The organism is Pseudobutyrivibrio sp. JW11, from assembly GCF_900115355.1.
In the GTDB taxonomy this organism is placed as follows: Bacteria; Bacillota; Clostridia; order Lachnospirales; family Lachnospiraceae; genus Pseudobutyrivibrio; species Pseudobutyrivibrio ruminis.
The window spans coordinates 57,672-288,357 of sequence record NZ_FOWB01000001.1 but is presented as its reverse complement, the minus strand read 5'-3'; the positions used below and the strand labels follow the sequence as shown (position 1 = coordinate 288,357).

At 39.7% G+C, this 230,686-nt stretch carries 198 protein-coding genes and 2 riboswitches (2 of these 200 only partly in view); of the genes, 31 read left to right on the top strand and 167 right to left on the bottom strand.

Features of this window, described 5'->3' with window-relative positions; genetic code table 11:
* The 4 genes from BM102_RS01255 to BM102_RS01240 all read left to right on the top strand — a co-directional run.
* On the top strand, positions 1 to 193 hold the final stretch of the coding sequence (locus tag BM102_RS01255) for an immunoglobulin-like domain-containing protein (protein WP_177194873.1). The gene continues 1,043 nt to the left of window position 1, outside the view; the window shows 193 of its 1,236 coding nt (coding positions 1,044-1,236); its start codon lies beyond the left edge, outside the window; it ends in the stop codon at positions 191 to 193.
* Positions 194 to 228: 35 nt separating this feature from the next.
* Complete coding sequence (locus BM102_RS01250; RefSeq protein ID WP_090478107.1) at positions 229 to 759, top strand: hypothetical protein; 531 nt, start codon at positions 229 to 231, stop codon at positions 757 to 759.
* Positions 760 to 884: 125 nt separating this feature from the next.
* Positions 885 to 2,192, top strand: coding sequence for an ABC transporter substrate-binding protein (locus BM102_RS01245; RefSeq protein WP_090478104.1), 1,308 nt, complete (start codon positions 885 to 887; stop codon positions 2,190 to 2,192).
* A gap of 16 nt (positions 2,193 to 2,208) precedes the next feature.
* On the top strand, positions 2,209 to 3,981 hold the full coding sequence (locus BM102_RS01240; RefSeq protein ID WP_177194872.1) for a methyl-accepting chemotaxis protein: 1,773 nt from the start codon (positions 2,209 to 2,211) through the stop codon (positions 3,979 to 3,981).
* A 1-nt stretch (position 3,982) separates the two neighbouring features.
* Here the strand turns inward: BM102_RS01240 and BM102_RS01235 are convergent, their stop codons facing one another.
* From BM102_RS01235 to BM102_RS01195, 9 genes are all read right to left on the bottom strand, one after another.
* Positions 3,983 to 5,404 carry a response regulator transcription factor gene (locus BM102_RS01235; RefSeq protein WP_090478099.1) on the bottom strand — a complete coding sequence of 474 codons (1,422 nt, stop codon included), beginning with the start codon at positions 5,402 to 5,404 and terminating at the stop codon, positions 3,983 to 3,985.
* Positions 5,405 to 5,414: 10 nt separating this feature from the next.
* Entirely contained in the window at positions 5,415 to 7,235 is a 1,821-nt protein-coding gene (locus BM102_RS01230; protein WP_090478097.1) for a sensor histidine kinase, read from the bottom strand.
* Positions 7,198 to 8,790, bottom strand: a complete 1,593-nt coding sequence (locus BM102_RS01225; RefSeq protein ID WP_090478094.1) for an extracellular solute-binding protein — start codon at positions 8,788 to 8,790, stop codon at positions 7,198 to 7,200. The genes BM102_RS01230 and BM102_RS01225 overlap by 38 nt, the downstream gene beginning before the upstream one ends.
* A 75-nt stretch (positions 8,791 to 8,865) precedes the next feature.
* Positions 8,866 to 9,696 carry a carbohydrate ABC transporter permease gene (locus BM102_RS01220; protein ID WP_330388552.1) on the bottom strand — a complete coding sequence of 277 codons (831 nt, stop codon included), beginning with the start codon at positions 9,694 to 9,696 and terminating at the stop codon, positions 8,866 to 8,868.
* Entirely contained in the window at positions 9,696 to 10,619 is a 924-nt protein-coding gene (locus BM102_RS01215; protein WP_177194871.1) for a carbohydrate ABC transporter permease, read from the bottom strand. The genes BM102_RS01220 and BM102_RS01215 overlap by 1 nt, the downstream gene beginning before the upstream one ends.
* 59 nt (positions 10,620 to 10,678) lie before the next feature.
* Positions 10,679 to 12,076 (bottom strand): ABC transporter substrate-binding protein, encoded by a 1,398-nt coding sequence (locus BM102_RS01210; protein ID WP_090478088.1) that lies wholly within the window; start codon positions 12,074 to 12,076, stop codon positions 10,679 to 10,681.
* An 83-nt stretch (positions 12,077 to 12,159) separates the two neighbouring features.
* Positions 12,160 to 15,228, bottom strand: a complete 3,069-nt coding sequence (locus BM102_RS01205) for a hypothetical protein (protein WP_242942888.1) — start codon at positions 15,226 to 15,228, stop codon at positions 12,160 to 12,162.
* A 14-nt stretch (positions 15,229 to 15,242) separates the two neighbouring features.
* Positions 15,243 to 17,897, bottom strand: a complete 2,655-nt coding sequence (locus tag BM102_RS01200) for a GH36-type glycosyl hydrolase domain-containing protein (RefSeq protein ID WP_090478082.1) — start codon at positions 17,895 to 17,897, stop codon at positions 15,243 to 15,245.
* A gap of 101 nt (positions 17,898 to 17,998) precedes the next feature.
* A complete protein-coding gene (locus BM102_RS01195; RefSeq protein WP_090478079.1) occupies positions 17,999 to 20,404 on the bottom strand; it encodes a glycoside hydrolase family 3 protein in 2,406 nt (801 codons plus the stop codon).
* A gap of 187 nt (positions 20,405 to 20,591) precedes the next feature.
* Between BM102_RS01195 and BM102_RS01190 the strand changes: the two genes are divergently transcribed.
* Positions 20,592 to 22,655, top strand: coding sequence for a methyl-accepting chemotaxis protein (locus BM102_RS01190; protein WP_090478076.1), 2,064 nt, complete (start codon positions 20,592 to 20,594; stop codon positions 22,653 to 22,655).
* 44 nt (positions 22,656 to 22,699) lie between these two features.
* Here the strand turns inward: BM102_RS01190 and BM102_RS01185 are convergent, their stop codons facing one another.
* Positions 22,700 to 23,035, bottom strand: a complete 336-nt coding sequence (locus tag BM102_RS01185; protein WP_033151663.1) for a hypothetical protein — start codon at positions 23,033 to 23,035, stop codon at positions 22,700 to 22,702.
* 225 nt (positions 23,036 to 23,260) lie between these two features.
* Between BM102_RS01185 and BM102_RS01180 the strand changes: the two genes are divergently transcribed.
* Positions 23,261 to 23,893 (top strand): GDSL-type esterase/lipase family protein, encoded by a 633-nt coding sequence (locus BM102_RS01180; protein WP_090478074.1) that lies wholly within the window; start codon positions 23,261 to 23,263, stop codon positions 23,891 to 23,893.
* 569 nt (positions 23,894 to 24,462) lie between these two features.
* Here the strand turns inward: BM102_RS01180 and BM102_RS01175 are convergent.
* The 20 genes from BM102_RS01175 to BM102_RS01080 form a co-directional block, all read right to left on the bottom strand.
* Entirely contained in the window at positions 24,463 to 25,701 is a 1,239-nt protein-coding gene (locus BM102_RS01175; RefSeq protein ID WP_090478071.1) for an AGE family epimerase/isomerase, read from the bottom strand.
* A gap of 23 nt (positions 25,702 to 25,724) precedes the next feature.
* Entirely contained in the window at positions 25,725 to 26,528 is an 804-nt protein-coding gene (locus BM102_RS01170) for a Cof-type HAD-IIB family hydrolase (RefSeq protein ID WP_177194870.1), read from the bottom strand.
* Positions 26,529 to 26,532: 4 nt separating this feature from the next.
* The gene (locus BM102_RS01165) at positions 26,533 to 27,513 is read right to left on the bottom strand and encodes a carbohydrate kinase family protein (protein ID WP_090478065.1); all 981 of its coding nucleotides are present in this window, start codon (positions 27,511 to 27,513) and stop codon (positions 26,533 to 26,535) included.
* Positions 27,514 to 27,641: 128 nt separating this feature from the next.
* Positions 27,642 to 28,787: a substrate-binding domain-containing protein gene (locus BM102_RS01160; protein WP_177194869.1), complete on the bottom strand. Its 1,146-nt coding sequence runs from the start codon at positions 28,785 to 28,787 to the stop codon at positions 27,642 to 27,644.
* Between the two features lie 84 nt (positions 28,788 to 28,871).
* Complete coding sequence (locus BM102_RS01155; protein ID WP_044935780.1) at positions 28,872 to 30,092, bottom strand: sugar ABC transporter permease; 1,221 nt, start codon at positions 30,090 to 30,092, stop codon at positions 28,872 to 28,874.
* A 32-nt stretch (positions 30,093 to 30,124) separates the two neighbouring features.
* Complete coding sequence (mmsA, locus tag BM102_RS01150) at positions 30,125 to 31,660, bottom strand: multiple monosaccharide ABC transporter ATP-binding protein (RefSeq protein ID WP_044935777.1); 1,536 nt, start codon at positions 31,658 to 31,660, stop codon at positions 30,125 to 30,127.
* Positions 31,661 to 31,687: 27 nt separating this feature from the next.
* On the bottom strand, positions 31,688 to 32,905 hold the full coding sequence (locus tag BM102_RS01145; RefSeq protein ID WP_090478063.1) for an ROK family transcriptional regulator: 1,218 nt from the start codon (positions 32,903 to 32,905) through the stop codon (positions 31,688 to 31,690).
* Positions 32,906 to 33,284: 379 nt separating this feature from the next.
* Positions 33,285 to 33,749: a MarR family winged helix-turn-helix transcriptional regulator gene (locus tag BM102_RS01140; RefSeq protein WP_090395008.1), complete on the bottom strand. Its 465-nt coding sequence runs from the start codon at positions 33,747 to 33,749 to the stop codon at positions 33,285 to 33,287.
* A 53-nt stretch (positions 33,750 to 33,802) separates the two neighbouring features.
* On the bottom strand, positions 33,803 to 34,231 hold the full coding sequence (fabZ, locus tag BM102_RS01135) for a 3-hydroxyacyl-ACP dehydratase FabZ (RefSeq protein WP_033151673.1): 429 nt from the start codon (positions 34,229 to 34,231) through the stop codon (positions 33,803 to 33,805).
* A complete protein-coding gene (gene fabF / locus BM102_RS01130; RefSeq protein ID WP_090478060.1) occupies positions 34,231 to 35,463 on the bottom strand; it encodes a beta-ketoacyl-ACP synthase II in 1,233 nt (410 codons plus the stop codon). Before fabF ends, fabZ begins: the two co-directional genes overlap by 1 nt.
* A 3-nt stretch (positions 35,464 to 35,466) precedes the next feature.
* Positions 35,467 to 36,192, bottom strand: a complete 726-nt coding sequence (gene fabG, locus BM102_RS01125) for a 3-oxoacyl-[acyl-carrier-protein] reductase (RefSeq protein WP_090478059.1) — start codon at positions 36,190 to 36,192, stop codon at positions 35,467 to 35,469.
* The gene (gene fabD / locus BM102_RS01120) at positions 36,189 to 37,142 is read right to left on the bottom strand and encodes an ACP S-malonyltransferase (protein WP_090478055.1); all 954 of its coding nucleotides are present in this window, start codon (positions 37,140 to 37,142) and stop codon (positions 36,189 to 36,191) included. The genes fabG and fabD overlap by 4 nt, the downstream gene beginning before the upstream one ends.
* Before the next feature lie 124 nt (positions 37,143 to 37,266).
* Entirely contained in the window at positions 37,267 to 38,202 is a 936-nt protein-coding gene (locus tag BM102_RS01115) for a nitronate monooxygenase (protein WP_090478052.1), read from the bottom strand.
* Positions 38,203 to 38,204: 2 nt separating this feature from the next.
* On the bottom strand, positions 38,205 to 39,134 hold the full coding sequence (locus BM102_RS01110; RefSeq protein ID WP_090478049.1) for a beta-ketoacyl-ACP synthase III: 930 nt from the start codon (positions 39,132 to 39,134) through the stop codon (positions 38,205 to 38,207).
* Positions 39,135 to 39,986, bottom strand: coding sequence for an acetyl-CoA carboxylase carboxyl transferase subunit alpha (accA, locus tag BM102_RS01105; protein ID WP_090478046.1), 852 nt, complete (start codon positions 39,984 to 39,986; stop codon positions 39,135 to 39,137).
* Positions 39,987 to 39,997: 11 nt separating this feature from the next.
* Positions 39,998 to 40,768, bottom strand: coding sequence for an acetyl-CoA carboxylase carboxyltransferase subunit beta (locus BM102_RS01100; protein WP_242942887.1), 771 nt, complete (start codon positions 40,766 to 40,768; stop codon positions 39,998 to 40,000).
* Positions 40,765 to 42,156, bottom strand: a complete 1,392-nt coding sequence (accC, locus tag BM102_RS01095; RefSeq protein ID WP_090478044.1) for an acetyl-CoA carboxylase biotin carboxylase subunit — start codon at positions 42,154 to 42,156, stop codon at positions 40,765 to 40,767. The genes BM102_RS01100 and accC overlap by 4 nt, the downstream gene beginning before the upstream one ends.
* A gap of 2 nt (positions 42,157 to 42,158) precedes the next feature.
* On the bottom strand, positions 42,159 to 42,605 hold the full coding sequence (gene accB / locus BM102_RS01090) for an acetyl-CoA carboxylase biotin carboxyl carrier protein (protein WP_090478041.1): 447 nt from the start codon (positions 42,603 to 42,605) through the stop codon (positions 42,159 to 42,161).
* A gap of 2 nt (positions 42,606 to 42,607) precedes the next feature.
* The gene (locus BM102_RS01085) at positions 42,608 to 42,832 is read right to left on the bottom strand and encodes an acyl carrier protein (protein ID WP_330371737.1); all 225 of its coding nucleotides are present in this window, start codon (positions 42,830 to 42,832) and stop codon (positions 42,608 to 42,610) included.
* Between the two features lie 182 nt (positions 42,833 to 43,014).
* Positions 43,015 to 44,706: a methyl-accepting chemotaxis protein gene (locus BM102_RS01080; protein WP_090478038.1), complete on the bottom strand. Its 1,692-nt coding sequence runs from the start codon at positions 44,704 to 44,706 to the stop codon at positions 43,015 to 43,017.
* 149 nt (positions 44,707 to 44,855) lie between these two features.
* Here BM102_RS01080 and BM102_RS01075 point away from each other — a divergent pair, with 149 nt between their 5' ends.
* Positions 44,856 to 46,529, top strand: coding sequence for a diguanylate cyclase domain-containing protein (locus tag BM102_RS01075; RefSeq protein ID WP_090478035.1), 1,674 nt, complete (start codon positions 44,856 to 44,858; stop codon positions 46,527 to 46,529).
* A 7-nt stretch (positions 46,530 to 46,536) separates the two neighbouring features.
* Here the strand turns inward: BM102_RS01075 and BM102_RS01070 are convergent, their stop codons facing one another.
* The 4 genes from BM102_RS01070 to hflX all read right to left on the bottom strand — a co-directional run bounded on the left by BM102_RS01070 (position 46,537) and on the right by hflX (position 52,241).
* A complete protein-coding gene (locus BM102_RS01070; RefSeq protein WP_090478034.1) occupies positions 46,537 to 48,210 on the bottom strand; it encodes an SGNH/GDSL hydrolase family protein in 1,674 nt (557 codons plus the stop codon).
* A gap of 113 nt (positions 48,211 to 48,323) precedes the next feature.
* Positions 48,324 to 48,959: an ECF transporter S component gene (locus BM102_RS01065; protein WP_242839266.1), complete on the bottom strand. Its 636-nt coding sequence runs from the start codon at positions 48,957 to 48,959 to the stop codon at positions 48,324 to 48,326.
* A gap of 109 nt (positions 48,960 to 49,068) precedes the next feature.
* Positions 49,069 to 49,198: riboswitch (FMN riboswitch) on the bottom strand.
* A 51-nt stretch (positions 49,199 to 49,249) separates the two neighbouring features.
* Complete coding sequence (locus BM102_RS01060) at positions 49,250 to 50,869, bottom strand: Na/Pi cotransporter family protein (protein ID WP_044935737.1); 1,620 nt, start codon at positions 50,867 to 50,869, stop codon at positions 49,250 to 49,252.
* Positions 50,870 to 51,008: 139 nt separating this feature from the next.
* Positions 51,009 to 52,241: a GTPase HflX gene (hflX, locus tag BM102_RS01055; RefSeq protein ID WP_090478033.1), complete on the bottom strand. Its 1,233-nt coding sequence runs from the start codon at positions 52,239 to 52,241 to the stop codon at positions 51,009 to 51,011.
* Between the two features lie 127 nt (positions 52,242 to 52,368).
* Positions 52,369 to 52,465, top strand: a riboswitch (TPP riboswitch).
* A 32-nt stretch (positions 52,466 to 52,497) separates the two neighbouring features.
* On the opposite strand from hflX, the gene thiT reads away from it, so the two are divergent.
* Entirely contained in the window at positions 52,498 to 53,064 is a 567-nt protein-coding gene (gene thiT, locus BM102_RS01050) for an energy-coupled thiamine transporter ThiT (protein ID WP_033151688.1), read from the top strand.
* A gap of 42 nt (positions 53,065 to 53,106) precedes the next feature.
* Here thiT and BM102_RS01045 read toward each other — a convergent pair whose 3' ends face one another.
* The 3 genes from BM102_RS01045 to ispE are packed head-to-tail and all read right to left on the bottom strand — an operon-like array spanning position 53,107 to position 55,124.
* Positions 53,107 to 53,523 (bottom strand): YwiB family protein, encoded by a 417-nt coding sequence (locus BM102_RS01045; protein ID WP_074789966.1) that lies wholly within the window; start codon positions 53,521 to 53,523, stop codon positions 53,107 to 53,109.
* Positions 53,524 to 53,537: 14 nt separating this feature from the next.
* Complete coding sequence (locus BM102_RS01040) at positions 53,538 to 54,212, bottom strand: GntR family transcriptional regulator (RefSeq protein WP_044935728.1); 675 nt, start codon at positions 54,210 to 54,212, stop codon at positions 53,538 to 53,540.
* A 36-nt stretch (positions 54,213 to 54,248) separates the two neighbouring features.
* The gene (gene ispE, locus BM102_RS01035) at positions 54,249 to 55,124 is read right to left on the bottom strand and encodes a 4-(cytidine 5'-diphospho)-2-C-methyl-D-erythritol kinase (RefSeq protein WP_090478029.1); all 876 of its coding nucleotides are present in this window, start codon (positions 55,122 to 55,124) and stop codon (positions 54,249 to 54,251) included.
* 238 nt (positions 55,125 to 55,362) lie between these two features.
* Here ispE and BM102_RS01030 point away from each other — a divergent pair, with 238 nt between their 5' ends.
* Entirely contained in the window at positions 55,363 to 56,097 is a 735-nt protein-coding gene (locus BM102_RS01030; protein ID WP_177194868.1) for a hypothetical protein, read from the top strand.
* A 79-nt stretch (positions 56,098 to 56,176) separates the two neighbouring features.
* Here BM102_RS01030 and BM102_RS01025 read toward each other — a convergent pair whose 3' ends face one another.
* The 8 genes from BM102_RS01025 to BM102_RS00990 all read right to left on the bottom strand — a co-directional run bounded on the left by BM102_RS01025 (position 56,177) and on the right by BM102_RS00990 (position 64,705).
* A complete protein-coding gene (locus BM102_RS01025) occupies positions 56,177 to 57,712 on the bottom strand; it encodes an alanine/glycine:cation symporter family protein (RefSeq protein WP_330371736.1) in 1,536 nt (511 codons plus the stop codon).
* Between the two features lie 104 nt (positions 57,713 to 57,816).
* Positions 57,817 to 57,996: a hypothetical protein gene (locus BM102_RS01020; RefSeq protein WP_044935721.1), complete on the bottom strand. Its 180-nt coding sequence runs from the start codon at positions 57,994 to 57,996 to the stop codon at positions 57,817 to 57,819.
* Positions 57,997 to 58,096: 100 nt separating this feature from the next.
* The gene (locus tag BM102_RS01015; protein WP_090478026.1) at positions 58,097 to 58,459 is read right to left on the bottom strand and encodes a VOC family protein; all 363 of its coding nucleotides are present in this window, start codon (positions 58,457 to 58,459) and stop codon (positions 58,097 to 58,099) included.
* A gap of 27 nt (positions 58,460 to 58,486) precedes the next feature.
* Entirely contained in the window at positions 58,487 to 59,776 is a 1,290-nt protein-coding gene (locus tag BM102_RS01010; protein WP_090478023.1) for a diguanylate cyclase domain-containing protein, read from the bottom strand.
* A gap of 151 nt (positions 59,777 to 59,927) precedes the next feature.
* Complete coding sequence (locus tag BM102_RS01005) at positions 59,928 to 60,959, bottom strand: ABC transporter permease subunit (RefSeq protein ID WP_044935715.1); 1,032 nt, start codon at positions 60,957 to 60,959, stop codon at positions 59,928 to 59,930.
* Positions 60,959 to 62,005, bottom strand: coding sequence for an ABC transporter permease (locus BM102_RS01000; protein WP_044935713.1), 1,047 nt, complete (start codon positions 62,003 to 62,005; stop codon positions 60,959 to 60,961). The genes BM102_RS01005 and BM102_RS01000 overlap by 1 nt, the downstream gene beginning before the upstream one ends.
* Positions 62,005 to 63,519, bottom strand: a complete 1,515-nt coding sequence (locus BM102_RS00995) for a sugar ABC transporter ATP-binding protein (RefSeq protein ID WP_090478020.1) — start codon at positions 63,517 to 63,519, stop codon at positions 62,005 to 62,007. The genes BM102_RS01000 and BM102_RS00995 overlap by 1 nt, the downstream gene beginning before the upstream one ends.
* Positions 63,520 to 63,595: 76 nt before the next feature.
* Entirely contained in the window at positions 63,596 to 64,705 is a 1,110-nt protein-coding gene (locus tag BM102_RS00990; RefSeq protein WP_044935707.1) for an ABC transporter substrate-binding protein, read from the bottom strand.
* Positions 64,706 to 65,052: 347 nt separating this feature from the next.
* Here BM102_RS00990 and BM102_RS00985 point away from each other — a divergent pair, with 347 nt between their 5' ends.
* Positions 65,053 to 66,021 carry a GntR family transcriptional regulator gene (locus BM102_RS00985; RefSeq protein WP_090478017.1) on the top strand — a complete coding sequence of 323 codons (969 nt, stop codon included), beginning with the start codon at positions 65,053 to 65,055 and terminating at the stop codon, positions 66,019 to 66,021.
* Here the strand turns inward: BM102_RS00985 and BM102_RS00980 are convergent.
* The 6 genes from BM102_RS00980 to BM102_RS00955 form a co-directional block, all read right to left on the bottom strand.
* Positions 66,018 to 67,037 (bottom strand): ABC transporter substrate-binding protein, encoded by a 1,020-nt coding sequence (locus tag BM102_RS00980; protein ID WP_090478014.1) that lies wholly within the window; start codon positions 67,035 to 67,037, stop codon positions 66,018 to 66,020. The genes BM102_RS00985 and BM102_RS00980 overlap by 4 nt on opposite strands.
* Positions 67,030 to 68,478 (bottom strand): sensor histidine kinase, encoded by a 1,449-nt coding sequence (locus tag BM102_RS00975; protein ID WP_242942886.1) that lies wholly within the window; start codon positions 68,476 to 68,478, stop codon positions 67,030 to 67,032. The genes BM102_RS00980 and BM102_RS00975 overlap by 8 nt, the downstream gene beginning before the upstream one ends.
* Entirely contained in the window at positions 68,475 to 70,079 is a 1,605-nt protein-coding gene (locus BM102_RS00970; RefSeq protein ID WP_090478011.1) for a response regulator transcription factor, read from the bottom strand. The genes BM102_RS00975 and BM102_RS00970 overlap by 4 nt, the downstream gene beginning before the upstream one ends.
* 22 nt (positions 70,080 to 70,101) lie before the next feature.
* The gene (locus tag BM102_RS00965; protein ID WP_090394991.1) at positions 70,102 to 70,704 is read right to left on the bottom strand and encodes a cytidylate kinase-like family protein; all 603 of its coding nucleotides are present in this window, start codon (positions 70,702 to 70,704) and stop codon (positions 70,102 to 70,104) included.
* A 73-nt stretch (positions 70,705 to 70,777) separates the two neighbouring features.
* On the bottom strand, positions 70,778 to 72,127 hold the full coding sequence (locus BM102_RS00960) for an ArsB/NhaD family transporter (RefSeq protein WP_090478009.1): 1,350 nt from the start codon (positions 72,125 to 72,127) through the stop codon (positions 70,778 to 70,780).
* A gap of 110 nt (positions 72,128 to 72,237) precedes the next feature.
* Positions 72,238 to 74,979, bottom strand: coding sequence for a glycoside hydrolase family 3 protein (locus BM102_RS00955; RefSeq protein ID WP_090478006.1), 2,742 nt, complete (start codon positions 74,977 to 74,979; stop codon positions 72,238 to 72,240).
* A 141-nt stretch (positions 74,980 to 75,120) separates the two neighbouring features.
* Between BM102_RS00955 and metF the strand changes: the two genes are divergently transcribed.
* Entirely contained in the window at positions 75,121 to 75,972 is an 852-nt protein-coding gene (metF, locus tag BM102_RS00950) for a methylenetetrahydrofolate reductase [NAD(P)H] (protein WP_090478003.1), read from the top strand.
* A gap of 161 nt (positions 75,973 to 76,133) precedes the next feature.
* Complete coding sequence (locus BM102_RS00945) at positions 76,134 to 77,015, top strand: serine O-acetyltransferase (protein ID WP_044935679.1); 882 nt, start codon at positions 76,134 to 76,136, stop codon at positions 77,013 to 77,015.
* 221 nt (positions 77,016 to 77,236) lie between these two features.
* On the opposite strand, the gene BM102_RS00940 is transcribed toward BM102_RS00945, so the two are convergent.
* From BM102_RS00940 to pepF, 9 genes are all read right to left on the bottom strand, one after another.
* On the bottom strand, positions 77,237 to 78,091 hold the full coding sequence (locus BM102_RS00940) for an undecaprenyl-diphosphate phosphatase (protein ID WP_177194867.1): 855 nt from the start codon (positions 78,089 to 78,091) through the stop codon (positions 77,237 to 77,239).
* Positions 78,092 to 78,151: 60 nt separating this feature from the next.
* Positions 78,152 to 78,832: a GTP pyrophosphokinase gene (locus tag BM102_RS00935; protein WP_044936211.1), complete on the bottom strand. Its 681-nt coding sequence runs from the start codon at positions 78,830 to 78,832 to the stop codon at positions 78,152 to 78,154.
* 114 nt (positions 78,833 to 78,946) lie between these two features.
* Positions 78,947 to 79,213 carry a hypothetical protein gene (locus tag BM102_RS00930; protein WP_044935676.1) on the bottom strand — a complete coding sequence of 89 codons (267 nt, stop codon included), beginning with the start codon at positions 79,211 to 79,213 and terminating at the stop codon, positions 78,947 to 78,949.
* Positions 79,214 to 79,243: 30 nt separating this feature from the next.
* Positions 79,244 to 79,744, bottom strand: a complete 501-nt coding sequence (locus BM102_RS00925) for an HAD family hydrolase (protein WP_242942700.1) — start codon at positions 79,742 to 79,744, stop codon at positions 79,244 to 79,246.
* A 14-nt stretch (positions 79,745 to 79,758) separates the two neighbouring features.
* Complete coding sequence (locus tag BM102_RS00920; RefSeq protein ID WP_044935674.1) at positions 79,759 to 80,640, bottom strand: ParB/RepB/Spo0J family partition protein; 882 nt, start codon at positions 80,638 to 80,640, stop codon at positions 79,759 to 79,761.
* Between the two features lie 136 nt (positions 80,641 to 80,776).
* Positions 80,777 to 81,583, bottom strand: a complete 807-nt coding sequence (locus BM102_RS00915; protein ID WP_090477997.1) for a TrmH family RNA methyltransferase — start codon at positions 81,581 to 81,583, stop codon at positions 80,777 to 80,779.
* Entirely contained in the window at positions 81,567 to 82,553 is a 987-nt protein-coding gene (gene pfkA / locus BM102_RS00910) for a 6-phosphofructokinase (protein ID WP_044935639.1), read from the bottom strand. Before pfkA ends, BM102_RS00915 begins: the two co-directional genes overlap by 17 nt.
* A gap of 101 nt (positions 82,554 to 82,654) precedes the next feature.
* Positions 82,655 to 86,161, bottom strand: a complete 3,507-nt coding sequence (locus BM102_RS00905; RefSeq protein WP_090478495.1) for a DNA polymerase III subunit alpha — start codon at positions 86,159 to 86,161, stop codon at positions 82,655 to 82,657.
* A gap of 112 nt (positions 86,162 to 86,273) precedes the next feature.
* Complete coding sequence (gene pepF / locus BM102_RS00900) at positions 86,274 to 88,073, bottom strand: oligoendopeptidase F (protein ID WP_090477995.1); 1,800 nt, start codon at positions 88,071 to 88,073, stop codon at positions 86,274 to 86,276.
* A gap of 133 nt (positions 88,074 to 88,206) precedes the next feature.
* Here pepF and BM102_RS00895 point away from each other — a divergent pair, with 133 nt between their 5' ends.
* A complete protein-coding gene (locus BM102_RS00895) occupies positions 88,207 to 88,569 on the top strand; it encodes a hypothetical protein (protein ID WP_090394980.1) in 363 nt (120 codons plus the stop codon).
* A 98-nt stretch (positions 88,570 to 88,667) separates the two neighbouring features.
* On the opposite strand, the gene BM102_RS00890 is transcribed toward BM102_RS00895, so the two are convergent.
* Entirely contained in the window at positions 88,668 to 90,203 is a 1,536-nt protein-coding gene (locus BM102_RS00890; protein WP_081821978.1) for a DHH family phosphoesterase, read from the bottom strand.
* Between the two features lie 246 nt (positions 90,204 to 90,449).
* Between BM102_RS00890 and BM102_RS00885 the strand changes: the two genes are divergently transcribed.
* Positions 90,450 to 91,661 carry an EAL domain-containing protein gene (locus BM102_RS00885; RefSeq protein WP_090477992.1) on the top strand — a complete coding sequence of 404 codons (1,212 nt, stop codon included), beginning with the start codon at positions 90,450 to 90,452 and terminating at the stop codon, positions 91,659 to 91,661.
* Between the two features lie 12 nt (positions 91,662 to 91,673).
* Here the strand turns inward: BM102_RS00885 and BM102_RS00880 are convergent, their stop codons facing one another.
* Positions 91,674 to 92,024 carry a DUF3783 domain-containing protein gene (locus BM102_RS00880; protein WP_143085445.1) on the bottom strand — a complete coding sequence of 117 codons (351 nt, stop codon included), beginning with the start codon at positions 92,022 to 92,024 and terminating at the stop codon, positions 91,674 to 91,676.
* Between the two features lie 145 nt (positions 92,025 to 92,169).
* On the opposite strand from BM102_RS00880, the gene BM102_RS00875 reads away from it, so the two are divergent.
* Positions 92,170 to 92,589 carry a hypothetical protein gene (locus tag BM102_RS00875; RefSeq protein WP_044935629.1) on the top strand — a complete coding sequence of 140 codons (420 nt, stop codon included), beginning with the start codon at positions 92,170 to 92,172 and terminating at the stop codon, positions 92,587 to 92,589.
* 55 nt (positions 92,590 to 92,644) lie between these two features.
* Here the strand turns inward: BM102_RS00875 and BM102_RS00870 are convergent, their stop codons facing one another.
* From BM102_RS00870 to BM102_RS00840, 7 genes are all read right to left on the bottom strand, one after another.
* Positions 92,645 to 93,226, bottom strand: coding sequence for a 4Fe-4S binding protein (locus tag BM102_RS00870; RefSeq protein ID WP_090477988.1), 582 nt, complete (start codon positions 93,224 to 93,226; stop codon positions 92,645 to 92,647).
* A complete protein-coding gene (locus BM102_RS00865; protein WP_090477986.1) occupies positions 93,219 to 93,431 on the bottom strand; it encodes a 4Fe-4S binding protein in 213 nt (70 codons plus the stop codon). Before BM102_RS00865 ends, BM102_RS00870 begins: the two co-directional genes overlap by 8 nt.
* A gap of 158 nt (positions 93,432 to 93,589) precedes the next feature.
* On the bottom strand, positions 93,590 to 95,638 hold the full coding sequence (cooS, locus tag BM102_RS00860; RefSeq protein ID WP_090477984.1) for an anaerobic carbon-monoxide dehydrogenase catalytic subunit: 2,049 nt from the start codon (positions 95,636 to 95,638) through the stop codon (positions 93,590 to 93,592).
* Between the two features lie 15 nt (positions 95,639 to 95,653).
* A complete protein-coding gene (locus tag BM102_RS00855; protein WP_044935621.1) occupies positions 95,654 to 96,427 on the bottom strand; it encodes an ABC transporter ATP-binding protein in 774 nt (257 codons plus the stop codon).
* Between the two features lies 1 nt (position 96,428).
* A complete protein-coding gene (locus BM102_RS00850) occupies positions 96,429 to 97,187 on the bottom strand; it encodes an ABC transporter permease (RefSeq protein WP_090477981.1) in 759 nt (252 codons plus the stop codon).
* Positions 97,188 to 97,197: 10 nt separating this feature from the next.
* On the bottom strand, positions 97,198 to 98,148 hold the full coding sequence (locus BM102_RS00845; protein WP_090477978.1) for an ABC transporter substrate-binding protein: 951 nt from the start codon (positions 98,146 to 98,148) through the stop codon (positions 97,198 to 97,200).
* A gap of 127 nt (positions 98,149 to 98,275) precedes the next feature.
* Positions 98,276 to 99,982 (bottom strand): FAD-dependent oxidoreductase, encoded by a 1,707-nt coding sequence (locus BM102_RS00840; protein WP_242942885.1) that lies wholly within the window; start codon positions 99,980 to 99,982, stop codon positions 98,276 to 98,278.
* A gap of 140 nt (positions 99,983 to 100,122) precedes the next feature.
* Here BM102_RS00840 and BM102_RS00835 point away from each other — a divergent pair, with 140 nt between their 5' ends.
* Positions 100,123 to 100,458, top strand: coding sequence for a winged helix-turn-helix transcriptional regulator (locus tag BM102_RS00835; protein WP_049960295.1), 336 nt, complete (start codon positions 100,123 to 100,125; stop codon positions 100,456 to 100,458).
* Positions 100,459 to 100,470: 12 nt separating this feature from the next.
* Here BM102_RS00835 and BM102_RS00830 read toward each other — a convergent pair whose 3' ends face one another.
* Both BM102_RS00830 and BM102_RS00825 read right to left on the bottom strand, forming a co-directional pair.
* The gene (locus BM102_RS00830) at positions 100,471 to 101,799 is read right to left on the bottom strand and encodes an MATE family efflux transporter (RefSeq protein ID WP_090477972.1); all 1,329 of its coding nucleotides are present in this window, start codon (positions 101,797 to 101,799) and stop codon (positions 100,471 to 100,473) included.
* 66 nt (positions 101,800 to 101,865) lie between these two features.
* On the bottom strand, positions 101,866 to 103,830 hold the full coding sequence (locus BM102_RS00825; RefSeq protein WP_090477970.1) for a fructose-1,6-bisphosphatase: 1,965 nt from the start codon (positions 103,828 to 103,830) through the stop codon (positions 101,866 to 101,868).
* A gap of 196 nt (positions 103,831 to 104,026) precedes the next feature.
* On the opposite strand from BM102_RS00825, the gene BM102_RS00820 reads away from it, so the two are divergent.
* Complete coding sequence (locus BM102_RS00820; protein ID WP_090477966.1) at positions 104,027 to 105,760, top strand: methyl-accepting chemotaxis protein; 1,734 nt, start codon at positions 104,027 to 104,029, stop codon at positions 105,758 to 105,760.
* A 131-nt stretch (positions 105,761 to 105,891) separates the two neighbouring features.
* On the opposite strand, the gene BM102_RS00815 is transcribed toward BM102_RS00820, so the two are convergent.
* Together BM102_RS00815 and hcp are read right to left on the bottom strand one after the other, a co-directional pair.
* The gene (locus tag BM102_RS00815; protein ID WP_090477963.1) at positions 105,892 to 106,959 is read right to left on the bottom strand and encodes a Fic family protein; all 1,068 of its coding nucleotides are present in this window, start codon (positions 106,957 to 106,959) and stop codon (positions 105,892 to 105,894) included.
* A gap of 157 nt (positions 106,960 to 107,116) precedes the next feature.
* On the bottom strand, positions 107,117 to 108,748 hold the full coding sequence (gene hcp / locus BM102_RS00810; protein ID WP_090477959.1) for a hydroxylamine reductase: 1,632 nt from the start codon (positions 108,746 to 108,748) through the stop codon (positions 107,117 to 107,119).
* Between the two features lie 105 nt (positions 108,749 to 108,853).
* On the opposite strand from hcp, the gene BM102_RS00805 reads away from it, so the two are divergent.
* Positions 108,854 to 109,507: a Crp/Fnr family transcriptional regulator gene (locus BM102_RS00805; protein WP_033151745.1), complete on the top strand. Its 654-nt coding sequence runs from the start codon at positions 108,854 to 108,856 to the stop codon at positions 109,505 to 109,507.
* Between the two features lie 2 nt (positions 109,508 to 109,509).
* Here BM102_RS00805 and BM102_RS00800 read toward each other — a convergent pair whose 3' ends face one another.
* The 4 genes from BM102_RS00800 to BM102_RS00785 all read right to left on the bottom strand — a co-directional run bounded on the left by BM102_RS00800 (position 109,510) and on the right by BM102_RS00785 (position 113,560).
* Complete coding sequence (locus BM102_RS00800; RefSeq protein WP_090477956.1) at positions 109,510 to 110,514, bottom strand: PAS domain-containing protein; 1,005 nt, start codon at positions 110,512 to 110,514, stop codon at positions 109,510 to 109,512.
* Between the two features lie 119 nt (positions 110,515 to 110,633).
* Positions 110,634 to 111,890, bottom strand: coding sequence for a hypothetical protein (locus BM102_RS00795; RefSeq protein ID WP_090477953.1), 1,257 nt, complete (start codon positions 111,888 to 111,890; stop codon positions 110,634 to 110,636).
* 90 nt (positions 111,891 to 111,980) lie between these two features.
* Positions 111,981 to 112,457, bottom strand: coding sequence for a pyridoxamine 5'-phosphate oxidase family protein (locus tag BM102_RS00790; RefSeq protein ID WP_090477951.1), 477 nt, complete (start codon positions 112,455 to 112,457; stop codon positions 111,981 to 111,983).
* Between the two features lie 311 nt (positions 112,458 to 112,768).
* Positions 112,769 to 113,560: an HAD-IIB family hydrolase gene (locus BM102_RS00785; protein WP_090477948.1), complete on the bottom strand. Its 792-nt coding sequence runs from the start codon at positions 113,558 to 113,560 to the stop codon at positions 112,769 to 112,771.
* A gap of 151 nt (positions 113,561 to 113,711) precedes the next feature.
* Here BM102_RS00785 and BM102_RS00780 point away from each other — a divergent pair, with 151 nt between their 5' ends.
* From BM102_RS00780 to BM102_RS00760, 4 genes are all read left to right on the top strand, one after another.
* The gene (locus BM102_RS00780; RefSeq protein WP_177194866.1) at positions 113,712 to 114,491 is read left to right on the top strand and encodes a DeoR/GlpR family DNA-binding transcription regulator; all 780 of its coding nucleotides are present in this window, start codon (positions 113,712 to 113,714) and stop codon (positions 114,489 to 114,491) included.
* Between the two features lie 112 nt (positions 114,492 to 114,603).
* The gene (locus BM102_RS14690) at positions 114,604 to 114,855 is read left to right on the top strand and encodes a hypothetical protein (protein ID WP_330388549.1); all 252 of its coding nucleotides are present in this window, start codon (positions 114,604 to 114,606) and stop codon (positions 114,853 to 114,855) included.
* A 336-nt stretch (positions 114,856 to 115,191) separates the two neighbouring features.
* Entirely contained in the window at positions 115,192 to 115,644 is a 453-nt protein-coding gene (gene tsaA / locus BM102_RS00765; protein ID WP_090477941.1) for a tRNA (N6-threonylcarbamoyladenosine(37)-N6)-methyltransferase TrmO, read from the top strand.
* 88 nt (positions 115,645 to 115,732) lie between these two features.
* Positions 115,733 to 117,256: a hypothetical protein gene (locus tag BM102_RS00760; RefSeq protein WP_090477936.1), complete on the top strand. Its 1,524-nt coding sequence runs from the start codon at positions 115,733 to 115,735 to the stop codon at positions 117,254 to 117,256.
* A gap of 6 nt (positions 117,257 to 117,262) precedes the next feature.
* On the opposite strand, the gene BM102_RS00755 is transcribed toward BM102_RS00760, so the two are convergent.
* The 14 genes from BM102_RS00755 to efp form a co-directional block, all read right to left on the bottom strand.
* On the bottom strand, positions 117,263 to 117,550 hold the full coding sequence (locus BM102_RS00755; protein ID WP_090477933.1) for a hypothetical protein: 288 nt from the start codon (positions 117,548 to 117,550) through the stop codon (positions 117,263 to 117,265).
* 44 nt (positions 117,551 to 117,594) lie between these two features.
* A complete protein-coding gene (locus BM102_RS00750) occupies positions 117,595 to 118,008 on the bottom strand; it encodes an EamA family transporter (RefSeq protein WP_090477930.1) in 414 nt (137 codons plus the stop codon).
* Between the two features lie 83 nt (positions 118,009 to 118,091).
* Positions 118,092 to 118,262 (bottom strand): chorismate--pyruvate lyase, encoded by a 171-nt coding sequence (locus tag BM102_RS00745; RefSeq protein WP_090477927.1) that lies wholly within the window; start codon positions 118,260 to 118,262, stop codon positions 118,092 to 118,094.
* 16 nt (positions 118,263 to 118,278) lie between these two features.
* Entirely contained in the window at positions 118,279 to 118,659 is a 381-nt protein-coding gene (locus BM102_RS00740) for a DUF4186 domain-containing protein (RefSeq protein WP_090477924.1), read from the bottom strand.
* A gap of 18 nt (positions 118,660 to 118,677) precedes the next feature.
* On the bottom strand, positions 118,678 to 118,815 hold the full coding sequence (locus tag BM102_RS00735; RefSeq protein WP_242942884.1) for a YbaK/EbsC family protein: 138 nt from the start codon (positions 118,813 to 118,815) through the stop codon (positions 118,678 to 118,680).
* 46 nt (positions 118,816 to 118,861) lie between these two features.
* On the bottom strand, positions 118,862 to 119,155 hold the full coding sequence (locus BM102_RS00730) for a hypothetical protein (RefSeq protein WP_090394953.1): 294 nt from the start codon (positions 119,153 to 119,155) through the stop codon (positions 118,862 to 118,864).
* Between the two features lie 26 nt (positions 119,156 to 119,181).
* The gene (locus BM102_RS00725; protein ID WP_177194865.1) at positions 119,182 to 119,583 is read right to left on the bottom strand and encodes a Fur family transcriptional regulator; all 402 of its coding nucleotides are present in this window, start codon (positions 119,581 to 119,583) and stop codon (positions 119,182 to 119,184) included.
* Positions 119,584 to 119,600: 17 nt separating this feature from the next.
* A complete protein-coding gene (locus BM102_RS00720; protein ID WP_090477920.1) occupies positions 119,601 to 120,533 on the bottom strand; it encodes a TIGR03943 family putative permease subunit in 933 nt (310 codons plus the stop codon).
* A 3-nt stretch (positions 120,534 to 120,536) separates the two neighbouring features.
* Positions 120,537 to 121,652, bottom strand: coding sequence for a CobW family GTP-binding protein (locus BM102_RS00715; protein WP_090477918.1), 1,116 nt, complete (start codon positions 121,650 to 121,652; stop codon positions 120,537 to 120,539).
* Between the two features lie 192 nt (positions 121,653 to 121,844).
* Positions 121,845 to 122,798, bottom strand: coding sequence for an L-lactate dehydrogenase (locus BM102_RS00710; RefSeq protein ID WP_090394952.1), 954 nt, complete (start codon positions 122,796 to 122,798; stop codon positions 121,845 to 121,847).
* 130 nt (positions 122,799 to 122,928) lie between these two features.
* Positions 122,929 to 124,074, bottom strand: coding sequence for an FprA family A-type flavoprotein (locus tag BM102_RS00705; protein ID WP_090477915.1), 1,146 nt, complete (start codon positions 124,072 to 124,074; stop codon positions 122,929 to 122,931).
* Positions 124,075 to 124,178: 104 nt separating this feature from the next.
* Positions 124,179 to 125,540, bottom strand: coding sequence for an MATE family efflux transporter (locus BM102_RS00700; protein WP_090478492.1), 1,362 nt, complete (start codon positions 125,538 to 125,540; stop codon positions 124,179 to 124,181).
* A gap of 780 nt (positions 125,541 to 126,320) precedes the next feature.
* Positions 126,321 to 126,521 (bottom strand): hypothetical protein, encoded by a 201-nt coding sequence (locus BM102_RS00695; protein ID WP_033151764.1) that lies wholly within the window; start codon positions 126,519 to 126,521, stop codon positions 126,321 to 126,323.
* Between the two features lie 2 nt (positions 126,522 to 126,523).
* Positions 126,524 to 127,081, bottom strand: coding sequence for an elongation factor P (efp, locus tag BM102_RS00690; RefSeq protein ID WP_044935548.1), 558 nt, complete (start codon positions 127,079 to 127,081; stop codon positions 126,524 to 126,526).
* Positions 127,082 to 127,226: 145 nt separating this feature from the next.
* On the opposite strand from efp, the gene BM102_RS00685 reads away from it, so the two are divergent.
* Positions 127,227 to 127,676, top strand: coding sequence for a CYTH domain-containing protein (locus tag BM102_RS00685; protein ID WP_090477913.1), 450 nt, complete (start codon positions 127,227 to 127,229; stop codon positions 127,674 to 127,676).
* Between the two features lie 148 nt (positions 127,677 to 127,824).
* On the opposite strand, the gene BM102_RS00680 is transcribed toward BM102_RS00685, so the two are convergent.
* The 8 genes from BM102_RS00680 to BM102_RS00645 form a co-directional block, all read right to left on the bottom strand.
* Positions 127,825 to 129,468, bottom strand: coding sequence for an alpha-amylase family glycosyl hydrolase (locus BM102_RS00680; RefSeq protein ID WP_090477911.1), 1,644 nt, complete (start codon positions 129,466 to 129,468; stop codon positions 127,825 to 127,827).
* A gap of 12 nt (positions 129,469 to 129,480) precedes the next feature.
* Positions 129,481 to 130,380 (bottom strand): nucleoside/nucleotide kinase family protein, encoded by a 900-nt coding sequence (locus BM102_RS00675; protein WP_044935539.1) that lies wholly within the window; start codon positions 130,378 to 130,380, stop codon positions 129,481 to 129,483.
* Between the two features lie 184 nt (positions 130,381 to 130,564).
* Positions 130,565 to 131,221 (bottom strand): DUF5067 domain-containing protein, encoded by a 657-nt coding sequence (locus BM102_RS00670; RefSeq protein ID WP_044935536.1) that lies wholly within the window; start codon positions 131,219 to 131,221, stop codon positions 130,565 to 130,567.
* Between the two features lie 11 nt (positions 131,222 to 131,232).
* Positions 131,233 to 132,060 carry a DUF5067 domain-containing protein gene (locus BM102_RS00665; RefSeq protein WP_177194864.1) on the bottom strand — a complete coding sequence of 276 codons (828 nt, stop codon included), beginning with the start codon at positions 132,058 to 132,060 and terminating at the stop codon, positions 131,233 to 131,235.
* Positions 132,061 to 132,195: 135 nt separating this feature from the next.
* Positions 132,196 to 133,197 carry a substrate-binding domain-containing protein gene (locus tag BM102_RS00660; RefSeq protein WP_177194863.1) on the bottom strand — a complete coding sequence of 334 codons (1,002 nt, stop codon included), beginning with the start codon at positions 133,195 to 133,197 and terminating at the stop codon, positions 132,196 to 132,198.
* 13 nt (positions 133,198 to 133,210) lie between these two features.
* Positions 133,211 to 135,205 carry a methyl-accepting chemotaxis protein gene (locus BM102_RS00655; protein WP_090477904.1) on the bottom strand — a complete coding sequence of 665 codons (1,995 nt, stop codon included), beginning with the start codon at positions 135,203 to 135,205 and terminating at the stop codon, positions 133,211 to 133,213.
* 2 nt (positions 135,206 to 135,207) lie between these two features.
* Positions 135,208 to 135,456, bottom strand: coding sequence for a hypothetical protein (locus tag BM102_RS00650; protein ID WP_090477902.1), 249 nt, complete (start codon positions 135,454 to 135,456; stop codon positions 135,208 to 135,210).
* Between the two features lie 43 nt (positions 135,457 to 135,499).
* Complete coding sequence (locus tag BM102_RS00645) at positions 135,500 to 136,510, bottom strand: phosphatidylinositol-specific phospholipase C domain-containing protein (RefSeq protein WP_177194862.1); 1,011 nt, start codon at positions 136,508 to 136,510, stop codon at positions 135,500 to 135,502.
* 91 nt (positions 136,511 to 136,601) lie between these two features.
* Here BM102_RS00645 and BM102_RS00640 point away from each other — a divergent pair, with 91 nt between their 5' ends.
* A complete protein-coding gene (locus BM102_RS00640) occupies positions 136,602 to 136,862 on the top strand; it encodes a hypothetical protein (protein WP_090477897.1) in 261 nt (86 codons plus the stop codon).
* A gap of 615 nt (positions 136,863 to 137,477) precedes the next feature.
* Here BM102_RS00640 and BM102_RS00635 read toward each other — a convergent pair.
* The 16 genes from BM102_RS00635 to BM102_RS00560 all read right to left on the bottom strand — a co-directional run bounded on the left by BM102_RS00635 (position 137,478) and on the right by BM102_RS00560 (position 157,015).
* Positions 137,478 to 139,100, bottom strand: a complete 1,623-nt coding sequence (locus BM102_RS00635) for a GGDEF domain-containing protein (RefSeq protein WP_090477895.1) — start codon at positions 139,098 to 139,100, stop codon at positions 137,478 to 137,480.
* A 112-nt stretch (positions 139,101 to 139,212) separates the two neighbouring features.
* Positions 139,213 to 139,869 (bottom strand): alpha/beta fold hydrolase, encoded by a 657-nt coding sequence (locus tag BM102_RS00630; RefSeq protein WP_090477892.1) that lies wholly within the window; start codon positions 139,867 to 139,869, stop codon positions 139,213 to 139,215.
* A 24-nt stretch (positions 139,870 to 139,893) separates the two neighbouring features.
* Complete coding sequence (gene dapB, locus BM102_RS00625; protein ID WP_090394942.1) at positions 139,894 to 140,655, bottom strand: 4-hydroxy-tetrahydrodipicolinate reductase; 762 nt, start codon at positions 140,653 to 140,655, stop codon at positions 139,894 to 139,896.
* 9 nt (positions 140,656 to 140,664) lie between these two features.
* Complete coding sequence (locus BM102_RS00620) at positions 140,665 to 141,447, bottom strand: GGDEF domain-containing protein (protein WP_044935516.1); 783 nt, start codon at positions 141,445 to 141,447, stop codon at positions 140,665 to 140,667.
* 51 nt (positions 141,448 to 141,498) lie between these two features.
* Positions 141,499 to 141,978 (bottom strand): cob(I)yrinic acid a,c-diamide adenosyltransferase, encoded by a 480-nt coding sequence (locus BM102_RS00615; protein WP_033151779.1) that lies wholly within the window; start codon positions 141,976 to 141,978, stop codon positions 141,499 to 141,501.
* A 7-nt stretch (positions 141,979 to 141,985) separates the two neighbouring features.
* Positions 141,986 to 143,818 carry a translational GTPase TypA gene (gene typA / locus BM102_RS00610; protein ID WP_090477890.1) on the bottom strand — a complete coding sequence of 611 codons (1,833 nt, stop codon included), beginning with the start codon at positions 143,816 to 143,818 and terminating at the stop codon, positions 141,986 to 141,988.
* A gap of 161 nt (positions 143,819 to 143,979) precedes the next feature.
* Positions 143,980 to 145,269 carry a serine--tRNA ligase gene (gene serS, locus BM102_RS00605; protein WP_090477888.1) on the bottom strand — a complete coding sequence of 430 codons (1,290 nt, stop codon included), beginning with the start codon at positions 145,267 to 145,269 and terminating at the stop codon, positions 143,980 to 143,982.
* 54 nt (positions 145,270 to 145,323) lie between these two features.
* Positions 145,324 to 147,612 (bottom strand): protein translocase subunit SecD, encoded by a 2,289-nt coding sequence (secD, locus tag BM102_RS00600; RefSeq protein WP_090477885.1) that lies wholly within the window; start codon positions 147,610 to 147,612, stop codon positions 145,324 to 145,326.
* A 19-nt stretch (positions 147,613 to 147,631) separates the two neighbouring features.
* Positions 147,632 to 149,014: a thioether cross-link-forming SCIFF peptide maturase gene (gene scfB, locus BM102_RS00595; protein ID WP_090478489.1), complete on the bottom strand. Its 1,383-nt coding sequence runs from the start codon at positions 149,012 to 149,014 to the stop codon at positions 147,632 to 147,634.
* Positions 149,015 to 149,113: 99 nt separating this feature from the next.
* The gene (scfA, locus tag BM102_RS00590; protein ID WP_033151787.1) at positions 149,114 to 149,257 is read right to left on the bottom strand and encodes a six-cysteine ranthipeptide SCIFF; all 144 of its coding nucleotides are present in this window, start codon (positions 149,255 to 149,257) and stop codon (positions 149,114 to 149,116) included.
* A gap of 88 nt (positions 149,258 to 149,345) precedes the next feature.
* The gene (gene tig / locus BM102_RS00585) at positions 149,346 to 150,572 is read right to left on the bottom strand and encodes a trigger factor (RefSeq protein WP_090477882.1); all 1,227 of its coding nucleotides are present in this window, start codon (positions 150,570 to 150,572) and stop codon (positions 149,346 to 149,348) included.
* A gap of 719 nt (positions 150,573 to 151,291) precedes the next feature.
* Complete coding sequence (malQ, locus tag BM102_RS00580) at positions 151,292 to 152,818, bottom strand: 4-alpha-glucanotransferase (protein ID WP_090477880.1); 1,527 nt, start codon at positions 152,816 to 152,818, stop codon at positions 151,292 to 151,294.
* A gap of 10 nt (positions 152,819 to 152,828) precedes the next feature.
* Positions 152,829 to 153,671, bottom strand: coding sequence for a carbohydrate ABC transporter permease (locus BM102_RS00575; protein ID WP_090477877.1), 843 nt, complete (start codon positions 153,669 to 153,671; stop codon positions 152,829 to 152,831).
* Positions 153,671 to 154,522 carry a carbohydrate ABC transporter permease gene (locus BM102_RS00570; protein ID WP_044936170.1) on the bottom strand — a complete coding sequence of 284 codons (852 nt, stop codon included), beginning with the start codon at positions 154,520 to 154,522 and terminating at the stop codon, positions 153,671 to 153,673. The genes BM102_RS00575 and BM102_RS00570 overlap by 1 nt, the downstream gene beginning before the upstream one ends.
* Before the next feature lie 91 nt (positions 154,523 to 154,613).
* Positions 154,614 to 155,924, bottom strand: coding sequence for an ABC transporter substrate-binding protein (locus BM102_RS00565; RefSeq protein WP_090477875.1), 1,311 nt, complete (start codon positions 155,922 to 155,924; stop codon positions 154,614 to 154,616).
* An 86-nt stretch (positions 155,925 to 156,010) separates the two neighbouring features.
* Positions 156,011 to 157,015: a LacI family DNA-binding transcriptional regulator gene (locus tag BM102_RS00560; protein WP_090394934.1), complete on the bottom strand. Its 1,005-nt coding sequence runs from the start codon at positions 157,013 to 157,015 to the stop codon at positions 156,011 to 156,013.
* A 344-nt stretch (positions 157,016 to 157,359) separates the two neighbouring features.
* Here BM102_RS00560 and BM102_RS00555 point away from each other — a divergent pair, with 344 nt between their 5' ends.
* The gene (locus BM102_RS00555) at positions 157,360 to 158,940 is read left to right on the top strand and encodes a DUF5722 domain-containing protein (RefSeq protein ID WP_090477873.1); all 1,581 of its coding nucleotides are present in this window, start codon (positions 157,360 to 157,362) and stop codon (positions 158,938 to 158,940) included.
* A 247-nt stretch (positions 158,941 to 159,187) separates the two neighbouring features.
* Here the strand turns inward: BM102_RS00555 and BM102_RS00550 are convergent, their stop codons facing one another.
* The 9 genes from BM102_RS00550 to BM102_RS00510 all read right to left on the bottom strand — a co-directional run bounded on the left by BM102_RS00550 (position 159,188) and on the right by BM102_RS00510 (position 172,110).
* Complete coding sequence (locus BM102_RS00550) at positions 159,188 to 160,564, bottom strand: S1C family serine protease (RefSeq protein WP_090477870.1); 1,377 nt, start codon at positions 160,562 to 160,564, stop codon at positions 159,188 to 159,190.
* A gap of 63 nt (positions 160,565 to 160,627) precedes the next feature.
* Positions 160,628 to 162,460 carry a glutamine--fructose-6-phosphate transaminase (isomerizing) gene (gene glmS, locus BM102_RS00545; RefSeq protein ID WP_090477868.1) on the bottom strand — a complete coding sequence of 611 codons (1,833 nt, stop codon included), beginning with the start codon at positions 162,458 to 162,460 and terminating at the stop codon, positions 160,628 to 160,630.
* 129 nt (positions 162,461 to 162,589) lie between these two features.
* Entirely contained in the window at positions 162,590 to 164,140 is a 1,551-nt protein-coding gene (locus BM102_RS00540; protein WP_090477866.1) for an LCP family protein, read from the bottom strand.
* Between the two features lie 127 nt (positions 164,141 to 164,267).
* Positions 164,268 to 165,614, bottom strand: a complete 1,347-nt coding sequence (locus tag BM102_RS00535) for a glycosyltransferase family 2 protein (protein WP_090477863.1) — start codon at positions 165,612 to 165,614, stop codon at positions 164,268 to 164,270.
* Positions 165,614 to 167,035: a sugar transferase gene (locus tag BM102_RS00530; RefSeq protein WP_044935479.1), complete on the bottom strand. Its 1,422-nt coding sequence runs from the start codon at positions 167,033 to 167,035 to the stop codon at positions 165,614 to 165,616. Before BM102_RS00530 ends, BM102_RS00535 begins: the two co-directional genes overlap by 1 nt.
* A gap of 39 nt (positions 167,036 to 167,074) precedes the next feature.
* Positions 167,075 to 168,301, bottom strand: coding sequence for a UTP--glucose-1-phosphate uridylyltransferase (locus tag BM102_RS00525; protein ID WP_044935476.1), 1,227 nt, complete (start codon positions 168,299 to 168,301; stop codon positions 167,075 to 167,077).
* On the bottom strand, positions 168,301 to 169,281 hold the full coding sequence (locus BM102_RS00520) for a glycosyltransferase family 2 protein (RefSeq protein ID WP_033151807.1): 981 nt from the start codon (positions 169,279 to 169,281) through the stop codon (positions 168,301 to 168,303). Before BM102_RS00520 ends, BM102_RS00525 begins: the two co-directional genes overlap by 1 nt.
* 2 nt (positions 169,282 to 169,283) lie before the next feature.
* Positions 169,284 to 171,134, bottom strand: coding sequence for a glycosyltransferase family 2 protein (locus tag BM102_RS00515; protein ID WP_090477860.1), 1,851 nt, complete (start codon positions 171,132 to 171,134; stop codon positions 169,284 to 169,286).
* The gene (locus tag BM102_RS00510; protein ID WP_090477858.1) at positions 171,127 to 172,110 is read right to left on the bottom strand and encodes a glycosyltransferase; all 984 of its coding nucleotides are present in this window, start codon (positions 172,108 to 172,110) and stop codon (positions 171,127 to 171,129) included. Before BM102_RS00510 ends, BM102_RS00515 begins: the two co-directional genes overlap by 8 nt.
* A 118-nt stretch (positions 172,111 to 172,228) precedes the next feature.
* Between BM102_RS00510 and BM102_RS00505 the strand changes: the two genes are divergently transcribed.
* Genes BM102_RS00505 through BM102_RS00495 form a run of 3 tightly spaced genes read left to right on the top strand, consistent with a single transcriptional unit; the run spans position 172,229 to position 176,145 of the window.
* Entirely contained in the window at positions 172,229 to 173,161 is a 933-nt protein-coding gene (locus tag BM102_RS00505) for a glycosyltransferase family 2 protein (RefSeq protein ID WP_090477855.1), read from the top strand.
* 21 nt (positions 173,162 to 173,182) lie between these two features.
* On the top strand, positions 173,183 to 174,646 hold the full coding sequence (locus tag BM102_RS00500; RefSeq protein ID WP_090477852.1) for a flippase: 1,464 nt from the start codon (positions 173,183 to 173,185) through the stop codon (positions 174,644 to 174,646).
* Positions 174,646 to 176,145 (top strand): hypothetical protein, encoded by a 1,500-nt coding sequence (locus tag BM102_RS00495; RefSeq protein WP_090477850.1) that lies wholly within the window; start codon positions 174,646 to 174,648, stop codon positions 176,143 to 176,145. The genes BM102_RS00500 and BM102_RS00495 overlap by 1 nt, the downstream gene beginning before the upstream one ends.
* A gap of 617 nt (positions 176,146 to 176,762) precedes the next feature.
* On the opposite strand, the gene BM102_RS00490 is transcribed toward BM102_RS00495, so the two are convergent.
* From BM102_RS00490 to BM102_RS00465, 6 genes are all read right to left on the bottom strand, one after another.
* Positions 176,763 to 177,599 (bottom strand): M15 family metallopeptidase, encoded by an 837-nt coding sequence (locus tag BM102_RS00490; RefSeq protein ID WP_242942883.1) that lies wholly within the window; start codon positions 177,597 to 177,599, stop codon positions 176,763 to 176,765.
* Between the two features lie 28 nt (positions 177,600 to 177,627).
* On the bottom strand, positions 177,628 to 178,029 hold the full coding sequence (locus BM102_RS00485; RefSeq protein ID WP_090394922.1) for a DUF3237 family protein: 402 nt from the start codon (positions 178,027 to 178,029) through the stop codon (positions 177,628 to 177,630).
* A gap of 21 nt (positions 178,030 to 178,050) precedes the next feature.
* Positions 178,051 to 179,262, bottom strand: coding sequence for a class I SAM-dependent rRNA methyltransferase (locus BM102_RS00480; RefSeq protein ID WP_177194861.1), 1,212 nt, complete (start codon positions 179,260 to 179,262; stop codon positions 178,051 to 178,053).
* A gap of 106 nt (positions 179,263 to 179,368) precedes the next feature.
* Positions 179,369 to 180,256: a DUF362 domain-containing protein gene (locus tag BM102_RS00475; RefSeq protein ID WP_090477844.1), complete on the bottom strand. Its 888-nt coding sequence runs from the start codon at positions 180,254 to 180,256 to the stop codon at positions 179,369 to 179,371.
* A gap of 48 nt (positions 180,257 to 180,304) precedes the next feature.
* Complete coding sequence (locus tag BM102_RS00470; protein WP_177194860.1) at positions 180,305 to 180,925, bottom strand: TetR/AcrR family transcriptional regulator; 621 nt, start codon at positions 180,923 to 180,925, stop codon at positions 180,305 to 180,307.
* A gap of 10 nt (positions 180,926 to 180,935) precedes the next feature.
* Positions 180,936 to 181,262 (bottom strand): putative quinol monooxygenase, encoded by a 327-nt coding sequence (locus BM102_RS00465; protein ID WP_044935452.1) that lies wholly within the window; start codon positions 181,260 to 181,262, stop codon positions 180,936 to 180,938.
* 198 nt (positions 181,263 to 181,460) lie between these two features.
* Here BM102_RS00465 and BM102_RS00460 point away from each other — a divergent pair, with 198 nt between their 5' ends.
* Entirely contained in the window at positions 181,461 to 182,174 is a 714-nt protein-coding gene (locus BM102_RS00460) for a zinc metallopeptidase (RefSeq protein ID WP_090477839.1), read from the top strand.
* Here BM102_RS00460 and BM102_RS00455 read toward each other — a convergent pair.
* Positions 182,171 to 183,031, bottom strand: a complete 861-nt coding sequence (locus BM102_RS00455) for a YitT family protein (protein WP_090394919.1) — start codon at positions 183,029 to 183,031, stop codon at positions 182,171 to 182,173. The genes BM102_RS00460 and BM102_RS00455 overlap by 4 nt on opposite strands.
* Before the next feature lie 92 nt (positions 183,032 to 183,123).
* Positions 183,124 to 184,125 carry an alpha/beta hydrolase gene (locus tag BM102_RS00450; protein ID WP_090477836.1) on the bottom strand — a complete coding sequence of 334 codons (1,002 nt, stop codon included), beginning with the start codon at positions 184,123 to 184,125 and terminating at the stop codon, positions 183,124 to 183,126.
* Positions 184,126 to 184,252: 127 nt separating this feature from the next.
* Here BM102_RS00450 and BM102_RS00445 point away from each other — a divergent pair, with 127 nt between their 5' ends.
* On the top strand, positions 184,253 to 184,696 hold the full coding sequence (locus BM102_RS00445; RefSeq protein ID WP_090477833.1) for a MerR family transcriptional regulator: 444 nt from the start codon (positions 184,253 to 184,255) through the stop codon (positions 184,694 to 184,696).
* 22 nt (positions 184,697 to 184,718) lie between these two features.
* On the opposite strand, the gene BM102_RS00440 is transcribed toward BM102_RS00445, so the two are convergent.
* The 15 genes from BM102_RS00440 to BM102_RS00365 all read right to left on the bottom strand — a co-directional run bounded on the left by BM102_RS00440 (position 184,719) and on the right by BM102_RS00365 (position 207,725).
* Positions 184,719 to 185,963: a nucleotide sugar dehydrogenase gene (locus BM102_RS00440; protein WP_090477830.1), complete on the bottom strand. Its 1,245-nt coding sequence runs from the start codon at positions 185,961 to 185,963 to the stop codon at positions 184,719 to 184,721.
* A 9-nt stretch (positions 185,964 to 185,972) separates the two neighbouring features.
* Entirely contained in the window at positions 185,973 to 188,438 is a 2,466-nt protein-coding gene (locus tag BM102_RS00435) for a glycosyltransferase family 2 protein (protein WP_242942882.1), read from the bottom strand.
* A gap of 36 nt (positions 188,439 to 188,474) precedes the next feature.
* The gene (locus BM102_RS00430; RefSeq protein ID WP_090477827.1) at positions 188,475 to 192,005 is read right to left on the bottom strand and encodes a rhamnan synthesis F family protein; all 3,531 of its coding nucleotides are present in this window, start codon (positions 192,003 to 192,005) and stop codon (positions 188,475 to 188,477) included.
* The gene (locus tag BM102_RS00425; protein ID WP_044935431.1) at positions 192,005 to 192,493 is read right to left on the bottom strand and encodes a hypothetical protein; all 489 of its coding nucleotides are present in this window, start codon (positions 192,491 to 192,493) and stop codon (positions 192,005 to 192,007) included. Before BM102_RS00425 ends, BM102_RS00430 begins: the two co-directional genes overlap by 1 nt.
* A gap of 12 nt (positions 192,494 to 192,505) precedes the next feature.
* Complete coding sequence (locus tag BM102_RS00420) at positions 192,506 to 193,789, bottom strand: ABC transporter ATP-binding protein (RefSeq protein ID WP_090477824.1); 1,284 nt, start codon at positions 193,787 to 193,789, stop codon at positions 192,506 to 192,508.
* 705 nt (positions 193,790 to 194,494) lie between these two features.
* A complete protein-coding gene (locus tag BM102_RS00415; RefSeq protein WP_090477821.1) occupies positions 194,495 to 195,163 on the bottom strand; it encodes a hypothetical protein in 669 nt (222 codons plus the stop codon).
* Positions 195,164 to 195,296: 133 nt separating this feature from the next.
* Positions 195,297 to 196,118 carry a glycerophosphodiester phosphodiesterase gene (locus tag BM102_RS00410; RefSeq protein WP_044935429.1) on the bottom strand — a complete coding sequence of 274 codons (822 nt, stop codon included), beginning with the start codon at positions 196,116 to 196,118 and terminating at the stop codon, positions 195,297 to 195,299.
* 119 nt (positions 196,119 to 196,237) lie between these two features.
* Positions 196,238 to 197,047: an ABC transporter permease gene (locus BM102_RS00405; RefSeq protein ID WP_044935427.1), complete on the bottom strand. Its 810-nt coding sequence runs from the start codon at positions 197,045 to 197,047 to the stop codon at positions 196,238 to 196,240.
* A gap of 7 nt (positions 197,048 to 197,054) precedes the next feature.
* On the bottom strand, positions 197,055 to 198,830 hold the full coding sequence (locus BM102_RS00400) for an HAD-IIIC family phosphatase (protein WP_090477819.1): 1,776 nt from the start codon (positions 198,828 to 198,830) through the stop codon (positions 197,055 to 197,057).
* 15 nt (positions 198,831 to 198,845) lie between these two features.
* On the bottom strand, positions 198,846 to 200,837 hold the full coding sequence (locus BM102_RS00395; RefSeq protein ID WP_090477816.1) for a hypothetical protein: 1,992 nt from the start codon (positions 200,835 to 200,837) through the stop codon (positions 198,846 to 198,848).
* Positions 200,837 to 201,418 carry a thymidine kinase gene (locus tag BM102_RS00390; RefSeq protein ID WP_074789902.1) on the bottom strand — a complete coding sequence of 194 codons (582 nt, stop codon included), beginning with the start codon at positions 201,416 to 201,418 and terminating at the stop codon, positions 200,837 to 200,839. Before BM102_RS00390 ends, BM102_RS00395 begins: the two co-directional genes overlap by 1 nt.
* Positions 201,419 to 201,506: 88 nt before the next feature.
* Positions 201,507 to 203,114, bottom strand: a complete 1,608-nt coding sequence (locus tag BM102_RS00385) for a GGDEF domain-containing protein (RefSeq protein ID WP_090477813.1) — start codon at positions 203,112 to 203,114, stop codon at positions 201,507 to 201,509.
* Positions 203,115 to 203,264: 150 nt separating this feature from the next.
* On the bottom strand, positions 203,265 to 204,119 hold the full coding sequence (locus tag BM102_RS00380; protein ID WP_090477810.1) for a VanW family protein: 855 nt from the start codon (positions 204,117 to 204,119) through the stop codon (positions 203,265 to 203,267).
* 115 nt (positions 204,120 to 204,234) lie between these two features.
* Entirely contained in the window at positions 204,235 to 204,717 is a 483-nt protein-coding gene (locus BM102_RS00375) for a hypothetical protein (RefSeq protein WP_074789896.1), read from the bottom strand.
* A gap of 758 nt (positions 204,718 to 205,475) precedes the next feature.
* Entirely contained in the window at positions 205,476 to 207,725 is a 2,250-nt protein-coding gene (locus BM102_RS00365) for a glycogen/starch/alpha-glucan phosphorylase (RefSeq protein ID WP_090477808.1), read from the bottom strand.
* Positions 207,726 to 207,848: 123 nt separating this feature from the next.
* Here BM102_RS00365 and BM102_RS00360 point away from each other — a divergent pair, with 123 nt between their 5' ends.
* Positions 207,849 to 208,718: an AraC family transcriptional regulator gene (locus tag BM102_RS00360; protein ID WP_090477807.1), complete on the top strand. Its 870-nt coding sequence runs from the start codon at positions 207,849 to 207,851 to the stop codon at positions 208,716 to 208,718.
* Between the two features lie 37 nt (positions 208,719 to 208,755).
* On the opposite strand, the gene BM102_RS00355 is transcribed toward BM102_RS00360, so the two are convergent.
* From BM102_RS00355 to BM102_RS00260, 20 genes are all read right to left on the bottom strand, one after another.
* Positions 208,756 to 210,978: a zinc ribbon domain-containing protein gene (locus BM102_RS00355; RefSeq protein ID WP_090477804.1), complete on the bottom strand. Its 2,223-nt coding sequence runs from the start codon at positions 210,976 to 210,978 to the stop codon at positions 208,756 to 208,758.
* A 15-nt stretch (positions 210,979 to 210,993) separates the two neighbouring features.
* Complete coding sequence (locus BM102_RS00350) at positions 210,994 to 212,115, bottom strand: ABC transporter permease (RefSeq protein ID WP_090477802.1); 1,122 nt, start codon at positions 212,113 to 212,115, stop codon at positions 210,994 to 210,996.
* A 2-nt stretch (positions 212,116 to 212,117) separates the two neighbouring features.
* Positions 212,118 to 213,359 carry an ABC transporter permease gene (locus tag BM102_RS00345; RefSeq protein WP_090477800.1) on the bottom strand — a complete coding sequence of 414 codons (1,242 nt, stop codon included), beginning with the start codon at positions 213,357 to 213,359 and terminating at the stop codon, positions 212,118 to 212,120.
* A 4-nt stretch (positions 213,360 to 213,363) separates the two neighbouring features.
* Positions 213,364 to 214,029 (bottom strand): heme ABC exporter ATP-binding protein CcmA, encoded by a 666-nt coding sequence (ccmA, locus tag BM102_RS00340; protein ID WP_044935398.1) that lies wholly within the window; start codon positions 214,027 to 214,029, stop codon positions 213,364 to 213,366.
* Complete coding sequence (locus BM102_RS00335; RefSeq protein ID WP_143085444.1) at positions 214,029 to 215,102, bottom strand: hypothetical protein; 1,074 nt, start codon at positions 215,100 to 215,102, stop codon at positions 214,029 to 214,031. Before BM102_RS00335 ends, ccmA begins: the two co-directional genes overlap by 1 nt.
* A gap of 8 nt (positions 215,103 to 215,110) precedes the next feature.
* Positions 215,111 to 216,634 (bottom strand): MBOAT family O-acyltransferase, encoded by a 1,524-nt coding sequence (locus BM102_RS00330; protein ID WP_090477794.1) that lies wholly within the window; start codon positions 216,632 to 216,634, stop codon positions 215,111 to 215,113.
* Between the two features lie 187 nt (positions 216,635 to 216,821).
* Positions 216,822 to 218,099 carry an O-acetylhomoserine aminocarboxypropyltransferase/cysteine synthase family protein gene (locus BM102_RS00325; protein ID WP_090477791.1) on the bottom strand — a complete coding sequence of 426 codons (1,278 nt, stop codon included), beginning with the start codon at positions 218,097 to 218,099 and terminating at the stop codon, positions 216,822 to 216,824.
* A 118-nt stretch (positions 218,100 to 218,217) separates the two neighbouring features.
* Positions 218,218 to 218,835 carry a superoxide dismutase gene (locus tag BM102_RS00320; protein WP_090477788.1) on the bottom strand — a complete coding sequence of 206 codons (618 nt, stop codon included), beginning with the start codon at positions 218,833 to 218,835 and terminating at the stop codon, positions 218,218 to 218,220.
* 117 nt (positions 218,836 to 218,952) lie between these two features.
* Positions 218,953 to 219,390, bottom strand: coding sequence for a DUF2442 domain-containing protein (locus tag BM102_RS00315; protein WP_033151911.1), 438 nt, complete (start codon positions 219,388 to 219,390; stop codon positions 218,953 to 218,955).
* 9 nt (positions 219,391 to 219,399) lie between these two features.
* Entirely contained in the window at positions 219,400 to 219,654 is a 255-nt protein-coding gene (locus tag BM102_RS00310) for a DUF4160 domain-containing protein (RefSeq protein ID WP_090477785.1), read from the bottom strand.
* A 613-nt stretch (positions 219,655 to 220,267) separates the two neighbouring features.
* Positions 220,268 to 221,443: a DegT/DnrJ/EryC1/StrS family aminotransferase gene (locus BM102_RS00305; RefSeq protein ID WP_330388545.1), complete on the bottom strand. Its 1,176-nt coding sequence runs from the start codon at positions 221,441 to 221,443 to the stop codon at positions 220,268 to 220,270.
* A 14-nt stretch (positions 221,444 to 221,457) separates the two neighbouring features.
* The gene (gene murJ, locus BM102_RS00300) at positions 221,458 to 222,984 is read right to left on the bottom strand and encodes a murein biosynthesis integral membrane protein MurJ (RefSeq protein ID WP_090477779.1); all 1,527 of its coding nucleotides are present in this window, start codon (positions 222,982 to 222,984) and stop codon (positions 221,458 to 221,460) included.
* A gap of 12 nt (positions 222,985 to 222,996) precedes the next feature.
* Positions 222,997 to 223,368 (bottom strand): EamA family transporter, encoded by a 372-nt coding sequence (locus BM102_RS00295; protein ID WP_074789868.1) that lies wholly within the window; start codon positions 223,366 to 223,368, stop codon positions 222,997 to 222,999.
* Positions 223,361 to 223,753, bottom strand: coding sequence for an EamA family transporter (locus BM102_RS00290; protein WP_090477776.1), 393 nt, complete (start codon positions 223,751 to 223,753; stop codon positions 223,361 to 223,363). Before BM102_RS00290 ends, BM102_RS00295 begins: the two co-directional genes overlap by 8 nt.
* A gap of 64 nt (positions 223,754 to 223,817) precedes the next feature.
* On the bottom strand, positions 223,818 to 224,315 hold the full coding sequence (locus BM102_RS00285) for an antitoxin (RefSeq protein WP_090477773.1): 498 nt from the start codon (positions 224,313 to 224,315) through the stop codon (positions 223,818 to 223,820).
* Between the two features lie 10 nt (positions 224,316 to 224,325).
* The gene (locus tag BM102_RS00280) at positions 224,326 to 225,180 is read right to left on the bottom strand and encodes a DUF3990 domain-containing protein (protein WP_090477770.1); all 855 of its coding nucleotides are present in this window, start codon (positions 225,178 to 225,180) and stop codon (positions 224,326 to 224,328) included.
* A gap of 160 nt (positions 225,181 to 225,340) precedes the next feature.
* Positions 225,341 to 226,384 (bottom strand): polysaccharide biosynthesis protein, encoded by a 1,044-nt coding sequence (locus BM102_RS00275; RefSeq protein ID WP_044935370.1) that lies wholly within the window; start codon positions 226,382 to 226,384, stop codon positions 225,341 to 225,343.
* Positions 226,385 to 226,386: 2 nt separating this feature from the next.
* Positions 226,387 to 227,541, bottom strand: a complete 1,155-nt coding sequence (gene wecB / locus BM102_RS00270; RefSeq protein ID WP_090477767.1) for a non-hydrolyzing UDP-N-acetylglucosamine 2-epimerase — start codon at positions 227,539 to 227,541, stop codon at positions 226,387 to 226,389.
* Positions 227,542 to 228,762 carry a polysaccharide biosynthesis C-terminal domain-containing protein gene (locus tag BM102_RS00265; protein ID WP_090477765.1) on the bottom strand — a complete coding sequence of 407 codons (1,221 nt, stop codon included), beginning with the start codon at positions 228,760 to 228,762 and terminating at the stop codon, positions 227,542 to 227,544.
* Positions 228,763 to 228,879: 117 nt separating this feature from the next.
* Positions 228,880 to 230,686 carry the 3' portion of a methyl-accepting chemotaxis protein gene (locus tag BM102_RS00260; protein WP_090477762.1) on the bottom strand. Its footprint extends 209 nt past the window's final position, so the window shows 1,807 of its 2,016 coding nt (coding positions 210-2,016); its start codon lies off the right edge, out of view — the gene reads right to left on this strand; the stop codon is at positions 228,880 to 228,882.

Below are 230,686 nucleotides of genomic sequence, written 5' to 3'. Positions count from 1 at the left end.
AAAGATTCGCGATACACGTGGTCACTACTGGTTATTAATCGACATAGGCGAAGGCTGGTATCACTACGATCCAAACCTTCAGCTAGACGGCACAAAGATATTCTACTGGCACGACGCCGACCTATGGGAATACTCAAACGCACATCATAACACACACAATTATGACCCTAGCAAGTATCCAACTATCCAATAGCAAACAATGAATTTACATAAAGGAGAACTAACAAAATGAAAAACAAAATTATCGCATTTGCGTTAATCGCAACTACTGCACTTTCACTTGTTGCATGCGGAGGTTCTAGCGACACAAAAGTCATCGAATCAAGCAACACTACATCCACTACAGCAACATCAACAAACAGCGGCTACGTATTCTCATACAACGGCACAACAATCCCTGTAGACGCCGATGCAGCACCTATCATCGAAGCACTTGGCGAGCCAAACTCATACTTCGAATCACCAAGCTGCGCTGCCGAAGGCATCGGAAAGCTCTACACATACAACGACTTCGAAATCCAGACATACCCTGACGGAGACACAGACTTAATCCTCTACGTACTCCTTCGTACAGACAACGTAGCCACAGCCGAAGGCATCGACCTTTCAAGCTCTCGCGACGACATCATCGCAGCTTACGGTGATCCAACCGAAGAAGCTACCGGCTCAATGAAATACACAACCGACACAATGACTCTCGTCTTCGTATTCGACGGCGACAGCCTCGTATCGATAGAATATGACAGTTTGAAAAACTAGTATTAAAGCAGGTCAATAAGACCTGCTTTTTTTTTACCAAAAATCCGCTACTATTCACAGAATTTTAATTCATTCGTTATACAATCAAACATAATAGACAAATTTCATTATGGAGGGTTGCAATAATGAAGAAGCTAAATTCGATACTGGGATGTATGGTTCTAGCTTTGGCTGTGTTCCTGTCAGCATGTACAAAACAAGCAGAAACTACATCCGCCACTAGTGATATTGAGGAAAGTGCAAGTGAAATCACTTTACTAAACATCAAAGCAGAAGTAACTGATCAGATAAAAACTTTGGCTCAAACCTACGAAGCAGAAACAGGTGTCCATGTCGAAGTACTTGAGGTTGGTCCTGGTGTTGATGCACAGGCTATGATTAAAGGATTATATCTATCAGATCAAATGCCTGATATCATCGCCTGTGAGGCATCCGGTTTTTCAAACTGGGAAGGTTTACTTTTAGACTTAAGTGATGAGGAATGGGCTAGCAGAACATCTGGAGCTTATGTAGACGAGAACTATGGAACCATAGGTTTTCCATATACAACAGAAGCCATAGGACTAGCCTATAATGCTGATATTCTAAATAAATGCGGTGTTAATCCTGCATCAATCACAAATCTTGATTCAATGCGCGCCGCATTTGAAGCTGTTGATGCAAACAAAGAAGCTCTTGGACTGGATGGTGTTGTTGATTGTTGCGTTGAACCTGTAAATTTAGGATGGTCTTCTGGAAATCATTTATTTGGTGTGTATGTCGATTCAGGCTTGTCTCGCGATGATACAACTTATATAGATGGCATAAATGATAATCATGCTGTTGATGCAACCAGATTTTCAAACTATGCAGCTATGATAAGTTTAATCTATCAATATTCAAATCCTGACATGCTTTTGAGTGGTGATTATGATTCTCAAGTGGCAGGTTTTGCTGCTGGCAAATACGCTTTTATCACTCAAGGCTCTTGGATTGGAGCATCCCTTGCTGCTAGTGATGCATATAAAGCTGCAGGAAGTTTTGAAGTAGGCATGGCTCCATACGCTTTTGAAGATGGTATTGATACAATCCTTACATCTTCTCCTTCTTGGTGGGCGATCCCAAAAGAGGGTCAAACTGAAGCTGCAAAAGCCTTTCTTCAATGGTGTTCAGAGGACGCCGGTCAGAAAATTTTAGTAGAGCAGGCAGGCTTCGTAAGTCCATTCACAGATTGCCAGTACGTAGCTGACGATCCATTCGCCCCTGTTTTATCTGCTTATTTATCTGAAGGCAAAACTTCTAGTTGGCATTGGATGGATTTACCTTCTGGCGTTGGAAGCAATGAAGGCGGTTTATGTTATTGCTTCTACCGATTTGCCGCAGGCGAAGATGATGCCAATACTTTCATGACAGATATAAATAATACTTTGGAAACATGGTATGCAAAACAATAGAAAGGGGGAGATAATAGTGAAAAATAAGACTACTAATACAGATGTAAAAATTTCAGGCTTCAATTCTATAGTTGTACAAATATTATCTCTGAATATTGCAATGCTTGTAGCTTTCATACTTGTTCTAGGGATGATTATGATGGCTATGCAAACCTCCACTTCAAATAGTATTGAAATGTTCGACTCCATGATGACATTAACGGAACATGAAGCCAATTTAAAAACTGACGTAATGACTTTGTACGATCAGTGTATAGGTTATGTTGCTTCTGGTTCTCAGGAAACTATGGATACGATTTTGCCTCAAATCGATATTGCTAAACAGGCTGTAAGTGATGACATTGCTGATTTAACAAACGATTTCTCTACCTACAATAATGAAGATGCCACTGCTCAACTGGAGGAAATCGCTGCACAATATGAGCGTATGTGTGGATACATTGATAAAGCCATCGAAAAATGCGACGCTGGAGATCAAGAAAATGCTTACGCTATGCTTTTTGATAAAGCCGAACTTCAAAAGGTAGCAATGATTCATTCTACTGTAGTTTTGGATCAGGCTATCCAGGATAATGCAGTAGCCACCAAGGAAAGCATGAACAAGCTCCTTGCACAGGGCAGAATAGTCGCACTAATTGGCGCTGCCATCATTGTATTTTTAATCATATTAAACTTCCTGATTAGTTATAGAAGTATTGTGGTTAAAATCAAGGATATAAGCAACGAAGTTAATCAGATTATTACTAATATTCAAAAAGGTGAAGGAGATCTTACTGCAAGAATTCATACAAAGACAAAGTCAGAACTTTTATACATCAAAAACGGTATTAATCACTTCATCGAAACCCTGCAGGGCATCATGAAGGACGTAAAAGACGGAACCACAGTACTTACTGAAAGCTCCGAGGAAGTCAATTCACAACTACGACTTGCAGATGATAATGTAACGAATTCGTCTGCTGCCTTAGAAGAACTCTCTGCTAATATGGAATCTGTGGTTGGTATTCTTGAATCAATAAATGAACGAGTTGACGATGTAAAGCAAGCAGCTGAAAGAATCACAACCCAGGCTGAGGAGGGTTCTGGTACTGCGAACGAAATCAAAGCAGAGGCTGATGAGCTTCAAATTAAAGTCAACACCAAAAAAGCTGATGTTGGAGAAAAAATGGCCGCTCTTTCAACTACTCTTGAAAACTCCGTTAAGGATTCAGAAAAGGTCAGTCAAATCAGTGATTTAACTAATGATATTTTGGATATTGCAAGTCAAACTAATCTGCTTGCTTTAAATGCCTCTATTGAGGCAGCAAGAGCTGGTGAAGCCGGAAAAGGCTTTGCCGTAGTTGCAGATGAGATTAGCAAGCTGGCAGCAAACTCTACTCAGACTGCTGCAACCATTCAGAATATTGCAACTGAGGTTACAGCCGCAGTAAACTCCTTGGCTTCTAATGCCAAGGAAGTGCTTGATTTCATCAATGGAACAGTAATCAATGATTACGACGAGTTCGTTGATACTGGTGAAAAATACGGTCATACTGCCGAAGTCATGAATGAAATGCTAACTGAATTCACCGAAAAAGCAGACAGTCTGAATGAAATCATGAAGGCCATGGTGGAATCTGTTGATACCATCACTAATTCTGTTCAGGAAAGCTCACAGGCAATCTCAATGAGTGCCGCAAATTCAACAGAAATCGTTTCCGGCATCAAGGCTATTTTTAGCGCTATGGACCGAAACAATGAAGTAACCGAGCAACTGAATGATACTACACAAAAATTTACGTCACTATAAGTTAACGTGCAGTATTACGCCGATATTCACTTGGTGACACGCCAACATATGATTTAAAGCTTTTCATAAAATGTTTTTCATTGTCGTAACCTACCTTCATGGAGATTTCGTTGACTTTGAGGTCAGTTTCGGTGAGGAGGCGCTTGGCTTCCCCCATGCGAAGATCCTTTAGGTAGGTTACGAAGTTGGTGCCAGTGATGTTTTTGAACTCTGCCGAAAACAGCGAGTAGTTCATAGAGATGTGGTTGCTGACCACCGCCATGTTTAAGTCGCTGGCATAGTTTTCGTTTATGTAGCTTACAGCCTGTTGTATTTTGGCAGCTACTTGGTCGGCATCATTGGCAGCCCCAAGGACTTGCTGTTCCGATAATACGAAGTCCATGAATTTCTCACGATAGCTTTCTAGGCAGTCAGATTCCAGCGGATTAACAAGCTCGTTTGGTACAGGCTTTTTGTATACTGATGAGTATTCACTTACAAAATTGTGCATCGCTTCTAAGAAACTTTCTGCTGGGATTTGTCCTCTTGCTGCTGCAATAAAAAAGCCATCCCACTCCTTCTTTAGGTCTTTGGTTCTTTCTGTCCCCATCATATGCACCCTAGCAGATATAGATGAACTGTCGGAACACTTTGATGCTAGCTTTATAAGCTCCTCTGGTACAGTTGGCAAATCACTGTCTACAGTGCTCATATTCAATAAAAAAGCTTCTCCACGCCTACCAAGTGCTTGTTTGTAAGCTTCCTTCAAATCTGTAACAGATGCATATACATCGCTGATTCCAATGTATTTTCCATTCTGTAGCTCTGATTCACCATTCGGTTTTACGATAAATACGTTTTGCCCTTGTACAGAATTTAGTGTTATTCCAATGCGTGATTTAAGAGATACCTTTTCGCTGGCTACAATCACAATGTATTCCTGGCCAACTTCACGCATTAGCTTTTGGCTCATAAGCTCAATATCTTCAGCATTAGAATCCTTATCCCTGAGCATGTATTTCAAAAGCTGATTATCCATGGCCTCAGTTTTTTCCTGATCTTCTCTGCGATGATTTAGCTCATTATTCAACTTTTCAAGTACAGTCTTTAGCTTTTCTCTTTCAACTGGTTTTAGTATGTATTCCCGGACGCCCTGGCGCATCATTTCTACAGCATATGAGAAATCATCATAACCGCTGATTGCCACAGCAAGGGGAGGATTTTCAAGCTCTTGTATTGCCTGAACCAGCTCGATTCCATTCATTTTTGGCATACGGATATCTGTGAAAACAACATCCACATGCTGGTCCTCTAAAATATCCAGCGCTGCCAATCCATTGTTGCACTCTATTACCTCTTCAACAGGAACTCCGCTGCGTTTAATCATTGACGCAATGCCTTGTCTAATGAGTTTTTCATCTTCCACCACTAAAACTTTATTCATAAACTATCCTCTATACATTATTACTGTTTGTTGCCTGACTCATTGGTATTCGCACACTTACCTTTGTGTAACATCCTTCTTTTGTGGCAACATCAATACCATACTCTTCTCCGAAGGCAGCCTTTAATCTATCCTGAACATTCTTCAATCCGATACCATTTCCAGAGCCACCACCGGTAGCAATTTCACCGGAGATTTTCTTCCTTAACATGTCCAGTTCTTCATCATTCATTCCTCTGCCATTATCAGTGATTTCTATTGTACAATCCTTATCCTTGATAATTCCTTTGATGTAGATTGTGGTATCCTCTGCAATTTCTTCTACGCCATGAATTATCGCATTTTCGATAATTGGCTGAAGGGACATTTTAGGAATCCTTTGCATCATAATGGCTGTAGGTATGTTCAGCGATAATATGATGTCATAATCGAATCTAAGATTAATAAGTGCCATGTAGTTTTTGATGTATTCCAGTTCTTCAGACACAAGCACATTTTCTGAGGTCCATTTCATGCTGTATCGCAAAAGCTTACCAAGGCTAGTTATTGAATCCGAAATTACGTATTCTTCATTCATTTCAGCCATCATCTTTATGGACTCTAAAACATTGTATATAAAATGTGCATTAATCTGATTCTGCAATGCTTTGATTTGACTATCCTTTGCAAGCAATTCTCTATCAATGTTTTGCTGCATAAGGGTCTGGATATTATCAAGCATTCGATTAACCTGATGGGCAAGCTCACCCATTTCATCATCTCGCTTTAGAAGTGGGGCTCTGACAGATAAATCACCCTTTCTAACCTGTCTGATTGTTCGAAGAACCTCGTAAAAATTCTTTAAAACCTGTCGCACTAAGCCATCTATAACAAATGACAATATAATCAAAACCAAAATCATCCAGAGAACGAAAGTATTTCTCTGGCGATAAACATCTTCTATACTATCCGAAATATCCTCTACTGAAACCAACGTACCTGATAGCTCTTTAATGTACATTCCCGAAATGACACTTTTGTCTTCCTTACTGTAATAGGTTTTGATTTCCACCCCTTCATTCACATTATCTGCAGATATTTCCTTAGACAATCCAGATGCGATATTCTTAACAGTTTCATCTGTGTTTTTTCCAAAAATAACCTGGCCATCTGATGTAACAAAACAGCTGATTTCATTGGCAATATTTTCATACATTGACGGAAACATAGTGCTCATTTTCATGCTGGTTTCGATGTAACCAATGTTCCCGTATTTTCTATCATTGATAGGAGTAATAAGTGCCATCATAGGTGTAACATCACTGGTAGAAAAGAGCCTATCCTGATAGTTAAAAACCCATCCGCCTTCCTGTGCCATGTCCACCCATTCCTGGTTTTGCAATCGGGATGAATTGTACATTACAGGCATCATTTCTTGAACATTATCTGTAACTGCATAATATCTGGCGCCGTATAAAACAGGGTTAGTGTTAATCAATCTCTCCAAAGATGCCACATCATTTTTATAAATTTCAATCCATTCTTTGGTGCTATAATTGCCTTGATTCTTTGCCGTTATCAAAACACCGTTCATGGTTTCATCGGACAGAAAAAACTGTGTAGTCATATTAATAGAATCCACATTATTTCTGATGCTATCCTGCCGCCTTGCCATAGTGGAATCCAGGTAAGTCACGCTCTCCTCGATAGTGGACTGTTCCATGTTGTAAAACATCACACCACTTAGAATGGCAATTGGCACAATAATAAAGACCAGTATTATGGCGGTCAGCTTCGTATTCAGTTTTAACCCTTTAATTGATTCCCAATTTTTCTTTTGCCTTAACCACATACTGATATCGTTTCTCCTGAAGTCCATCGTAGCCTAATTCCACTCGAGTAGACTTGTATTCCTCAAGAATTCTATCGAATTCCTCATCACTTTCTGCCAACAAAAGCTGCTGCAATGTGTCAGCCCACAATGCCTTCACCTGGCTGTCAATATATGCATCCTCCGTATCCGCCGGAAGAATAACATCATACTGACCTGTATACTGAGCATACTGATATGTCCATTCTTCCAACTGAGTAGTTGGCGATGTGTTATTGGTTTTCCATTTCAGCTGCATTACATTATCCTGAAGCATCCAGTATGCATCATCAGCGCCGTAAATCTGATCATAGGATTTACGGTCGGTATTCAAAAGTTTTAATACATCTGATTTAATAACTGGCTTGCCGTCCACCATGTCATAGGTAATTCCCTCAACACCCAGATATACCAGCTTTTGGCCCTCTTCTGAAATAAGATAATCGATAAACTGAATAGCTTTTTCAGGATCCTTGCAGTCCTTTGAAATCATGGTGACAGTCCATCCGCTTGCTGTATTCGTTGGCAGAATATGGTCATCTCCATTTTTATTCTTTGGACCGTCTACAGCTATATAAATACTATTCGGATTCTTGGAATAAAGAATCTTTTGCTGATCAGCCATATCTGTGTATTGATACAACATGCAAAAATATCTGCCCTCAGCAATTTTCTCTTCCATCTGCGAACGCTGATCTATGAAAACATCAGTAGCAAGATATCCCTCCTCGTTCAAACGTCTAAACATCTTTAGCCACTGAAGATATTCCGGATCAGTGTTTCTATCATAGAGCTGTCCATCCTTTTCATATGGGACAGCCAAGAAATTCTGAATGTACTGGTCAAAAGACACATTACCTGAATCATCAAACAAATGAGCTCCTATTGGAATGAGCGGCTTGCCATCCACCTGCGGAAACATTTCCTTTGCTTTCTTTACCGCATTTTCGAAGCCTTCCATGGTAGTCATATCCGGGCTTCCAATGGCTTCATAGATATCCTTTCGCACCAGGAATGTCTGATTAGAACCTATGTTGTCGTTGTTTTCTACATCCTGTGGGGTTACCGAAGAACATGGATATCCATAAATATTTCCATCGTTCTGAGTGTACCAGCTGACAGCCTGCTCGTCGCTGACCTGATAGAAATATGGGTCATACTCATCCGCCAATTCATTGATGGCGTATACCATATCCTTTTGAATCAGCTCATTGACCTGAGGCTCCCACCAGCCCAACGTAATCAAATCTGGCAACGAACCAGACTCAATTATGGCATTAAGTTTTTCCTCTTCATTTCCCTGTGGAGTTATGAAATTAATATTAACCCCTGTGTTTTCTGTGATAGTTCTAGAAACAACATTGCTTCCCCAACCAGTATTGAACCATGAGTAGTTTATATACCAATCAAGGGTCACAGTATCCCCATTTGTTACACTGGCTTTTTCGCTTCCAGTTTCCAAACCGCATCCCAAAAACGAAGTAAAAACAAGGGTTAACCCTATTGTCTTTTTTATTAAATCCTTCTTTAGTTTCATGTTTCTATTATACTTATAACCCCTATGCCTTTCAACGAAATAAGGACTGCCGCAAATCGCGCCAGTCCATTATCTTTATTCTTTTACGCTTCCAGCAGAAATACTGCTAATGATATATCTAGAGCAGAATGCAAATACAATCATGATAGGCACTACCGAGATGGCAACACCCAAGTAGATTGCTCCCTGATTTTTCTGTAAATCAGTTGCTGCATTTAATGTAGATATCATTACTGGTAACGTCATTTTACTAGGAGTATTTAAAAGTATTAATGGCATTAAATATGAATTCCAGTTACCAATGAAAGCTCCAATTGACATTGTTGCAATACCAGGAGCCATGATTGGTAAAACAATCTTGTGGAAGATATGTATTTCCGATGCTCCATCGATTCTTGCTGCTTCCAGCAAAGCCTTGGACAATGTTGATTTTACATACTGTCTCAGGAAGAACACGATACCTGGTGCTGCAATCGCTGGAATAATAAGTGGTACATAGGAGTCGATTAATCGCAGTTTCTGACAGAGATTGTAGAAACCAATCAATGAAAGCTGAGCAGGTATCATCATAAATACCACAATAACCTTGAATAAAAGGTTGTTTCCCTTCCACTCATACATAGCCATCGCAAATGCGGTAATAGCTGAAAAGTATGCAGTGAGGAGAGTTGCCGGAACAGCTACCTTGATACTGTTAAAGAAACCTTGAAAGAGGTTTACATAATCAAACAACACAACCCAGTTATCTTTTAGGCTGCTGCCCGGCAAGAATGAAAATGAATGAGTTATCTCAACGCCTGAACGGGTCGAGTTTACTATCATCAACCAAAATGGGAGGAGACATCCTAATGCCAACACAATAAGCGCAATATAAAGAATTACTTTTTTAATCTTTGTTGCCATCATTAATCCTCCTTTCCGCCAATAAATTTGAATTCCAGTACTGAAACTATAAGAATTATGATAAACAGTGTATATGCTATTGCCGACGCAAAGCCTACCTGATGAGTTTCAAAACCAAATTTGTACATATACATAACAACAGTCTGAAGTGTTCCACCTGGCTCACCAGCTGTTGATGCACCTGCCACACCGTTGATAAGGAATGGCAAATCAAATAACTGTAAACCACCAATAAGTGATGTTACTGCTACGTATAAAAGAATAGGTCTTAGAAGTGGAAGTGTAATCTTTCCAAATGTTTTCCATCTTCCTGCTCCATCAATCGCCGCTGCTTCAAAGTAATCATTAGGAATACCCTGAACACCAGCCATAAGCATGATGAATGAATTACCAAACCACATCCATGCCTGAATTACAGCTACCACGCCCCATGCTGTAGAACGCTGTCCTAACCAGTTTACCTGCTGATCTATGATTCCTGCTGCAAGTAGAATCTGGTTGAAGGTTCCATACTTCCAATCCAACAAAGTCTTGAAAAGAAATGCAACAGATGTTGCTGCAATAAGATTTGGTAAATAGTAGACTGCTCTAAAAACTGCAAGACCACGTACTTTGTACTTGATATCCGAAAATACGATAGTAAGTAAAAATGCTAATCCAAGCTGAAGAACAATATTCAGTCCCCACATTTTTACTGTGTTATAAAGAGATCTCCAAAAGAATTTATCTCCCAATACACGCTTATAATTGTCTAAACCTACAAGTGCAGGTTCACCATAACCTTTGTAATCTGTAAAGCTTAAAAATAAAGTTCTAAAAACTGGGTAAACACTAAAAATAAGAAACACGATGACGAATGGGAGCACAAAAAGATATGCTGCATTATTCCTATTCTTCACCACATTTTTCATAGAAAACGCTTTCATCCAATCCTCCCTCTAAATTTCGGGGCTGACAGAAGTCAGCCCCTTCATCATCATAATGATTATCTTTCAACTGTGATTTCTGGATATGTAGATTCAACTACATCATAGAACTCAGAGATTGCATCCTCTTTGCTCTTCTCGCCTGTCTTGATTGCTGTAATAGCAGCACCCCAAGCATCGTTGATAATCTTGTCGTAACGAGTTACCTTTGAGTAATCAATGTGCTCAGCCTGCTCCTGCCAGAATGAGTACATATGCTGATTACCATATACAGGATTCTCATCATCTTTGTGCTTTTCAAGAACTGATACTAGCGAAACTGTGTCACCTTCAGATTTCTCAATCCACCACTCAGCTGTTTCTTCATCAAGGGTTACCCACTTAAGGAAATCCCAAGCAAGGTCTTTGTGCTCAGAGTTTGCAGAGATACCGATGAATGTACCACCACCAAAACCATAAGCAGGACCTGAACATACTCCCCATTTTCCAGATGTCTCACCTACATTGTCTCTAAGTGTAAGAACACCCCAGCTTGGAAGACCGAATGCAAATACTTCAGTCTTATCAAGATCTTTAGTAGCCTCTTCAAATTCTTCTGCATCCCATACGTTTACTGAGTCATCAGCATAGCTCTGGATGTCAGCTGTAAGGATAGGTACCTCGCCAGCCATAGCCTGATACCATGGTGTTGACCACTGGTTTGCATATGCTGTGTAGTCGTTCTGATACAAATCAACAACAAGGTCCATGTAATCAAGGCGAGCCTGGTTTACATTGAGCTTGCCATCTACAACCCATGCGCTATCGCCTGAGAAGTAGTTGATTTCAGCATCTGATGCGAAGATTCTGTATCCAGCATCCTTAAGCTGCTTTGCTGTAGAAAGAACTGTGTCGTAATCAGCAAAAAGCTTTCCAATTTCTTCTGGATCATCTGTTCCGAATACGCTCTCAGCGATGTCTCTACGATAGTAGATACCTGCTGGTGTAATCTGGTAAGAAATTGCTCTCTGGATTCCCTCTGAATCCTGACCTACCTTCCAAACGTAATCAACAATCTGGTCTGCATAATCCTGTGCATTGTATGGTGCCTGATTTAAATCCTCGAAGTATCCTGCATCATAGAAATCTTCAAGCATCTGTGGCTCACCTACGATGATGTCTGGTGTTGTCTGACCACCGTTAAGAGCTGTCTGCACCTTTGTAACATAGTCTGCAGGCTCGATTACTACTGTCTCAATCTGGACATCAGGATTCTCCTCTGCATACTTTTCTGCGAATGTCTGAAGATCCTTTGCAAGAGTCCAGATAACGAGCTTTTCACCGTCCTCGCTTCCTACTGTTGCAGAATCAACATTTTCGCCCTCCAATACGGCATCACTGCCATCGCTTCCGCAGGCTGCAAGAGAAAGTGTCATTGCCCCTACAAGAAGTGTTGCTAAGAATTTTTTTAGCTTCATTCTTTCATCCTCCCAAACATTTATAGTTTGTTGTTATGATTGAATTATAGATTCCTGGCTAATCTGAAAAAATGACACTTTTTTTATTTAGGTGTCATTTTTATAGTTACAGATTTTGCACACCTATCTCTTATTTTTTCTGCATCCTGGCAGGGCAAAGTATCCCCTTCTATTGTTATTAAACTGCCATCCAAATACTCTACTTTTATCTCTGTAATCCTATAATCACCTGGGATATAGTCCTGCTTTTTGTCAAACTCCAAAGTATATTTTGTGGTTCCAAGTAAGGTAGATTCCACATAGTATCTTCCATTTTCATCTGCTATCAAATACTCTGGAATTGCTGGTGTTGGATTGAATTTGAAGTTGCCATTTTCATCCACTACAAATAGCTTTCTTCCAAAGAACATCAGCTTCCACATACTGATAAATTCGATTGTGGAACCACTCAGTCTTGCTACAAATCCTTTGCCATGAATCTTTTCATTTGGATTCTTTGAGCTGGCAATAAAGGATGAATTTTCAAGAGTACTTCTGCCGTAAACATCCTTGTCTAAAAATGGCACTGCTGCATTTTTTAAATCCTCAAAGAATTCTTTATATAATCCACCACGAATAAGCTCCAACAAATATTTATATTCCATATGAAGCCAGATAGATTCATTTTCCAACCATCCTGGTGTAAAGGCTCGGCATCTTCCTAATTCAAAGCTGGCATCCTGAAGTGATGCATTTACTTTGTACATAGAAAGCTTTTCATCATACAAATCACTGGCCTTAATTTTGTCGTACATAGCCTTTTTTGCATTGGCATCATCCCCCAGCTTGAAATATCTCACTGGACCTTCCAGGAAATATGGAACTTGTACAAGATTAAAATGTTTAGGTACAATTCCATCTGTTTTTTCTTCGTACTGATCTACTTCGTATGTAAAATATGCTGGTGCGATACCATCACCTATTTCGACAGCACGATTTACAGAATCCGCTATGCTGTTATTAAAAGTCTCGAAAATCTCTTTTATAAGTGTAGAATCGATGGCTTTGCTTTCCCCAGAAAGGCCCTCATACACTCGCTTGCGGAATTGTTCCTTAATATCGTTTTTACGATTCCATTTTGCAAGAGCATCTGACTCTTCTTTTTCAGTCTTGTATATATACAATACGAAATCAGCAATCTCTGATGGCAGTTCCAAGGCTTGGCCGCTGCACTCAAGCTTTTCTTTTACGAAGCTAATCATTCTAGCAAGCTCGTATGTCTCGTTCATAGAAGAACCCATTAGTGCCGGCATGCCATTCAAAGCGTCATACCATCCTGGCTTGCCACCTTCCATTTCTACCCCAAGACCGTAAGCATCCAACGTTGCAAGCTTTACTGTAGACATAAGCACCAGCTTTGCCATTAGGCTCATGGTGACTTCATTGCTATTTAAATCCTTTGCATAGCTTCCTGCTTCGGTTGTATTTTCTCTAGGTTCAAGGAAATGATACTGTCTAATGCCATTTTCTGTTTTCTCGTAGCGTTCAAATCTTGGCTTTACCTTTACTTTTGCATCAAAGGATTTAATCTTTGTATCGTATAAGAGATTCTTTTCTTCGTCTGGATATATTTCCAGAAAATCCTCAATCAAATCCAGGTTGTAGGTCCAGTGATCACTCCAATATCCCTCACCAAAATCTCCGTTTACTGTTTCGCTGGCATCTGCCATTATTTGCTGTAGTAAATCCTGTTGCTCCTTGCCAAATGCTCCCTTGGCACTATCCATTATTGCGGCTGCAAGCTCTCCTGGAGTGAATGGTTTTGTTAAACCAAGGGACTTTGCCTGCTCACTTTCATAACGCATTTGCTCTATTTTCAAAGGATTGTATCCATCCAACTGAATCAGAGAATAAAACATTTCTATATTTCCCTTTTTCACAATAGGACTAAAGAATGTATCGCATCTACGATTTTGATTTACGTCTCTGAAATTTCCATTCCCCTGAGAATAAAACTCTGGTGACATTGAAAAGTAGTTATAATCTCGTTCCAAATCACCATGCTTTCTGGAATAAACATAGTAGGTATGTTTGCCACCAAGCTGTATTGGTGTACCTCCGCGAAGCAGATTATCCATGTAGTTGTATCTTACATAGTTATCAAAAGTTTCATTAGCTGTATGGGTTTCAACTGCTGAAGTTAAATCTTCTGTAAGTTTTGTTGCCACATCAAATTTATCTTCAAAGAAATCCACATCAATATTTTTACCAAGGAAAGCATTTAACACATCTTTGTTTCTAACCTGGCCAATCAATTCATATAAAGTGATAGTCTGATTTGGCTCAAGCGATTTTGATGCTGCAAAGAATGCACAAGGTAATTCGTTTGATGTGTTTTGTTTTTCCTGTAAAAGCTCTTCCAAAGATTTTTCTTTAAAGCCTACGGGCTGTTCTAAAGACAGGTCATAATCAAATACAACTCTTGGGTCTACCACAACTGGAAGTCTTTTTCCCTCCTCACCTATTGCCAGTGCAAAATTACCGCCTTCCACTTTCTGAACAACAGCTGAATCTTCCATGCTTACTCTTACACGATAATATGGAACGCAGCTTTCAACATCCTCCACCTGCATCCAGGCTTTTGTGGTCTGAGCCATCATTTTCATACTATCCTGATTCACACCATAAGGAATCAGCGCTGGCATTCCATCAAGAATCTCCAGCTGCTTCTTTGAATCTGTGATATTTGTTATCTCAACTACTCTCATTAATGCTGCCAGCTTCTCCTGTGGCATAGTAGTGTAGCTTACCTTTGTCTTAATTCCCTTTTCAACATCTTCATCCTCAATTTCCAGAGAATTCATCATGACAGTCATTTGTGTTTTGGAATCTGCATTTTTAAAGGGCTCAAAACATTCTCCATCCACCTTAATAAATGTTCTGAATCCTGTGCGGCTAACCATCTGGTATGCGGTGTGAGCAGGATAGAATTCCATTATTCCATGGTCCTTATCCTGCACCCCAAAGCTGACAACGGCCTGGCCTCTGTTTACCAGATAGCACCACATTGGAATACCCTCCAGGCCTGCTATTCCTGGCAAGAAGCTAGCAAACTCACTTTTTCTTCCATAATTTTTTATAACATCTTTAACCTTTGTTTTTACTTCCATCATTAATCTCCCAATACTTATTTCAGTTCAATCTCGATCACATGTGTTTTTTCATCCCATGAATCTATTTGATTTTCAGGTATGCTAACAATATTCTTTTGGCTTTCGATTACACATGTGCCATCCACAAGCACCTGGCCAATAGAATATTCCCTATAGTTTTTCTTCTTTGGATTCTTATAAATCACAGTAAAATTATGACCTCTAAATGGTATTGAAATAGAAGCACTACCATTACTATCAAACTGCTCACTCACAAGCTTTGGTTCGATGTGCAAATCTCCTGCGCTTCCTCGCACGCCAAAGGCTTCTATTATCATGGTCATCAAATACCAGCTGGCAGCACCTGTCAGATAGCTATATAAGCCTCGTCCTTGTCCATTGAAGTATTCTGGGATGCCCGGGTAAATGTGACTTGTATCAAAATCCGATGCTGTTTCAAACAGGGAATTCAATGCCTTGTATCCCTCCTGTGCATAGCCTCTTTTATAAAGAGCATTTCCATACATAACTGCCATGTGAGAGAAGACTGCACCATTTTCCTTATCACCGTAGGAGAACCCAAACATTCTTCCCAAATCTGTTTTAACTTCACCAAAATCTGTATTGAGAACATATCCACCTAGTTCTTTTTTATACAAATATTTATCAACAGACTTAATAATGGATTCCACAGCTTCCTTTTTGGCTGTACCACTCATGATTGCAAATACCTGACCTGTAAGCATCATTCTCACATGGTCATTTACTTTGCCTTCCACCATTTGCTTGTTATTGTCATAATATCCGTTGTACCAACTATTCCCCTCACCATCATTAATCCATTCTTGATTTCTAATGTGTTTCATCAAATAATCAGCTTTATGCTCAAGTAAAACAGCGATTCGTTCTATTTCCACATACTCCTTTTCCCCTGAAAAGCTATTTTCAACTGCATCTCTATATTTGGCCAAAATCCCCTGCATTTGACTTGGATTTGCAAAAGTGTTGATAGAATCCTCATTCAAAAGGATGCCCAGCTCCTTGGAAATAAGCATCTTTGTTTCCTTTGTCTTTGCCATGTAGATTCGTAAATACGTAGCGATATCTTTCAGGTTGCCAGCATATCCACAGGTAAAAGCAACGCTTTCGCCATTGTCAGGAGCCATATCCAATGCATCATTCCAATCTGCATTTCTAAGTCGAATAATGCCGTGAATTCCCACATCATAAAAAGCTGTTAGGTTCTCTATCAATATGTGTTCCAATACCGAGCCAGTATAAGTCAGGCCTGCTGGGTCACTATCTCTAAAATATGTAACCTCCTCTTTTAAAAGATCCAAATCTCCTGTTTGATCCATGTACAGCTTCACTGTAAGAAATGGCCAAAAGCCATGGTCCATCCATACTCTTGATATTCCATTTCTGTCTGCTTTAAACTCTCCCGACTTTTCGCCAATTATTGTGGCATTAGTTCCATCCAATCTGACGCCTTTGAAATTATCTAAAAGCATCTCTCTAACACCGGTTGGGTCTGTCAAAAGAAGGGCTAAACAATCCTGCCATAAATCACGCCAGCCTCTTCCACCTCTACCATAATCATGATGTGGAAGGAATGAGCAGCCAAATATTCTTCTTAATTCTGGCTGGAATGCCACCCACTCCATGAAACAGTCAAAGTTTGGATTTCCCGTATTAAAATGAATAGGCGTTTTATTAATCCAATATTCTTTTACTTCCTTGAACTTTTCTTCTACCGTATTTACGGATTTAATAATTGTTCTTACTTCATCTATATCTTGAATGCTATCATTGTCTGCCATTCCGATAGCTATATGATATCTTTTGATTGTGCCTGGCTTGATTACTGTTTTGCCAAATCTAAGCGCAGCCACGCATTCCTTTCCATCAACCTTTGCCCCAGGACTCTTCCATTTATCCTGCTTTCCTTTACCATCAATCAAGCTTCTTGGACGTAGGTATGTTCCACCTTCCCCTAAATAATCATCTGTATCTGCCATAAATTGCTGTGGGCCATTTCCGGCATCATCGGCTGCAAATACGAAATAGGTTGTATCGTTTATCTGATGACCTCTTTCATCGAAGGAAAGAGTTGGTTTCATAATCACTCCATCTTCTGTAATAACAGCTCTATTCAAAAGAGAAGTAACATGTCTATGATCCCTGAGATTATCTGCACTTCTGCCATATATAGGAACCGCCACCACTGGCTCAAAGGAAATCTCTTCTTCCCCTGTATTTTCAATCTCAACAATCATGATTTCGCTGTTAATATCTAAAAGCGAAAAGATTGTGGTAGTTGCCAATATATTTTTGGTTTTGTGTTTTCTGGTGACAGACTGCCACATACGACCAGCCCTGAGTTTTACCTCATCCTCAGCATCAGTAAATTTATTTGCTTCCTGGCTGGCGGATGCTCCTGTTACAGACCACAATTCATCGCTAAATACCAGGAAGAAATTACGTGTATCTCTGTCTGTGCTTAAATTCATGATGCTTTTAGGTGCAATCAAAAAATGATTCTGGTCAGTTTTTGCATCGCCGCCAAAGTCTGGTGTCACAGCACTTTTCAATCCTTTATTGCTTGCTAAAGGCAAGTACAAACCGCTGGTATGACATGGCTCATTTACTTCAAAGCTTCCATTTTTATCTAGAAATCTTATTTGGCTCATAGTTATCCTTCCCCCTTTTAATCTGTCCTTATCTTATGGAAAGGATGGCACTAAAAAAAGGACACCTTTTTTATCTAGGTGTCCTTTTTTATTAAGTCTTATTAATCGAATTTCAAAATAGTATTAAGTATACGTTTTGCATTGAGCTTTAACTGTTCATGGTCAAGAGCGCCCTTTTCATCAGCGGCCTTCAAGCGATCTGTGTAGCCATTTCCCATTTTAAGGTCGTTGCCTGCATTTGACTCTTTGTAATGCTCGCCTCTTGTCCACCAGTCAGATGTAACCATGCCTTCAAATCCCCACTCATCACGAAGGATTCCTGTAAGCAAATCGTGACTTTCCGAAGCACGCTCACCGTTGATTGCGTTGTATGCGCTCATGATTGTGTATGGCTTTGCAGTCTTCACTACAATTTCAAAGGCTTTGAGATAAATCTCTCTAAGAGCTCTCTCTGAAACTCTTGAGTCGCTGTGCTTTCTGTTTGTCTCCTTGTTGTTACATGCAAAATGCTTAACCGATGCACCAACATTGTTGCTTTGAATACCATTTACCAAGGCTGCGGCAAGACGTCCTGCAACAATTGGGTCTTCAGAATAATACTCAAAATTTCTACCGCAAAGTGGACTGCGGTGAATGTTGATTGCAGGTGTAAGCCATACAGCCAGGTTGTTTTCTTTAAGCTCCTCGCCTCCTGCTTTTCCTACCTTTGCAAGAAGATGCTCGTTCCAAGTGCATGCTAAAAGTGTAGAGCATGGGAACGCTGTAGTGAGGATTCCTGTCTCTGGTGCAATTCTAACACCGGCTGGGCCATCTGCTGTCATTGCGCTAGGCACGCCATACTCTGGAAGATTTCCAAATCCAAATGTGTTCGCAACACCTGTGTTAGGTTGTCCGCCTACTAGATTCATTAAATCTTCTAGTGAAAGCTGGTCCACAAATTCATCTAAAGTGATTTTGCCCTCAGCAACTTCAGCAAAAATATGTGCTCCCTTTTTAAATGGATTAATCAGGCAGTAGCTTTCTCTGCTTCGAACCACTGGTGTAAGACCTTCCTCTGTACCAGGTTCCATCTTTGTAATAACACTTTCGTTGATATCCTTATGCTGGCCATGAGGAAGCGCCTCATAAGAACCATCAGAAAGCATTCTTTCTTTTAACTCAACTGGTGCAAGCTTGTGAGAAAGCTCCTGTACAATCTCATCTTCCTCGTTGTTCCAAACCAAATCTACCTTTGCCACATCCATTGAATTATTGCCAAGGCAGAATCTGTACTCACCCTTTTCAAGTACATAGCTTGCATCCCTAACCTTGCCTAAATCGTCAAATGAAGACATCTGATATTTGCTTACAGAAAGAGAAATAATTTGGCTTTCACCTGGAGCTAGGCACTTTGTCTTTGCAAAATCTCCAAGCTCTCTGGCTGGCTTGAAAAGCTTGCCCTGTGGCGCACTATAGTAAAGCTGTACCACATTTTTGCCAGGCTTATCTCCTGTGTTTGTCACCTTTACTGTGAAATAGAATGTATCATCACAAAGTGACATTGAAACAATGTTGCTTTCAAAGCTGGTGTAGCTCAATCCGTATCCAAAAGGATAAATAATCTTTTTATCTGCTTCTGGAATTGTAAGAAAATATCTATATCCTACATAAATATCTTCGTTGTAATTTACATAATCAAAGGACTCATGGAAGCCTGCTGTAGAAGGATAATCCTCAAGCTCACCAGCAAATGTATCTACAAGACGGCCTGATGGATTTACCATACCAAGGAGAACTTTGGCTGCTGCATCGCCGCCTTCCATGCCGCCCTGTCCCATGTACAGTGCTGCATTTATTCCATCCTCTTTGAGCCAGCGAAGGTCAATTACTCCGCCAATATTAAGTACTGCAATTACCTTTTTAAAGTTCTTCTTTACTGTAGCAACAAGCTCTTTTTCCTCCTTAGTGAGATAAAAATCACCATCCGGAAAAATCTCTCCTGCAATCTTTGGCATGCTTGTTTCAGTCTCCCAAGGATTGTACTCATTGTTGCATTCTACATCGCTTCTATCCCAGCCTTCACCCGAAAAGCGATTAATCAAAATAACAGCTGTATCCGTAAATGCGGTAGCACCCTTTACCAAATCAGCCGAAACCTTTGGCTCAGCAGTCATACCTGGCACTCTGCCATTTTCGTACTGCTTTTTCAAATCATCTCTATAGAAATCTATTAATGGCTCATACACTGATACGCCATTTGCCTTCAAGCCATCATAAAGACTATGTACGTATTTACAATATACATCACCTGAACCACCGCCGCCTTTTACATAATCAACACTGGCCTTACCGAACAAAGCAAGTGGCTGCTCCTTTTTCAGAGGAAGAATTCCATCATTTTCCAAAAGAACCATGCCCTCTTCCGCAGCTTTTCTTGACAATGCAATATGCTCATCACAGCCTGTAACTCTTCTATCTCCATATAAAGGAAGAGAAGGCTGATATAGTAATCTGGACCATTTTTGCATAATATAACCTCCCGATAATAACTATATTTACCTTCTCATATTAGACTTAAGTATTCAGTTTTTAAAGTGTTTTATTATAATTGATTGTTACATATAAATAGAACAATTATTTCACAGTATTTTCATTTCATGATTGTATACTTACCCTATAAACGCTCATTTATGTTCATGAAATGGAGGATGAAATATGTCCGCAACAAAAAAACAAGCTCCAAAAGCTATCAGCAAACGTTTAACACTTGTGTTTGCTCTTATGCTTGTAGTAAGTACGCTTTTAGCTGAAGGTATCGCTACTGGTTTCGGTTACAACATGATAATCGACTTGATCAATTCTTCGCTAAAAAATGAAGTTTCAGCTGATGCTGGTTTAGTTAATAGAGAGCTAAATTCTACATTCTACTATCTCAATGGTATTGCAGATTCTGTTGAACAATTATCTTTTGCAGATGATTCAGAAATCATGAATTACCTAATTCAAACCGTTGGTCGCTACGATATGATTCCTACAGGTGCATATCTGGCATTGAATGACGGTTCATTCTTCTATCCTTCTGACCCTTCCTTTAAAATGGATGGAGTCACCGAAAAACCTTGGTATATCGAAGCAATGGGCTATGACAATTCATGGTTCTATTATTACGATAAGCCTTATTTTGATACAGTTACTGGAGAGCTTTGTGCCACAGTTATCAGACACGTAAAGATGAAAGATGGTCGTGAAGGCTGCTTTGCCTGCGATTTATTTATGGGAAGCATCCAGGAAACATTAAACGGCGTTAAACTATACCAGTCCGGCGGCGTCATGATGATTACCAACGAGGGGCTGATTCTTACATATTCAGATACAAGTGTATGTGGAACTTCTATAGCAGATAACCCTGACAACTCCTTCTTAACTGGAACAGAAGCATTTCTTCAAGAAGAGGATGGTGTTGTAAAAAAGGTTCGTGCTGGCGGCTCTAGATACTATATGGTTTCTTATACAGTCGATGGAACCGACTGGCAGGTCATCGCATACGCAAAAATATCAGAAGTAATGGCTACTTTATATAAGATTATGATTATACTTGCTGTATTTACTATTGCCGCAGTATTTATTGTAGTATTTGTCATGATCAGAGTTCTCTCTAACATGATTAAAAAGCCAGTTACCGCCCTTACAGAAAATATTGAGAAGATTGCAAATGGTGACTTTACAATTGATATTTCATCAACAGGTAATGATGAAATCGCGTTTATGAATACCGCTATGGGCGATTTTATTAACGGAATGCGCGACAGTCTAAACGAGATTAAGACTGTTTCTCACAACCTTCTTTCAGATGCTCAAACATCCAAAGATACTGCTGAAAACCTTGAAACAGCTGCCAACAATCAGTCAGCATCTATGAATCAAATAAGAGAAAATATCGATAACATGGCTGATGCTGTAACTGAAGTAGCTGAAAATGCAACAACACTTGCTCAAACAATTGCAGATGTTACAGCTGAAGAAGAACAGATTGAAACTACAATGCGTGACCTTGTAGAAAAGGCCGATATTGGACAGCAGGATATGAAGTCCGTTGCCGAAGGTATGGACCACATCGTTTCATCTATGAGCGATATGGCTGACGCTGTAGCAAGCGTAGATGACGCTGCTCAAAAGATTACACAGATTGTTGATTTGATTAATTCCATTTCATCTCAGACAAACTTGCTTTCATTAAATGCAAGTATCGAAGCTGCTAGAGCTGGTGAAGCCGGCAAAGGTTTTGCTGTTGTTGCTACTGAAATTGGTGCATTGGCAAACAACTCTGCAGATGCCACAAATCAAATTGCAGATATCATCCATGAAATGTCAGATAGAGTTCGAGATCTTTCTAACAAATCAGAAGCCAACACTGAACTCATCAACAACAGTGCAGAATCTATCAATTCTGCTGCTGATACTTTCTTGGAAATCACTACAGAGCTTGGCTCAGCATCTGCAACACTTAATGATATGGCTGAGCAGATGCGCCAGGTTAACGATGTTGCCACAAATATGGCTTCTGTTTCAGAAGAGCAATCAGCATCAACTCAGGAGATTGCATCAAATGTAGAAAAAGTCACAGAAGCTTCCAAAGATGTTGCTACTTCCAGTGAAAAGGTTGCTATGGCTGCCACATCAGTATCAAATGCTGTTGACACAATTAATAACAATTTACAGCATTTCACCATTGATGCAAGCCAGAAGGTACTAGAGCAGATTGATGCTGAAGAGCTGTAATATGTATAGATAAAGCTAGGAGCAACTGCTCCTAGCTTTTTTATTTATGCTATCACCGACATCATCGCAAGCATTCCTAAATTTGTTATATAACTTCTTCCCTCATGTATGTTCCAATACTTCTCATCAACTGACTTTACATCGAGAAATTCTCCGAAGTTTAACGGAGAGCCCGGTCCATCCGCAACAAATGGAACAATATATCTTCCTGAAGCATTATCTTTGTAAACCCCAATCCCCGCCTCATCTGGATCATTAATATTGATAGTCCTGCTGAAGGATATTAATTCATCTAAACTGGAAGCTTCTGCTTCAAAGAAGTACTCCTCGTTCTCCTCTTCTTCATTTCTTATTACATCTAAATCGTACTCTATAATCAAAAACTTTTACCTCTATTTCTAAAAATTAGCTTTGATATATTAGCACGACTTTTTAAATGACTCTACATGCAATTTTTTCAGTATGTGTTATATGTAACCAAGTAGAAAAACTATAGATAATAGTCTTGAAAACTTTGAAAATAATGGCTATTCTCAATCTATAAACGAAGGCATAAGTGAATCTGTTCACGGTAATGTTACCTGGTATCAAATGAGGTTAACTCTATGAAAAAACTAATTCTGTTCGGAGATTCAAATACATATGGCTATGATCCTAGAGGCTTCTTGGGTGGTAGATATCCTACAGAAGTTCGCTGGACTACTCATGTAAAAGAAGCCCTAAAAGATAACTATGAAGTCATGGAGGAAGGCATGAATGGCCGAATGTTGCCTGAGTTAGGCTATGGCTATTTCACAACAACCATTCAAAATCTAACTAAAGATGATGTCTTTGTAATGATGCTTGGTACCAATGATATTTTACTTACAAATCATCCCGATGTTGAAGCTACACTTCAAAGACTTGATGGCATTCTTGATTATATTAATCAAAACTGCCTGGCTAGATTTATCTTGATTGCACCACCATACATAAGCGCATCAGATTCTGAGATGGAACTATACTATGACTGCAGTTTACGACTTAATGCAGGCTATATGAAACTAGCACAGGAGCATAACATAAATGCTATCGATGCTGGGAAATGGAATATAGAGATGGGTTACGACGGAGTTCATTTTTCAATTAATGGGCATAAAAAGTTTGCCAAATCTCTATTGGAAGTTTTATCTGGAATATTATTTTCTGCTTTTGGACTCCGCTACAAAATTGGCCGAGACAGTGCAACAAAAAAGTGACCGCTTATCAGTCTGGCAGGACTAAGCGATCACTAAAGCTTTTTTCTGAATAGACTACAATTTCACATCTGCAACATCCCTTTTTCACAGATATTTCGCCACTTTGGCATAACTCAAAGACTATTAGCGTGGCAAATATTAACATCTTAATCGTTATATTATTCCCTCCCACTGAATTTTCCTAATAAAATGATAAACCACAAGGCGTTAGTAAGATTTCTCCTGTTTCTTACTACCTGTAATCAAATTCTATTTACAGATAGTAAAATTTCCAACCAACACTACTGCCTAATTTCATTTTCTGCTCTCAGGCAGTAGTAGTCCCTGCAAGCACTACTGCCTAATTTCATTTTCTGCTCTCAGGCAGTAGTAGTCCCTGCAAGCACTACTGCCTAGTTTCATTTTTAACCCTCAGGCAGTAGTACCCCCACTACCCCCACAAAAAAACTACTGCCTAAATTCATTTTCTGAATCTAGGCAGTAGTCAGCCAATTCAAATATCCCCAATCATAGCCATAGTCCATCGCCCATAGCCCATAGCCACAGCCGCAACCTCACACCTCAAACCACTAGCTATTGCCCCTGGCTACAGCGCTGGCAATGGACACGCCAACCAAATCATTGTATGGAATCATTGTGGCTTGCAAAGCGTGGTAAATGTCGGATTTGCCAGGCCAGACTGTTCCAATCACATTGTTGTGTTCATCGAGCTGGTGGAACCATGAGCCTGTGGCCTGGTCGTATACTTTTTCGTCAAGGTATTCCATGAAAGCAGCGTAATCTTCTTTGTATTTTTCATTTCCTGTGACGCGATATAAAACTGCAGATGTATTTATTGCTTCTGCAAGAGTCCAGTGCATTCTATCGTGAACTACAGGCTTGCCGTCCCAATCGGTGGTGTAGCAAATGCCTGGTTCACCGTCTGCATTCCAGCCATCCTCCACAGCTCTGTTGTATAGCTTCTCCGCAATTATGATATAATCTTTTGCATTTTCATTATCGTATTTACCATATGTAGAAACAGCCCACTGGGTAATTAATCTTGCCCATTCAATTCCGTGGCCTGGAGTAGCGCCGTATGGCTTGAACTGGTCATCTGGTTTGTCTATATTGCACTGCAAATCAGGCTTCCAATCACTTGTAAAATGCTCGGGGATTCTCCAGTTGTTTTCCCTTGCCCAATTCACAACATGATTGATAATTCTTCCTGCGCGAACGCGATAGTTTTCATTCTTTAATGCATCCGCTGCTGCAAGGAAAGCTTCTACAGTGTGCATGTTTGCATTGATTCCTCTGTAATCATCGCAGACTGTAAATTCTGTGTTCCAGGTATCTGCAGAAAGTCCCAACTCCTCATCCCAAAAGAATTCATCGTAAACAGCTAGTGCATCCTCTAGAAGTTCCTTTGCTCCCGGCCGCTTTGCCAAAAATGCACTACTTGCAGCAAGTATTACAAAACCGTGGGCATAGCACTGCTTGTTTGGAAGCACCTCTCCATCTGCAGTCAATCCTGCATACCAGCCTTTATGCTCATCATCGTGCAATTCCCCTGTCAGTCCCTTTAGTGCTGCATCAGCAAGTGCTTCGCTTCCTTCATGGCCAAGCATTGCTCCCAGACTATAGACATGGCACATTCTACTTGTGATCCAAGTTTCCCTTGGACGGTCCTTCCAAGGAGTTCCGTCATCCCCTAAATAATAAGAGCCTCCGCCAGGAGAAGGAAATCTGTGTCCAAATGACAACAGACTATTCCTCATCTCTCTGACAAAGGCTTTGTTTTCAGCTGAATCAAGTTCGTATCGTCCCATGCAAAATCCCCCTTTCTAGTCGATTAATCAACTAGTCCTATTTGCTTCAAACCATGATATATCCCATCAGCATTATTGCTAAAGGTAACACTTCCGATTCGTTCCTTTAGCTCCTTTGGTGCATTCTCCATCAAGAAAGGTTTCCCCACCTTTTCAAGCATTTCAATGTCATTGAAATGATCTCCGAATGCTACCGTCTCCTTAATATCAATATCCCATTTCTTGCAGAGAAATTCAATACTTTCTCCCTTAGAAATGTTTTTATTCATAATTTCAATAAGAATATCTGACGAACGAACTATAGATAGGCATGGGAATTCTTTTTTTAGTCTATTTTCAATTTCTACAGTATGAGCGGGGTTGCACATACACAGGATTTTTCCTATCTCTGCACCTTCTGGCAAGCTATCAACATCGCCTTCTGATGCCTGTGCCTCAACTATAGATTCTTCCCTTGCAACTCTTTCGTCAGCACGGTCTTTAACGATCCAATTGTCCATAGAATAGATATTCCATGTACAGTCAAGATTCTCTTTTTCTATGAAGTTTATAAGCTTTTTTGCTGTGCCCTTGGTGAATCCGTTTGAGTAAAGCACCTGACCATTGTAATCAATGATAAGGCCTCCACTAAAACAAACCATTGGGCATACAAACTTGTATCTTTTAAATATTGGATAAATACCAGAAGGTCCTCTGGCAGTAACAATAACAAATGGCAGATTTTTTTCCTGTAAAGCTTTTATGGACTTTAAGGTACTATCCAATAATCTATGTTCTTTATTAAGTAATGTTCCATCCACATCACAGAACACAATTTTGTAAGTCATTATCTCACCTTGATTTAGCCAACTCATTAACCTTATCTAATGATGGCATTACCCTAAGTGCGCCTTTAACTCTTGTAATCAGAGATGCTGCAGCGTTTGCAACTGTAAGCATTTCCTTTAATCTATTTTCATCTAATTCGTATATACCATACTCCAATAAATAGTGAATTATACAACCGCAGAATGTATCACCTGCACCAGTTGTTTCGATTGTTTCTGGTGATAAGAATGAATCAACCTCTACGATGATTTCATCCTTGCCTTCTGGCTGATAGTATGCACGGCTTCCTTCCTTGCCCAAAGAAACAGTTATAAGCGGGATATTGAACTGCTCTCTGATTTTGTGCACACCTGCTGTATAATCCTGTTCTCCAGTAAGCCACTGGATTTCATTGTCTGATATTTTAAGATAATCAGCGTATTTCATGCCACATAAAATCTGCTCTTTTGCCTCATCCAAGCTGTTCCAAAGGGGTTCTCTTAGGTTTGGATCAAATGTGATGATAGCACCATTTTTCTTAGCCTCTTCAAGAGCAAAAATTGTAGCCTCTCTTGGCAATTCATGAGTCATAGAAAGTGTTCCAAAATGGAAAACCTTTGTATTCTTGATTAGCTCTGTGTCTACCTCATCCTTTCTGAGCATCATATCTGCTCCTGGATTTCTGTAGAATGAGAAATCTCTATCTCCATCTGGGAAAGTCTCTACAAAAGCAAGTGTAGTACGGACATCCTTATCCATTAAAAGATTCTCTGTACCAATGCCAACTTCCTCAAGTGTAGCTTTCAGCTTTCTACCAAAAATGTCATCTCCTACCTTACCAATAAAATTAACTTCGTGGCCAAATCTTTTAAGCATAGCAAGTACATTACATGGTGCTCCTCCTGGATTTGCCTCAAACAAGTCATTATTATTTTCTGATACTCCGTTGTTAGTCATATCTATAAGGAGTTCTCCCAATGCCACAACGTCAATTTTCTTTTCCACAACACTACCTCCTAAAATATCATTTAATAAGGGCAGTGGATTGTCACTGCCCTATAAGTGTTTAAAATACAACCCCTGAGTTAATTATACTTTAAACAAATTATCAAAAAAAGAATATGAAGAAGAAATTACTTTAATAATTCTAAACGTGAAGGGTCATTTGCAAATACTTCCTTCTCGTTGTCCTTTGTAACTACTACTGGTGGAAGCTCATATACTGGAACTTCGATTACACCGTTGTCTGCTGTTACTTCTGTAGCAGGCATACCGTTACCAGCCTGAAGTGAATCGATGATTTCGATTGTCTTAGCAACAAGGTCTTCTGTTGGCTTAGCAACTGTAGAGTACTGACGTCCCTGCCATACCCACTCAACTGACTCGTTCTCAGCATCAAGACCAGATACTACTGGGATGTCCTGACCAGCGTTCTCGCATGATGTGATACATGCTCTTGCAATACCATCGTTAGGGCAAAGAACACCATCGATTTCCTTGTCTGAATAGAATCCTGAAAGAAGTGAATCCATTCTTGACTGTGCCTTAGCATTGTCCCAATCAACTGTTGCACACTGTGTAAAGTCTGTCTGACCAGATACAACTACAAGTGTTCCATCATCAATCTTTGGCTGAAGTACTGACATAGCACCCTTGAAGAAGTTTGGTGCGTTAGGATCAGCAGGACCACCACCGAAAAGCTCGATGTTGTAAGGAGCCTCACCCTTCTGCTCCTCAAGACCCTGTAAAAGAGCCTGAGCCTGAAGCTCACCAGTCTTTACAGAACCGAACTGAACTACACCATCAACACCTGTTGTGTTCTCAAGAAGACGATCGTATCCGATTACGTATACGCCAGCTTCCTTAGCCTGCTCAAGTACTGAACCAAGCTGAGAACCATCTACAGGACCTACAACGATAACCTTTGCACCATTCTCGATCATAGACTCAATCTGCTGTTGCTGCTGAGTAACCTTGTTATCTGCAGCCTGTACAAGTGGAGTGTAACCAGCTTCTTCAAGCTGTGTTGTAAACATCTCCTCAGCTTCTTTCCAGTTCTGAGTTCCAAGCCATGGAAGTGAGATACCAATTGTTGCTCCCTCTTCGAAACCAGGCATATCTGTTGCAGCTGTATCAGCTGAAGCCTCTTCTGTTGTTGCCTCTGTTTCTGTTGTTGCTGCTTCTTCTGTAGTTCCCTCTCTACTTCCCCCACAGCCTGCGAATGTTGCAACTGTCATAGTTGCCACCATTGCCATTGACAATAATGCTCTTTTTTTCATTTTCCATCCTCCTTAAATAATCACATATTGTGCACTTAATATGTAAGGCCCAGCAGTTTATTACTGCAGGCAAGCCTTCTTAAATTAGTTGGCAGCTTTTTTATTTCCCCCAAATACTCTGCCAATGATTGAGCTCTTGCCGCTCTTCTTGTTGTAAACATCAAATGCTACAGCAGCTAAAAGAACGAAGCCCTTGATAACCTGTGTCTTGTCGGCACCAACACCCATAAGCATAAGACCGTTGTTAAGAACTGCCATTACAAGACCACCGACGATTGTTGCAAGAATTGTACCAACACCACCTGATACTGCAGCACCACCGATGAATACTGAAGCGATTGCATCCATTTCCCATGATGTTCCATCAGCAGGACCAGCTGCTGTAGAACGACCTACAAAAAGAATACCTGCGATTGATGCTAAAAGTGACATGTTTACCATTGTAAGGAAATATGTCTTTTTAACATTTACACCCGAAAGGGCAGCTGCTGCCTTGTTACCACCTACCGCATATACGTGACGACCAAACTTTGTACGCTGTGTAATGATGTGATAAACGATTGTAAGTAATAATAAGATAAGTCCTGGAACAGGGAATGATGTACCAACACGTCCTGAACCAAATAACCATGTAAAGTAACCAATGAGTAATGTCATAAGAGCGATTCTAACGATTACAGCCCAAAGTGGATCCTTTGTGCCATTGCCATCGCCTGAGTGCTTATACTTTCTAAGCTGAGCTACTACGTAGCAAACAATTCCAATAATTCCAAGTAAAAGTGTTGAGTTGTTCATGCCTGTAAATGCAGGTCCCCATTCAGGTAAGTATCCAGCACCGAACCACTTTAACTGCTCTGGAGCAGGAACTGAAATTGAATGAGAAATCCAAATAACACCACCACGGAAAATCATCATACCACCAAGTGTTGTGATGAATCCTGGAATACCAAGCTGTGCAAGGAAGAAACCGTGCCATGCACCAGCTAAGATACCTATCGCAATTGCGATAAGAACTGCTGCCCACCAAGGAACGTTATAGTTCTTAGCCACAAGTGCCATAACCATTCCTGCGAAACCAGCTACGGAACCGACTGACAAATCAATCTGACCAATAACGATAACCATCAACATACCAAGAGCTAAAATAAGTACGTATGCATTACCTGAAATCAAGTTCTGGAAGTTTGAAGAAGTAAGCATTCTTCCACCAGAAATAATGTTGAAAATAATAATCAAAGCAGCTAACGCAACAACCATTGTGTATTGGCGCAAATCCTGGCCTAATACCTGTTTTAAGTATTTCATAATTTATTCCATCCTTTCATAATTCCCATATACTAGTTTGAAGTAATTGTCATCCTCTTCATTAAGCCTTCCTGGTTAGCTTCAGCACTTTCAAGTTCCCCTGTAATAGTTCCCTCGAAGATTGTGTAAATTCTATCTGCCATTCCAAGAAGCTCTGGCAATTCAGATGACACCAGGATTACTGCCTTACCATCATCTGCAAGCTGATGAATCAATTTGTAAATTTCATATTTAGCACCTACATCAATACCTCTTGTAGGTTCATCAAGAATCAAAATATCTGGTTCTGTAAACATCCACTTTGATAAAACAACCTTTTGCTGATTACCACCTGAAAGTGTTGTTACTCCAGCATCTACATTTGATGTCTTGATTTTAAGAGAATTACGATACTCTTCTGCTGCTTTCTTTTCATCATTTATATCAAGAAGACCATGCTTTGTGATTTTGTCCAAATCAGCTGCAACAACTGTCTTTCTGATTGAATCCAAAAGATTTAAACCTAAGTTTTTTCTATCCTCTGGAACATAAGCAAGTCCATTCTTTATTGCTGATTCAACGGATGTGAGCTTTACCTCACGGCCTTTGATTTTGATTGAACCACCTCTGTATATTCCATAGTTTCTACCGAATAGTGAGCGCATAAGCTCTGTTCTACCGGCACCCATAAGTCCTGCGAATCCAACGATTTCACCGGCTCTTACATTGAAGCTTGCATTCTTGCAAACCATTCTGCCTTCAACATCTGGATCCTCAACACACCAATCCTTTACTTCGAAGATAACTTCTCCAATATTTGGTTCGTGCTCTGGATATCTATTCTCAATCGAACGACCAACCATGGCTTTGATGATTTTATCTTCATCAACCTTACCTGCTTCAACGTCGTAGCTTTCTACAGTGTGACCATCTCGAATAACTGTAACAGCATCTGATACCGCAGCGATTTCGTTTAGCTTGTGAGAAATCATGATACATGTGATGCCCTTATTCTTAAGGTCAATCATAAGGTTAAGTAAGTTTTCTGAATCAGCCTCATTCAATGCTGATGTTGGCTCATCCAAGATTAGAAGCTTTACATTCTTTGAAAGTGCTTTTGCAATTTCAACAAGCTGCTGCTGACCAACACCTAAGTGTTTGATTAACACATCTGGATTAATTGAAAGACCTACTTTTTTAAGAATCTCATAGGTTCTTCTTTTTTCTTCTGCCCAATCAATCATTCCCTTCTTTATGATTTCATTTCCCATAAAGATGTTTTCTGTAATGGACAACTCTGGAATCATTGTCAGCTCCTGGTGAATAATTGCTATTCCAGCGCTTTCTGATTCCTTGATGTTTTTGAATTTCATCACCTGGCCCATATAAACGATGTCGCCATCATATGTGCCATAAGGATAAACCCCCGATAAAACCTTCATCAGTGTAGATTTTCCAGCACCATTCTCACCGCAGATTGCATGAATTGTGCCTTCTTTCACTGAGAGGTTTACATCATCAAGTGCTTTTACACCCGGAAATTCTTTTGTAATCCCTTGCATTTGAAGGATAAAAGAATTGCTTTCCATATATCAAATACCTCCCTATTTTGATGCCTAATTTGAAGCCAAATACTCGCTTGGTTTTCTCAAAACCCTGTCAGTAGCAATTGCTGCTGCACCGTAAAGAGTAGGATCAACCTTTAATCTAGATATCTCTATTCTTACTTTGCTACTAACTTCTGGAATTGTTCTTTCCTCTACAATCTTTTTGATTGTTGGTAGAAGAAATTCATCTCCTTGCGATACGCTATCCCCAATAACTATAATTTCTGGATCGTATGCGTTTATCAATGTTACGCATCCATATCCAATGTATGTTGCAATTTCCTGTAAAACCCTAACAGCTTTTTCATTGCCCTTTCTTGCTGCTTCAACTATTCTTGAAACAGCCTCTGATCTGTTTTCATATTTTTCTTTAAACAGCTCAGGCAATTCCTTTTCAGCTTTTTTCAAAAGTGCCATTGTTGAGCAATAAAGCTCCAAGCATCCTTTATTTCCACACTCACAAGTGCTTCCGTTAAAGTCGATGCTGATATGACCAACCTCACTGGCGATTCCCTGATATCCAAGTAAAAGACTGTCGTGATCAACTACTCCTGATCCAACACCTTCACCAACCAAGAAATAAGTAAGTGAACTAAGTGGTCTTCCATGATCACCGAACCACCACTCTGCTAACGCTCCCGCATTGGCATCCTGCTCTATGAATACTGGCTTATCAAATTCATTTTTGAACTCATCAATGAAGTTGATGTTGTGCCAGCTTGGCATTCGTGTGACCATTGCAATTCGTCCTTCTTTTCTAAGATAAGGACCTGGAAGTGCAAGACCAATAGCAACTACATTTTCATATTCATCAAGAAGCTTTCTTATCTGGTCTTTCATGGCTGTCAGAACCTTGCCTGTATTTTCATCCAGGCTGAACTCTGTCTCGCTTTGTGTGTAAAGCTTTCCAGAGATATCAAAAACTCCAATGGCAAATACATGTCTTGAAAACTTTACTCCGATTACCAGATTCTTTTCGGCATTTAGGCGAAGGCCAATGGAACGTCGATTTCCATTTCCCTTCACAATACCAACCTCTGATACGATACCCATATCAATCAGGTAGGCAACAAGCTTTGTGATAGATGCCTGAGTCAGGCCCATCATCTTTGCAATCTCTGCTCTAGTACAAACCTCTCGTTGCTGAAGGATTCGTACAATAGCCGAACGATTCATTTCTGTTAAATCGCTTGTATTATTGCCTGCAACTTCTTTGACTTTTTTCATTAACATTACCTCGCAATTGCTTTCAAGTGTTAATCACTTAACACTGTTAACACATTAACGCTGTTTCATAATAAGGTCAATAGATTTAGGGACCACTTTTTCAATTTTGTGAAACTTTCTTAAATTGAAATATTCATTTTCGTAAAATACGTCAAAAGCCCATTTTTACGGGCTTTTTAGCAAAATAATCAGTAACCTAATCACAAAAATACATATTTATGCACCCTTTATTAATTAAAAAATGATTACTTTTGATAATTTGCAATCAAACCCAATCAAACGATTCTACATATCGTACAAAATAAGGTTCAGTCAACTGTGCATATTTTTTAGGCACAAAAAAAGCCCTTGGCTTTCGCCAAGGACCTGTTATTTTATATTATTCTTCTTCACTTCTACGATACTTTGGAATATCTACTTCCTTCATAAGGAAATCTGACATATCGTTAAGGATATCATTTAATGTTTCAATGCGTTCTTCTGTGAAACGCTCTTCTGCTCTTTCAGCTACTGTCTTAACATAGCCCTCTGAAAGATTTAAATACTCAAGGTATTTATCTGTAACATGAAGATGGAATTCTCTTCTATCCTTTTCAGACTGAACCTTTTCAATGTACCCCTTATCAATTAAGCAAGCAATCTTATATGCAGCATTTGGTGAAGAAATACCAATAAATTCTGCGAACTCTTTTACAGTTGGATTTCTAAGTACATAGATAATCTCTACGCAAAAAAGCTCTACGATTGTAAGTGATGTTTCTCTTGCACGAAGCTTTTTGAACATCTCCTGGTAAAAGTGAACTTTAAACTTGGTGTAAACCTCTGTAAGTGCTTCTTCTAACATTTCTAGCTCCTATCTTTCTTTAATCTAAAACTTCTAGAAATATCATACTCAATTTAATCGCCTAAAGCAAAGGAAATTTCTGCTTTAGCGGCAATTTTTTCATTCACATAAGCTACAGCTTCTCCAAATCCCACAGGGCCTTTTCTTGATGTTAGCTTACATTCCAATTGTAAAACATCACCTGGTTCAACCTGTTGCTTAAACCTTGCGTTTTTAATTCCACCAAAGAAAGCAAGCTTGCCTTTGTTTTCCTCTTCTGTTAAAAGCGCCACTGCGCCCACCTGAGCCAATGCTTCTATTATAAGAACACCTGGCATAACTGGATGCCCTGGGAAATGTCCCATGAAATGCATTTCATTAGCTGATACACATTTTATTCCCTTGGCATATACCCCAGGTTCGCATTCTGTGATTTTATCCACCATCAAAAATGGATATCTATGTGGTAATATTTCCTGGATTTCTGAACAACTTAGTTCCATTAAAACCTCCTAAACACAATTGATGCATTGTGGCCACCAAAGCCAAGAGCATTTGATAATGCCACATTTATATCTGCTTTTCTACCGATATTTGGCACGTAATCCAAATCACAAGCCTCATCCTTTTCAAGATAATTAATAGTCGCTGGAACAAAGCCATCCTTTAAAGCAAGGGCTGTAATGATTCCTTCTACTGCACCTGCTGCTCCAAGCAAATGTCCTGTCATAGACTTTGTAGAGCTTACCATAAGCTTGTATGCGTGGTCTCCGAAAGCTTTTTTAATTGCAAGAGTTTCCCCTGCATCATTTAGGCTTGTGCTTGTTCCGTGAGCATTGATGTAATCTACATCAGTCATTTCAATACCTGCATCTGCAACTGCAAGAGCCATACATTTTGCACCGCCCTCTCCTTCTGGATTTGGTGCAGTGATATGATAAGCATCGCAGTTTGAACCGTAGCCGATTACCTCAGCATATATTTTTGCTCCACGTGCCTGCGCGTGTTCTAATTCCTCAAGCACAAGAATACCTGCACCTTCGCCCATAACAAATCCGTGGCGTTCCTTATCAAATGGAATAGAAGCACGATTAGGATTTTCGCTTGTGCAGAGAGCCTTCATAGACTGGAAGCCACCAATGGCAAGTGGCATAATAACCCCTTCTGCTCCTCCACAAACCATAGCATCCTCGTATCCATCACGAATTCTGTGGAACGCATCACCAATAGCATTATTTGAGCTGGCACATGCAGTAACAACTGATGTACACATTCCCTTAAGTCCAAACATTATGGCAATCTGTCCTGCTGCCATATTGCTAATTGTCATAGGAATGAAATATGGTGAAATTCTGCTGTAGCCTTTTTCCTCGCCCTTGGAATGCTCTGTAGCTATTGTTGAAAGACCGCCAATACCTGATGAAACGATGCAACCAAACCTGTCCATATTTTCTTTTTCCATATCGATTCCAGCATCAGCAAATGCTTCCTTGGCTGCAGCACAAGCGTACTGTGTGTATACATCCATACGCTTAGATTCCTTTGGTCCAAGGATTTCTGCAGCATCAAAATTCTTTACCTCACCTGCAAGTTTTACTTTTAATTCTGATGTATCAAAATGTGTGATAGGGCCAATACCGCATTTTCCCTCTTTTACGGCCTTCCATGTATCTTCCACCGAATTGCCAAGTGGGTTTACAGTACCCATTCCAGTAATAACTACTCTACGCTTCATGTTTTACATTCCTCCAGTTACTTCTATTACCTGTCCTGTAATATAAGATGCTTTGTCCGATGCCAAGAAATCTACAACATCTGCTACATCCTCTGGTGTTCCAAATCTCGCCAAAGGAATTTGCTTTAAATAAGCTTCCTTTACATTATCTGGCAACTGATCTGTCATAGCAGTCTGAATAAATCCTGGAGCTACCGCATTTACGGTAATACCTTTTGAACCATATTCTCTTGCTACCGACTTCGTAAATCCGATAACACCAGCTTTACTTGCACTATAGTTTGCCTGTCCAGCATTGCCCTGAACACCAACAATAGAAGTGATATTGATGATTCGACCATTTCTAGCCTTCATCATGTCTTTTATAGCTGCTTTTGTGCAAAGGAAAGTCCCTTTAAGATTTGTATCTAAAACTGCATCATAATCAGCCTCGCTCATTCTTAAAAGCAAACCATCCCTTGTGATTCCAGCATTGTTTACAAGGATTTCCACAGGTCCCATTAATTCTTTTATTTGATTAAACATTTCTGATACATCATCAGCATTACTTACGTCGGCCTTGATGTACATCGCCTGAACGCCATGCTTTTTGCAGACTTCAATTGTCTCCTGGGCTGCGTTTTCATTTCCCGAATAGCAAATAGCAATATTAATACCAGACTTTGCCAAATTTTCAGCAATTACTCTTCCTATTCCCCTGCTTCCACCTGTAACTAATGCTACACTCATGCTCCAAGCTCCTTTACAATGTTTTCAAAATCATCAACTGTGTCGATTGAATAGACTTTTGCATTATCAACAGTCTTAGTTATAAACTTGCTGATAGCTTTTCCAGGTCCGATTTCCACAAAAGTATCCACACCAGCTTCTGCCATATATCTAATTGAGTCTTCCAGATAAACTGATGACTGTACCTGCTTTTCTAGAAGATTAGCAACCTCTTCATTCTGATTTTTTTCTCTTCCAAGACAGTTGAAAACTACCTTTGTTTTCTCTTCCTTAAAATCTACTGTTTTAAATTCCTGAGCAAGCTTATCTCCTGCTGGCTTCATAAGCTTTGTATGGAATGGTCCACTTACCTTTAATGGAAGAATTCGCTTCGCCCCTGCTTCCTTAAGAAATGCACTAGCCATATCAACAGCACTTGAATGGCCGGATATAACAATCTGACCTGGGCAATTAAAGTTTGCCGCCTGAACTACACGTTCACCTTCTGTTACTTTACATGCTTTTTCACAGCATTCTAAAACAGTCTCTCTATCCATTCCAAGGACAGCAGCCATTTTGACATTTAATCCCTGGGAAGCCTCTGTCATGTACTTGCCCCTTTTTGCAATCAGTTCCATGATTGTTGCTTCATCTACAACACCTGCCTCGTATAATGCAGAATACTCTCCAAGGCTAAGACCACATGTGTAGTCAGCCTCTATTCCTGCCTCTTTCAGAAGCTTTGTCACGCCAATTGCAAATGCAACCATGGCAGGCTGAGTATAAGCAGTCTGTGAAAGCTGCTCAATTGGCCCATTAAAAGAGATGTCTGCAACATCCATGTCAGTTACTTTGCTTACAACCTCTGTTGCGTTATCTATAGTCTCCCTAAAACTATCGTATTTACCATAAAAATCCTGGCCCATCCCCACTCTTTGAGAACCTTGACCTGCATAAACAAAACCTAACATCTAAATCCTCCCACCAAGTCCGCAAGTTACGACTACAAGCCTGAGAGTTACTCCGTTCGGTAACACACCTCACTTAAGTAACCTCAGAGCTTGTTGTCTACTTGCTCATCTATATTTGTAGTTCTTACAGCTCAATTAGTTGAGCATTATTTAGCGCTTCTACGGCACCACGGTTGAGCTCTTCCAAGATAGCCGCTACGGGGCGAACTTCTTTGAGTTGGCCGCAAACCTGGCCTGCCATTACCGAGCCACGAAGCATATCTCCGTCAACTACAGCTCTACGAAGTCCGCCAAGTGTAATCTGCTCCAGGCGCTCTCGATCTGCACCCTCAGCCTCAAGCTTTAAATACTCTCTTGCCATTTCGTTTTTGATGATACGAACTGGCGCCCCCTGTGAACGTCCAGTTACTGTTGTGGCATTATCCTTTGCCTTAATAAGAGCCTGCTTGTAGTTTTCATGGATTGGACATTCCTCTGAAACAAGAAGACATGTGCCAATCTGCACACCACATGCACCAAGCAACATAGCCGCTGCCATCTGCTCCCCTGATGCAATTCCACCTGCTGCAATTACTGGTACATCCACTGCTGCAACTACCTGTGGAAGCAAAGTCATTGTTGTCATATCACCTACGTGACCACCTGACTCTCCACCTTCCGCAATAATTGCATCTGCACCTGCTCTTACCATGATTTTTGCCAAAGCAACTGAAGCCACTACAGGAAATACCTTTGCTCCCATTGCTTTCCAACCAGCCATGTACTTACCAGGATTTCCTGCTCCAGTTGTAATGAACTGGACCTTTTCCTCGATAAGCATCTGAGCGATATTATCCACATCTGGATTCATCAACATCAGATTCACACCAAATGGCTTGTCTGTTTTGCTTTTGCAAATTCTTATTTGTTCTCTCAAGGCTTCGGCATTCATACCACCGCTAGCCACAAGACCAAGTCCGCCTGCATTTGAAACCGCAGCTGCAAACTCACCTGTAGCAATATTTGCCATACCACCCTGGATTATCGAATACTTTGTACCTGTTAAATCTCTAAGTTTCATATCTACCACTCAAGTACCACGGCGCCCCATGTTCGGCCGGCACCGAAAGCGCACATCAGTACCTTGTCTCCTTTTTTTATCTTTCCGCCTTTGACAGCTTCATCCAATGCTAAGCCAACGCTTGCCGCCGATGTGTTGCCATATTTTTCTATGTTTACTACGAATTTATCCATAGGCTGTTTAACTTTTTTAGCTATGGACTCTATGATTCTAAGATTTGCCTGATGCAATACAAAGTAATCAATTTCATCGTAGGTTAAATTCGCTTTTTTAACTGCCTGCTCTATTACCTTTGGAACTGTTGCAACTGCAAATTTGTATGTTCCCTGACCATCCATGTGAATGTATCCATCTGGGGACTTGATGTTAATCATTTCCTCATCACCATCCACGCCAATCACTGACGAATACAGTGAATCAGCTGGTTCAACAACAACTGCTGCAGCACCATCTCCGAATAATACACAGGTGCTTCTGTCTGTCATGTCCATCTTTTTAGAAAGAACTTCTGCTCCGATCAAAAGACCATACTTGGCATTTCTCGCCATCATAAGTGCTCTGATGGTCTCCATTCCAAAAATAAATCCAGAACATCCTGCCCCAATATCAATGGCAATAATGTCATTTGAAAGTCCAAGTCGTCCCTGAATCAAGCATGCAGCTGAAGGAGAAAAATAATCAGCTGATACCGTGCAAACAACAACTACGCCAATTTCATCTTTATTGATTCCTGCATTTTCAATAGCTTCTTTCGCAGCCATTTCTGCAAGGTATGTATGATTCTCATCACCATCGACATAATGTCTTACGCTCATTCCAGTTCTTTGCTTTATCCATTCGTCGCTTGTTTCAACGATTTGTGCTAAATCATCATTGCTAACTAGCTTCTTTGGAGCATAGGCTCCTGTCCCTAAAATCCTTATTCCAGTCATTTACACATTTTCCATTCTTTCTGAAGTTGTTTCCTCCAAATACTCCTTATCGAAATATCTGAACTTTTCATATCTGTGAGTAATCAACTGTTCTGCACTTTTATTCTCAAGTTCCTTCAATGCTGAAGATATCTGTTTATCGATTCTTACATATAATCTGCTGTATTTATCAACATTGTCTGTTTCCGACACAAGCTCAAACCCAGTGCCACGTTCAGAAATTATTCCATCTATTACGCCAAATCCTAAAAGATTCTTTGCTGTAAGCTTCATTACCTCAGCAGCTTCATCTCTCTTTGCACTATCGTGCCAAAGAATGGAAGCAAAGCCTTCTGGAGAAAGAACTGAATAAATGGCATTTTCCAACATATAAACTTTGTTTGCTACAGCTATTCCCAGGGCTCCACCACTGCTTCCCTCACCTGTTACTATGGTGATGATTGGAACCTTAATATCACTCATCTGGGCCAGGTTGTTTGCAATAGCCTGAGCCTGACCATACATTTCTGCTTCAAGCCCTGGATATGCACCAGGAGTATCCACAAATGTAATAATTGGCCTGCCAAACTTTTCAGCCTGCTTCATCAATCGCAGTGCTTTTCTGTAGCCTTCAGGCCCTGGCATACCAAAATTGCATGTCATGTTTTCCTCTGCTGTGCGGCCCTTTCGGTGACCAAGCACAGTCACCGGTCTGCCATGGAACATTGCTATTCCACCATATATACTGGCATCTTCCTTACCTAAAAAATCTCCCTTTTGCTCAAAAAAATCCGTAAACAGATTATCTATATAATCTGTAATCTTTGGTCTGTCTTTATCTCGTGCGTTTAGAACTCTATCAATAGCCTTCATCTGATTCCTCCTTAACTGTGAAGCTTCAGCAGCTTTCCAAGAGTGTTTTTCATATCCTCCCGCTTAACTATCTGATCCACAAATCCGTGCTCTTCCAAAAACTCCGCTCTCTGGAAGCCTTCAGGTAGCTTTTGACCAATTGTCTGTTCAATAACTCTTGGCCCTGCAAACCCGATGAGAGCACCTGGCTCAGCTAAAGTAATATCTCCTAAAGTTGCAAAGCTTGCGCTAACACCGCCGGTAGTTGGATGAGTGAGAACTGTAATATATAATCCACCAGCTTCCTTGAACTTTTGGATTACAGCGCTGGTTTTTGCCATCTGCATAAGGCTTAGAATTCCTTCCTGCATTCTAGCTCCACCACTTGCTGTGAATATTATCAGTGGTAGTTTGTTTTTCATTGCGAATTCAGCAGATCTACAAACTATCTCTCCAAGCTCCATTCCCATGGATGCCATCATAAATTTCTTGTTCATTATGGCAATCACAGTCTTGTAACCATCTATCTGACATGTGCCGGCGATGATTGCATCATGAAAATCTGTTTCAGTTCTAAGCTCCTCTTTCTTTTCAACATATCCCTCAAACTCAAGGGGATTTGTCTCTGGAAAGCTGAACTTGAACTCTTCAAAAGTACCTTCATCTGCAATGTCATTAAGTCTATCCCACACATCATATTCCTTTACAGGTTTGATGGCCGGCTCCAACATTTCTGTTGGGTTTTCACGCAAATCTTTGTATCTATTGAATTTGTTTTTTCTTTGATCTACAGCACTTATCATTCATTATCCTCTGGATATTCTGATGCTGCCTTATCCCAGGAAAGTATTTCATCTAAATGCTCCTCGATAAAGCTAACATTGTAATTTCCCTTTATAAAATCAGGGTGATGCAACAGAAGATAATCAAAATCTCCATTTGTTTTGATTCCATCTGTAACAAGCTCCAAAAGAGCTCTTCGCATACGCCTGATTGTTTCAAGTCGCGTAGGTGCATGAACAATTATCTTTGCCATCATGGAATCATAAAATGGACTGGTTTCATATCCGTTATATAAAAGTGTGTCCACTCTGACTCCAGGTCCACCAGGCACATTTAAAAAAGTAATTTTGCCTGTGTTAGCCATAAAATTCTTTGCCGGATCTTCTGCATTTATTCTGCACTCCATGGCATGGCCTTTGATGTTTACATCTTTCTGCCTGATTTTTAATGGCTCATGAAAAGCTATCCTAATCTGTTGTTTGATAAGGTCAATTCCGGTAACGGCTTCGGTAACGCCATGTTCCACTTGAATTCTTGTGTTCATCTCGATGAAATAGTAATGATTCTTTTCATCCAAGACGAATTCTACAGTACCAGCATTTGTGTAGTTGGCTGCTTTTGCTGCAGCAACTGCCGCCTTTCCCATAGACTTTCGTAAGTCTTCGTTTATATACATACATGGACTTTCTTCAATCAACTTCTGATTCTTACGTTGAATTGAACAGTCGCGCTCCCCTAGATGAATCACATTACCGTGCTCATCCGCTAAAATTTGGAATTCAATGTGTCTTGGATTAACAATAAGCTTTTCAAGATACATTTCATCATCATTGAAGCAAGCCATTGTTTCTGCCTTTGCTTCATCGAAAAGCTTTTTCAGATCCTCTGGTTTATAGACACGGCGCATTCCACGTCCACCGCCACCTGCACTGGCCTTGATCAAAACAGGATAGCCAATCTTCTTAGCTATTTTTTCTAGTTTGCTGTAGTCCGCCACTGGACCATCCGATCCTGGAACTACAGGAACTCCTGCTTTCATCATCATTTTTCTTGCTGCCGCTTTGTTGCCAAGAGCATCCATTGCATCAGCTGTTGGGCCGATGAATGTGATTCCGGCTTCATTGCATTTTCGTACGAATGTAGAATTCTCCGAAAGGAAGCCAAAGCCAGGATGAAGTGCATCGCACTCCATAACCTGAGCAGCAGTAATAATAGCATCCATATTCAAGTAACTGTCTGCTGCTCGGGCTGGACCAATACAAATACTCTTAGTGGCAAGCTTTACATGAAGTGAGTCTTTATCAGCAGTGGAGTAAACAGCAACTGACTCCACATTCATCTCCATGCAGGCTCTAATAATTCGAACTGCAATCTCACCACGATTAGCAATCAAAATACGTTTAAACATATCTAATCTCCTATTAAGAATAGTGGCTGTTCAAATTCCACCACATCCTGATTCTTTACAAAGATTTTTTTGATTACTCCATCCTTTGGTGCAGTGATTTCACTCATCATCTTCATGGCTTCAATTAAGCAAAGCACCTGTCCTTTTTTGACAGAATCTCCAACCTGCACATAAGCATCCTCTTCTGGAGAAGGAGCTGCATAAAAAACTCCTACTAAAGGTGCCAATACTTGTTCACCATCGATTTGTATTTCTGGGCTGTTTTCCACATTATCATTATTATGTGCAGGTGGTATTTGTTCAACTACACGTGTGGCATTTTCTACAACCGGCCCCTGCTCACAATATTTTTTCAACTTGATTTTAGTGTTGTCTATTTCTACTGACAGATAAGAACTTTCACTTTCATCAAAAGCCTTCAAAAGTTCTTTTACATCTTTTAATTCCATGATTATTTATGTGCCTCTAAATAGTTTACGATATCTGCAACTGTCTTGATTTCAGCCATTGCATCCTCATCAATTGTGATACCTGTCTTTTCTTCAACTGCAAGGGAAAGCTCTACTGCATCAAGGGAGTCAGCACCAAGATCATCAAAAAGATTTGCCTCCATTGTAACTTTCTCTGCTGCACAGCTAAGTGTATCAATAATTACTTCCTTTACTGTCTCGAACATAATATTCTCCTTTTCTTTTATCTTAATTTAATTAGTTAAAATGTTTTACATTAACCACCACCTATGATAGCTAAAAAATTTTAGAAGTCAACATAAATCTATAAAATCTTTTAGATAATTATTCTCAAAAAAATAAGGACGCCCTGATTTTACAAGGCGTCCCTGATAATTTAAATTTCTATTTATTTTTTAAGTTCAAAGCGTTCAACTAATCCCTTTAATGAATCAGCATGTTCATTCATTTCGTAGCTAAGAGCAAGTGATTCTTCGGATGTAGCAGCATTGTTCTGACCAACAGATGAAATCTCGCTAATGTTAGCAGACATTTCTTTTACAGATGCAGCCTGTGAATTTGAAGCCTCAGCAATAGTCTTAACCTTATCTGCAATTCCCTGAACCTGAGAAACCATACCATTTAATTTCTCAGCTGTATCGTTTGCAATAGCAATACCTTCCTGTACACTCTGAAGTGATGCATTAATAAGGCCCGCTGTGTTTTGAGCAGCCTCTACAGTCTGACCTGCAAGCTGTGAAACCTCTGTAGCAACAACCGCGAATCCCTTACCAGCCTCACCAGCTCTTGCAGCCTCAATTGACGCATTAAGAGAAAGAAGGTTTGTCTGATCCGCGATAGCATTGATTGTATCGATAATCTTTGAAATCTCCTGAGAAGATGCTGAAATTGCATCCATAGCATTAACAACATCCTGCATTCTCTGGTTTCCTTCAACTATATTCTGTGCAACCACTTCAACTTCCTTGGAAATTTGTGTTGCATCTGTTGAATTACTTGAAATCTGATCTGTAATATTGTTAACAGTAACAGACAAATCTTCTACGATATTTGCCTGAGATGTAACTGTATCTGCAAGGTTCTGTCCAGCTCCCGCTATCTGATTTGCTCCATCAGATACCATATCAGATACTTCCATAATCTCTGTCATAGAATCTGAAATCTGCTGTGAGAATGATTCGATAGCAGTCTGAATTGCTCTGAAATCTCCATCAAAATTCTTTTCAAAACTAATATTGAAATTGCCGTTTGCCATTGTAGACATCTTACTTCCGATTTCATCAATATAGAATGACAAAGAATCTACAGCTGTTCTCAATTCATTTACAACCTTGCCAATTTCATTATCAGCTTCATAATCAATTTCTACATGTACATTACCTGCAGCAATTTCTTCAGTAGCCTTCGCAAGTACAGCCAAATCATTTTCAATTGTTTTAATAAGCGTATCAGCCTTCTTCTTGCTGATTGAACTTACAACTATAAGTCCTCCTACAAGAACAACTACTCCAGCAACAATAATTATAAGTATTGCTTTATATTTTGATGCCGCAGCATTTTCTGCAAGTGTTCCTGTTTCATCAAGTGAATCAGCAAGAGTCTCTGAAACCTCATTCAATGTGGAATTATAATATTCCAATGCACCAGCGGCATCGCCTGCTTCCACCAAATCAAGCATCTCATATGATGCCTCTTCGAAAGCTTTCCAGTTAGTTGTAAGGCGACTTCCCAATTCCTCGTTATTTAAATTGGCAGAAATTGTCGAGAAATATCCCTCAATCTTTGGAAATCTTCCTTCCAAATCCTCTCTCTGCGCTGCAGTAACATCAGAATCGCTAGACGCAAGTGCAAAAAGAAGTCTCTTGTTGATTGTCTGGACATCTTTTCTGATTTCCATCTGGTATGTCTCTGTTACAAACTGAACATTATAGAAGCTATAGATATTCGCAAATACTAAGCCAAAGAATATCAGCATTAGAACAGTTACCAGTAAAAACATTTGGATTGTAAATCCAGAAAAGATACCTAGTTGACCGGCTATTGTAGCCTTGTTTCTTTTTAATTCTTTTTTAGCCCCCATCTTTTACCTCCGCTTTGAACTGTAGAATATTACACAGTTACCATTTAACGCTATTATAGAATAAAGATTTTGCATTATGGGATTTTTCACAACATGTTCATTAAAAGTTCTATATTTGTTGATATAATGCTCCACAAGGAGCGAAAATTATGGATTTATCATTTGTTAGACGACTTGGAGCATTCATATATACATTGATTCTTCTTTTATTCATAGGCTTCGGTTTCTGCTATTCTAACGAAGTCAAATATGAATATAGAGAAAATACTGTATATTTTAGTGATTACTGGAAGGTTAATGGACGCCTTATCACCTTCCCTTATAGCAACCACGACGTTTTCACTATTACAAATACACTTCCTACTGTCTACGGCGATCAAATGCTGGTTCTACGGGCTTATTATGATTCTTTTGAAGTAGCAATCGATGGTGATGTAATTCTAGAGTCAAGAGACAGTTATCTATTCGGCCATAAAACTAATATTGGCCAAAAAGAAATATGGATTCCATTGGAATACTCGTATAGCGGACACGATATATCTGTAACCATTGATTTACAGGATTCACTATATGGTTCCCAGCTTACAGAAGGCTTTATCACTACTCGTTCTTCATATGGCATACGTCAAATGCAACAAAATATCCCTTCCCTCATTCTGTTTGTAATATTTACGGTTATGGGATTGTTTGAGATGTTTATTTCCGGATATTTTATTCTGAAACGTACCGCCTTAATTAGAAAGCTTACTTTTGAAGCCCTCTTCTATGCTGGCGCATTCTCCATCATATCAGCCCAATGGATTATTAATGAAACCCGTGTTCCATTTGTAATCTGGGGACATATGACAGGTTTTTCAATATTAAATGTCATCTCATTTATTCTTATGCCTATGATGTTCTTTGAAATATCACGAGCATTATTTACTCGTATAGGCAAAGTCGACAATATAATTGATGGCATCATAGCCCTGGCTATTGTTCTTAGCTGTCTATTCGCTACAATTGGTATTATTGAATGGGGCACAGTTGTATATGTGGCCCACGCCATTGATTTGCTTGTAATGATCATGGTTGGATACTATTCATACACCACTGTAAAAGATGAGCAAAAGGCAAAAACAGGTCTCGGCATAGCCATTGCAAACTTTATCTTCCTTTTATTTGCAGGAATTGCATTGGTTCAATATGTAAACCATATCGATTACAACTACTTACTCGTTGTTATCATTGATTTGATGATATTCATTATGGTTCAAGTAGGATTGATTTACCGAAGGATTGGCCTGAATGTAAAAGAGGAAAAGGAATTTGCCCAAGCAAAAGTTTACGCATATACAGATGAAATGACAAAGCTTGGCAACCGCCGTCATTTCTATGCCATAGTAGGAGATTATGAAAAACACAAACTGCCAAAGGATTTAACCTATATAGCAATAGATGTGAATAGATTAAAATACACAAATGATAACTTAGGCCACGATGCAGGTGACGAATTATTAATTGGTACAGCCGAATGTCTTAGAAGAGCTTTTAACACCTCTTCTACCAGCACAATTGGCCGTATGGGTGGAGATGAGTTTGCTGTTCTTTTAGTTGCAAACGAGACAGAATTAAACAGAAGACTTTTCAATTTAAAGCATTACCTTTCACATTGGAGAGGAAAGTACATCGACGGAATTTCAATTTCTTTGGGATATGCCTCTGTACGAGAAGATCCTTATGCAAATATAGATACACTTGCAAAGCTTTCTGATGAAAGAATGTACGAAGATAAAAAGCAATATTATGAGGAAACCGGTTTTGACCGCCGGTCCCCTCAATAAATCATCACTATTTCACTAATCCAAATCCAAGGATTGTAAATTTATTTCGAATATCATCTGATTCAACACGTATCTCAACATGATGTGCCGCTGTGGTCTTTTGATTTACCAGGATCAATGGATTGCAGTGGCACCATCTGTTTACATATGGGTCTAAGTCTCTAACAAACTCTCCATCTACATAAGCTTTTGCTACGGCTCCATCCACTTCTCCTGTGTCCTTCATAATAACCACAAGAGCTTTGCATTCCACATCTACCGTAAATACGTTATCAGTATTCTTGCCTCCATCGTACATCCAGTTATATGGGAATTCTGGTGTCAGTTCCAAATCCAACTCACGCTCAACAGACTGAAGCACTGTGTCGGTATATACGAATCCACCTGGATTAATTGTAAGCAAATCTGTGTTGTCTTTTTTATCTACCAAAATCACATCATCAAATGAATTACCAATGGCAGGCTTTGCTTCAAAATCAGGATTATACTCCTTATCTATAGCTGCCTTTTCTATAATGGTTTGCATAAGATTAATGAGGCAATCAGCCATAATTGTATGGCCCAAATTTGTTGGATGGAACATATCATAGAAGAACTGATTCTTTGTAATAATACGTTTTGCTCTATCATAAAACTGAGGTACTACAGAATCCTTCACACTAACCATAGGTAATTCATATCTGATTCCCACTGGCTTTAATCTATCCTGAAGGTTGAAATCATCTGCAAATACAGAGAACAATAAAATTACTGCTGGCTCATAATCAAGCTTAAGAATCTTTCTTACAAGACTCTCATAGCAGTCGCCCTGTGTCTCATCACCTTCATCATTTACAGCAAATTCTACGATTACAAGGTCTGGATTTATCTTTCCATCATTAGTTACATCTCTGTCGAATCGAAGCATACCAAGCTCAGATGGCGTACCGCCAACACCGGCTTTTACATAATGAATATTATCCCCATCTCCGAGAAGCTTCTTAAAGCCTACAAAAGACTTATAAGCGTAACATTCTGTATTTATAGGAGTTGCACCTGCTCCCTGAGTGATTGAACCGCCGATATAGGCAATTGTCACATCCTTGCCGGCTTTCGCTTTTTCAATAAGTTTCCCAATGCGCTTCGTATTTCCAATCTGCATCAGAGAATTGAAAATCATATCCTTATACTCTTTTGAATCCACATCTACAGGAGATTCCTCTTCCTGCTCCGGTGCTTCGAAACCATCATTTAGATATAAGCGAAGTGTGATAAATCCTCTAGCCTTTTCATCCTCTGATGTAAGAATAATCTGGCCTGGTACATTGTCATCCTCTTTCCACTCCACATCCTTTAAATACAGCCTCTGCTCAGAACCATCAGCTGGAATGGTAGCATAGATATTTGCGCCGCCACCATACTGGTCCTTTTTGCCATAAAACTGAAATCTAAAATCTATAGATTGGTTCTTATCCTCCATTTCAATGGACACACCAATACTATGCACAAGCTTTTTAAAACCATCTACCGTTTCAAGGAGCTTCAGCATCTCTTTATCATGCACATTTCCTGTCACTTCCGCACTGTTTGGCAGTCTACATGCATCCTGATAAAGCTCCGTTCTCTTTCCATAAAACTCTTTTTCCTTCATAGTGAAGAAAAATCCCCTGTTCTTTTCTGGATCTGTTGGTGCTTTAACCATATTCCCCCACTCTCCTTACTATAAATATATTTCATAGTATAAAAAAATTCCCACATCATCTACACAAAATTTGCGATGAATGTGGGATAAATTGCTATTTCGATATTCAGTTATTAATTATTGCCCTTAAGAAGTGGTCTAAGTGGCTGATAAATTAAAATTGTAATAATTGCTGAAATCATGCCCTTTACAAATGTAAATGGTACATTAAAGAATAATAAGCACTGCTCAATTGAACTAATCTTTGCAAATGGAGCAACTACCTGGTATGCTGCGATGATTGCTTCCTTTGACATAAAGTTGTAATACACTGGATAAACAATAAAAAGGTTTGATGGGAAGCTAATTGCACCCATAATCAAAGCACCAACAACAGCTCCTAAAATCGCACGCCCCTTTGTCTTTTTTCTGTGATAAATCAAACCTGCTGGAAGCACAAAGCTTGCTCCTAAAATGAAGTTTGAAAGCTCGCCTACACCACCAGTCTGTGTCATTGTCAAATGAAGAAGATTCTTAATAAGACAAACGATAACGCCCCACACTGGTCCCAATGCAAAAGAAGCAATAAGTGCTGGAAGCTCTGATAAATCAAGCTTAATAAAGTTTGGCATAAGAGGAATAGCAGTATCTAAAAACATCAATACGAAAGCTGCTGCTGAAAGCATTGCTGTCACTGTCATATTCCTTACATTTACTCTGCTCTGCACCTTGTTACCTACTCCTTGTCCTGTCATTTGTGTTGAATCCATAATTCAATCCTCCTAAAAATAAAATATTATTAAAATTTAGGAAGTCTCCAAAAATTAATTGTACACAATATAATAGCCCTGAGATTACTCTCAGGGCCTAATTACTATATCGCTTCTTCTTTCATCCAGACTATACTGTCGGTACTGGAATCTCACCAGTTCGGCCCGAAGGCTCGCGGACTTTACCGCCGGTCAGGAATTGAAAACCATCGTTTTCGCACCTTGCCCTGAAGATTTCCTATTTAATTGAGTACAATATACTACACTTTCCCCCGCAGTGCAACCCCTTTTTATGGATGTTCCTTTAGGGCGTAGGCGATGTTGATGGCGTGGTCGGCGCATCGCTCCAGGTCAGTGACCATGTCGGAGAAGATTACGCCGGCAACAGGCTCGCATTTGTTCTCCATGAGACGCTCTACGTGGTGGTTGATGAGCTGCTTCTCCTGCTTATCTACTTTCTTTTCAAGCTTTTCAATCTTGTCTAGGTTCTCATAGTTTTCAGAAGTGAAAATGTCGATGGCAAGCTCAACCTCTTCCATAGAGTTGTCAGCCATTTCCTTAAGCTCCTTGGCTGCCTTCTTTGAAAGCTTTGTCTTTTTATTCTTCATACGAGTTGCATACTCGATGATGTTTTCAGCATGGTCAGAAATACGCTCAATATCTGTAACTGCAATAGTGATTGCAGATATACGACGAAGCATAGCAGGTGTAAGGTTGAGAGTTTGAAGCTTAACCATTGCATCCTGAATAGCGTGGTTGAGGATGTTAACTGTTTCCTCTCGCTGCTCTACGTCCTCAACCTTTTCAGGTGAGTAGTCAAAGAAACAGTCGATAGCTTTTTCAAAGTTTTCAGCTGCGATAGCACCCATTCTGGCTGCCTCAAGCTGTGCCTGGTGAATAGCCATGTTTGGTGGCACATTGTTGACCTGAGTCATGAATACAAGCTGTCTGTCCTCTGCTGCACGAGTCTCCTCTGGAAGCTTTGGAATAAACATGTATGTAAGCTTAATAATGTAATCAGTGAATGGGAAGATAATACAAACTGCTAAAATAGCAAAGATTGTATGTGTGTTAGCTATCTGACGGGCTGGATCAGATGATGTAGACTGAATCCATGTCAGAAGTGGTGTTACATTTATAATAACTACGATTACAATTGCTCTTATTACATTAAACAAAAGGTTCAAAATAGCTGAACGCTTGCCGTTTCTGTTGGCTGTAAGTGATGCCAAAAGGTTTGGTGTAACTGAACCAATGGCTGCACCGATAATCAAGTAAACTGCTACATTGTAGTCCAATATTCCCTGCACGACGAATGTCTGGAAGATAACTGTTGCAGATGATGAGCTCTGAAGTAATGCTGTGAATGCAATACCAAATACAAGAGCTACAAATGGATTTGTTAATCCAGCAAGGAAGTTCTTAAACATCACTGAATTTGCAAGTGGTGCAATGGATGCTTTCATGATTGTGATTCCCTGGAAAAGCATACCGAATCCCATAAAGAAAGAACCTAAATGCTTAACAATATCTCTCTTCATGAAAAGATACATTACTGCACCAATAAACAAAATGAATGGTGTGAATGTAGCAATATTAAAAGCTGTAATCTGTGCTGTGATTGTTGTACCGATATTGGCACCTAAGATAACGCCGATGGCCTGTGAAAGCGCCATCATACCTGAATTTACAAAACCAATAACCATAACATCGGTTGCAGATGAACTCTGAACCAATACTGTCATAGCTATACCAACGATGACTGCTACAAATTTGTTTGTAGTAGCCTTCTCTAGAATAACCTGAAGATTATCTCCACAGCTGTTTTTTAAGCCTGTAGACATAATCGACATTCCGAAAAGAAATAGACCCACTCCACCAAGAAGTGATAATATCTCTGCTAAAGTCATTATTTTCTCCTTCTACCGTACTTTTCCTTCATGAAAAGTAAAATCCTTAATCCTTCTTTTTTTAGTCCTTGATAATCATAACATGTTAGAATGCCATTGTCTAAGTATTTTCTATGATATAAGTAAAATTTGTGTAAATTCAGATATAAGCCTTGATGAAAATACCGTCTTCACGATATTCCTCTGAAATCAATTCTCCTGTCTCTCTAATCTTTGCAATACTTCCAGCTTCTGTGTAAGGCACTAATCGCTCAATATATTCCTTATTTCCACGCATCAAAGTAGCAAGGATTTCTCGCACTTTATCCAGGCCTTTTCCTGTCTTAATGGAAGTGTGTACTGTATAATCAGCTCTTAAATCGTGATAATCCAGCTCATCCTCAAGCTTATCTACTTTATTAAAAATAGTAAGAACAGGTTTGTCGCTAACTCCTAATTTATCCAAAGTCTCGTATACGATTTCCATCTGACGATCCATCTGAGGATTGCTTACATCCACCACGTGAATGATGAAATCTGCATATTTAGCTTCTTCCAATGTACTCTTGAAAGCATCCACCAAATGATGAGGAAGCTTTCTAATGAATCCTACTGTATCTGTGAGCAGAATCTTTTGATCATTATCCAAGAGGAGCTCACGAGTGGTTGGATCAAGGGTTGCAAAAAGAGCATCCCACTCAAGGATGTTTGCATCTGTAAGTTTATTTAAAAGTGATGATTTGCCTGCATTTGTGTAACCAACAATAGCCGCTACAGGCACGCCATTTCGTTGTCGCTTTGAACGTGTAAGCTCACGATGGTTTACAACGTCATTTAACTCTTTCTTCAGCTGAGTAATGCGACCTGCAATAAGACGCTTATCCATCTCCAGCTTTTTCTCACCAGGACCACGAGTTCCGATAGCTCCGCCGCCACCTGCTGCAGTACCACCCACACGAGACATGTTTTTACCAAAGCCAGTCAATCGAGTCATCTCATATCTAAGCTGCGCCAGCTCAACCTGAATCTTTCCCTCTGCTGTGCCTGCACGGGCAGCAAAAATATCAAGGATAATAAGGGTTCTATCCATGACCTTTGTATCTAACGCATCAGCAAGATTGCGCATCTGTGCTGGTGTTAATTCATCATCGCAAACAATACCTGTAGCCTCTGTCTCCCAGATTAGATTTGCGATTTCCTCAACCTTGCCAGAGCCCACATATGTGCCTGGGTTTCTGCGCTCCAGATTCTGCATGATTTCTCCCACAACCTGTGCACCGGCAGTTTCACAAAGCTCTGCAAGCTCGTGAAGGGAATCCTTAGCCTCTACCTCATCCCCTTCATTAACTGATACAAGTATTACTCTTTCTATAATCTTTTCTGTATTTACCATTTAATATCCTATCTTTTCAAAATCTCTTATAGTTACATTCTACAATGTTGTTTTATTTACTGCAATTTAATTGTTATTTTCTCATTGACTATATTTCCTACAAGTGATATTTTTATATCGAAATTAAATATTTTGCTAGGGGCGCATATGCTGAGAGGTGCTTGCACCGACCCTTAATACTTGAACTGGATAATACCAGCGTAAGGAAGCGATAGACGAATCTCCTAGCATTGATGTATGAAGGGAGATTTTTTTAATGATTAATCACATGTCTAACGAAAAAACAAAAATCACATTTTCTGCAAAGCAACTAGCTTTTTGTGCTGCTTCTATGGCACTTGCTTTTGTTTTGTCTAATATTAAGGTATTTAAATTCCCAACTGGTGGCTCAATTACATTACTTTCAATGCTTGTTGCTTGTCTTCCAGGTTTCTGGTTCGGCCCAATCGTAGGAATTATCACAGGTGTTGCCTATGGATTGCTAAACCTCATTGTTGATCCTTATATTCTTTTCCCAGCACAGGTTATTGTTGATTACATACTCGCATTTGGTGCTCTTGGATTATCTGGATTCTTCAAGGATTCTAAATATGGTCTTATCAAAGGTTACATCGCAGCTGTTTTAGGACGCTACGTATTTGCGGTAATCTCAGGATGGATTTTCTTTGGCGAATGGGCTTGGGAAGGTTGGAATCCACTAGCTTACTCACTTGCTTACAACGCAATCTACATCTTTGCTGAGGCTGCTGTAACACTTATCATTCTTTTCATTCCACCAGTAAGAGATGTCATGAACAGACTTAAAAATATGGCTACTGAATAATTCTTAATAACAAAAACGCCAGAGGCAATCTCTGGCGTTTTCTTATTCTAACGTTGCTTTAATTTCTATCACTGTATTGATAGGTTCGCCACCGGCTTCCAAATCGTAATCAATTAAAAGATTGATTTCGGTATCCTTTTGCTCGATTACAAGACGCTTTGTGTGAACCACAATAGTCATCATGCCCATTGGTGTATTGTAAGCATTTCTGGTTCGAGCCCCTGGGGCAAACTCAAGCTTTGATTGAATGTCTCCTTTTTGAGTCAATGTAAGCTTGTTGTGTTCAAAGCTTATTAGACAATCTACCTTTTGGCCCTCTGGCATAACTCGATTATAAGAAAGGTAACGTTTACTACCTCTATCAATAAATGAACCCACATACTCCTCATTTGTAGTCTCTGATTCGTGGCCCATCTTTTGCTTGGAGCAAAGTTTAATATTACATTTTGTTCCTGTCATTATTTATTTCCAATCTATTTTTGTTCTCTAATTAATTCACGAACAGCATTTATCTGATTTGACAAATGAACATGCATTATATCCTTCAGGAAATCTACATCTCTTCTGTCGAAACCGTCAATTATAGATTTATGTTCAGATATAAGCTGCGCGTAAACAGATGGATTCTTTACATATTCGTAACGATATCTGTACATCTGCTCTCTTGCAGAATTGATTATGTTTTCAAGCTTAGGATTTGCAGCTGCTGCATAAATCACATCATGGAATGCCTCATCAGCCTCCACAATCTTGCGAACATCGTCAGTTCTAGTAGCTGACTCAAATGCCTTCATAGCTTCCTTGAGCTCTACAAACTGAGCGTCAGTCATTCTTTCGCAGGCACATACCACAGCAAGAGCATCAAGTGCATCTCTTACTTCCAGTACATCCTGTAAATCTTTTTCTGTCATTTTAGCAACCTGAGCGCCCTTACGTGGAATTGTAACAGCAAGTCCCTCGTGCTCAAGCATTCTGATTGCTTCTCTGATAGGTGTACGGCTAACTCCAAGCTTTGTAGCTAAATGCATTTCCATTAGCCTCTCACCTGGCTTGAGTTCGCCCTTAAGAATAGCTTCGCGTAGGGTGTTAAACACCACATCGCGAAGTGGTAAATAATCATCCATTTGAAGTGTAAGATTTTCAGTCATTCTGTTTAAATCTCCTTATTTCATGTGTGAAACTAATTAATACTTGTTGTTAAAAAGTGTAGTGAGATAAAGCTGCTTTACCAGCTTGCTCTCAGTAAGTGCTTCCTTGGCTGCCTTTGCTGTTTTGTTGTCTTCAAAAAAGCCAAATACAGTAGGACCACTACCACTCATCATTGCGCCAACTGCTCCATAATCCAGCATGATTTTCTTTATATCAGCAATAACTGAATGTAGTGGAATTGTAACCTCTTCGAGTACATTTCCCATGTGGTTGCAAATGGCATGTAAATCCTGATTTTTAATATCTGAAATCAGCTGATCGATGTCTGGATGCTTAACATTGTCAAAGCATGAATCCAAAGATTCATATACCTGCTTTGTAGAAACTGAAATGCCTGGCTTTGCAATAAGCACTGGGCACTTCACCATTGGTGAAAGTGGTGTGAGCACCTCTCCAATTCCCTCTGCCAAAGCTGTACCACGCATTACACAGTATGGTACATCGGCTCCGATTTTAACGCCTCGCTCCATCAAATCTTTTCTGCTGAGATTCAAATCAAAAAGTTTATTTATTCCAAACATTACAGCAGCTGCATCTGTAGAACCGCCTGCCATGCCTGCAGCAACAGGGATATGTTTTTCCAGGCTGATATGCACACCAGTGTGTATATCAAACTCCTCCATGAGAAGCTTTGCTGCCTTAATGCAAAGATTGTCATCGTTAACAGGAAGAAAGCGAAGATTGGTGCTCATGGTAACAGCATCCCCCTCCTGCTTCTTAATGCTGACCTTGTCAAAAAGATTGACTGTCTGCATAATCATTCTTACTTCATGATATCCATTGTCCCTGATTCCTGTAACATCAAGTCCGATATTTATTTTTGCTAATGCTTTAAGATCTATATTATCCATTGAAAAGAAATTACTACTCCATTAAAATTTGTACTTGTGTGTATTTTGTACTTAATTGTTCTTTGTATTCAATCTTAATAAATTTTAACAAAGATACCACACTTTTACAAGAATTTTGTATTAAAATAAATACAATCTAATAATAAATATTTCTCAATTAGCATCCGATAATAAGAATAGGAAAAGGATTTCCATATGGTTTTTTATTCATGGCCACAGTAACAAGGAGGTTATTATTATGGAGTTAAGCACATTAAGCAGCGTATCTTCTAATATAGCAGGTACCTATTCTAAGACTACAAATTCTGATGGTTCGGTTACAGAAACACTTGAATTCAATGCATCAAAACAGGAAATCAGCGCATCAAAGTTTTCCGATGAAGCTGCTGTTTATGAAAAATCTGATGAACAATCACTGACAACAGACAACTACAAAAAGACAGATAGAACTGCTCTTATCCAGCAGTTGAAGGCTGACCAGGAAAAGATGATTAACAATCTTTTAGATATTGTTATGAAAACAATTAATGGTCAGGGAAGCACATTTGCTATTGCTACTCAGGATGATATGTGGAAATTCCTTGCAGAAGGTAAATTCACAGCAGACGAGGAAACAATTGCAAAGGCAAAGGAAGATATTTCCGAAGATGGATACTGGGGTGTTAACCAGACATCTGATAGAATTGTAGATTTTGCCATCGCACTTTCTGGCGGAGATACATCAAAGGCAGACATGCTCTTAGATGCCTTCAAGAAGGGCTACGAGCAGGCAACTGGAACTTGGGGCAAGGATTTGCCAGACATCTCTTCTAAAACTTACGATGCTGTATTAGATAAATTTGAGCAGTGGAAGAATGGCTCATACAGTTCTGGATCTAACTCAGCAAATAATGCAGGTGCAGCCGGTGGAACATCCATCACATATATGGAAAACATTTCCACTGTAAGCTCATCTACATATATTGAGACCTAAAACCATCTTAAAACTAAATAAATCAAGGCTGGTCAAATTGACCAGCCTTTTTTAATGTACATTTTACATAAAATATATTCTATTGTTTTGCTTTCTCATCCCAAACCTTTACATCAATGCCAACAACTTCTGATGTAAATGGTGTGCCATCTTCTTTTTCGTAATGTATCTGGGCTTTTTTAACATACTTAAATCCGATGTATAAAAGTGGAATGTTGCAGTATGCAATCAGAATGTTTGCGAAATCTGATAAATCCCAAAGGGCACCTAAGTCCATTCCTACGATTGATGTAAGCATACCAAAGCAGATAACTATTATATCGAGTATACGAATAACATTTATGAACACCTTGCTTCTGCTGATTCTATTTGCACAGATTTCTGAGAAGGACATGAAGCCTAACAAGCAAGTGAATGCAAAAAGTCCAAAACAAAGTGAAATAAGTAAGGTTACTACTACGTTGAATGCTGTGCCTGGTGTAAGCTCTGCTGCTGAGGCAAGATACTTTGGAAGCTTGCCAAGCTCGAACCATGCTTCGCCTGCATCTGTAAGCCATACACGACCCATGATTACAACAAAGCCTGTAAGTGTACAAATAACAATTGTATCAAGAAAAACTCCAATTGCCTGAACGCAGCCCTGATCACATGGATGCTTTGCATCTGAAGCAGCTGCTGGCATTGTGATTGTACCTTGGCCTGCCTCATTAGACATAAGACCACGCTTTACGCCCTGCATAAGAGCGATTCCAAATGCTCCACCGAAAACTGCTTCCGGCTTGAATGCCTCTGTAAATACTGCGTAGAAGAACCATGGAATTCTTGTAAAGTTGATGACAATAAGTATTACAACAGTTAACACATAAACAATTGCCATTATTGGAACAAGTACATCAGTAACCTTTGAAATCTTTTTTGTTCCACCAAATGAAACTGAGATAGTTGCAATGATAACGATTACAAAGCCAATCCAATATACAGCATGTGTGGTTGGAAGCTCCTGTCCGCTAACAATGCTTGCTATCTGGCCCATTGCAGATACTGTGTTAAATCCCTGTGCTGGGAAGCAAAGCAATGCATAAATAATGTACATAAGTGATAATACAACACCAACTATTGCAGAATTCTTTATAAGTCTGCGTCCATAGAAGGCCATACCACCTACATATTCATCATCTTTTCTCTCTTTGAAAATCTGAGAAAGTGTAGACTCTACAAATGCTGTAGACATTCCAAAGAATGCTGAAATCCACATCCAAAGAAGTGCGCCAGGACCGCCTACTGATACTGCGCCTGTAACGCCAAGGATATTTCCCGGACCTACTCGCATAGCTGTTGAAAGGAAGAAAGCAGCAAGTGGTGAAATACCAGTCTTGGCCTTGCTAGTCTTTAATACTTCTATTCCTCTCTTAAACTTTCTAACCTGAATAAACTTTAGTCTGATTGAAAAATAGATTCCTGAACCAATCAAAAGAATAATCGCTAGTGAAAAGTTGCCCAGAATAGGTATGTTTGCATACCATTCAAAATTTGTTGGGAAATCCCAGAATAAATCGGACACTACCTGTATTTTGCCACAGACAGTGGTAATGATATTTAAAATTGTTTCCATCATTTATCCTCCCTATAGTTACATAATATCTTTTTTGTTTCACTCAAACAATAGAAAAAAGGATTTGAAACGCTGTAAGCATCATTTCAAATCCTTTTCATAACAACTTATTTACGCTTTGCGAGAACAATTGCCTCATCCTTGAATGCGATTCCCGAGAAATCATGCTTAAAATGAACAACTTCTCTATTAACTGATGGAGTAACAAAAGTTCCATCTACATCTATTACAAGCTCAATATCCTGATCATACTGACTTAACTCTTCAATAAAATCTCTAATTCTCATGCTAACCTTCTTCCTTTCATTACAAATTTCACACTTTTTTCAAAAACTCAGTTAGCTTATCACGGTTTCCAATTAGAGTCAAGTCTATGTATATAATTATCTACATTGGTGTACCAACCTCAATCAAATTGCCATCTAGATCATAAAAACGCACAACCTTTTGTCCCCAGCTATGTGTCATTAACTTATTCACATATATAGTATCAGGATACAACTTTTCCAGCTTTTCAATAAAAGCCTCAATATCCTTTTCTTCAAAATATAATTCACAGGAATTATTTCTATGAACTATATCCTTATTAATAAAACTGTTCCATATCTTCTCATCCTGAAGAACCAAGCCTTCTGTCAGAATCATGTTGCCATCATTATCTAGAAGCATATCCAGCCCAAACAAATCATGATAATACTTCTTTGAAGCTTCTATATCTTTTACTACTATGAGTACATTCCTTAATTTCATAATATCTAGCACCCTTTTATTCCATCACTATTTACATATAATCTGATTACGGCCTGTTTCCTTGGCTTCATATAGGTTGTTATCGGCGCGCTTTAATGTTTCATCTGTGTTTTCACCTGGGACAAGAGCGGTAAGTCCAAAACTCATAGTAATTTGACGATTTGTGTCTGGAATATAAATAGTGCGAACCTCATCCATAATCATAGAAAGCTCTCGTCTGGCGATATCCAGCTCCCGGTTCTCAAAAATGAGAAGGAATTCCTCACCACCCCAACGAGCTGAGAAGCCTTTACCTACCATGCCGGCCTTCAGTTTGTCTGCTACTGATTTAAGAATCACATCACCAATTTCATGGCCATAGGTGTCGTTAACCTTTTTAAAGAAATCGATATCTGAAATACAGACGCAATACTTATTTCCCATTTCCACTGCCTTCACTCTGATTTCTTCCAGCTTCTTATCAGCTGAACGACGATTGTTGAGCTCAGTAAGAGCATCATATTCAACAAGCTTCTTTAGTGAGCCTGCCATTCTCTTACCATCTGTGGCCAGATGCTTTATCTCATCATCTTTTGCTATGAGTTCTCGTGGCATTTCAAAATCAAATTCACCATTGGCAAGGCGGTTCATATATTTGTCCATTTTGAAAATTCTACCTGCCAGCTTATTGCCTTCATGAACCATAATGAATCCAAAGAATACTGCCACCACTACACATATAGCAATAATAGGAAGTACATATTTGAAGACCTCTTCTTGAACATCTTCCGCTGAACGACATACAGCAATCATACCAATGACTTCATCTTTTTCATCCTTTAAGGCTGTATAGTACGCAAAACTCTTCTTATCATATACGACCACATTATCATAGAATACACTTTCACCAGTTTTCAAAACTTCATTTTTAACAACCGCTGCAGCCTTGGTGCCCATAGCACTGTTGCCATCCTCATCATGAAGTGTTGTAAGTATTCGTGTGTCTTCTATAAATATAGATACATCAATATCAAGGAAATCCGACATAGTTGCTATAAGGGTATCCTCACCATTGAGCTTTTGTTCGCCCTTATAAATCTCTATTTCCCCTTCTTCGCCTGTTTCTTCTATTCTATAATCGCCAACATAAAAATCATCAAAAACAAAGCCTATCAATTCTGCATCATGAATTAATTCATCCTCAATTTGATTAGTGATTGACGCTCTTACAATACTTACGCTTGTCACAATAATTGCCACAGTAAGCAATACTACAGGAACTAACGTCATAGTAAGCATCTGCTTTTTTAAACTATCTTTAAAATCACTTTTAGCCATGTTTTTCTCCTCTAAAAAACATCATTGTCAAATATATAATACTTCATTTTCAGGGGAAATAATATGAAATAACAGTGAATAAACATGAAAAAAGCAGGCACAGAACGCGCCCGCCTTTTCCATGTTGAAGGATTTTGTTAGAAAAAGAAAGTTACTTATTGCGGCGTGCCTTAACTAAGGCAAATACCGACTGAAGGATTATGAAAATACAAAGGAGTGCCGCCGTTGCTATGTTTGCCCAACTAGAAAGGAGCTTTCCGTTTGTATTAACTAGTACTGTAATTGTACCGTTGATGAGAACACCAAAGAGTGATCCGATTACATTTCCTACACCACCTGTAAGAAGTGTTCCACCGATAACGGCTGATGCAATAGCATCCATTTCAAGACCCTTTGCCTGGTTTACTGAACCTGACATTGTGTTCAAGCAGTATAGGATACCACCGATTGAACAAAGGAATGATGAAAGAATATGTGAAAGCATTCTTGTCTTTTTAACATTCAAGCCCATCATTGTTGCTGATGTCTGGTTTCCACCAACAGCGTAAAGGTTACGTCCAAACTTTGTGTACTTTAACATCAAGAAGATAATTACAAGTACAACAAGGGCAATAACAACTGTTGGTCTCATGTAAGGAACAACTACCTTACCATGCTTGTTAACCTTTCCAAGGAACTCTGGAAGATTGATTTTTGAATTTGCCCAAGCATAGAATACTGGGTTGTCAGCTTCTGTAATAGAAATCTGACCAGAGCAGATAACTGCTGTCATACCTCTTCCAAAGAACATACCTGCCATTGTTACAATGAATGGCTGTATCTCTAAATATCCAACTAAGAATCCCTGAACTGCGCCAAATACAAGGCCAATTACAAGAACAAGAATTACCATTGGAACAGCACCCATGTGCCATTCTGTCATGCCATAAACAAGTAACATACAGTCCATGGCGATAACTGAACCAACTGAAATATCAATTCCGCCTGTCAACATAACACATGTCATTCCACAGGTTACGCAGATAAGACCGGCATTGTTGATAAGGATGTTTAGGAATGTCTGTAAATTTCCAAAACCCTTATCCTGATAAATCAGGCAGCCTACAATATACATAAATATGAAGAGGCCGATTGTTATAAATATTAAAACTGTATTTGGATCTAATTTTCTTCTCGTCTTCATTATGCTGCCTCCTTTATGTGAGCCTTCTGGGCCTTTCTTGCTGCCATGTAGGCTTTGAATGCAGGAGCCTGCACTACTACGATTATGATAACGATGATAGCCTTAAACACTGGAGCCTTATCTGTTGAAACACCCATAGCAAGAAGTGTTGTTGTAATTGCCTGGATTGTGTAAGCACCAATGATTGAACCAGCAAGGTTGAATTTACCACCACCAAGTGAGTTGCCACCAAGTGCTACTGCAAGGATGGCATCCAATTCGTAGTTAAGACCAATGTTGTTTGAATCTGCTGAGTAGATTCTTGATGAAGCTACAATACCTGCGATACCAGCACAGATACCACAAACAAGATAGCAAATAAAGCAAATTACATCTGAGTTGATACCAGAAATTCTAGCAGCTCTGCTGTTGATACCAACTGACTGGATATAAAGTCCAAGTGCCGTTTTCTTTAAAAGAATAGTTACTATTATGATTACTAATGCTGCCACAAATACTGGTGTAGGTATTGGACATCCCGGAAGGAAATTACCTAAATATTTGTATGGCTCATATCGTATATACGTAATCTGGTTGTTGCAAAGTAACAAACCGATTGCTCGTGCCGCAGTGAACAAAATCAAGGTTGCGACCATTGGTTGTATCTTTAGTTTGGATACAAGGGCACCGTTCATTGCACCGCAGACACCACCCATAAGTACACCAAAAAGCATTCCGATTCCCATTGGAACCATAAGCTCATTTACTGAGTTGTTGCCGTAGCCTGCAAGTAACATACAGCAGCTACATGCTGATAATGACATTACTGAACCTACGGAAATATCAGTACCTGCTGAAACAGCAACTACAAGTGTCTGTCCTACTGCAAGGATTGCGATTTCTGAACCACGGTTCAAAATATCGATTAAACGTCCAAACAAAACACCATCCTGTATCTTGATTGAAAAGAATGCAGGGCTCTTAATCAAGTTGATAAGCAAAACCAAAATCATACAGAAGATTGGTAGGAATAGTGGTTGTTTTGTTAATTTCTTAAAGTTTTCCATTATTCTGCACCTCCTGCTATGGCTGCCATGACTGTTTCTTGGTTAAGATTTTCAGTAATTTCTCCAACCTGGGCGCCATCGCGCATTACGTACATTCTTGAACATGTACGAAGCATTTCTTCAATTTCAGAGGAAATAAATACAATGCTCATTCCCTCTTCTTCCGCAAATTTCAAAGCCAACTTCTGGAACTCTGTCTTTGTTCCGATATCAATACCTCTGGTTGGCTCATCCAGAATTAAGAAATCAGGATGTGTGCATAACCATCTTGCAAGGATAACCTTTTGTTGATTACCACCTGACAGCTGGTTAATAGGAGTTTCACGAGATGCTGTCTTGATTTGAAGCATATCGATAAACTTGTCTGCAAGTTCATTTTGTTTTGAAACAGGAATCTTTTTGAACATTCCGTTTCTAGCCTGAAGGGCAAGAATTATATTCTCCCTTACTGAAAGGTCGCCTATACAGCCGTCCGCCTTTCTATCATCTGGCAAATATCCCATGCCTGCCTTGATTGCATCAAGAGGCTCTTTTACATTAAGATTTTTGCCGTTCATTTTCAGAGTACCAGTTTGAGCTCTATCCGCACCGTAGATGCAACGAACCATTTCTGAACGGCCAGATCCCAAAAGTCCTGTAACACCAACAACCTCACCTTTCTTGATTTCAAAATCAAATGGTTTGATTGTTCCCTTATGGCTAAGACCTTTGGCTTCCACAACAACTTCATCAGATGTGTGTTCTGCCCCTTCCTTTTTGATAGATGCCAGATCATCAAAATCCTTACCAAGCATTGCCGCTACAAGCTTGACACGTGGCATCTCCTCAACTGTGTACTCTCCTGCAAACTCGCCATTTCTAAGAACAGTGATGGTATCGCATACCTCGTATACCTGCTCCAAGAAATGAGTTACAAATATTATTCCAACTCCCTTTGCTTTCAAGTCACGCATTACCTTGAAAAGCTTTTCTACTTCGTTATCATCAAGTGATGATGTTGGCTCATCAAGGATTAGAACCTTACAGTCCATATCTACAGCTCTTGCAATAGCTATCATCTGCTGGATTGCAAGAGAATAATTTTCAAGAGCAATAGTTACATCAATATTAATTTCCAAACCATCCATTATTTCCTTGGCTCTCTTATTCATTGTTCGCCAATCGATGGTTCCTATTTTTGTTTTTGGCTCACGGCCGATAAATAAGTTTTCTGCAACAGTGAGGTTTGGACAGAGGTTTACTTCTTGATAAACTGTTGCAATGCCCTTTTCCTGGGCTTCTAATGTTGAATGATTAATTACAGGTCCATCAACTCCAGCAACGTGGATTTCACCTGCGTCAAGAGAATATACACCAGTCAACACCTTAATCAGTGTTGATTTTCCCGCACCATTTTCTCCCATCAGTGCATGTATTTCACCCTTTCTCAGGGTAAATTGAGCATGATCCAAAGCTTTAACTCCGGGAAAGGACTTAGAGATATCTCGCATTGTGATCAACAAATTTTCATCCATAATTCTTCAACCTTTCCTTTTAAAATAAAGGGGAAGGAATTGCCCTTCCCCTATTTGCATTACATATTAATACGATTTAGTAAGATGCCTGTGATGCTGCGTCTGTTACAACTACAAGATCTTCAGTAACTTCCTCACCTGCATTGTTTGTGTATGTGATGCTTGAAAGGATATCCTCAGCAACGTACCATGGCTCTGTCATGAATGTCTGCTTTGCAACTGTTGCACCAGACTCAAGCTGCTGTACGATGTCTGCACAATACTCACCCTGAAGTGGGTAGCACATGAAGTCTGCATTGATATCACCTGACTCTACATACTCAAGACCTGCCTTGCAAGCGTCGAAAGAAATAAGGATAACGTCTTTGTCTACACCATAAGAAACACCAGCTGCCTTCATAGCGTCCATAGCACCAAATGCTTCATTATCGTTCTGGCAAACAACTACGTTGAACTTGCCTTCATAAGACTTGCAGTATGATTCCATAACCTGCTGTCCACCATCCTGTGTGAAGTCACCATCCTGTGAATCAAGGATTGTCCAACCTTCAGCATCAGCGATCTTCTTGAATCCATCTGTACGTCCGATCTGAGCAGATGAACCATTAGAACCTTCGATTACAAGGATGTTGAGGTCTGAGATGCCCTTAGCCTCAGCGTAATCCTTTAACCATGTACCAGCTGCAAGACCTTCGTTCATGAATTCTGAACCAACCCATGAAACATACTTGTCTGAATCATCAATTGTTCTATCGATAACGATTACTGGAATACCAGCATCCTCACACTCTGTAAGAACTGTGTCCCAACCTGTTGAAACGATAGGATCGATTACGATGTAATCAACATCATCCTGGATGAACTGACGAACTGCTTCGATCTGTGTTGCTGAGTCATTATCGCAATCAACGAACTGGAGGTCATATCCATTCTCCTCTGAGAATGCAGCCTGTACTGAGTTTGTTGAAGCTGTACGCCAATCTGACTCATGACCAACCTGTGCGAATCCAACTGTGATTAAATCACCGCTTGCTGCTGCATCATCACTTCCAGCATCCTCTGTTGTCTCAGCTGCAGCTGTGTCAGATGATGTATCTGTTGAAGCTGTGTCTGATGCGCCACCACAAGCTACCATTGATGCAGCCATAAGGCTTACGAGCATTCCTGCTACTATTCTTTTTTTCATAAGGTTTTTCTCCTTCCTTCTCCTTACCAGGCCCCTTATTCCTGGTTGTTTTTTATTTTCTATAATTAATTTAGCAAAGGCTAAAAAATGCAACAATAAAATCACCCTAAGTTCAAGGCTTTCTAAGAATGCGATAGTACCAATATTTTTCTTTTTGACATTTTCCATACCAATTCACAAACATTTCCCCTATATTCGTTTTCACCGTGAAATTTTTTTGAAAGAAATGTGGAAAATTTATGATTGGTATGTTTTCACTATTGATAAATTTCATACCAATTTTCATTGACATATGATAGAATTTTTATAGATAACGTGGAAACTCTTATGATTAAAGGTGAAATTTTATGATTCCAAAATATATTTCATTAAAAAATAAATTAAACAATGACATACTGGAAAATAAATACCCTATCGGCTCAAAGCTTCCTACTGAGGTAGAATTAGCAAAAGAATACAAGGTTAGTCGTTCCACGGTAAGGCAAGCTTTGGATTTGCTTGTGGAGCAGGGTATCATCGATAAACATTGGGGTAGCGGAAATACGGTAATCGCCAAAAGCGATAATTCAAAAAGTAAAACCGTAATGGTGCTGTTACCAAACAATAAGGATGCGGTTTTCACTGATGTTTTTTCTGATATTAGTTCTATGCTAATGAAAAACGGTTTTGAGGTGGAGTTCCATAGCACCCAAAACAGCTATCAGCTGGAACGTCAGTACCTGCAGCTACTTATGAACGATATTTATGCAGGGCTTATTATTATGATGGCCCGTTCCAATTTCCCATCAACAAATGTTGATTTGCTTCAGCTTCAATGCAAACGCCAGCTTCCTATTGTTTTCATTGGTACTGCACCTTCGGCTATTTATAATCCTGTAATTATCTCTACAGATAATTATGGCCGCGGCTACCAAATGGCTCGTCATCTTATTAATCGTGGCCACAAAAAACTTGGCGGAATTTTTGTTAATGACAACTATTCTTCCATCCAGGCCTTCTCCGGATTTACTGACGCCATCCGCGACGCCAATCTTGAAATAATAGATAACAGCTATCATTTTTGTAACTATCATGATCCTCAGGGTGTTAACTCTCGTACCAATGCCGGCATTAATCGATTTTTGAAATATGCGTATGATACAGTATCAGCTGTTTATGTGGACGATTCTAACATCACCGGCGATGGCACATTTCCTATTTTCACATCAAGCTTGACCCCATCCAAATCTCTGGGTAAGGAGTGTGCAAATGCAATCATTGAAATAAAAAAGAATGGCAACAGCAAATCTGTCACCATTCCATTTAAGGCTAATTAATATTTTCTATTTTGGATGTAGTCCTCTGTTAATTCATCAGGTGTAAAGGTATTCTCATCAACATAAGTTATTTTAGGAACTGTCTTTCCCTGATTTAACATATTTACTATATTGTACAGATATGGGCCCTGCAGAGGATTGCATTCCACTACAAAATTTATCTGACCATTCATGCAAAGTTCCAATGCATTTCTTGTGGCATCAAAGGAAACCACAGTGATCTTACTGCCAACACCATACTTTACTCCAGCTTCATTAAGAGCTGCGATGGCCCCCATTGCCTCTTCATCATTTTCACAATAAAGCACATCTATGTCACTGGCATTCACTTCTTCCAATGTGTTTTCCATTATTTCTCTAGCTTTAGCTTTTGTAAATTCACCGCAGTCTTCTGCTACGATGTTCCAATTGCTGTGCTCCTCCATAGCTTTTGCCAAAGCCTTTGACCTACCTAGCTGAGCCGATGATTCCAAGGTTCCTTGAATGTGAACAATATTTAAATCCTCGGTCACACCATCTCCATCAGAATCGTACATCTTTTCCAGATAAGAAACGGCTGCCTCCCCCTGAGATTTAAAATCAGAGCCAACAAATGCTGTGTACAATGCTTCATTAGAAACATTGACGTTTCTATCGCAAATTATTACAGGAATCCCTGCCTGCTTTGCTTCCGATAAAACAGTGTCCCAGCCAGTTTCGACTATAGGGCTAAGGATGATGTAGTCCACACCCTGCTGAATAAAGGTACGAATATCGCGAATCTGATTATCCTGTTTTGACTGACCATCCTTGTATATCAGCTTGTACCCCTTCGACTCAGAAAAAGCTTCCTTAACTGAATCAGTAAGTGCTACTCGCCATGCTGATTCTGCGCCAGGTTGCGAGAAACCTACCACTATCAAATCGGAGCTTTCCTCTTCTGTCACTTCACTCTTTTTTGAGGCTCCGCAACTGATAAATGTGGCCAGAACTATACAAGCCAATATAAAGCTTAAAACCCTCTTTTTCCTAAACATTGATTATCCCCTTCTCGTCATGCTTCTGTTTTGGAATTACTACAGTGATTGTAGTTCCAACTCCCTCGGTACTGGAAATTGTAAGACCATATTCCTCACCAAACAAAAGCTGCATTCGCTCATGAACTGTGCGGAGACCAAATCCTATCTTTTCCCCATTTACGATTGCGGCCCTCATCTCCTGCAATCGTTCTTCGGTCATGCCCGCACCATTGTCCTTTACTACAAGCTCAATTCTGTCATCCAAATCCACCGCTTCAACTTTTATGGAACCCTTTTCACGCTGAAGCTTTATTCCATGATAAATACTGTTTTCAACAAGTGGCTGAAGCGTAAGCTTTGGTACTGAGTACCCATAAAGACTTTCAGGAATGTTTACCTGATAATCCATTCTATCCTGATATCTGGTTTTCTGAATTGCCAAATAGCTGAGGACATGCTTTTCCTCCTCTTGAAGGGAAATAATATCCTTTCCTCGGCTTAAGCAGAAACGGAAGAAATCAGAAAGATCGCTAACCATCTTAATGCTCTCTTCTTTTTTGTCAGCCTCAATTAACCAGATGATTGTATCCAAAGTGTTGTACAAAAAATGTGGATTAATCTGAGCCTGTAAAAGCTCAAGTTCCGCATGTCGTTTTCTTCTCTCAGCTCTCTTGTTTTCCTGAATAAGAGTGTTGAGCTTCCCAACCATCTCCTCGAAACCATCTGATAAAGTTTGTATCTCTGCCGGAGCTGCATCAACAGGAGTCTTTGGTTCGAAATCACCCTTTGTAATATCATTCACTCGACCTGCCAGCTTTGTGAGAGGAGAGGTGATGGCTTCTGTAGTCTTTGCAACATAAAAAATAATCAGGAACACTACTATTATAAACAATGCAACAGTTCCTATAAGAATGTACTCAACCTGCGTGGTAATCTCTTCCTGAAGCTCACTAAGATGAACCGATTCATAATACAGGTAATCGTACATATAGGTCTGAATCAAATCAGTCAGAATATAGATATTGTTTTCCAGCTGAGTCATTCCCTCATCATAGGTCTCAGCATTATCCACTTCTTCCATTCTAGTTTCCAGGGTTATGCACAAATCTCGCACCGACTCTATGGAATCAATACTATCTTTTTCTGTGGTTTGTTCCAAAAGCCGCTCCGCCAACTCCCTGGCTTTTTCAACCTCTTCTGTTGGCTTTCCATCTGCATAGGCACTATCACTAACGTAATAGAACATCTTTAAATCTACATCACTTTTGAAATCCTGGTTGAATGCAGACGCAGCTGTAACATTATGAAGAATTGTTCTATATTGAAAAGCATTCCAACATAAGAGACCTATGAGTACCGCAATTACGATACTCATAGGTACAAAAATCACCACTATTAACCTTCGAAGCATAACGCTCATAGAAGGCTTTTGTTTTTTGTTTGTCACTTCAACACTCATACTCCCTGCCCTTTCGCTCTGAATTCCTTAGGGCTAATTCCATAAGTTTTCTTGAAAATATAGCTAAAGTAATGCGGGTCCTTATAGCCCACCTTTTCCGCAACTGCAGAGGTCTTCTCCTTTGTATTTAAAAGCAATTCCTTAGCATGCTCCATGCGCTTTGATGTAATGTATTCAACAAAGGTAGTTTTATTTTCTCTTGAAAACATTGCAGACAGATAGCTAGGTGAAATATTAATTTCCTTTGCCACCTCATTAAGGCTCAGGCTTGAATCACAGTAGTGCTCGTTCACATAATTGATTGCTGCAGAAAGCTGTGACTTCGACTGATTTCCTACCAAATCCTTTCTCTTTGCAATGGCAGCTCTAAACATATCTGAAACAACATTCAAAACTGAGTCGCTTGTAACCTTTTCCAAGTTTCCTCTTGTGCTTGAATCCAAAACATTATCTGAATCCACTCCAAGCTTTTTCAGATAATCACATACGCACATATACATAGTCATAGCAAAATATTTACAGAATATGTTAGAGCTCAATGCACTTTTCGTCTGCTGATTTACTATGTTATCAAGGAAATCATCTATCTCTGACTCGCCTGCATTTTCCAAAAAAAGCATAACAAGTCGCTGGTCAATTGTATTAGCACTATCCTCACCAAATGTGCGCATAGCTTCCACATCCTGCTCTGTGAAGATATGACCATCCGGATTGATAAAGCGACAGCTGAGTCTTTTGTTTGCTTGCTGACAAGCCTTTGCAAATTCTGACAGTCTAGTTATCACACCACTTTGTGCCAAATACCAATGTATCTCATCATCGTAGACCATACATCTACGATTGATATTTTCTATTAAATTAGTAGTATTGCTTTCGATTGTAGATTCATCGCCCTTAACAATGATTGCATAGGTATCCATGTTCCAATGGAACACAATGTATTCTGGGCAGCATTTTAGATACTGCATCAACTGCTCCGATAAACGAGCCATGTGCTTTGAATACACTGGTGCTGTATGCATTCCTGTCATTGGGGTAAAATCCAAAAGAACCAGGTTGTAATGAGTAGTATCCAAAGAAAGACCAAGCTCCTCTGACTTCTCATAAACCTCAGATACGGACATAGTTCCACTAACCAGCTGATTAAAAAATCTGACTCTGGCGAACTGTTCGTATTCCTGACTTTCCGCTTTGAATTGATCTAGATATTTGTCTCGTTCATTTTCCTTATCAAGCTTAGACTTGGCATCATTCATAACATCCCCAAGCTTATCCTTTGTGATAGGCTTTAAAAGATAGTTATCTACGCCAATGCTGATTGCCTCCTGGGCATAAGAAAAATCATCGAAACCACTGATGATAATGATTCTTGTATTAGGAAGTTCCTTTTTGATCATTTTGGACAGAGAGATTCCGTCCATGAAAGGCATCCTGATGTCTGTGATTAACACATCAGGCTTTGTCTGTCTAATAAGAGGTAATGCCACCTCCCCATCGGCGGCATCACCAACATATGCAAAGCCATATTGCTCCCATGGGAAGCTGGCCTTTAATCCGTCTCGAATGACAATCTCATCCTCAACTAAAAAAACACTATACATTATTCCCCATATCCCCTAAACTTTACTGCTCTGCTTTGTTCTTTAAATACTCTGAAATCATTGCGTATAAGGCATCCGCTGTTGCCTCTACACCCATAAGCGAGCTATTCACGCAGAAATCATATCCTCTACTGTCGCCCCATTTCATTTTTGAATAGTAGTTGTGATATGCCTTACGTTTTTTATCATGTCTGAACATCTTTGCTTTGGCTTCAAGCTTATTTAATTTGTACAATCGACAGATACGCTCTGTCTTTGCCTCTTCTTCGCCTCTAACGAAAATAGATATAAGACCTGGATGGTCTCTCAAAACATTTTCTGAGCAACGTCCAACTACAACAAAGCTTTCTCCGCTTTCTGCCTTGTTTCTGATGAAGTCGAACTGAAGCTGTGCGATTTGATCCTGCACGCTTGAAGAATGTCCTCTGACTGTCCTGGTTAATCCCTGACGCTTGGTCTCCTCGTGCTTGTGCAACTCCTCAGCATCTATACCATTTCTTTCCGCCAAATGATCAAGCATGTTGCGGTCGTAAAGTGGTACATTAAACTTTTCCGCCAATCTGGAAGCAATTTCGTGTCCACCGCTTCCATACTCTCTACCTACTGAAATAATAAACTGCCCCATAAGTTTCCCCCTTCAGTATTGTTTTATAATTATATTCTAATTGATTCAAGCAAAGAAGTCGAGTTTATAAACCTTAGAAATATCTTACAAAAATGCTAATCATAGATACTGCAAGAACGATGATTGTTCCTGGAACAAGCTCCTTACAGTATGTAGCCCAGCTGATAGGATAACCTTCCTTACCAGCTGTAGAGATACCAACAACATTTGCACTAGCACCGATTGGTGTCATGCTTCCACCGATATCTGTTCCGATTGCAAGTGTCCATGCCATTGTAGACAAATCAACACCTGTAGTTGCAGCCAATGTTCTGATAACAGGAATCATTGTTGCTGAGAATGGAATGTTGTCGATGAATGCTGATGCAATAGCACTTACCCAAAGGATGATTGCAATCATGAGGTAAGCGTTTCCGCCTGATACCTTTGCAATAAACTCTGCAATTACAACAAGTACGCCAGTCTCCTCGAGACCACCTACTACAATAAACAATCCAATGAAGAATAATAATGTGTGGTAGTCGACTCTCTTAAGAAGAGTCCATGCCTTACGTCCTGAAGTTGCAAGTGTGATGATTGCAATAAATGTACCGATGAATGCTACTGTAAGTCCTGTTGTAGCATGTGTAACAAGTAATACAACTGCTGTTGCAAAAATGATAGTACTTGTTAAAAACTCTTTCATGTTATCGATTTTGATTTCAACATCGATAGTAGATGGATCAACCTTGTCTGCAGGATCCTGTAATCTATTTCTCATTGTGAAATAGAAATAGAGAATGATAATGACAAGTGAAACTGCACCGATTGCACCTGTGTTCATTACGAAATCTGAGAATGAGTATCCCAATGATGTACCAATGATGATGTTTGGTGGATCTCCACACATAGTGGCACTTCCGCCTAGGTTGGCACAAAAGATTTCTGCCATAATTACTGGGATTGGATTGAACTTAAGTGTTCTAGCCAATCTGATAGTAACTGCTGCAAGGAACAAAATTACCGTAATTGAATCGATAAACATTGCAAGTACAGAAGAAAGAATCATAAATGCAACGAATATTCTAACTGGCTCAAAGTGAGCAAGCTTTGCAATTTTAAGGCAAAGCCAATCAAAGAATCCTGCTTCCGCCATTCCTTCAACCATGATCATCATTCCCCAAAGGAAAATGATTGTAGCCCAGTTGACGCCTGATGTCTGCTCTGCAGATTCCCCTGCTTCATACCAAAAAGATGGTTTGAAAATACCTCCTATCGCCAGAGTGTTAACAAATGCTTCTACGCTTCTCATTCCAACACCGAAAACAAAAATGCTGGTCAAGGCTCCGCAGCCAAGAGTAACGTAATGTTTAGGAAATCTATCCCAAACAATAAGCACAAACATAGCAATAAAAATTACTATAGCTAGTATTTCTGCTAACATAAAATACTTCCTTTCTTTAATTAAAATAAATAAAACTCGTGGACAACATATAATTGTCCACGACGTTTTTTATTTTATATTAGGCTGTATTTTTTTTAAAGTAAAAAATGCTAATTTATAGCGTTTTCCATCAACTTTTTCATTGATGCTGAATTCTTTATAGTACCCAAAATATTAATAACGGCCTGTTGTAATTCTCCAAGTGCAAGATATGCACCTCTATCAATACCTTTATAGGTAATCAGTCTGCTTCCATCATCCTGAGTTTTGACTGTACATAGCCCCTGATTTTCAAGCTCCAACACTTTATCGCTTACCTGAACATCCGCAGCTACTACTGTAGAAACCTGCACATCGCCATTCTTATCCAAAAGGAACGAACCCCACTTTTCATATGTAATCATTGGCTCATTGTAAACGTAGTTCTTGTTTACAACAGTTACATATCCATCTGGCTCAAATGTTGGGGCTGTTTTAATCATCGCCTCAAGAATATGATCTGGGTCGAAACCCGGCATAATCAAATCGCAGCCTGCATGTAAATCATAAGCTTTTTCTGACTTGGAAGCCCAATCGGAAAGCACCATGCCTGTTGAACCCCAGTCGCTTTTAATAATATCTGTATTCAAGCCTCTCTGAGACGACGAATAATATCCGTTAATCTTGTTTCCAGAGTTTAACAGACCTGCTGGTGCAGCCACCATTTGACATGCAGAGAACGGTCTAAGATATAGCTCGCCAAATGCCTGTCTAGATACATTAATATTTACATCAGATGTACCACTTTCCTGATTGTAAGTGGCCACATTCTTCATTATCACATCTCGACCTTCATAGCGCTTGACGCCAATAACAAATCCCGATCCAAGAATTCCTGCAAGCGAAGGGTCCTCAGAATAAAATTCATACGCTCTATTTCTCATAGGATTTCTATGAATATTAAGAGCTGGAGCTATACAGTAATCTATGCCATAGTATTCCATCTCTCTTCCATACACTCGACCCATACGAACCATTGCAGACATATCCCAGGTCTGGGCCATATTCATAGGTGAAGGAAAACATGTGCATGCAACACCTTCAATCCTTAAACCTGATGGCCCATCAGCAAATGTTACCCCTGGAATACCAAGTGTAGTTGCAAACTGTGATGTGGTTCTTGCGGATATTCCAAGCTTATTCTTTTCATGAATAATATCAAAATTGAGGCGATTCTCGCTTTCTACTTTTGACTCGCCACATTCGCCAGCCACTATGCGGGCTAATACTTCCGGTGATAATGAAGAAACAAATTCCTCCATTGATACTTTATTTTTAATAACATCAAACAATGTTGTTGAGCCACACGGTTTGAAATACTCCAGATTTTCATGAACCCTGGTAGGCATACTGTATGGATTCTCATTTACATAGGAAGCATACTTGCTACCTTCTGTAAGATAGGTTGTAACCTCCTGTTTTACCGGAACATATTTATTCTCTGAATTGTAATCGTCCCCTGATAATGAAGCTACCTTTATATAGCCTGTATCTTCCTCTGCTCTAGGAGATGGTGATAGGAATTTCAATTCCTTTGTAGGCTCCATAACATTTGTAACTCTTTTGATAATAGTCATTCTATCTAGAACAACCTTAGCACAAAGCTTTGTATCTCTTGAATTTGAACCTAGTCTAAAGAGGTAGTCACCCTTTTCCATTACCCATGCAGTGCTTTCCTCGTCAAATGAGCACAATGGCATGATTGGAATCTTTATAGTCATCTCCTCTGATTCACCTGGCTTAAGCTTTCCAGTCTTACCAAATCCTGCCAAAATCTGATACGGCTTTTCAATATTACCCTGAGGCTGGCTGCAATACAATTGAACAACCTGTCGGCCGGCGCAGTCACCAGTGTTGGTAACTTTCACTCGCATCACAACAGCCATCCAGCTTGCTTCCAAATATTCCAATTCCATGTCAAAGGATGTGTAGCTTAGACCAAAGCCAAAAGGAAATAGAGGCGTCACATCAAATGCATCAAAATAACGGTATCCCACAAAGATACCCTCTTTATAATCAATTTCATTTGATTTTGCAGATTTGTTTAAAACTGATGGGCTGTAGCAAGTAGAATAATCCTTGTATTTTTTAGCCCAGGTTGCAGTAAGACGACCGCTTGGATTTACTGCACCCGTCAATACATCAGCTAATGAGTTGCCTGCTTCCATGCCAGGCACACCCATATAAATAATCGCCTTAATGCTTTTCATCCTTGCAACAGATGAAAGCTCCAGCATTCCGGAATTAATTACTAGAATTACATTTTTGAAAGAGCTGGCAATCAAACCAATGTTGCTAAGCTCAGTTTCTGTGAGTTGGTATTGATTCTCTCCACCTTCCTCACCTTCACTTATAATTCCGTGTCGTACTACATATATACATGTATCAGTACCTAAAATTGCTTCTGCCATATCTGCAACAGAAATAGGTACTTCAGGAGTACGGCAGCGCTTCCCCTCGAAGGCCAATCCCTTCTTCGCTACCTGCTTCTCCTTTTTCTCGTTAAGCTTTACCGCCTTTTCCATTTTACTCAGCCAGCTATCGGTAGTTAACGTAAATCCGTTATTAAGCAAACCTTCTTTAACGTTTACAGTGGAATCCGTAAATACGTAGTTGAAGTATAGACCACAAATAACTGTGTCTACTGCACCTGCTCCAAACAGCGCAACATTACCCTTATTCATTGGCAAAATTCCACTGTTTTTAAGCAACACCATACCGTCTGCGCCTAATCCACGAACTACATCTCTGTGTTCAGGAAATTGCATTTTGCTGGTTTTAGAAAACACTCCCCTTAAACGTTTGATGTCCATAATGTAATACTCCCAAAATCAACAATTTTTCCCTTATTATCCCCACAAAAAGCTTTTTTTTCGTTAGTGAATATGATACTATCTTTTTATTTAAAATATGTGTCTAAATTGTTAACTTTGGCTAGTTTATAGGAGATTTTTATGTTTAAAGATATGTTTGCTAATGATTCATCTCTATCTTTTGAAGTATTTCCTCCAAAGAAGGACGATGAATTCGAAAATTGTTACAAGGTACTAGACTCACTTTCTGAATTAAAGCCAGACTTCATAAGCGTTACTTATGGTGCCGGTGGAAGCCGTTCAAAGAAGACTGTTGAAATAGCTTCTTATATTCAGAACGAATTACACACAGACGCTATGGCTCACATGACTTGTGTCGGTTCCTCTTCAGAAGACATTCTTGCGGTTACACGTGACTTGGAGGCAGTTGGTGTCAATCACGTGCTTGCTCTTCGCGGTGACAAACCTCGCGACATGTCAGACGAACAGTTCAATAAAAGGGTATTCCCTCATGCTACCGATTTGATTCGTTTCTTAAACGAAAACACAAAGCTTGATATCTCCGCTTCCTGCTATCCTGAAAAGCATCCAGAAGCAATGTCTATGGATTCTGATTTAGCTTTCATGAAGATGAAGCAGGATATGGGCGCTAAAATGTTTATCTCCCAGTTATTCTTTGATAACGCAGATTTCTATCGCTTTACTGAGCGCGCCGACAAGGCAGGCATAACAATTCCTATCGTAGCTGGAATCATGCCTATCACATCTGCAAAACAGATTGGATCTACAGTCACACTTGCTGGTTCATCTGTACCAAAGAAATTAGCTGACATCTGTGCAAGATATGGAGAGTCGCCAGATGACATGCGCAAAGCCGGAATCGAGTACGCTATTGACCAAATTAGAGACCTTCGTAAATGCGGAGTAGGACACATCCACATCTACTGTATGAACAAACCTAAAATGACAGCAGAAATCTGTACGTCTATCTAAATTCCTTTTTTTTCTAAACACTACGCATGTTACGCTAACAAGAATAGTATTACTCCGCTCAACTAGAATGTTTCGCTTGAGTAACACTATACCTTGTTAGCTACATGCTATTGAATGTGATACAATAGATTTACATTTTACGATACCACGGGGGTACTATTATGGATGGAAAAAAGATAGAGCAAGAAATGCTCGAAATTACAAAAGAGCTCATGAAGGATTACAAATCCGACAGAGCAATAGATAAACTTGATACATATCATCAGCCAAACAAAGATAGCATCATCGACATCACTATGAAGCTTCTTCGTGTTGTTTATCCTGGCTATTATCGTGATCACGTATACAAGGTCTACAACGTAGAAACCAACATCAACACTCTTATGGAGGATGTTGTTTACAATCTTAACAAACAAATTTCACTTGTACTTTGCTACAACTCTGTATTTGACGGTTGTGGTGATGAGATTTGCACTACAAAGGCTGAGGAGCTTTCACTGGCATTCCTCAAGAGAATACCTCACGTTCGTGCGCTTCTGGACACCGATTTGCAGGCTGCCTTCGATGGCGACCCTGCCGCTACAAGCATCGACGAAATCATCTTTGCTTACCCAGGCATTTTAGCAATCACAATCTATCGTCTTGCACACGAACTATACTTACTTGGAGTACCTATCATTCCACGTATTATGACTGAGTACGCTCACTCAAATACAGGTATTGATATTCACCCAGGTGCAACCATCGGTGAATACTTCTTCATCGACCACGGCACCGGCATCGTAATCGGAGAAACAACAGTCATCGGCAACAACGTAAAAGTATACCAGGGCGTTACACTTGGTGCCCTTTCAACTCGCGGTGGCCAATGCCTTCGCGGTGTCCGCAGACACCCAACCATCGAAGACAACGTAACAATCTACTCCAACGCATCAATCCTCGGTGGTGACACCGTAATTGGGCACGACTCCATCATCGGAGGCTCAACCTTCATCACCGAATCCGTACCACCCGAATCCCGCATCTACTACGACGTAAAGTAGCGGCATCATCGGGGTGTATAGTAAATAGGACACCTCCCCGGCCCCTGGCCCGCGCTATGGAGCTGTAGGGGTGTCGATTTCGCGAATATTATAGTTTTTCTTAGCACAAAAGGAGAACACACAACAGGTGTGTTCTCCTTTTGCTTTAGAAAAACATAATATTCATGCGATGACTCCCTGAAGCCATCTGCGGGGCCATTATGTGGGAGGCCTGACTTAGCCTAGATTACCCCGATGATGCCGCATACTAGTACGATGATGCCTAGCGCGATTCGGTACCATCCGAAGACTTTGAAGTCGTGCTTCTTGATGTAGTCCATCAGGAATTTGATTACGAACATTGATACGGCGAAGGCTACTACCATGCCTACGATAAGGATGGCTGCTTCCATGGCTGTGAAGCTGAGGCCAAACTTTAGGATTTTGAGAAGGCTGGCACCAAGCATTACAGGGATAGCAAGGTAGAATGTGTACTCTGCGGCTGTTGTTCTAGCGACACCGATTAACAGTGCACCTACGATTGTGGCGCCTGAACGGGATGTGCCAGGGAATATAGCAGCGATGAGCTGGAACATACCAATTAAAAATGCTGTAGTGTATGTGATGTCTGCTACGGCATTAATCTTTGCCTTGTGGCCTGACTTCATGTTTTCAACTAAGATAAATGCTACACCAAAGATGATAAGCATGATTGCTACTGTAGTGTAGTTGTAGAAAAGTTCTTCGAATAAATCGTCCCATAATACGCCAACGATTGCAGCTGGAACACATGAAACTAAAATATGGAACCATAAAACGAAGATATCTTTTTTAATCCATGCACCAATTCCGCTTTCTGATAGTGGTGCTTTGTTGTTTTTCTTGCCAAATGGCCAAATGCTGTTCCAGAAAATCAAAACTACAGCAAGGATTGCACCAAGCTGAATTACTACCTGGAACATGCTGTAAAACTCTTCTGATACATTGAGCTTTACGATTTCATCTAAAAGAATCATGTGACCTGTGCTACTGATAGGTAACCATTCTGTGATTCCTTCAACTATACCGAATAATATGGCTTTTAAAATTTCAATCATAATTATCCTCCATTAATTAAAAAGAACTGCTGCATACACAGCAGTTCTCATTATATACTTTTATATATTTTCCTTCCAGCTATTCCTAAGAAGTCGCTCCTCTCGTTTCTTTTCTTCCTCTTCCTGCTTTGTCTGCATGATTGCATTGTTAAGCTGAAGCATCTTGGTATCCATCATTGAAACGATTTCAGAACACTCGCGAAGGTCACGGCTGATGTATTCAGGAGCATTACCTTCGAACTTGTAGTAGATTTTGTGCTCCAAGCTTGCCCAGAAGTCCATTCCGATTGTACGAATCTGGATTTCTACTTTTGTATCAACTGTTTTGTCTGAAAGATAAATAGGAATTGTAACAAGCATATGATAACTCTTGTAGCCAGATTCCTTTGGATTCTTGATGTAGTCCTTTATAGAAACGACTGTAACATCTGTCTGACGACCAATCATTTCTGCAATCTGATAAATATCTGATGTAAATGAACAAACTATTCTTACACCTGCAATATCGTTACAGTGTTCAATCATATTTGGAATGGAAATTTCGTATCCATTCTTTTTTAATTTCTTAACGATACTCTCTGGTGTCTTTACTCTTGTTTTAATGTATTCAATTGGATTATATTGATGTACCTGCTGAAATTCGTCGTTGAGAATTTCTACCTTAGTACGAAACTTTTTAATGGCTGACTCATATAGCAGCATAACGGTGTTCCAAGAATTTACTCCGTCATCTGGAAACATACCTAAATCCACAATGAATCACCTCCCCATATTTATTACTACTCTATAATAGCATACTTTCTCTGATAAATTATTAACAAATTCTAAAATTTGAAATTGTATAAAAAGGGGAGTCTAATCTTCTTCTAATACATGAATTTCCAAATAATCAAATGGGATTTCGTCTACGAAATTATCCTGTGTAAAACGAGCTTTTCCGTGACGTTTGAATTCTCTGATTGTAGATTCCAACCATACTGGTTTGCTTGTATCAAATTCATAGCTAGCTTTATCCACTGCAGCAAATATTTTATGTGTACGTGTCTCTTCTGATTCATCCTCCACAACATAGTCATGAAGCATGTGATTGTCTTTCCATGATTTAAACCAAATTCGCATTATTCTAATCCCTTTTATAAAACATATATAGCGTTACTTTGGTAAGTGCTTTATATGCTCTGCTTTTTCTATAATTTTTTCTTTCCAGTTGTCATCCTCAGCCTCAAGCTTGTAAGTGGTGTAACCATACTGAGGCCCCAAAGAGCATACCACAGTTTCATCATCTACGTGAAGAGAAATTCTGTATTTGCTTGGAAGTTTTTGAGGAAGTATATCTTTGTTTCCCTGCTGAACTTCCTTCAGATGACGCTGAGCATTTACTATACCATCAAAATGAACGTTATAGTGTTTAAATAGTCTTTTGATATATTTTTCCGGTCTAAAAGAAGACGTGTAAATCCAAACTTCGTACCCCAGCCGCTGTAATTCCTTTACTAAATCCGGAGTGCCAAGTCTTAGTCTTTCTTTATAAATGATATTGAGAGGAAACTTGAGCTGAGGCTCTGCCTTTATATAATTTGGATTAACAAATAGTACCTCATCCAAATCAAAGGAGACCCTCATCTTTTCCTCGTGATTTTTCTTTTTATTCATCCCTTTGCCCTCATTTAGGCATCAATTTCCTTAATGATATCCATAACCGATTTCGACCAGTTTACACCTTCATCGATAGTGAAATCTTGGAAATCTTTACGCACATTATCTATCATTAAAACCGCATCATTATCTATATGCAAAGTAAACAAATACTTACTAGCATACAGGTTCTGCATTTCATTTTTTTCCTCTTCAGACTGCTTTCTCTTCGATGTACCAGTTACAATACCTGTTACATGAACATGATACTTTTTAAATAATGCTCTTAAATACTCCTTTGAATAAAACTTTGAGCTGTATAACCAAATGTCATATCCATCTTTGTTCAGCATATTGAAAAGAGCAGGTATTCCCAGTCTCAACTTATCTTTATAAAGCTTATTGAGTGGGAATGGTAAATCTTTTTCTGCTGGTCCATTGTTTTGATTATAAAAAACAACCTCATCCAAATCCAGCGTTACTCGCTTGTCATGCTTTGAATTATTAATAATATCTTTGATTTCCTGATTGTGAGTCACATTTATGACTTGCACAGGAATCTTTGCGTAGCCTAGTTTAAGTGCAGCAGCCCACCTATGGTGACCATTTAAAATCATATATCCATCTGGTCTGATTTTTTCCACCATGATAGGATCTTCACCATCAAAATAATCCATACTGTGATTTGAATTATAAATATATTTCTTTTCATATTCAGAAATAATTCGATAGCTTGGTCCCACGGTCGGAATAGAAAACTCGTCATCTGGATTAGGATGAAGAATTGTACATGGCGCCTTCTTCACCAAAACTCGATTTAAAAATCCAGCCTTAACAGGCATTGCTACTCCAGCGTATTTTGCTATATCATCAGCAATATACTGATCAAATGCTACACTAATATTTTTGCTCATAGGTCCCCTCACACTTCCGTCTGATTCTCCCTATGGATGTATAATATCACACTCTAAAACGAAAATAGTGAAGAAATAGTAAAAGCTAACAAACCAAATAAAAAAATGGCAGTTAGCTTTTTATTAATATCCTATTCTATTTTCTCTGTCTGTGTGTTTCATACATCAAAAGGCTTGCTGCAACAGACGCATTTAATGATTCTAGCTGACCTTCCATTGGAATCTTTAGGTAGCTTGTAGCCAATGCTGACATTTCGTCTGTCAGACCATTTCCCTCGTTTCCAATCATGAAAGCTGTAGGACCGGTGAAGTCCAGTTCATCGTAGAACTTCTCCCCCTTTAAGTGTGCTGCATAAACTGAAAGGCCATGCTTTTCTTCCAATTCCTTTATGGTTGCACCAAGGTCTGAAACTATCATGTGTGGAACTCTAAAAATGCTTCCCATTGTTGAACGCACAACCTTTGGTGAATAGATGTCCACAGTGGTGTTGTTCATGATAATGCCGGTAGCTCCTGCACCCTCTGCAGTACGGACTATTGTGCCCATATTGCCAGGGTCCTGCAGTGATTCAAGAATAACCACATGTGCAGGCTTGCCTAAAGCTGTACCTAGCACATCATCCATAGTGAAATCCTGCATCTTTACAAGGGCAAGTACGCCCTGTGGAGTGACAGTATCGCACATGGTTTTGAATACATTTGTAGCCACTTCTTCCACATGAACCTGAGGTGCCTTTTCCTTTATCTGTGCAAGAAAAGCCTTTCCCTCAGCTGAAGCTTCAAAGCCCTCTATGATATATACACTATCTAAAAGATTGGCTGGGACCTCTGCAACGGCACGAATCCCTTCAATCACAAAAAGCCTTTGAGCTTTACGCTCTCTGGCTTTTTTGTTAAGTGCAATAATATTTTTGATTTGATTGTTATTAGTACTTGTAATCATTGTTCAAAGATTGGCAAAGCTGATATTGATACTCGTCAACGTCCTTCTTCATAGCAAGTGCTTCGTCGATATCGAAATCAACGAACTCACCATGTCTGTAACCAACTACGCGGTTTGTCTTTCCTTCGCAAAGAAGGTCAACTGCCATAGCTCCCATAGTAGATGCATATACACGATCCTTACATGTAGGTGAACCACCACGCTGCATGTGACCAAGGATAGTAGCACGTGTCTCGATACCTGTAGCAGCTTCGATACGCTTAGCCATAGATGTTGAGTGACCGATACCCTCTGCATTGATGATGATGTGGTGCTGCTTGCCTTTCTTACGTCCTTCGATGATGTGGTTTACAAGTCTCTGCTCATCATAATCATAACGCTCTGGAAGAAGTACGTCCTCAGCACCGTTTGCAATACCGCACCAAAGAGCGATATAACCAGCGCCACGTCCCATAACCTCGATGATTGAGCAACGCTCATGAGATGTAGATGTATCACGAACCTTATCGATAGCTTCCATAGCTGTGTTTACAGCTGTATCGAAACCGATTGTGTACTCTGTACATGCAATATCAAGATCGATTGTACCTGGAAGACCGATTGTGTTAATTCCGAACTTAGAAATCTTCTGAGCACCCTTGAATGAACCGTCACCACCGATAACAACAAGGCCATCGATACCTGCAGCGATTGCATTCTTAGCAGCCTTCTCCTGATACTCAGGATCAAGCATCTCTAAACAACGTGCTGTCTGAAGAATAGTACCACCACGCTGGATAGTCTCTGAAACGCTATGAGCGTCCATATCTATAATTTCGCCTGAAAGTAATCCGGCGTAACCTCTTCTAATACCCTTTACCTTCTTGCCTCTAGCGATTGCCTGACGAACAACTGCACGAATAGCGGCATTCATGCCAGGAGCGTCACCACCTGAGGTAAGGACACCAATTGTGTTTACTTTATCTGCCATTTTGATAAATCCTCCTAAAATATCCCTCTGAAAACAATTCCAATCTATTTTATCCTCTTTTGTAGGCGATTTCAATAAAAAATCACTCTTTTTCATTGAAATTAATACCTTCTAGAGGCAAATTGAACCTTTTTATTTACAACCTTTACGTTTGCTTCTCCAAATTTCTCGTAAAGGATTTCGAGATTCTCTGATGTTGCACCTATTCCCCAGTTGTCTGGCATACGCTTTACTGCCTTTTCCTCGGTTAAATAGATAACCATATTATCGTTGCCATCCATACTGCGAATTGTGTCAGAAAGAAGCTGTTCCTTGGAATCATACTCAGCCTTATTGCTAAACTGAATCCAGATTTCTCGCTTGCAATCGTCAAAGCTCTTTATATCCTGGCAAATGATTTTAGCATCCTTTTCTTCTTCCGCCTGAACTCGGCCACTTATAAAGACTTTATTATTCTCTGCGATTAGTGAGCGAGCTGGCTCAAAGCTATTAGGGAATACAATTACTTCCACCTGACCTGTAAGATCTTCCAAAGTAATAAATGCCATAGCCTTGTTGTTTTTAGTGTACTTAATCGTTACATCTGTAATCATTCCACCTACGACAACAGTTTTATTATCCTCTACCTTTGCCATTCCTGTTTCGTCATCAACCAGGAATTCACTGGCATGGGCTGTAACATTTTTCTCAAGAAGTGAAATGTAATCATCAAGTGGATGACCACTTACATATACACCCATCAGCTCTTTCTCAAAGGCTAGCAGCATTTCCTTATCGAATTCCTCAACAGGTGGTAATGAGATTTTCAAATCTTCCTTTTGCTCTTCACTGGCAAAATCAAAAAGAGACATCTGACCATCTATCTCATTTTTCTTTTTGCTATTCATGGAATCCAAAATGCTTGGGAAAATCATGCATTTTTGTCTTCGGTTTCCATCAAGAGAATCAAGTGCTCCTGATTTGATAAGATTTTCAATGGTTCGTTTGTTGGCATCATATTTGCTAACACGATCTATAAAGTTTTCCAAATCATGGTATGGTCCATTCTTTTCACGCTCATATTTGATTGCGTCGATTGTAGGACGACCAACAGATTTAATTGCATATAAGCCATATCGAATGCTCTTGCCATCTACAGAGAAACGGCCATCTCCATAATTAACATCTGGAGGAAGAACTTCGATTCCTGAAGAACGGCATACGCCAATGTATTCTGCAACCTTTCCACTGGCATCAATAACTGATGTCATAAGGGCTGCCATAAATTCGATTGGATAATACTTTTTCAAATATGCTGTCTGCAAGGCAACTACAGCATAGGCAGCAGCATGTGATTTGTTGAAGGCATACTTAGCGAAATCAACCATGTGGTCGTAAATTCCATTGGCAACCTGGCTTGATATGCCATTTGCACCACATCCTGGAATCTTTGTAATCTTGCCAGTGATATGGTTTTCGATTTGACCACCATTAACGAAAATCTCGCGGTTCTCTTCGATGACATACTGCTTCTTTTTACTCATGGCACGACGGATTTCATCGGCACCACCAAGTGAATATCCAGCCAAAGACTGAACGATTTGCATAACCTGCTCCTGATATACGATACAGCCGTAGGTAGGAGCAAGGATTGGCTCTAATTCTGGGCATTCATACACAATACCCTCCTGGTTATTCTTACCCTTGATGTAATTAGGGATGAAATCCATAGGGCCTGGTCGATATAATGAAATACCGGCTATAACATCTTCGATTGAATGAGGCTTTAGCTCCTTCATGAAGTTCTTCATACCGGTAGATTCAAGCTGGAAAACACCCTCGCATTTACCAGCAGAAATCATTTCCATAACGCCCTGGTCATTATAATCAATATTATCTATATCAAGCTTGATGCCGTGGTTCTTTTCTACTAGCTTCACCGCATCATTAATAACTGTAAGAGTACGAAGGCCAAGGAAATCCATCTTTAGAAGTCCAAGCTCTTCGATAGTGGTCATGACAAACTGTGTAACGATAGTGCCGTCACCACCTCTTGAAAGAGGCACGTACTCATCCATTGGCTTTCCGGCAATAACAACACCTGCTGCATGCATACCAGTGTTTCGTGGAAGGCCTTCAAGAGTACGAGCAACATCGATAAGATTCTTGATTTGATCATCTGCATCATACATGGCCTTAAGGTCACGATTCATTTCAAGTGCCTTGTCCAAAGTGATGCCCAAATCCATAGGAATCATTTTGGCAATGGAATCCACATATCCATATGGCAAATCCATTACACGTCCTACGTCGCGGATAACACCACGAGCCTTTAATGTACCGAAGGTAACAATCTGGGTTACGCAGTCTTTGCCGTATTTTTCAATAACGTAATCGATTACTTCTGAACGACGCTCGTAGCAGAAGTCAATATCTATATCGGGCATGGATACACGCTCTGGGTTAAGGAAACGCTCAAACACCAGGCTGTATTTGATTGGGTCGATATTAGTGATTCCTGTAGTGTAGCTGACAAGTGAACCTGCTGCAGATCCACGTCCTGGACCTACAGGAATACCATGGGTTCTGGCATAGTTGATGAAATCCCAAACAATAAGGAAGTAATCAACGTATCCCATATTTTTAATAACATTTAATTCATATTCAAGACGAGACTTAAGGCTTTCTGCCTTGTCACCATAACGACGATCCAATCCCTCATAGCAAAGCTTGTTCAGATATGTCCATGAATCGTAGCCTTCCGGAACTTCGAAATGAGGAAGCTTTGTCTCACCGAAAACGATTTCCACATGACATCTATCTGCAATTTCCTGTGTACGATAAACCGCTTCCTTTGCATAAGGGAAAAGCTCTAGCATTTCTTCTTCTGATTTGACATAGAACTCGTCTGTCTCAAAACGCATTCTATCCACATCCTGAAGCTTTTTACCTGTTTGGATACAAAGTAGCACATCATGGCTTGCTGCATCCTCTTTATTTGTGTAGTGGCAGTCGTTTGTAGCAACTAAAGGGATGCCTGTCTCCTTTGAAAGACGAAGTAATCCCTGGTTAACAGTTTTCTGTTCATCAATACCATGGTCCTGAAGCTCAAGGAAATAATTATCCTTTCCGAAGGTGTCACGGTATTTAATAGCAACATTTTTTGCATCATCGTATAATCCACGGGCAAGAAGTCTTGCCACCTCGCCTGCAAGGCAGGCAGATAAGCAAATAATACCCTCGTGATATTTCTGGAGAGTCTCAAAATCCACACGTGGCTTATAGTAGTATCCATCTACAAAACCTGCAGAAACGATTTTTATGAGATTTTGATATCCTTCGTTATTTTCTGCAAGCAAAATAAGATGGTAGTATCTATCCTCTCCCTGAACTCGCTCTCTGTCGAAACGAGAACCAGGAGCGACATAGACCTCACATCCTAATACAGGATTGATTCCTGCTGCTTTACATTCTTTATAAAAATCGATAACACCATACATTACTCCATGATCTGTGATGGCTGCTGCGGTCATACCCATGTCCACGCATTTCTTAACATATGACTTAATCTTATTAGAACCATCCAGAAGAGAATATTCCGTATGTGTATGTAGATGAACAAAACTCATAAAAACCTCTAGTCCGTCTGTTACGTTTACAAGCATGCTATTACTCCGCTCGATAACACATCTCGCTTGAGTAACAGCATAGCTTGTTAACTACAGACTCCTCTATATTTTTTTATTCGACGAGCAACGATAGCTCCTCCACGATTTCACCCATCTTTGCTAACGCAGCTTCGATTGGGGCTGGTGTGGTGAGGTCAACGCCTGCTATTTTAAGAAGCTCAACTGGTGCATCGGTGCAACCTGATGACAGGAACTTCTTGTAGCGAGCCACTGCTGGCTCTCCTTCTGTAAGAATCATTTCTGCAATAGCTACTGCTGCGCAGAATGATGTAGCATACTGATAAACATAGAAATTGTAGTAAAAGTGAGGTATGCGAGCCCACTCGTAAGCTATCTCTGGGTCAGAAATCATATCCGAACCATAATAACGCTCATTTATGTCCTTATATATGGTCGACAGATTTTCTGCATTCAAACTGTCTCCATTTTCTACCATTTCGTTTGTGATTTTTTCAAACTCTGCAAACTGAGTCTGACGATAAACAGTACCCTTAAAGCTATCCAGATAATGATTTAAAAGATATGCTCTCTCCTTTTTATCTGTACAGTTTTTAAGTAAATACTCTAAAAGTAAAATCTCATTACAGGTTGAAGCTACCTCTGCAACAAAAATTTTGTAGTTTGAATAGATGTATGGCTGTGCACTATTTGAATAGTGGCTATGCATTGAATGTCCCATTTCATGAGCTGTTGTAAACATATCATCAAATGTATCGTTGTAATTTAAAAGCATGTATGGATGGCAGCCATATGCTGTTGCAGAATAAGCACCACCCTGCTTTCCTTTATTTTCATATACATCAATCCAACGATTTGCAAATCCTTCTTTTAGAAGTTCTACATAATCATCTCCAAGAACTGCAAGTGCTTTGCAGATAGTCTCCTGGGCCTCTTTATAAGTAACCTTTTTAGCAACGTCTGAAATCATTGGTGTGTAGATATCGTACATATGAAGCTCATCAACACCAAGGCACTTCTTCCGAAGCGATACATACGCATGAAGCTTGTCTAGATTAGCGTTTACTGTCTTAACCAGGTTTTCATAAACTTCTGGTGAAACATTATTTGCATCTACTGCCGCTTCAAGATTTGAAGAATATCCCCTTACTCTTGAATGAAATACTCTCTGTTTAACCTCTCCACTGTATGAAGATGCCAATGTATTTATGTAATCCTTCATTGTGTCGTAGTATGCCTTAAAAGCATCTTCTCTGACACGTCTATTTGCTGACATCAAAAATGGAACAAATCGTCCGTGTGTAAGCTCTACCTCTTCCCCATCTTCGTCTTTGATGGTAGGGAATTTCATATCAACATTTGTAAATGCTTCGTACACCTCTGATGCAGTGTTGGACATCTCCGCTGTCATAGCTACAACTTTTTCCATTTCTGCCGAAAGTGTGTGAGCCTTTAATCTTTGAACTTCTTTTATTTGCTTCTTATATAAATCGAGCTTTGGCTCTTTGTTATAGAACTCTTCCAGCTTTGATTCATCACAAGCTAGAATCTCTGGGTCGATAAACGAAACATCAGAACTAATCTTTGCCATAATGCTGAATATCTTCTGATTCATGCTTTGATGAAGTGTATTGCCTTGGTCCTCATCGAAAAGACGTGCTTCATAGTTGTATGCAAACTCTAGCTTTTCAGAAATGAAGGCTGAAAGCTCAAGCACCTGCAAAAGAGTATCTGCGCTTTCGCAAACTCTACCTTCAAACTTAACAAGTTCTTCTGTTTTGCCAAGAATAACCTTTATATCTTCTTCCCAGTCGCTGTCGCTGGAATACATATCCTTAAGATTCCATGTATCTTCAACATTAACCTGATTTCTTGTAAGTAACTCCTTTGCCATTCCATTATCCTCCGTCTAAACCCACTGAATCTTTCACTATTCTATCACAGATTATTCAAAGATACATTGTATTATAAAAATGTTCCCACCGGGAAATGACGATAAAAATTATCATAATTTATAGGAGGATTCCATGGATAGCCGCGAGGATTTAATCAAGGGACTAAGCCAAGCAATGAATGGCAACAAAGAAGACGAACTAGGTCGTCAGTTTTTTGCAGATACAAACACATTAAGAACAGGTGCTGCTGGTGGAAACGTAGAAGTCAGTGTCCTTGTTTCAAAAGCTGAATTTGGAAGAATTGCAAGTGGCGTTTCTAAATATCACGTAACAGACCGCCGCGGAATTGAAGACGGTAACGACATCACATTTAATGAAGTAGAAGCTGATGGCTTTACTCAGACAGGCCACAAGCTTACAAAACGTGTACTTGATGTAAAATCATATTTACAGATTAGTGGTCTTAAGGAAGGCTATTATATCGTAGCTTTTTAATCAAGTGCATTTGCTACTTGAAGCTAAGAGCTTCAGGTAACTTATTATAAAAGGGCTCTGGAGACCTCCCAGTTTAGTTGGAATCCAGAGCCCGATTTTTATATTTTTTCGTATGTGTCGCCGAAAATACTTCTTTCTATTATGTATACATCTGATTTATCTGTAGCGGAAACAGCCATGTAGTCGCCAGGCTTACCAAGATAATAATGCTCTGGGTCCCACTTGGTGAATACCTTTGTGCGGACATTTACTTCCTTTGCATATATCTCACTTGTGCCCACTGAAATACAACTGTGTGCACATGGCAATAGCTCTCTGCTTATGCCTCTGTCTACATCTTTTATTGTAGGCTGATAGTTTCCAGGATAAACATATTCTTCATCAGAAATTTCATATTTCTTTACAAATGTATCCCATGTCATAGGATAAACCTCACCCTTAATACCAATGGCGATAACTGTATCCTCCTGGATTTCAAGCTCCACATCACCCTCTAAAGTACGAATGACACATCTGCTTGATGCTGGAAGAATATCTGTAGCCTTAACATATCCTACATGGAGACGCTTCTTTTTATATTTAGCCATGCCTTTAGTATTGGCAATATAATTATCTGTATAGATTATTTCGTTGTCCTTGAAGTATTCCTTCATGCGCTCTCTGAAGAACTGCTGAATAGCTGGCGCTGTGTACTCCATCTCCTGGAGTTCCAAAAGAGAACGACGAATCTGTCCACCAGCTTTTATCAGATGGCCACCGCCATCACCGACACCTGCGCAGATAAATCTGGCAAGCTCATCAGCCTTTACTTCTTTTATGCAGCTTCGTACAGAAATCTTTACACCACCTTCGTGGATAGAATATACGAGGCAGCAGTGAACATCCTCTACTTCCAGAAGCATATCTGAAATAATACCTAGAACATTAGGATCACATGGATCCGATTTTACGATTGAGTAATGATTATCACTGTAATATTCTGAGCCAAGCAGAGCAATTCCTGCAATTCTAAGCTCAGCCTGGGAAATATTTGAATTTCTAAACTTTGTGATGATAGACGCACTGTACTTTAACTCATCTCGCATATCCATATCTAATGGATGGTGAAGCTCCGAGAAATTGTTACTGTCTGTCATCAAGCCATAATAAAGAGCAGTCGCAAGCTTAACATCGTCGTTAGCATCGTAGCCTGCTTCTCTAAGCATATCCCATACAACTGTAGCACAGCTGGCCTGATATGAACGGACTTCAGCCAACTCTGGGAGCTCATTTGCAACCTGATGATGGTCTATTATTGCAATATTCTTAGCCTTAAACTGCTGAATATTACCTTCACCATACTGGCTGTCAACTGTAACAAGCACATCTGGCAATCCTTCCTTATCTATTCCAAGGAGTTCATTTAACTGCTCCTGATAGCGTACATGATGAATTCGAATATCCAAATCTTCGATCATAAGTCTCAGATTACTCTTAGATATTTCAAAATTACCACCATAAACAAATCGAGCATGTTTGCCATTTGACTTTAAATATTTCATGACAGCATAACCAGATGCAAGAGCGTCTGCATCGGGATTATTGTGGCATTGCACTATGATATTATCGAATTTTAATAATTGTTCTAGCTTCATAGAAACTATTATATAGTTTTAATTATTAAAATAAAAGAACTATCTCCTCAATAGTCTAATAATTGTCTTTTTTCTCAATTATGAAAACTGTACACTTCGGGCTCAGTTTCCTGACAACTTATTGCAATTTTGTACAAACATTGAATTTTCAAGGCTTATGGCAACTTTTTTCGTTGACAGTTCCAATACGTGACATTATAATCTGTTTTTGTTTCTATCAATCTTTTTATAACGTTTTAAGAAAAAATGGATAATCAAATACTATTAGAAAATATTATTGCAGCGATCGAAAACGGTGAGCTTCAAGCATATTATCAGCCACAGTACAATGCTAAAAAAGGAGTTGTCGGAGGGGCAGAAGCCCTTGTCAGATGGGTAAAGCCAGACGGCACTATTGTCTTACCAAAAGATTTCATTCCTATTTTAGAAGAAAACGGCCAGCTTTCTGTTGTAGATTGGTTTATTGCTGAGGAAGCTTGTAAAACCATCAAGCTACTAAAAAGCAGAGCTGTTAGAATAAGTGTTAATTTCGGAAGAGAACATGCTCATGATTCTCAATTCATAGAAAAGCTAGACAAACTTGTAGAAACCTACGACATTGATAAATCTTTATTAGGTGTTGAGATCACTGAATCTGACGTAGCAACGGACAAGCAGGATGTTATCGAATGGGTTAACAAAATTGTTGCTGCTGGTTACGCAGTTTCAATCGATGATTTTGGTTCTGGCATGTCTTCTCTTTCATTTGTAAAAGATGTCCCAGCAAAAATCCTTAAAATAGATAGATCTTTCCTGGCTGACAATTGTCAAACAGAACGTGGAAAGATGACTCTTGAATCAGTATTTTATTTTGCTCACAGACTTCACCTTCTTACAGTTGTTGAAGGTGTAGAAACCGAATCCCAGCTTCAGTTTATCAATACTTGCGATTGTGATTATATACAGGGCTTTATTTTCTCTAAGCCTCTTGAAAAAAGTGATTTCATTCGCATGTGCATTGAGGAAGCACCAGTTGAAATCGGTACAATGGAACCATTTGAAGAAGGTGCTGTTTTTGAGCAAGTTAAAATTCTAATTGATTCAGTATATAAAAAGTTTCAAATTATAAAGTTTGCAAATATAAGTAAAAACTCATATACATTTATGAGACATGAGAACTTTATAAATACAACTATCCCTGAAACAGGTTCTTACGATGAATGCCTAAGACGAATTGTGGCTGTCACCGTACCTGAATCACAAAAGGATGTTTTAAATGCTTTCAACAGAAAAAGCCTTCTTGAAGCATATAAGAATGGCGAAAAAAGGGTAATGCGAATTGTCAATCAAATAGACGAAAACAATGAAATCCACAAAATCGCCATTGAAGACTACTTCATGGAAAACGAAAGAAACAGCGATGTATATGTAGTGTCATTCATTCAGAATCTTGATTTTGAAGACGGAACATATGTATAAAAAAGGCAGGGCTTAATGTCCTGCCTCATTTACTAAATGGGAATATAAGTAGGTCAATGACCACTTTTTATTAATAGGTGTCACCATAGCTTTATAAACTATGGCTGGCGCCTTAGTTTGTTTATATGCATCTAAAAACACATCTAAATTGTCGCTTGTAAAGCCTTCAAAAAGCATAAGCTCTGAAATCATATCATTAGAGTCCTTCATAGGCTTTGGATTCTTAGCTGCTCCAATAATATACTCTACCGATTTATGAATATCATCCTTGGAAACGGAAACAAGCTCTGCGCCAACTGCACTACAGGCTTTGCTGGCTGCTGCTATTTTGTTGAACATCAAATTATAAACGTATACTTTCATAATTATGATTGTAAACAATTTATTGGGAGAAAGCTATATATTAACTATTTTTCTGTGATATTACTGTGATAATTTATTTGATGCCCTGTTCTCATGTTATGATGATTTTATAATCAATCGTAACTCATTATTTGCGAGGTAATCTATGGCTGTTAAATTTAAATATTGTAGAATCCAGGGAAAAGAATTGGCTGCCAACACCAAAACAGGAAAAGGCATTTTCAGTATGTTTAATCAAATGCTTACTGACGGTGTTATGGACGAAGAAGATGTTGGCCTCTTCAAGGAAATAGATGCCTGGTTTGCAGAAGAACTTCCTTGGCCTCCACAGTGCAAGCGCCAAGAAAAAGTCATCTGCTATTTCAAGATGGAAAATTCTGAAATGATGATGAAGATGATTAATCCACTTCTATGGCTACTTGAAAGATATAAGCATCCATACTATGTTGTATATACGAATTTTCCAGGTGAAATTGTTTACGAAGACGAATACCAAATCGTTGTAAAGGTAGACGAAAACGTTGTTATCGAGGATGTACAGGCAAGCTGGTCACCTGAGGACTAAGTTATGTCTAAACTGCTTATATAAAAAAAAGCGGCCACAATTGGCCGCCTAAGCATTACTTAGCTTTTATCTTACATATTCCCTGAGTCATTGTTCCCATAGGGCAGAATGAACACCAGGTTCTTTCCTTGTATAAAACCATCACAATTAGCCCGATTAATGTGGATGTTAGCATTAGACTATAAAATCCAAAGCCGAACTGAGCAACCCAATCAGGGAAAATGCTTCCATTGTATGCCCATTTCCAAGGCACCTTGAAGGTCCAGAATAACTTGATAGCTTTTCTAAGAGTTCCTGCTCCTGAAAATACTAGGTATGTCTGGAATATCATTGTTCCAAACATAGTCATGAAGAATGTCAAGAAGCCGTATCTAAACCATTTTGATGAAAGCCACTTTGGTGCTGTCTTCTGTCTAGAAAATTTTAAATTTCTTCCCAACACCCAGAACAACTGACCTCTTCCGCACATATTGTTGCAGAACCATTTATTTCCACCTACTATTGCAAAAATAAGTGGAAGAATAAAATCTATTAATCCTAACCACGCAAATAGGATATTAAAAAATCCAAGTGCAAAATAAATAATCGACCATATCCAAAGGTAGCTATACCAAGGATTCTTCTTTGTCTTAGCCATTTGCCACCTCCGAATCTACGTCTTCTAATTTAATTGCGTCTGCTGGACATGCCTTCTTGCATATTCCACATCCTACGCATTTGATTGCATCGACAACTGCATAGCAACCTTTATAAATACTAATCGCATCCCTTGGACACTGTAGTGCACAAACACCGCAGGCCACGCAGATGCTTTTAACCGGGTTCGCCTTCCTTTTTGCCATTTCCTATAACTCTCTTTTCTTTATCAAAACCTAATATAGTTCTATTCTCAGCTGATAGGTTTAGTATACGTGGTATATAAAATATATCAAGTACGCAGATTTTATTAACCTAGTAAGAAAAATCTGATTAGAGAGTTGTGCTCACCGGCCGATTAAATTTAAATAGTAGTATATCCTAAAGCCTTTCGTTTCTCTTTCAAATCCGCAACAATCTGATTTCCCAATGCTACCGGATCAGTATTCACATTCATTGTGGAACCTAATAACTCCTTTGTTCCATATTTCAAAAACTCAATTACGTTTTTAGAACCGTATATAGGTGCTTCCACACAATGATATGAACTTATTCCATTTAATCTGAAGCCTAAAGCTGCATCTATTCCCTTTTCATTTCCCCATTCAGGTGAAGCAAATGCAAAAGGAAGTTCATACATATTTTTTCCTAGCTCATTTGCTATTCCTGCAAATATTCCGCTGGAGCGTGTGTTGTCTATACACTCGCCAACATGCCACACTGGTGGCAAATCCGGCTCCAAGAAACTTTTCAAGTTCTCTCCTGCTTTATCTTTTCCAGATATTGCACAATATCCCAGTTTCATAAGTGGAAATGATGCGCAACCATTTGTTATTATCAGCACATTATTTTTCAGCAATACATCTGCAACATCTACTATACATTTCTCATACAACACCTTTGGATTATTGCAGCCAACCATGTTAACAACACCTAAAATTTGACCCGATTTTATGGCTTCTGCAAGAGGTTTCATGCTGCCAAATCTTTTATGAATATATTCAACCGAAAAGCCTACCTCCGCTTCCACTTCATAAGGTGGAATATAAACAGGTATCCCCTTTCGTGCTTCAAAGCTTTCAATTCCTCTTAAAACTATTTTTTCAGCTAGTTCCTTTGTCTGGGCCAGATTACTATGGTGATGATCATATTCATATCTTTCTGCTCCTGGAAGTCTTGCGGAATCACTGGTTGTAATTACTGTTGTCTTAAAGCAATTGGCCACATCCATAATCGCTGGAAATACATCCTGAACATCAGCCACCCATAAATCCAAAGCTCCTGTTCCAAGTACAAGCTCCGCTGAAACTGCATTAGACAATGGAATAACTCCGCTTTCTCGATACATAGCAGAAAGCCCTGAACAGCATATACCGTAAAAACGAATTCCTTTAGCACCTTTTGACTTTGCCAGCTCTATCATATCTTCCCGCTTTCCGGCTTCCACTATTTGGCTGACCAAAACAGGCAGATGACCATGTACCGCAATATTTACATATCCCTTTTCTAAAGCACCGATATTTACTTTTGAAGTTACTCTATCCCCTACTCCAAACAATGAGTCCGTAGCAATTGACGCCCCCACTACTCCTGAAAAAGTGAATGCTAAGCCACATCGCAAAAGCTGCTGCATAATGCTTCTCCAATCTCCATCGGTGCCACACCCAGATTTGTGATAAGCCTCAAACACTTCGTGATATGCGCTAATTGGAAGAATATCCAATTCCTCCCATACCTTTTGTCTCTCAGGAACAGCGCATGCAGTTATTGTTTTGTATTCATCAGGAACGGTTCTAGATAAATCTTCCAGCAAAGCATTTGCTAAATCCTTAGCCACGTTTTTTAACTGTCTATTTTTTTGTTTTATTCCAAATGCTTCTGCTGTACTACGTATCTTTTGTTCTCCAAGTATTGGAATATCTAATTCTCCCTCCGCCGCCTTCTTCAGTGCCAACATCACTTCTCTTGCATGCATTCCATGTTGTGCAGCACCTGCCGCAGCTGACCTTAGAAGGTTTCTCGCAACTATCAAATCTGCGTCTGCTCCGCAAACTCCCTTAGGCGATTTTTGAGTTATTCTACATGGGCCCATATTACAAATTTTGCAACATGTACCACATAGGCCAAAATTGCATTGAGGCTTCTGAGCATCAAACCTGTCAAAGGTTGTATCTATACCCAGTTGCTCCATACGCAGTAGCATCTCTCTTACTGCAGGATCTGGCGTTTGCTCGATTACATCCTGTTTGGTTGGAAATGTTTTTCTATACTCTGCTACTGCATTCATATAGTCTCTAGTAAAATCTCCCTCTTCCTCGCCATCATGATGACTGGCCTTCAAGGTCACTGTTGGTATTCCATGTTCGTCGAAGCCAATTAAATTTCTATGTGAATGTATATGTGTGTGACTCATTTCCAACTCCTTTTATTATATGTTATATTCAATGAATTCCTTGTTCTTCATATTTAACAGATCAAATACTTTATCTCGAACTAACAAAAAATCTCCGCTTGTTCTATCTCTAAAATGATGCAATGGAACCTTCACAATCCCTTTTACCTTGCCAGGGTTCGATGACATTACCACTATCCTGTCAGCCAGATATACTGCCTCTTCGATGTCGTGCGTAACAAATATGATTGTTTTCTTTTCTGCCTTGCAAATATCTAAAATATCATCCTGTAGCTTTATCCTTGTAATTGCATCCAATGCGCCAAATGGCTCATCCATAAATAAAATGTCCGGTTCAACTGCAAGTGCTCTAGCTATGGCCACTCTTTGTTTCATTCCACCAGAAAGCTGTCTTGGATAACTTTGGGCAAACTTTTCAAGCTTTACCATTTCAAGATACTTTCTTGCTATTTCTTTGCGCAGGTTCTTTTCTACAGATTTTGACTCCAAACCAAGCTCCACATTTTGCTGTACTGTGCGCCAAGGCAGCAATCCATAGTTTTGAAATATGGTTACATTTCGAGTGCTTGGGGCAGTCACTTCCTCGCCTTGAATCGTTATGGTTCCTTCATTCACCAAATCAAAACCTGCTATTGCATTCAGCAAAGTACTTTTCCCGCAACCAGATGGACCAAGTAGACATATGAATTCTCCCTTTTCAATTTCTAAATTAACTCCCGACAATGCTCTATACACCTGGCCATTTTCGGTAAAGGTTTTTCCAGCATTTTCAATATGAATATAGGACATACTATTCACCTCCCCATACTCTAAGAATTCTTTTCTCCAATACTCCAAGTAGCCAGTCCAATGCCAGACCAATAAGACCTATAACAAATATTGTTGCCAGTAACATGTCTGCTCTCACATTATTTCTCGCATCGATTATTTGATATCCAAGACCTGATTGTGCACCAACCATTTCACCAGCTACAAGGAAAATCCATGCACTACCAAGCGCCACATGTATCGCATTTGCGATTTGAGGAAACACTGCTGGAAGTATAACCTTCCACATAAGCTGCGGTTGTTTTATACCAAAATTTTCTGCGACTCTAAAATATACATCATCCACTTTTCCCACTGCTGAAACTGTTGATAATAATACAGGAAAGAAAGCTGCAATAAATATAATTACAACTGCTGGCAAATCTCCTATTCCAAAAAGAAGCACCACAAATGGCATCCATGCTGTTGGTGAAATGGGACGTAATATTTGCAATAGCGGATTTATATATTTAAATATGTTAGGAAGACATCCTAAAACTAACCCCAAAAGAACAGCTATTATTACCGATAATCCATAGCCAATTACAAATCTACCTATGCTTGTCAAAAATGATTCTAAAAGTTGACCTGACATAACCATTTCAAGCAACGCCGTTATCGCCATACCAGGAGATGGAAATAATGCAGAACTATAATTGCTAAAGTTGAAAGCTAGTTGCCATACCCCAATCAGCAAAGCAATCGATACAACCACATACCTCAAAGATAATAATTTCTTCATCCTACAGTCCTCAAAATTCATTCCACACAAACTCAGAATAGCTTGGTGGATTATCTAACAATCCGTACTCAATTACCTTTTCTGATAGCTGATCATACATTTCCTCTGTGATTTCCAAATCGTCATATGAAATCCATTCAAGTGAAATGTCTAAGACCTCATCCGTCTGATTAAGATATTTTTCTGCCACGGTTTTAGCCTGCTCAGTTGTTAAGTTTTCTCCTGCAGTTTTATATCCATCCACAAAAGCTTTTGCTGTCTCACTATTATTCTCTATGAAGCTGTCAGTAAGAACCAATGCACAGCATACTGAATCTTCCCAAAGCTCATTTGATTCATATAAAACTTTTCCAGCACCAATTGAAACACCCATAGCACCAAATGGCTCAGCTACGCAATATCCATCAATGGTTCCGGCGGCAAGAGCTGATGGCATTTCAGTAGGTGCCAACTCAACAATCTCAACATCATCTATTGTTAAACCATTCTCTGCCAAGGCATCATTTACTAGAATATTGTGGGACGATTGTCTATGTGGTATTGCAATAGTTTTCCCCTTCAAATCTGCACCATCTTCAATATCATTTGAAACAACAATTACATTTCCGTCTTTATGCCCCAACGCAACTGCCTTTATTCCAATCCCCTCTGCTTTTGATTTCATGGCTAATTCTATTAACACTGAAGCTCCGTCAACCTGACCGGAATTCAATGCATCTAGTAGCTCAGGCCAAGAACCATACTTTACGAGTTCCACATTAATCTCATTATTCTCAGCCAACTCTTCTGCTTCCTCCAATACCGCAAGCGAATGTGTTATTGGTAAATAAGCAATTTTAACAGTTTCGGCTTCATCCTCAGATATGTTTTCTTCTTTAGCTGCACTTACCTGATTGCTACCGCATGCTGTAAATGCCAATAACATGCAACTAATCAGTGTTATCAATATGTTTTTCTTCATTATTCCCACCTCCATTTTTACGAAATAATATAATTTTAATTACCTATCAAGTCAATAGGTTTTAAGCATAATAAAAAACTATACCAGGTTATCAATTATTTTTATAACCTGGTATAGTCCTATCTGCTTAATATTTACATACAAATTCCTGGCTAAATTCATCAGGATTTCTATGTGTAGACATGTACATTCTTGTTCCTGCTGGATAAACCTTTACATTTTCATATCCGTTGTTTTTAAGGATTCTTGCTGCATTGTAAGCTCGTACTCCGATTGCGCATACTACAATGTATTTCTTATTCTTATCTAGCTCATCGAGTCTGCCTCTAAGCTGTCCAAGAGGAATATTGATTGCGTTTTCATATGAATACATTGCAAGCTCGCCTGGCTCTCTTACATCAAGGATTGTAGCTTCCTTGTCTGTGTCTGGTTCGTTCCACTCTGCAATTTCTACTAATCCTGCTAAAACATTTTCAGCTACAAAGCCAAGCATATTTACAGGATCCTTTGCAGAAGAATATGGTGGTGCATATGCAAGTTCCATTTCAGTTAAGTCATACACAGAACCACCAAATCTGATAGCTGTTCCTAGTGTATCAATTCTCTTGTCTACACCTTCTTTTCCAACGATTTGAGCTCCGTAGATTTTGCTTCCATCCATTGAGAATACAAGCTTTAAAATCATTGGCTTTGCACCTGGGTAATACCCTGCATGCGAATTCTGTGTTACGATAATTGACTTGTAATCCTTGTCTTTTACCATGCCACGTCTATTGAGAGTCTTTTCATTTGCACCTGTTGCTGCAGCTGTTAAATCGAATACCTTAACAACAGAAGAACCCTGAGTTCCCTTATATGTTGAAAAAATGCCCGCAATATTATCTGCAACAATTCTTCCCTGCTTATTAGCTGGACCTGCAAGTGGCACCATTGTCTTGTCACCAAATACAAAGTCTGTTACCTCAACCACATCACCTGCTGCATAAATATGTGAATCAGATGTACGCATGTGATCGTCTACTACGATTCCGCCACGCTCGTTAAGTTCAAGTCCTGCCTCTTTTGCCAAAGCACTGTTTGGACGAACACCAATAGAAAGGATAACTAAATCAGCTGTTACGCTCTTTCCACTTGAAAGACTTACTGTTACTGCATTTCCCTGGTCCTCAAACTTTGCTACACCATCTCCAAGGATAAGGTCAACATTGTTAGCTCTAATGTTTTCATTTAAAAGTAATGCCATTTCATAATCGATTGGAGCCATGACCTGATTTGCAGCTTCTACAATAGTAACCTTCAAACCTAAAGCATGAAGGTTTTCTGCCATTTCAAGACCAATAAATCCTCCACCAACTACAACAGCTGTTTTAGCATTGTTGTCCTTGATATATGCTTTGATTTCATCTGTATCTGGAACTGTCCACAATGTTTTAACCTTATCTGAATCAATTCCTTCGATTCTAGGTCTGATTGGTGATGAGCCTGTAGCAATCACAAGATTATCGTATCTTTCCTGATACTCCTCACCATCATTCTTGCGAATAGCAATAGTCTGGTTAGCTCTATCAATAGAGATAACTTCATTGTTTTCTCTTACATCTATTTTAAAACGATTCTGCATTACCTGTTTTTTAGTAACAAGCAAATCTTCTCTATTTTGAATTACATCACCTACATGATAAGGTAATCCACAGTTTGCGTATGAAATGTACGCTCCTCTTTCAAGCAGAATAATTTCTTCATCTTCTTTTAATCTTCTAAGTCTTGCAGCTGCACTTGCACCAGCAGCAACACCGCCAATAATGACTGTTTTACCCATAATGTTTTGTTCCAACCTCCTTGGATTTTCTTTATCATAAAACTAATTAATTGCAATTCTCAGCTGATAGGTTTATTATATGTGGTACGAAAAATATATCAAGTACGCAGAAATTATTAACCTAGTAAGAAAAAACTGACTATGGAGGTAGATAAATGAGTAAGAAAGAACCACTTTGTGATAACATTGCCGGAGAAGATTGCGGCTTAAAGAAAGTATTAAATATAGTTGGCGGAAAATGGAAAATCATGATTCTCTGTGTGATTGATAAAGAGGAAGTCGTTCGTTACGGAGATTTGAGACGTTCTGTTTTTGGAATAACAAATACCATGCTCGCTACTTCGCTCAAGGAGCTTGAAGAAGCAAACATGGTAATAAGAACACAATATGATGAAATGCCAGTCAGAGTTGAATATTCCCTGACTGACAAAGCTAAAAGTATTATCCCTATTTTACTAGAGCTTAAAAGATGGGGTGAAAAGAATCTTTAATTTTCGAACGTTTTATATTTTCTCTTTTTTCCTAAGAATCATATATGCCACTACACATATAATTAGCTGAATGACGCCTCCAAGTGGGGCTGCAAGGCCCATTGGAAACAGAGTATCTGGATAATAAATTGATGCCAAATATGCTCCTGGTACTCTCATCAAAATAATTGATGCTACATTGTGAATAAAAGAAATGTATGAGTAGTTTGAAGCCACAAAAAATCCGCTGAAGCAGAAGTGGAATGAGGCAACTGTGCAATCAAATACATATGATTTGATATAGGATACGCCAAGTGCAACTACCACCATATCGTCAGTAAACATACCTATTACAGGACTTGCTATAAACTGGAATGCTATGGCAAAAACAAGACCAATTGATACCGCAATAGTCATGCCATAGAAGAGTGTTTTCCTTGCCAGAGGCTTGTCCCCTGCACCGATTGCCTGGGATGATATTGTTGAAATAGTTGATAGCATTGATGAAGGTACTAAGAATAGGAATGAAATAATCTTTTCTACGATACCAACTGCTGCAGATATTTCAACGCCTCGTGTATTTGCAATAATAGTGATAATTAAAAATGAAACCTGGATGAAACCATCCTGAAGACATACTGGAACGCCCACTCTTAGAATGCTTCCCAAAGTAGATTTATCAATTCGTAAATCCGTTTTAGAAATAGACACCAATTTCATTTTATAAATAGCGATAATGGAAATAAGGACGCTGAAAGCCTGAGCTATAATTGTAGCCCATGCTGCGCCAACAGCCTTCATTCCAAAGCCACCGATAAACAAATAATCCAACGCAATGTTGAAAACACAAGCAATTGCTATGAAAATCATTGGGCTTTTTGAATCCCCAAGACCTCTGAAAATCGCTGCAATTACGTTATATGCAACAATAAATGGAATGCCTGCAAAACAAACAATAAGATATGCTGTAGTTTCATCAACAGCTTCCACTGGAGTACTCATAACATAAACAATTGGATTCACTAAAGCCAGCAAAAGTACTGCTAATAATACAGCAACTATAGCAAATAAAACTATCGTATTTCCGATAGTCTTGGATATTTTAGCTCGGTCCTTAGCTCCTACATTTCTTGCAATCATAACAACAGAACCCATAGCAAGTCCCACGATCATAACCGTAATCATGTGCATTACCTGGGAACCGATTGATACACCTGATATAGATGCTGCTCCATTATACTGACCAACTATGAACAAATCCGCCATTCCATAGAGAGTCTGCAAAAAATAAGAGAGCAGAAAAGGCCCCGAGAAAATCATAATGTTTTTTAGTAAGCTTCCTTGTGTAAGATTCTTCTCCATTAGTTTATTCTCCTAACTAAATTTGGGCTCTATTCTACTCTAAATATCCTTTAAAATTCAACTGTTTTATGATTCAACCAATATACCTGTGCGATATGCCTCAAGCAATTCTTCAAGCTCCATAATATTCTGCTTTAATGCCTGTCCATTGTCTGTGTCTGCCACAGTCTTTCGTCTGTCCACGTGTTGAACAAGCACTGTGTCAGAATGAATATCGCTTCCGGTTTCCACTGCTTTTTCTACAGATTCAAAAGGCTCATGTGCCGCAAGTAAGAAACCGTATGAATTATATGTAAGTGTGTATCCCGCGATACCAGTCTTTGGCTGATAAGCTTTTGAAAATCCTCCGTCGATTACTATTAATCTTCCACCACACTTGATAGGCAACTCACCCTTTTTTGCTTCCACTGGAACATGCCCATTAATAATATGGCTCTCAGGTGAGTTAAGACCAAACTCATTGAGAATCATAGTTACAGTTTCGTCCTTGTCGTACCAAGTGTAATATGGATTCTTCTTCTCCACATGTGTCTCTTTGTCTGCTACAAAATAACGCTCAAATGTGGCCATTTTGTCTTTCCCGAACACAGGAGAATTTGCGTGGCACCATGTATACCAAAGCATATCCATGCCCTTTTGTTTCTCCTCAGGGTCGATTGCATAGTATCCCTTTCTGAGAAGCTGTTCTAGTGCATCATATAAAGCTTTTCCTTTATAGTGTTTGCCACACAATTCCACATCCTTGAATTGGCCATTGTCATCAAGAGGAACACAGCCATGGAAAAGAAGATTGTTATTATAGGTCTTATATAATCCGCCTTTACGATATAAAAATCCCACATGCTCCTGGAGCTTCTCGCATTTCATGAAAGCTACGCGAAGCTTATCCATTACATCTTTTTCTTCCTTGGATAAAGCATAAGGGTCTTCTGGATTAACTGTTGGGAAATTGCAATCTAAAAGCTCATACTCTTTTCCATCTATAAGGACAACTCCCCTTGTTAGATCCATCTTATCAAGAAGAAGTCGGTCATCCATATTAAACTCAGGATGTTCCTTTATGAGCTGCCCCTCAATTTTGAACTGAATGATTGCTATGGCCTTATGCATCTTCCTGTCAATTTCAGCATTTGCCAAATCATACTCGCCCTCACGATAGTGTAAAGCAAACTGCTCGCAAGGATCCTCCTTGTAGGTCTCCATAGCAAATTTGAACAGTGGAAGAAGATTTATGCCATAGCCATCTTCAAGAATATCAAGGTTTCCATATCTAGCAGAAAATCTGAGCACTGTGGCGATACAAGCAAGCTGTCCTGTTGCAGCTCCCATCCAAACTACATCATGATTTCCCCATTGAATGTCCACACTATGATACTTCATAAGAATATCCATGCAGATATGTGGGCCTGGCCCTCTGTCGTAGATATCCCCTACGATATGGAGATGATCCACCACAAAACGGCTGATAGCATTGGAAAGTGCCACAATAAGCTCAGGCGCTTTTCCAATACGAATTACCGTGTGGATAATTTCGTTAAAGTATGCTTCCTGGTCACTGTGGTCTCGTCTGCCAGTAATAAGCTCCTCTATGACATATGCAAAATCCTTTGGCAAAGCTTTTCGCACCTTTGACCTGGTGTATTTGCTAGCAGCTGCCTTGCATACTTGAATCAGGCGATTGATCATTACAACATACCAGTCGTCCATTGAATTACCCCAGCCTGATTCTTTAATCATTCTGATTCGCTCTTCTGGATAATAAATAAGGGTGGCTAAATCTCTCTTTTCTTTCTCCGAAAGCATGTTGCCAAACTCTTCATCGATTTTGCGCTTCACCGCTCCCGAGCCATTTCTTAAAACATGAGCGAATTGCTCATATTCACCGTGAATATCCGAAAGAAAGTGCTCTGTGCCTTTTGGAAGGCTAAGAATCGACTGCAAGTTAATAATTTCTGTAGCAGTGGATGCTACATTAGGAAATTGCTTGGACAAAATCCTTAAATACTGCTTTTCCATTTCATTCTGTTGCATCTTCTCTCCTTTTGTATTCCCGTTTTCCTACATCTTTGTTTAAACTTTACACTATTAAAGGAGCGAAAGAAACAATAATTTTCTTTGGGCTGTCAGTTGTACTTCAAAAATGACCAGTTGTCCTATATAAGTATCCTGTGGCGAAAATGATGGTATATTGCTTCTAGCAAAATGGGAATAATGGAGGATTTTGTATATGAAAAAGTCTATTAAACTACGAATTTTAACAATCCTAGTAGTACTGCTGATTTTGTTTTCGATAAATGCTGGTATGAGCGGAGTAACAAACGACCAAGTCCAGCTGTCTACAACCCTATTGGCAGATTATACTGTGGAATTAAAATCTCTTCAGAATGATTTAAAGCAGAACATGGCAATGCTTGAAATTGGTGCACTTACAAAAATGAATGGGCAAGATTGGGCTGTTGTAAGCGATTACAGTGCTTTAGTTGATGGATTACTGGAAACTTCTGAATCAATTAAGGCTGACGTTGATGCATTTTCTGATGCAGAAATGAATGATTCACTCCGCGATTCTTACGCTGATTATTATGATTCAATTCAGGCTTATGCTGCTCAGGCATATAAGGTTGCTGCCGCAATAAATGCCGGTAATCCTGCCATACTTAAATCAGAATATCAGACCTTATCAACTATAGTTGCCGATATGCAAACCCCTGAAACTGAATATTTAAACACCCTTGATTCTTTAGTTGAGCACGAAACAGGACTTGTAAAAATCCGTGTTAATCGTGCTACTGCGATCACTATCATAATGGGGGTTATCTTCATTATCTCTATGGTAATTGCAATTTTCATTACACTTAGAACAGTACTTAAGCCTCTTGAAAATATGCAGACAAGAATGAACCAGATGATTGATGAGCTTCAAGCAGGACAAGGTGATTTGACCATGCGTATGGATTACTTGTACGAAGATGAAGTTGGCAAAATCGCCATTGGTATCAATACATTTTTAGATGAATTACAACAGGTAATAAAATCTATTCAAAATGGTTCAAGCAACATACAGTCTGCAACGTTCAACATGAATAACAACATAAATGATTGCGAAACCACATCCGCTTCCATCTTTGAAAGTCTCAGTGAGCTTTCTGCAAACATGGAAGAAATAAATGCAACTCTTCAAACTATCGATGAGTCTTCAATGAATATTCTTACTGCTGCAAAAGAAATAAAAGATGGTTCTGTGGAGAACACTGCTCAAGTCCAGGAATTGCTTGCACATGCTGAAATTGCTAAAAACAATTCCGAAACAAGCAAGGTACAAACCATGAACATGATTGAAGATATAAGTTCTCGCATGGAAGAATCGATTGAGAAAAGTAGTTCTGTGGAAAACATAAGAGAACTTACTGACAACATTCTTTCTATCTCAGATCAGACAAACCTTTTGGCCCTCAATGCTTCTATTGAGGCCGCACGAGCAGGCGATGCAGGCCGTGGATTTGCTGTTGTTGCTACAGAAATTCAAAGCTTATCCGAAAACACAAAGGCCATAGCAAACCGAATTCAGGAAACTAATGTCATCGTTCTTGATTCAGTTCACGAGCTTGTGGCCAACGCCAATGAATTACTGGAATACCTTACTTCAAGCATCCTTGTTGACTATGACAAGTTTGTTGAAAATGCTGTTGAAAATCAAAACGGAATTACGGAGATTAACAAACTTTTAATGAAGTTCTCTGACCACGCAAGAACTATGGAAGAACTCACCGAATCACTTTCTGCTGGCATCAGCGAAATCAGCGTTGCCTCTGAAAACAGTGTTGCCGCACTAATCAAATCAACTGAAGAAATGAACACACTCCATCAATCAGTTGAGGATATTCAAAGTGAATCTGAGAATAACAGAGAAACTATAAAAACTTTAAATATAGAAGTTGAGAAATTCAAAGAAATTAGCTAGAAGATTTCTTGATTGTTAAAAATAGGGCTGCTGAGCGCAGCCCTATTTTTTTAAGTGCGCCTAGCGGCGCACTTATAAAGTAAAAGAGTCCAAATGCCATTACATTTGAACTCTTTTGCTTAAGTTTGAACTTACCAAATAGATTCACTCTTTTGTACATAGAATGACCCTTTTCCTTCACCGTGTTTATCTATAAAGCCTTCTTCATTTAGCTTTTTTAACGCATTAAACACCGATGTACGACCTACACCAGGACAATTGGCTAAAACATCCGCTGGGGTAAATTTTCCAATTTTAGTTTCTACATACGCCTTAACAACATCATATGAGGAACTTTTTACACCTGTATCATCCATCACACCAACACGCTCCTCAAATTCTAAATATGATGCAAGTACTACCTGTAACATATATTTTATAAATGGTGTTGGATCATTTTTCTCTTCATGCCAGCCGTAATCAATTTCCTGAAGAACGTCATAATACACATCTTTTGTCTTTTCAATTTGCTTTTCTATACTGATATATTTTCCAACAGCATATCCATTTTTATAAAGCAACAGCAATGTTAATAACCTACTCATTCTACCATTACCATCGTTAAATGGATGTATACATAGAAAATCGCAGATAAAGGCAGGTACTAATATCAACGGATCTACAATCTCTAGAGCAGCAGTTTCTGCATAACTCCTACAAATATCTTCTATTGCTTTAGGCGTCTCATATGGTGGAACTGGTGTAAATCTGATCACTTCGCTTCCATCTGGTCGTGTTTCTTTGATATAGTTCTGAGTATTCTTAAAACTGCCCCCGTATGTAAAACCTGCATATTTTAGCAAATCTCTGTGTAACTGCAAAATGTGGTTAGGAGATATATCTATATATTCATAACTTTCGTGTATGGTGTTCAAAACATCTCTATAACCAAGAATTTCTTTCTCATCTCTATTCTTTGGTGTCGTTTTATCATTAACCAATTGCTTTATTCTTGTACTTGTTGTAACAATTCCTTCAATGCTATTAGATGCTTCTGTACTTTGAATCCTGGCAATTTCAATTAGACGATTTAATTGAGCAGGCTTCTGACGAACAAATAAGTCCTGCCTTCCCTTACATTCATGAATTTTTGAGCACAAAAGCAAGATGTCATTATCCCACGTTTGCTGGCTCAGTTTTTTATAATCAAAATTCCTCATAATGAAATCTCCTACGATTTATTCATTCACTATTATTTGAGTTCAATTATAGCATGAATTGAACTCAAATAAAATAACTTGAACTTAAATCTATCGATAATAAACATTGGTGCTTTTTCATAGAGGTAATTTGTGCCAAAAATTCTATCATTCTTCTTTAGATAAGCTTGCAAATATCATCTTCTACATTTGTAATTCCTGCTATACCAAAGTTCTGCACAAGAACGTTTGCAACATTTGGTGAAAGAAAGGCTGGAAGTGTTGGACCAAGGTGGATGTTCTTTACTCCAAGGTAAAGTAGTGCAAGAAGAACTATTACAGCCTTCTGCTCATACCATGAAATGTTGTAAACAATTGGAAGTTCATTAACATCATCAAGTTCAAACACTTCCTTGAGCTTTAATGCGATAAGCGCCAACGAGTATGAGTCGTTACACTGTCCTGCATCCAAAACTCTTGGAATTCCATTGATATCACCAAGATTTAGCTTATTGTATTTATACTTTGCACATCCTGCTGTAAGAATCACCGTGTCTTTTGGAAGTGCCTTAGCAAATTCTGTGTAATACTCACGAGATTTTGCTCTTCCATCACAACCAGCCATTACAACAAACTTTTTGATTGCTCCTATTTTTACTGCTTCTACTACATTATCTGCAAGTGCAAATACCTGCTCATGAGCAAATCCACCGATAATTTCACCACGTTCAATTTCCTTAGGTGCATCACATTTCTTTGCCATTTCAATGATTTCTGAGAAATCCTTTGTTTCACCATAAGGTGCATCAATATGCTTACATCCAGGATATCCTGCTGCACCTGTTGTAAACATTCTATCTTTATAAGAATCTGCAGGTGGCACGATACAGTTTGTTGTCATCAGGATTGGGCCATTAAAGCTAGCAAATTCTTCCTTCTGCTTCCACCATGCATTACCATAGTTTCCAGCAAAATTATCATATTTCTTAAAGAATGGGTAATAGTGGGCTGGTAACATTTCTGAGTGAGTATATACATCTACTCCTGTACCCTTAGTCTGCTCTAATAGCATCTCTAAGTCCTTCAAATCATGTCCTGAAATAAGAATACCAGGGTTATTTCTAACACCTATATCTACTTTTGTAATTTCAGGATTTCCATAAGCTGATGTATTGGCTTCATCAAGAAGTGCCATACCATCCACTCCATATTTTCCTGTTTCAAGAGTTAATGCAACCAAATCATCTACTGAAAGACTATCATCTAAAGTAGCTGCAAGCGCTTTTTGAAGGAATGCATCAACATCCTTATTATCCTTTAAAAGAGCATTTGCATGCTTCGAATACGCAGCAAGTCCCTTAAGGCCATATGTTATCAACTCTCTCAATGATCGAATATCTTCATCCTTAGTTGAAAGAACACCTACAGTCTTCGCCTTCTCATCATACTGAGATTTATCTCCATCCCAGATAGCCGCATCTGGAAGATTACTCTTGTCTGTAAGCTTTTCTAATAACTGTTCCTTGGCATTAATAGTATCTTCGATCTTCTGTGCTATTGAATCATAATCAAAATTTGCATTTGTAATTGTTGTAAAAAGATTTACCGAAATCATATGATTAATATCTTCCGAAACCTCTTTACCCTCTGCTCTAAGCTTTGTTGTTACAAATGAAATTCCTTTGGTAACGTATACCAATAAATCCTGAAGATTTGCTACCTCTGGCTTCTTTCCACAAACACCTGACATTGTGCAGCCAGTGCAACCTGCTGTTTCTTGACACTGATAACAAAACATTTTATTTTCCATTGTATTCCTCCATTTTCTAACCGGATTTCTTTGATGCTCATAATATACAGCTAGAACGGGAGTCAGTTTGTTGCAATTGCAACAGTTTGATTTTATAATAAGCTCATGAAAGAAATAGATTACAATGATATTCCTCTATTTGAGGGAATTCATCCTGACAATTTGAATAAACTACTGATATGTATCAACTCCTTTAAAAAGGATTTTGAAAAAGGGGAAACCATCATTATGGAAAAGGACAAAGTCCCTTATATCGGAATTGTTCTTTTTGGAAATGTGCACCTTTTGAAAGAAGATATATGGGGTAACTCATCACTTCTATCCTATGTTGGACCTGGAGAATTATTTGGAGAAAACTTTGCTGTCAGTGTTGAGCAGGAATCTTCTGTTACTTTTGTTGCCGTAGAAAAAACAAGAGTATTATTTCTTGCTGCTTCAAAAATCATCCACACATGTGAAAACGCTTGTAGCTTCCATGCCAGAATTGCAGAAAACATGTTTCATCTGCTTGGACAAAAAAGCATCTCCTATATGAATAAACTAGAAATCATGTCGAAAGAATCTATTCGCGGAAAGCTTATGGCATACATTTCAACACTTGCTCAACAACAAAAATCAAAATATATAAAAGCTCCCCTGTCACGAACACAGCTGGCTGATTACTTATCCATCAACCGCAGCGCCATGACAAGAGAGCTTGGTAAAATGCGTGACGAAGGAATTATCGACTTCGATAGAAATACCTTTGTCATCAAATAATTTTATTTTTCAAAATGCTTTTTTGCTTCATCCATTTTTTGAACGCATTCCATTGTGCCGATATATTGTCCATTGTCATCTCGAACTGCAATGTACTCTACAAGCACTGGGATGCCTTCTTTTTCCATCCAAACTGACACTTTATCCCTGGCGCCAGATTTGAAGTCCCCAATTATAGAGCGAACCATCATCTCAATCTTTGGTGGATGACAACTATACACATCACGTCCTATGGCCATGCCAGCACGTTTAAATAGCTTTGGTCCTTCGTTAAAGAAACAGTTAATATCATTTTCATCTATAAATGATATTTCTACGGGAAGAGTATTGAGCATTGCTCTAAGTTGAGCAGGTGTGAAATGTCCACCTGGAAGATTAATTATATCATCTGTAGCATTGCTAGTAGCGTTTTCTTTGGACAGTGCTGCCTCTGCCTCAGGCCATTTTACAAAATCAACCAAGCAAGGAGCATAATCCTTTGAATCCTGATAAATCTTATACCATTCTTCATCAGTGAAAAACTTAGTGCAAATAGGAAAGAAAATATTCTGCTCCTTATAAATCATTTCCTCCATGCGGGTAATGGCATGTTCTAATCTTCCCAAATATTCAGCATTTCTAAAGTCAGAGTCAGCTATAAATTTCAGCTCATCTCTTATCTCATCATCAACAGACCACATAACATCTGAAGGTCCCGAAATGTCATATTTGGCCTTCATATGAGGATAAAGTAAATCACCCTTCTTAGCATAATGGATAGCTACTTTTCTGAGATTATCTATAATTTCAATTATTTTTCTATTGTTATCATCAGATGGATCAATCTTAATATCTTTAATCAAACTCTTGGTTTTATTAATCACTTCCGTGAGAGCTTCATTTTCCTTAGTAAAAAGATGAAGTGGATGTCCCACTATTTCAGCCTGCTTTTTTGCAGCTTCTCTTTTTTCTATAGTGATATTGGATGTAACTCTTGCAGCTGATGCTTCAATATTCTTCTCTTCCATGGCTAACCTCCAATTCAAACAATTTTATATTTACACGTACAATATAGCAATTTGTCAAAACTGGAGTTGTTGCAATTGCAACAGTTTTCCTAGCCCCCCAAAAACACAGCCTTTAAGCTTTAATATTCAAAAATTGCTTGATAGTACGAATTATACTCTTCCTCAGTAATCACCTGGTCATTAAAGTAATATGTCTTCGGACTATCCTCATTATAATCTTCTGTTTCCCAGTAAAGATTAATGGAATCTACAATCTGTAAATCGCCATTATATTTATCAAGGAAATACATGCGTCTTCCAGCATGTGTTGTATCTCTATGAACAATCCATGTAGCGCCATCGTAAGTTGTGCATGAGCATATTGCTGCTGTGCCTTCGCCTTGAGCTATAAGAGTTACCGTTCCATCCTTACAGTCAAAAAACATGCTTCCGTACATTGGCGAAATTAATTCATATTCAAGCTCACCATCATTGTCTACATCAACAGGCTCTCCAACAGTAAGTGAATTATTTACGTCATAACCATCAATTTCATATCCATCTAGGTTGTATGGATATGAATCGCCATTTTCATCAATGTATTGGCCTTCAACATCACCATTGCAAAATGCCTCAAACAACTCATCCGGAGACATTGCTTTAATATCCTCATCCGAATAACTGACCTCAATTTCATCCACATCATTTTCAGAAAGAAAAGCCTCTATTTCATCCTCCGATGTAATCATGTAGCCATTATAATAAGTTAAATCTTTTAAATCGTCGCTAATGTAGTCATACCAATATTTTTGATAAAGCTCATTATATTCACTCTCTGAAATTTCTTTATCATGGTTAGAAAAGACGTCTGCAATACTGTCATCATAATAGAAAACTTGCTCTAAAGAACATAGATTTTCAACCTTTCCATCCTTTAGACTAAAAGCAAAGAACATGAAATCGCCACAATCGTCACCGCCATTCCCATCGTAATCATAGGAGAAATATCCTGAATTAGGAACATAGTTCAGCTGACCATAACTACCATAAAATGGAAAACCATCAGTTGCCATGTCAATCGCCTCGCCATCCTTATAGGTGTAGAGATAAGCACCGTCTGCTTTAGCATCGCCATCAAACATCGCAAGCTCATAATAATCGTCATCGTCAATATTAATAAGTGTTGCTGAAAATCCATCTTTAGTATCTTTTAAGTGTTCAGATAACACTTCACTATAGGCATCAAGCTCTTCATGAGCATACCTACTTTCTTTTTCTACAGCATCTTCATTAGCTTCAGTCACAACCTCTTCTTTCATTTCTATAGGTTCTGACTCTTCCTTTTTACATCCCATCAACATCATTGCTGCCAATGCAAGTACTATTATTTTTTTCATTTCATTCTCCCATTACTCTTTACTTTTAATGCTAGCGTTAATCTTTAGAAACCTAGCATTATCATTTCGACCTCATCTATATTATTATATTTAAGATTCATTTACTAGTTTACCAGTCATGTGCTCTGGTATAAGCTCAAGGCATTGCACATTACGAAATGAATTTTGAATTTCCTGCTTTAGATATTCGTCATCATCAGTAAATTTTTTGGTGAGTTCAGAGCAGATTTTAAGAGCTGTAGCTTCATCCTCTACCAAATGGATTCTTCCAAAAGTAATTACGCTTGTAATGTTAAGGGCCCAATCCCCTTCTTTGCGGTAACCATCGTTATATACACAGAAACTTGCTTTATCACATGATTTTATTGCATCAATTTTGTGTCCTGCTTTTGCCCCGTGGAAGTATATTTTTCCATCATCTTCACAATAATAATGGTTAATAGGTAAACCATATGGATAACCATCATCACCAATAACAGATAGTACACCTCGTTTGGTTGTCTTTAATATCTCGATACATTCCTCATCTGATACCTGTTGCTTAAATCTTCTCATTTTTCTAAACATAATTAACGCCTCTCTATTTTGATAATATTTTTAATCCATTTATTCCTATAATAATAAAAATCGCCACCCCTTCACCTGCTAAGACCTAACGGTAAAGGAATGACGTGAATCCCATTACTCGGTAGCAATGAGCGTCTGTATCATTGATGAGATGATAACTCAATATAACTTGATTCGTCAATAATTATGTCGGTAGAAACTAAGACAAAAAAGTTCGGGCTGCCCCTAAAATTGAGGCAGCCCAAGTTTAAATATTTTTCTTATATTAATACCTTCCATAACGCTCTTTACCGAGATCACGCTGAAAGGGATTAACAAGCAACAGTATCAAATAATCCCAGCTTCTCGCAGGCATTGTAGATTCCATCTTTATCAACGTCGGAAGTCACATAGTCTGCAAGCTTCTTCAGTTCAGGAATTGCATTTCCCATGGCAACCTTGGTCCAATCATCTGTAAACATTGAAATATCATTGCCAGAATCACCAAAAACAACAGCATCATTATAATCAGCTTTAAAATAATCCATTATCTTTTTTATACCTACAGATTTGTAGCTTGGCTCAATAAACAAATAACGTTCATGAAATCTACAACAAGGAAGATTCTCAAGTGCTTTGAGATTTTTCTCCTCTTCTGCTCTGCAGGCTACATATGCTTTATATATATTTTCATAATCTTCAGGATTCAATCCCTTAACTATCTTTTGGTCCATATATGTATCCTTTGCGATTTCATTAAATCGCTCATCTGGCACATATCTTACAGCTGAATTTTCAGGCTGAATCCCCCATGGATATCCTTTTTCCTGACATTCTCTTATTAAAGCAACCACGTTTTCTTTTGGAAGTGGCTTGATTCCTAATAGAGCTTTATTAATGGTAATACCATAACCACCATCACTCACCATATTTTCAAAACCTAACTCATTCATTATATCAACTGCAAGAGCCTGAGCTCTGCCTGTTGCAATACATAGAAAATGACCAGCCTTTTTAAGCTTTTGCAGTGCTACAACAGTTGAGTCAGGAATATAGAAATTTTCATATCCTCCTGCAGCTAGTGTGCCATCAATATCAAAAAACAAATACTTTTTCTTACACATTGCTATCTCCTAACAATATTTTATATTTCCGATTGCAAAAAGATAATAGCACATGTATTAACATGGTTTAATGTTCTATGTTGTTTAATTCCCCAATTTCTGTGATATAATTATGTTTAATAAAACATTATATCCTCTGAAGGAGCTTTCTATGAAACAGGTAAATGAAAATAATGGAATAGGCCGCCGTGAATCTATATACGAATTATTAAAAGAACAGACTACCGTATATGTAAAGGATTTATCACAAAAATTTGGTGTGTCTGATATGACAATCAGAAGAGACTTACACATAATGGAAGAACAGGGAATACTTATTACTCATTATGGAGGTGCTACTATCAGGCATCCAAGCTCATCTCTACATACTTTTGACATGCGAAAAGAAAGCTTTTACGAGGCTAAAGCAGCAATTGCACGCCGAGCTGCAGAACTTGTTAAAGAAAATGATGTAATTTATCTAGATCCAAGTACCACAGTATTGCTTATGACTAGATACCTTCCACCTTTGCATCACACCGTTGTAACAAGCTCATTGGCTGTAATGCATGAGTGTTCTCACAATCCATATGTCACATTATACATAGCTCCTGGTAAATATCAGGACTCAAACGGCGGTCCTATGGATATGGATACTTTGACTTATCTTTCAAATTTTCATTTTAACGCTGCCTTTCTAGGAACAGGCTTTATAGATACTGTCTATGGTGTTACCAGCACAGAAATGGATTGTTCAATAAAACAAGCGGTAATGAGAAATTCAGAGCATAATATTCTTCTGGTTGACCACTCAAAATTCGGGCAACATACCATGAAAAAGTTCGGAGATATCAAAGACTTTAATACTATTATCACAGACTCTGATATCTCCGATGAGGATCAATATAATATTTTAAAAGAAAAGGTAAATCTAAACATAACACATTGTTAAGGTGCCCCATGGTGATGGTGTTATATTAGTCTATTAAATAAAAGTCATAATTGGATTTTTGAGGATAATATTGTATCCTGTGTAGTGAAAACTTAAATACAAAGGGGGAAATATGGAGAGACCAATTACAACATTGTTTATGCTAATGTCAGTCGATGGAAAAATCAGTACAGGCTCAACTGATGAAATGGATTATGATAAGGATTTTCCTAATATTACTGGGTTAAAAGAAGGCTTGCATCAATATTATGAAATTGAGCAAACAACAGATTTATGGTCTTTTAATACTGGTCGTGTACAGGAAAAAATGGGAGTAAATACAAACGAAATGCCTTCAAAAACACCGGTATCTTTTGTAATTTAGTCGCTCCTGTTTTGGTCGGTGGGCGGGAGACATCGACATTGATAGATGGAGAATCATTAGCTACAACTAAGGAGTTGTCATCTTTAGGGATACTTAAATTAGATGAGTGCTCTGTCTTAGAAGATTCATACATTAGATTAAGATATAAAGTATTAAGTTGATAAATTTAAAATAAACGGATAGTTGATACATTTTCATTTCAAGCACCAGAGTTTTATATAAAGCATGGGTATGATGAAGTTTTTACACTTGCTGAATATCTATATACAGGCAAAAGACATTACTATACAAAAGAACTGTAAAATATATACAAATCGGCAGTTTGAGGATACAACTATGAAAATCGAAATGGAACCAATTGGATATGTTAGAAATGAAGTAAAGGACAGAAAAGATGTTTCTTGGGGAGAAGACACTTCTTCTATAATATTGGATGAAGAGTATATCTCCGGTTTGAAAGGACTTGAAGATTTTTCTCATGTGAATATCATTTATCATCTTGATAAAGCGAAGTATGAAAAGGACAAGCACCTTCAAAGAAGGCCTCAGAATCGAGATGACATGCCATTAGTTGGTATTTTTTCACAGCGTGGAAAAGATAGACCTAACCGTATCGGAATAACCTCTGTAAAAATAGTTTCCGTTTCTGACGACAGAATTGTTGTTGAAGGTCTTGATGCAGTAGATGGAACTCCTGTTTTAGATATAAAGCCATATTATCCTGTATATGATAGGAAAGATGCATCAGTTCCGGAATGGGTTGATCGTTTGATGGAACATTATTTCTGATAAACAAATTCCAGTTTGAGGAGTACTTTAATATTTAAGGTTTAGTGCTTAGATAATATAATTTAGATTATGAAAGTTGGTTTTAAAAATGAAAATTGAATCAGATAATTACGACATACTTTTTAGCGGTAAGAAACGAGGAATTCTTTATTTTTTGATATTTATCTTTACAACTATATGTATTATACGAAATATATATGTTGGCTATACAAATCAAGTCCTTTTGGGTATAATCACAATATTTTTTCTATCTCAGTTTATAAGGTGGTTTTTCTTTAGCTGTGAAGTAAAAGGCAATGATATACGGATAAAAGAACTTGGAAAAACTACTTGTTTTACGAAAGATTCTATTTGTGGTATCTACAACATGGATTTCTTCGGAACCCTCATTGAATATGAGCGAGATAAAAGAGTGCTTATTCCTTCTAGCAAACGTGTCTTTCTAGAAAAGTGTTCTAATAATCATTTTTATTTTTCTCAAGATGTACTAATGGCTAAAGCTCGAAAGAGAGGTTTTATTCTGGTAAGACCAAATTGGATGGGTATTCTTTTTAGGGCACTTTTTCTATATCTTTTTGTAGGTGCATCATTAAAAATTATTATCGAAGGTCACACTGCCCTTCAACATGAATCTATAAGTGCGTCTTATGTTTTTTACTTAATCATGATATTAGCTTTTGTATTAGCTTGCATTTTATGGGTTAATGCTAGTTTCACGTTTATTAATGAAGAATATATATGGCAAGGGTTGATATTTCCACGCTTCAGGCATAAATGGGATGAGGTTGCATATTATATTGAAGACAAACATTCAGTGAGAGGGTTTACAATACATACTGTATCCTTATACTTTAAGGATTTCAGTAAATTCCGTATAAAAACTTCAATTAAAACAGACATGCTTAATGCAGAGGATTTGATGTTTTTAATACACCTTAATAATATTCAGTTTGGGCACACCAAGGATATAAAAGAGGTCAAAGGGCGCACAAAAAAAGTCACTGACATATTTGATGTTATTGGTAGACTTGCGCCTTTAGGTAAAGAAGTACTTGTATACCCACTAATAATTTTACTTTTTGGCATCTTCCCGTATTTTATGTATCAATCCTTAACCATGTCCATGTTAGTCGGATTTATTGGAGCTGTTATATTGTGCTTTGTTTCTATGGGAATTATATCTAAAGAAAACGACGATTTGTACCAGCAAATCAAATTGAGAACTCTTTTTGAGGAAGAATTTATAATATACGGCATTATAGCAATAAATATGCAATTATTATTTCTATATCATAGAATTGATATTTGTATTGAAATGACTGCATTTATAGTGGGGATTAGATTAATTAAAATACTTTGGGTTATGAATAAAATAAAAAAAGGACGATATGGTTATTACATGAATGGGACAGTAAATACTGGGCTAATATTTGCTAGTTCAAGCGCAGGAGCGCTATTTTATAGAAATTTTAATACAGAAAGTATGTCAGTTTCTAATTTTACTATACTGCTACTAATATGCACATTTATTATCGAGATTTTAATAGTAGTTTTTTGTGTTGACCCAACTGTTGCATGTATAATAAAGTTCAGGAAAAGAAAAACAAATTAGGGATATTTAGTTGCCATTTGCTTTAAGTCTTAGGGATTTATTATAATCATTATTTTCAGCGATTAAGTCCGAAAACAAGAATTTATCTTCATGCTTAAAATACAAACATTCATTAGCAAATTCATCTAGTGACTCACTACCAAATGAATCATATTGCTCTTTTGTGATTTCATAATATCTGTTGTACCAAGCAGATGCAGGTATTGTCTGCGATAAAATGTATTTACCGAGGGTTTTGAGGTACCCTACACAATACAGCTTTTCGCTTCTGACTTTTTCATTTTCTAAAACCATTAATATCGTTCTCCTTGTTATAAAGCATAGCAATATTAATATCCCTAAAGTACCAACAATAAGGTCCCAGCACCAATTAGTGCGCATCCTGCAAGTGATTTTATAGTAAAGTCTTCATGTAAAAATACAAAAGCTAAAACTAGAGTGATAACAACACTTAGCTTATCAATCGGAACAACTTTAGATGCGTCACCAAGCTGCAAAGCTTTGTAATAACATAACCATGATGCGCCTGTGGCTAAGCCTGACAGTATGAGAAATATCCAGCTCTTTTTGCTGATTGTAAAGATGCCACTTTGAGTATTTGTAATAAAAACCATTATCCAGGCCATACCTACTACAACTACAGTACGTATAGCTGTAGCAAGATTTGAGTTTACACCTTCGATACCAATCTTAGCTAAGATTGAAGTTAAGGCAGCGAATATAGCTGATAGTAAAGCAAATACAAACCACATGTTAGACCTCCCCAATATCGTTTCTACAAATCCAATTCTTTACAAAGGTTTTCATATCGCTTCTGTTCATTTGGTATTCTCCCCTAGATTAGAAAATACTGCATTAATTCATATTTCAGTTTACTCCCCTCTTCAATATCTGCAGGAAGCAGAGCTCTCGCAACAAGCTTGAGTTCATTTGATTCAATGTCAGTTCTCTTTAAATTAGCGTAATCGCCATCAATGCTTTCTACAACGTAAAACCAAGTCTCCATTCCATATGCCCTCCCATTATTTTGTGTGTTTATTTTCTTCTAGCTCTTTCTCAATCCATGTCATGATTACATCCACTAAATATTCTTGCTGAATCTGACTAAGCTCTTTACCAGGCGCTATCTTGTGCCACTTTCTAATGCACTCTCTACAACAGGTAGCTGTTGCATGCTGAGCAATGAATACAGGATGGCCCTTTGTAGGAGTTTGCTTGCCATCATTAGGAATTATTGCAGGCGCTTCTCTTTTGGCTATGAAATCTTCAGCGTGAGCTCTTATAGTTTCTAGCCCCTTTTCATATATATAGTCTATATCTTTTTGCTTTAATTTAAAACTTGTTCTAAATTTAGAATTGCCCAGCCGCGTAAACAGCTGAGCAAACCATTCTTCTCTATTCATTAAAAGTTACTTCCATTCCTACTCGTTGTCATTCCATCCTTTACAGATATCAACCCAGCCTTCAGCACCAGAAGCAAGCTCAAGCTCATCTGGTGTAATTTTTACAGATGTGAACTCATTTCCACCTGCAGGATGAACGTATTCAAATCTTTGCATTGAAACTATTTTCTATAAGCAGTTATCAATTTACATTGTAGAATAATTATTCCTCGATATTATCAAATATTCCAGCCTGTCTATAATTATTCCAAGCTGCATTATAGCTTTCTGCAGCCTTTTTATCCATGATTTGCTTTCTATCACTTAGTATAGCAAGCATCTCATCCGCAATTTCTACTTCTGGCAGATGGTCATAGTGAGCAAGATATCCTAGCATTCGCCCAGCTGTGAAATCGGTATTTAAATTATCTGTTATCAGCGTTGCAAACTGGTGCCCGTAGCCATCCTGCACTAGCGTATTATAAAGTTCTATACTAAGTGGTGATTTATTTCTCATTTTAAGCACTTACCTCTTTGGGATAATCAACTACAAGCTTTGCAAATCCCGATTATCAACGTTTTCCCAAAATCAATTTTAAGCCCATAATTTTCCATTACATTTTTTTCAAATTCATTTACGAAATCATCTTCAATGTGAAACAACTTTCCGCATTTAGAACATTTTCCATGCATATGTGTGTTGCAATGGGTATGTTCTGCAGAATATTGATAAAACCAACCTTCATGCTCCGGCTCTCTGTATTTATAGATGATTCCCTGCTCACATAGTCTATCCAAATTTCTATATACAGTCGTTTTGTTAACACCTTCAATATTTAGTTGCAGATAAGTAAGCAAGTCTATGGCCGTAAAACCTCTATCTGGATTTTCTTGTAGAAATTCGAATAATACAGTCCTAGCCTTAGTTTTATACTCTGTTTTCATTTGCGCCCTCATATTGTTTACACAACATCCACCCAATTATTCTTAGGCGGATTAATGTGTTCTAATTCTTTTACATATATTACAGGATACCACAAATCATATTTTTCCATATAGTCTTTATCTATTATTCCTGAATATTCTACCCAATCATCCAGTTCCAAGGTTTCTGCTTTAGCATAATCACACACAAAACCAAACATTGATAAGTCCTCTGCACAGCAAGTCATTGCAAACCTTCCCAATATTAACGAGGTCGCTGAATTCTCAGATTTCTTAATAACCATCCCCTGGAGGTTTGCTTGTTTTCCAACATATCTATCAAGATTTTCCATTAAATCAATATAGAAAGTAGCATATGTATCATCAGTTATTGTAAGCACATCTTCATTTATATCATAAGGCAAATCCTCCTCAAGACGTGCACTCATTTCCCCTTCCTTATCATAAAAAACAACATTTAGCTGCGAATTCACAGCCTTCAGACTGCGCCTATAACTACCGATTTTATCCAGCACGGTATCGCATCGGTTAAGTATCGTCATCAATGCATTTCTCACCTGTTCCGCAACCAGTGACTTCATATTTCTAGAATACATCTCAAATGTAGAGGCATCAAAAACACTGATTTCTACAAGCTCTTCCCAATACCATGGAAACTCTAGATTCTTTCTATTCCACATGCCGTTGAACTCTATAATTACACGCTTAGGCTTATACTTCTTTTCGATTTCTGCTAAGTGTTCAGGAGTAAACTCCTCCTCATTCTCAATGGATACTTTATCTACATTGTGTGCCTCTAAAAAATCAGCAGGATATTCTTCGTCGCCCTCCTCGCATTCTATAAGAAGAGTTCTTCCTTGAATCTGAAAATAATCCTGGTCCAATAGTTCTTTTATAAAAGTCGTCTTACCCGAATCCAAAAATCCATTTATGAAATATATACGTGCCATAGTCTATGCCCATTTTTCTTTATCAATACACTGTTCCACTAATCCAAGAATTTCAGATTTTTCGTATCCTTTTCCGATAAATACAACCTGATTGATTCTATCCCCATATTTTTCATCCCAGTCATCGCATATATCAGGAAAATCCTTTATTAGCGCATCCAATTCCTCCTTTGGCCAAGCTGAAACCCATGGTGTTAACTCGGTAATTGATGCATTTCTACCGGCCTGTTCAAAAAGCTGAATATGCTTGTCATCATCGGAAAACCAGATATATCCCTTGGAACGAATCAATGTTTCAGGGTAATTCTCAACCAGCTTATTGAAAGCATCCCTATTAAATGGCGCTCTTTCTTCATAAACAAATGACGAAATACCATATTCATCTACACAAGCTTTTGCATCATCTGGCTCGCATTCATTAAGAGCTCGTTGAACACTACTTGAAGCAAGAACATCATCAAAATCAAAATCTTCTCTATCCAACAATTTATCCAGAGAAACTTCGCCATTTACACATGGAATCATTTCTGCTTCCTGCTGGATATTTCTAAGAGATGTTTTTACTTCCTCTACCTGTGTATTTGAAAGCAAATCGATTTTGTTTAGAAGCATGATATTACAAAACTCAATCTGATCAATGATCAAGTTTATAACGTCGCCATCTTCCACATCATCTTCCTCAGATAACTCATTTAAAAATTCACGATATATTCTATCCACATCAACTACTGAAACTACAGTTTTTAAATACACTCTTGTGTCAGTAGATTCTTCATAATTTACAAAAGCCCCTGCTATAGATGATGGTTCACTGATACCTGATGCTTCGACAAATATTGCCTCAATAGATTCATCCTCTGCTAAGCGCTCAATCTCATTCATAAACTCATCTCTCAATGTGCAGCAAATACAGCCATTCTGCATCTCTACCATTTCTACTTGCGCTACCTGATTGTTTGTCCTTCCTAAAATTGACGCATCGATATTGATACTTCCCATATCATTTACAATCAGAGCCACTTTGCGCTCTTCCTGCATCAATAAATGCTGCATCAATGTGGTTTTTCCTGATCCTAAATAACCTGTTATTAATACTACTGGAACTTCTCTCTTTGACATATTGACCTCGTTTCTAACTCGTTTTATTTGCAACATTGTTGCATATTATATCAATCAGAGCTTTAAACGTCAATATATGCAACTTAGTTGCAATTAATCGTGCAAAAAAATAATCGCCATAACGTCCCCAAAAACGTATGGCGATTATAAAATCACACATATAGAACCACATTCTATGAGCTCATTTTTAATTTACCACTCAATAGTACCGACAACCTCTTTAAGAGTTTTGGCAGATTCCTGAAGTGCCTTTATCTCATCTTCATCAAGAGAAATTGGAACCTTTGTCTCCAATCCATCAGCACCAACTACTGCTGGCATTGAAAGACAAACACCATCAATATCGTATTCTCCATGCATCATAGATGATACTGGAAGGATTGATTTCTCATCACGGATGATAACTTCACAAATACGTCTTACGGCAACAGCTACGCCGTAATATGTAGCATGTTTCCTCTTTATAATCTCATAAGCAGCATTTTTTACTCGTTCTGCAATTGCCTTTTCAGATGCCTCATGATTAAAGTGACCTCTCATTTCACAGAAATCATTAAGAGGAATACCAGAAACATTAGCACTTGAGAATGCTGCAATTTCGCTATCTCCATGCTCACCGATGATGAAAGCATGTACCGAACGGCTATCAATGCCAAGGTGCTCACCAAGCTCAGTCTTAAGACGAGCAGAATCGAGAACTGTACCTGAGCCGATTACTCTATTTTCTGGAAGACCTGAAAGCTTTAAAGCTGCAAGAGTAAGCACATCAACAGGATTTGCTACGATAAGCAAAATTCCGCCAAAATCTCTCTTAGAAATTTCTGGAATGATTGATTTAAAGATACCAACATTCTTGTGTACAAGATCAAGTCTTGTCTCACCTGGCTTTTGTCCTGCACCAGCTGTAACTACACAGATAGCTGCATCTGCAACATCATCATAATCTCCCGCATAAATCTTAATAGGCTTTGTAAATGGTGCGCCATGGGAAATATCCATTGCCTCACCTTCTGCCTTTTCATGGTCTGCATCAATTAAAACCATCTCTGAAAACAGACCGCTCTGAGAAAGAGCAAAAGCTGTAGCTGAGCCTACAAATCCCGCTCCTATAATCGCTACTTTTCTATGGTTTACTTCTACTGCCATACGCACCTCCTATAATCCGCAAGTTACGTACACAAGCCTGATGAATTCTCCGTTCGACAACATGTCTCACTTGAGAATTATCAGAGCTTGTGTACTACTTGCTCACTTAATTATTTAAACTACAAATTGCTTACTTTAGTTCAGCTACAAGCGCATCCAGCTGGGCTGGGTCCTGTAGTGTTGATTTAATGGAAACCACTGGCTCCACAAATTCCATATTTTTCATTGGCTCAAGAATTGCCTTCATGCACTTAGCTGCCTGAGGCGCCCATGTGCCATTTTCAACAAATGCAACCTTACGATTCTGATAAGCCTTTGCTGTAAGATGATGTAAGAAATCCTGCATTGGTGGGAATAATCCTCCATCATAAGTGCATGCACAGCACACCATCTTATCCCAGTAAAACGCTCTGGCAACTGCCTCTGACAGACTTTCTCTTGTAAGGTCGATAAACTGCACCTTAGTGCCATTTGCCTTTAGTTTTTCGACAAGCTCCAGAGCAGCAGCCTTGGTATTGCCGTGGATAGAAGCGCAAGCAACAAGCACGCCTTCTTCCTCTGGTTTATAGCTACTCCATGTATCATAAAGATTAATATAGTAATCTAAATTCTCTGTCAAAACTGGTCCATGCAATGGGCAGATTTTCTGGATATCAAGATTTGCTGCCTTTTTCAACAATCCCTGCACCGATGCGCCGTACTTACCCACAATATTAAGATAATATCGACGAGCTTCGTCAATCCATGGCTCATCCACATCCAGCGCGCCAAACTTTCCAAATCCATCTGCTGAGAAAAGAATCTTCTCTGTAGATTCGTACTCAACCATTACCTCTGGCCAGTGAACCATTGGTGCCATGATGAATGTAAGCTCATGGCTTCCAAGAGAAAGTGTGTCTCCTTCAGCCACCACATGCTTTCTATTTTCAAATATGCCGGCATCCATAAACTGCGCCATCATAGTAAATGTCTTGGCATTTCCAACTACTGTGGTATCAGAATATTTTTCAAGGAATACCTTGATTGAACCAGAGTGATCTGGCTCCATGTGCGAAACCACAAGATAGTCAGGTGTACGTCCAGCCAGCTCCTTATCAAGATTTGCCAACCACTGGTCTGTCACCCTAGGATCTGCTGAATCCATGACAGCAATCTTTTCATCCAAAATCACATATGAATTGTAGGATACACCGTTAGGAACAGGATACTGACTTTCGAACAAGTCGATAGTCTTGTCATCACAGCCTATATATTTAATAGCCTCTGAAATATTCATTACCAAAACCCTCCTTTTACATATATCTATCTTACCAAATAGCAATATAACTATCTATGATTTCATCTTTATCGATAAAAAGTTCTCAAGTATGAATGCCTCTTCTATTTGGTCAAATTCTGTACCCACTTATATTTACGGAAGCGAATCATTACCCATGGAATTTTTCCAACCTCATCCAAGCATGTGCATGAATATACCAGCAACACTGACCAGTGGAATACAAAAGCTCCCAACAGTGCCAGAGGTATAGCTATTCCCCACATACACACTGCCAGACTATACATATCGAATATGGTATCTCCGCCGCCATCTAGCACACCGTTTATTGTGACAGTGTTTACACATCGCCCTATCATGTAAACAGCCATTATACACATCATGCCTGTAAGATATTTTCTGGCTTCGTCAGTAAGAAGAACCATATGAACTGTCAGTGGTGTTACCGCAAATACGATAAGCATAGATGCAATTCCGATGACATAAGATATCTTCATAAGCTTGATACCATAAGCTTTTCCCATTTCTAGATTACCAGCACCAAGCTCATTTCCAACAATGATTCCAGCCGCACTTCCAATACCATTACAAACACAGCAAATCAAATCTCTTACAACTGCTGCAATAGAATTTGCTGCAGCCGCATCTACACCCATGTGTCCCATTATCGCAGTGTAGGAAGTAAATCCAACTCCCCAGAAAAGTGAGCCACCCATCAAAGGAAGACACTGTCGCCAGAAATCCTTTGTAAGTTCCTTGCTTATTTTAAACATCTTGCTTAATGCCGGCCTGATATATCCTTCCCTACCCGAAATCACAAGACATATAACAAGCTCTATTACTCTCGCTATTGTTGTTGCAAGTGCAGCTCCCTTTGCCTCCATTCTTGGAGCTCCCAGAAAACCAAAGATAAATATCAGGTTAAACACTACGTTTAGTACAACAGCACAACTACTAATCCACGCACTTTCATTGACATGATCTGTAACCTTCATAATGGCTAGATAACTTTGCGATACACCCGTTATCAAATATGAGATTCCAGCAATACGAAGATAAGCAGCACCAAGCTCAATCAAAGTCTGGTCGCTTGCAAACACATGCATCAAGGCCTCTGGAAAAATCTCGCATCCGATAAAGAAGGCTATGCAAATAACCCCTGCATACTTCAGCATCATATCAAAAAGCTTCTGTATAGTTTCCTTATCTCCTTTGCCCCAGTACTGAGCTCCAAGGATTGCTCCCGCTCCCGTAATAGCCATAATCAGCATATTCTGAACGAACTGTATCTGCGTAGCCAGGGAAACCGCCGTCATCTGCTCCTGTGCCACTCTCCCCAGCATCAACGCATCACAGGCAGCCACCAGCGCCAGCATCAAACTCTGAAACGCTATCGGCCCCGCTATAGTTGCCAACCTACTGTAAAAATGCTTACTGTCAATCTTAACTGTAGTATCCTTTATCATTACATTCTTCTCCAATTTCATCATTTTCTCCAATGGTACTGTATTGCCCCGTTTTACACAATAGGTTTATTCCGTAACTTACTTGCAAATTCGACCCCGGGATTAATGTGGGCTTTCCAATATGTGAAGCTGGGCTCCCTGCCCGCCACACACTGGTGGTTGCTAGGCGTGGACATCGCATGAATATTATGTTTTTCTAGAGCACAAGGAGCACACACTTGTTAGCTGTCGTCTTTTGCAGGTCTGTACATTTTCTGAATCTGTATATCTATGGACGGACACACTGTTCCTAAAGGAAATATGGGTTTTCAAAACTATGGTAACCTTTGGGCGATTTTGGAATGAGCCTAGTAGAACAAAAAGAGATATTTGGTATGGATGAGCAGCTGCCGCTAGGACGGCGGCAGCAGTGGTCACTTGAAACAGGACGTTGAATGTGCCACGGTGCTCATACATACAAATATCTCTTTTTTAGTTCTACTTAGCGAATGTAATATGAGCCCATGGTACCATAGCTTTGAAAATCCATATTTATAGTTTAAAAGTGTCCGTCCTAGCTTATACAGATTCAGAAAAAGTTCATCCCGCAATAAGACATCAGCAGTGTGGGCTCCTTTTGTGCTAAGAAAAACTATAATATTCGCGAAATCGTCCACGCCTAGCAACAACCAGTGTGCGACGGGCAGGGAGCCCAGCAGAACTTTACATTTATCCCACATTAATCCCGGACGGCAGAGTATAAAAAAGGACCCTAGGTAATCCTAAGGCCCTTGATTTGCATTATTTAGAGAGACGCTCAACTATCCTGTCTAGGGTATCGCGAGGTACTGTGCCGTCACGATAAAGTTGGTTGATTGTGCTTTCGCTTCCAAGTAGAGCTGTGGCATCCAGCCAAGTGCCCTTTTGAAATTCTTCGTCAAATACGGCAAATATTTTTCGATTTTTTAAAAGCTCCGAAAGCGGGTATTCTCTATAATCCATAATTAAACTCTTGATAAATACTCTCCAGTTCTAGTATCAATCTTGATTGTCTCACCATTCTCAACGAAAAGTGGAACATAAACAACAGCACCTGTCTCAACTGTAGCAGGCTTTGTAGCACCTGTAGCTGTATCGCCCTTGAAACCTGGCTCTGTGTCTGTAATCTGAAGCTCAACAAACATAGGTGGCTCAACTGAGAAGATTGAACCGTTGTGTGAAAGCATCTTTACGATTTCATTTTCCTTAACGAACTTAAGAGCGTCACCAATCTGATCTGCTGTAAGAGCAACCTGATCGTATGTCTCAACATCCATGAAGTTGTAAAGGTCACCATCGTTGTAGAGATACTGCATATCCTTACGATCGATACGTGCTGCTGGGAACTTCTCTGTTGGACGGAAAGATGTTTCAGTAACACCACCGTTCTTTATGTTCTTAAGCTTAGTACGAACGAAAGCTGCACCCTTACCTGGCTTTACGTGCTGAAATTCAATTACCTGATAAACCTGATTATCCATTTCGATAGTCATACCGTTTCTAAAATCACCGGCTGTAATCATTATAAATTCCTCCTTAAAAGCTATACCTATACCGAGCCCTACCACATCGCCCGGATATATTAGCACTCGTAATGGTAATTTTACCGCAAATTTCAGTTTTTTTCAATATATTTTCATTTCTCTCTTTATTTGCTACTATAAATCCATGGAAATTGAAAGAAAATTTTTAATCAAAGAATTGCCTGATTTAGGCCAATATAAGTATGTTGAAATTGAACAGGGGTATCTTTCTACCAGTCCTGTCGTTAGAATTCGTCGAAAGAATGACGCATACATTCTAACATATAAAGGAAGTGGATTGATGGCTCGCGAGGAAATCGAAGCTCCTCTCACCAAGGAAGCCTACGAACATCTTCTTGAAAAGATTGATGGCTATCCTATCACAAAGCGTCGCTATCTTATTCCACTTGATCCATACACCATCGAACTTGATGTGTTCTCTGGTCACATGGAAGGCCTCATTATGGCTGAGGTAGAGTTTCCAAATGAGAAAGCCGCCAACTCCTTCACCCCACCAGAATGGTTTGGGGAAGACGTCACAAGCGACCGCCGCTACCACAACTCAAACATGATATTCGGCAACCCGCTCTCGTAAATTACCTAGAAAGATTTTACATAGTGTAGATTATACTCAAAAAAACAGAAGCCAGTATGTAGGCATCAAGCTCTACTATTTCTTAAGCGAGACATTCGTCGAGCGAAGAAATCAGTAGGCTTGTAGCCGTAACATGCTGGCTTCGTCATTATTTAATTTGGTACTCTAGGCTTTCAAAATCTGCCTCTAGAGTAATGGTGTCATTATCCTTTGTCCATGTAAAGGAAACAACTGAACCATTGGTATTGATTGAAAGTTTACTATCAAAACCAAATGCAGGATGTGACTTACGAAGCTGTAAAAGCTCAATCTGCTTTTTAACAACGTCCTTCTTAAGTCCTTCCTCAATTTGCTCCATTGTAAGATTTGTTCTGTTGATTTCTTTGTGACCACCTGCGCCTGCACGAGCAACAGCTTCGTGATCATTCTTTCCTGCGAACAAATCTAAGTACCATACCTGTGGCTTACCTGGCATGAACATCTGAATTGCTCTGGCAAAGAGCATCTTCTTATCGTCTTCACCTAATGCACTGTAGTATGTGGCATTTACCTGGTAGTACATGTTCTTTGCTCCGTGAAGATCCTTTACAAATCCTCCTCTAGAAACAAGTACATCTATCATCTTCTGGATTTCGTCTTCTGGAAGAAGTCCCTTTAAATCAAGAAGTGGTATACCATCATGGCAACCAAGCATGTTTACAACTCTGATATCCTTTTCAACAAGCTCTTTTGCCCAGTTGATAAGAACATCTGGATTGTGATTTTCGATTGCGTATATAAGAAGTCCTGGTAAGAAGAAATCGTATGTCATATAGCCTTTGCCTGCTACTAACTCATAAATCTTCTCGCCGTAGCTTGCGTGAATCTCTGGAAGTAATGTTACTCCGTTTTTGTCTGCAAGCTCTCTAACCTTCTGTAGTAAATCCCAAGTACCAGGATCATTCAAGAAATTCTTTTCTCCTGGCTCCTTAGGAGCATATGCGAATGCATCAAGTCTGACGATTTTAGCACCGTATGATGAAAGTGTCTTAAGAGTGTTTTCATAGAATTCCCAAACAAGTGGAGATTTGATATTCAAATCCATCTGTCCTAAGTATCTACGGCTGCTCTCAAGTAAATCAACTACCTCATCACGATACTGTTCGTATTTTCCAAGCTTCAATTCTGCTACGCTTGTTCCCTGGCTGATTTGGGAATTAACACACTGTGCTAAACGTGTAGCAGCCACATACTGGATATCCATCTTTTCCATAAGGTCTTCTGCTTCAAGATTCTTGTAGCGAACCTCCTGGTAGAATGTGTTCCAATATGGTACGTTTCTTCCATCTGGGAATCTTACCATAAGAATTGGTAAACCTGGCTTGCGGAAAAACATATCCTTGATATATTTTTCATCTGGCTGAATGTAACCCTCTTTTGTGAGAGTACCGCAACCTTCCCAGAATTTGTTCCAGTCAATGAAGAAATCCTTGTACTTAGAATTCTCACCATTTTTGATGATATCCTGGAACTCCTTTGATAATACAGATGCGTGGTTAAGGATGAAATCAAGCTTAAGGTCGATGCCCATATCCTTGATAGCCTCAATGGCTTCCTTACTACCAAGCTCCTCATTGATTCCATAATCAATTACTGAGAAGCCTCTGTCTAAGTCCGTATTAAAAATACTTGGAAGGATGTAGAATGACTCGAATACGTCCTTCAATTCATCCTTACTAAGAACCTTTACAATATCATCTAATGTGCCTCCCATTGAATCAGGATAGGCATTTAACATTGGTCCATTGCTCATTACTAATCCCTCCTACTTCATAAGACTTTCATATTCGCTATATGAAAGTAACTCACCTGATTTAGAAAGAATAATTTTTGCCTTGTGAGCCTGTGACTTTAAAAGGTTCTGCTCGAGTTCCAACACAAGCATAGTGAATGCACTATCAGTCTTGCCATCACGATTTCTAGCTCTGCGGTGAGCCAGTGTCTCTTCTGGTGTGCTGTTGAGAAGGATTGGAATATCCACGCCTTCATAGTTATCACTATTACCATGTGTCCATTCAATAACTAGAACTTTTTTGTTTGTAAAATCAACTTCATCATACCAAAGTTCAGAGTCGGTTCTACCCATTCTCTTAAGGTAGATCTTATCCTGGCCGGATTTGAAAGCCTTAACAATACCAGTTACTTCATCGAAATCAATTTCGTTTGTAGTGCCAAGATAGCCTGTGAGTCCTTCTCTACCAGCATCAAGGTAAGCCTTCATCCATGGATCAGTTGAAACATGGTCAGCTGAAGCATCTGTCTCCTCCTGTTGCCAAGCTCTAAGCTTGTCGAAGTGTTCAGGTGTTGCTTCATTAGCCTTTACAAGGCCTCTTACACCGCTAGTTCTAAAGATGCGAAGTCTCTCAGCATCGTTGTACATAGGAATTCTTCTAGGATAGTTGTCTCCTGACATTGTATAAGCACCAATGCCTTTCTCATTTAAAAAATAAGAAATGAGAGACGCTGTCTCAGACTTTCCTACTCCTGAGCCACCGCAAACAGCTATGACAGCTCTGCCATCCTTTGCGATAACCTCATCAAGCATGCCCTCAAGTTTCTCCATAATAAGAGTTGCCTTTTTAACATGCTCCTCACCTATTTCTACCTTGTCACCTGGCATATCGCCATGTGGAAGTGCCTCGTATTGTTTAAGATCAATAGCCATAATAATATCCTCCTGCTCACTATAGATATGACATAAACAACACGCAATAAGTATACCAAAATATATTTAACGTTAAACCGCTTTACCCCAATTTTATTTAATTTACCGAAAAATCTGTCTGAATGCACAAACAAAAAAAGCTGCCACACCCTTAAAGTGTGACAGCCTAATTAAAAGCTAATGATTAAAGAGAATCTTCAAATTCATCAATACCTTCATCGCTGATGTAATCATCGTACTCATCAATATATTCATTTGTGTTATCAATCAAATCGTCGATTGAATATGAGCCTTCGAAAAGAACCTCATCTGCGTAGTGAGTGTAATCTGTGCAAACGATATCAACATCGTAATCAGCACTATCCAACTCATATCCTAAGATAATTGGAATAGACTCACCTGGCTTGATTTCTGCATAGTTAAGCTTTGATGTACCAGAAATGTATGCTCTATCAAGAGAAATACCATCCTGCTTTACTTCTACATTAACTACGCTTGCAAAATCCATTACCTCATCAGAGTTGTTTGTAAACTCACCAACAAGGTAAACAATAACTACATCATCATAATACTCATCTGTTCCAAGTAATGCTGTATCAACATTAAATGCATACTTGCTTGAAGTGTCGATTGTGCCTGCTACGATAACATCGTCATCATCCTCGTCATCCTCTGACTTCTTCTTTGAATCCTTGTCATCGTCCTCGTCTTCATCCTCATCTTCTTCGTCATCTGCTGACTGCTCGATTTTATCCTTGATTGATGAAGATTTACCACATCCTGTTACACCAAATACAAGTGCAAAAGAAACAAGAAGAGCTGCTAATAATCTCTTTTTCATATTGGCCTCCCTTATTTAACCTGGATTTCCTTTTCCAAGATTACTGCCTGATCAAAGCTCTGTCTATCTGTAAGCTTGATTTCTACATTTGAATCGCTAGTAAGCTCGAATACTTCACGAACCTGAATGCTTGCACCAGACTTGATGTCTGTGTATACATTGTCATCATCCATATCCTCACGTAATGGGTGGTTGTATGGAAGGTATCCACGCTGAAGAGCTACACCATCCTGGAAGAGTTCCTCTGTAACTGCAGAACCAAAGCTTGTAGCCTCATCAGAATCATTTGTAAATGTGTAATCAATAACTACGATGTTTGTTCCTTCTCCATCATCTGTAACTGTTACATTGTCAATTGAAACATCAAATTCACTTTCAGAAACCTTAGCCTCAACGTCTGCCATTGAGATTGTCTCTTCAAGAACGCCTACAGTTTTGTAATCCTTGATTGTGTATGATGTTAATTCAAGTTCAAGTTCTGAATCCTCATCATAATCAATACCTGAGATATCAAATGCTGCCTGAACCATTCCAGATTCACCACTCTTAATCTTTCCATCAGCAATAGCATATGGGTTGTCTGAACCTAAATAAGATGTGCTAAGTGTTGTGCCATCAAGAGTAGCTACAAGACTATATGCAACTGTGTAGTTGTCTAAGTATGAATCTGTGTTGTTTGTAGCATCAAGATTTACAACCAATGCTGTTCCGTCGTAAGTGCCACATGTAAAAACCTCGTCAACTGTTGCCTCGTACTGTGGAGTAGAGCTTTTACCACATGCTGTGAATAGTGAGCCTGCCATAACAACTGTGGCAGCTAATAGCGTTACTTTTTTCATAATCATCCTCCTAAACGCTTTTTTTCTAATTTTATAGCTAGTTAATTTTATATCATCTTTGAACTTATTTCAATAAATTAAGACAAAATAAAAAAAATCGATGAGTATTATTACTCATCGATTTTATCTAGTCTATCATTGAACTTCTGACACATTTGAAGCATCAACTGGAACAAATGGAACCAACACGTATTTCAAATCATCTGTAGCCCCTTCGATTGACGAAATTGACTGCCCCTTTGACAGCATCGCACATGCATTTACCGCTGCAACTCCCTGGCCCTGGGCATCCTGTAATACTGTCATATACATATCGCCCGCCTTAATTGATGCGCATCCATCAGCTGTGGCATCTACACCAGCTACAAGATACTTTGATGGATCATATCCATTATCCTTAAGCCACTTAACTGCGCCAAGCGCCATTGTGTCATTGTTACAGAAGATTGCATCAAAGCTCTGATTTGTAAGCTTAAACACATCCAGTTTTTCATATGCTTCTGTATCTGACCAGTTTGCATGGTCCATAAATACTATGTTGGCATCAACTCCGTTGTCTCGATAGAAGTATTTAATAGCATTTGTTCTACCAATCGCTCCTGCATGGCCTTTCTCACCCTCAAGAATAACGATATTCATAGATGATGGATTGCCCAATTTGTTCCAAACATATTCCGCCTGGAATCTACCAGCATCCTGTTCAAAAGATCCGGCATAAATATATTGATTTGCCTTTAAATACTCTGAACTAGGCTCATTGTTTACAAATACAATAGGTAAATCTCCTGCTGCAATTTCCATCTGCAGAGCAGTAGAAATATCTACAATACGGCAAATGATAGCGTTATACTTTCCAGATGCCGCTGCTGCTTCAATCATATGGAGCTGGTCATCTGTGCTGTTACCACAATACTCAGTTGTTACAGTTGCCCCTGCTTCAGCTGCCGCCTCATTTATAGCATCACTAAGTGCTGCTCTAAAAGTATCATCAACATCCGGTATTGAAAAATAGATATTAGTGCCTTTTCCTGAAACATTTCCAGTAGATGAACTGGTACTTCCACATCCAACCATAGAAGCTACAGCCAGCACACCTATCATAGTCATACATAATAGTTTTTTTATCTTTGATTTCATGCCATAGCCCCCTCTATATCTTGAATTGCTGAACATAAGCTGAAAGTGTATCCGATGTGCTTGCAAGCTCATGTGAATTATCTGCGACATCCTGGCTGCTGGCTGTGATACTATTTGCCTGCTCAACCATGTGGTGACTTGTTTCAAGGATTTCATCAGCACTAGCTGCCTGCTCCTCTGAAATGGCTGCAACGTTACCTGCAACATCATCAACCTTTTCCACATCCTGAATCATTAAATCAAGCAATTCGTTTGACTTTTCAATATTCTGGTAAATCTGATCAAATGTATCAACCGCTGTATCAATAAGCTGGCTGTTTGCGTCGATGTTTTCTGCGCTTGCCTCAGCCTGTTCAACTACAGAATTGATAGCCTTTTGAACATCATTTATAAGCCTTGATATATTATCTGCACTGGCTGCCGAATTCTGTGCAAGCTTTCCAATCTCACTTGCTACTACCGCAAATCCCTTGCCAGCCTCGCCTGCTCTTGCAGCTTCAATTGAAGCATTGAGCGAAAGAAGATTTGTCTCATCTGCAATTTCTGCAATTAAGCCAACGATCTTTGTAATCTCCTCTGATGCTTTGCCAACATCATTGATCTTGTTAACAAGCTCGTCGTTGCTATTTTTGATTCCCTGCATAGCAACTGAAAGCTGTTCCATATCATCTCGGCCCTTCTTGCTGATTTCAACCGTTTCCTTCATGCTTTCGTTAGCCTGGTTAGAATTCTCCCTAGTGTCAGAAACAACCATGGCAAGAGTTGTTGCATTTTCTGCAATCTCATTAACTGCCACTGCCAACTGGTCAACAGTGCTATTTAAGTTCTGCATAGCATCTGCCTGTGAACGAGATGCCTCAAACATATCTTTTGATACTCTATCTGAGTTGTCCGACTGCTCTTTAAGCTTTTCAGACTCCTCATTAATTGTAGAAAGCATGGTTCGCATTGATTCCACAAACTCGCTAACCTTACTTCCCATCAAACCGATTTCATCATCGCTCTCCTGCTTAACTTCGATTGTGAAATCACCTGCTGACATATCTGTAATGTTCTTTGTGATATGTCCAAGTGGAGCAATAACTTTAGATACCAGTAGGTTGATCATAATTACTATAACAATTACTGCAATAATTCCTACTATAATAAGGAGATTTGTCAGCTTCATAACATCCTTAAGGATAACTGAATCTGCAATATATGAAACAAGTACCCAGTCTGTTCCCTGAATCTCCCTAAATGCAACTTCGTATCCATTCAATGCAACTGTATCGTAATCTCTAGTCTCAAGCCTCTCTGCGATGGCTGCCATCAGCTTATCGCTATCTGAAGTTGTAAGAGTAGTAGATATACGCTCTGGATCTCTGTGAGCGAGAATAGTGTTGTCCGATGCATCGATAAGGAATGATGCCGCAGAATCCATCTTTACTCCAGAGTTTACTATGATACTGATTTGGTCAAGAGATAAGTCTGCAGCGATAACCTTAAGCTCGCCACTACCATCATTTAAAATTCCAGATGCACTTATTACAGATGTCCCCTCATCATTTGTATAAGCTGTACCATAGTTCATATTTACACTAGTGATACCCTGCTTAAAGAATGTTTCTCCTGTAGGATTTGTTACTCTTAAGCCGGAAGCACTTGCAGCATAAAAGCGGCCATCTGCTGTAGCAACATATGGGCCTTCAGTGCAATACTTATTAAAGCCATAGAATGAATCCAGGATTTTTTGTAGCCCCTCTTCATCTGGCTGGGTCTTTTCAATTACTTGTTTTACTGTTGAGAAATTTTCAAGATTTTCGTCAAGCCAGGCTTCGATATTGTCTGCCTGATTAGAAATTGATGAATCCAACTGTGCTGTGGCCATTTCTGTCATGCTATTTCGAGAAAGAACAGTTGCTATTCCAACTAAAACGAGAATAGTGACTATTACCACTGGTAAAAGCAAAAATATTAATTTGTTTTTAATCTTTTTGCGCCTTGCTTTGTTTTTTGTATTTGCCATTTCTATCTCCTAAATCTTTCTGTCTCGTATTTAGCTCTAGTACGTACACAAACTTTTAAGTCCTGTAGTCTTGATTCGATGTCCCCATCATCGATTACAACATCAATGGATGATGCCATGTTGTCAATGAGAAGATTGTCAAAATCCATTGTTGGTGTTGCCACCAAAAGCTTGTATTTGTCCTCGAAGGAATCCGCATCAAGGAACTCCAATAGGATTGGATTTACCTCTTCATTCTCTAGCTTTTCCATGTACTTTCCTCCTATATTATTTTCTATCTAAATGACAAAATATTTAAAACTGATTTGTATAATATATATGTCTTGCTAAGTCCTTATTGCCAAAATCTACAATAATAATTCCATAGCTAGTATCATCTTTTAATTGATACTCCATTAAAAGTTCATTTAATGTATTTGCATATCCACGTGGATGACCAATTTTTCCATCTCCACTTGTGCTAATAAAATTAAGGAACAGAGTATTCTCATCCGCCTCGCAATTTTCAAGGCCATCTACGATTGCTTCATACTTATCCTCAACGTTGTATTTATATCTGTCCTGTATCCACACCCTAAAATTGTTATACACATAAAGCTCATATGGGATATCGATTGGTGTATTGTTGTCCTGCTCAGCCCACTGCATATTAAGGCCCATCATATCTGTTGCAGCTGCATCTGAAAATCTTGTTGCAAGAACAATACGGCCTCTTGCATCACTAAGCAAAGGTATCTCATCCTCAATGTACCAATAATCTTTATTTGCATTAATCTGTTCAGTTAATAAATTTTGGATATCGCTTACCGAATGGTCATCGTCTTCTATCTTAATGTTTACAATGACTGTCTCTGTAGGATACTGCTGCAAAAAGCTATATACATCAGCGCACACATCATCAAAATACAAATAGTCAGAGAAAAGATTTCCATCTTCATGACAGCTTGCAAAATTATGAACCATCTTTACTTTATTTGTCTTTTCGTCTAATGCTACGCGAAAATCCAAATATCTATAGCCGTTCTCCAACTGTTCTGAAACATCTGTATCCTGGCATCTCATCACATAACCAAGCATAACATTTCTAGCACAGCTATCATGTGTACCAGGAATTGTAATCTCTGATAAATAAAGGTCGTCAGATAGGTTGCCCATCCAACTAGTTGTATCGGCATAAGGAAGAGATTCATCAATACTTACGCTTGAATAAGTATCGTCATCACTTACAAAAAGCACCACAAGAATGACTACGATAATCGCAATCATTATCCCGCACACAATTCTAAAAAGTCGTCCTTTTCCCATATGTCGCATCCCCCTATCTCCAGTTATTTTCTTAAGCTCATTTTACCATTTATTAGTGACAAAGTCTTATAGTTTCTTTAAAATATAGCTTATGATAGAACGAAAGAGACTCCTTTCATTAGGATATTACAAAAAAGCTCCCTCATTTACAGGAAGCGACGGCAAGAAATGCTATAAAATTGAAAAAGTAAGCGAAGAAGGTGCTGACGACAAGTTCCAAGCCACTCTATGGCCTGGCCCCTTCAGCTCCGAAAACACACCAGACGAAAAGAAGCTCACAAACACCGCCCCATTCACCGAGGACGGCCTCCTAGAGCTGGTAGACTGGATGAATTCCACCCACGTAGAGTAACCCCCGCGGTTTGCTTGTACCTGGGGCTTCGGACTCCCCTGCCTGGCACAATCACAGATTTAGGATTATCTAAATGTGCAGTCTCCCATATTTATTAGTAGGTGTTCTTACAAAGTTTTACAATTCTATCGTTAAGGTATGCCCTAGACGGACATTCTTTACATTAAATTATCAGCTGTCTAAAGCTAGCTTTGTATTAATTACTATTTGCTTTGTAGTGAACTTAGAAAAAATAAAAGAGATATTTGATAAGAATTGGCAGCTGCCGCTAGGACGGCGGCAGCAGTGGTCACTTGAAACACGATGTTGAATGTGCCACGGTGTCAATTCATACAAATATCTCTTTTTTATTTTTCTTAGTGAACGGAGTAGCAAAAGTAATAATACAAAGACTAGTTTAGACTAGCTGATTATAAATATTATTTTTGTCCGTCTAGGTCACACATTACCTTCGAATTGTAAAAGCTTCGTAAGTACACCTACATATGGGAGACTTTACACATTAAGGTAATCCATAAATCTGCTCAAATGATGCCGGGCATGCAGGGGAGTCCGAAGCCCCCAGGTACAAGCAAGCCACACCACACTCTACATACGGGGGTGGAATTCAGCCGGTTAGGATATGGCGGCCTTGAGCTCACGTTTGTTTTCGTACATGTGAGCGTCGGCGCGTTTTAGTAGAGCACGGAAGTCTCTGTCTAATTTGGCGTCATATTTTGCATCTCCGACGGCTACGCCGATATCGAAGACGTAATCACCTTCAAGGTTGGCTGTGTATACTTTTGCCATGAAAAGCTTTTTCAGGCGTTCCATATTTATGTGGCGGCCTGCTGGAATTATACAGCAGAACTCATCACCACCAGTTCTATAACAGTTGCCGTATTTGCCGTAAACACTGTTGAATAACTCGGCTACAATTGAGATGTATTCATCGCCGGCTTCATGTCCATAAGTATCATTGCAGTGCTTTAATCCGTTGGCATCAGCTACGACTGCTACAAGCCCCTCTAGGCTACCGCCTTTTTCTGCTTCAACTTTTGCCTGTCTTTCAAAGGCATTTCGGTTGTAAAGTCCTGTCATGCTGTCAGTAAGAGCAAATACTTCAAGCTGTTTAGCACGACGTCCTTTTTCAAGTATTTCATTTGATTCTTTAATCATGTCCCAAGCAAGCATAAATACGAAGATTAAGAATACATATCTGCCTACTTTATCAGCATCTCCAAGAGCTCTGTAGTATTGAGCTACATCTACAAATAGTGCGAACACAAATAAAGATAATCCAGCTGCACATATCTCAAGTCTACGTGAAAAGTTTCTACGAATAATCTGCCCAACCATTCCTGTGATGAGGTATATTGCTGCAACCATTAAAAGGACTTGTGTAAATACAAGTGTTTCTCTATACTCTGCAATTTTAGTGAAATGAAGCACTGATAACACTACGTTCTGCACTACTGAGTACCCAATGATTATTTTGCGGAATATAACTGTTTTTATTCCCAAGTATGAATCAAAGAACATAATCATGGATGGTACTGCAAGCATCAAACAAAAGTATGGTATTAATGAATCTACAATCTTATTATTCATTAAAAGTGATGATACGTCTGTCTCGTTGATTGACCAAATACCGCAGAAGAATGAAAAATATCCAAGGTATAATAGTTCCCTGCTAAGATTTTGTTTTTCATGCATAATCGCATAGTATATGAACAATAGTATGCTAAGAAAAACTACCAGCATACTTGCAAAAAATCTAGGCATTGATGCTGTCATTATGTCATCGTACATGCCATATGAACTTCCGATGTAAAAGGTGATTTTTTGATTTGCAACAATATCATAAGATGGCTTTATAATAACTGCGATTTGAACCATCTTTTCATTGATTTCAACAAAATTGTATGTAGAACCAGGACTTGATGTCCAGAAGCCACCAGTCTTATTAAAAGAATAGATTTCTCGGCCCATATTATAAGCCGTAACTTCCTGGTGGGATGTATAGAACGCTATACCTGAATAATGATAATCATAATCTACTAGCTTAAAGAAATATTCCTTTGAACCATCAGATAATTGAGCCACGGAATACGGCTCAATTTCTTCTGTTATAACATTATCTACTGAGTTTGTTGTTGTAAAATAACATAAAGCAAGAGCTATAGCAGCTGCTACAACTATCGCTATGTTAATTCTTGCTAATAACCCTGTTTTTTTACCCTTATTTTCCTGTGCCATAACTACCCCTGTTACTTGCCTAGCGGAACGTTATATTTAATAACGCTTGATTTCTTTTTCACAATTTTATAACAATTCTATCATGGATAGTTCATAAACACAAGGAATACTTCTACCTCAAAAAGCCTGAGATGTACTTAAATAAGCGGTTTGTCCCCACCACATAACTTTCATGATTTTCATCAGGTAGGATGTGTAATTCTGCTTCAGGAATATTGGCTGCTATTTTCTCAGACTCTTTCTCCTTGATGCAATCATCTTCTCCTGCAAATATCATTGCAGGCACGGAGATACGACGTAAGTCTGATGGCGAAATATCAGGCTCCTCAAGCATCATAAGAATCTTAGGGTCATTTGTTCTCTTATAATCCTTTTTCATTTCACGAAGCACTCTGTGATGTATTCCAGATGGTGAAAGATTTGCGCCACAGCATACAATTCCAGAAAGCAATTTGCTAGCCTTTATTGCAACTAAAAGGGCTATTATGCCACCGTCTGAATATCCAATAAGATATGGTTTGTCGATTTCCAGCGCTCTTATAAGATTAATCACATCATCAGCCATATCCTTATAATGATATTCCTTTGGTGTTGCACTCTCTCCATGGCCTCTTGAATCCATAGCATATACAGTATGATACATGCTCATAGTCTCTGCTAAAGCGTCAAAATCATGGAGATTTCCGTTATTTCCGTGTATAAGAATAACCGGCGTACCCTCGCCGGTCTTCTCATAGCATATTACCTGTGAATTGAGTTGAATATACATAATTCGCCCTCTATATCTTTCCTCTTATTTCTCAGCAATAACCTGCTTCATGTCGTAAAGCCCTGCTGGCTTTCCTGCTAAGAATTTGGCTGCTTCAACAGCTCCCTTAGCAAATACACTCTTAGAATATGCTGTGTGCTTGATAGTAATAACTTCATCAAGTCCTGCAAAAATAACCTCATGCTCGCCAACAATATTTCCGCCTCTAACTGCAGAAATACCGATTTCGTTCTTAGGTCTCTTTTCTCTTCTATCTGCTCGTCCATAGCAGTACTCATACTTTTCATCCAATGCTTCATTACAAGCATCTGCAAGTGCAAGTGCTGTTCCACTTGGAGCATCTAATTTTTGATTGTGATGCTTCTCTACGATTTCGATATCGTATCCTGCATCAGCAAATACCTGTGTAGCTTTTTTGCAAAGATCAAATAATGTGTTGATTCCAAGTGACATGTTAGCTGAACGAAGAACTGCTACCTTCTTGCTAGCTGAATCAACATGATTAATCATATCATCTGTAAGTCCTGTTGTGCAAAGAACAACTGGCTTGCCATTTGATTCGCAATATGTCAAAAGGTCATCTACAGCTGCAGCATTTGAAAAATCAATAATCACATCAAAGTCTACATCTACATCTGAAATAGAATCAAATACTGGGTATTCATTTTCAATTCCCTTGAATTTATCAACACCAGCAACAATTGATACTTCGCTGTCAGCTTTACACAAATCAGTAATAACTCTTCCCATGTGGCCGTTGCAGCCGTGCATAACTACTTTTGTCATTTTGTCACCTCAATCTAAAAAACTTATATTACTAGTAAACATCCTAAGTGATTCGTCGTATTCCTCATCTTTTGAAGGATTAGCTTTGATTTTCATTTCCTTGTACATTCGTTTGTCCTCGTACATGGCCTGATCAGCTTTTACTACAACATCATCAAAATCATCGGATGGATTGTACATATTTATTCCAAAGGAGCATGTGTATGGTGTTTCCTGAAGCTTTAATCTTATATCATGTATAAGCGTTTCAGCCTCATCCTTTGTGGCTTTTATTCCAAGCATCATGAATTCATCTCCACCTGTTCGGTAAAGAATAAATTTGCTAGGCTTTACAGAACGACATACTTCAGCAAAAGTAAGCAAAGCTATATCTCCTGCCTTATGTCCAAAATTGTCATTGATATACTTTAGGTCATTTAAATCCATTGATATAATGGCCATTTTATTCTTTGAATGTCTTTCTGCGTCTGCATAAAAACATCTGCGTTTGTAGCACCTGGATACAGAATCTATATTATATCTAGCTGCATACATATACATATACAAAAATAGGATTCCAATAGCCAAAAATGGCAGAATATAAGAAAGAACAGTAACTATTATATAGCCTGATGTTGAATAAATTATTGTTCCAAACATGGCAATTAATAGAGCTGTTGCTCCGTAGATAAACCTGAATTTGACCTTGTGATCAAAAGCTCTCATTGTAAAAATGAACACAATCAAAGCAATACATGAAAACATTCCAAAAAACAGTCCGCTGCTATTTCCGATTATCCACCCTCTAACCATAGCTTCTCCTCGTAAAAACCCTACAATTGAGAATATAACAGTAGCCAGAGATTATTTCTCTGGCTTAATGTTTAATACACTGTCTGCTATTTCAAACAATCCAGGCGTCATGTTAAGACCTGTCAATATCACATTAGTGAAAACTGACTTGCCTTCTAATACTTCCATTATATCCTGTTCTGAAACGATGCCCTCGTCAACAACGCCGAGGATTTCATCAAGAATGAGTAAATCACATTCTCCTGTGCCAAGAACCTTTTTTGCATAGTTCAAGCCATTGAGAATGTTGATTTTTTCTTCCTGCTTTTGCTCGTCTGTAAGATTTTGAAAACCTTCCTTTGAACGCTCAAATCTGAAAAGCTTGATTTCTGGTTCAAGCTTTTCAAGATAGTCTGAATCGTTTTCTGATTTTAAGAACTGGATTATGATTGTACTTCTACCTTCTGAAGCAAAGCGCAGAGCATATCCAAGCGCTGCCGCTGATTTGCCCTGTCCGCTTCCGTAGTAGACCTGTATAGTTCCCTTTTCCATAAATCTCCTACTTTCTAATGCTAGCTCTCTTTCTCATAAGAGGATCAAGGATTCTCTTTCTGATACGTAAAGACTCTGGAGTTACTTCCAAAAGCTCATCTACATCGATAAAATCAAGAGCCTGCTCAAGACTAAGAACTTTAGGTGGTACAAGAGTAAGTGCCTCATCTGCTGATGATGAACGAGTATTTGTAAGATGCTTTTTCTTACATACGTTAAGCTCGATATCTTCAGCACGTGAGCTCTGTCCAATTACCATACCAGAATATACTTTTTCGCCTGGTCCAATGAAAAGTGTACCACGCTCCTGAGCTGAGAAAAGTCCGTATGTAACAGACTCACCTGTCTCGAATGCAATAAGTGAACCCTGCTTACGATAAGCAATGTCACCCTTGTAAATCTCATAACCGTCGAAAATTGTATTGATTATACCATTTCCTTTTGTATCTGTCATGAACTCTCCACGATATCCAATAAGTCCACGTGCAGGAATCTTAAACTCAATACGTGTATAACCACCTGTGATAGGTGTCATATTCTGAAGCTCACCCTTTCTCTGAGAAAGCTTTTCGATAACTGCACCAGTAAACTCATCTGGTACATCTACATATGCACGCTCCATTGGCTCAAGCTTGTGACCCTTTTCATCTGTCTTGTAAAGAACCTCTGCTTTTGATACAGCAAACTCGAAACCTTCACGGCGCATGTTCTCAATAAGAACTGAAAGATGGAGCTCACCACGTCCTGAAACCTTAAGTGAATCAGGTGAATCTGTGTCTTCAACACGAAGCGAAACGTCTGTGTTAAGCTCCTTCATAAGGCGCTCTCTGATGTGACGTGATGTAACGTACTTTCCTTCCTGACCAGCAAGTGGGCTATCATTTACAATGAAGTTCATTGAAATAGTAGGCTCAGAAATCTTCTGGAATGGTATAGGATTTGGTGCATCTACTGCACAAATAGTATCTCCGATGTGAATATCTGAAATACCTGAGATAGCTACGATTGAACCAATCTCAGCTGAATCTACATCTACTTTGTCAAGTCCATCATACTCAAATAGCTTTGAAATACGAACCTTATTGTTTTTCTCAGGATCATGAGCATTAACTACTACTGCATCCTGGTTTACCTTGATTGAACCATTCTCTACCTTACCGATACCAATTCTACCAACGTACTCGTTGTAATCGATTGTAGAGATAAGAACCTGTGTAGGAGCCTCTGGATCACCAGTTGGAGCTGGAATGTAATCAACGATTGTCTCGAAGAGAGCTGTCATATCCTTGTGCTCTTCATCAAGGCTTCTGATAGCAAAACCTTCCTTAGCTGAAGCATAGATGAATGGGCAATCAAGCTGCTCATCAGATGCATCAAGATCCATGAAAAGCTCAAGAACTTCATCGATAACCTCATCAGGACGAGCCTCTGGTCTATCGATTTTGTTGATACATACGATAACTGGTAAATCAAGATCAAGTGCCTTCATAAGAACGAACTTTGTCTGTGGCATTGCACCTTCAAATGCATCTACTACAAGAACAACACCGTTTACCATCTTAAGAACACGCTCAACCTCGCCACCGAAGTCAGCATGACCTGGTGTATCAATAATGTTAATCTTTGTGTCTTTATAATATACTGCTGTGTTTTTTGAAAGAATTGTGATACCACGCTCACGCTCGATGTCATTTGAATCCATGACACGCTCAGCTACTTCCTGATTCTCACGGAATACACCAGACTGCTTCAAAAGCTCATCTACAAGTGTAGTTTTACCGTGATCTACGTGTGCGATAATCGCAATATTTCTAATATCTTCTCTACTCTGAATTGCCATAAAACTTCCTTTTCTACTGCAAACCTATAGTTACAGTAAAAACCCCAAAAAGTGCAAGTAGCACTTAAGTTTTGAGACTTTGATGCTACTTGCCATTAAATACTATATTAGATTTCTTCCCGATGAATAATAATATGATTCGAATATATTGTCAAATACGATTATTTTACGGGTACGAGAACTTCTTTACCACCCATGTAAGGCTGGAGTGCCTTAGGGATAGCTACGCTGCCATCCTCGCGAAGGTTGTTCTCCAAGAATGCGATAAGCATACGTGGTGGAGCAACAACTGTGTTGTTAAGAGTGTGAGCAAAGTACTTTGTACCATCCTCTGCCTTAACACGAATCTTAAGACGACGAGCCTGTGCATCGCCAAGATTTGAGCAGCTACCAACTTCGAAGTACTTCTTCTGACGTGGTGACCATGCCTCAACATCACAAGACTTAACCTTAAGATCAGCTAAATCTCCTGAACAGCACTCAAGTGTACGTACAGGAATATCTAAGCTACGGAATAAATCAACTGTGTTCTGCCAAAGCTTGTCATAGTACATCTTTGAATCTTCTGGCTTACAAACAACGATCATCTCCTGCTTCTCGAACTGGTGGATACGATATACACCACGCTCCTCGATACCATGAGCACCCTTTTCCTTACGGAAGCATGGGCTATAGCTTGTAAGTGTGTATGGTAAGTTTGCTTCATCATTAAGTGTATCGATGAACTTACCGATCATTGAATGCTCTGATGTTCCGATAAGGTAAAGATCCTCACCTTCGATTTTGTACATCATAGCGTCCATCTCTTCGAATGACATAACGCCAGTAACTACGTTTGAACGAATCATGAAAGGTGGGATGCAATATGTAAATCCTCTATCAATCATGAAATCACGTGCATATGAGATAACTGCTGAATGAAGACGAGCAATATCTCCCATTAAATAATAGAAACCATTACCTGCAACCTTACCAGCTGCATCCATATCAATACCATTGAATCTCTCCATGATATCTGTGTGATATGGGATTTCGAAATCAGGAACCACTGGCTCACCAAACTTTTCGATTTCAACGTTGCAAGAATCGTCTGGACCAATTGGAACTGATGGATCAATGATGTTAGGAATCTTCATCATGATTTCTTCAACCTTGTCTGAAAGCTCCTTCTCAACTGGCTCAAGGTCCTTGATTCTCTGCTTAAGCTCTGCAACTTCTTTCTTTGCAGCCTCAGCCTCATCCTTTTTGCCCTGTCCCATTAATGCACCGATCTGCTTAGATGCTTTGTTCATCTCAGCACGGAGGTCATCTGCCTCCTGCTGAGCAGCACGTCTCTTGTCATCAAGCTCAATTACTTCATCAACAAGACCAAGCTTGTGCTCCTGGAACTTCTTTTTAATATTTTCTTTAACTGCGTCTGGATTTTCGCGTAAAAATTTAATGTCGATCATACTATATCTCCTAATCTATACTAAATACTTTAATAACTATTTGATGAGTGATAATTAATTCGACTTCTTACCACTAACTCTAAATATGTACCAAAGCTGTGTTGCGATAAAGATAGATGAATATGTACCAGCAATTACACCAGCAAGAAGTGGTAATGCGAACTCTCTGATTGATGAAACACCAAGGATGAGAAGCATAAGTACCATGATTGCTGTTGTGATTGATGTTGAAATACTACGAGACAATGTCTGTGACAATGAGCTGTTTGCAAGCTCCTTAAGAGTCTCAGCTGTCTCTGTTCTGATTGCCTTGTGGTTTTCTCTGATACGGTCAAATACAACGATTGTATCGTTAACAGAGTAACCAATAACTGTAAGCATACATGCAATGAATGCTGAACCAACTGATATACGTGCAAATGCATAAAGTGATAATACAATAAGTACATCGTGGATAAGAGCGATGATTGCTGATGATGCAAATCTGATGTCCTTAAATCTGAACCAAATATATACAAGCATGCAAAGTACTGCAACGATAACTGCGATTGTTGACTGGCTGCGCATCTCGCCTGAGATTGTAGAACCAATACTCTGTGAAGTAATTGAATCCTCTGCAACTGAGTACTTTGACTCGAACATTTCATTTAAAGCTGTACGCTCATCAAGTGTAAGTGTACGTGTTTTGAAGATTGCCTGGTTGCTTCCATCAACTGTTGTTGTCTGGATGCTTCCCTCGCTAATATCAAGTGTAGAAGCGATATCTGGAACAACAATGCTATCTAACTGCTCAAGTGTGTATGTCTCGTTGAAATCAACTGTTGTTGATGTACCACCAAGGAACTCGAGAGAGTAGTTAAGTCCTGCTCCATCCTTTGCCTTGAATACACCCATTGTTACAAAGCCTGCTGCGATAATTGCAACTGAAATTGTAATGAAGATTGCCTTCTTTCCAACGAAGTCGAACTTTGTAGGTTCCTTAGCCTTACCGTATGCCTTTGGAGAACGAACGCCAAGTGCATAGAAAGAATTCATAAGGATACGTGTAATAACAAGTGCTGTAAACATTGATAAAACAACACCGAGTGCAAGTGTAATTGCGAATCCCTTTACAGTACCTGAACCAAGGATTCCAAGAACTGCTGCTGCAATAAGTGTTGTGATGTTTCCATCAAGGATAGCTGAAAGAGCCTTTGAGAATCCTGTTTCAATTGCTGAGATAACAGGACGTCCATTCTTAATCTCCTCACGGATACGTGCGAAGCAAATAACATTGGCATCAACCGCCATACCGATTGAAAGAATCATACCAGCGATACCTGGCAATGTAAGTGTAATATCAAATGCCTTTAAGATTCCGATAAGCATTGCTGTGTAAAGAGCAAGTGCAAGTGAAGCAACAACACCTGGTACAAAGTACATAGCAATAAGGAATAGCATAACGATTACAAGACCTACGCCTGCAGCGATAAGTGATGTTCTAAGGGCGTCAGAACCAAGCTGAGCACCTACTACCTGAGACTCAAGCTCTGTAAGCTCGATATCAAGACCACCGATACGGATGTATGAAGCAAGCTTCTGAGCCTGCTCGTATGAATCCATTCCCTCGATGACGCAATTACCATCTGAAATTGCATTCTTTACGGTAGGAACTGAAACAAACTTACCATCATAGTAGATTGCAATTGAATCACCTGTTAATGAAGCTGCTGTTGTAGCTGCTGAGAATGCTGTTGTTCCCTCATCGTCGAAACGAAGCTGAACAACATACTCTGTAGCATTTGTTGTCTGGTTTGTCTGAGTAGCTGCCTGTGCGCTAGTAACATTTGTACCAGTTGCAATAACTGAGCCATTATCAATCAATGTATCGATGTCATAGTTAAGTGTGCCATCGATGTTGCCATCTGCATCATAACCGTTGATTGTGTAGTTTGGATTACCTTCAATATCGTACTGAGTAATGAAGTAAAGTGTACCTGGTGTACCAAGCTCTTCCAAAAGAGCATTAGCATCAGAAACACCTGGAATTTCAACTGTGATACGCTTATCGCCTACACGATAAACATTAGCTTCTGTTGTTGAGCTTTCTTCGCCCAAGTCGTTTTCGATACGCTGCTGAAGCTTAAGGATTGTATCCTCCATCTGCTCGTCAGTAGGTGTATCTCCAACTGCTTCGTATGTAATGCTGACACCACCGTCAAGATCAAGTCCTAACTTAAGGCTGTCGTCAGTCTTATTGATTGTGCCTGTAAGAACAAGTGCTGCATAGTAACCAAGTAAACCAAGGATTACTACGAACGCAACAAGCCAGGCAATACCCTGTCCCTTTTTTAAACGTCTCATTTTTATTCTCCTATTCTATTTATTGTGCTTCAGCCTCTAGCTCGCTTGCGTGAACCTTTAATGCAATAGCACATTCAATACGTTTTTTCTGTAACTCGCAGCCAACGTGATAGTTCCCCAAAATGCTGCCAGTAAAGTTGTATGCATTAGCTGCACAACCGCCGCTACAGTAAAATCTTGCGAAGCAATTCTTACATTCTTCCTTAGCGTATACATTGCAGTGCTTGAACTGATTAACAACATCAGTCTTTTTAACTCCGTTATATACATCGCCGAGGCAGAAATCTGTGTTACCAACGAACTGATGACATGGATAAAGCTCACCAGTAGGTGTAACTGCCATGTACTCAGTTCCTGAACCACATCCTGAAAGACGCTTGTAAACACATGGGCCACCTTCCAAATCAATCATGAAGTGGAAGAAATTGAAATCCTCATCTGTGCCCTGACGTCTCATCATCTCTGCAGCAAGATTATCGTATTCTTCAAAGAGCTTTGGTAAGTCTTCCTCACGGATAGCGTAATCATCTGTATCCTGAGCGACTACCGGCTCAACTGAAATCTGCTTGAAGCCTTCGTTTGCCAAGTGGATAACATCCTTTGAGAAATCAAGATTGTTTCTAGTGAATGTACCTCTGATGTAGTACTTGTCCTGATTTCTTGATTCTGCCAACTTTTTAAACTTTGGCATAACGATTTCGTAGCTTGGTGCGCCTTTTCTGAATGGACGCATAAGATTATGAATTTCTGGACGACCGTCGCAGCTAAGTACTACATTGGCCATCTCCTTATTTGCAAATTCCTGAATCTCATCATTTAAAAGAACGCCGTTTGTTGTAAGAGTGAATCGGAAGTTCTTTCCGTGTTCCTTTTCAATTGAACGACCATACTTAACAAGATTCTTTACAACCTGCCAGTTCATAAGTGGCTCGCCACCGAAGAAATCAACCTCGAGGTTTCGACGACTGCCTGAATTAGCAACTAAGAAATCAAGTGCTTGCTTACCAACTTCGTAGCTCATGAGCTCGCGCTTACCTGTATGGTATTCGCCTTCCTCTGCGAAGCAGTATTTACATGCCAAGTTGCAATCGTGTGTTATATGTAAGCAAAGAGCCTTTACCACTGTAGGGCGTGCTGTAAAATCAGCAATGTGAGGCTCGTAGTTATCCTCTGTAAATAATGAGCCATCGTCAATAAGCTGCTGAATTTCGGATTTGATAGCGTTAAGCTCCTCCTCTGAAACTTCTGAATGGCTCTCTTTCATCTTTGTAAAAGCGACCTCTGCGCCATGCTCCTGCCAGAGAGCAAGGTAATCGTATGTGACATCATCAACTACGTGAATCGCGCCACTGTTAATATCTATGACAACGTTATAACCGTTGTTTTTAAACTGGTGTATCACTAAAAATAAAGTCCTTTCATAAACGCACAATAGACCGTTCCCCTAATTTACATTAGACAGGACCGGCCTTCGCGTTAAATATAGATAATCTTTGTAAGATTAGTTCTTGTGCTCACAGCTCTGGTTACCAACTGTGCAAGATGTCTTGCAAGCTGACTGGCATGATGTCTGGCACTCGCCACATCCGCCTTCTTTAACTGTGTTCTGTAATCTCTTTGTGTTAAGTGTCTTAATGTGTTCCATCTTATTTCTCCTTTTATATTAATTGCTCCTAAGAGCCAAAAAGCTAGAGTAAATTATACTACAGCTAGGTAAAAATAGAAAGTATTTCCTACTGTTCATCAGCTTCTACTTCTACCTCAGATTCCAATTCTTCGTCTGTTACAACTTCTGAATCTTCCTCTGTATCAGCATCTGCATTAAGAACGTTTGTAGAATTAACTACAGCATTCTCTACACAGAAATCTGTTGCCTTTTCTGTGCGATATGCAAGCTCAAAATATTTCTGTCCGCCATATCCATCTACAGTGAAATCAGCATAGAATGTATCAAGGTCTGTGTAACCCATATTCTGATAAATTGGTGTGATGAACTCTGTGTAACCCTCTTCATCAACCTCTATACCTTCCTTATTAGCGATTGCTTCAAGGATAAGCTCTGTCTTAGTTGATTCCTTAACATTCTCTGTGAGAGTGTTGATTACTTCTTCATAATCATATCCCATAGATGTAAGGTATGCTTCCATTGTTGTGCCGTATGCTTCATACTGCTTGCTCTGAATAGAAAGGATAAGATCTACTCTTGCCTGAAGAAGTCCCTCTGGTACCTCTGAAACAGTGCAGTTGTTAATGAGAGCATTTAATACTGCTGTCTCTGTATCATTTTCAAGATTGTCCTCTAATGAAGCTGTATATTCTTCCTTAAGAGCAGCCATATATTCATCAACTGTATCGTATCCGAAATTATCTGATACTACTGCATCTGTTAAATCATCCTCTGACTCAATAGCCTTAGCAATGTAATTAATCTGGAATGTAAACACTACCGTCTGGCCAGCTAAATCTGTATTGCCATATGACTCAGGGAAAGTAACATCATATGCAACCTCATCACCAACACTGTGTCCCACAAGACCTGCTGTAAATCCATCAATAAAACCTGTAGTACCACCAGCCATGCAATTGCCTGCTACATCAATCATCTGGTCCTCTGCAGAGCCACCATCAAAAGGCACTCCGTCCTGCGAACCAACGTAATCAACATTTACAATGGAATCTTCCTGAACCTCTGTCTGGCTATCATCCTCTGCGTAAACAGCAGCAGATTCAATTGTATCTGCTACATACTGCGCAAATCCTTCGTCAGTATACTCATACTCACCTTCGATTGTAACTTCAATCCCCTTGTAATCCCCCAGTGTAACGTAGTCGTCAACATTGTACTCTATCTCTGCTACCTGTGTTGTCTCCTCTGTAGCCTCATCAGATGATTTTCCGCAACCCATCATCGAAGCCGCCATAGCTGTAGCTAAAGCTAATGCTAAAACTCTATTTTTCATCACAAAACCTCCGTCAAATATGCGAATCTTGCGCTATTGTACCACATCTACCCCTCGAAATCAAAACCGTACCGCCATCCAACTCCTACTCTCACGCCCCATAAAAGTACAATAAACTGGCTGCCCTCCGGGGCCCTGCACTCTTGCCTGCCATGCTAGTCGATTTCGCGAATATTATAGTTTTTCTTAGCGCAATAGGGGCGCATACTGCAGGTGTCTTATTGCGGGATGAACTTTTTCTGAATCTGTATAGGCTAGGACGGACACTTTTGTATTTTATAATATGGATTTCAAAAGCTATGGTACCTTGGGTTCATATTACATTCGCTAAGTAGAACTTAAAAAGAGATATTTGTATGTATGAGCACCGTGGCACATTCGACGTCGTGTTTCAAGTGACCACTGCTGCCGCCGTCCTAGCGGCAGCTACTCATCCATATCAAATATCTCTTTTTGTTCTACTAAGCTTATTCCAAAATCACCCAAAGGTATCCATAGTTTTCGAAATCCATATATTATCTAGAAACAATGTGTCCGTCCATAGACATACAGATTCAGAAAATGTACAGACCTGCAAAAGACACCTGCTAATAAGTATGCGCAACTTGCGTTTTAGAAAAACATAATATTCATGCGATGACTAGCATGGCAGGCAAGAGTGCAGGGCCCCGGAGGGCAGCCAGTTATACATACACTAGGGGTGCGAGTAGGAGTATGGGTTATTTTTTAGCCTTAGTTTTTGCAGGCTTTTTAGGGGTTTCTTTTTTCTTGGTGCGGTCGTACATGACAGACATTTTGTAGATTTTTTCTGCAAGGTCGTCTGTGATTTCGTCCTCGATAAGGCGCCACTGCCAGTTGCCAGAGTCTGTGCCTGGGACGTTGATACGATTGTATTTACCAAGGCCAAGGAAGTCTTGCATCTGTGCTACGAAGAGTGTGGCCACCGAACTCATGCCACCACGAATCATGCCCCAGTTAAAGCCCTCTGATTTGGAGATTCCTAGATACTTGCTGGCATATTCTTTATCTTTTTTGTTGGCCTCCTGGTACCATTCCATGACGGTTGCATTGTCGTGAGTGCCAGTATAGCATACACAGTTTTTGTCGTATGTGTGTGGCTGGTAGTTGTTTGGTTCTCCTGAATCGAATGCAAATTCAAGAACTTTCATGCCTGGCCACTTGCTGTCATGTAGAAGCTCCACAACAGTTGGAGATGGTTCGCCTAAATCCTCTGCTATAAATTCTATGTTTGGGAATTTTTCAGATAGAAGGCCTACCAAATCCATTCCAGGACCTTTCTTCCATTTGCCCTTCTTTGCAGTCTTCTGTCCTGCTGGAACAGCCCAGTATTCATCAAAGCCTCTGAAGTGATCAATACGTAATACATCATAGAGCTTTGCTGCGCCATCAATTCTACGGATCCACCAACGGTATCCATCCTTCTTTAATGCTTTCCAGTTATAGCATGGATTACCCCAAAGCTGACCGTCTTCACTAAAATAATCTGGTGGAACACCGGCCACCTCAACTGGATAGTTTTCCTCGTCCAAGCTAAAGAATTCAGGCTCAGCCCAAACATCACATGAGTCAAGCGCTACATATATTGGTAAATCTCCAATGATTTCTATTCCTAAATCATTGATATACTTTTTAAGCTTGGTCCACTGCTTGAAGAATAAATATTGAATGTATACAAAGAATTCGATATCTTCTTCTAACTGTTTTTTGTATTTTTCTACGGCCTCTGGCTTGTGAAGACGGATATCTTCCTCTGGCCATTCCTGCCAACTAAGCTGTCCAAAATGTTTTTTAATGGACATAAATAGAGCATAGTTCTCTACCCATGGATTGTTTTTCTTAAAGTGAGAAATATCCCCTAACGCAGCCTTGTAGCCTCTTTCCTTTGCCTTTTCAAGAATCTTGAATCTGCTGCTATAAATCTGTCCATAATCCACGTATCTTGGATTTGTTCCCCAGTTTTCAGCCTCTACTTCCTTTTTTGTAAGAAGCTTTTCCTCAATCAGCATTTCAAGATCTATGAAATAAGGGTTTCCGGCAAAAGTAGAAAAGCTTTGGTATGGGCTGTCGCCATAGCTTGTTGGGCCCAGTGGTAAAACCTGCCAATACTTCTGACCTGAAGCTTTCAAAAAATCTGCAAATTTGTACGCTGCCTTTCCAAATGTGCCAATGCCATATGCAGATGGCAATGAAGATATAGGCAGTAAAATACCGCTACTTCTTTTCATATTCTCTCTCCTAGCCTTTTACAGCTCCAGCAATTACGCCTTTGATAATATATTTCTGAAGGCAAATGTACATGATGATGATTGGTAAAACTGTCATCATGATGCATGCCATCATTGGTCCCATTTCAACATGTCCATAGCTGCCGCGGAAATACTGAATAAGAATTGGAATAGTCATGTATTTCTTACGATCCAGCACAAGGTATGGTAATAAGTAATCGTTCCAAAGCCACATTGTTTCAAGAATTGCTACTGAAATAAGTGTAGGCTTCAATATAGGTAAAACAATTTGGAAAAATGTCTGGATTGGATTACAGCCGTCAATCATTGCTGCTTCCTCAATTTCCAGAGGAATTGATTTCATGAAACCTGTAAACATAAACACTGCCAATCCAGCGCCAAAACCTAAATATATTATACATATATTGAATGGTGTATCCAAATCCAATCTATCAGCTGTAGATGAAAGTGTGAACATAAGCATTTGGAATGGAACTACCATTGAGAACACGAAAAGAGCATAACATACTTTTGAGAGCATTCCGTGAACTCGTGTTATGTACCAAGCGCACATTGATGTACCAATCAAAATAAGCACATCTGATGTGACTGTGATAACTAAGCTGTATCCAAAAGCTGCTGCAAATCCCTTTGAAGAAAGAGCATCCTTATAGTTTTCAAGACCTATAAAGCTCTTCGCATCTGGCAGTTGAAAAACTGTGTTAGTGCTGATAAATGTATCACCCTTAAGCGAGTTGATTAATATCATAAATACTGGATAAATCCAAAGTACAGCCAAAATACACAAAACAATAAATACAATACCCTTGGCAATTCTCTCTTTTGCTTTCATTACTGCTGCACCTCCTTTGATTTAGTAAACTTCAACTGAATCATGGAGATAATGATTACCATAATACAGAAGATAACAGCCTTTGCCTGACCATAGCCTTTCCACTGAGGGCCTGTACGGCTGTAGAAGGTGTTGTAAATATTAAGAGCAAGCATCTCTGATGCATGTGCAGGTTCACCGCCTGTCAATGCCAAGTTCTGATCAAATAGCTTGAATCCATTAGTGATTGTAAGGAAAGTACAAATTGTAATTGATGGCATTACATTTGGAATCTTAACTCTGAAAAGTATCTGACTTGTAGTAGCGCCGTCAATCTTTGCAGCTTCAATATAATCATCAGGAATAGATTGAAGTCCTGCGATATATATAATCATCATGTAACCAATCTGCTGCCAGCACATAAGAATTGTCAAACCGATAAATCCATATGTTGCATTAAGAGCAAGAAGTGGCTTTTCCAAAAGTGAAAGGACACAGTTTAAAAGAATCTGCCAAATGTAACCAAGAACAATACCACCGATTAGGTTTGGCATAAAGAAAACTGTTCTAAAAAAGTTAGATGCTTTTATTTTGTTTGTAAGTGCCAAGGCAATAGCAAATGCTATTACATTTATTAACACTGTGGATACCACAGTAAAAAGCGCTGTAAACCAGAATGAATGCCAAAACTCACTATCTAGTATTGCATACGCGTAATTGTCTACTCCAATAAATGTTGCTTTTTTAATAGTTGTAAATTTACAAAATGATAAATACAAACCTTGTACAAATGGATAAATAAAACCAACGCAAAAAGCTGCTAAGGTAGGTAGTACAAAAATGGGCCAGTATTTTCTAATAGCTTTCTCCATAGCAATCTCCAATCCCAAAAAATTTGGAGGGCGTTAGGCCTCGCCCTCCTAAGAATAAAAGAAGAAAAAATACTCTAAAAAGAGTCTTTCTTTAGTTATTAGCTGCAGCGTATTCTGATGCCCAGCCATCAACGAATGCTGAAACAACATCGTCCCATGAACCTGTGCCTGCTGCATATGCTGTAAGAGCACTACCTACGCCATTCTTCCATTCTTCTGAAGGCATAGTTGTGAAGTTCCAAGAGACTGGTGTCTTACCTGCTTCTGTGTATGCTCTATCGTTAAGTACGAAAAGGTTAGTTGTATCTGCTGCATTCTTGAAAGGAATTACACCGATGTTTTCAGAAAGCATCTGTGTACCTGCCTCAGATGTAACCATCCATGTAAGGAAATCAATTGTTGCCTGAATATCTTCTTCTGATGCTTCAGAGTTTACACACCAGTAGTTCTCTGTACCTGTGCAAAGTCCCTGATTAGCCTCATCGCCTGCGCCAATGTAAATTGGAATCATTGCAAGCTGATCATCTGTCATACCCTTATCTGTAAGATTCTTATATTCCCATGAACCATTCTGATAGAATACTGCCTGGCCTTCTGCGAATTCGTTTTCTGCATCATCACCAGTCTTACCTGCTAACTCAGAAGGATCACATGTTGCGTTGTTGATGTAGAGATCCCACATAGCCTTGTAGTTATCAAGGTATGTACCTTCGATTGCGTCTGTAGAATCGATGCCCTTGTCCTGATACTCGAAGTAAATAGGAAGGTTTGCAAGGTGTGTCTTGAATCTCCAATCAGAAGAACCATCCATACCTGCTGATGTGAATGCTGAGAATCCAAGCTCTCCTGAACGAGCTGTAATATCCTCTGCAACTGTCTTTAAGTCATCGAAGCTAGCGATATCATCAAGTGTATATCCAGCCTGCTCAAGTAATTCTGTATTTACGATAAGTCCATAAGACTCGATTACGTATGCAATACCTGCAACAGCATCTCCATCGTAAAGTGCGAATGAATCACTTGTTAACTCATCATAGAGAGATGAACCCTTAAGGTCATAGCAATAGTCCTTCCAGTTAGCGAGACCTACTGGACCATTTACCTGAAATAATGTAGGGGCTTCATCTTTAATAATCTCAGATGACAATGTCTCCTCGTATGTACCAGAAGCTGCTGTAATAACTGTTACAGGAACACCTGTCTCTTCTGTGTACTGTGCAGCGATTTTCTGCCAAGCCTCATCTGCCTCCGGCTTGAAGTTAAGGTAATAAACCTGTCCGCTTGCGCTATCTCCTGTGCTTGCAGAACCACCATCGCTGCTTTCGCTTGAACCACAGCCTGCAAATGCAGCTGTCGACATCATCGCGATCAACCCTAATGCCAATACTTTCTTCATCTTCATTTCTTACACTCTCCTTTTTGTGTATGATAATTTCTATGTTTCAACAAAGGACTCTATACCTCCTTTGTAAAAACCAAGAGAATTACCTACTTAAGAGTCTCACCTTCTCTTAAAGTAGTTGGAAGAATCACATGTCTGTATGTGCGTTTCCCATTAATGATATCTACCAACAATTTCACTGCTTCACTGCCCATTTTTTCCATCGGCTGACATAGAGTTGATAACACAGGATTCATGTATTCAGAAGCTTCGATTCCATCTATCGCAATAACCGCAACGTCCTCTGGCATCTTTTTACCAGCTTCCCTCAAAGCTTTCATTGCCCCCATTGCCATATTATCTGAGATAGCAAATACTGCTGTGAATTCTCTATTCTTTTTTAACCAATCTTTCATGCCTGTATAGGCATCTGCAATATTGAAACTATTGATCTCTATTATCAGATTTTCATCTAGTTGTATTCCAAAATCTTTTAATGCTCGTTTATAGCCGGCAAATCTCACCTGGCTGACTGAGCCATCCTCCACTCCTGATAGCAAAACAACTATCTTTCTGTGGCCTTCATTAACCAGATATTCCACTGCATCATAAGCAGCCTGGTTATCATCTATACATACACTTGAATAATCAGATTTATCTAATGTTCCATACTGATTATTGAATGTACAACATACATAAGGAACATTGATGCTAGTCATTCGTTCCTTTGTATAATCCAAATTTCCTCCAAGAAAAATCAGACCCTGGAGCTTCTTATCCCTTTCCATTTTGGCTGCGGTCATAATCTCATCTTCGCCTGCTGCGATTTGCTGCATCACCATAGTGTAACCAGCCTTTTCAATTCCGCTTCCAATCTCTGTAATAATCTTTGTGTAGAATGGGTTAGATAATCCTCTTACAACAACACCTATGTTGTCTGATGAAGTCTTACCAAGTTCCCTTGCGCTAGTGTTAGGTATATAGTTGTACTCTTGCACAACAGCTAATACCTTTTCCTTAGCTTCCTCGCTTACGTCAGGATGGTCATTAAGCACCCTTGATACGGTACTGACACTTACACCTGATAAACGTGCAATGTCTTTAATTGTCATGATTTTTCCTTCCTTTATTGAAACTACATAGCCTTTTTATTTAACATTCAGGGGCCTAATCCATCCTGTTATCAGCTATGTTTAGTTTTCTGGAACCGTTACTGGTAACGTTACCAGTACGTGTAAATAATATCCTTTATACCCCACTACGTCAATATCTCTAAGGCCATTTCGTCCTTTCTCACAAATCGACTATGAAAATTTTGTGAAAAAGATTTATGTTTTTTCTATGTTATTTTTTTGTATTTTTTATAGATTCTATGCATTTTGATAATAATCATGATATATTTTTAGGTGACTCCGGCTATCGGAGAAGATTCATCAGCTGAAAGGAGCTATGATATATGAAGATTTCTAAAAGAATTGCTAGCATTGCATTTGCATTAGTTTTTTCACTTAGTGCATTTCTAGCAGTACCTAGCCTTAACGCAGAGGCTAAAACAAAGTCAGCATCCAGTGGTGTTACAATCGCTGCAGCTTTGATTCAAGGCACAGATGTTGTGGTTACAACTTCAGGTGCATCATCATCTGAGGATGGTTTATATCACCTTGTAGCATCTGATGCAAACCAGACAGCACCAGCAGGTGTTGATGTAGCACAGGCTACAGCAGCTTCTGGAGCAACATTCTCTGTTCCACTTGGAAAAGGAACTGCAAGCACAATGCTTTTCAAGAAGTTTACTGTTTGTGTTATGAAGGGCGGTGCTCTTTCACCTGTTTCAAACAGCATGTACATTACAAATCCTGAAGGCTGTGCTACATATGCATGCGCAAGAATGGATTATGGAAAGAAGGGTATTCTTCCAGCACTTGATGTTGCAACATTTAACAAAAACCAGCCAAGAGACCTTGGTTGCCAGCAGGTTCAGTTAACTCTTCCACTTTCATGGATTTCAAATGGTGGTGGTTCATATAGTTATAACGGAAAGGTTTATCACTTTGAGACAGCTAGACTTTCTGGATATGATAACGCTATTAGAAAATACAACGGAATGGGATGCCAGGTTACATTAATTATTGTTGTTGACCAGGCAGCTCAGACAGAATTTATTAATCCTTATTCTTATGATGGATTAGGACTTCACAATTACTATGGATTAAATGCTTCTACAACTGAAGGTGTTGATATCCTCAGTGCTGCAGCAGCATTCCTTGGAAACAGATATTCAGGTCACGGCTTCGGACAGGTTGATAACTATATCATCGGTAACGAAGTAAACGCTTGGGGCGACTGGAACTACATGAACTGTGGTTCATTAGAAGCCTTCACACAGCAGTACACAAATGCATTCCGCGTTATGTACAACGGAATCAAATCTGAAAACGCAACAGCTAATGTATACGTTTGTACAGATCAGCAGTGGGCTAGAGCAGGCGCTGCAAATTACTATGCTGGTAAGTCTTTCTTAACTCAGTTCAACTCAATGATTAAGGCAGAGGGAAATGTTGATTGGAGACTTGCAACTCACGCTTACATGACACCACTTACAAGTGCAACACCATGGGCAGCTTCTAGCAGCTTAACACACAGCCAGAGCTCACCATACATTTCACTTCAGAATATCGATGTAGTTACAGACTTTATGTGCCAGAGCGATATGCTTTCACCTACAGGCGCAGTAAGAACTGTAAAGCTTTCTGAGCAGGGATACACATCACTTTCAGGTGAAGACCTTCAGGCAGCAGCTGTTGTATACGCATACCTAGTTGCTATGAACAACAGTCACATTGATGGAATGATTCTTTCACGTGAGAAGGATGATCCAGGTGAAATCGCACAGGGCCTTGCCAACGGACTCTGCAACGTAGACGGTTCAAAGAAGATGTCATACACCTTCTACCAAAACTGTGCAGACCCTAATGTAGTAGCACAGGCCAGCGCAATAGCAGGCGTAGACCTCAACACACGTATAACACCTAGATAAACCACTATACTAAGAGAGCCATGCTGTTACGGCTACAAGCCTACTGATTTCTCCGCTCGACAACACGTCTCGTTTGAGAAATAGTAGAGCTTGATGCCTACAGCATGACTCATATAATTTAAGGCTAGCCAGAATAACTTGGCTAGCCTTATATTGTTATGTACGGGTAAGTCGACGCCATTTGATATTTGCCTTCGGCAAAGGCGTCTCCAGTAATACTTATCTTGTATCCAAGATAAGTATTATTTTATTGTACCGCATCAACCTTATGTGTAAGTGTTACTTCTACAGTTTCTTCTTCGTAGTTATTTGAAGCCTTAGCGACAGTGACCTCTACGGTTGTGCCGGCTGGAAGGTACTTCATGATGTTGTTGAGTGTGTTTACAGATGTAACTGTACGTCCGTTGAATGATGTGATTACGTCATCAACTTCGATACCAGCTGCTTCAGCACCTGAACCTGCAACTACCTGAGCTACGTATACACCAACTGGAACATCGTACTGCTCAGACATTTCTGATGTAATATCCTTACCAGCGATACCAAGATAAGAAGCATCAAGCTCTGATACAACATCGTTATCAATCATCTGCTGGATAATATCCCATGCATAAGAGATAGGAATTGCATATCCCATACCTTCAACAGACTCATCTGCAAGCTTTGCAGATACAATACCAATTACCTCGCCTGTTGCATTAAGTAATGCACCGCCTGAGTTACCTGGGTTAACTGCTGCATCTGTCTGGATAAGGCTGTTTGTAACAACGTTTCCGTCGTCGTCTGTGATTGAAACCTCACGGTCCTTAGCAGAAATAATACCAGTTGTTACTGATGTACCATAACCAAGTGCGTTACCGATTACGATAGCTGCCTCACCTACAACTGTTGCATCTGAATCGCCAAGTGTAGCAACCTTGATTACTGAAAGTGTATCTGAAGGGATATCTGCTACTGCAACCGCTACTACAGCAAGGTCACATGATGAGTCAGTTCCTTTGATTGTTCCTTCAACAGCTTCTCCGTCGTTGAAAGTAATTGTAAGTGTTTCAGCACCTGAAACTACGTGATTGTTTGTTGCAATGTAAATGTAGTCATCATCCTGTGAGATGATAATTCCGGAACCAGCTGATGTTGTCTCCTGCTGCATTGTTCCGAAGAATGTCTGGTATTCTGTAAGACCTACATTTGTAACCTGTACGATTGCTGGAAGAACATTTTCGGCAATCTCTGATACATCTGAAGTAACTGTTGTAGATACTTTGTTTGATGTAGTAGAAAGAGCTGTGCCACTTGCGCTATCAGATGTATCTTCTGTCTCTGTAGATTCAATTGTTGTTTCTGCTGATGCAGACATTGGTAAGAATCTGTTTGAAACATATACTACTGACTGGAATGCTGTACCTGCAATCAATCCAAATACTAAAGCGATTGCCGCTGCACGTCCAAGCTTTGCACCAAAGCCTGTGGTCTTCTTTGGCTTTTTGTTCTTGTTACCATTGTCGTAAGGTGACCATTGATAATAAGACTCACCTTGGTTTATCTCGTCCTTCTTGTAGGAATATGAACCGTTGTTGTTTTCTGGCCCATTGTTTGAGCCTCCATTGTTGTATAAATCACTCATAAACTCGCCTCCATTTAAACTTTTAGTAAGAATAACCCAGTAATGTGATAGTCAGGTGACGGTTTATTCAACAGTAACTGACTTTGCAAGGTTTCTTGGATGATCCACATCAAAACCTTTGCCTACTGAAACATAATATCCAAACAACTGAAGTGGAATAATAGCCAATGAGTTTGTAAAGTATCTGTTTGTCTGTGGAACATACATTACATAATCTGCCACTTCTTCAATGTCTTCATGTCCAACTGTTGTAACAGCAAGAATGAAAGCGCCACGTGTCTTGCATTCTACGATATTTGAAACTGTCTTTGCATAAACGTTTTCCTGAGTTGCAACTGCTCCTACTAATGTGCCCTCTTCAATAAGAGAGATTGTTCCGTGCTTTAATTCGCCAGCTGCATATGCTTCTGAATGAATATATGAAATCTCCTTAAGCTTAAGAGAACCTTCCATAGCAATTGCATAATCAATTCCACGACCAATAAAGAATACATCCTTTGCAGCAACAAATCTGTTAGCAAATTTCTGGATACGTTCTTTATTTCCAAGGAGCATTTCTATCTGCTCTGGAAGCTTCTTTAAATCTGTGATAAGAGACTTCATTTCATCTGCTGAAAGAAGACCTCTAACATCAGCAAACTTCATAGCAAGTAAGTATAACGCTATAAGCTGTGCTGAGTATGCCTTTGTTGTAGCAACTGAAATCTCAGGTCCAGCCCATGTGTACATAACCTTTTCAGCCTCACGAGCAATTGAAGAACCTACTACGTTTACGATAGCAAGTGTCATGTTGCCCATTGCACGAGCCATACGAACTGCTTCCTTTGTATCAGCTGTCTCACCAGACTGGCTGATAGCAATAACAAGCTCGTTCTCCTGAAGAATTGGATTTCTGTATCTAAACTCTGAAGCTATATCAACCTCAACAGGGATACGTGCCATTTCCTCGAAAACATATTTAGCTGTAACACCTGTGTGATATGCACTACCGCATGCAACGATACGAATACGTGAAATAGATTTGATTTCATCATCGCTCATGCCAAGCTCTTCGATATCAACAGTGTCATTTTTAATTCTAGGATTAAGTGTATCACGAACTGTCTTTGGCTCTTCGTGAATCTCCTTAATCATGAAGTGGTCATAACCACCCTTTTCTGCTGCATCAACGTCCCAATCGATTGTCTTAGATTCCTTCTCGATTGGCTGTCCATCTACATCAAAGAACTCAATTGAATCCTCTGTAAGGCGTGCAATTTCCTCGTTCTCGATGAAGTAAACGTTTCTTGTGTATTTAAGAACAGCTGGTACATCAGATGCGATTAAGTTGCCATCTTTTCCAAGACCAACAATAAGTGGGCTGTCCTTTCTTACTGAGTATATCTGATCTGGATAATCAGCAAAAATAATACCAAGAGCGTAAGCACCCTCTACACGGTGCATAACCTTTGTTACGCATGTAAGAGGATCATTGCCCTGCTTATAATAGTAATCAAGTAAGTGAGCAACAACCTCTGTATCTGTCTCAGACTTGAAGTTGTATCCACGCTTGATAAGCTTTTCCTTAAGCTTTGCATAGTTTTCAATAATACCATTGTGAACTACCGCGATTGTCTCTTCCTCATTGAGATGTGGATGAGCGTTTGCCTCGCTTGGCTCACCGTGAGTAGCCCAACGAGTGTGACCAATACCGATTGTACCCTGCATTGTCTCACCATCGTGAGTCTTCTCGCTAAGAAGACGAAGACGTCCCTTAGCCTTTTCATATTCGATTTTGGTGCCATCATAAACAGCCATACCAGCTGAGTCATAACCTCTGTACTCAAGCTTGCTAAGTCCATCCAAAAGGATTGGTGCTGCCTGTGACTTACCAACATATCCTACTATTCCACACATATATTTATTCCTTTCATAATACGCTTTATTAATAACATACAAGCCCTTTGATTTTACTACTATTTGCTCTAAAAGTAAAACAGGGACCAGCCATAAGGCCAGTCCCTGTGAATGAACTTTATCGATATTTTAATCCGTGGTTTGCGTGATTGTCGCACTATCTTCCGTGAATCCTGTTTCATTAACAATGTGGTCACTGATAACATCAACCATATCGTCTGTAGGATCGTAATCCTGCTGGTCATATAAGAACTCATGTAACTGCGAAACATTTGATGAAAGTGTACATGGTACCAATACTGAACCAGTAGTCTTGCTTATTGTAGTGTCCTTAAGTGCAAATGGGAATCCTGTTGAATCAGCAATCTCATAATCACCAACTGATGCTGCCATTGAAAGCACCTGTGAAAGTGACAAGCTTGTTGAAATGCTAGGGAATACATCATTTGCAATATCATTTAATGTAGCCACATTAGCTTTCTTTGCTTTTTCAATAATCTGCTTGATAACAGCACGCTGATTCTCAGCACGACCGTAATCGTTATCTACTGCGTATCTGTTACGGCAGTAACCAACAACCTGTGCACCGTTAAGTGTGTATGTTCCTGGGCTGTCGAAGTAGCAGTCTGAATACTTCCATCCATCCTCTTCGTTTGGATAGTAATTAAGTACGTTTTCAACCTCTGCAATATAACCTGCAAGAGCGTTCTGATGTGTCTCTGGGTTGTCTGTGTCAATCATCTTCTGAGTGATTTCAAGCTCCAAGCCACCTAAGTCATCGACGATAGTAGCAAGTGCATAGAAGTCAACTGATACGTAACCAGAAATCTTAAGGTCGAGGTTAGTATTAAGCATGCTGATAGCAGTCTCAACACCACCATGGTTGTATGCATAGTTACATTTTCTGTATGTGCCCTCTGTAATCTGGAGATATGTATCACGCTGTACAGAAACCATCTTAACTTCTTTTGTATCGTTGTTGATAGAAACAAGAATGATTGTATCTGAGTTACCACTATCAAGGTTACCATTAGAACGGTTATCAACACCGAACAATGCAAGTGTAGTGTAATTACTTAACAGCTCTTCTGTCTCTGTATCAAGGTTGTTAACTTCGATTTCATCCATGTTTATGTTGTCCCAGTTAACCTTGCCGAATTTGTTCCAGAAGAAGAAGATAAGTAAAAGAAGTAATAATACTACAATCTCAACAACAATAATTGTTCTTCTTGTCTTCTTTTTCTTGCCGTTTCTTCCTGAGCCCTTACGTCCACTAGGAACATTTCTTCCTCTTGAAGAAGATGAGCTTCTAGTTGGTCTGCTGCTTGAGTGAGAAGAAGAAGGCTTCTTTTTTCTTTTAGCAGAAGATGAATGAGCAGCTGCTGCAGAAGTTCTGTGTGAACTTGCTGAGCTACGTGGTCTGCTTCCACTTGCACTGTGGCTACCACTAGGTCTGCGAGCGCTCATTGATTCACTCTGTAAGTCATAATCATATAAATCGATTTCATCGTCCAATGAAAGATCTGGAGAAATATCAGCATCTCTACCGTATGATCTAGATACTGGTCTTCCTGTTGCTGGTCTACCAGATGCTCTATTGGCAGAAGTTCTGTTTGTAGGTCTAGCACTTCTAGTTGTACCAGAACTTCTTCTTAAATCGTAATCTTCAAAATTACTCATCGGACTATTACTCCCATCTTAAATTAAATTTAACTATGCTAGTCTACTCTATGGCTTAATTAATTGTCAAGAAATCTGAAATATTTCTGTCACATTCTATAAAAAACGGGGCAAAAATTAATCAATTTTACTCTTGTGTTCCCGGCAATATATAATTTTCCATACCAACAGGTAAGTTCTTATTGTAAAATGTGTCACCATTCTTAATGATTTCACCATGTTTTTCCATCAATATTTCATGAGAATCGGTGGATGTTATTGTCACTCTGTTCTTTTTTCTAGCAATAACTTTTGGAATGACTATTGTTCTAAATCCTCTGGCTTTTGCTCTAAGACAAAAATCAAACATAGCATCCTGTCCAGACAATCTGGTATCGAAACCGTGAAGCATTCGATATACCTTTGCATCAATCATGCAACAGCCAGCATCTACCATCGCTACGTCCCTTGGCATGCTAGCCAGGTTTTCATAGGTATCTCTGAAAATACGCTGGCCATGAAATGCTGGATACCAGGCCCCATCTGTATCAAACACATATCCCACATTGTCGTAGGTGAAGCCTCTATCTATAAAACGAGCACCTACTACAGCCACGTCAGGCTGGTTAAGATATGCGTACATTTTCTTAGCATTGTTTCTTGTGTAGAGCTTAACATCCTCCTCTTTAAAGAACATGTAATCTTTGGAGAAACGCCTAAAGGATGTTTCATCGTAATCCAAATGCCATTTCTTTAGAGATGCGTCAATACGCCCCTCTGCAATGACTCCTGTTTGGCGAAGATAAGAAATAGCAAGTGCCATATGCTCCTTGCAATAAAAATTAGCTTCGGCTCTTTGCTCCTTAGTAAGAAGCTTGTCTGAAGTACGTTTGTGATACAAAAGAGATGGAATATGCTCTATAGATTCTTTTTTGAATGCTGCACGAAGAAGATATTCATAGATATAGGCAGTCTGAGCCTTTTCATTGAATTCTCCCAATCGGTTATAAACATTCCTTGCAATTGCAACAAACTCACCGATATAGTTTGTCTGCAATAAAAGTTCTTTGTTGAAATCACATTTAAAATGAGGATTCATCCTATCCTGTCCAACGATTTCATCGTTATCCGTATATACGATACTATCATTGTCCAGCTGTGAAATCTTTTCATTTAAAAATGATAAAGTCTTAAGACTTAATCGATCGTGCTGTCCTAAATAAACTAGATAATCCCCTTCTGCAAAATGGGCGCCTATGTTATACGCATAGGCACCTCCAGATTTCTTTTTCAGTCGACGATAATGAACCTTATCTACAATGTCAGGGAAGAACTCCTTAATGGTAACTTCGATGGCATTTGAAGGATTATTATCTAGTATATAAAGTTCAAAATTACGGTACTCCTGCTCATCAATAGACTCTAGACAATCTTTGAAATAATCCATATCTGTATCTATAGTCCAGATGACCAAAGAAAAATATGTATCCGCCACTATTTCGAGCCCTTTCCGCCAAAAACAACAGCTATAGTCTTAAATATTATCTTGATATCTAATCCAAGAGACCAATTAGATATATATTCTGTATCAAGAGCAACTACCTGCTCAAAATCCTTTATGTCACTACGTCCGCTAACCTGCCACATTCCTGTAAGGCCTGGCTTGATAGATAATCTCGCCTTGTGGTGAAGAGCATAATTTTCGTATTCCTCTTCAAGTGGTGGTCTTGTTCCAACAAGAGACATCTCTCCTATAAGAACGTTCCAGAACTGTGGTAATTCATCGATAGAATATTTTCTAAGGAAATGTCCGATTGGTGTGACACGTGGGTCATTTTCCATCTTGAACATATTTCCCTTCATCTCGTTCTGAGACATAAGCTCTTTCTTGCGCTCTTCAGCATCAATGTACATGGTTCTGAATTTGTAGAATCTAAATCTACGACCATTTTTTCCGATTCGTGTCTGAGTGAAAAATACTGGTCCTGGAGACTGAAGCTTAATAACTGGTGCAAAAATAACAAAAGCAATAAACGCAAGAACCAAGCCTACGATTGCACCGCAGATATCCATCAATCTCTTAAGGAACGCCTGTCTATTGTTGGCAATATGCATACTTGTTGTAAGTACAACATAATCGCCATATGTTTCCATAATACGATTTGGCATAAGATTGTTTGTGTGAATCAAAGACATGTGAACTGTAAGTCCCTGCTCAACCAAACGTCCTGCCAAGCTTTCCTCGCTGGCTCTAGTATTACCATCAAGGAAAATTTCATCTACTACATTTGTCCTGAGGTATTCAAAAAGGCTATCCGCATTTGCGACTACTGGAATGCCCTGAATCTCCTGACCAGTCATATCTTTATCAACAACTACAACGCCCTCAACCTTAAACTCTGTGTATGGGCTGTGAGCAATTTCTGAAAGACAATGGTCCACTGTGGTGGACTCTGCAACAACCACCATTGACGTTTTGTTGACATCTAACAGCTTTCTTCTTCGAATGATTCTCTTCCAGAAAACTCTGACGATGTATGTAACAACAATCATCGCTACACCGAAAGCGCCTAAAGCAAATCGTGAGTAGTAGTATGATGTCTGGTTGGCATACATGTAAAGCAATACGCCAAGGAAGTTTATCAAGCTGTGCCATACAGTGGAAGTAATTTCTTGATATTTTGTTCTTCTTAATATTCCTGTGTAAGTCTCGGTAAAAAGTACACCTGTCAAATCAATGAATGGCAATATCTTTGCCAAACTTTGATAGAGGTTGTACCATTCAAAACGATCCAAAAAGATTACGCTGTGGAACTTGATATAAACACCAATAAAAAGTGCCAGCTCCGCAGCAATCATATCAAGGATTATAAAATCCAAATGTTTTACCCAGGAACGCTTCTTTTTTTTGTACAAGTCTTTCTCCTTTAACCTAGGCAGCTAAGCCACCTTTAGTTAGAGTATAACTCCATTTTTCTTAAGCAATTCTTTTGCACTGTCCACTGAATCTACGCCGTGAAGATTTTTGATTGGTGCAAACTCGTGTACTCTGTCTACCTCAAATGCAAGGTTTGAATCCATCATGTGAACCATATCAAGAACTAAAAGCTCGAACTTATAGCCGTTTGGTTCTTCTGGTGAAACATGATTTCCATCAGCATCGATGTGTGGAATCTTTTTCTCAACAACGTGTACAAGCATGTTGTTGTTAACGATTTCATCAAGCTTCTCAAGTGAGAATAAGTAGTTGAGGATAACGCCGTACTTGTAAAGGAGGCTTCCGTCCTCAGCTCTTGCCTCAGCCATCTCATCTGACATTTCATAATATTCAACGATTGATGGCTTGCCGTCCTCAAGGCAAAGAAGACCCATCTTTTCCTGTGGATCTACCTTACGAACAACCTTTGAACCTGCTTCGTATCCGCCTGCAATTGTAGCTCCAACAAATACTGGATCTGCAATTCGCTGACATACATTATCTACTGCAAAGATGTTAATCCACTTAACACCCTTTGCCTTCATTTCTTTATCAAGGCCTGCCTTTACCATTGATGCATACCAACCACCATTTCCGTTTGGTGATGTAGCAAGACGGCCCTTCTCCTCAAGAAGGAGCTTGCCATTGTAATCAACAGCACAAGCCATATCCTGAATGAAGTACTTAACGTACTCAGGATTGTATCCAAAATAATCATGCTCAGCAAAGAAGTCACGTGTAGCCTGATCATTCTTTTCACTTGTCATAATATAAAGAGGGACAAAACAACCTGCCTGATTAACAACATCCATAAGATTGTTGATAAGGCACTGGAAAATGTAGAGCTCTTTTGTTTCGCCAACATTGAAGCATCCCTTTGGTAAATCAAAACCAAGACGTGTGCCCATTCCACCTGCAAGAAGAACTGCTGCTACTTCGCCTTTTTTGATTGCCTCTAATCCGATTGCTTCGAACTCATCGTGCTTCTTTGCAATTTCAGAAATACTTACTGCTGGAGGAACGCTAAACTCTCCTCTTGCTGCAGCTTCGTTTGAACCGATAAGCTTGAAGTCTGGCCAATTAATATTTTCAATCTGATTAAGAAACTCTGTCTTGTTTTCCTCAGGAAGTTGGTCGAAGAAATTCATAACGTGTTCCTGATTATTCTCCCTCAGTATCTCGAGTGCTTTTTCCTTATTTAACATTATAAGTTATTCTCCTTTTTATATCCATCTTTATTATTCACCCCATCGTAATCCATCTTTCTTGTATGGTACTCAATATCCTCCAGAATCTTACGATTCTTTGCAAGAAGGTCACCAATGAGCGCAATCATTAGGGAAATGAATCCCATGATTAAAAGAGTACAGCCAAGTATAAGTGACTGAACATGTCCTGCTGAATTACCCATTGAAACATATACCAAATATCTGATGATAACCCCTAATCCAACAATAAATGGTATTATAGCCAAAAGACTGAATGTCTTCAAAGGCTGATACATTAAATAAGCCCTAAGAATTGTAACCATGGACTTTTTAACATAGCCCATCATACTGTTGAACAGTCGTGATGGTCTAAGCTCGCCATTAGTACGAATTGGCACACTGGTCTGAGCGATTTTATTGCGCCCCGCTTGAACAATAGTCTCAAGTGTATATGTATAATCGTTTGTAACGTTGAGCCTCATGGCTGCATCCCTTGAATATGCTCTAAATCCACTAGGAGCATCAGGGATATCTGTGTTGCTGGCCTTTTGAACCACCCAGCTTCCGAAGTGTTGTAACTTCTTTTTCAGTGGTGAGAAATGCTCTGTCTCATCAATTGGTCTTGCACCAATAACAATATCTGAGCGCCCCTCTAAAATTGGTCTAACTAAAAGTTCTATATCGTCTGCAACATATTGATTGTCTGCATCCGTATTTACGATAATGTCTGCCCCATGGCGAAGGCAAGCATCAATACCTGCCATAAATCCATAAGCAAGACCTTTGTTACGACGGAGATTAACGATGTGATGTACGCCCCATCTTTTTGCAACCTCTACAGTGTTGTCTGCACTTCCGTCATTTATAATTAAATATTCAATTTCATCGATTCCATCAATATGCTTAGGCAAATCATTTAAGGCTATCTCAAGTGTTTCTGCCTCGTTGTAGCATGGAATCTGAATGATTAATTTCATAGCTACTCCTTACTTCTAAATGAATAGTCGAATTTGGTGAGTGATAGATTTGGGTTGTAGTATGGATCTCCCTTATCAAGCACTGACTGCCACTTTGACATAAAGTACTCTGTTTCTGATTCCATACGAGCCTTTTTGCCCTCATCCTCAAGGTCCAGTCCTCGGCTCACCGACTCTAAATGATACCACTCTGAAAATGGAGTGTAAACGCACAGTAAATTCTTGGCACGAAGCTTCAAGCAAAAATCTACGTCGTTGAAGGCAACAGCAAGGCTTTCATCAAATCCGCCTACTGATTCAAAATCTGACTTGCTAGTAAGCAAACATGCTCCCGTAAGAGCCGACAAATCCTGAACGCAAGTGCTTCTGTAGAAATAGCCAACCTGCTCTCTGCCACTTCCTAAGAACTGTGAGTTGGCAACTCCGCCAAGGCCAAGTACAAGGCCGGCATGCTGTACAGTGTTGTTTCCAAAATAGAGTCTTGCACCAACAGCACCTACATCACTTCTGCGAACGAATCCCATCATCTCTGAAATGCTGTCAGCATTAATCATGCGAGTGTCGTTGTTGAGCATCAGGATGTACTCACCATCAGCGTGAGCAACTCCATAATTCATAAGAGCAGAATAATTGAACACACCCATTGTATCTGGATGTTCCTTTGTAAAATCAACAACCTTCGCTTTAATATCTGTTCTATTTTCAAGCTGTGTATAGTAGTTTCTGATTGATTCTTCTGTAGAATTATTCTCTACAATTACGAACTCCACATTTGGATAATCATTTTTCTCCACAATGCTATCGATGCATGCCTTTAAATCTTCTACGTGATTCATGTTTGGAATCACAATTGAAAGAAGTGGTGAATCTGGCCACTGATAGATTGTACGGTAATAGCCAAGGTGTGTATCAAGCTCTACGCGAGCTGGTATTCCAAGACGCTTGTAGTGATTTTCAACTGCACGTCGACCATTTTCATAGGCGTACATTTTTGCCTCTGGATGATCTGCAGTTGAATCCGGATGACATCTCCAGTGGTAAAGCACTCTAGGAATGTGGTATATATTGGTGCATTTTTCTAAAACCCTAAGGTCAAAATCATGATCCTGTGCGCCATCAAACTCAGAGAGAATTCCGCCGCTCTCTTTTACAATATCTGCTCTAACTACAAAAAGATGTGTGATGTAGTTGTGAGAGCAAAGCAAATCAATATTGAAATCTGACTTGAAGTGAGGAAGGAAGTATTCCTTGCCCTCCATATCTATTTTATCTTCGTCAGAATAAATAGCTTCGATTGTATTATCTTCATTTAAAGCTTTTGCAATATAGAACATTGCATCTGGAGTGATAAGATCATCGTGGTCCGTAAATCCGATATAGTCTCCAGTAGCAAGCTCCATTGCTGCGTTTGTATTGCCTGCAATACCTGTATTATCACTTAGTTTTTTATAGATGATTCTTTCATCCCAAGTGCCATCGGTAGCTTTGAGAATGATATCCTTCAAGCCCTCTTCTGGACTGCCATCACCAAGGCAAAGCTGCCAGTGTGGATATGTCTGAGCTGTGAAGGACTGAATTAATTCTATAAGGAATTCTTCCTTTGTGTTATATAACGGAATTACGATACTGATAACTGGATTGTATTTAAAAACAGTATGCTTTTGCTTGTCTAATTCTTCTTTTGTGATTGGATTTTCTTTCAGGAACTGTCTGTAGCTGTAGTGCTCCTGGTCGTGTTTCATAAGCTTTCTGACTGTCTTTGCTACAGTCTTTTTGAAACCGTAGTGCTGTAGATAAAGTAATCCTTTTTCTATTTTGTTAGTAGGTTGCTTATATTCTTTTATTTCACTCATAATCGAAAAAATCTTTTATTGCTTCAGCTAACGCTGTAGAATCTCCCATTTTTACAAAAATATGGCTGCTGTCTGGTGTGAACAGCTCGTGGTTGGCTGGGCCATCTCCAAGAATCATTGGCCTGCCCATAGCCTGATATATGTATGCCTTTCCAGGAATTGTCCTCTTAGCTTTATCGATGGTTCCTGAAAAATGGCCTGCCAGGCATAAATCTGCCTGAGCGATATGCTCTGCCAACTCCTGCTGACTGAGCCAGTTTATATAAGATATATTATTCTGGATTGGTTTGTCCATAGCTGATGGCACTGGGCCAATTATTTCAAATGAAATATCTGTATCATCCTTGAAGTGCTTCAGTGCATCTAAAATCACATCCACTCCCTGAAGATTTAAAATAGATCCAAAATACAGGACCTTTTTCTGTGAAGCCGATGGCTTTTTATCCCTTGGATAATAGATGCTTGCATCAGCCTGAAGGTATAGAACCCTAAGCTTTTCCTTGCAAGCACCAAGCTCATCTGCAAAAAACTCACCATGTGCCTTTGTATCGCAGACTATGTAATCCGCCTTTTTAAGTGTGCTTTCATCAAGGCGATGGCAGAACTTCGAAAGAAAGCCGCCCTCTTTGAACTTCTTTCTATCAAGCACCATGGTGTCATATACAGAAATAAAGAAGTCGATGATGACAGTCTTTGTTTTAAACTTCCAAGAGAAAAAAGGCATAATAAGCTGAGGAGCAAATCCCACAAATACAATATCAATGTCTTTCATGGATTGCTTGAGCAAGCTAGCAAACACAAATGCAAGACGCTTTGGATAGCTAGAGGATTTGCTTCCGATTATTTCTACCTGAGATGCCAAATGCGATAGATAATTAATCTCTTGGGAAACTCTGATGTAATCTAAATTTTTAGTTGTTATATAAAGAACCTTCTTCCCTTTGATGAGGGAATCCAGTTGACTAAATTGTTCCATATTATAATCCCTGACAACACAGTTTGTATAAGTATACCACACTTGCACATTCCTTGCATTGCCTAGGGTATTGTTTTAGAATAGTTTATATTTAATTACATGTGAAAGGCGCGCTTTTATGGCAACCATTTCAGTTTTATTGTCCACTTACAATGGGCAAAAATATATTACTGAACAAATACAAAGCATACTGAAACAGACTTTTTCAGACTTTGTTTTATATATTCGAGATGACGGTTCTAGTGATGACACTTTAAACATCATTCATAATTTAGCTTCTACAGATTCACGAATTGTTGTCATCAACGATGTTTCAGAAGATACAAATACAAATTTAGGATTCGGAGAAAGCTTTAGCACTATCGCCAAATATGCTCTTACAAATAGTGATGCTTCTTATTTTGCTTTTTGCGATCAAGACGATTATTGGGAAGAGGATAAATTAGAAGTAGCTTTGTCTTATTTTGAAAAGGCTAGCTCAGATACACCTATTCTTTTTGCTTCTAATTACTATATTTGTGACGACACCTTAATTGTGACCGGCACTTTCAACGAAACTAATCCTATGACAGGAGTCACCTTCGAGAATCTTTTCTTCGAAGGCGTCTTTCCAGGATTTACTATGATGATAAACAGAAAGCTTGCTGAGCTTTCATTTGATAACAATTACTCCAAAGATATTTATTATCATGATAAGTGGGTCACTTTAATTGCTCTTGGGTTAAATGGACAAATCATTTACAGTGAAAAGCCTTTAGCCAAATATCGACGTCACAGTGACGCAGTATCATCCACAAATCTTGGTATCATCAAAAAGATTAAATGGAGAGTGGATAAGGTTTTAAATGGTGATTTCTGTCCTCGAACAAGGCAGATGTTAAAATGCTTTTCTGAATTGTTTTACAGCCAGGTTGATACTGAGACAAAAAGATTTTTGGATACTTTCAATTCAAGTAAGATTTTCAAAAAGACATTTTACCCAAAGCATCTTCGCAGAAGTTTTTCAGGAGAAGTTATGCTTCGACTAATTCTACTACTTGGAAAACTATAATACCTTTAGGACTATATTTTAATGAAAGAAAAAAACGTAAAAAAGAATTATATATATAATGTAGCATATCAGTTACTGGTTATTATCACACCGCTTCTGACTGCCCCTTACATTTCCAGAGTGCTGGGCGTAGATGGCATCGGTGTTTTTTCTTACGTAACTGCCATTGCTGCATTTTTCATTATTTTTGCCACCCTTGGTACATCAACTTATGGTCAGCGTGAGATTTCATATGTGCAGGCTGATGCCCACAGACGCTCGGTGGTATTTTGGAACACAGTAATTTTCAGATGTACCTCTACTGCAATATTCCTTTTAATCTACGGCATCTTTGTTTTTGCCCTAAGACCAGAATGGATGATTATTTACATCATTCAGTTCATCGAAATAATCAATGTTGCCTGTGATACATCATGGTTCTTCCAAGGCCTTGAGGAGTTTGGCAAAATAGTTGGACGTAATGCTATCTTTAGATTAATAAACCTGGCAATGGTTTTCACCCTTATAAAAGACGAAAAGGACCTGGCCCTTTACACTGCAGCCACTGCCATCATCACCATGGCAGGCCACGTTTCACTTTGGGCTTATCTTCCAAAATATCTTACAAGGATTTCAAAATCCGAGCTTACACCATTTGCTGATACACATGTGATTCTTGGATTGTTTTTGCCAACTATTGCAGTTCAAATATATCAGTATCTAGACAAGATTATGATTCGCCTCATCAACGGTGGCAGTACTGAAAACGGATACTATGAACAGGCTATGCGAATCACAAAAATGGTGCTGGTACTTGTCACATCAATGTCTACAGTTATGGTACCTCGCATTGGCAGATATTTTGAAGAAGGCAACAAGGATGCCATTAGAAATGCCATGTACAAGGCCTACAGATTTGCATGGTTTTTAGGCCTTCCTCTCATGTTTGGATTATTCGGAATTGCCGACAATTTCATTCCTTGGTTCTACGGCCCAGGCTATGAAAAGGTAATCGTGCTTTTAAAGATTGTTTCAGCTATCACTGTTGCCATCTCAATCAACAATGTAACAGGCATCCAATATTTAGTTCCTACAAAAAGGGAAAACTTATACACAAAGACAGTGCTTTACGGAGCAGTTATCAACTTCTGCTTCAACCTGATGTTAATACCAAAGCTTAGCTCCTACGGAGCTGCAATCGCTTCTGTCATCGCCGAAGCATCAATAGCTATCATCCAGCTATTCGTCATTAGAAAAGAGCTGGAAATCATGCGCATCATAGCGCCAATACCAAAGTATTTATTCTCTGCAGCTATGATGTTACTATTACTTATAGTAGAAAGTCGTCTCCTGCCAAACACAATCATCGCAACATTTATCATGATTGTCAGCGGAGCCGCAGTATATTTTATTCTTTTGCTTATACTTGCTGATTCATTCTTCATTGAGAATGCAAAATCAGTTATTAATAAGATTTCAAGTAAATTGAGTGGAGTTAAGAAATAATGAAATTAGTAGCTTACATTTTAATTGCAGTGTTTTTTATATTAGCTATTGCTGCCTTTTATTTTGCAATCAACGTAAAAGGCAGAAAGGCATTTATAGCTTTTATATACCTGTTCTGTTTGGTATTCACTGCAAGCGCAGGCGTCTTTTACGCCAACTATGTGCCTGACACATCACCAGATGAATCAGCCCACATTGCATATGTTTATTACCTGGAAAGCACAGGTGAGATAATTCCTCATTTCGAAGACATGCACATCTTTAGCAGTGTTGTTATGAAGTGGTCGGAAACTCCAAACTATGCATACATGGAAGATCTTGTTAACTATCTTTGCCACCCACCTCTTTATTATCACATCATGCGTCTTGCTGGTGGCTTTTCTCCTACAGAATCAGATGTAGTTATTACCATCCAAAAAATGCAGCTTCGATACTTCAGCTTAGGCATCAGCATCATTGGACTTTTGCTATTCTTCTACATCGGATACTCCAGATTATCAAAGGATATGCCATGGCTTCATCTTGTGTACGCAATGACTGTATCATCAATACCAATGCTTTCCTACGAGCTTTGTGCTGTAACAAACGATGCACTTACACTTACAACTGCAGCACTTTGCATCCTTGGATTGATAAGATTTAGTGAAGGCAAACGCAACATACTAACTTATGTTTTAGTAGCACTTGGCATCACAGCATCACTTTTGACAAAGCTCACAGCTGCCATACTTTGCATCGTAATGGCACTTATCGTACTTATCGCAACCATGATAAAAGAAAAAAGCCTCGCACCACTTATCTGCAAGGCCTTCTTCATATCATTGCCAATATACGTCATAGCAATCGCATACTACGGAATCATTTACTCGCGCTATGGCACATTACATCCTTCATTGGAGCTTATCTCCTCAAAGGAATACTTCGAAAATACGATATACTACGTTGCCGAATCAGAGCGTCGCACCTACGACTTCGCCCAATACATTTCCTACTACATGGAGCGATTCTTCCTATCATGGTCCGGAATTGAATCTGTATACCGTTTCACAAAAACCTACATATACAGCCTCACAGCCATACCATACGAAATCCTCTGGGTAATCCCAGCACTTGTATTCACACCTGCTGTAAAGAAATGTGCTGGCAAGCTCAGCCTACCAGTCATCGCAGGATGGATTTCACTGATAGTAACATTCCTCTACCAGTTTAAAAGCGCCTACGGCTCATTCCAAAGCCGTGGCTACCTTGGAGGCTTCGCATCACGCTACTACATGCCATTCATGCCAATCTTCGCACTGGCCGTAGCCCTACTATTCCTTGGCATGCACGCAGACAACGGATTCGAACCAAGCACCGGCGTCACCACAATCTCCGGCGACTTCCCAACCTACCGACGCCGCCTCCTGTACAACACACTAATCTACATCCTGGCACTGGCCTTTGCCTTCCTCATGTACTACGGAAGCCTACCATTCTTCCTGCTGCACTATGCAGCCTAGGTGGCCCCGTATATATAGACGTCGCCCAGCTATTATGGGTGGAGGGACAGCCAGCCTTGCAGGTTGATGCATCACTTCGGATTATGATTACCTAGGTGTAATGTGTCGCAAGTCTGATTGCGTGTGTTCTTTAAATTCTTTGCAATTTAGTTGCCACTGTATGTAATACACAGACAGCATAAACTATATATAAGTTTTCATAGCAAGACTTAGGGTTAATTGCGTGATTTTGGAATGCGCTTAGTAGAACAAAAAGAGATATTTGATATGTATGAGCAGCTGCCGCTAGGACGGCGGCAGCAGTGGTCACTTGAAACACGATGTTGAATGTGCCACGGTGCTCTTACATACAAATATCTCTTTTTATGTTCTACTTAGCAAATGTAATATGAACGCAATTATCCTAAGCCTTGTATGAAAACAATTTGTAAAACTACGTGTCTGTGCTTTACATACAGCGGCGTCAAATTGCAAAACCAATTAAAGGACACACGCTTCTTGCTCCCTTATTACACCAAGGTAATCTATAATCCTTGTGAAATCGCATCAACCTGCAAGGCTGGCTGTCCCTCACACTCCTTAATAGCTGGGCGACTCGATAGGTTGAGTAGGGCCACCTAGTCTGCTTTTTCGAAGTGCTGGTAGTCTTTGGAGGAGGTCCAGGCGCCGCCCCAGGTGAAGCCGTGGGCTGTGAAGAGCTGGTAGGCCAGGTCCGTTTCGTCGATTTTGTATGGGAAGTCGGCGCTGCGATCTACGTATGGTGCTCCGTTGGCTGGTTCGATGCTGAGGGCGCCGTCCACGGTTTTAACGTATGGGTTGTACAAAGGGTTGATGTCGATAGCTAGGCCTGCACCATGGTTTGAAACCTTTGTGGTATGGCTGATGAATCTGAAATTAAAGCATGAGGAGTTGTTGTCAGCCATTGAGGCTTCATCCTCTGCATTGTATTCGTCTACAAGCTTTATTTTTTCGATTGGATATTCCGCCTCATATAAAGCTTCGAAAATTTCAAGGAGGTCTTCTGCTATAGATTTGTTGCAGATGATTTCGCCCTCGTGAGTCTGTCCATCAAAGCCTACGTGGAGCACGTGAAGGTATCGTAAATCCGATACTGGAATTGTGCAGTCATCCTTGTAGGATTTTCCTTTGATTCGTGCAAAGATCTCGCTATCCTCTGTGAATTCTATTCCATAAAAGTTCTCTGTGTCTTTTACATTTGTGGTAGTCATTTTTGTTTCTCCCTGATTAGTAACCTCATCATCTTCTTCGTCTGTTTCATCTGTTGAAACAACATCATCTTCTATTATTTCATCTTCTGATGGTACTGTTTCAGCACTTTCCGTTTCTTTTGCCGGCTCTTGGGAAACTGTTTCATTTTGCTTACAACTCACCATACAAACCATTGCCCCGCAAAGTAACAAACCAACAACTGCAATCACAATCTTTTTTGCCATATCAGCCTCTTTAATATAAAACTTTTGCTTACTCTTCCATCCACAAATGTATCTGTACTCCACCAGGAATATCCGATATCGTTCCAGTGATGTCAGCAGTCTCCAAAAAACCTAAATCGGCGCTATCCGTAAGAATAGTTGGATGAGTAACAATATTTCCATTTTCATCAAATGAGCCATTGTTCTCTACAAAGATTTTACATGCATTACCCTTGAAATCCTTTCCTTCAAGAATATATCTAGCTGATAAAACTCTGGGACTACCTTTCATTTCCCTTTGGGTGTCCACACCGCCTGGAAGAATAATTCCGTTGAAGTATTCTCCGGTAGCATCTCCATCAAAGTGAATCATCAGTGCTTCTCCACTTTGACCTTTCACTTCATCAAACTTTGTAAGTTTTACGTTTACTGTTAATATTTCTTTCTTCATAACAAGAGTCCCTTTTACTCTTTATTTCTCGTCAACAACCTGGAACACTAAGAACTTGAGGTAGTAGCTTTCGTCAGCGGCCCAGAGGATTGGATGGTCTGGAGCCTGTGTACGGAATTCTACCTGGCGAAGGCGCTTGTGGGCAGCCTGTGCAGCCTGGCCAATTACCTTTACGAAGAGTTCCTGAGTCATGAAATGAGAGCAAGAACATGTAGCAAGGTAGCCGCCGTCCTTAACAAGCTTAAGGCCCTTCATGTTGATTTCACGATAGCCCTTCATTGCATTCTTTGTAGCCTCGCGCGACTTTGTGAAGGCAGGTGGGTCGAGGATTACAACATCATATTTTTCCCCAGCTTCTGCAAGCTTTGGAAGTTCATCCAAAACATTAGCCTGACGGAATTTGACAGTTGAATCCAAACCGTTGAGCTTTGCGTTTGCTGTAGCCTGAGATACTGCGAACTCTGAAATATCAAGACCTGTTACATCTGCTGCTCCTGCGATTCCAGCATTAAGAGCAAATGTGCCCATGTGTGTAAAGCAGTCTAATACTTTCTTGCCTTTGCAAAGGCGCTGAATAGCTAGACGATTATATTTCTGATCAAGGAAGAAACCTGTCTTCTGGCCATTTACTACATCTACCATGTAGTGAACACCATTCTCGACGATTTCTACATTTGTATCGAACTCGTCTCCGATAAATCCCTTATATGGCGCTAAGCCTTCTTTCTTGCGGACTGCTGCATCACTACGCTCATAAACGCCGCGCACGCTAAATCCGTCCGCAGCCATTGCCTCTTTAAGGTAATCTACAATCTGTAGCTTAAACTTATCTATGCCAAGTGCAAGTGATTCCACAACAAGCACATCATCGTACTTATCGATAACAAGACCTGGAAGGAAATCAGCCTCTCCGAAGATTACTCTACAGCAGTTCAAATCCTTCTCAAGTAATACGTTTTTACGATAATCCCAGGCATTCTGCACTCTCATTTTGATGAATTCATCATCAATTATCTGGTCCTTTTTACGTGTCATCATGCGGACACGAATCTTGGAATTAGTGTTGATGAAACCTCGTCCCATCATGTATCCATCGAAATCATGGACAACAACTATATCTCCATTCTCAAAAGATCCCATAACTGAGTCTATCTCATTATCAAATATCCAGGCACCGCCAGCCTTAATTGTGCGGCCCTCGCCTTTTTTTAATGTAACAATTGCTTCGTTCATAATAACCTTTCTTTAATCACTAAATATTTATATATTTTATCATCATCAGAGTGCTTTATCAAAAATAAAAAGAGGCTGATTAATCAGCCTCCCTATATCCTATATCCTATAATTCAATTAATTCATATTCAAGACTTCCTACGCCAAGCTTTGCAGCTGTAGCAGGTGTGTGCTCGCCATTTCTGGATGTAACTCTCTCAAGGAAGTGGTCACGTCCAACATCCTTTGAAGCGTATACCAAATCAAGGCAAGCTCTATCGATTGCAACCGGATCCATGCTTGCAAGGATACCGATATCCTTAAGGCATGGGTCCTCAGCTACTGCACAACAGTCACAGTCTACTGACATATTTGCCATAACATTGATAAATGCAATGTTCTTGCCAAAGTGATCAACAACTGCTGATGCCGCCTCTGCCATACTTTCAAGGAATGCGTTCTGCTCTGGCAAATCATTCCAAACCACATCCTGTTCACTTGCTTTATTGTATTTACCAGCTGAGTGTATCTGCACCTTTCCTGCACATGAAGCGCAGCCGATTGAAAGCTGCTTTAATGCTCCGCCGTAGCCTCCCATTGGATGGCCCTTAAAATGCGAAAGAACAAGCATAGAATCGTAATTAATGAAGTTCTTTCCCATTATATCAGTCTTAAGATGGGTACCGTTTTTGATTGGAATTTCGATATCTGGTCCTTCAGCATCCATCAAATCAACATCAAAAAACTCATTCCAGCCATGTCTCTTTAATAATTTGATATGCTTATCTGTGTAGTTTCTTTCACCTTCGTAGGCTGTGTTGCACTCTACAATGGTGCCGTTCACATGTTCTACCATCGGTTTCCAGAATTCAGGCTTCAGATAATTCTGATTACCTTCCTCACCAGAATGCACCTTTACGGCAACCTTACCTGGTAATGTGATTCCAAGCTTATCGTACATTTTTACTACAGCCTCAGCTGTAACATCCTTAATAAAATAAACTTTTGATGCCATAGATACCCTCCTATAAATCATTTTATATTTTTTATTTTAGTTTATTCTTTATTCAAGAATCAATTTCAAAAATTCGTATGACATGTTGTAGATGGTAGTCTTTGCATATGACAGCTTTACCTGATCCATAGCCTCCATCTGCTTGTCCGTAGGGTAAACATAAGGATAGATGCCATACATGTAAGGGAAGAATGCATATCTAATCTGCTCGCATTTTTTCTTATCAATCCCCTCTAAATTTTTTGCCAGGCACTCTTCGAAAATATCTACAGATTCCTTGAAAGCACTTTTAAACTCTGCCAATAATTCTAATCTACTATTATCCTCAATCTCATAGAGGTTCATTGCAGATATCTTTAGAAGTGTTTTTCTATCCTCCATTGTCTTTGCAATGGCCTTAGCCAAATTATCTGCATCAAGCTTCTTGCCGCCATCAATAATTTTCTTCAAGGCTTCGTTCCATTTTGAATATTCCCTAGTGAGAATCCCTAAGAAAATCTCTTCCTTGGTTTGGAAATAATTATAGATGGATGGACGAGAAAAGCTGGTCTCTGTGCTGATATCCTTTATTGTGATACTATGAAAGCCTTTTGTTTCATAAAGCTTTTCGCAAGCATCCATTATTTCTTCTCTACGTTTATCAATAGTTTCTTTTAATTCAACTGCCATTTGGCCACCACTACTTTCTAATAAATGACTGATCCTGCTCAGGAAGCGCATCTGAAGTAAAACGCTCCACTGTCATATGCAAATCATATTTCTCTCTAAGCTCTGCAATTTTAGCCATCATAGGCGATGCATGATGTACATCAATTGCTTCCTGGTTCTCCCAGCTATCTATCAATAATACTGTTTCAGGGTCATCGAATGAAGTGTAATATTCATAGCGAAGATTGCCTGCCTCTTCCCTGATTTTCTGAACAGTACCACTGCTTATCATTTCCTCAGCAAATTTCTTTGCTGCCCCATTTTCACCTTTATATCTAAGATTTACTGCTATGCTCATAAAACCCCTCCGATCCGATGACACCATGTCAATTATCTATACTATACCATCTTGCTGACACTATGTCAATTTTGACAACCAAAAGCCTTGCTTTTTCCTGACATCCTTTAAATTAATAATCTTTTTAGACTTTTTAATTAGTAAAAATCAGTGGATAGATTTATACTAATAAAAAGATTATTTATAGGAGGAATAATAATGTACTACGGATATGGATACGGTTATGGCATAGATCCAACACTTATTCTTGTATTGATAGGTGCTGCTATCAGTGCTCTTGCATCTATGAATGTTCAGGGCACATTTAGCAAGTACAATAGAATTAGAAATTATCGAGGACTTACATCTAATCAAGTGGCAGAACATATACTTCACTCCGCTGGTATCTATGATGTAAAAATAGAACGGATAAGAGGAAATCTGACTGATCATTATTCACCAAATGAAAAAGTACTTCGTCTTTCCGATGCAACCTACGGGCAGACAAGTGTCGCTGCAATCGGTGTAGCCGCTCACGAATGCGGTCATGCCATTCAACATAAAGAGTCATACGCACCACTTAAACTTCGCGCTCTTTCTGTACCTCTAGCGAATATTGGTTCAAAAGTTTCATGGCCAATTATTCTCATCGGTCTTTTACTAGGGTACTCTACAATTGCAGAGCTTGGTGTTTACCTTTTTTCATTTGTAGTTATTTTTCAGTTGATTACTCTTCCAGTGGAATTTGATGCTAGTGCGCGTGCACTTAGAATTCTCGATGAGGATAGATTATTAGAAGAGGATGAGCATAGAGGTGCAAAAAAAGTGTTGAAGGCAGCAACACTTACCTATGTGGCAGCTTTATTTACTACTATCCTTCAACTACTTAGATTAGTTTTGATTGTAAGCAGGGTAAGTCGCAATGACGACTAAAACACCCTTTCCGGCATACTTTTTGATTGATATTGCATATCGCTAACTTTATAAACAGTAACGAATGCTTTTGGGTCTACCTTATCTATATAGGCCATGAGCTTTTGGAATTCGCCTTTATCAACAATAGTGATAATCTCATTGTGCTCTTCCATTCTGTAAGCTCCTGTTACCTTGTAAACGCTGGCACCACTGTGAAGCTCATTTAGAATGTAATCTCTAATTTGAGCTTCATATGGTGAAACTATACATACACGTCTTTTTAATTTCTGGTCAAATATAAAATGATCAAGCACCATTCCATTCAAATATGTTCCAAGTATACTTAAAACAACTGTCTTTGAATCATAAGCAAGTGCCGAAGACAATGCTATGCATAGTCCCGCAATAGACATAGCTTTTCCAATATCGATACGGAAATACTTATTTAAAATCTTTCCAATAATATCTAATCCACCTGATGACGCATTTCTATTGAACAAAATCGCACTACCGATACTAACTACAAAGATGTAGCAAACAACATCGAGAGTAGCATCGTCTGTAAGAGATGTATAGCCTGGAAGCAATTTTTCAAATACACCAATTACAACAGGAAGCAGAATTGATGTATAGACTGTCTTATAGCCAAACTCTGGTCCGCAAGTGATAAAGCCAATTATGAGCAATACCACATTCAAAACCATGGTGATTTGTGAAACTGAAAATGGTATGAAATTGGTTAACACAATGGCAAAGCCTGAAATACTACTAACTGCTGCATGGCTTGGCATAAGAAAAAAGAATACCGCCGCACCTATAATTATTATGGCAATTGTAAGAATGAAAAGTTCTTTGATTACGGATTTAACATTCATATTTTTTACCTACCCTATAATATTAATCCTTGTTTTAATTAACTAGGCGACTAATAGAGTACGGCTTGTATTCCCAAATGTCAATATTATAATTACTTCAAATTTTCCTCAAAGAAGCTCTGAAGCTTATCAAATGGAATATAATTGCTATCACCACCATCGTAAAGATCTGTATGGCTTGCATTTTGAATAATCATAAGCTCTTTGTTTGCAGTATATTTACTGTCTTTTGTCATGTTCTCATAAGCATCCTTGCCGAAGTAAAGGGAATGAGCCTTTTCTCCATGTATAATTAGAACAGCGCTTCTGATTTCATTTGTATACTTTAATATTGGCTGATTCATGAATGATTCACATCCAATCACATTCCATCCACCATTAGAATTAAGGCTACGCTTATGATATCCTCTGTCAGTCTTGTAGTAATCATAGTAATCCTTAACAAAGAATGGGGCATCCTCAGGAAGTGGATCAACAACTCCGCCGCCAAGCTTATACTCTCCTGCTTTCAAATCCTCCAAACGCTGTGCACACATAGCAGCTTTCTTCTGATATCTAGCTTCTTCATTATCCTCAGAATCGAAGTAGCCATTTGCATTAACTCTTGTCATGTCGTACATAGTAGCGGCTACAGTTGCTTTAATTCTTGTATCAAGAGCTGCTGTATTAAGAGCCATACCGCCCCAACCACAGATACCTATGATGCCGATTCTATCAGGATCTACCTTTTCATTTAATGAAAGGAAATCTACTGCAGCCATGAAATCCTCTGTATTAATATCAGGAGATGCCATGTATCTAACATTTCCACCAGACTCACCTGTGAATGATGGATCAAATGCAATAGTGAGGAAACCTCTTTCTGCCATAGTCTGAGCATACAAGCCTGAACATTGTTCCTTTACAGCACCAAATGGGCCAGATACTGCAATTGCTGGAAGTTTGCCCTCAGAATTCTTAGGTACATACATATCTGCTGTAAGAGTGATGCCATAGCGGTTTACAAATGTAACTTTCTCATGGTCAACCTTATCGCTCTTTGGAAATGTTTTGTCCCAATCTGTTACTAAATTTAAACTCTCAACCTTAATCATTTTAAATACCTCCATTTACTATTATAAATTGAATTTATTTCAAAATCGTGATACGATGGTTGTATGTTAATACCTAAAGTTAACTTTAGGTCGAGCTTTAATTTTTAAAAATTTTGGAGGAATATCTATGTACTCAATTGGACAAGTTTCAGAAATGTTTAATATACCTGTATCCACACTTAGATACTACGACAAAGAAGGTTTCTTTCCTAACATGGAACGCCAATCTGGAATCAGGAAATTTTCAGATAGAGAAATTGGAGCTCTCCACATCATCGAATGCCTAAAAAGCTCCGGCTTAGAAATAAGAGAAATCAAGCAGTTTATGGAAATGACCACCAAGGGTGCCGAAACCTACGCCGACAGAAAAGCTCTTTTTGAAGCCCGCCGTGATGCAGTGGAAGCCGAAATCGCCAACCTTCAAAAGACCCTAGATATGCTTAAATACAAATGCTGGTACTACGACCAAGCCATCGCAGACGGCAGCGAAGACCGCATCAATGCCATGCTCCCCGACAAGCTCCCACCAGAAATCCAAAAACTCTACGATAGCGGAAACGGACGCCACTAGGCGTCCGTTTCTTGTTCGTTTATTAATCTCTAGAGAACACGTCTCTGGTGTATACTTTGTCTTTTACGTCGTCGAGGCATGTGTCGTAGCGGTTTGCAATGATTGCGTCGCTCATAGCCTTGAACTTTGAGAGGTCGTTAACGACCTTTGAGCCGAAGAATGTTGTGCCGTCTTCGAGGGTTGGCTCGTAGATGACTACAGTGGCGCCCTTGGCTTTTACACGCTTCATAACGCCCTGGATTGATGACTGACGGAAGTTGTCTGAGTTAGACTTCATTGTAAGGCGGTAAACGCCGATTGTAACTTCCTTTTCTGCTTCCTTGCTGTACTGGTTGGACTCTTCGTAGCCGTAGTAGCCAGCCTTTTTGAGAACCTGGTCAGCAATGAAATCCTTACGTGTGCGGTTTGATTCTACAATTGCACGGATAAGCTCCTGTGGAACATCGTTGTAGTTTGCAAGAAGCTGCTTTGTATCCTTTGGTAAGCAGTATCCGCCGTAACCGAATGATGGGTTATTGTACTGGTCTGTGATACGAGGGTCAAGGCAAACTCCCTTGATGATAGCCTGTGTATCAAGGCCCTTTGTCTCTGCGTATGTATCAAGCTCGTTGAAGTAGCTAACGCGAAGAGCAAGGTATGTGTTGGCGAAAAGCTTTACAGCCTCTGCCTCTGTAAATCCCATAACGAGGGTATCGATATTTTCTTTGATTGCACCTTCCTGAAGAAGTGCTGCAAACTCATGAGCAGCCTTTGTAAGCTCAGCATCATTTTCATCTGTACCAACGATGATACGGCTTGGATAAAGGTTGTCGTATAAAGCACGAGATTCACGAAGGAACTCTGGGCTGAATAAGATTTTGTCAGATTCCATCTTTTCACGGATACGCTTTGTGTAACCTACAGGGATAGTAGATTTGATAACCATGAATGCATTAGGATTTACTTTTTTTACAAGCTCAATAACTGCTTCAACTGCAGATGTATCGAAGTAATCCTTTGTGCTGTCGTAGTTTGTAGGTGTTGCGATAACTACGAATTCCGCATCCTTGTATGCAGCCTCTCCATCGAGAGTAGCTGTTAAATCAAGCTCCTTGTTTGCAAGATAATCTTCAATCTCTGGATCAACGATTGGAGACTTTCTGTTGTTAATTAATTCAACCTTTTCTGGAATAACATCAACTGCTGTTACGTGATTGTGCTGCGCCAAAAGTGTAGCTATTGAAAGTCCAACATAACCTGTACCAGCTACTGCAATTTTTCTATTCATCACTTTCTCCTATTCTTCCTTCAAACGATACCAACCATCCAAGATCGAAAGATTTGGATTGTAATATGGATCGCCTTTTTCTAAAATATCAGGCCAAAGCTTTTCAAGCTTTTCTACTTCTGAATTGAAACGAGCAACCTTCTCGCCTGTATCTTCGTATCCACGAGATTTTGACTCGTAGTGATAAAGCTCTGCGTGAGGATTATAAACTACTAAGTATCCTTTATCGCGAACCTTCATACAGAAGTCTACATCATTAAAGGCAACTGCCAATTCTTCAGTAAGACCGCCTACCTCTTCAAATACGTCCTTGCGTACCATCAGGCAGGCTGCTGTAACTGCAGATAAGTCCTGAGTAGTTACTGCACGGAACATGTATCCTGGCTCGCTTCTTTCAAGGCCAACAAATGTGTGACCAGCGATACCGCCGATTCCCATAACAACACCGGCATGCTGCACTGTGTTGTCAGGATAGTAAAGGAGTGAACCACATATACCAACATCAGGACGAAGACAAACATCTACCATTTCCTTGATGCAGTTTTCATTGATTATTTCAGTATCATTATTTAAAAGCAAATACATCTCACCGCTGGCTGCCTTGGCACCGCAGTTGTTGATTGCAGAGAAGTTGAAGCCTGGTGTTTCGTAGCGAACGATTTTAACATCAGGACGATTCTCGATGCTCTTGTAATATTCGAAAGTTTCTGGCTCTGTAGAATTGTTTTCTACAATGATGAACTCAATATTTTTGTATGAGCTGCGGGCGTCGATTGATTTGATACACTTGTCCAAATCATCTGTGTGATCCTTGTTTGGAATGATGATAGAAACAAGTGGCTCCTTGCCCCAGTTGTAAACTGTGCGGTATGTGCCGTAGAAAGTATCCTGCTCAACCTTTGCTGGGATGCCCATTCTGTCGTAGTGAGCCTGAACAGCCTTGCAGCCAGCATCGAAAGCATAGAGCTTGCTTTCTGCACTCATGGCTGTAGATGCTGCATGACTACGCCAGTGATAAAGTGCCTTTGGCACATGATGGATGTTCTTTGCAGCCTCGCAATATCTCAAAATCAAATCGTGATCCTGAGCTCCATCGTACTCTTTATTAAATCCGCCAACTGTGTCATACAAGCTACGCTTGAAGATGAAAAGATGGCAGATGTAATTTACTGAACAAAGTAAGTCAAGATTGAAATCCGGCTTGAAGACTGGCTCAAAGTATTCCTTAGAATCCATTGAGATTTTATCCTCGTCAGTGTAGATAACATCTATGCTGCGGTCCTTATTGATTGCAGCAACACACTCGTACATTGCATTTGGAGCAAGTGTATCATCGTGATCAGAAAGAACGATGTAGTCACCAGTTGCAAGTGCAATGGCTGCATTAGTATTCTCTGAAATACCAAGATTGTCGTTCAGGTGAGTGTATTTAATTCTGCTGTCAGAACCGTATTTTTTATTGATAAACTGTCCCAATGTTTCATCAGCACTTCCATCTGCAAGACAAAGCTCCCAGTTTGGATATGTCTGTGCAACGATTGAATCGATGAGCTCCACAAGGAATTTCTCAGGAGTCTGATATATTGGAATAACAATGCTCATCAATGGATTGTATTCGAACTTTTCATCACGCTGACGCTGAAGCTCTACCTCTGTAGGACCAAAGCTTGTAAGGAAATCCATGTATGTGTACTTTGGAGCATCTGCATCCTTCAGCTTATCGATGGCATGCTTGATAGTAGCTCCAAGGCCGTTGTCCTGACGGTAAAGCTCGATACGCTCCCAGAGTGTCTTCTTTGGAAGAAGGTTGCCTCCAGTAAGAACGTGCTCTGTATCAACCTTGCAATCGTAAACCTGACCGTTTGCAGTGATTGTCATACGAAGCTTTTTATAATCGCCCTTGTCAAAAACAATCTCAAGACCAGAATCACATTTCTCAGTAAGCTCAGGATAAACTCCATAAACATCTTTTCTGAACATACGCTTAACTGAGATAGGAATTTCTTTATCGCCATCATAAAGATGGAACTCCTCTGGAACATTTCCGATTGCCCAACCAAGAATCTGAATCTTGTCGTCTGTAACTGCTGCACGCTCAAGATTGTATTCGTACTCTTTTTTAAGCTTAATCAAATCCTTGCCATTGGCCTTGTAAACCACTGAACGAACCTGATTTTTATCTCCTGCTTCTCCAAGAACACAGATAAGCTTAAGGCTCTTTACCTGGCGCAAATCCTCTGGCAAGTTAATCTCACCAACGTATTCCTTGGAAACACTTTTGTGAGCGGCAATGTATCTACGACGAACTTCATTGCCTTCGTTGATGGTCAAATCCAAATCATATGGCTTGCCATTCATCTCACAAACAAGGCTGTATCCCTTTGGATTATCAAATGGATAAAAGCCCTGGAATAATAATGTATTTTTCTTTAATAGGTGATATCTGATGAATACCACATTAAAAGTATCTCTCAAAATATATATCCTTCTAAGTAAATTATTTGGCGGTGATTATTTTACAACCCATCCACCAGTTTTTACATCAAATTTTTGGACGCCACCACGGCTGTATCCATCCTCAACTGTAAGTGTGGATACAATCTCATCTGTTAACGTACCGTCTGCAATTATATCATAGAATAAATCTTCTACAAGTTTTGCATCAGCTAAAAGACCATCTGACAGATTTCGGCTGGCGCTTGCATACTGTTTTACATAATCCAAAATACCGGACTGAAGCATTTTTACATCGTCGCTGACGTAATCATCATCCTTGAAATGAGGAGTAGGTACGCCATTTTCCATTGTGAAATTAATAAGCTGGCCAAATGGTGCTGACAAAGCACTCTCCAAAAACAGCTGATATTTAAGAAGCTTGCTGTTTGGAATATCCTTTGGATCAGTGATGGTGTAGATAGCATCTGCTCTTCCACCGATTCTCTCAGGCTTGTTAGAATGTAGTGCCAAGTAATGGCCTGCGATATCTCTGCCTGTAAGCTTCATCAAGAAGTACTGAATTGTACCTGAGAATCCCACATCCACAACAGCCAAATCCGAAGATGTTGCAAGGAATTCACTGGCATAGTTCATGTATGCATTCTTTTCAGTTTTGCTTCTCTCAAAGATTTCTTCTTTGTATGGCTGAATAGCCTTCATAAGCTCGTCTGTATCTGTCTCGTAATCGAACTGCTTATCCTCATCATCCTCGTGAAGCTCAATGCCAAATCTTTCATTCAAAAGATTGCTGAAGCTTCCCTGATATTTCTGAGAAAGGAGCTCACGAATATCCTCATCATTTTCAAGAGCAGGCACTGCACATGCTCTTCTTGATGTAAGGAAGTAATGGATGTTTGGCAAAGCCTCACCCTTTTGATTGCAGTATTCTTTAATGAGCTGCTCAAGCATATATCCCTCTCGAGACAATAGAAGCAGACTTTCTTTTTCGCTGGCATTTTTATTAACCAGCCACTGAACAAATCCTGCCATTAATGGCCCCATTGTTGAATAACCAAAGTCGTAGTTATTCTTGAAATGAAGACCACCCTTTTCATCAAAGGCAAATGGAGAATTGAAAATTCCTCCGTTGATAACCTGGCCTAATACAAGTGAATTTGCAATACTCTTGCTTGCGTATTCTTTCAAATAATCGAAGTCTGAAAGTTCAAGCATAGCCATTGGATTGAGAACAATATGGCTTGCCACTCCCTTATCCATAAGGATTTGTGAATCAGAACAGAAGTTGTCTCCAACGTGGATAAAGGTTGAAGGGTTTATGCCTGTCAAAAGCATATTCCACATTGAGCCATCATCTTTTCTTGCTCCAACTTCGCACGAGATGAAGAGCTCGTCATATCCACCAATTCCGCACTTGTGAAGAAGTCCAACGACCTGTGCACGGTTCAGATACATATCGCTGACGAGGATAACATGACGTCCCATGGATTTTACTGCGTTGAACACATCCACCATATCCTTACGAGGAACGCAAAGGCGTGTTTCGATGTCCACCTCAAGCTTTTTAATATCCATAGCAAAATCGCCAAGTGTTCTATCCTTTGCTACTTCCACATAAATCTTGTCCAAAGTGGTCATTGGACCAAACTGTGCTGTCGCAGCTGCCTCGGCATTCTTACGAATCTTAAGGAAATCAACTTTCTTGCCGTATTTTTCAAGAATGATACGGCTTATAAGATTGAACACATCATCCGGCTTGAAGATGGTACGTGTAATCAGTGTGTCGAAAATATCGAAGGATACCACATCATATCCACCAAGCTTCATTGCGAGAAGCTCTTTATCCACCTTGAAGGTGTTGTAAAATGGACGAAGGCTCTTGTTCTTGACTGTGTCTTCTGAATCAAGATAAAGGATAAAATCATCATATCCCTGCTTTCTTGAAACAAATGGAAGAATACGCTCCAAGGCATGAGCAAATGTGCCATCTGTCTGCCCCTGCTCCCTTGGGAAATCCTCGTATGTGTATCCCTTTTCAAATAGTGGACGAAGCGCATCTGTTCTAGCCCAGAAGAATGAACCTGCTGGGTAGTTGAATACTGATGGCATCTCGCCTAAATCAAACTCATCGAAAAGTTCCTTTGCAATACCTGCATTTTTCAACCATGAATAAGCGATGGTTGGAACCTCCTCCTGAATATCAGGATAGATAAGACCAGCATTGCTGTTTTTAAATAAATCAAAAATCTGATTAATCTTGTCTGGCGAACCAAGAAGTAACTCAAGAGAGAATCGTCTCCATCCGCCCTTTTCCTCACCTGAATACAAAGATTTCTTTGAATGGATGTGAAGGAAATAGTCGTGATTTAAAATCTCTGGACTAAACTTTACATAAAGGGGTGCAAGGTCGCGGCCTCTGTTTGGAAGATTGCGGATATCGATTTTCTGAACCTGCTTAAGTTCCTTTAAACCTGTCTTGATTGCATTTACATCTGCATCCTCCTGGCATGAAATATATAAATCAAACTTGAATGGGATGTTTGCAAAATAGCTAACAAACTCTGGCAATAAATCTACATAGAAAAGATGAAGATGCACTGCCACCGATGGCTGTGGCTCTCCTTGGGCAGCGCGGCGCTTTGCTTCCTTGGCAGCTGCCTTGACACGCTTTGCCTCTTCTTTTGCTGCACGCTTTGCCTGGCGAGCAGGAGTATCCTTGCCTGTCAAAAATGATTTGAATGCGCGGATATTTTCAAGTGTCTTGTAGCCTCTAGTATTAACTGTATTCTCATAAATTGTACGAAGCTCAGCATTTACAGCCTCGATGTTTCTGATGTGAACATCCTTTGCTTCGATTAATTCCTGAAGCTGCTTGATTTGGTAATCGCGGCTGGCAATAGCAAAATCTGCGCCTGTCTTGCTACGACTGTTTGCATGCTCTCTAAGCTCGTGAAGATTTTTGACATCCCTGAAAATATATTTTGACTGGAAGTGGTCTTCCATCTTTTGATATGCTTCTCTTTCAGCATCTGGAATGTCTACCAAATGCTCTGGCAAATCGCTAAACTTGCTGGCTCTATAGAACACGTAGTTGATTGGTACCAAAAAGTCGAAAGTCCACTCGTAGTCGATAATCTCCCAGCCTTTTGCTGTCTTGATGACATTGTCAAAAATCAAATCAACATCAAGGTAATTTGCTGCAAGAACACCTCTTGGCAAATCAACATCTCCGAAGACTTCTCTGAAGCCATCTGAAATTGCAAATTCCTTTGCATTTTTCATGTAGGCATTTTTGACAGCCTCAATAAACTGCTGAGCATCGGCTGATGTGAGATGCTCACCTTCAAGGAATTCACTTTCGATTCTGTCGTCAACAAAACTACTTTCATTAACGCAAAAATCAGAGCCTTGCAATGCGTCCTGCAAGCCTCTGTAACTATCAAAAACTCTTTTTATATGTGCTATTCCTTGTTCATCGTAAGGGCGTTTAATTACTACCTTTCGTCCATCCCTTTCCACAATATCAGTGATGATATTGTACTTTGGGTTACGCTCGTTCGAAAGCTTTTCATATAGTAGTCTATCCATTATTTTGCAATGAGCAGATAGTCACCTGCTCCTCCCCCTATATAATCCTCAGCATAAATCTCTGTTGTAAACAAATAATCTGGGCTGACGCGATATGTGGTGATTTCACTGAAGCCAGCTTCCTTCAAAAGGCGCTTTGTGAAATCTGCAATTCGATCCTTTTCTGGCAGGGCATATACCAATCTGCCATCCGCTGAAAGCATCTTTTTAAGAGTGGCTGGTGTTTCGTTCAAATGGCCAAGGCTTATGATGATATTAAATGTACCTTTAATATCTGAAAGCATTTCTGCAGCAACTTCAGTAACCTGTGTTGCCTGCTCCTTTAGCCATTCAACCAAAGCTTCGCTATCTGGATCAATGATGAGCACATTGTCTCCATCGCCTATTCCTACTGGCGACAAAACATTGCTTCTCAAATGAGAAAGCCTAAGGATGGCATCCTCTGTTCCCTCATCAAAAATCCTTCTATTGTACTTTTCCTGAATCATAGCCGCTCCCCTTTACTTAACCTGGCTTACGCTAACTTTTGAATTCATATCATAAAAACCAACAGTGTTTTTCGTACTAACAACTGTGATATTCATTACATCGTACAATCTATGATAAGCAACAAAATCAACACCATCAAAACCTGTACAGCTAATAGACATCAGGTACTCGCCGCCCTGCATATCCATCTTCTGTGTAAAGGTAGCAACGTATTCGCTGCCCTCCTTACAAAGACCTACATCGCACTTTTCGTACATGGTGTTTGTGCCAGTAACATCGATACCCTTGAGAGTCTTGAAAGTAAGTGTGAAGATAGGATTTTCAATATCTGTATTGAAGTGCACCTTTGACTTAACAGTAAATGTGCTACCCTTCATAATCGCATTTGTATAATTGCCACTATCATCGATAACTGCAAAATCTACGATAGTAGCACGGCCATCGCCATACTCATTAACATTAGGATTGAGCTGATAATTTGACTTCCAGTTTTCACCAGAATTATCATCTGCCCCGCTAAATGAATCCAGTGTATCTACCTTGCTATTAAGCACTGGCTCCTGACCAACCAATATCTTTTTATAGATATCAATCATATCCTTTGGAGCACCCTCAGCAACCTTATCACCTTTATTGATAAGCACTGCTCTATCACAATACTTGCTGATAGCACCCAAATCGTGGGAAACGAAAAGAATTGTCTTTCCTGCTGCCTTGAACTCCTCGAACTTTTTATAGCACTTTGCCTGGAAGAAAACATCACCAACAGAAAGGGCCTCATCAACGATGAGAATCTCTGGGTCGATATTGATAGCCACGGCAAATGCAAGTCTTACGAACATACCGCTTGAATATGTCTTCACCGGCTGGGAAACGAAATCTCCAATATCAGCAAATGACAAAATATCATCAAGCTTCTCATCAATTTCCTCTTTGGTATAGCCAAGCATGGTGCCATTCAGGTAGATATTCTCCATACCTGTATATTCCTGATTGAAACCAGCACCAAGCTCCAGCAAAGCCGAAATACGGCCATCCACCGTAACCTCACCTCTAGTAGGTGAAAGCACACCAGTAATAATCTTTAAAATGGTGGACTTTCCCGAACCATTAGTACCGATAAGCCCAACACACTCGCCCTGCTTCACCGCAAAGCTCATATCCTTCAAAGCATAATGCTCTCTATAATTCTTCTTTCTAGTAAGGCCCAGTGTATCTGCCACCCTAGCCTTATTGCTATCGTAGAGCTTATAGACCTTGTCCACATGCTCCACATTTATAACGTAATCGCTCATAACGTCTCCTAAAAAATCTTGCCTTTTATCCCAACATTTTACCATAAAACCCCGCATCCGCAAAGCCCGAAGGGCACCGCCGCCATCCCCACACAGGATGAACATTTTCTGAATCTGTATAGTCTAAGACGGACACTTTTTACCTACAAATATGGATTTCCAAAGCTATGGTACCTTGGGCTCATATTACATTCGTTAAGTAGAACTTAAAAAAGATATTTGTATAGATGAGCACCGTGGCACATTCAACGTCCTGTTTCAAGTGACCACTGCTGCCGCCGTCCTAGCGGCAGCTGCTCATCTATATCAAATATCTTTTTTGTTCTACTAAACTCATTTCAAAATCGCCCAAAGGTTACCATAGTTTTGGAAATCCATTTATTAAACAACAACAGTGTGTCCGTCCATTGACATACAGATTCAGAAAATGTACAGACCTGCAAAAGACGACAGCTAACAAGTGTGTGGGGATGGTGGCGGGCATTAAAAAAGCACCGCATCCGCAAAGTGAAGGTAAACCTGCTGACATTTATAAAATTGAATGTGTTAAAGACATTGCTCCAAATGGAGATTTTGAAAACATTGGTGAAACAAGATGAAGCTGTAGTAGAAGAATCAGAAACAGAAGGTTCTGAAGAAGAATAAAAACAAAAGACTTCGTATCCAAATAAGTTTACGAAGTCTTTTTGCTATATATTTATGTGATTACCAAACGTACATACCAGTTCCGTCTTCTAAAAATGTTTCCCCATTTTCAGTGAACCATGCGTCTAAAGATGCAAAAAAATCTGCGTTTGATGCCTGCATATCGCTCCACTCATTTGCGCGAGTTGCATTAATCTCATCTGGTGTTAATCCACCTGTTGCATCGTTTGCAGAAGGTGTGTATCCAGCAGTCTTTGTTGGCTTAGCAATTACAACATCAGGATTAGCAACTGATGTAACAGTAACGCCAGCCTTTGTTGCTGCATCAATAGTTGAAATACGGTTCTCGTTGATACCTGAACCAACATAGTGCTCAAACAATACTTCATAGTTGCCTGCTGCAACAGTTGCAACATCAGTATTAGCAGAAGCATATGCATCTACATTGAAAGTAGCAGAAGCATCACGACCTTCGTAAACACCGTTGTTCATGTAGTGGTTCATAAGAACTGCAGCATCTGTGCCAACAACTGCAACTACATCTGGATTCTTTTCAGCATAATACTTTGCATCAAACACCTGTGCAATAACCTGTGCATTAAGCTGCTGCTTAACAACCTGTGCCTGAGCCTCTGCTGCAGGAAGTTCTGCTGCATGAGCTGTAAGTCCTGTACTCATTGATCCCATCATCATTGCGGCCATAAGAGCCATTAGAATTTTCTTTTTCATTTTTCATCCTCATTAATATAACTATAGAAACCGTTATATATTACCCCCCCCATTATCTTCTGTCAAGTCTTTATAACGATACGAAGTATATAACGAAAAAAAGCACCGCGGATGCGGTGCTCGGATGTTTTTGTTAGATTGCGGATAGGTCGGCGAAGTCGGTGATGACGCCGTCCACGCCTAGGCGCTGGAGCGAAAGCATTTGACCTTTGGTGTCTGGTGTGTAGCAGTAGACCATGGCGCCTGCTTCGTGGATAGCCCTGACGGTTTTTGGGGTGAGGGTCTTCATGTTGACTCCGTAGTATTCGGCTGGGTATCTGGTAGGTAAGGTTGATTTACCAAAGGATGCCAGCATCATGATTGGTTGGTCAGGCGCGATTTCCTTGATTTGTGAGAGGTAATCGTACTTGAATGAAAGGAATACTACGCGGTCTAGAAGATTATATTCTGCGCATTTTTCATAGACTTCGTTGGCAAAATCAGGGTCCTCACCGATGTCTTTGAGTTCGCAAAAAATCCGCATGTTAGTAGCTTGCAAAAGAGCTAGGGTTTGATCCAGGGTTGGAATGCGCTCGAGGCGGTATTCTCTGCCGAACCATTCTCCTGCGTCAACTTGCAATAGTTCTTCGTATGTATAATCAGCGACTGATTTATCGTCGCCTGTTAATCTTTCAAGAGTGTCGTCGTGGTAGATAACCAGCTCTCCGTCTTTGGTTTTTCTGACGTCAAATTCTACTGTTTTGGCGCCACATGCATAGGCTCCAGCGAAGGCACTAAGGGTATTTTCGGGGTACATACCTGAGTAGCCTCTGTGAGCTACTACCTGCACCACAATATCCTCATCAGCATTTGCCGGTAAATAATAGAATTCGTTTAAGAAAACCAGAGACAATAGCAAGGTCACCATGCTGACAGCGACGGCTCTTCTTGCTTTGAAAAAACGTGGTATTTTCATATTCAGGCCCCCTTTATCAAGTTACTTATATTTTACCACTAATTCAATTGTCTGACAGCAAGCCTTGAACAAAAATATTGTCCGAAATCTGCCATTATAATTTATACAATTTGTAGTCTTTACAAAGCATCTGCAAACTGAGGCTGGAGCTTCTTAAATACGTGTGTTCCAAGGAGGAAAATAACGATTGTAAAGCACCAGAAATAAAGTGTTAAGCCTGGCTTCTCCCAGAATCCAATCTGACCAATAAAACTGTCACGATAGCCACTTGTGATGTAGTACATTGGATTGAGCTGGAGAACAATGCTTAACCAGTTTGGAATCTTGTCAACCATGGCATCAAAGTTCCACATGATTGGTGTTGCCCAGATGCCTACCTGTAAAAGTATATTTACAAGCTGAGCCATATCCTTGAAGAATACGCAAAGTGAGCTTGTAAGATAGATTAGTCCGATTGTAAGTACCATCATGGCACATGAATAATAAAGGGCCTGTAAAATATATGGTGTAATTGGAAATCTGTATAACAGATAAACAAGCAAAGTAAATAATACAAAGAAGCCGTGCACAAAAAGGGATGACACTGCTTTTACAACAGGTAAAACGTTGATAGGGAATACAACCTTCTTAACAAGATAATTGTACTCATGTAGAACAACGGTACCTGCTGAGAGTACCTCGCTAAAATAGAACCATGGAACGATACCAGCTGAAAGCCACAGTACAAATGGAGCGCTGATGCCAGCCTTTGTGCCCTGTGTTCCTTGATTCAAGGCCTTATCAAAAACAATCCAGTATACAAGGATTGTAATGATTGGCTGAACGAAAGCCCAAATAACACCAAGTGTTGAGCCTGCAAACTTCTGCTTGAAATCGTTCTTAGCAAGTTTCTGTATTAATTTTTTGTTTGTTAAAATGTCTTTAATCATAATATTCCTAATTCATTTTTATGTGCTTATTCTGATTCTCGTAACCACTTAAGTCAAGAGTCCAATCTGATGAGCCATCTTCCTTTTCTTCCACAAGAGTGAATCCCATATCGCCGTAGAAGTTCTTAACCATTTTGTTTTTAGCTGTTGGAAGATAATGACCGCGAAGCTCCTTAACTCCACGAGCCTTAAGGCGTGCTACCATTTCGTCCATCATAGCAAACTCCATGTCACGCTTGAGTACACGACAGCTCATAAGCCAAAGGTCAATGTCACATGCATCTCCATCAACATGGCCAATAGCAACGGTAACAACACCATTATCACCAAACTTATCAATAAGCTTTCCGTAAAGAGTGACATAGTTTGAATCAGCTGCTGTCTCCTCAATTTCTGTTTGAGTGAAACGCTTTGTTGTAAGGTTGAACTGATTTGACTTGTTTGTAAGCTGAGCAATACGGGCCATATAAACTGGCGCAAAGCTATCTATTTCAGCCTGCATCTCTAATGAGTCAAGATACTGGCCATAATCACTAAAGCTACTCTGAAGCTTGGCTCTTGCAGCGTTCTCCTGATACATTTCATTTCTCTTTAAATCGTCTGCGGAAATGTTTGTTGCTTCAAAGAAGCCTGAGCGGTCGATTGTCTGGATATAGTGAACCACATTATCAAGCTCTGGTGCGCATACACCCTTAAGCTGTTCTGTTACAATATGGCGCTCTGCTGGATTGTCATCAACAAATACTAAGCTCTCTGGAAGAAGGGTAAGCTCTGATGCAATGTCTGCAAAGTTTTTATCCTTTGGATCCCAGTTGGCCTTGATTGAAATGAAATCCTTTTCCTGGAATTCACTATCTGGATGGTTAATACCAGCTATAGCGTTTTCCATGTCATTTTTTGAATCTACATTTAATATTATGCCAAGCTGCTGATGCGCTTTAAGGTAACGCTGGAACTCTGTGTATGCCTGTCCCTCTGCTTCCTCTGGACCAAGGACAATACCATCAACACCATCGTCACCAATAACGCCGCCCCAAAGAGTGTTGTCCAAATCAAGAACAAAGCCCTTTTTATTCTTTCCAAGAAGTGACTTGATAATGTTGGCCACATTGAAAGCAAGTGATGGGATTGCTGGAACGCACATAGCGTATTTGTACATGTACCAGTAGAATGGATCAGACCATTCCTTTAAACCGTAATCTGCTGAGATGTAATTGATATCACAGATATAAAAATTCTCTGTAGACATGGCATAGTCATACATGCGCTGATTTAATCGTGTGATGAAGTTCATGGAACCACGGTAATCATATGCATCTCTGTTGCCAAGAAGTCTGAATAAAGGCATCTCGAAATTGTTCTGGATGATTGGGCAATTGTACTTTTCAGCAAGTGTCTTCCAGATTGTTTCGAACTTTGCGTATTGTGCATCTAAAAGCTCATCAACTGCCGCCCTATCCATTGCGAGGTTTGGGTAGCTTGTGATGTTGCGATTGCTAGTACACACATAAATGATGTCAGGTGCAAACTCTTCCAATTCAGGATTAGGAAAAACAGCATCCTCATAATACTTATTGTATTCACTCTCGTAAAACTCTGGACGAATGCCATTGTTAAGCAAGAACAATTCAAGCATAAGAATAATATTGGCAGTAGTACCTCCACCAAGAACAGCTATCTTCTTGTCTATAAACTTTGTATCTGTAGCAAGAAGCTCTTTTTTAATTCTCTTTTTCTTTGATAGTAAATAATCGCTATCAAATGGATACTCTAATTCCTTCATAAGCACCTCTCAAAATTAATTATTAACAGCAGACATGCCGCCGTCAGAATAATATCTATAAATGCTAACATCATCATTTGTAAAAACTAGTTTTAACTTTGGACTGTTTTCCCAATAGTCCGGATGATTTAATTCGGTAACAACCAGGTAGTCAACACCACTCATTTCCATAGCCGCTTCTGCAACTGCAGTATCCTCGCTATAGAATTTTTCATTGATGGAAAGCATGGCCTCAACCTGCTTTTCTGTGATGTCAGAATAGTCGTAGCCTTCTAGGTAAACCTGGCGCTCTGAAAAAGCACTGCAATAGAAATAGATACTTCTGTAATCTAAATCCTCTGTAAATCTATCTACAGCAACCATTGCATCCTCAGCTGTGTTGTCTCTAAGCCATAAATAAGCTTCCATTGTATCAGCGGAAACAAGATCCTGACGGTCTCCTGCCTCTGATTCATAAACAGCCTCTTGCTTGATATCGTCGTAGCAAAAATATCCAATATCGATAATTAAAAAGGCTGTTCCAATGCCAAAGAAAAGGTATGTGACATATGAAATCAATGTCTTTTTGTTCTCAATAAGATATTTCATTGCACCGTAGAAGATAAAGGCCGCATTTGTGATAACGAAATATCCCTGAGACAATCCTGGTACGCTAACTGAACAAAAGGCAGCAACGCCAATAATCACTGAGCCAATTACGAACCAGTCAAATATATCTCCAATAACTTTTTCTTTGATAAGTGTTCTGAACTTGCTGTATGCAAAAGCTGTAAACGCTAAAATGCAAGGACCAACAATACATACAATGCAAAGAAGAACAGCAATAATCACCCATGGGAAAGCCATGTAATCAAGACCAAGCTTTGAGAAAACCTGACCCACACGGCTGGCATCAAGTGTACCTGCTGGTGTAACTTCCATGGCTCTGTTGTTTGCGCCAGATGGATTTAATCCAACGGTAACTATCATGTATGTAAGTACGAATCCTAATGATGCACAAAATACATAGAAGAATCTAGGCATGTGAATCTTTTTAACCAGGATTGACTCAATAATAAATACTGACCAGGAAATTGTCACAAGGACGATTCCTGTAGTTCCCTTGAAGCCAGTGGCAGTAGCTGCTAAAAGATAGATTGCTATCATCACCCTGACAGAAAACTTGTCGTACCAAACATCTACTAAAACATCTACCAAAAGAACTGTGATAGATAAAGCAAGGCCCATAGCATTGCCATTTCCAAACAAATGATTATTCAACCAAGATGTTGGAAGCTTTGCTCCAACAACATTGACAGGAAGCAAGCAAATGCAAGACACAAGCATTCCTGCATAGTAAGAATAGTATCTAACGCCACGAATGCTTCTGCCACCACGAAGTCTCTCGCCTATAATCATCATGGCAAGAGTGAGTGGCCACGCACAAATCAAAGCATTGCCGTTCATGTATAGTCTGAAGGCATCCATGCCAAAGATGTGCTTGCACATGGCAAAAATAAGCTCATAAAAATAATGATAATAAAATGTAAGCCCAGAGATTCTGATATCTCCATTTGGGAAAGAACGGCTCAAGGATACAATGTTTCCTGTGTGGAAAAGGAAATCATGGTAAACCTGAGTAGTCTGTCCTGATAAGGCGCCAGCATATTTAAGCTGGAAATTAATAGTAGAAACTATAAAAATAAATCCAAATATAATTATTCCAAGCCATTTAAAATGCTCATAAGCATTGTAAACTGATGGGCGTCCTTTTTTGAAATAGCGGATAAGAGCTATCAAAGAAAGGATTGGGCCCGCAATGGTGATTAGGCCATTAACGCCGATTATTGACTCGATAAAATAAATGGTAGCTAGACAGATGAAGCCTAGGAAAAATCCAGATAAGAGTCTGGTGTATGCCTTTAATCGTCTAGGCAAAAGGAACTCCACAAGGAGCATTCCTGGCACCTGTATCCAAAAAATAACATATAACCAAAATATTACTGTAATTGCAAAGCTAAAAGTCATTAACTCTCCTCTTTCTCATCTGGGGCAAGCTGGCCCAGTTTAAAGTGCTTGCGGCAAAGTGCCACATAAGAGTCGTTTGCTCCAAGCATAACCTGTGGGCCTGAGCGTACAACTCCGCCTTCATTATATCTAGTGTTGCATGTGGCCTTGCGTCCACACCAGCACACAGTTTTGACTTCGTGAATAACATCAGCAATTGTGATAAGTCGTTCTGAACCAGGGAAAAGCTTATTTCTGAAATCTGCTCTAAGTCCATAAGCAACCACAGGCACATCCATAAAATCAACAATATCAGATAGAAAATCTACCTGCTCTGGTGTTGCAAACTGTACCTCATCAACAATGATGCAATCATATTTTTTAATTTCCTCCTCAGGCATTTTTATTAAATCCTCGAGGAAGACGCATTCGTTCTCCAAGCCGATTCTTGAGCGAACAACACGCTCACCGAATCTGGTATCCATTTCTGGCTTAACCAAAAGCGCATTCTGACCAACTTCCTGATAGTTGAAATGAGTCATAAGGGCATTAGCTGTCTTTGAAGAACCCATAGCTCCATAATAATAGTACAATTTTGCCATACAAAAAACCCCTTTACATAAATTGACAGAAGACCGAGCTTAGCCTTCTGTCTGGTTATAAATATTTTAATAATTACTTGTTTAAAAGTCAAAAAACTTTGTCCCATGCAAGAGTCTCTAATTCTGTGGCTCTGTGAATAATTCGAGCATTTGCCTTGCCATGGTTCTTAACAAAATACAATGCTAAATCAGCAGCATTCATATAATCCCATGCTCTATTGAGTGGTCTAGGAATGTGATTTACGATTCCCTGGGAAACTGTGACCTTTCCTATACCAAGGGCCTCGCCAGCAATTTCCATTGATTTTTGTATGTGACGAGCAACTTCTTTTATTTGCTCATCAGTCATGTCGTAGTAGTAAATGATGAATTCATCACCACCGTATCTAGCAACGAAAATCTTATCATCTTCGACACTCTTTAAAATTTTAGCAAGCATCACCAAAAGCTCATCGCCCTTGGCGTGACCGTATGTGTCGTTTACTTCCTTGAAGAAATCGATATCCATCATTTCAACAGCAAGTGTTTTGCCTTCGTTATTAGCTAATACAAAAAGCTCATCAATAACTGTATTGAGCTTCAGTCTGTTAGCAATACCTGTGAGAGGATCTGTCTCTGCGGCAGCCGAAAGGAACAGATTCTTTGTGCGCTGCTGAGCAAGCTCTGAACGAAGACGAAGAGTGGTCAAAAATGAACGCTTATTATCAACTGTTTTGATAGTGTTATATCTATAGTAGTTGCTGTAACTAGCCATGAGACGTTCTTTATCGCCCAATGCTTCGTACATCTTAATCTTGTACTCCTCAAGGAATACTCTTAGATTTATTAAATCGTCTTTTGATAAAACCTGTTCAGTCCTATCATACATCTTTTGAAGTTCCTGATAATCTTTTTCTTCTGTGAGTATTTCAATAAGCTGCTTAGCCTCATCGAAATAAACAATATATTCCTGGCAAGCATAGAATGACTCCAGGCAAAGAGCCTTCATTTCCTGAATCTTTGCTGTGTTATTTTTAAACTTGTAATATACGTATCTGGCAATTCTAATATCGAAAAGATTATTTATCTCTGGGTACTTCGCAATGATTTTTTCCATCTCAGCAAGTGCCTGATCTGCGCTTTCCTCATCCTTAAGGATTACATATAGCTTTACAATAAAAGCGTAATCCCCTGCCATAAGGCTAAGCTTGAAATCTTCGTCATCTATGAAACTGCAACATTCAATGGAACGATAATGATATTCTAGTGCTCTCTCGATAGCATCCATTTCCTCGCATAAAGAAGCAAAATTAGAACACGCCATAGCTTCAATGGCGTACAATCTGTGAGCCCTGGCGATTTCCATGGCATTAATGAAATAATCTTCGCTAGTGATGAAATGACCTTCACTTCTGAAAATAATACCTAGCTCATTGTAGCATCTACATAAGAGCTCGTATTCGTCTGTTTTGGCAAGGCCTCGAACGCCTGCCGACATGTAATATAAAGCTTGCGAATAGTCCTGATTTTGGCAACAGGCGTCGCCAAGAGCACAGCTTGCGTAATCCTTTAAATCCTCGTTTCCGCATTCTTGTGCTAAATCAAACAAATCGCAAGCAAAGCTAAGGTGTTTTTCGTTATCCACCTTTCGATACTTGTTTACGTTTTTGATAAGTTCCTGTACTTCCGGAGCTTGCTTACTCAACAATTCTTCCACTTATTATTCCCCTTGGTCAAAATCCATTTTGCAGCCCTAAGCTGTGCAGGGGAATCCTTTCCCCTACTGGTAAAATCCGAATTTTACCCTGTTGGGGCGTATTATAACATGATTCTTAGACCGTGACTACAATTAATTGTGCGAAAAATTTTAATTTTGCAAATAAAGTGCCGCTGTAAGATGTCCCTCATCCGCAAAAACAAAAACTACTATATTTGAATCATATGTATTCACAAACTTAAGATCTAATGAGCCCCATGAAATTGTGGCATCCCAGCCCTCTGGCAGATAGTATACTGGAAGAGAATGAGGATGTCTTTCAGTTGCTTTAATTCCTGCAGTCTTCATAGCTGCATATATAGTTGAAGAAACCTGGCAAACGCCTCCGCCGATTCCTGTTGCATGCTGCTTATTGATAAATACCGGTGCCTCAACAAAGCCATTTGCCGATGTACGCTTACCAATTGAATTTGATGCTGAGAAAGTGGCTCCTGGAGCAACCACTGTACCATCCACCTTTTCTGCAGCTACTTCGATATTGTGGCCTCTAGCTGCATTTGGATCATACTCTGTTGTATATGCTCCAAGCAAAGTGTAGGTTTGAGGCATATCAGTTGCTAAGGCTCCCACAGAAGGTGTGCCATCGCGGCCCTCTGCCTTTCCTGACAACACATAGTGAATAACATATGCTGGCATGTTATTTCCAAACACTGCAGCAAGGTCAGGATTCTTAATCATGTAGTCGGTAGCATTGAATGTACCACTGGCATTTCTTCCCTCGTACACACCGTATTTGATGTAATGCTCAAGATAATATATGTAACTTCCATCTGCCTTTGCCGCCACATCAGGATTCATAGCTGCGTAGTAATCAGCATTTAAAACCTGCGAATAAATCTGGTATTCTTCCTGGGTAGCTGCCTTTGCATCGATATGTGGCATAAGCACAACAGCAAAAGCTAAAACAAAAAGTGACAAGATGGCTTTATTAATCTTAAAATTCATCCTCGTTCCTCCCAAACTAAGTTGTCAGAAAATTATCTTAGTAACGCCATTTTATCACTTTTATTAGACAAATAAAACACCTCGGCCATTTTTTAGCCGAGGTGTTAATAAAAACTTATTTATTCTTTCTTGTTTCCTGGTCAAGTTCCTTCTGCTTACGAAGTGCCCAAGCACGAAGTCCCTTTTTCTTCTTTGTATCCTGAGTAGCATTGCCACCGCGGATGCCCTTTACCTTTGTGATGTAAAGACCAGAAACTGTAGCCTTAACTTCCTTCTTTACAGGAACCTCATCAAAGATTTCTGCATCGCAGATAAGAGTCATCATCTGTGGGCCAACCTTAGCCTTAACAACTGGAATCTTTGAATTCTTAGCATACCATGGTGTAGCAGCAACAACTGCCTCTGGAAGACCAGCTTCCTTAAGCTTCATGCGCTTCTTATCAATGATAAGCATTGAAACCTGCTGTGCAACTGCATCCATCTGATCCTGCTGCTCTGCACGCTTATCCTGTGCCTTCTTACCAAGAAAATATAATACAACGATTGCGGCAACCATAAGAACCGCAATAACGATGAGTACAATAGTCACTGTGCTCATAAAAACTTCCTCCTAATCTCCGGCTCCCCTGAGCCACAACTAGAAGATATTTTACCATGCACGCCCCTCAAAATCAATATCTAGGCCCCATCTTACCTGCCCTTTTCCATCTATTCGCACTGGCCCAGCCAGCCCTCCCCTACGGGCCCGACCACCAGGTCCCCCTACGGGACATCGCATGAATATTATGTTTTTCTAAAGCACAAGGAGAACACACTTATTTACAGGTGTCTTTTGCAGGTCTGTACATTTTCTGAATCGGTATGTCTGTGGACGGACACACAGCTCTTGGTTTATATGGATTTCAAAAACTATGGATACCTTTGGGTGATTTTGGAATGAGCTTAGTAGAACAAAAAGAGATATTTGATATGGATGAGCAGCTGCCGCTAGGACGGCGGCAGCAGTGGTCACTTGAAACACGACGTTGAATGTGCCACGGTGCTCATACATACAAATATCTCTTTTTTAATTCTACTTAGCAAATGGAATATGAACCCAAGGAACCATAACTTTGGAAATCCATGTAGATGACCTAGAGTGTCCGTACTAGAACATACAACTCTCCAAAAGGTTCATCCCGCAACAAGACACCTGTTGTGTGTTCTCCTTTTGTGCTAAGAAAAACTATAATATTCGCGAAATCGTCCCATAGGGGGACCTGGTGGTCGGGCCTGTAGGGGAGGGCTGGCTGGGCCAACTTACCTTGGAGAAGGGCAGGTAGATGGGCCAGCTGCAGTCCTTGGGTGGTGCATGGTTTATAGGTGCCAGATGTCGGCGTTGTACTGGGCGATGGTGCGGTCGCTTGAGAAGAAGCCTGCGTTTGCGATGTTTTTAACCATCTTGCGGCCCCATGTGAGGCGGTCTTCGTAGTCGGCGAAGGCTTTTTCTTTGGTCTGGCAGTAGTCTTTGAAGTCAGGGAAGGTCATGAACCAGTCCTTGTTGAGGAGTTCGTTGTAGAGACGCTCAAGGTTCTCCTTCTGGCCTACTGCAAGAAGCTCGTCTGATACGATGAAGTCTACGCACTTCTTAAGGTTTGCATCCTTTTCGTAGTAGTCGCGTGAGCAGTAGCTTGCATCTGCGTAGCGCTTGATTACTGTGTCTGAATCTTCGCCAAAGATGTAGATGTTGTCGTCACCTACAAATTCGTGCATTTCTACGTTGGCGCCATCCATTGTTCCGATTGCTACGGCTCCGTTGAGCATAAACTTCATGTTTGAAGTACCAGATGCTTCCTTTGAAGCGAGTGAAATCTGCTCATGGATATCGCAGGCTGGTATAAGCTTTTCTGCAAGTGTTACGTTGTAGTTTTCAACCATAACAACCTTGAGATATGGGCTTACCTCTGAATCCTTTGCAATGATTTCTGATAAGCAGAGGATAAGATGAATGATATCCTTTGCGATAACGTAAGCAGGTGCAGCCTTTGCGCCAAAGATAACTGTGATTGGACGAGCAGGCTTTTTGCCTTCTTTGATTTCAAAATATTTGTTGATTACGTAGAGGGCGTTCATCTGCTGACGCTTGTACTCATGAAGTCTCTTAATCTGAATGTCGTATACGCTGTTGTCGTCGATTTCGATGCCTTGTGTTTTTGCAAGGTAGTTCTTGAGAACAGTCTTGCGAGTATTCTTTACATCAAGGAAACGCTGAACAACTGCATCGTCGTTCATGTACTGCTCGAGCTTCTTAAGCTCTGTAGCATCCTTCTTGAAACCAGGACCAATAAGCTCTTCGATAAGCTTAGAAAGCTCTGGGTTACAATATAGTAACCAACGACGGAATGTGATTCCGTTTGTCTTGTTGTTGAACTTTTCAGGATAGAGTTCATAGAACTTGTGAAGCTCTGTCTCCTTTAATATTTCTGTATGAAGGGCAGCAACACCATTGATTGAAATGCCATAGTGGATGTCCATGTGTGCCATGTGTACAAGACCATCCTTGATGATGGCAACATCTGGGTCTGCAACCTTCTTTGCAATACGGTTGTGAAGCTCGCGAATGATAGGCATGAGCTGTGGAACAGCCTTCATCATAAAGTGGATAGGCCACTTTTCAAGGGCTTCTGCGAGGATTGTGTGGTTTGTGTAAGCTGTGCACTTTGAAACCACATCAATTGCCTCGTCCATTGTAAGCCCACGAATCTGAAGGAGTCGAATGAGTTCCGGTATAACCATTGATGGGTGTGTATCATTAATCTGAATTACAGCATAATCTGCTAAATCATAAAGGTTTGAGCCCTTTTCTACAGCTTCATCAAGGATGAGCTGAGCAGCATTTGAAACCATGAAATACTGCTGATAAACACGGAGTAATCTACCATTGTCATCAGAATCATCTGGGTATAAGAACAATGTGAGATTCTTTGTAAATTCGCTCTTATCGAAATTAATTCCATCTTTAATAATTGATTCATCTACTGTATCTACATCGAAAAGATGAAGCTTTGTTGTAACAGAATCATAACCTGTTACGTCTATATCATACATACGGGATGTTACATTGAAGCCACCAAAATCAACCTGATATGTGCGCTCTGTTTTTGTCATCCAGCTGTGCTCTGACATCCATGGGTTTGGTTCTTCATTCTGAAGATTATTGTTGAATACCTGCTTAAAAAGTCCCATGTGGTATGCCAATCCAACACCATCACCATTGAGACCAAGTGTTGCAATTGAATCAAGGAAGCAAGCTGCAAGACGACCAAGTCCACCATTTCCTAGCGAAGGCTCAACCTCGATTTCCTCTATTTCTGCAAGAGACTTTCCACAAGCCTCAAGCTCAGCCTTAACCTCGTCATATATTCCAAGATTGATAAGGTTGTTTGAAAGGAGCTTACCAATCAAAAACTCAGCGCTAATGTAATAGAGCTTTTTCTTGCCCCCAGCAATCTCCTTGCTCTTAGCCTTATCTTTTACATACTCAAGTAAGCCAACATAAATCTCTTCATTTGTACACTGATCCATGTGGCGACCAAATCGAATCTTAATATACTCATTTGCAGTCATAATTACCCTCCTCGGTGATTAATTAGTTACCATTTACTTGGATTATACTGCTCATATATGGGCTATTACTTGCACAAACCCACTATAAAATGATACTATTCTATCAAAATAGGAGATAGACACATGATTAATATTAACGATTATCAGTCCATACATGAGGTTACTAGCCACTTTGACTACAACATTCCATACAACACATATCCTTGTACTATTCCGCTGGATTTCGATTCGGTGCCACTACACTGGCATGAGGATGCGGAGTTTATCTATATAAAAAAGGGCGCAGGAATCATTATCATAGATGGAAATGAGAACACTGTAGCTGCCGGGGATATAGCGTTTATTTTGCCAGGCAAGGTTCATGGAATCTATCAGCTTTCTGATAATTCTATGGAATACGAAAATATCATTTTTGATTCAAAGATGTTTGCTTCCAACCTGGATGAATTCTATGATAGATTTCTCATGCCATTTTTCGAGAACACCGTGGATATTCCCCAAGTTTTTAGACCTGGCGTCACTGGATATGAAAGTATAAAGAAATATCTGGATAGCAACGACAACATCTCCAGCCACAGAGAAGGGGCATGGGGACTGGCTATCAAGGGCAATCTATATCTGCTTCTATTTAATTTAGTAACGCTTTATGAAGATAAGATTGATACAAAGAATAAGAAGAAAATCGACAAGCTAAAGCCTGTCATCAAATATGTAGAATTGAATTATGGTAATCAAATCACCGTTGCTGAAATGGCGGATTTGGCAGGTTTTTCTGAATCTCATTTTATGCGATTTTTCAAGGAGGCCTTCGGCGTAAGCTTCATAACTTATTTAAATGACTACAGGCTTTCTATGGCATCCCGCCTGCTTTTGGAATCGGAGGAGACAATCCTCACCATTTCCCAGCAGGTTGGCTTCGAAAATCTCTCCCACTTCAACCGTCAGTTCAAGCGCAAATATAATAAAACTCCCAGAGAATATAAAAAAGCATAGCAGCCGTAACTGCTATGCTTTATTTTTACCATTCTAATTAGTACCAACCGTAGGTGTCGTAATCCTCATCCTCGTAGTAGTAATCGTCGTAGTCATAATAGTCATCATAATAATCATCGTAGTAATAATCATCATAATAGTAACTATCATCGTAGTAGCTACCATATCCGTACAAACCAAGGATCATCATGTAGATAGCTTCATCATCGCCAGACTTTAATGTCTCACTGATTGTCTTGAGAACCTCAACGTATTCGCTAGGTACCTTTGCTGCCTCAAGGTTGCTAACTGTTGATGACAAATCAACAATCTTGAGAAGGTCAATCATCTCTTCTGAATCCATATTTTCAAGGTCGTAAACTGTTCCGGCCTTTGACATATCTGGCACATCTTCCATTGAGTATGAAAGATTTACCTGAAGAAGTGAATCATTGTCTGCCATAACGTTCATGTCGATTTTACCAGTAGTACCTTCTGCCTGAACTACAAAATCGTACTGAGCTAATGCAAGGAACTGCATGTCATCCTCGTAAATTGACTCTGTCATACCATCGCCAAGTGTAACAAGGAACTCTGCGTTTACACCGCGTGTCTTTCTATATGTCTTCTGATCGAAGTTCTTAACATCAACAGTAAAGTACTCTTCGTCGTCTAATGCAACTGTGTATGTTCCGTTTAAGAACTCATCCTGTGATGTGCCCTTACCATCAATTGTAAGTGTTTCACCCTCTGAATCAACAATCTTTAACTTAAGACCTGAATCAGCGCCATCCTCTGGCATGTATAATGTAAATACTTCGCCATCTGCGTCGTCGTCATATGAGATACCCTTGACGTTGAATGAGCTATCAAGGTAAACATAAAGAACACCAACATCCTTGTTCTTCTTAGGATTCTTTTCAATCTTCTCTAATGTCTTCTTAGCATCCTTCTTTGCATCAGAAATCTCTGATGTGATTTCATCCCAGTACTCTTCTGCATCTGTGTACTCAGAATACTCATCTGACTGAATCTCTGCCTCAAGGAATGGCATAAGCATTTCCTTAAGATCATCATCTTCCTCGAATGCCTCAGCTAAATCGTATGTAAGCTGAGCATCTGTCTGTGCGTCGATTGTGATAGCAAGCTCTGTGTATGTAGCCTTTACGCCGCTTGCCTTGATTTCCTTTTTGCCCTTTGTGATATCTGCGCCTGCAAGATCCTTCTTGATGATGCTTGCGTAGTTATCAGCTGTTGTGCTCATCTGAGCAGGTGTTGGATATGTCTCTGCGTATGTTGAAAGCTGTGTTGTGTAATCAGCGATTGCCTTAACGATTTCCTGCTTGTCGAAATCTGAGCCAACAAGGAATGATGCATCAGAAACAACTTCTGGAGCTGAAATGTAAGCCTCGCCTGCATTTGCATCAATAAGTGCCTGGAATGTAGTAATGTGTGTGCCGTTAATGCTTGCATCTACATCAAGTCCTAATGACTTATCCTGAACATCCATAGCGATTGTAGCACCTGCGCTATTGAACCAAGAAATATCTTCTGCAGTCATGCCCATTTCGTCTGCTAAAAGGCTCTTGATTTTGTCGCCAAGTGTAAAATCTACTGAAAGAGTCATATCGCCATTTAAATCAGCGTATGATTCCTGGATGGAATTGTAGCTAACCTCATATTCCTCAACAAGGCTGCCTGACTGATTGTCGATTGCTTTAGCAAGCATCTTTGCAGGATTGTTGATGAATTTATATGCGAAGAATCCGCCTACTGCAAGAAGTGCAATTACAACCACTACAACAATAGCGATGATAATTCCTTTCTTGCCCTTCTTAGGAGCTGGAGCTTCCTCAGCTGGTGGAATTGGTGACCACTGTGGAGCTGGCTCTGGAGTAGGCTGCTCTACTGGAGCTTCTGCTGCTGGCTGCTCCTCAGCCTGGGCAGACTGCTCAGAAAGCACTTCATCTACTGTAAGAACTTCTTCTGTATTTTCCTCTACTGGTGTTTCCTCTACTTCTGGAGCTTCCTCTGTCTCCGATACTTCCTCTACTGTCTCTTCTACAATCTCTTCTACTGTTTCTTCAACAACAGGAGTTTCCTCTACTTCTGGAATCTCCTCTACAACTGGCTCCTCTACTTCTGGAGCGGCCTCAACAACTGGCTCCTCAACAGGGGCTTCCTGTGGTGCTGGAGCTGCAGGCTGCTTTGCTGGAGTTCCACACTTTGGACAGAACTTCGCTGTGGCGCTAAGCTCAAATCCACATTTAGTACAAAACATAAATCTTCCTCCCTCTCACTTTGAGTGTCGTTTGATGGTATTAATTATATACCATAAAATTAAAAAAGCAATACCATAAATTAATAAACTTTTTAAATAGTATAAATCATGGATGCTATATAAATAGTGGAATGTTGGGCAAAATCGCTGTAATACACGACCTTCTTTGAAGTCAATGAACACAGGCGAAAGCATTGCCGATGCCATGATAAGAATCGGTGTAACGATTCCAAGTCCCTTAATGCTGTGAATGATTTCTCTTATAAAAATGGCCACCACGATGACCACAAAATCATATGCAGCAATGGTCGCAATCTCTCTTCCCAGGGATGTGAAAACGCCTCCCCAGTACAAGCCAACAAGTACCATTATTGTCGGAATAAAAATTATAACTAGATAATAAAGCAAATCTCTGAGTACAAAGAACCTGGTCTTCCACCAGATAAACAAGCCGCTTGCCTCATCCTCAAGATAATACATGGATGCTGCGATTCCACATAGGAGAAGCCACAGTGCCAGGATTCCTCTTAGCGGCATCATCAGATAATTAGTATCTTCAGATGAATTGTCTGTGCCATCAACATAGCCCATCTCAAAAAGATTGCCATTAATCTCATAGTTGTCATATGTTTCGATGATATGATTCAACTGGTCCTCAGTTGGATTATCACCGTACACATTTTTTGAAATATAGTAAATAGCCATTTGTCTGGCGATCATAGGATAAACCCTGCTGGAGAGAACCTCCCTGCCAAGCATGTGTGTAAGACCACTTTCGCGGATAACAATTTCTATCTTTGTTTTGGTCTTGCCCTTTGTAGCCATGTTATCCACAAGGGCATCCAAATCTTCTGGCACAATCCACCCTTCGGTAAGCTGCTGAGACTCAACATCCTTCACCACCGCATCTGCATCGTCATAAAACTTAAAAAGCAGACTTCCAGGATTGGATTCCAGATTCTCTTTCAGCCATTTTGAGCAGCTATCATCACCTGGAATGTAAACGCCGATTGTCATAAGCCCCGATGGTGCAGCGCTCATAGCATTCAACATAAGCACCATCAATGGCACCACCAAAAGCATGGCTATGTAACTTTTCTTTTTCAATAAACTTTTTAATAGTAGTAAGTATTTCATCCTTATTTCATCTTCTGTCTTCTTACAACCATTGCAATTCCAAGGAATGCCACGGTGTAAGCGCACATAATCCAAAAGTATAATCCTGTCTCATCGTCGGTAATCACACCGCCCATGTATGAAAATGCCACACCTGACGGAATGAACTCGCCTATTCTTTGGACGATTGCAGGGAAGAATGTCTTTGGATAAAAATATCCAGACACGTATCCCATCCCAATGTAAAGCATAAATGCCACCAGAATTTTGTTGATGACACCTACAAGGATTTCAAAAATCATAAATCCTAATGCAGCAAACATGATGGATACAGGAAGCAATTTGCCTGCAATTTCTCCTAGGGCTTTCATCAGATTTACATCTGTCTCCACAGAATCCAGCACTCCAAAGTGTATAGCCACTGCCATCAGCCCAAATATCACTGCCATGCAAATGATGTTGATGGTCAAAAACGGAATATACTCACCAAACACCTGAGCCACCGCACCGATGCCCTTTGATTTCATGAACCTGATTCTTCCATCCTTTTGGCCAAGGAAAAATGAGATGGCACAGAATGAAAGCAACAGCATGAAGAACAAGAGTATTCCGAGGAAATAGTAGGCTGGTGTGGATAGTCCATCAGAAAGACCAAGCTCTGTGATTTCCGCCACATTGGTTCTGACGATTAGCGCCGAAATATATCGCATAAACAAATCGTTTATTTTCTCGGAGCGATAGTTTTTATCGAAGCCCTCTTCCTTCATCAGCTGCCTGAGGGTAAGTATGCCTGTCTCGGAATAGATGATTATGTGAGTTGCAATTGATGAAATCTCGTCCATCATTACATTTGAAATGCCCTTTTGACCTGATGTAGCATAGTATTTTAGCTTCGCATCATTTGTCATTGCATCCAGCGCATTGCTGAACTCCTCCGTAATTACGATATACGCAGAAATATCAGCGTTTCTCAAAGCCTGCTTGGCAGCCTCTTCATCATCGTACTCTACCAGCTCAATCATGTATCGGCTCTCATCAAGGGTGCCTACCATGTAGATTCCAAGGCTTATCATCTCATCATCTGTATCACCCACAACACCCAGCTTGTAGCGCTGTTGCTCTGATGCATAAGTATCGCTATAGATAAGTGCATACCCTGTCACAGACAGCAAAAAAGCCACCACTAAAATCATTGCGAGTATTCCGGGTAGCAGTTTAAATATTCGTTTATATTGAATTAGCAAATAATCTTTAAACTTTACCATAACTCTATAATCTTCCTATCAAATGAGGAATGTCCCCGTCATACTTGTAAGGCACAAGCTTGCCTTCCTTAAGAATGAAGCATTTGTCGCAAAGCTCTATCTCTTGCACCTCGTGTGTTGCTATGATCAAAGAACCGCCCTGGCGCTTGAACTGCTCAAAGTAAGTGTAGATTCTTTCTTTGCACACCAAATCAAGAGCCGCTGTTGGCTCATCCAAAAGCATAAGCTTTGGATTGGAATTTATAGCGCAACCGATAGTGAGACGCTTCTTCATGCCGCCTGACATTTGATTTACAGGAACCTTGATGAACTGGTCGATTCCAAGCATCGCAAGAAAACCGTCCTGAAGCTCCTTCTTCAACTTGTCAGGTTTGTACCACATGCGCAGATTGTCCCAGGCGGTAAGCTCTGTAATCAACGGTGTCTCCTGTGGAACGTATGCCACAAGCTCATTTCTTAATTTTGTATTTTTCAGCAAATCCTTGCCATCAATGTTGAAAAAGCCAGAATTAGGCTTTTGAAGTCCCGCTAGAATTGTAAGAAGTGTAGATTTTCCACTACCATTCTCCCCAAGGATTCCCACAATCTCGCCAGGCTCTACCGTAAAGTCAATACCTGCCAAGACTGTGTGCTTCCCATATTTCTTTTTAACATTTTTTATTTCAATCATTACTCAAATAGCCCCTTGTAATTGTAGGTTGTGTAGAAATCAAGCTCTACATTAATGTATTCCTCGTAGTTGTCCTTTGTAAGTTCATCTGTGCCGGAATACATCCAACCTAAAATCTGTGAATTAATCCAATCACCATGATGACATTCATCACTGTAATTGTCCAGATTTGTTGTGATATCAAACTCATTATTGAATGAGAATAGATGGATATTGTCGCACTCAAGCATAAGCTCGATTGCATATTTTTCCGCTGCTATCCATCTTTGAACTGTTCCAAGCTCATTTTGTGAGCCCCACCATGCAATGGAGTATGGTGTGAAATAATAGTAAAACTGAATGTCCGGATTGTCCTTTGCAAGCTGAACAACATTCTGGGTGATGTTTTCCTCAACCTGCTGCTTTACCTCATCAACAAATGGCTCTCTAGAGGTTGGCTCTGCAAATTCGGTTCTATCTCCCAAAACTACACCAGCTCCAAACTCCGCTGTGTCCATCCAATTGGCATAATCATCAAAGCTTGTGATGCCTGCTTCTTTTCCAGCTGCTGCATCTGCAAGCATTGGTATGCAGATATCGAACAGTACCTCTTTATTGAAGAAATAGTTTACGTCGTTGAAGATGTTATCATCATATAAGTAATCTGGATAATCTCCCAAATCATCACGAATCCTGTTGGCATCATCCATAATGTAGGAATAATCCAGAGGACGAATCACAAGCTTTAGATCAGGATTTACTTCAATGGCATTTGCAATGTTGTCGTTAAGCTCCTTGTAAGTACCACCAGCAAATGTGGTCTTGATTGAATTAACTCCAAACAGCTCATCCACTTCGCTAGTCTTGTAATTTTCCGCCATAGATGTGCCTATCACCATCGCATCGTAATCAAAGTGCTTGATGATTCCATCGTTTTGGCTTCGCTCGTTATTCAATTCGTAATAAAGGCCTGAAAGTGGTCCGTGATAATGGAAGTATGGATCTACCACAATAATCACACTGGCAAATCCCACCAACAATATCATCAACACCGCAAGCATAGCGGCCATCCATCTTTTACTACTTTTAAACATATATAATCCTAAAAATTAAAATATAAAAATGTGCTGATTCCGCTAAGTGAGAAGATGCTGAGTACAATCAAAAATGCTGTCCAAAGCATAGTGCTTATCTTTAGCTGGAACGCCTGCATCTTTTGGTTTGAATTCTTTGCTCCAAGCACAATGAACAGTGCAAGGAAATAATAGATTCCAACATAAATAAATGGAAGTGAATTTGTAAGTGCAGTTCCATCCAGGAAGTATTTCAACACTGGTGTCCGGAATGCGCTAAGGATATTCACATCGATGTTGGTGAAATCTACGTATAAAATCTGCTTTATAAACTCAATTGCATCACCGATTGTATCTGCTCTGAAAAAGATAAGTGACATGGCAAAGAATACCTGTGTCAGCATCCATCCAAGAGCAGGGTGCATTTCATCAAAGGTCTTTTTGTTCATGCGAGTGATGATAACAAAGATACCGTTTAGCACTGACCATACTACAAAAGTCCACTGGGCACCATGCCAGAATCCGCTGAGCAAGAATACGATGAAAAGATTGAAGCATGTCCTAACATTTCCACGGCGATTGCCACCGAGAGGAATGTACACATATCTGGTGAAGAATCGACCAAGAGTGGCATGCCAATGATTCCAGAAGCTTGCAATGTTGAGTGTCTTGTATGGGCTGTCAAAGTTTACTGGCAAATCTATGTTGAGCATCTTTGCAAGACCTGTGGCCATGTCGCAATATCCGCTAAAATCAAAGTACAGCTGGAAGTAATATGCAATCATTACAAGGATTGAGTTGGTAGCCTTCAAATCTGCCACCTGAGTGTAGCCCCAATTTACTGCCACGCCAAACACATCTGCTATCAATATCTTTTTACCAAGACCCATGGCAAACATGTAGAAACCCTTTGCCATGTTGTCCCAATCCACTGTCTTTTTACTTGGATTTAACAGCTGAGGAATCATTTCATCGTGGGTAACGATTGGGCCGGCAACCAGCTGTGGGAAGAAAGTGACGTAACAAGCATATGTAATGAAATCGTACTTAGGCACCTGTCCTCTGTAAGTATCCACGATAAATGAAATCTGCTGGAATGTGAAAAAGCTGATTCCAAGTGGAAGCACTATGTGCATAAATGGCCAGTCAGTTTTAAATATCGTATTTACGTTATCAATGAAGAAATCCATGTACTTGAAATAAAAGATTATTCCAAGATTCACTGCCACACCAAGTATCATCACCGGCTTGCAGGATTTCAAATAGCCAACGTTATCTATGGTGACTGAATCCAACTCCGAATTCATTGTAGTTGCTTCAAGTATGGCACCGTTTTGCAGCCTCTTCATCCACAGGTAAAACAGATAATTTACGATCACGCTGGAGATGATAATTAGCAGGTACCCCGGATTGAAATATCCATAAAACCACAATGACATTCCAAGCAGAAAAACAAGACCAAGCTTGTATCGCTTAGTCTTATTAAGTAAAAAATATCCTAGTATGCAAATTGGTAAAAAAACAAAAATAAAAATATAAGAATTAAATAACATCTACTACTAACTCCGCAAGTTACGGATACAAGCCTTGGTATTGCTTCGTTCCGAGATTGGTCACTTCAGCAACACCAAGAGCTTGTCTCCTACCTACATTCTTAACACTGAGAGCTTGTTTCCTACTTGCTCACTTAAAATTTATAGAACTAATTTACGATCAGTTCTTATTATAATTCTACCACCGTTAGTGGAGAGCCTGGGCGATATCTGCGATGAGGTCTTCGCTGTCCTCGAGGCCGCAAGATACGCGGATAAGGCCTGCAGGAATTCCAGCTGCCTCAAGCTGCTCATCTGTCATCTGACGATGTGTTGATGTAGCTGGGTTTAAGCAGCAGCTTCTAGCATCTGCAACGTGTGTCTCGATAGCGATGAGCTTGAGCTTCTTCATGAATGATTCTGCTGCAGCTCTGCCTCCGTTGAGCTCGAATGAAACTACACCGCATCCTCCGTTTGGAAGATACTTCTGAGCTATCTCATAATATTCATCTCCCTCAAGATTTGGATAAGTAACCTTCTTTACCTCTGGGCATGACTGAAGGAATTTTGCAACAGCAAGTCCATTTTCAGCATGACGAGGCATACGAACGTGAAGTGACTCTAAACCAAGATTTAAGATAAATGCGTTCTGTGGAGACTGGATACTTCCAAGGTCACGCATGATCTGAGCTGTAGCCTTTGTAATGAAAGCTCCCTCCTTGCCGAACTTCTCTGCGTATGTGATTCCGTGGTAGCTATCATCTGGAGTGCAAAGTCCTGGGAACTTATCTGCATAAGCCATCCAGTCAAACTTTCCTGAATCTACGATACATCCACCAACGCCTGCTCCATGACCATCCATATATTTTGTAGTTGAGTGTGTAACAATATCTGCGCCCCACTCGATTGGACGGCAGTTTACTGGTGTTGGGAATGTGTTATCAACAATAAGTGGAACGCCGTGAGCGTGTGCCACCTTTGCAAATTTTTCTATATCTAAAACTGTAAGGGCTGGGTTTGCGATTGTCTCGCCAAACATTGCGCGTGTGTTGTCCTGGAATGCTGCGTTCAATTCTTCCTCAGATGCATTAGGTGAAACAAATGTAACATCAACACCCATCTTCTTCATTGTAACAGCGATAAGGTTGAATGTTCCACCATAGATTGATGAAGATGCAACGATATGACTGCCGCACTCGCATACGTTGAATAATGCGTAGAAATTGGCTGCCTGTCCGCTGGATGTAAGCATTGCAGCTGTACCACCTTCAAGTGCTGCGATTTTTGCAGCTACATAATCATTTGTAGGATTCTGAAGTCTTGTATAGAAATAGCCTGATGCCTCAAGGTCAAAAAGCTTTCCCATATCCTCGCTAGTGTCATACTTGAAAGTTGTAGATTGTACAATTGGAATCTGTCTTGGCTCACCATTTCCTGGTGTATAACCTGCCTGCACACATCTAGTTCCAATTCCCTGCTTATTCATGTCTTGCCCTCCTGAAATACTAAATAATACAAAAATGGAGTATGAGGTGAATAGTAACATTCTTTCACCACATACTCCTAAACTTTACCATATTAAAGCGGCATTTTAAATATTAATTCTATCTAATTATTTCATCATAACGGGCTGAAACCTTGGACCAATCAAGGACCTCCCAAAATGCTTTGATGTAATCCGGGCGCAGATTCTTGTACTTAAGATAGTAGGCATGCTCCCAAACATCAAGAGCAATAATTGGAGTCCAACCTTTGCCCTCTGATAATGGATTGTCCTGATTCAAAGAATTTGATGCATGAAGCTCACCTGCAGAATCAACTGAAAGAAAAGCCCAACCTGAGCCAAACTGAGCTACTGCAAGTTTTGACAATTCCTCCTTGCAAGCTTCCACACTGCCAAAAGCTTTGTTTACTGCATCAGCAAGCTTGCCTGTTGGTGCCTTTGCAGCATTAGGAGAAAACATTTCAAAATAAAGATTATGATTATAATATCCGCCACCCTGATTTCTGATACCCTTGCGCAAAGTCTCATCTGAAATCTTATCTAAGTTCGCAAGAACTTCTGCCGCTGAATTGTCCGCCACACCAGCTTTAGCTGCAAGATCATTAAAATTGTTTGTATAGGTTGCATGATGCTTTCCATGATGAGTCTCAATTGTGAGCTTATCAATATATGGCTCCAAAGCATCTGTCGCATAAGGCAATTTAATCTGTTCGTACATGTGTATTCTCCTTTCGTGTATGGCCGGCCCGCACCGGCTTCCTCTTGAATTTGTATACACATTTTAACATATTGCCTACGCAATTATAATCAAATCTATGTAAAATGTTTCTATAGTTTAGCTAGCTTTAGGCTCGCCATATTCTCTGACCATCGAATTAAAAACTACAACCCATTGCTTACCAAATTTATGAACATCAATACCTTCTATTAATTTTCCATATATTATAGCTCGTCTAAGAGTACTTTCGTTGAGCCCCCACATTTCTGTAGCCTCTCGCATAGACATTAAACCATCAAATGGAGAATCTATCTTCTTACCATTATCCCATAATTCATCACAGGACAAATCTAAATCATCATTCCATATAATTCCATATCCACCAACATCAACTGATACTGATTCAAACAAAGAACTATCCTCCATTAGTTGGTTAAAAGCTGGTATTGTCTCTGCTAAATCTTTAATACTATATTCCTTTGTCTGACCTTCAACAAAATGAACTTGTAATTTATAATCAGGCATCGCCTTTACATCTTTTATCTTATGAAACATATTTACCTCCTATTCAAGTGGTGGCAATTTTTTAAAATTCTGCGTACTCCATATTTCTAATAGCTCATCTCTATTTACAGACATCCATTGTAACACTAATGACATGATTTTGGGTGGCAATTCACCTTCTAATAATTCATATGTTCTAAGATCAATAGCTGCAATATCTTCACCATATATAGCATGAAGATGGGGTGGATTGTGTTCACTAGAACGGAAGTACATTCTAATCACAATACCATTAAATCTTGAAATAACTGGCATAACATTACTCCTCAATAGAATAATATCACGATACCGTGACGTATGCAAGAAAATAGTTCTATAATCCGCTCCCCCAATATTGAATTAAGCATATATAAAAATTTAATACTTAAGATTCTATATTTTTATCACAGGGCTTCCCACAAACCTTATAAATTCTTTAGCTTGTGATAAATTATCTTCCATTTTCCTCTTTTTTTATCACAAGACTTCCCGCAATCCTTATAAATGCGTTAGCTTGTGATAAATTATCTTCCATTTTCCTCTTTTTTTATCACAAGACTTCCCACAATTCCTATAAACACGTTGGTTTGTGATAAATTTAATCTTCTTTTCCTATATTTTTATCACAAAACTTCCCACAATCCTTATAAATGCGTTGGCTTGTGATAAATGGCCGCCGCCAGCCACTCCTTTTAATGCGACTTGTGGCTTCGCCACAGTCCAAGTTTTCAAGCCTGCTTGACTAACATTTATCTGCCAAAAGTTATGAAGTCAAGGGAGCGAAGCTCCGAAGGCTTGCCCTTGACTGAAATAACTTGGCAGATATGATGTGTCTAGCAGGTTGAAACAATAAAAAAACACCTCAGCCTTAGCTGAGGTGTCATAATCATTACTCTGCGTATGCGTTCATTGCGTCGATGACCTGGTTGATTTCGTCGTCGGTGAGTTCTGGGAACATTGGGATTGTTACGCCGTGCTCTGCAAGGTCCTCGGCAACTGGGAAGTCTCCGTGCTTGTAGCCGAGCTTGCCGAAGCATGCCTGCTCATGCATTGGAACTGGGAAGTAAACGCCTGTAGCGATGCCCTTTTCTTCCATGTATGCTCTAAACTTTGCTCTGTCGTTTACGCGAAGTGGGTAAACGTAGAAGATGTGCTCGTTGAAGTCAGCAACTACTGGCTTTGCAAAAGCTGTGTTTGTAATCTTTTCGTTGTAGATTGCTGCGATTTCACGGCGGCGTGCATTCCAATCATCAAGATGTGGAAGCTTAACTGAAAGCATTGCTGCCTGGAGTGCATCAAGACGAGAGTTGAAGCCTACAAGGTAGTTGTAGTACTTTGGAAGATTTCCGTGGAAATCAATCTTTGACTCGTCGAACTCCTGGCCGTTTAATCTAGCGTATGTGTAAGCGCCGTTGAGACCTGAACCGTGAACACGGAAAGCCATAGCAGCCTTGTATAAATCTTCGCTGTCTGTAACGATGATACCAGCATCGCCTGCTGCACCAAGGTTCTTTGTAGGGAAGAAGCTTACGCATGCCATATCACCAAGTGAGCATGTGCGACGTCCCTTATATTTAGCGCCTGCAGCCTGTGCACAGTCTTCGATGACAAGTGCGTTGTGGCTATGTGCGATTCTGCAAATCTCATCCATATCTGCAGCCTGACCGTAGATGTGAACTGGGATAACTGCCTTTGTCTTTGATGTGAAAGCAGCCTCAAGCTTGCTTGGATCCATTGTGTAAGTCTCTGGTGTGATGTCTACAAATACTGGAGTTGCCCCAACCTGAGCAATTGCCTCTGCTGTAGAAACAAATGTCATAGCTGTTGTGATAACTTCATCACCTTCACCAATGCCTGCTGCAAGAAGTGCAATAACAAGGGCATCTGTACCATTGCCAACACCTACTGCATACTTTGCACCACAGTATGATGCAAATTCATTTTCAAAATTCTGAACCTTTGGTCCTAAAATATATCCGCCTGAGTGAAGCACCTCAAGTGCTGCTGCATCAAGCTCATCCTGCAAAGAAGTGTATTGTCTTTGCACATTCATAACTGGTATCATAATTTCCTCCTAATTTATCCTTTTATTCTACGAACCACTTTACCTTTAACGTACTCAACCTCTTCGATGCGCATCAACATGAGGATGACGATGTAGCCACCGATGCCGATTACGGCTGAGAGGCCAAAGATAAGGATGTTGCTATCAAATAAATGCTTCATCAAAAGCACAACAAGGACTACAAATATTGCTCCTGGAATCTGCTTAAGCAGAACAGGTATGTGTTCAAGGAATCTGTAGTTTTTGATGTGACGCTTTAGCATCTGTGAGTTGATTAAAAAGTTGACTGTCAAGCTGATGGAGCTGGCAATGGAAATACCCATAACTCCAATGACATGTGACAGCGCAATACTAAAGATGATGTTGGCGCCTACTGCGAAGATTCCTGAAATCATCGCTCGCTTGGTGTCCTTAAAAGAATAAAGTCCTCTTAAAATAATATCACGTACGCCCATACTAGTAAAACCGACAGCGTAACCGATGAGAGCTGCACTTGTAAGGGCGATGGATTTCTCGCCGAAGTTACCACGTCCAAAGGCGATAGTAACGATTTCTCTTGCACACATACAAGTGACAAGTGTGATTGGAATCATGATGCAAATCATGACGTTGATAGCCTTTTTCATGGTGTCGATAAGGCTATCGTAATCACCCTCAGCTGTGTATGTAGAGAAGTTTACATATAAAACATCAACCAGGTTGTTTACCAGGATGATTGTTACGAAATCTTCCAAGGATACTGAGTATGATAACGCTGATACATTTCCGTGGCCAAGACCTGTGGAAAGGGCACTATCAACAAGCTTGTTTATCTGTGAAACGGAGTTGCCGATGAATAGGGGCACCGCCGTCAAAAGTACGGTTTTAATCTCGGGCACATCCTTGAAGGCTACGAAGGTGAACTTGAAATATCTGCGTCCACGAATCAAAAGCAAGGAGCCAAAGATGATGTAGCTTAAATACTGGGCAATAATCAGTGATGTAACTGCCTGCACATTGTAGAGAATCAGAATACACAGGATTGTTGTGATGCTGGTGATTGCTGATTCAGTACGACTGACTACGAAGTCTTTGTTGGCGTCCATCATGGATGTCCAAACCAATGTGACTACCGCAAACAGGAAGAATGGATAGCAAATCTTTAGGTATTGCTGTAAGTATTCCAGCTCTGTTGGTGTGTAGCCCTGGCCAAGAGCTGATGCGATGTAAGGTGTGATCATGTAAACAATCAGCAACACGAAAAGCACTACCGGAAGCAAGATTTCCAAGCATGCGCTCATCAGCTTTGAAGCCGCTTCCCTACCGCGCTGCACCAAGCAGTGAGTATAGATGCTTACCAGAGAAATGGTGATGGCCCTGATAAAAGCAGATGAAAGCGTGCCTACGAAATTGAAGGCTACAAAATATATATCTGTTTCAAATGTTGTGCCGAAGAAATAAGCTATGACCATCTGCTTAACGAAGCCAAGTAGCTTAAAGCACAAAGTAAGTATCGTAATTACGATAGTTGTGCTTACGATACTTTTTGTCTGTTTACTCATATTTAATTCCTACTAGAAAAGTGATGTGATTGCTGTAAGGATATCTGAGCCAAAGCTTGCTATAACGATACCGAGGATGATAACTAACAATCCTGTAGCTTTCTTTGCTCCAATTTTTTCCTTAAGAAAAATCTTTCCTAACACTGCTACCCAAATGTAACCAGTTGCTTCAAGGATTGGTCCTAAAGATAAATCAACTCCCTTGTAGCCGATTACTGAGCAAAGTGATGCTCCAAAGAAAACGATATATGCTCCCATAACCATTGGGTTAAGGTACTCTGCGATTTTGCTTGGGTATTCTTTTTCAGCTGCCTTCTTTAAAACGATTTGTGAGCAAGAGGCGATGAAAGTACCAGTAAGCATGATTAACATAAATTTATTCATTTGCGCTTACCTCCTCTTTGCCAGCTTTTCCGTTGACTTCCTCATCACCGCTAACTACAAGATATACGCCAATGATAACAACGATTGCACCGATTATTTTCTGAACAGTAATCTGCTCGCCAAAAATCAATGCGCCCCAGATGAGGCCCCAAATTGTGGTGGCTGCTTTGTTAGCATATGTAGTGATAAGTGGCAGATGCTTAAGAACCTGCTGCCAAGCAATAGCATAAAATCCAAGGATACAAACAACAAGTCCATAAAAAATAATCCACTTGAAGCTTAAAAACTGATAGCCTGAAGCCATCTTGGAACAAATGCTATTTACTGAAAATATCAAAATAATTACATGTAAAATGGCGAACCACTTTATAGTATCTTTTTTCATGAATATGTCCTACTTTCTTAATTCTTATAAACCATTACAGTATAACGCTAGCTATGCTGAAAATCTAGTTTTGATTATTCAAACGATATTTCTTAAATATTTCATACTGCCTTTGAAGCTCGGTTTCTTCATCTGTCAATAAGCCTTTCGCCTCCAAAACTCTTTCAATAGCCTGAGAAACATCGAGTGTATGATATGGTAAAAACAGTCCTCGCAGTTCCTTAGGCTTTACAATTTTATAGGCTCTTGATGAAGAGATTTCATAAGAATAGCAAAAATATCTGTAGAAATACCCAATCCAAAACATTTCGTTATTTGAGTATTTCACTGATCCATAATTGGATGTTCCATACTGCTCATTTACTGACTCTAAGATATCACCCGCTTGTAGATTGGTTTCCAACAATGAACCATTATCCAGCTTTTTCGCAATATCACTATGCATATATCTTCTGATGAAAATTTCTGAGCTTGAATTCATTTTTTCTATCGACAATTCAAATGTTTTTGCCTGTATATCACATAGCAATAAGCCATCTTTATCAATTTTTCTTGCCTTCATATTTCATCTCCTACTCGAGAATTTCATCTATATATTTACCTTGACCTCTGTAAGTTCTTCTGGCCAACTTTACCTTATCATCCCCAAGTTTGGCCTCTTCTGTTCTTATCTTTTTATAGTAATCCCTCTCGCTTTGTGAAACATAACAACGTTCCAATAACTTTATATGACTAACAGCTTTCTCACTAATAAACACATATTGATTTCCAAGATTTGTAGCTGCCAGGCAATGTTTGCACTGTTCATCAGTGATTTCCCCATTTATAAAGGAGTTTATTATTTGGAACATCCTATTGTCGGCTATTGGGGCAACAATGTAATCACATTCTCTGGATTCTTCAATTATCTTTTTAATTCTAGGATGATTCTTATATTCATCTAAAGCTCCTCGATAATAGGCAATAGTCATCATCCATTCCTGATTCACCTTGTATTCCTTAGACATTAGTCCTTCAGGATTAAAATCTATGATATATGTAGAAGATTTATCAAAGCCCGACACAAAAGATACAGCCTGCTCATAATTTTCTCCAGTATAAAACCCTTTTCCAAAATCGTTATTATCTCTTCCATAGAAAACGTCTATTTCACCTTTAATCTCACTTTTCGCCCCATGAAATAGCTGCTTATGATTGATAGGCAAATTATCTCTACATAGCATTTCTTTCAGTCTATTAATCTTTATATTATTTTTAAAAGCATATTCATATACCATCTCCAATAACTGCTCACTAGGATTCGTAACACCACTTTCATTACGGGATAATGTTATCTGCTGTACACCTAACTCCTTAGCAAGTTCTTCTTGGCTGATACCTAGAATTTCTCTTATAGACTTTAAATCTTGTGAAAAATTATACTCCATTGTGTACCTCCAACTTATTTATATCACATTACTTAAAGAAGTTCAATAAACTTGTTTATATCACATTACTTAAAGAAGTTCAATAAACTTGTTTATATCACATTACTTAAAGAAGTTTGGTGTCCTAATAAAAGCGAGGCATGCGCCTCGCTTCCTTTTTCTACTTATTCCAGTTTGCAAGCATTTCTCGTACGTAGTCAGTAGTCATGATTTTGTCTACTGTGCCCTGTACATCGAGGCGCTTTGTGTTGTGTGATGTGTATGCATCAGAAGCCATTGTATGAACCTGGCCATCTACGAAGAACTTGTCGTAGTTGAGGTCACGGCCGTCTGGAAGTACACGATAGTAGTTGCCCATATCTACGGAACGAACGCACTCTTCGTTTGTCATAAGTGTCTCGAAAAGCTTCTCGCCGTGGCGTGTTCCGATGATCTTTGTGCCTGTGTCGCCGAAGAGCTGCTGAACAGCCTTTGCAAGGTCGCCGATTGTAGAAGCGTCAGACTTCTGAACGAAAAGGTCACCTGGCTCGCCGTGCTCGAAGGCAAACATAACAAGTGCAACTGCCTCATCAAGATTCATGAGGAAACGAGTCATCTCTGGATCTGTGATTGTGATTGGGTTGCCTGCTTTAATCTGGTCGATGAAAAGAGGGATAACTGAACCACGTGAGCACATAACGTTACCGTAACGTGTGGTGCAGATTGTAGTCTTGCCGGCTGCAACACGAGCGTTTGCGCCGATAACCTTTTCCATCATAGCCTTTGAAATACCCATTGCGTTGATTGGGTAAGCAGCCTTGTCTGTTGAAAGGCAAACAACTCGCTGAACGCCTGCCTCAACTGCTGCATGAAGAACATTGTCAGTTCCCTCAACGTTTGTACGAACTGCTTCCATTGGGAAGAACTCGCAAGAAGGAACCTGCTTAAGTGCTGCTGCATGGAAGATGAAATCAACACCTGGCATAGCATCCTGAACTGAGCGCATGTTACGAACATCGCCGATGTAGAACTTTACCTTGCCAGCAAGGTCTGGGTGCTCAGCCTGAAGCTGATGTCTCATATCATCCTGTTTCTTCTCGTCACGTGAGAAGATACGAATCTCCTTGAGGTCAGAATCAAGGAAGTGCTTTAAAACTGTGGAACCAAATGAACCGGTGCCTCCAGTTATCATAAGTGTTTTATCTTTAAATAATTCACAATTCATTTCTAAAATTTCCTCCACACCATTTTGTTAACCACGCCAGTGTAAGACTGAATAATCTTTACTACCTTTGTGGAAACATTTTCCTCTATATAATCAGGAACAGGAATACCATAGTCCTGATTCTCGTTCATGTCAATTGCAGTTGTTACCGCCTGTAATAAAGAATGCTCGTCGATTCCAGCCAAGATAAAGCAAGCTTTATCGAGAGCCTCTGGGCGTTCGGTAGATGTACGGATGCACACTGCTGGGAATGGCTTGCCGATGCTTGTGAAGAAGCTTGACTCCTCAGGAAGTGTACCTGAGTCTGAAACTACTGCGAATGCATTCATCTGCAAATGGTTGTAGTCGTGGAAGCCAAGTGGCTCATGCATGCGAACACGTGGGTCAAGCTTGAAGCCTGTAGCTTCGAGACGCTTGCGTGAACGTGGGTGGCAGCTGTAAAGGATTGGCATGTCGTACTTTTCTGCCAATGCATTGATAGCTGTGAAAAGACTTGTGAAGTTCTTTTCTGTATCGATGTTTTCCTCGCGGTGAGCTGAAAGAAGGATGTACTTCTTTGGCTCAAGACCAAGTGTCTCAAGAACGTTGCTAGCCTCGATTTGCTCAAGGTTTGCATGAAGAACCTCTGCCATAGGAGAGCCTGTTACGTATGTGCGCTCCTTTGGAAGGCCACACTCTGCCAAGTAGCGACGAGCGTGCTCTGAGTAAGCCATATTTACATCTGAAATAATATCTACGATACGACGGTTTGTCTCCTCTGGGAGGCACTCATCCTTACATCTGTTTCCAGCTTCCATGTGGAAGATTGGGATGTGAAGACGCTTTGCAGCAATAGCTGAAAGGCATGAGTTTGTGTCGCCAAGAATCAAAAGTGCATCTGGCTGAATCTCAACCATGAGCTCGTATGACTTTGCGATGATGTTGCCGACTGTCTGACCAAGATTGTCACCAACAGCTTCCATATAAACATCAGGATCATCAAGCTGTAAATCCTTGAAGAATACTCCGTTTAGATTGTAGTCATAGTTCTGACCAGTGTGAGCTAACACACAATCAAAGTACTTGCGGCATTTCTTGATTACAGCTGCAAGTCTGATAATCTCCGGTCTTGTTCCTACTATTATTAATAACTTTAGTTTTCCGTTGTTCTTAAACATTTATACATCCTCTCTATATGTATCTGGTCTGTCTGATTCCAGTAATTCATTGGCCCACATAAGGGTTACCAAATCCTGAGAATCTGAAAGATTGATGATATTGTGGGTGTAGCCAGGTAGCATGTGAACTGCCTGAATCTTTTCCCCTGAAACTTCGTATTCAATCACTGGGAATGGGTTGCCGTTTTCATCAACTCCCACACGGCGCTGCTGAATGAGTCCATGGCCGCTGACAACGATGAAGAACTCCCATTTAGTGTGATGCCAATGCTGGCCCTTTGTGATGCCAGGCTTTGAAATATTAACAGAGAACTGACCTTTGTCAGTAGTCTTTAAAAGCTCGGTGAATGAGCCGCGGTTGTCCACGTTCATCTTTAAATCAAAGCACGCCTTTTCCTTTGGAAGGTATGAAAGGTAGGTGCTGTAAAGCTTCTTTGCAAAGCTGCCATTTGGAATGGCTGGCATGATGAGTGAATGAGGCTCTTCCACAAAGCTATCAAGAAGCTCCACGATTTCGCCAAGTGTCACTGTGTGTGTGACTGGTACGTGGCAATAGCGACCATCTGCTGCCTCTACCACCTGGCCCTGATCATCGTAATTGCAACGATGCTCCTGGCCGCGAAGTGCTGCAACCATTTCGTTAACCAAATCATCAATATATACAAGAGTGAGCTCTGTGGCTGGGTCGTTTACTGTGATGTCCAAACCATTTGCCTTGTTATGGCAGAATGTAGCAACTGCTGAGTTGTAGTTTGGGCGGCACCATTTCCCAAAAAGATTTGGGAAGCGGTAGACCAAAACCTTTGCTCCAGTCTCCTGCTGATATTTGAAGAAAAGCTCCTCACCTGCAAGCTTGCTTTTGCCATAATCACTGCCGGCATATCTGCCAAGAAGTGTGGCCTGGATAGATGATGAAAGCATAACCGGGCAAGTGTTGCCGTGCTTTTTCAATGTATCCAAAAGAGTGCTGGCAAAGCCGAAGTTGCCTTCCATAAATTCCTCTGTATTCTGAGGGCGATTGACACCTGCAAGATTGAAAACGAAATCGCAATCGCTGCAGAATCGATCCAACTCCTCTAATGAAGAATTTCTGTCATATTCATAAATTGTCAGGTCCTCATCAACAAAATGGAACCTATCTCTTCCATCTGCTGCACACTTAAGAGTCTCTACAAGATTCTTTCCAACAAAGCCTGCAGCTCCTGTAATTAATATTTTCAAAATTGTTCTCCATTTTTACATAATTAAACTCATTAATTATAGCACAACAATAAAATAAGTGCATTAAACTAAAAAGAGTTCGAAGACAAACTTAATCTGCCCTCGAACTCATGTAAATTATATTGTAAAGAACTGTACGCTTTCGTTGATTGAATCTGCTGCCACTGCAACTGATGAAGCTGCGTTTGAAACAGTGTTGCTTGATTCTGCAACGTTTCTTGAGCTTTCAGTTAACTGGTTAACTGTTGCTGTGATTTCCTGGCTTGTAGCTGACTGCTCTTCCGATACGGCTGCCATATTTGCTGCCACATCGTTTACAGTTCCCATTCGCTCAGCCATCTTTGATAATGTGTCACTTGCATCTGACAGTGCAGCTGTTATGGTCTGGAATGTTGTTGCTGCATTATCAATTGCCTCCGAACTATCGTGAATCATCTTTGTGTTAGATTCTGAACGCTCTGCAAGGTCGCGAACCTTCATAGTCATCTCATCAATGATTTCTCCGATTTTTCTAGTTGCCTCAGCACTATCATTTGCAAGCTGTCCAATTTCGGAAGCAACTACCGCAAATCCTCGGCCATATTCTCCTGCACGGGCTGCCTCGATTGAAGCATTCAATGAAAGAAGATTTGTCTGGGATGCGATACCGCTAATCATATCGATAATCTGATTGATTTCTGCTGCGGCCTCGTCTACAGACTGAACTGCCTCATTCATACCGTTCATAGAAGCAACTACATCTTCCATTCCCTTGCGGACGTTTGTCATGTCCTCTGCGCCTACATTGGCCTTATCAACAAGCTCAACCATGCTTGTCTCAATCTGATTTTCAGACTCTGTAAGCTCTGAAACTGTCATTGAGAGAGATGTGGCATTTTCTGCAACTTCTGTAACTGACTCTGCCATGCTTTCCATGTTTGCAAGAATTGTTTCCATGGATCTAGACTGCTCGTTTGCTTCTGTATTTAAAACTCCAGCTGTGGACTGAGAATTCTTTGAATCAGTTTCAAGCTGTGTTGAAACACCCTGAATATTGCTAATAATTCCGCGCATGCTTTCGATGAATTTGTTCATCGACTTGTTCATGTAAGCAATTTCGTCGTTACCCTTGTCGTCAATTGTAACTGTGAAATCACCCTGGCTGATATGCTCGATATTTTCTGTCAAAGCAGCTACCGGCTTACGAATCATTTTATTCAAAGTAAAATTGAATAAAGCTGCCAGGATAATCATCATTGCTACTACTGCCCCAATGACAATAAGAAGCATGTATAATACATCTGCTAAAACATCTGTTGCCTTAGCATAATTTATAACTTTCCAATCTGTGCCTTCTACTGTGTAAGTTGAAACGAAGTATTGTCCGTCTGCACCATTCACCTTGGCAACCTGACCATCCTCGTTTCCAAGAACAGCTGTCATGTTGTTGAGTAATTTATCATCAACATCTGCTAAATTCTGACCGCACATCGCTGTATCCTCAGCACTTAGAATCAAGCCCTGTGAAGTAGCCATCATTGCACGACCTGTACCGTATAAAGTGACGCTGTTTAAGTAGTCCTGGCATGCAGACATCATAAGATCTGCTGCAATTACGCCTTCTCTTCCATCCTTTAAATGAACATGACGGAGAACTGTTGCACACAAGTTTCCTGTGTTCAAATCAAAGTAAGGAACATCATAGAAATAATAATATGAATCCGTATATGCGATACCTTCTTGATACCATGGCTTTTCACGGATATCCATTCCTGGATCCCAACCTGTCAATTCAATGAAGGCCCCATCTGATAGAGATAAGTATGCACCAGTAGGAATCATGTCATAACGACCCTTTGTCTGCTGCAAAAAGGCGCGAATCTCAGTATCGTCCTCAAACTGCTGAACCTCAATTGAATCAGCAATAGCATTCAAATAATAAAAG

Excerpts from the sequence above, each read along its gene's own strand:
- BM102_RS01250 (WP_090478107.1), top strand. The coding sequence starts at position 229 with ATGAAAAACAAAATTATCGCATTTGCGTTAATCGCAACTACTGCACTT.
- BM102_RS01245 (WP_090478104.1), top strand. The coding sequence starts at position 885 with ATGAAGAAGCTAAATTCGATACTGGGATGTATGGTTCTAGCTTTGGCT.
- BM102_RS01235 (WP_090478099.1), bottom strand. The coding sequence starts at position 5,404 with ATGAATAAAGTTTTAGTGGTGGAAGATGAAAAACTCATTAGACAAGGC.
- BM102_RS01230 (WP_090478097.1), bottom strand. The coding sequence starts at position 7,235 with ATGTGGTTAAGGCAAAAGAAAAATTGGGAATCAATTAAAGGGTTAAAA.
- BM102_RS01225 (WP_090478094.1), bottom strand. The coding sequence starts at position 8,790 with ATGAAACTAAAGAAGGATTTAATAAAAAAGACAATAGGGTTAACCCTT.
- BM102_RS01220 (WP_330388552.1), bottom strand. The coding sequence starts at position 9,696 with ATGATGGCAACAAAGATTAAAAAAGTAATTCTTTATATTGCGCTTATT.
- BM102_RS01215 (WP_177194871.1), bottom strand. The coding sequence starts at position 10,619 with ATGAAAGCGTTTTCTATGAAAAATGTGGTGAAGAATAGGAATAATGCA.
- BM102_RS01210 (WP_090478088.1), bottom strand. The coding sequence starts at position 12,076 with ATGAAGCTAAAAAAATTCTTAGCAACACTTCTTGTAGGGGCAATGACA.
- BM102_RS01205 (WP_242942888.1), bottom strand. The coding sequence starts at position 15,228 with ATGATGGAAGTAAAAACAAAGGTTAAAGATGTTATAAAAAATTATGGA.
- BM102_RS01200 (WP_090478082.1), bottom strand. The coding sequence starts at position 17,897 with ATGAGCCAAATAAGATTTCTAGATAAAAATGGAAGCTTTGAAGTAAAT.
- BM102_RS01195 (WP_090478079.1), bottom strand. The coding sequence starts at position 20,404 with ATGCAAAAATGGTCCAGATTACTATATCAGCCTTCTCTTCCTTTATAT.
- BM102_RS01190 (WP_090478076.1), top strand. The coding sequence starts at position 20,592 with ATGTCCGCAACAAAAAAACAAGCTCCAAAAGCTATCAGCAAACGTTTA.
- BM102_RS01180 (WP_090478074.1), top strand. The coding sequence starts at position 23,261 with ATGAAAAAACTAATTCTGTTCGGAGATTCAAATACATATGGCTATGAT.
- BM102_RS01175 (WP_090478071.1), bottom strand. The coding sequence starts at position 25,701 with ATGGGACGATACGAACTTGATTCAGCTGAAAACAAAGCCTTTGTCAGA.
- BM102_RS01170 (WP_177194870.1), bottom strand. The coding sequence starts at position 26,528 with ATGACTTACAAAATTGTGTTCTGTGATGTGGATGGAACATTACTTAAT.
- BM102_RS01160 (WP_177194869.1), bottom strand. The coding sequence starts at position 28,787 with ATGAAAAAAAGAGCATTATTGTCAATGGCAATGGTGGCAACTATGACA.
- BM102_RS01155 (WP_044935780.1), bottom strand. The coding sequence starts at position 30,092 with ATGAAATACTTAAAACAGGTATTAGGCCAGGATTTGCGCCAATACACA.
- mmsA (WP_044935777.1), bottom strand. The coding sequence starts at position 31,660 with ATGGAAAGCAATTCTTTTATCCTTCAAATGCAAGGGATTACAAAAGAA.
- BM102_RS01145 (WP_090478063.1), bottom strand. The coding sequence starts at position 32,905 with ATGAAAAAAGTCAAAGAAGTTGCAGGCAATAATACAAGCGATTTAACA.
- BM102_RS01140 (WP_090395008.1), bottom strand. The coding sequence starts at position 33,749 with ATGTTAGAAGAAGCACTTACAGAGGTTTACACCAAGTTTAAAGTTCAC.
- fabZ (WP_033151673.1), bottom strand. The coding sequence starts at position 34,231 with ATGGAACTAAGTTGTTCAGAAATCCAGGAAATATTACCACATAGATAT.
- fabF (WP_090478060.1), bottom strand. The coding sequence starts at position 35,463 with ATGAAGCGTAGAGTAGTTATTACTGGAATGGGTACTGTAAACCCACTT.
- fabG (WP_090478059.1), bottom strand. The coding sequence starts at position 36,192 with ATGAGTGTAGCATTAGTTACAGGTGGAAGCAGGGGAATAGGAAGAGTA.
- fabD (WP_090478055.1), bottom strand. The coding sequence starts at position 37,142 with ATGTTAGGTTTTGTTTATGCAGGTCAAGGTTCTCAAAGAGTGGGGATG.
- BM102_RS01115 (WP_090478052.1), bottom strand. The coding sequence starts at position 38,202 with ATGAAACTTAGAGATTTAACAGGTACAAAGTATTCGATAATCCAGGGT.
- BM102_RS01110 (WP_090478049.1), bottom strand. The coding sequence starts at position 39,134 with ATGACTGGAATAAGGATTTTAGGGACAGGAGCCTATGCTCCAAAGAAG.
- accA (WP_090478046.1), bottom strand. The coding sequence starts at position 39,986 with ATGAAGGCTATTGATAGAGTTCTAAACGCACGAGATAAAGACAGACCA.
- BM102_RS01100 (WP_242942887.1), bottom strand. The coding sequence starts at position 40,768 with ATGATAAGTGCTGTAGATCAAAGAAAAAACAAATTCAATAGATACAAA.
- accC (WP_090478044.1), bottom strand. The coding sequence starts at position 42,156 with ATGTTTAAACGTATTTTGATTGCTAATCGTGGTGAGATTGCAGTTCGA.
- accB (WP_090478041.1), bottom strand. The coding sequence starts at position 42,605 with ATGGAATTAAAAGATGTAAAAGAACTTTTGAAGGCTTTTGATGAAAGT.
- BM102_RS01085 (WP_330371737.1), bottom strand. The coding sequence starts at position 42,832 with ATGTTCGAGACAGTAAAGGAAGTAATTATTGATACACTTAGCTGTGCA.
- BM102_RS01080 (WP_090478038.1), bottom strand. The coding sequence starts at position 44,706 with ATGGGGGCTAAAAAAGAATTAAAAAGAAACAAGGCTACAATAGCCGGT.
- BM102_RS01075 (WP_090478035.1), top strand. The coding sequence starts at position 44,856 with ATGGATTTATCATTTGTTAGACGACTTGGAGCATTCATATATACATTG.
- BM102_RS01070 (WP_090478034.1), bottom strand. The coding sequence starts at position 48,210 with ATGGTTAAAGCACCAACAGATCCAGAAAAGAACAGGGGATTTTTCTTC.
- BM102_RS01065 (WP_242839266.1), bottom strand. The coding sequence starts at position 48,959 with ATGGATTCAACACAAATGACAGGACAAGGAGTAGGTAACAAGGTGCAG.
- BM102_RS01060 (WP_044935737.1), bottom strand. The coding sequence starts at position 50,869 with ATGACTTTAGCAGAGATATTATCACTTCTTGGTGGAGTGGGTCTATTT.
- hflX (WP_090478033.1), bottom strand. The coding sequence starts at position 52,241 with ATGGTAAATACAGAAAAGATTATAGAAAGAGTAATACTTGTATCAGTT.
- thiT (WP_033151688.1), top strand. The coding sequence starts at position 52,498 with ATGATTAATCACATGTCTAACGAAAAAACAAAAATCACATTTTCTGCA.
- BM102_RS01045 (WP_074789966.1), bottom strand. The coding sequence starts at position 53,523 with ATGACAGGAACAAAATGTAATATTAAACTTTGCTCCAAGCAAAAGATG.
- BM102_RS01040 (WP_044935728.1), bottom strand. The coding sequence starts at position 54,212 with ATGACTGAAAATCTTACACTTCAAATGGATGATTATTTACCACTTCGC.
- ispE (WP_090478029.1), bottom strand. The coding sequence starts at position 55,124 with ATGGATAATATAGATCTTAAAGCATTAGCAAAAATAAATATCGGACTT.
- BM102_RS01030 (WP_177194868.1), top strand. The coding sequence starts at position 55,363 with ATGGAGTTAAGCACATTAAGCAGCGTATCTTCTAATATAGCAGGTACC.
- BM102_RS01025 (WP_330371736.1), bottom strand. The coding sequence starts at position 57,712 with ATGATGGAAACAATTTTAAATATCATTACCACTGTCTGTGGCAAAATA.
- BM102_RS01020 (WP_044935721.1), bottom strand. The coding sequence starts at position 57,996 with ATGAGAATTAGAGATTTTATTGAAGAGTTAAGTCAGTATGATCAGGAT.
- BM102_RS01015 (WP_090478026.1), bottom strand. The coding sequence starts at position 58,459 with ATGAAATTAAGGAATGTACTCATAGTAGTAAAAGATATAGAAGCTTCA.
- BM102_RS01010 (WP_090478023.1), bottom strand. The coding sequence starts at position 59,776 with ATGGCTAAAAGTGATTTTAAAGATAGTTTAAAAAAGCAGATGCTTACT.
- BM102_RS01005 (WP_044935715.1), bottom strand. The coding sequence starts at position 60,959 with ATGAAGACGAGAAGAAAATTAGATCCAAATACAGTTTTAATATTTATA.
- BM102_RS01000 (WP_044935713.1), bottom strand. The coding sequence starts at position 62,005 with ATGGAAAACTTTAAGAAATTAACAAAACAACCACTATTCCTACCAATC.
- BM102_RS00995 (WP_090478020.1), bottom strand. The coding sequence starts at position 63,519 with ATGGATGAAAATTTGTTGATCACAATGCGAGATATCTCTAAGTCCTTT.
- BM102_RS00990 (WP_044935707.1), bottom strand. The coding sequence starts at position 64,705 with ATGAAAAAAAGAATAGTAGCAGGAATGCTCGTAAGCCTTATGGCTGCA.
- BM102_RS00985 (WP_090478017.1), top strand. The coding sequence starts at position 65,053 with ATGATTCCAAAATATATTTCATTAAAAAATAAATTAAACAATGACATA.
- BM102_RS00980 (WP_090478014.1), bottom strand. The coding sequence starts at position 67,037 with ATGTTTAGGAAAAAGAGGGTTTTAAGCTTTATATTGGCTTGTATAGTT.
- BM102_RS00975 (WP_242942886.1), bottom strand. The coding sequence starts at position 68,478 with ATGAGTGTTGAAGTGACAAACAAAAAACAAAAGCCTTCTATGAGCGTT.
- BM102_RS00970 (WP_090478011.1), bottom strand. The coding sequence starts at position 70,079 with ATGTATAGTGTTTTTTTAGTTGAGGATGAGATTGTCATTCGAGACGGA.
- BM102_RS00965 (WP_090394991.1), bottom strand. The coding sequence starts at position 70,704 with ATGGGGCAGTTTATTATTTCAGTAGGTAGAGAGTATGGAAGCGGTGGA.
- BM102_RS00960 (WP_090478009.1), bottom strand. The coding sequence starts at position 72,127 with ATGTTAGCAGAAATACTAGCTATAGTAATTTTTATTGCTATGTTTGTG.
- BM102_RS00955 (WP_090478006.1), bottom strand. The coding sequence starts at position 74,979 with ATGGACATCAAACGTTTAAGGGGAGTGTTTTCTAAAACCAGCAAAATG.
- metF (WP_090478003.1), top strand. The coding sequence starts at position 75,121 with ATGTTTAAAGATATGTTTGCTAATGATTCATCTCTATCTTTTGAAGTA.
- BM102_RS00945 (WP_044935679.1), top strand. The coding sequence starts at position 76,134 with ATGGATGGAAAAAAGATAGAGCAAGAAATGCTCGAAATTACAAAAGAG.
- BM102_RS00940 (WP_177194867.1), bottom strand. The coding sequence starts at position 78,091 with ATGATTGAAATTTTAAAAGCCATATTATTCGGTATAGTTGAAGGAATC.
- BM102_RS00935 (WP_044936211.1), bottom strand. The coding sequence starts at position 78,832 with ATGTTTCCAGATGACGGAGTAAATTCTTGGAACACCGTTATGCTGCTA.
- BM102_RS00925 (WP_242942700.1), bottom strand. The coding sequence starts at position 79,744 with ATGAATAAAAAGAAAAATCACGAGGAAAAGATGAGGGTCTCCTTTGAT.
- BM102_RS00920 (WP_044935674.1), bottom strand. The coding sequence starts at position 80,640 with ATGAGCAAAAATATTAGTGTAGCATTTGATCAGTATATTGCTGATGAT.
- BM102_RS00915 (WP_090477997.1), bottom strand. The coding sequence starts at position 81,583 with ATGATTACAAGTACTAATAACAATCAAATCAAAAATATTATTGCACTT.
- pfkA (WP_044935639.1), bottom strand. The coding sequence starts at position 82,553 with ATGGCAGATAAAGTAAACACAATTGGTGTCCTTACCTCAGGTGGTGAC.
- BM102_RS00905 (WP_090478495.1), bottom strand. The coding sequence starts at position 86,161 with ATGAGTTTTGTTCATCTACATACACATACGGAATATTCTCTTCTGGAT.
- pepF (WP_090477995.1), bottom strand. The coding sequence starts at position 88,073 with ATGGCAAAGGAGTTACTTACAAGAAATCAGGTTAATGTTGAAGATACA.
- BM102_RS00895 (WP_090394980.1), top strand. The coding sequence starts at position 88,207 with ATGGATAGCCGCGAGGATTTAATCAAGGGACTAAGCCAAGCAATGAAT.
- BM102_RS00890 (WP_081821978.1), bottom strand. The coding sequence starts at position 90,203 with ATGAAGCTAGAACAATTATTAAAATTCGATAATATCATAGTGCAATGC.
- BM102_RS00885 (WP_090477992.1), top strand. The coding sequence starts at position 90,450 with ATGGATAATCAAATACTATTAGAAAATATTATTGCAGCGATCGAAAAC.
- BM102_RS00880 (WP_143085445.1), bottom strand. The coding sequence starts at position 92,024 with ATGAAAGTATACGTTTATAATTTGATGTTCAACAAAATAGCAGCAGCC.
- BM102_RS00875 (WP_044935629.1), top strand. The coding sequence starts at position 92,170 with ATGGCTGTTAAATTTAAATATTGTAGAATCCAGGGAAAAGAATTGGCT.
- BM102_RS00870 (WP_090477988.1), bottom strand. The coding sequence starts at position 93,226 with ATGGCTAAGACAAAGAAGAATCCTTGGTATAGCTACCTTTGGATATGG.
- BM102_RS00865 (WP_090477986.1), bottom strand. The coding sequence starts at position 93,431 with ATGGCAAAAAGGAAGGCGAACCCGGTTAAAAGCATCTGCGTGGCCTGC.
- cooS (WP_090477984.1), bottom strand. The coding sequence starts at position 95,638 with ATGAGTCACACACATATACATTCACATAGAAATTTAATTGGCTTCGAC.
- BM102_RS00855 (WP_044935621.1), bottom strand. The coding sequence starts at position 96,427 with ATGTCCTATATTCATATTGAAAATGCTGGAAAAACCTTTACCGAAAAT.
- BM102_RS00850 (WP_090477981.1), bottom strand. The coding sequence starts at position 97,187 with ATGAAGAAATTATTATCTTTGAGGTATGTGGTTGTATCGATTGCTTTG.
- BM102_RS00845 (WP_090477978.1), bottom strand. The coding sequence starts at position 98,148 with ATGAAGAAAAACATATTGATAACACTGATTAGTTGCATGTTATTGGCA.
- BM102_RS00835 (WP_049960295.1), top strand. The coding sequence starts at position 100,123 with ATGAGTAAGAAAGAACCACTTTGTGATAACATTGCCGGAGAAGATTGC.
- BM102_RS00830 (WP_090477972.1), bottom strand. The coding sequence starts at position 101,799 with ATGGAGAAGAATCTTACACAAGGAAGCTTACTAAAAAACATTATGATT.
- BM102_RS00825 (WP_090477970.1), bottom strand. The coding sequence starts at position 103,830 with ATGCAACAGAATGAAATGGAAAAGCAGTATTTAAGGATTTTGTCCAAG.
- BM102_RS00820 (WP_090477966.1), top strand. The coding sequence starts at position 104,027 with ATGAAAAAGTCTATTAAACTACGAATTTTAACAATCCTAGTAGTACTG.
- BM102_RS00815 (WP_090477963.1), bottom strand. The coding sequence starts at position 106,959 with ATGAGGAATTTTGATTATAAAAAACTGAGCCAGCAAACGTGGGATAAT.
- hcp (WP_090477959.1), bottom strand. The coding sequence starts at position 108,748 with ATGGAAAATAAAATGTTTTGTTATCAGTGTCAAGAAACAGCAGGTTGC.
- BM102_RS00805 (WP_033151745.1), top strand. The coding sequence starts at position 108,854 with ATGAAAGAAATAGATTACAATGATATTCCTCTATTTGAGGGAATTCAT.
- BM102_RS00800 (WP_090477956.1), bottom strand. The coding sequence starts at position 110,514 with ATGGAAGAGAAGAATATTGAAGCATCAGCTGCAAGAGTTACATCCAAT.
- BM102_RS00795 (WP_090477953.1), bottom strand. The coding sequence starts at position 111,890 with ATGAAAAAAATAATAGTACTTGCATTGGCAGCAATGATGTTGATGGGA.
- BM102_RS00790 (WP_090477951.1), bottom strand. The coding sequence starts at position 112,457 with ATGTTTAGAAAAATGAGAAGATTTAAGCAACAGGTATCAGATGAGGAA.
- BM102_RS00785 (WP_090477948.1), bottom strand. The coding sequence starts at position 113,560 with ATGTGTAAGAAAAAGTATTTGTTTTTTGATATTGATGGCACACTAGCT.
- BM102_RS00780 (WP_177194866.1), top strand. The coding sequence starts at position 113,712 with ATGAAACAGGTAAATGAAAATAATGGAATAGGCCGCCGTGAATCTATA.
- BM102_RS14690 (WP_330388549.1), top strand. The coding sequence starts at position 114,604 with ATGGAGAGACCAATTACAACATTGTTTATGCTAATGTCAGTCGATGGA.
- tsaA (WP_090477941.1), top strand. The coding sequence starts at position 115,192 with ATGAAAATCGAAATGGAACCAATTGGATATGTTAGAAATGAAGTAAAG.
- BM102_RS00760 (WP_090477936.1), top strand. The coding sequence starts at position 115,733 with ATGAAAATTGAATCAGATAATTACGACATACTTTTTAGCGGTAAGAAA.
- BM102_RS00755 (WP_090477933.1), bottom strand. The coding sequence starts at position 117,550 with ATGGTTTTAGAAAATGAAAAAGTCAGAAGCGAAAAGCTGTATTGTGTA.
- BM102_RS00750 (WP_090477930.1), bottom strand. The coding sequence starts at position 118,008 with ATGTGGTTTGTATTTGCTTTACTATCAGCTATATTCGCTGCCTTAACT.
- BM102_RS00745 (WP_090477927.1), bottom strand. The coding sequence starts at position 118,262 with ATGGAGACTTGGTTTTACGTTGTAGAAAGCATTGATGGCGATTACGCT.
- BM102_RS00740 (WP_090477924.1), bottom strand. The coding sequence starts at position 118,659 with ATGAATAGAGAAGAATGGTTTGCTCAGCTGTTTACGCGGCTGGGCAAT.
- BM102_RS00735 (WP_242942884.1), bottom strand. The coding sequence starts at position 118,815 with ATGCAAAGATTTGAATACGTTCATCCTGCAGGTGGAAATGAGTTCACA.
- BM102_RS00730 (WP_090394953.1), bottom strand. The coding sequence starts at position 119,155 with ATGAGAAATAAATCACCACTTAGTATAGAACTTTATAATACGCTAGTG.
- BM102_RS00725 (WP_177194865.1), bottom strand. The coding sequence starts at position 119,583 with ATGAAAACAGAGTATAAAACTAAGGCTAGGACTGTATTATTCGAATTT.
- BM102_RS00720 (WP_090477920.1), bottom strand. The coding sequence starts at position 120,533 with ATGGCACGTATATATTTCATAAATGGATTTTTGGATTCGGGTAAGACG.
- BM102_RS00715 (WP_090477918.1), bottom strand. The coding sequence starts at position 121,652 with ATGTCAAAGAGAGAAGTTCCAGTAGTATTAATAACAGGTTATTTAGGA.
- BM102_RS00710 (WP_090394952.1), bottom strand. The coding sequence starts at position 122,798 with ATGGCAGTAGAAGTAAACCATAGAAAAGTAGCGATTATAGGAGCGGGA.
- BM102_RS00705 (WP_090477915.1), bottom strand. The coding sequence starts at position 124,074 with ATGAATATTTCAGAGGCTATTAAATATATAGGCTGTGATGACAAGACT.
- BM102_RS00700 (WP_090478492.1), bottom strand. The coding sequence starts at position 125,540 with ATGATAAAGGATACTACAGTTAAGATTGACAGTAAGCATTTTTACAGT.
- BM102_RS00695 (WP_033151764.1), bottom strand. The coding sequence starts at position 126,521 with ATGGATTATAGAGAATACCCGCTTTCGGAGCTTTTAAAAAATCGAAAA.
- efp (WP_044935548.1), bottom strand. The coding sequence starts at position 127,081 with ATGATTACAGCCGGTGATTTTAGAAACGGTATGACTATCGAAATGGAT.
- BM102_RS00685 (WP_090477913.1), top strand. The coding sequence starts at position 127,227 with ATGGAAATTGAAAGAAAATTTTTAATCAAAGAATTGCCTGATTTAGGC.
- BM102_RS00680 (WP_090477911.1), bottom strand. The coding sequence starts at position 129,468 with ATGAGCAATGGACCAATGTTAAATGCCTATCCTGATTCAATGGGAGGC.
- BM102_RS00675 (WP_044935539.1), bottom strand. The coding sequence starts at position 130,380 with ATGGCTATTGATCTTAAACAATACGAGGCACTTCCACATGGCGATATG.
- BM102_RS00670 (WP_044935536.1), bottom strand. The coding sequence starts at position 131,221 with ATGAAAAAGAGATTATTAGCAGCTCTTCTTGTTTCTTTTGCACTTGTA.
- BM102_RS00665 (WP_177194864.1), bottom strand. The coding sequence starts at position 132,060 with ATGAAAAAAGTAACGCTATTAGCTGCCACAGTTGTTATGGCAGGCTCA.
- BM102_RS00660 (WP_177194863.1), bottom strand. The coding sequence starts at position 133,197 with ATGAAATCAAAGATAAAAAAACTATTATGTATGACTATGATAGGTGTG.
- BM102_RS00655 (WP_090477904.1), bottom strand. The coding sequence starts at position 135,205 with ATGGCAAATACAAAAAACAAAGCAAGGCGCAAAAAGATTAAAAACAAA.
- BM102_RS00650 (WP_090477902.1), bottom strand. The coding sequence starts at position 135,456 with ATGGAAAAGCTAGAGAATGAAGAGGTAAATCCAATCCTATTGGAGTTC.
- BM102_RS00645 (WP_177194862.1), bottom strand. The coding sequence starts at position 136,510 with ATGGGAAAAGGACGACTTTTTAGAATTGTGTGCGGGATAATGATTGCG.
- BM102_RS00640 (WP_090477897.1), top strand. The coding sequence starts at position 136,602 with ATGATAGAACGAAAGAGACTCCTTTCATTAGGATATTACAAAAAAGCT.
- BM102_RS00635 (WP_090477895.1), bottom strand. The coding sequence starts at position 139,100 with ATGGCACAGGAAAATAAGGGTAAAAAAACAGGGTTATTAGCAAGAATT.
- BM102_RS00630 (WP_090477892.1), bottom strand. The coding sequence starts at position 139,869 with ATGTATATTCAACTCAATTCACAGGTAATATGCTATGAGAAGACCGGC.
- dapB (WP_090394942.1), bottom strand. The coding sequence starts at position 140,655 with ATGACAAAAGTAGTTATGCACGGCTGCAACGGCCACATGGGAAGAGTT.
- BM102_RS00620 (WP_044935516.1), bottom strand. The coding sequence starts at position 141,447 with ATGGTTAGAGGGTGGATAATCGGAAATAGCAGCGGACTGTTTTTTGGA.
- BM102_RS00615 (WP_033151779.1), bottom strand. The coding sequence starts at position 141,978 with ATGGAAAAGGGAACTATACAGGTCTACTACGGAAGCGGACAGGGCAAA.
- typA (WP_090477890.1), bottom strand. The coding sequence starts at position 143,818 with ATGGCAATTCAGAGTAGAGAAGATATTAGAAATATTGCGATTATCGCA.
- serS (WP_090477888.1), bottom strand. The coding sequence starts at position 145,269 with ATGATCGACATTAAATTTTTACGCGAAAATCCAGACGCAGTTAAAGAA.
- secD (WP_090477885.1), bottom strand. The coding sequence starts at position 147,612 with ATGAGACGTTTAAAAAAGGGACAGGGTATTGCCTGGCTTGTTGCGTTC.
- scfA (WP_033151787.1), bottom strand. The coding sequence starts at position 149,257 with ATGGAACACATTAAGACACTTAACACAAAGAGATTACAGAACACAGTT.
- tig (WP_090477882.1), bottom strand. The coding sequence starts at position 150,572 with ATGAAAAATAGAGTTTTAGCATTAGCTTTAGCTACAGCTATGGCGGCT.
- malQ (WP_090477880.1), bottom strand. The coding sequence starts at position 152,818 with ATGAAAAGAAGTAGCGGTATTTTACTGCCTATATCTTCATTGCCATCT.
- BM102_RS00575 (WP_090477877.1), bottom strand. The coding sequence starts at position 153,671 with ATGAAAGCAAAAGAGAGAATTGCCAAGGGTATTGTATTTATTGTTTTG.
- BM102_RS00570 (WP_044936170.1), bottom strand. The coding sequence starts at position 154,522 with ATGGAGAAAGCTATTAGAAAATACTGGCCCATTTTTGTACTACCTACC.
- BM102_RS00565 (WP_090477875.1), bottom strand. The coding sequence starts at position 155,924 with ATGAAGATGAAGAAAGTATTGGCATTAGGGTTGATCGCGATGATGTCG.
- BM102_RS00560 (WP_090394934.1), bottom strand. The coding sequence starts at position 157,015 with ATGACAATTAAAGACATTGCACGTTTATCAGGTGTAAGTGTCAGTACC.
- BM102_RS00555 (WP_090477873.1), top strand. The coding sequence starts at position 157,360 with ATGAAGATTTCTAAAAGAATTGCTAGCATTGCATTTGCATTAGTTTTT.
- BM102_RS00550 (WP_090477870.1), bottom strand. The coding sequence starts at position 160,564 with ATGAGTGATTTATACAACAATGGAGGCTCAAACAATGGGCCAGAAAAC.
- glmS (WP_090477868.1), bottom strand. The coding sequence starts at position 162,460 with ATGTGTGGAATAGTAGGATATGTTGGTAAGTCACAGGCAGCACCAATC.
- BM102_RS00540 (WP_090477866.1), bottom strand. The coding sequence starts at position 164,140 with ATGAGTAATTTTGAAGATTACGATTTAAGAAGAAGTTCTGGTACAACT.
- BM102_RS00525 (WP_044935476.1), bottom strand. The coding sequence starts at position 168,301 with ATGTTAAATAAGGAAAAAGCACTCGAGATACTGAGGGAGAATAATCAG.
- BM102_RS00520 (WP_033151807.1), bottom strand. The coding sequence starts at position 169,281 with ATGAAATTAATCATTCAGATTCCATGCTACAACGAGGCAGAAACACTT.
- BM102_RS00515 (WP_090477860.1), bottom strand. The coding sequence starts at position 171,134 with ATGAGTGAAATAAAAGAATATAAGCAACCTACTAACAAAATAGAAAAA.
- BM102_RS00510 (WP_090477858.1), bottom strand. The coding sequence starts at position 172,110 with ATGGAACAATTTAGTCAACTGGATTCCCTCATCAAAGGGAAGAAGGTT.
- BM102_RS00505 (WP_090477855.1), top strand. The coding sequence starts at position 172,229 with ATGGCAACCATTTCAGTTTTATTGTCCACTTACAATGGGCAAAAATAT.
- BM102_RS00500 (WP_090477852.1), top strand. The coding sequence starts at position 173,183 with ATGAAAGAAAAAAACGTAAAAAAGAATTATATATATAATGTAGCATAT.
- BM102_RS00495 (WP_090477850.1), top strand. The coding sequence starts at position 174,646 with ATGAAATTAGTAGCTTACATTTTAATTGCAGTGTTTTTTATATTAGCT.
- BM102_RS00490 (WP_242942883.1), bottom strand. The coding sequence starts at position 177,599 with ATGGCAAAAAAGATTGTGATTGCAGTTGTTGGTTTGTTACTTTGCGGG.
- BM102_RS00485 (WP_090394922.1), bottom strand. The coding sequence starts at position 178,029 with ATGAAGAAAGAAATATTAACAGTAAACGTAAAACTTACAAAGTTTGAT.
- BM102_RS00480 (WP_177194861.1), bottom strand. The coding sequence starts at position 179,262 with ATGAACGAAGCAATTGTTACATTAAAAAAAGGCGAGGGCCGCACAATT.
- BM102_RS00475 (WP_090477844.1), bottom strand. The coding sequence starts at position 180,256 with ATGGCATCAAAAGTTTATTTTATTAAGGATGTTACAGCTGAGGCTGTA.
- BM102_RS00470 (WP_177194860.1), bottom strand. The coding sequence starts at position 180,925 with ATGGCAGTTGAATTAAAAGAAACTATTGATAAACGTAGAGAAGAAATA.
- BM102_RS00465 (WP_044935452.1), bottom strand. The coding sequence starts at position 181,262 with ATGAGCATAGCAGTAAATCTTAGATATAAAGGTGAAAATGGGGCAGCA.
- BM102_RS00460 (WP_090477839.1), top strand. The coding sequence starts at position 181,461 with ATGTACTACGGATATGGATACGGTTATGGCATAGATCCAACACTTATT.
- BM102_RS00455 (WP_090394919.1), bottom strand. The coding sequence starts at position 183,031 with ATGAATGTTAAATCCGTAATCAAAGAACTTTTCATTCTTACAATTGCC.
- BM102_RS00450 (WP_090477836.1), bottom strand. The coding sequence starts at position 184,125 with ATGATTAAGGTTGAGAGTTTAAATTTAGTAACAGATTGGGACAAAACA.
- BM102_RS00445 (WP_090477833.1), top strand. The coding sequence starts at position 184,253 with ATGTACTCAATTGGACAAGTTTCAGAAATGTTTAATATACCTGTATCC.
- BM102_RS00440 (WP_090477830.1), bottom strand. The coding sequence starts at position 185,963 with ATGAATAGAAAAATTGCAGTAGCTGGTACAGGTTATGTTGGACTTTCA.
- BM102_RS00430 (WP_090477827.1), bottom strand. The coding sequence starts at position 192,005 with ATGGATAGACTACTATATGAAAAGCTTTCGAACGAGCGTAACCCAAAG.
- BM102_RS00425 (WP_044935431.1), bottom strand. The coding sequence starts at position 192,493 with ATGATTCAGGAAAAGTACAATAGAAGGATTTTTGATGAGGGAACAGAG.
- BM102_RS00420 (WP_090477824.1), bottom strand. The coding sequence starts at position 193,789 with ATGAGCGATTACGTTATAAATGTGGAGCATGTGGACAAGGTCTATAAG.
- BM102_RS00415 (WP_090477821.1), bottom strand. The coding sequence starts at position 195,163 with ATGAAAAAGAAAATTCTAATGGCTCTTATGGCCGCAATGATGATGGGA.
- BM102_RS00410 (WP_044935429.1), bottom strand. The coding sequence starts at position 196,118 with ATGAAAATACCACGTTTTTTCAAAGCAAGAAGAGCCGTCGCTGTCAGC.
- BM102_RS00405 (WP_044935427.1), bottom strand. The coding sequence starts at position 197,047 with ATGATTAAAGACATTTTAACAAACAAAAAATTAATACAGAAACTTGCT.
- BM102_RS00400 (WP_090477819.1), bottom strand. The coding sequence starts at position 198,830 with ATGAAGGAATTAGAGTATCCATTTGATAGCGATTATTTACTATCAAAG.
- BM102_RS00395 (WP_090477816.1), bottom strand. The coding sequence starts at position 200,837 with ATGACTTTTAGCTTTGCAATTACAGTAATATTTTGGTTATATGTTATT.
- BM102_RS00390 (WP_074789902.1), bottom strand. The coding sequence starts at position 201,418 with ATGGCAAAATTGTACTATTATTATGGAGCTATGGGTTCTTCAAAGACA.
- BM102_RS00380 (WP_090477810.1), bottom strand. The coding sequence starts at position 204,119 with ATGAATTTTAAGATTAATAAAGCCATCTTGTCACTTTTTGTTTTAGCT.
- BM102_RS00375 (WP_074789896.1), bottom strand. The coding sequence starts at position 204,717 with ATGAGCACAGTGACTATTGTACTCATCGTTATTGCGGTTCTTATGGTT.
- BM102_RS00365 (WP_090477808.1), bottom strand. The coding sequence starts at position 207,725 with ATGACTGCAAATGAGTATATTAAGATTCGATTTGGTCGCCACATGGAT.
- BM102_RS00360 (WP_090477807.1), top strand. The coding sequence starts at position 207,849 with ATGATTAATATTAACGATTATCAGTCCATACATGAGGTTACTAGCCAC.
- BM102_RS00355 (WP_090477804.1), bottom strand. The coding sequence starts at position 210,978 with ATGTTTTGTACTAAATGTGGATTTGAGCTTAGCGCCACAGCGAAGTTC.
- BM102_RS00350 (WP_090477802.1), bottom strand. The coding sequence starts at position 212,115 with ATGAAATACTTACTACTATTAAAAAGTTTATTGAAAAAGAAAAGTTAC.
- BM102_RS00345 (WP_090477800.1), bottom strand. The coding sequence starts at position 213,359 with ATGGTAAAGTTTAAAGATTATTTGCTAATTCAATATAAACGAATATTT.
- ccmA (WP_044935398.1), bottom strand. The coding sequence starts at position 214,029 with ATGATTGAAATAAAAAATGTTAAAAAGAAATATGGGAAGCACACAGTC.
- BM102_RS00335 (WP_143085444.1), bottom strand. The coding sequence starts at position 215,102 with ATGTTTAAAAGTAGTAAAAGATGGATGGCCGCTATGCTTGCGGTGTTG.
- BM102_RS00330 (WP_090477794.1), bottom strand. The coding sequence starts at position 216,634 with ATGTTATTTAATTCTTATATTTTTATTTTTGTTTTTTTACCAATTTGC.
- BM102_RS00325 (WP_090477791.1), bottom strand. The coding sequence starts at position 218,099 with ATGAATAAGCAGGGAATTGGAACTAGATGTGTGCAGGCAGGTTATACA.
- BM102_RS00320 (WP_090477788.1), bottom strand. The coding sequence starts at position 218,835 with ATGTACGAACAGATTAAATTGCCTTATGCGACAGATGCTTTGGAGCCA.
- BM102_RS00315 (WP_033151911.1), bottom strand. The coding sequence starts at position 219,390 with ATGTTTCATAAGATAAAAGATGTAAAGGCGATGCCTGATTATAAATTA.
- BM102_RS00310 (WP_090477785.1), bottom strand. The coding sequence starts at position 219,654 with ATGCCAGTTATTTCAAGATTTAATGGTATTGTGATTAGAATGTACTTC.
- BM102_RS00305 (WP_330388545.1), bottom strand. The coding sequence starts at position 221,443 with ATGATACCAGTTATGAATGTGCAAAGACAATACACTTCTTTGCAGGAT.
- murJ (WP_090477779.1), bottom strand. The coding sequence starts at position 222,984 with ATGAGTAAACAGACAAAAAGTATCGTAAGCACAACTATCGTAATTACG.
- BM102_RS00295 (WP_074789868.1), bottom strand. The coding sequence starts at position 223,368 with ATGAATAAATTTATGTTAATCATGCTTACTGGTACTTTCATCGCCTCT.
- BM102_RS00290 (WP_090477776.1), bottom strand. The coding sequence starts at position 223,753 with ATGAAAAAAGATACTATAAAGTGGTTCGCCATTTTACATGTAATTATT.
- BM102_RS00285 (WP_090477773.1), bottom strand. The coding sequence starts at position 224,315 with ATGAAGGCAAGAAAAATTGATAAAGATGGCTTATTGCTATGTGATATA.
- BM102_RS00280 (WP_090477770.1), bottom strand. The coding sequence starts at position 225,180 with ATGGAGTATAATTTTTCACAAGATTTAAAGTCTATAAGAGAAATTCTA.
- BM102_RS00275 (WP_044935370.1), bottom strand. The coding sequence starts at position 226,384 with ATGAATTGTGAATTATTTAAAGATAAAACACTTATGATAACTGGAGGC.
- wecB (WP_090477767.1), bottom strand. The coding sequence starts at position 227,541 with ATGTTTAAGAACAACGGAAAACTAAAGTTATTAATAATAGTAGGAACA.